This window comes from Caballeronia sp. GAFFF1 (genome assembly GCF_023630705.1).
GTDB lineage: Bacteria > Pseudomonadota > Gammaproteobacteria > Burkholderiales > Burkholderiaceae > Caballeronia.
On sequence record NZ_JALQEM010000019.1, the window covers coordinates 1 to 227999 of the forward strand.

The window sequence follows — 227999 nt, forward strand, 5'->3', positions numbered from 1 at the left end:
TCTTCCTTCCCCTTCTTATCCTCGAAGCGAATCGCATTGGCGTTGCCATACCCGCCCTCGGTCGTCGAGCGCGAAAGCGTGCCGCTTTGCGTGGCGTTATTCGGCAACTGCCACGGCGGCATGTTCGCCGCGTTGTAGACGCGCCCCGTCACGATCGGCCGATCCGGATCGCCGTTCTCGAAGTCGACGATCACCTCCGACCCGACGCGCGGCACCGCGATCGTCCCGTAGTTGTTCCCCGCCCACGGATACGACACCCGCACCCAGCACGACGACTTCTGGTTGCGCACGGGCGAGCGGTCCCAGTGGAACTTCAGTTTCACCCGCCCGTACTGGTCCGTCCAGATCTCGTGTCCTTCGGGACCGGTCACGATCGCCGTCTGCGGGCCGGTCGTGCGTGGCTTGGGCGCATCGCGCTCCGGCCCCCAAAGTCGGCGACCAAACCGGCCCGTTCCCGTGTTCAAGGAGACGTCTCACTCAATCAGCCAACCACTATCGCCTTCAACAAGAATCCCGCCATGACTTGTTAGGTCTCCCACTCGAGCGACACCAGCATTGCCAAACTCCGAAACGGAACCCGTCACTATTACCGCACCGCAACTGGTCACGTCGCCCTTCGTGACGACGGCGCGGCCATTCACGAGAACGCCATGTGTACCTGTTATAACCGTACCCATTCCATGCACAGGGCATGAATGTCGGTGACCTACGAGCACGACTGGACGCATGAAAACTGCTCCCATCTCGAAACCTTCTGCGACGCGGCATAGCCGACGACATATTTCCAACGGAAGCTGAACGGATCGACGCCCACGTCCCCCGGCAAGCTTGGCATCGAATCACCTTCCTTGACGAAAATCTCGTGGTGGCCTCCAATCGCTTCGATGGATTTTCCAACTGCTTCCCAGTATCCAGTGCGTGGCGAGAAATCGCCCGGGCGCGCATATGGAAACGCCGGTCCCTCCACCCTTGCGTCCACCTCGCCGAGAAATCTGACCTCCTGCCCTCTGGCAACTTCTTTGTCCGTTGGCTTATAGACCTTGAAGTAGAGACGATTCGACGGTGCGTTATCAGTGATCGGATACATCATGCGTCCCGGGCCTTGCCCATCGGTTTTCGCAAGCACGTCGCGGACATCAAGCCAGTCGAGTTGGCTTTGCCAGTAAACCAATTCATAGATGTGCGTGCCCGTACGAAGGCGGCTGCTTGAGATGACGAGCTCGCTTAGGTCCGAGGCGTCGAAGCGCTGCTTCGCCCGGATTACGTAACGATATTGCAAGACATCTTCATCCGTAGGAGCTGGGCGGTTAGCCAGAAGGCCACGCCCCGTGTGCTCATCCCGAGGCGCTAGGTCGATTTCCTGGCCCTCTGAGAAGAGGCGGACTCGTGGCTCTGCTGGCGTCGGTTCACCTGTTGCTCGTACATCAACGTCTGTTGGGTTGGTAAGTGACCACTTGTACCTGATCTGCAGAGTTGAACCGCGGACTGTTCCTTCGACAAGAGCTATGGTGGTGGTCAGTGGATTCTTTATCCATCGGATGCGAGCGTCCGGGATACCCGTTGGGTTGCGATCTTGAGTGGATACTTGACTTGCGCCCATGGCTACACCTTCAGTGTGAGTCTCATTTTTTGATATTTGCGTCGGACTGCTCGGAGAGGTACAAGCTGCCACCGCAACAACGCAGCCCGACGTGATGGAGCAAATTAACGACCCATACGCGTGCTTACACAGGCTCATCTTTCGCGCTCTCGATAAAAAAAGCAACGTTCTCGGCATTCGCCAACGCTAGTTCTGGAGAAAATTCGGCCAACACTCTGGCGCCGTACTCCCCGTAAGCCGTAGTGCGGCTCAGCCGCCATGGATCGCTGCTTCCGCTTGGCATTTCGATTTTTTTGTCATCTGTACATGAGGTTCCGACCATATGCGATACCTCATGCAAAAGCACCTGCATTCGATTCTGCTTGATCTCGGATCCAGCCTCATAGGGCGGGCAATAACGCACACGACCGTAATGAACGCATAGATGAATACATTCCATGTTGAAGCCACTTTTAGCTGGGACGAGCGCAGTTCTAGTCGGATAGCCCTGATGAACATAGGCCGTCGCATCGAACCCGGTACTTCCTTTGACGATTCGGTTCATCTTAAGGTGCTTGAAGACATCTCTCATTCCCTGCATGTAGAGGTAGACGTGATGCCCCGCAGGCATGGCTGTCCGCGGCTTGTTGTCCGTTGCTGGGGTCACGATTGCATTCGGATCAACACCGAACCAGTAGATAAAGTTTTCCCAAAGGGTGTGGTGCGCAGCATTGGTTAAGTTCTGCATGTTCGCGTATTGACGCTCCACGGGAGCAATCGCGGTAGGTGGCGACGGCAATGGCATCTTCGAGTCGCGCCATAACACTAGCCGTTCCAATCGCTTTTCGATTAGCTTCAAAGCGAAGATGCAATTTCGTCGCACTTCCAGCTCGAAGTCCTCTTCAGATAGAAGTGCATTAGTAGTCATGCACTCTCGCATCTGCGCTAGAAAACCAATTGGATGGAAATGCCAATGATTTGCCTTCATTCGATCCTTCAGCGGCGCGAGATTCTGGCCGCTGACACCATCTTTGCAGACTGCGGACGCTTCCCAGAACTGTTGCGTGCCCGCGTCCTTGAGGAACGCGTTGAATTGGTCATCGGTCAGTTTCGGAAGCGGCGGGTGCTCTCCTGCCTTGAGTTTCTTGTACCGTTTTCTGACTCCATCGTTGTCCCATTCCGTGTGAAAACGTACGGCGACATGTCGCAGGATTGCGTCCACGCTTCCTTGCAACAACTCGGTCGAGCAAGGAGGTGCCGGCCGCCTGAGTGTTCCTTCAAGTATGCGCTTCAAGGCGGCATCAAAATCTTCTACCGAAGCATCGTCTGATAAACTAAGTTCTTCCTCCTTGTACGCCTGCCATCCGCGTTCGACCCAGTCGCTGTCTGTGGTGAGAGTCACCCATGCATCAGCAACAAAAGGCTTTCCGTCGGCAAGTGCGTCGTCCGCGCTAGTGTATGCATAGAATTCACGCTTTCCGTCGAGGTCATATAACTTAATGCAGAAAGACTGAGATTGGTGGCCGAGCAGAGCGGCTCCCTCAACGTTACACAGACCCGCCGCCACAAAGCAGGAGCCCAAAGTTACCGGAATTACATCTACTGGCTGCAAGCCCGGTGGCTTCTTTGGGGGCTTCGTCATTAGACTTGCGTTTCGTGTCAACCAGACCTTACCCATGCCATCCGTTTGGCTACCATCAAGATATTCTTGATGCGCAGACGCTGGGTCGAGAAGACTTGCCGGAACGATTGGCTTCATCGGCTTAACCAGCACGTTGTCAGCGGTAAAAATTTCGAAATGGAATGTGTCCCGGAGCACCCCGCCCGGACCATCTGACTGTCCAGCATAGCCGATAATTTCGCCTGCACGTATCGGATAGGTAAGTGTCTTCACCGCATCGCGCGGTCTCCAGTTCCGTTCGGACGGGTGATTGGGATAGAGCCCTGATATCGGATAGCCAAGTCGAACCTTCTTCCCTTGCGTTAGCGGCGCCGCTGGGCCATCCATGTCCTGGTCAAGATACATAGATTCAATCCACCCATCGACGGCTCGTCCTGTGTTTATGTCGGTTACGCGGACTTTCGCCATTCGATGACCGTCGTTAACGACGGCAAGAATCTCTAATTCATCACCGCGCAGGGCACTGACGGCAGTCAGATTCTCTCCGGTAGTAAGAAACGGCGGTAACAACGGCTTCTCGCTCAGATACCGAGCCGGGAGTAGATTTGCGTAAAGCGAGTAGAAGTGAGCTCCTACATATCGGGTTGCTACACCGTTGTCTCTTTCGCATTCGTGTCGAATCAGCACGAAGGACGCACTGAATGCGCGCGGCTCCATCGACCTAAGGCCGTTTCCGAAACATTCCTTCAATTCCGCGTCGAGGGCGCTACGTATGTAATCGGTATCGAGCCGATACGCGACAACGGTACCGTCGGCAATCGCGCGAATCGGCTTAGTGCCCTTTAGATGTACACCACCATGCCAAAAGCGATTGGTGCCTATTGGAAACACCCCGCCTTTGGCACCTTGTGCCAGGTCGAAATATTTCTTGGCTAGTGCCGGTGTCATTAGCGCAGCGGCACTCGACTCCCCGTAAGACGCACACTGAGGCGCACTGTAGTAGGGATCGTCTTCGAAAGGAAACGTAATAATCATGAATTCGTACTTGTGTGCAGTCTTAAGGCGCGATGACGCGCTTTGTGGTTAGCCTGAGAACGGAAACGAGGCGGGGTCGAGTGGCTTCCCGTCAGCCGCCGCGGAGCCCATATCGAGCGCATTCTTGACCCAACCCGTGCTCGCCTGTACGGGTCCCTTCAAAGTGATTCGGGTGGCCTCCAGCGTAATGCCATTCGCATCCAGCGTGATTGTTCCGGCTGGGCCGCGAATGCGGAGTACTCCGCTAGCCTGCAAATCGAGCGATTTCGTCTTGGTGCTCGCCGCCTCGCCAGCTTTTAAGAGAAAGTGCCCCTCGATTCGGTGCTCAGCATGACCGCCAATCTGCACCGTGTGATTCACTTCAATGTGATCCTCTCGGTGATTTCCGATGTGTTCGATTCGATCCTTCCCAATCTGCAAAACATGATTGCGATCGATTGAGACAAAATCGTCGTGACCAATGTGGTGACGGCGGTCGTGCCCAATATCAACCTGCTCATTGTTGCCGACCGTTTCTGCGCGGTCATGCCCGATCGTCGTCGTCTCGTCGTTCTCGACATTCTTCCTGCGGTCATGCTCGACGGAGTGAGATTCGTCGTTCTCCACCTCCGTGCGCAAGTCCTTCTCCGCGTGAATCCACAGTTCTTCCTTCCCCTTCTTATCCTCGAAGCGAATCGCATTGGCGTTGCCATACCCGCCCTCGGTCGTCGAGCGCGAAAGCGTGCCGCTTTGCGTGGCGTTATCCGGCAACTGCCACGGCGGCATGTTCGCCGCGTTGTAGACGCGCCCGGTAACGATCGGCCGGTCCGGATCGCCGTTCTCGAAATCGACGATCACCTCCGACCCGACGCGCGGCACCGCGATCGTGCCGTAGTTGTTCCCCGCCCACGGATACGACACCCGCACCCAGCACGACGACTTCTGGTTGCGCACGGGCGAGCGGTCCCAGTGGAACTTCAGCTTCACCCGCCCGTACTGGTCGGTCCAGATCTCGTGTCCTTCGGGACCGGTCACGATCGCCGTCTGTGGTCCCGTGGTGCGGGGTTTCGGCACATCGCGCTCGGGCCGATAGACGGTCGTCGCCGGCTGCACGAGAAACGACGTGTGGATGTCGAACTGCCCCGGGCCGCTCGCCTCATCGAGTTCTTTGGCCGAGAAGTGCGCGTCGATCACGAGATACTCGCGATTCGCCTTCGTCTGCGGATAGCCTTGCAGATGGAAGGTCGTGCCGCACACCACGTCCCGCAGCGCCCCGCTGCCGCGCATGCGTTCGCCTTGCGCGCGCACCTGCTGCATGCGCAGGCGTGCGACGTTCTCGCCCGTGCTCACGTCCTGATAATCACCCGGCCATTCATAACGTTCGAGCGCGTTGTGCACCGTGTCCTGCGGCAGCGCATTGTCGGCCGCGAGTTTCGCCTTGGGCGTCTTGAAGTTGAAGTCGTTGGTGGTCCACTTGCCCGACTGGATGCTCGCGGCCGCCTCGAACGTGTCGATATATTCCCGGTCGATCTTGTGTCCCGGCGGGTAGTACGAGAGCGTCTGATACGCCTCGCTGTCGACCGGCTTGTGCGCGCCCAGTTGATCGACCAGCACCATGCGATGCACCTTCTTCGAGTGCTCGAAGAACCAGTAGATGCCGTGCTCCTGCATCAGGCGCTGGATGAACGCGAAGTCGGTTTCGCCATATTGGACTTGATACTCCAGCGGCGAATACAGTGCGCTCAGGCGCTTGTCCCACGAATACATGTACGCCGAGAGCGCCTCATCGATGATCTCGACGACTGTCTTTGCCTGGAAAATCCGGTAATTGGACTGCTGATCAGCCAGGTGAACCCACGGCCGCAGAATCACCTGATAGCGGCTCTGCCCGTTGCGCTGCCCCATGAACCGCGCTTCGGTCACGATGCCGCTGATCTCGCGCGTGCCCGCGCCGATGTTGCCGTGGCCGAGACTCGCCGTGCCCATGCCATCCAGCTGCACGGTCACGGTCAATTCCTGGCCGACCATTTCGTTCAGATCGAAGTTGGCGGCCTCTTCGCTGAGAATCGGCAGGTTCGCGGGCGTGAGGAAATCGAGCGTGTAGGTATAGATCTTCGACAGATGCTCGTTGCCTTCGATGGCGACAAGGTGCAGCGCATCCTCGCCCGTCGGCAGCGTCGGCAGCGCCGGGCCGCTCGCGGTGAGCGTGCGGGGGGTATCGAACTTGAACATTTCTTGTTGTCTTGCTTAAGCTTGGTAATTCTTCAAACTGATGGATTCGGCAGCGTCTCGTGACTGTCTGCTTTGTCCGGTCCCCGATGCGCTTCGTGCATCGCCGCCCGGTGCCTCAACTGCGGCACGTAGTCTTCCGGCTCGAAGCGCATCCCCGTGATCGGCGCGTTCGTCGCGGCCTGACCGAGCCAGGTCGACCAGCCAAGCTGCTCGGAGCCGCCCATCACGGCCGGCGCGGCGCTGTCCGCCTTGATCTGTAACTGCAACTCCCACCGATACTTCTGCCCGACGAACGCCCGCACGAGTTCGACCAGCCGCAGCAAGTCCGTGCCTTGAGGCGTGAAACGCAGGTACGCTTGCATGTCGATCGGTCCGATCACGACGCGAAAGCGGTTCTGGCGGTCCGGCACCTGTTCGCCCAGCATGGCGTTGATCCCCAGCTTGCGGGTCTCGCCCAAGCGGCTGATGCGCGCCTCGGACAGCGCGATCCACTGGAACACGTACTCCTCGACGTGCACCGGCACCTGGAAAAACTGCGCGATCGTCGCGGCGAGGCCGCCCGGGTCACGCGCCTCGCCTACCAGATGCGGCGATGTGGCCAGACGCGCGTGCGGCGGCAACGGCCGCTGCTCGATTTCTTCGAGTTCGTGGCCGGTGGTGCTCGCGACATAGAACGAGAAGCGCTCGTCACCGCGCCGATCCAGCCCCGCTGTCGATTGCGCACAGGCCCAGGCGCGGTACAGCAGCGTGAGCGAGCGATGCTGAAAGACATCGAGGAAGTTGACGAGCGTCGCGTCCGCGCGCTGTTCCTCGCGCTCGCGGGCGATCTCGGTGACGTGAATAGGCAGTGGGCCGTTGGGCCCGAGCATGCCGAGCCCGAAGAGGCGAATCTTGAGCTTGCCGTGAACGAACGCGGCGCTCGCCACTTCGCGCGGCGCGAAGATGAGGCTCGGCTGCTGGCCGAGACGAAACGGCTCGGCGTGCGGGCGCTTCGCGGTGCCGACGGGGTCGAGCCGCGCATCCGCGTCGATCCGGCGCAGAAGCGGCACGAAGCCGAAGCGCCACGGCTCGGCCTGCAGACGGTCGAGCAGCGCGGGTGACAGCGCGACGTCCCGCGCTCGCATCGCGACCGGCGAACGCTCCATCAGGCGACGCCTCGCGTGCCCATGCGCACGGGCCAGCGAGCAATCAAGCCCCGCTGCACCGAGCGCAGTTCAGTCTGCGTGAAGGAATGGCTCGACACTTGGCGCGCCAGATAGTGATCGAGGATCAGACCGAAGAGATAAGGGCTCACGCCCGCGAAGCCGCTTTCGTCGACCGTCAGCACGCACTCGATGCCGCGTCCGAACACGATCGGTCCATTGCGCTCATCGGGCGGCAACATGTCGTGGATCGGCTGCGTCTTCACGCCCACGAGCGCCTCGACCTGACGTTGGTGCTCGACGTCTTCGTTCGAGAGAAACAGGCGCAACATCTCGCGCAGCCCCTGACCGCCCTCGCGGTGATCCATGTCGCTGAACGGCAGATAGTCGAAGTTCAGTTGCCGCAGCAGTCGCCACGCCTTCTCGCCTTCAGCACAGGGCGGCCTGGGCGCGCTCGGCGGGCGAATCAGACCGATGCTGGCGATGGAATCCTCATCGGCCGATTCGAGGTCATTCACGCCATTGCAGGCGATCAGGAGCGGCAAGTCCCGGTTCGTGACCCAGGCGTCGACCGACAGGTAACGGATCGGCTCGCGATACGGCGCCTCGTGCTGATCGACCAGCGACACGAACATGTCAGTGCCGATGTACGGCGTGCGCGTGCCGTAGCGACGCGTCGTGTCAGACGGCAAGCGACGTTCTCGACGCGTCGAAAAATAGCGTCCGGCGTTGCCTTCGTCGTTATTGAGCCGGTGAAAGAGCGGCTGGAACGGCAGTTCCGCGGATTGCTTCGACGTCTGGCCGCTCACGGCCTCAACCGCGAACACCTCGTAGTCGAGCGGTTCGAGCTTGGTCGGCTCCAGGCGGAAGGTGGTCGCGCCGTCATCGAGTTCGATCTGGTCGGTCCGCTTGGGCACCAGATTGATCGCGGGCGTGCAGAAGAGCGCGAACTGCGAGGCGTCGACCCGATGAGCCAAACTATCCGTGGATCGATCCAGCAGCACGATGATCTCGACTTCCCGCCCCGACACGCGCTTTAAGCCGGCCTGAAGGCCCGTGAGCGTGAAGAAATAGAACTGGTGCGGGAACGCGAAAAACTGGTGCAGCAGATTGTGGCCGTGGAACTTGGGCCACGCGAGCGGAAGCAGTCCCTCATCGACGCCTAGGCCATGATGCACGACAGGATGATCGCTCACGACCGCCGGTGGTTTGACTGGGTCGGTGAATTGCCCGGGCTCGCCGATGAGCGTGGCGATGTTCGCTGCATGCAGCAGTTCGAACAGATGTGAGGCCACCTGATCGTCGCCAGCCAGGTACACCGGCAGCCGATCAAGGTTTTGCAGTTCGGCAATGGCGGTTTCGTTGGTCGTGCGCAGCGTGAGCCGCAAAGCCCCGCGCACCCGACGGTCCGGCGGCACGTAGCGATCGAGCGACGGGATCGGTGGAATGCCGGTGAGCCGTGCGTCTTTGATCTCGATCGGATAGAGCGTCAGCGGCGAGCCGCTGCGGAACTGGCAGGCGGTGCGCTCGCCAGCCGGCACGCGTGCGTTGAAAAGCGTGCCGCGCGGCAGATGAAAGCCTGCCGCGAGATTGCCCTCGGTGCGGCTCGGGTAGACACGCACCACCGTCATCGACGGCGTCGGGGCGACGTAGTTCGGGTAGACGACTTCGAGCAGCCGTTGCGTGAAGCGCGGAAACTCGGCGTCGACCTTGAGCTGCATGCGAGCAGCCGTCAAGCAGAACGAATCGATGAGCCGCTCGACATACGGGTCCGCCACCTCGCCCGTTTGCAGCCCTAAGCGTCGCGCGATCTTAGGACGAAGCTGCGCGAACTCGCCCATGCTCTCGCGCATGTAGAGGAGTTGCTGGTTGTACGCATCGAGCAGCTTCGGGTCCATTGAGGGTGGCGAGCAGCGTGAGCCGAATGAAATCAGCAGGTGTCGGCATCGTAGCGAGTAATTTCGTCTCGAAAAATGGCTGTGCCCAGATATCTGATTGCCGTTTCGCAGCACTGTGCACAAATCAGAATTGTCCTACCGGCCTGCTCCGCGACTCCACCTCGACTTATGCGCTCCGTCCAGCAGCGCTGCGCTCGACGTGGCCACAATGGCCAGGGGACAACGAAACGCAAGACCATAGTGGCATCGGTCGGAAAGTAAAGCGCAGGAATCAACGCTTCGGCACCGAAACAATGCAGGCTCCGTTCCGCATGCACCAAAACGCAACCCAAGCAGCGATCGGCTTAGCCCGACGCCAGCAACCCCAAACCCCGCAAACCCCCGCCGGCCCTAACTTCCACCCCCATTGGCATACCCCTTGCAATTCCTTCCCCGCCGGTCAGTCGTCAACCACGTCAAACGACCCGCCTCATCTCTGCTCCACACGGAGCAACACAACATATCGGCAAGGGGAACACATCAATGAAACGACGCAGTCTGCTGAAGCTCGGCTCCATGTCGGGCGCGCTCGCCCTCGCAGGCCAGCTTCCCATTTCCAAAGCGCAAGCCGCGGATAACGGCCCGATCAAGGTCGGCGTGCTGCATTCGCTCTCCGGCACCATGGCCATCTCCGAGACATCGCTCAAGGACACCGCGCTCATGACCATCGCCGATATCAACAAGAACGGCGGCGTGATGGGCCGGCAGATCGAGGCCGTCGTGGTCGATCCCGCTTCCAACTGGCCGCTCTTCGCCGAGAAGGCGCGTCAGCTTCTCACGCAGGACAAGGTCGCCTGCGTGTTCGGCTGCTGGACGTCCGTGTCGCGCAAGTCGGTGCTGCCCGTGTTCGAGGAACTCAACGGCCTGCTTTTCTATCCCGTGCAGTACGAAGGCGAGGAGATGTCGCGCAACGTGTTCTACACCGGCGCCGCGCCGAACCAGCAGGCCATTCCCGCCGTCGAGTATCTGATGGGACCGGAAGGCGGCAGCGCAAAACGCTTTTTCCTGCTCGGCACAGACTACGTGTACCCGCGCACGACCAACAAGATCCTGCGCGCCTTCCTCCATTCGAAAGGAGTCAAGGATGCAGATATTCAGGAGGTCTACACACCGTTCGGACACAGCGACTATCAGACCATCGTCGCGAACATCAAAGCCTTCTCGCAAGGGGGAAAGACCACGGTCGTCTCGACGATCAACGGGGATTCGAACGTTCCGTTCTACAAGGAACTCGGCAATCAAGGGCTGAAAGCGACGGACGTGCCGGTGGTCGCATTCTCCGTCGGCGAAGAAGAGCTGCGCGGCATCGACACGAAGCCGCTCGTCGGCCACCTCGCCGCATGGAACTACTTCATGTCGGTGAAGAACCCGAGCAACAAGAAATTCGAAACGCAGTTCGCCGAATGGGTGAAGACGCAGAACCTGCCGGGCGGCGACAAGCGCGTGACGAACGATCCGATGGAAGCAACCTTCGTCGGCATCCACATGTGGAAGCAGGCCGTCGAGAAAGCGAAGAGCACGGACGTGGACAAGGTGCGTACTGCGATGATCGGCCAGAGCTTCGCCGCGCCTTCGGGCTTCACGCTCACGATGGACGGCAACCACCATCTGCACAAGCCGGTGATGATCGGCGAGATTCGCGGCGACGGTCAGTTCAATGTCGTATGGAAGACGAAGACCGCGATTCGCGCGCAGCCGTGGAGCCCGTATATCGCGGGCAATCAGGGTAAGCCGGATATCGTCACGTCGATTCCATCGTTCCTGCGCCGTTCGCGCGTTGCCTGACGCAAGCAAGGCCGCGAGCGACGAAACGTTGCGCGCGGCCGTTCAAGTCTCATCAGAAAGGCCCTTATGAAAGGCTCCGTTGTGCTCCCCTTCTTTCGCGCGATGCTCGCGGTCTGCATCGCGCTTACGCCGTTCGTAGCACACGCGCTCACGGCCGACGAACTCGCGCCGCTAGCGGGCGATGACTATCAGGCCAAGTCCGCCGCCATCGACAAGCTCATCGCGAACGCGGATGCGCCTTCTGTCGCCGTGCTCAACGCGCTCGCGGACGGTTCGCTCGTCGCCACCGATAACGGCCGTGTCTATGTGCAGACCGACGAGGGCAACAAGGACGCCGTCACAGGCAAGATCGCGGAGGCGCCGGATGCGCAAGCGATCACGCTGAACAACCAGTTGCGCACGAAAGTGGCGGGCGCCCTATCGGGTCTTCAACTCGCATCGCAGGACTTGGGCAAGCGCCGGGAAGCCGTGGCCGCGCTGTTGAAGAACCCCGACGCGTCGATGAAGCCGCTCATCGATCGCGCCCGCGCCGCCGAGACCGATCCCGAGCTGAAGAAGCGCCTCGACACGCTCTGGGCGATGACCGCGCTGCATGATCCGAATGTCGACAAGCGTCTGGAAGCCGCGCAACTCGTCGCAGCGAGACATGACCTCGACATGTACGAGTTGCTGCGCCCCATCGTCGCGAAGAAGAGCGATGGCAGCTTCAACGAACCCGACGAGCGCGTGCGCGCGGTCGCGAAGGCCGGTATCGAAGCCCTCGACTCGATCCAGCGCCGCAGCGAAATCGCGGGCACGCTGTTCGCCGGTCTATCGCTCGGCAGCGTGCTGTTGCTGGCCGCATTGGGACTGGCGATCACGTACGGTCTCATTGGCGTCATCAACATGGCGCACGGTGAATTTCTGATGATCGGTGCTTATGCGACCTATGTCGTGCAGAACCTCGTGCAGCATTACGCACCTGCGGCGTTCAACTGGTATCCGCTCTTCGCGGTGCCCGCATCGTTCGTTGCGGCGGCGCTCGTCGGCATCGTGCTGGAAAGGCTCGTGCTGAAGCATCTTTATGGACGTCCGCTCGAAACGTTGCTGACGACCTTCGGCATCAGTCTCATCCTCATTCAGGCGACGCGGACGATCTTCGGCGCGCAGAACGTGCAGGTCACGAATCCTTCGTGGATGAGCGGCGGCGTCGCCGTGATGCAGAACCTCATCCTGCCGTATAACCGCCTGACGATTCTCGCGTTCTCGCTCGCCGTGGTGCTCATTGCATGGGGCGTGCTGACGCGCACACGGCTCGGCCTCTTTGTGCGTGCCGTCACGCAGAATCGCCGCATGGCCGCGTGCGTCGGCGTGAAGACCGCACGCGTCGATTCGTATGCGTTCGCGTTCGGCGCGGGCATCGCCGGGCTCGGCGGATGCGCGCTTTCGCAGATCGGCAACGTAGGCCCGGACCTCGGGCAGAGCTACATCATCGATTCGTTCATGGCCGTGGTGCTCGGCGGTGTGGGCCAGCTCGCAGGCACCGTGATCGGCGGCTTCGGGCTCGGTCTCGTCAACAAGGCCATCGAGCCGTTCTGGGGCGCGGTGCTCGCGAAAATCGCGGTGCTCGTGCTGATCGTGCTGTTCATTCAGAAGCGCCCGCAGGGCATGTTCGCCCTGAAGGGCCGCAGCGCGGAGGCCTGAACCATGACCGCCTCGACCAACATCAGCGCCAATCTGGACGTCGCGCCGCAACCCGATGCAAGCGCTGCGCACGCAGGCTTCGCGCTCGGCCTGCCGCCGCGCGCCGCGCTGTTGCCGCGCAACGGCTGGATCGCGTTGCTTGCGCTCATCGTCGCAATGGGCATCTGCGTGCCGCTCTCGGCGCTCGTGCTGCCGGAAACGAGCGCGTTCCATTTGTCGGCCTACGCAATGACGCTTGTCGGCAAGCTCATGTGCTATGCGATCGGCGCCCTCGCGCTCGATCTCGTCTGGGGTTACTGCGGCATTCTGAGCCTGGGCCACGCGCTCTTCTTCGCGCTCGGCGGCTATGCGATGGGCATGTACCTGATGCGCTCCATCGGCCGCGAAGGCACGTATCAAAGCGATCTGCCGGACTTCATGGTGTTTCTCGACTGGCACAAGCTGCCGTGGTACTGGCAAGGCACGGAGCATCTCTGGTACGCGCTCTTGCTCGTCGTGCTCGTGCCCGGCGTGCTGGCCTGGGTCTTCGGCTTCTTCACGTTTCGCTCGCGCGTGAAGGGCGTGTATCTGTCGATCATCACACAGGCCATGACCTTCGCCGCGATGCTGCTCTTCTATCGCAACGAAACGGGCTTCGGCGGCAATAACGGCTTCACGGATTTCAAGCGCATCGCGGGCTTTCCGATCACGCATGCGGGGACACGCACGGTCCTCTTCCTCATCACATTCGCGGTGCTCGTGCTCGCGTTCCTCGTGGCGCGCTGGATTGTCACGTCGAAGCTCGGGCGCGTGGTGACCGGCGTGCGCGATGGCGAGGCGCGGCTCATGTTTCTCGGCTATAGCCCGCTCGCGTACAAGCTCTTCATCTGGACCGTATCGGCGGTGCTCTGCGGCATCGCGGGCGCGCTGTACGTGCCGCAAGTCGGCATCATCAATCCGAGCGAGATGTCGCCCGCGAACTCGATCGAAATGGCGATCTGGGTAGCGGTCGGCGGACGCGGCACGCTCATCGGGCCGATCATCGGCGCGTTCGCCGTCAATGGCGCAAAGAGCTTTTTCACGGCCTATTTCGCGGAATATTGGCTCTTTTTCCTCGGCCTCATCTTCACGCTCGTGCCGCTCCTGTTGCCGAACGGAATCATGGGTCTCATCGAACTCGTTCGCCGCAAGACGCAAGGAGACGCCGCAGAATGACCGTGCATCATGCATTGATCGTCGACTTGCCGCCGATTCCTCAGGCGCCTGGTGTGAGTGAGCCGGGGCACAAGAACATCAACGTCAACTCCGGACTCGGCCATGTGCTCAAGCCCGGCGAGATCGACGTATCGCATGGAACGATTCTCTATCTCGAAGACGTGACCGTGAGTTTCGACGGCTTTCGCGCGCTCAACAAGCTCACGCTGTCCATCGACGTGGGCGAGTTGCGCTGCGTGATCGGTCCCAACGGCGCGGGCAAGACCACGATGATGGACGTCATCACCGGCAAGACGCGGCCCGATGATGGCCGCGTGTTTCTCGGGCAGACGTTCGATCTCACGCGCATGTCGGAACCTGTGATTGCGCGCACGGGCATCGGCCGCAAGTTTCAGAAGCCGACTGTCTTCGAGAATCATCCCGTGTGGGAGAACCTCGAACTCGCGATGAAAGCGGACAAGCGATGGTTCGCGTCGTTGCGCGCGCGGCTGGATCGCGCGGCGCAGGCGCGGATCGAAGAGACGCTCGAACTGATCCGCTTGCAGCATCAGGCGACGCGCCTTGCCGGCGAGTTGTCGCATGGACAAAAGCAGCGGCTCGAAATAGGCATGTTGCTCATGCAGCAGCCCGCCCTGCTTCTGCTCGATGAACCCGCTGCCGGCATGACCGATCACGAAACCATGGAACTCGCGGAATTGCTGAACACGCTACGGGGTTCGTGTTCGATGATGGTGGTGGAGCACGACATGGAGTTCGTCGCGGCGCTCGCGGGCGATAGCGGCAAGGTGACGGTCATGGCCGAAGGCAGCGTGCTCGCCGAAGGCACGCTCGATAGCGTGAAGCGCGACGAAGCCGTGATCGAATCGTATCTTGGCCGTTGATACCGGAACCACTCAATGCTCGAAGTCGAATCGCTCAACCAGTATTACGGCGGCAGTCACATTCTGCGCGATGTGAAGATGACCGTGCCCGATGGCAAGCTCACCGTGCTGCTCGGCCGCAACGGCGTCGGCAAGACCACACTGCTGCGCTGTCTCATGGGCGTGGTGCCTTCTAAGAGCGGCAGCATCACATGGCGCGGCGCAAAGATCTCGTCGATGCCGACGCATGCGCGCGTCGCGAGTGGTCTCGCTTATGTTCCACAAGGCCGCGATATCTTCGGGCGTTTGACGGTGGAGGAGAACCTGCTCGTCGGCGCCGCGAGCCGCAAGGCGCCTTCGAAGATTCCCGACCACATCTACGCGCTCTTTCCCGTGCTGCGCGAGATGAAGCATCGGCGCGGCGGCGATCTGTCGGGCGGTCAGCAGCAGCAGCTCGCCATCGGCCGCGCGTTGATGAGCGAGCCGCAACTGCTCATTCTCGATGAACCGACCGAAGGCATCCAGCCGTCCATCATTCGCGACATCGGCCGAACGCTGCGCCAGCTCGTCGATGAAATGGGCATGACGGTGCTGCTCGTCGAGCAGTATTACGACTTCGCCCGCGAGCTCGCGGACCACTATTGGGTGATGAGTCGCGGAGAGATCGTCGCGGGGGGAGAGGGATCGGAGATGGAAGCGCATGGAGTGCGCGAGCTGATCGCCGTATGATGGTGGACCGCTCATAACGCATTGCTTCCATGCATCACGAATCTCACGCGGCACTCGCTCATCCCGATGTCTGGCGCGGCACGCTCGAACTCGGTTTTGCCCGGCAGTATGGCCGCACGGTATGCGCGCATCGCAAGCATGAAGGTCCGCTGCGCGTGCAACGTCCGCTCTATCCCGAAGGCGATATTTGCCACGCGGTGATCGTGCATCCGCCGGGTGGCGTCGCGGGTGGCGATCGTCTATCCGTCGATGTAAAGCTCGGCGAAGACACGCATGCCGTCATCACGACGCCCGGCGCAACCAAGTGGTACAAGGCGAACGGCAAGCTCGCGACACAGCGTATCGACGTTCATCTCGGACGACACGCAAAGCTCGACTGGCTACCGCAAAACAACATCGTGTTCGAATCGTCGAATGTGGAGCTTGCCTTCAACGTCACGCTCGATGAAGGCGCAACGGCCATCGGCTGGGATGCGATGCTGCTCGGCCGCGCCGCCGCCGGCGAACGGTGGACGCAGGGACACATTAAGGCGGTGTCGCGTATCGCGTATAGCGATGGACGTACGCTGTGGTTCGAGCGCGCGCTGATCGATGCGAGCGATCCCTTGCGCGATGCATCGCAAGGACTCGCGGGCTATCCCGCCTATGGCACGCTATGGGCCATCGGGCCCGCATGCGACGACACGTTGGCCGAGGCTCTCACCGCACAGTTGCCGTTCGATGATGAAATGCGCGCGGGGGCTTCGTGCGTCGCGCCGGGCGTATTGATCGTGCGCGCCATCAGCCGTTCGATGGAGCCGCTGCAACGCGCGTTGACCGATTGCTGGACTCACCTTCGTCCGCTCGTGCATGGCGTCGCTGCGCGACCGCTCAGGTTGTGGACCACGTGATCACGCACCATCGCGGCGCATGAACGCGCCCCGCGTGTGTGCGCAAGCCCATGTAACCAGCTAGGCAAGGCATATGGCATAAGGCTTTCGCGTCGATGGCACGGCTCTCGCTTAAGAGCACGGCTTCAAGAGCCGCGCACGCAACGCGGCCGTCACAATGCCTGAAGGATCATCCATGCCGAAGCTCTTCTTCCGTGCGCGACGCACTGTGCTCGCCGCGCTCGCCGTCACGCCGCTTTTCGCCTTCACTGCTCCGGCAAACGCCGACACGCTCGACACCATCGCCAAGAGCGGCACCCTGCGCGTGGCCGTGCCCGAGGACTATCCGCCGTTCGGCTCTGTCGGTGCCGACATGCAGCCGCAAGGCTATGACGTGGACATGGCCGCATTGCTCGCCAAGTCGATGAAGGTCAAGCTCCAGCTCGTGCCCGTGAATAGCGCGAACCGCATTCCGTATCTCACGACGAACAAGGTCGATCTGGTGATTTCGTCGCTCGGCAAGACCCCGGAGCGAGAGAAAGTGCTGGACTTCTCGACGCCTTATGCGCCCTATTTTCAAGGGGTTTTCGGTCCCGCCGACATCAAGGTGGGCGGCCCGGCCGATCTCACCGGAAAGACCGTGGGCGCGACGCGCGGCGCGCTTGAAGAGATTGCGCTGTCGCAAATGGCGCCGAACGCCACCATCAAACGCTTCGAGGACAACAACGCGACCATCTCCGCATTCCTCTCGGGACAGGTTCAGTTGATCGCGGCGGGCAATATCGTCGCCGCGGCGATCCTCGCGAAGAATCCGCCGCGTCGGCCTGAAGCGAAGTTCATCATCAAGGATTCGCCGTGCTTCGTCGGCATGAACAAGAACGAGCCGCGCTTGATGGCCAAGGTCGACGACACCATCGCGCAGGCGAAAAAGGACGGCACGCTCAACGCCATGTCCAAGAAGTGGTTCGGCCAGCCGCTGCCTGCCAGTCTGTAACGCAAGGCGCTCGACTGCATGGCCTATCAACTGGAATTCGCCGACTTCGCGAACTACGCGGGCATGTTTGCGAGCGGCGCCGCAACGACGCTTGCGCTGACCGCCATCTCGACGGCGCTTGGCGTATCGCTCGGCGTGACCGGCGCGGCCGCTCGCGACAGCGATCGCGCGTGGCTGCGTTCGCTCGTCGGCGGCTATGTCGAAGCGATCCGCAACACGCCGTTCATCGTGCAACTGTTCTTCGTGTTCTTCGGGCTGCCCGCGCTCGGCATTCATCTGAGCGAGTACGTCGCAGCCATTGTCGCCATGACGTTGAACCTCGGCGCGTATTCCATCGAGATCATTCGTGCGGGCATCGCGGCGGTGCCGAAGGGGCATCATGAAGCCGCGGCATCGCTTGCGATGTCGCGCAATGAAGCCTTCCGGCATGTCGTGTTGCCGCAGGCGCTCGCCAAGGTCTTCCCCGCGCTCGCAAGCCAGATCGTCATCACGATGCTCGGATCCGCCGTGGTCTCGCAGATCTCCGTGCCCGATCTGACGTATGCCGCGAGCTATATCCAGTCGCGCAACTTCCGCGCATTCGAGACCTGCTTTCTGGTCACCGCTTCGTATCTGGCGCTCGCGCTCGTGCTGCGCGTGGCGCTCAATGCAGCAGGCAAGCGTCTTTTCATGCCTGGCGCAAGCGCCCGCGGAGGTCACGCGCGATGATCGAATTCTCCTTCGCGCAAATCTTCGAGAACCTGCTGCTGGCCGCGCGCTGGACCGTCGTGCTGTCGATCGTATCGTTCGTGCTCGGCGGCATCGTCGGCTTCGCGCTCCTGGTGATGCGCGTATCGAAGTACGAAGTCCTGCGCGCGCTGGTGAAGGGCTACATTCAGGTATTCCAGGGCACGCCGCTCTTGATGCAACTGTTCCTCGTCTTCTTCGGGCTGCCCTTGCTCGGCATCGATGTGTCGCCCTGGGTTGCCGCCACCGTCGGGCTCACGCTTTTCACGAGCGCCTATCTCGCGGAAATATGGCGCGGTGCGGTGGAAGCGGTGCCCAAGGGCCAGTGGGAAGCGTCGTCCAGTCTTGCGATGAGCTATTTCGAGCAGCTTCGTCATGTGGTCCTCCCGCAGGCCACGCGCATCGCCGTCGGGCCGACGGTCGGCTTCGCCGTGCAGGCGGTGAAGGATACGGCGCTCGTCTCCATCATCGGCTTCACGGAACTCACGAAGGCCGGCACGATGATATCGAACGCGACGTTCCGCCCGTTTCTCGTCTATGGCCTCGTCGCGATCATCTACTTCGTTCTATGTTATCCGCTGACGCGCTATGCGCGCACGCTGGAAAGGAAATGGCATGCCGCTCGTTGAAACGCGCAATCTGCACAAGCACTTCGGCTCGAATCAGGTCCTGAAGGGCATCGACTTCTCGGTCGAGCGCGGGCAAGTGGTGTCCATCATCGGCAAAAGCGGCTCGGGCAAGAGCACGCTGCTGCGCACGCTCAATGGTCTCGAGAGCATCGACGAAGGCTCGATCGAAATCGACGGCGAGCATATCGACGCGCGACGCGCAGACTTGCGCGCGCTGCGGCTCAAGGTCGGCATGGTCTTTCAGCAATACAATCTCTTTCCGCATCTCACCGCCGGGCAGAACGTGATGCTGGCGCAAACGGTCGTCAAGAAGATTCATAAGGCAAAGGCGCGCGCGACCGCGCATACCGTGCTGGAACGCGTCGGCCTCGGCGACAAGTTCGATGCCTATCCGGAGCAATTGTCCGGCGGACAACAGCAACGCGTCGCCATTGCGCGCGCGTTGGCGATGAATCCGAGCGTGCTCTTGTGCGATGAAATCACGTCCGCGCTCGATCCCGAACTCGTCGGCGAAGTACTGGCCGTCGTCGAAGACCTTGCGCGCGATGGCATGACGCTCATCATGGTGACGCACGAGATGCGGTTCGCGCGCAACGTGAGCGACAAAGTCGTCTTCATGCATCAGGGACGCGTGTGGGAATCCGGCGCGCCGGAGCAAATCTTCGAGCGGCCCGCGAGTGTCGAGCTGCAACGCTTCATTCAATGACAAGCCCGCTGAAAGCTCGCTCACAAAGCGGTCCAAGAACAGAAAGCAAGTGCTAGCATGACGAAGCCCATCGCCTACACAACACGTTCATGAAACTCACGCCTCGCGAAAAGGACAAGCTCTTGATCTTCACGGCGGCGCTGCTCGCCGAGAGGCGCCGCGCGCGCGGCCTCAAGCTCAATCATCCGGAAGCCGTCGCGTTCATTTCCGCCGCGTTGATGGAAGCCGCGCGCGATGGCAAGACCGTCGCCGAAGTCATGCATTACGGCACCACGCTGCTCACGCGCGACGACGTCATGGAAGGCGTGCCGGAAATGATTCCCGACATACAGATCGAAGCAACCTTCCCCGATGGCACGAAGCTCGTGACCGTCCACCATCCCATTCCTTGAAGACGCACGCGATGATTCCCGGCGAATATCTGATCGACGACGGCGAGCACGAACTCAACGCAGGCCGCGAGACCGTGTCCGTCGTCGTCGCGAACAGCGGCGACCGGCCCGTGCAGGTCGGCTCGCATTACCACTTCTACGAAGTCAACACGGCGCTTCTCTTCGAGCGCGAGAAGACGCGCGGCTTTCGGCTGAACATCGCGGCGGGCACCGCCGTGCGTTTTGAGCCGGGACAGGAACGCACGGTCGAACTCGTCGCGCTCGCGGGCGATCGTCACGTGTACGGCTTCAATGGCCTCGTAATGGGCCCACTCTGATCAGGACATCAACGACATGACGCTACGCATCGGCCGCCGCGCATACGCGGAAATGTTCGGCCCGACGACCGGCGACCGCGTGCGCCTTGCGGACACCGATCTCATCATCGAAGTCGAACGGGACTTCACCACGTACGGAGAAGAAGTGAAGTTCGGCGGCGGCAAGGTGATTCGCGACGGCATGGGCCAGTCGCAACGCACCTCCGCCGATGTGGTCGATACAGTCATCACGAATGCGCTGATTCTCGATCACTGGGGCATCGTGAAGGCCGATATCGGCATCAAGAGCGGGCGCATCTTCGCGGTCGGCAAGGCGGGCAATCCCGACATTCAGCCGAACGTGACCATTGCCATCGGCGCGGCCACCGAAGTGATCGCGGGCGAAGGCATGATCGTGACCGCGGGCGGCATCGACACGCATATCCACTTCATCAGCCCGCAGCAGATCGACGAGGCGCTCGCGAGCGGCGTCACGACGATGCTCGGCGGCGGCACCGGCCCCGCGACGGGCACGAACGCGACGACCTGCACGCCGGGTCCGTGGCACATGGAACGCATGCTGCAAGCCGCCGATGGCTGGCCGATAAACCTCGGCTTTCTCGGCAAGGGCAATGCGAGCCTGCCCGAGCCGCTCATCGAGCAAGTGAAGGCCGGCGCCATTGGGCTCAAGCTGCACGAGGACTGGGGCACGACGCCCGCGGCCATCGACAACTGTCTTTCCGTCGCGGACGATACCGATACGCAAGTCGCCATCCACACGGACACGCTGAACGAAGCGGGCTTCGTCGAAACGACGGTGGCCGCGTTCAAGGGCCGCACGATCCACACGTATCACACGGAAGGCGCGGGCGGCGGTCATGCGCCGGACATCATCAAGGTGTGCGGCGAGCCGAACGTGCTGCCCTCGTCCACCAATCCGACGCGACCCTACACCGTCAATACGCTCGACGAGCATCTCGACATGCTGATGGTGTGCCATCATCTGGACCCGTCGATTGCGGAGGACATTGCCTTCGCCGAGTCGCGCATACGCCGCGAGACCATCGCGGCCGAGGACATTCTCCACGATCTCGGCGCGCTCTCGATGTTGTCGTCCGACTCGCAGGCGATGGGCCGCGTCGGCGAAGTCATCATTCGCACATGGCAGACCGCGCACAAGATGAAGGTGCAGCGCGGCGCGCTTGCGGAGGACAACGCGCGCAACGACAATTTCCGCGCGAAACGCTATGTCGCAAAGTACACGATCAACCCCGCGATCACGCATGGCATCGCGCATGAAGTGGGTTCCATCGAGCCGGGCAAGTGGGCCGATCTCGTCTTCTGGGAGCCGGCGTTCTTCGGCGTGAAGCCCGCGATGATCGTCAAGGGCGGCATGATCGCGCTCGCGCAAATGGGCGATCCGAACGCCTCCATTCCGACGCCGCAGCCGGTGCATTACCGCGAGATGTTCGCGACGCGCGGCGGCGCGCTCGGCAAGACATCGCTCACGTTCGTGTCGCAACTGGCGATGGAGTCGCGTATAACCGATCGTTATGGCCTGAAGAAACAGGTCGTCGCGGTGAAGAACTGCCGCACTGTGACGAAGGCCGACATGATTCACAATGCATGGCAGCCGTCCATCAGCGTCGATCCGCAGACCTACCAGGTGATCGCCAACGGACAACTGCTCACTTGCGATCCCGCCACCGTGCTGCCGATGGCGCAACGCTACTTTCTGTTCTGATCGTCTCATGCGTACCATCGACAAACGTCTTACCGCCAAACTGGCATCCGTGCTCATCAAGCGCGCGCCCACGCTGACGCTCGCTTTCGATGCGCGCTGCAAGAGCCGCCTCGCCGCCACGCTCGACAACGGCGAGGAAGTCGCGCTCGTAATGCCGCGCGGCACCGTGCTCGCGAATGACGACGTTCTCGTGGCCGACGACGGCGGGCTCGTGCGTATCATTGCTGCGGCTGAAGACGTGCTCGTCGTGCGCGCGGTAAACCCGCTGACGTTGATGCGGGTCGCCTATCACCTCGGCAATCGGCACACGCCTGTGGAGATCCACGCGGATCATCTGAAGCTCGAAGCCGATGCCGTGCTCGAAGACATGGTGGCGCGGCTCGGCGCCACCGTGACGCGCGAATCGCAGCCGTTTCAGCCGGAGACCGGCGCGTATGGCGGCGGTCACAAGCATGGTCACGACGAAACCTTCAGCGAGGACTATGCGCTCGCGCAGAAGGTGTATCACGAGCACCATGGGCACGATCATTCGTCATGCGGGCATGACCACGCGCATGGACACCATCACCACCACGGTCATGCGCACGACTGAACTCACTGCGCTCCTGCATCTCGCGTCGCCGGCGCTGCCTATCGGCGCGTTCAGTTATTCGCAGGGTCTGGAAGCCGCGATCGAACACGGCTTCATCCGCGATGCCGACACCACCCGCGAGTGGATCGCGAGCGGTCTCGCGAACGTGTTGGCGCGTGGCGAATTGCCTTTCATCGCGCACCAGATGGAACGCTGGCGCGCGCACGATGCAGCGTCGCTCGCGCATGCCAACGACGAGTACATCGCAAGCCGCGAGTCCGCCGAACTGCGACGCGAAACCGAGCAGATGGGATGGTCGCTCGCGCAACTGTGCGCATCGCTCGAATGGGGCGATGCGGCGCGCCGTGAAACGCTCGCCGCGATGAAGCCCATCGCGCAACCGACGGCGTTCGCATTTGCCGCGTATGCGCACGACGCCGCGCCCGATGCCGCGCTTGCCGCGTATGCGTTCAGTTGGGTCGAGAATCAGGCCGCCGCCGCGTTGAAGGCCGTGCCGCTCGGTCAACTCGCGGGCCAGCGGATTATCGTCGCGTTGCGTGGGCCGATAGACGACGCGGTGGCTCGCGCGCTGGTTACATCGCCCGATGAAATCAACACATTCGCGCCGCAACTCGGCATTTTTTCTGCGCGGCACGAGTCGCAATACTCGCGGCTCTTTCGCTCGTAACTTCTTTGCTTAGAACCGATATCGCATGAACGCTCCCGCTTATTCCGCCGCCGCTCGTCGAACGAAGAAACTGCCGCCGTTGCGCGTGGGCGTCGGCGGACCGGTCGGCTCCGGCAAGACGACGCTGCTCGAAATGCTCTGCAAGGCGATGCGCGATCACTACGATCTCGTCGCCATTACCAACGACATCTACACGAAGGAAGATCAGCGTCTCTTGACCGTCGCGGGCGCGTTGCCGGCCGAGCGAATCATGGGCGTGGAGACAGGCGGCTGCCCGCATACCGCCATTCGCGAGGACGCGTCGATCAATCTCGAAGCGGTGGATCGCATGGTGTCGCGCTTTCCGGATGCGGATATCGTCTTTATCGAATCCGGCGGCGACAATCTGGCCGCGACGTTCAGCCCCGAACTCTCGGACCTGACCATCTACGTGATCGACGTGGCCGGCGGCGAGAAGATTCCGCGCAAGGGCGGGCCGGGCATCACGAAGTCGGACCTGCTCGTCATCAACAAGACGGACCTCGCGCCTTACGTCGGCGCGAATCTGGACGTCATGGCGTCCGATGCGAGAAAGATGCGTGGCGAGCGGCCGTTCGTCATGTGCAATCTGAAGGCGCTCGAAGGGCTCGATAGCGTGATCGCGTTCATCGAAAAGAAGGGCCTGCTGATCGGCTAAATGGCGCGCGGCCAGCCGGCGAACCATGTCGCCAGTGGCCGCGCAGTTTCGGCTTGCAGCAGTTCAGCGCGACCCGTGCCGCTGCTTCGCGCCGCCGCCGGCGCCGTGGTCTTTCCCGGCCTTGGTGTGATTCGCTGCATGCTGGCCGCTGGCGGGCTTGCTGCTGCTCGTCGTCGCAGGCTTGCCGGACTGGTTTTCTGCCTTGACGTCCTGCTCGGTCTTGCTGGTGGGCGGAGCTGTCTTCATGCTGGAGTCCTCTTCGTTCGCACAACGTTGAAACGATGCATATCTGGCATGCGGATCGACCTGCGTGTGCCGGTCGCGTGTTTCCGACCGACCGTGCGCTTTATGCCTGTGCTGCATAGGCGTTCGATCCACTCATCGTTTCGCAAGCGTCATTCCACGAGCCGCAGCGAGTCGGCCTGACTGAGTCGCCCGCTCTCTTCTTCCAGCATGACGCCGAGGATTTCCACCGTCCGTTCCGTCGCGCCGCGATGCCGCGCCGCGAATGCCGCCGCCGCCGCGCTCATCGCAATACGGCGCGCTTTATCGTTGAACAGTTCGCGCAAGCCCTGAGCGAGCGACTGCGGACTGTCGACGCGCGACGCCGCGCCCGCCGCGATGGCGTCGTTGGTCGCCTGCGTGAAGTTGAACGTATGTGGCCCGATCAGCACCGGTACGCCCGCCGCGCACGCTTCGATCAGATTCTGCCCGCCGAGCGGCAGCAGACTTCCACCGATGAACGCGAGGTCGGCCGCCGCATAGTAGGCGCCGAGTTCGCCCATCGAATCGCCGAGCAAAACCTGCACGCCCGACGGCAACGGCGGCGGCACGTCCGCGCCCGATCCCGCCGCCACCGGCTTGGGCGCCCACACGGAACGGCGCGCGCTCGTCATGCCCACGGTCGCGATCAGCGCGGAGACTTCGTCGAAACGTTGAGGATGGCGCGGCACGAGAATGAGCAGCGCGTTCGGCACGTTCAGAGCGGCGAACGCGCGCAGCACCAGCGACTCCTCTCCTTCGCGCGTGCTCGCCGCGACCCAGACGGGCCGCTCGCCGATGGCCGCGCGCCATGCCTGCCCGCGCGCGACGAGTTCAGGCGGCGCGGTCATGTCGAACTTGAGATTGCCGAGCACTGCCACATTGCGCGCGCCGAGCGCGGTGAGCCGTTCGGCGTCCGAAGGCGTCTGCGCGAGCACGCGCGAAAAGCCGCCGAACACTTCGCGCACCGGACGCCCAAAGCGCGCTGCCCGCCGATACGACCGCTCCGACATGCGCGCATTCGTCAGCACGAGCGGCACGTCGGCGCGACGACATTCGTCGATGAGCGTCGGCCAGACTTCCGTCTCCATCACGATGCCGATCGACGGCCGCCACGCGCGCAGAAAACGCCGCACGAGATGCGGCAGATCGTACGGAAGATAGCTGCGCATCACGCGATTGCCGAACAGCTCGACGCCCGTCGCCCGGCCGCTCGGCGTCATGTGCGTGATGAGGAGACGCGCTTCTGGATGCGCCTTCATCAACGCTTCGATGAGCGGCTGCGCGGCGCGCGTCTCGCCGACCGACACCGCATGCACCCAGATGAGCGGCGCGAGATCGTCGGCGCGGCGCGCGGGGCCGCGTCCGAAGCGTTCGCCGATATGCTCGCGATAGCCGCGCTCCTTGCGCGAGCGGATCAGAAGCCGCAGCACCGCGAGCGGCGCGACGATCCACCACATCGCGCGATAAATCGCCCTCAGCACGACAGCCGAGAGCGGCGCAGCGGGCGCGGACGGAGCGGACCGGGCGCCGCTCAAACGAGCGCCCTGCCCTTGAGCCGTTCGAGGATGCCTAGCGGCGCGTGATCGGGCCGCGCCATCGCTTTCACGGGCAGGAAGAAGGTCTGCTCCATCATGAACTGGCCGGACATCACCGCGTGCGAGGTCTGATCGGAAAAGCAGACCCACACGGAACCGGGCGGAAACGGCATGGTTTCCTGCGGCGAGGACTTCTGATATTCGAGGTTGGCCTTCATCGCGTCGTGCAGATGCAGCATCAGATGGTCATACTCGCTGCGCTTGCTCTTGGTGATGTGCAGCAAATTCATGAGCCACGCCGAACCCGGCGCCTGCGGCTTGATGTCGGGCAAGAAGCGCCGCGCCATCTGCTCGAACGGCTCGCCGACGCGCCACACGCGCGGCGTGCCGTTGGGGTTCACGTTGGTGAACACGCGCAGGATGCGCTCGCCGTAGTTGGGGCGCGACGGAAAGGCATCGACGTGCAGGCGGCTGTCGTCCTTGCGCCACGACGTTTCGCGCGTTTCCACCTGATGCAGCCGCAGGCTCGTCGGCGCGACGCGAAGCTTGCCGTCGTATTCGGGAAAGAGGCCGTCGACGAGCGAGCGCGCATTCGCCTGATACCGCGCGATGAGCGAACGCACCGCCGACTGCATCACGTTGTCGCCGAGCACGCCGTTGAGCGCGCCGCCGTTGGGCGCGAGGCTGATGTTCTTGCGCTTCGGGTCCGCGATCTTCGGGTCGAGCAGCGCGCGCTCGCCGCCTTCGATTGCGAAGCGCAGATTGGGAAAATAGAGGACCTTGCCGTCTTCCACGCCGGCAAGCAGCGCCTCGCGCGGCACCGACAGGTTCTTGCCCTGCCAGTCGCATGATTCGACTTCGATAATTTGAGATTCCGTCATGTGCTCTCGAACTTGAGTTGGCTCGCGCACGGCGCCAAGGCTACTGACCCGACGCGTTACAGCAGGCCGAAACCTGCGAGCGCGGCCTTCACTTCCGAGAGCGTCGGATGCCGGCTCGCGTCGCCCAGGTTGATCACGTTCGGCGACCAGTAACCGCCTGTGCGCCATGCGGTCGAGAAATTGTACAACTCGACGGTCGGCCGCTTCAGCGCTGCGGCAATATGAACGAGGCCCGTGTCGACGCCGACGGTCGCGGCCGCGCCGTCGATCAGGCCGACCACGGCGGGCAGCGAGAGCTTCGGCGGAACGATGGCGGCCGCGCCGAACTCCTTCGCGAGCTTCTCGCTCGTCGCGCGCTCGGCGTCGCTGCCCCACGGCAGGACGATGGACGCGCCGCGCGTCACGAGCGCCTGTCCCAGTTCGATCCACGCGGCTTCGGGCCATTGCTTGTCGGCGCGGGACGTGGCGTGCACGAAGGTGACGTACGGCACCGGCAGATTCAGCCCGAGCGCGGACACGGCGAGCGCGGCGCGGCGCGTGTCGATGCCGAAGTCGATGTCATCGGTCGTCTGCGGGCGCGGCAAATCGAGCGCGGCGGCGACGAGCTGGCGCGTGCGCTCAACGACATGCGTGCGCGGCTCGATCGGCACGCGCCGGTCATAGAAGAAGCGCACAGGCCATTCGAAGCCCGCGCCGTCCGTGCGATTCGCGAGTCCGACGAGCGAGCCGCGCGCCCAGCTCGCGACCCATGCGGTCTTGATGAGCCCCTGGCAATCGATGACGAGATCGTACTTTTCGGCCGCCAGTTCACGCCGGAACTCGGCGATCTCGCGCCAGTTCGCCGCGGACGCGAAACCTTTGCGCCAGCGTCTGAGCGAGAACGGAATCGCGCGGCGCACGCCGCTGACCAGTTCGACGAGGCTCGCGAAACTCTCTTCCACGAGCCAGTCGATTTGCGCATCGGGATAGCGGCGGCGAATGTCGGCGATGGCCGGCATGTTGTGAACGACGTCGCCAAGCGACGACACCCGGACGATCAGGATCTTTTGCACGCTGTGAGAAAGAGGCGCGGCTCGCGCGACGATGAGGAAACGGGAGCGGGGATTTTAGCGCGGGTTGGTTGCGAGGCGGGGCCGTTCATGGCCTCACGAAGCCCTTCCACCGCAAAAAAGCCCGGAATATCCCGCTGACCATGCAGCTGAGCCGACTATTCGAACAGGAAAGGACTTCCCGATGGCAACACGTTACGAACAGGACGTCGTGGCTTGGGCGCGCGAGCAGGCGGCCTTGCTGCGTGCCGGTGACTTCTCGGCCATCGACGTGGAACATATCGCAGAGGAAATCGAGGACGTGGGCAGGAGCGAGCAACGCGATCTGTCTCGTCGCATGGCAGTGCTGCTGGCGCATCTGCTCAAATGGCAATATCAGCGGGGACGCCGTGGTTCGAGCTGGCAACGCACGATCAAGGAACAGCGCCGCGCCGTGGGCGTGGCGCTGCAAAAGACGCCCAGCCTGAATGCTTCATTGCGCGACCCGGATTGGCTCGTGGGTACATGGGCCGATGCCGTGTCCAAAGCGGCTGAAGAAACGGGCTTGGATGTCTTTCCGGAAGAACTTCCGTGGTCGACTGACCAGATCCTCTCGCCCGCGTTCTACCCCGAATAAGCAAACAAACACGGCGCGACCTCCCGATCGCGCCGTCTGCGCAAAGCCTCGATCAGAACGGCAGCTTCGCGTCCGGCTTCTCCGCCAGAATCACGCGGCGGAAGTCTTCCTGAATGCGCTTCAACGCTTCTTCGCTATCCGCTTCGAAACGCATCACGACCACGGGCGTCGTATTCGACGAACGCGCGAGGCCGAAACCATCCGGGTATTCGACGCGCAAACCGTCGATGGTCAGCACGTCGTCGGCGCCTTCGAATTTCGCCGATTTCTGCAGGCGCGAGATAAGTTCGAAGTTCTCGCCCTCTTCCAGCTTCAATTGCAGTTCCGGCGTCGACAGCGAATTCGGCAGGTCGTTAAGCAGCTTGCTCGGATCGTCCACGCGCGACAGGATTTCAAGCATGCGCGCGCCTGTGTACAGGCCGTCGTCGAAGCCGTACCAGCGGTCCTTGAAGAACACGTGGCCGCTCATTTCGCCCGCGAGCGGCGCGCCCGTTTCACGCAGCTTCGCCTTCACGAGCGAGTGGCCCGTCTTCCACATGACCGGCTCGCCGCCCTGATCGCGCACCCACTTCGCGAGATTGCGCGTGCACTTCACGTCATAGATGATCTGGCCGCCCTTGTTGCGCGACAGCACTTCCTGCGCGAACAGCATCAGCTGACGATCGGGGTAAATCACCTGGCCGTCCTTGGTCACGACGCCGAGACGGTCGCCGTCGCCATCGAATGCGAAGCCCACTTCGGCGTCCGTTTCTTTCAGCGCGCGAATCACGTCCTGCAGATTCTCGGGATGCGCCGGGTCCGGGTGATGGTTCGGGAAATTGCCGTCGATGTCCGTGAAGAGTTCGACCAGCTCGCAGCCGAGCGCCTTGAAAAGACGCGGCGCGAGTCCGCCCGCGACGCCGTTGCCCGTATCGACGACGATCTTCATCGCGCGCACCGGCTTCACGTCCGACACGATGCGGTCCAGATACATCTGCGAGACGTCGAACTCGGTGTAGCTGCCTTCGCCCGAGCTGAAGTCGTCATTGACGATGCGTTGGTACAAGCCCTGAATCTGCTCGCCATAGATGGCCGCGCCGCGCAGGACCATCTTGAAGCCGTTGTAATCGGGCGGATTGTGGCTGCCCGTCACGACGATGCACGAATCCACGCGCCGCTCGCCCGAAGGCAAAGGCAGCGGCACGCTTGCCGCGAAATAGCCGACGGGCGTCGGCACCATGCCGACATCGATCACGTCGACGCCCGCTTCGCGCAGGCCGTTCGCGAGCGCGCCGACGAGCTCGGGACCGGAGAGCCGGCCATCGCGCGCGACGACGACCGAGTCGCCGCCCTGCTTGCGGATCTCGCTGCCGAACGCGCGGCCGATGCTCTTCGCGACATCGCTATCGACCGTCTTGCCGACGATTCCGCGAATGTCATACGCCTTGAAAATGGACTGGGATACTTGGCTCATGAGATGGCTACCTCTTCTGTATTAATTGATGAATTCTCGGCGATGCAGCCATAAGGGCGTGCAGGTCGTGACGATATGAGCGCGCCCGACCACACCGGCATGCGCGCGAACGACTGCGAGGCATGACATGACGAATGCTGCGCATGCGTATTCGAGCATCGCGAAACAGGCAAGCCAGTTTGAAAGCTCGGGCGAAGGAAGCCTTTCCGTTCGCACTTATAATCGCTGTCTTTCAGCGCCTTCGACGTTGCGCGCCGCGGTTCAAGCCTGCGCATTCATTCTAATCCAATGCCTATACGCTCTTTCGCCTTCTGCCCGACGAATGAGGCGCGTTCGCGCGCAAACGCACAAAACTTGACCGACATTCACGTAGATGCGCTTCCCCTCACGCGACTGCACAGCGAACAGGTTCCCGTAGCACGCCGCGTGCCTGAGTTTCCAGACGGGCGACACGCATGAAGATGCCCATGCGCTCTGGCAATCCGGACGTCGCCCGCGCGCTCACCAACATTGTCTGGCTGGGACTGGAACGGCTCACGCAGATTGCCGTCGCCATCGTCATTTCGGGGCTGCTTGCGCGCTATCTCGGCCCCGATGCGTTCGGCAAATGGCAATACGCGAACACGCTCTTGCTCGTCATCGCGCCGATCACATGGGTGTGCGGCGCGGAGATTCTCGTGCCGACCATCGTCGCGAAGCCGCCCGCCGAGACCGGCGCGGTGCTCGGCAGCGCGTTCGTGCTGCGCATGAGCGTGTCCGTCGTCGCGCTCTTGCTGACGTGGGCATGGATCGCGGCGGGCGGCGTGGACCCGATCGTCGGCGCGATGCTCGCGGGGCTTGCCGTCACCATGCTGTTTCGCGAGCCGTTCATCGGTGTCATCAATGCGTGGCTGCAAAGCATGACCTACAGCAAGCCGCAATTGATCGCGAGCATGTTCACGGCCATCGCAAAGGCGGCGCTCGTGTATCTGCTCGTGCGCATGGCCGCGCGCGCGTCGAGCTTCGGCTGGCTATGGGCGCTCGAAGCCGCGGCTATCGGCGCGGCGCTCGTCGTCTATTACATGCGGCGTCATGGCGGCACGCTAGGCTGGCGCTTCGATCGCACGCTCTTTCGGCACTTCGCGAGCGCAGGCACCGTGTTCTGGCTCGGGCTTATCTGCATGTATCTGTTCCTGAAGCTCGACCGGTTGATGCTCGCGCATCGCGTGTCGTTCGCGGAACTCGGGCTCTATTCGGCCGCGCAACAGTTGAACGAGAACTGGATCGCGCTCGCGCTGATGCTTTCGCAAACCATCGCGCCGGCGTTCGTGTATCGCGTGCAGGAAACACCGCGCCTCAAGCGCAACCTGCTGCGCCTTTTCGCCATGACCGCCGCGCTGATGATCGCGGGCGCCGCCGTGCTCGATGCGCTCGCGGGCTTCATCATCGCGCGCGTGTTCGGGCCGAACTATGCGGGCGCGGCGAGCATTTTTCGCTGGGCCGTGTGGCTCTCGGTGCCTGCGGGCATCGAAGCAATCGGCAATCTCGTCGTGCTGAAGTTCCAGGCGAGGTACGTGCTGTTGTCGAAGTGGCTGCTTGCGCTCGCCGTCGCATTCGCGGTGAACGCGTGGGCCATTCCCCGCTTCAACGGATACGGCGCGCTCGTCGGTCTGGCGGCGGGTTATCTTGCGGCGGCGTCGGTCAACTTCTACTACATTCGCTTCCGGCTGCGCGCATGAACCCCCTATCCGATGTCGCCATCCTCATGCCCGCCTTCAACGGCCAGGCCGAAGTGGAGCGCACGCTTGCGTCGTTTCGCGAGGCGTCGCCGGTGCGCGTGTTGATCGTCGATGACGGCAGCACGCCGCCGATCGTCGCGCCTGTCATCGACGGCCTCGACATCGAGATCCTGCGCATGGCGAAGAACGTCGGTATCGAACGCGCGTTGCAAGCGGGCATCGACGCGCTCGCTGAACGCGATATCCGCTACGCCGCGCGCATCGATGCGGGCGATCTCGCGACGCCCGGCCGCCTCGCGAAACAGCGCGCGTATCTGGAGACGCATCCGCATGTGGCGGTGCTCGGCATGTGGACGCATGTCGTCGCGACGAACGGCGCGCCGCTATTCGATCTCACGCCGCCCACCGACACGGCTGCGATCCGCCGCGCCATGCTCGCGCGCTCGTGCTTCGCGCATCCGTCGGTGATGCTGCGTGTCGATGCGGTGCGCGAGGTCGGCAACTATCGCGCGGACTATCGCGCGGCCGAAGACCTCGATTTGCTGCTGCGTCTCATGGCGCGCTACGACGGCGCGAATCTGCCGGAATTCGGCCTGTATTACGAACTGAACGAAGCGGGCATCAGCGCGACCAAGCGCCGGACACAAACGCTGTCAACGCTGCGCCTGCAATTGAGTTACTTCCGTGCGGCGAATCCGTTCGACTGGATCGGCGTCGCGAAAAGCATCGCTCACCTGCTGCTGCCCTATCGCGCGCTGCGCGGACTCAAGGCGAAGCTCTTCAAGGCATCGTCGCCGGCATGAGGCCGGCGGCATCGCGCGACACAACGACCAAGCACCGGATGAACAAAGCCAAGTCCAGCCTACGCATCGCCCTCGTGTGCAACACGGCGTGGGCCATTTACACGTATCGTCGCGGCGTGCTGCGCATGTTGACCGAACGCGGCGCGCAGGTGACGATCATCGCCCCGCGCGACCGCACGTTCGAGCCGCTCATCGAAATGGGCTGCCGTTGCGTGGAATTGCCGGTGGCGTCCAAAGGCACGAACCCGCGTGAAGACTTCAAGACGATGATGGCGCTGTACCGCGAATATCGCGCGACACGCCCGCATCTCGTGTTTCATTACACGATCAAGCCGAACATCTACGGCTCGCTTGCCGCGATGCTGGCGCGCGTGCCGTCCATCGCGGTGACGACGGGCCTGGGCTACGTGTTCATTCAGAAGAGCCGCACCGCGCAGATCGCCAAGCGTCTTTATCGCTTCGCGTTCCGCTTTCCGCGCGAGGTGTGGTTCCTCAATCGCGACGATCATCAGGCTTTTGCCGATGAGAACCTGCTCGCGCATCCCGACCGTGCGCGTCGTTTGCACGGAGAAGGCGTCGATCTGGATGATTTCTCGCTCGTGCCCTTGCCGCGCCGTGAAGACTTCGTGTTCATACTAATCGGGCGGCTGCTGTGGGATAAGGGCGTCGCCGAATACGTCGAGGCGGCGCGGCGTTTGCGCCGGCGTTATCCGCACGCGCGTTTTCAATTGCTTGGGCCCGTTGGCGTGGATAATCCCAGCGCGATCAGCCGCACGGACGTCGAGGCGTGGGAACGTGAGAATATCGTCGAGTATCTGGGCGAAGCGAACGATGTTCGCCCGCTCGTCGCGGCGGCCGATTGCGTCGTGCTGCCGTCGTATCGCGAAGGCGTGCCGCGCACGCTGATGGAAGCGTCCGCGATGGGCCGCCCGATCGTCGCCACGGACGTTCCCGGCTGCCGCGAAGTGGTCGAACACGGCGTGAACGGCCTGCTGTGCGAGGTCAAAAGCGCGGACAGCCTCACCGAACAACTCGAACGCATGCTGACGCTGCCGATCGAAGAACGTGAGGCGATGGCCCAACGCGGCCGCGAGAAGGTCGCCCGCGAATTCGACGAGAAGAACGTCGTCGAACGATACAAGAGCACAATACACGCCATTACCGGCATTTCACTCTGATTTGCGCTTCCTGGAGAGCACATGATGAACGGCAACATGTCGCCGAACGACGCTGGAAAAGGTACCAAGGGCACGATTCTCGTGACGGGCGGCGCGGGCTTCATCGGTTCGCATACGTGCGTCGAGTTGCTCGACGCGGGTTACGACGTCGCGGTGATCGACAACCTCGTCAATAGCCGCGCGGAATCGTTGAACCGCGTGGAGCGCATCACGGGCAAGCGCGTCGCGTTCTATCAGGAAGACGCGCGCGACGAAGCCGCGCTGAACCGCATTTTCGACGAACACGCCATCACCGGCGCGATCCACTTCGCGGCGCTGAAGGCGGTGGGCGAATCGGTTGCGAAGCCGATCGAGTATTACAGCAATAACATCGGCAGCCTGCTCGCCGTGCTCAACGTGATGCGGGAACGGAACGTCCGCAACTTCGTTTTCAGTTCGTCTGCCACGGTGTACGGCGTGCCGCAAAGCGTGCCCATCGACGAGAGCTTTCCGCTTTCGGCGACGAACCCTTATGGTCAGTCGAAGCTCATCGCCGAGCAGATTCTGCGCGATCTCGAAGTCTCCGATCCGTCGTGGCGCATTGCGACGCTGCGCTACTTCAACCCGGTCGGCGCGCATGAAAGCGGGCTGATCGGCGAGGACCCGGCAGGCGTTCCGAACAACCTGATGCCGTATGTCGCGCAGGTCGCGGTGGGCAAGCTGGACAAGCTGCGCGTGTTCGGCAGCGATTACGAGACGCACGACGGCACCGGCGTGCGCGACTATATTCATGTGGTCGATCTGGCGCGCGGACACATTGCGGCCATCGACGCGCTGCGCTCGCTCGATCGCAGTTTCGTCGTCAATCTCGGCACGGGCCACGGCTATAGCGTGCTGGATGTCGTGAAGGCGTTCGAAGCAGCGTCGGGCAAGCGCGTGCCGTACGAACTCGTGCCGCGCCGCCCCGGCGATGTGGCCTCGTGCTACGCCGATCCCGCCGCCGCCGAGAAGCTGCTCGGCTGGCGCGCGGAACACGGCATCGAGCGCATGTGTGCCGATCACTGGCGCTGGCAGTCGCAAAACCCGCAAGGGTTCGCATAAAGCGGCGCCGAGCCTCGCATCGTCTATTCAGCGGCGATGCGAGGCGGCTGTCATCAACTGGTCTACTTTCATGCTTAGTTTTGCGCTTGCTTTTCTGGTCTCGCTCTTCGTGACCTTGTTGATCGTGCGCTTCGCGCACTTGCAGGAAGGCGTGCTCGGCGATACCGATCTCGCCGGCGTGCAGAAATTCCACGCGCGGCCTGTGCCGCGCATCGGCGGCGTCGGCATTCTGTGCGGACTCGCCGCCTCCGCCGTGCAACTGCGATGGAGCTATCCGCTCGTGTCGGGCGGCATTCTCGGCATTATCGCGTGCGGCTTGCCTGCGTTTCTCTCCGGGCTTCTCGAAGACTTGACCAAGCGCGTGACGCCGCTCGTGCGTCTCATCTGCACGATGGCCGCTGCCGGTCTCGCGTATGCGCTGCTCGATATCGCGGTGACGCGCATCAGCGTGCCGCCGCTGGATTTTCTGCTCTCCTACGCAATCATTTCCTGCGCGGTGACGGTGCTCGCCGTGGCGGCGCTCGCCAACGCGGTGAACATCATCGACGGCTTCAACGGCCTCGCGTCGATGGTTACGTTCATGATGTTCGCGTCGCTCGCTTACGTCGCGTTCCAGGTTCACGATCCGGTCGTGCTGTCGGGATCGCTCATCATGATGGGCGCGGTGATGGGCTTCTTCATCTGGAACTTTCCCGCCGGCCTCATTTTTCTCGGCGATGGCGGCGCGTACTTCGTCGGCTTCATGCTGGCCGAACTTGCGATCATGCTCGTCATGCGCAACCGCGATGTCTCCGCGTGGTATCCGGTGCTGCTCTTCATGTACCCGATCTTCGAGACCTGCTTCTCGATCTATCGCAAGAAATTCATTCGCGGCATGTCGCCCGGTATTCCGGACGGCGTGCATCTGCATATGCTCGTCTACAAGCGCCTGATGCGCTGGGCCGTCGGCGTGCAGAACGCGCGCGAACTCACGCGGCGTAACTCGCTGACGTCGCCCTATCTGTGGCTGCTGTGCCTCATCGCGGTGATTCCCGCGACGCTGTTCTGGCGTCATACGGTGCATCTGTTCTGCTTCGTCGTGGTGTTCGCAGCCACTTATGTCTGGCTCTATGTCAGCATCGTTCGCTTCAAGGTGCCGCGCTGGATGGTGTTCCGACGGCCGCATCCGGTGAAGAAGTAGTCCGTTGCGCACGACCACAACGCCGCCCTCTCCCGGGCGGCGTTGTCGTTTTGGTGCCTTATTTCAGGTGCTTTGCGAAGAAACCGGCCGTGCGCGTGTTCGCGAGCTTCGCCGCCGCTGCATCGTAGTGCGCGCCATGATGGCGCGCGAAGGCATGGTGACAGCCCGGATACGTGTACGCCTCGATGTTGGCGTGACCTTGCACGGCGGCCAATACGCGATTGCGCGCATCGGCATCGATGAACTCGTCCTGTTCCGCCAGATGAATGAGCAATGGCGCCTTGATCTTCGGCAACTCGTTCAAGTGCTGGTCCGTGCCGCCGCCGTAGTACGACACCGCTGCGTCGATATCGGTGCGCGCGGCCGTCAGAAACGAAAGCAGTCCGCCCAGACAGAAGCCGACCGATCCGACCTTGCCCTGCACCTGTTCTAGACCGCGCGCAAAACCGATGGTCGCGGCGATATCCTCGACGCCCGTGTTCAGGTCGAATGCGTTGTAGTACTTCATCGCCTGCTGCCATTCTGCCTCCGTCCGATCGGTGAGATTCACATTCGGCTCGATCCGCCAGAACAGGTCAGGACATAGCGCGACATAGCCTTGTCGCGCGTATTCGTCGGTGGTTTCGCGCATGTCGTCGTTGATGCCGAAAATCTCCTGCAGAACGACGATGGCAGGCGCGGGCGTTTGCGCCGGATATGCAACGTACGCGTCGAAGTCGCCATCGGGCGTCGAGATGCTGAGCATGTCGGACATGTGTGTCTCCATTGAGCGGCACTACGCTATTTCATAGGCGAAAAAAGAAACGCGCGCCAGCATCGAATGGCTGGCGCGCGCTACGCTTTTTTCCCGACGCGTAGAACTTGCCGCTTCAGGCCGGCGCAGGACGCGGCAAGCGTTGCGTCACATCTCGCGCGACGGCGAGATAACGCGCGGCCGTGTCCGCAAGCGTCAGGCCGTTGAGCGGCCGGTGCGCGCGCGGCTGGCCGAGCGCGGCGACGAGCGCATCCGCATAGGCTTTCGTATCGTCGGGATCGCACAGGCGCACGCTCGGAAAGTCCGACGCGAAGCTGAACGGACGAATGGTGCTCGCGACCACGGGCACGCCGGACGCGAGCGCTTCGAGAAAGGCGATGCTATGCCCTTCCGACCGCGAAGGCATCGCAAACACATTCGACGAGAAGAGCAGTTCCGCCACGTCCGAACGCGGACCTTGCAGGCTCACGTTCTTCGAAAGCCCGAGCTTTTCGATCAGATCGCCCACGGCCGCGTGATACGCCGGATCTTCGATCACGCCGCACAACAGCAGCCGCGCATCCGGCACGCGCTGCACCACCTGCTCGAACGCATGCACGGTCGAGAGCTGATTTTTCACCGACGTATAGCGCCCGATCTGCACGATCTGCTGCGATGCGTGACCCGTCGTGCTCGCCGAACGCATCGAGAAGCGGGACATGTCGACGCCGTTCGGAATGAGCGTCATGGCCGGGTGACGCCCGACCGCGCCGACGTAATCGTCGATGTTCGCGGGCGACACAGCGATCACCGCGCGCGCCCGCCGCGAGAGCATGCGCTCGACGCGCCGGAACATGCGGCTCTCGAAGTCGTTGGTCGCCGAGTGCATCACGTAGACGATCGGCACCGCGAGCGGCAGCATGCGCGCATAGAACGCGGGAATGGTCGCGTGCGCGAAGAGCACGTCCGCCTGATACGCACGGATCGTTCGATGCAGTTCCAGCAGCTTGCCGAAGCGTCCATGCATGCGGTCCGGAAAGAGACACTGCACGCCGTTCGCCACGAGTTCCGCTTGCAGCGCGGTGAAGTCGTCATGCGGCGGCATGAGCGACGCAATGGCGACCGTTTCGCCGCTTCTTTGCTGATGAATCGCCAGGTCTTTTGCCAATACCTCGGCGCCGGAGAGTCGCGGCGCCAGGACGAGATGTACGATGCGCATTTCAAGCCTCCCTGACGATGCGATAAAGCATCCACGCCGTTGCTGATGCAAGCCCCGCGGTCATGGACCACGCGATGCCCGTCACGCCCCACAGATGCGTGGCGATGGGCACCGTCACGCACAGCACGACTGCTTGCACGATGGACGCATGCGTCGCCACCTTCGGCATGCCGCTCGCGCGCAGCCACGACACGAGCACCGCGATCACCGCGCCGATCGCCATGTTGATGACGAAGATGCGAAAGAGCGGCACCGCCGACAGCCACGCCGGCCCCAGCACGAGATTGAAGAGCGGCTCGGCCGCGACGCGCAAGGCAACGACGAGCACGGTGAGGCCCACCGCCGCGAGCAGCAGGTAGCGTCGAAAGAGCTTGCGCGCCCCCGCGACGTCGCGCCGATGATGCTCGGAGAAAGTCGGAAACAGATACTGCGACATCGCGATGGCGGCATCGGCAAGCAGCATTTGCGCGAGCTTCGACGACATCTGATAGGCGCCCAGTTGCAGCGGACCGAGCAGCTTCGCGACAACGACCTTGTCGAACTGGTTCAGCAGAAGATTGACGACGCTGCCCGCCCAGATCCAGCGGCTGAAGTTCACGTAATGCGAAATGCCCGCGAACGAGAAGCGGATAGGCGGACGCGGCGACATGGCGGTCCATGTCAGCGTCGTCTTCAACAACTCGCCTGCAACGAGGCCGATCAGCACCGAGTACGCGCCCGCGCCCGACAACGCGCATGCGAGGCCGACAGCGCAGTCGGTGAACGCCGCCGAAGTCTCCACGCCCGCGAGCTTTTGAAAGCCGCGCTGCCGCGTGACCGTGAAGTACGCAGGCGATGCGACGCCGCGCACCATCGGCAAAACGGCGGCAAGCAAGATCAGCCCGATGGAGCCGCCCAGATGGAACTGGCTCGTCATAAACGGCGCGAGCGCGGCGATCAAGAGACCGATCACGATGCCGCGCATCGCGAGCGTCGCCCATACCGCGCCGAGCTCGCCTTGCGAGGGCGCATCGCGTCCCTGCACGACGGCCTGCGCAAGTCCGGTATCGGACAACGCTTCCGCGATTGCGACCGCGAGCAGCGCGATGCTGACCGCGCCGATCGCTTCAGGCCCGAGAATGCGGCCGATGGCGAGAAACTTCAGCGCGACGAAGCCGCGCACGACCACTTGTTGAAGGAGCACCCAGAAGGCCGCATCGTGCTCGAACCGCGCGCGTGCTGGCAAGAAGGATAGCCGGACAGATCTCACTCACGTTCCCCGTACTGCTGTATTTCGATTCGTGGCGCCGCGATATGTCGGTATCGCGTGCGATCCACCTTGCGCGTCGCGCCCGCGCGCCCGTCCGAATGACAGGTACGCGCGAGGTCCGCGCTTCTTTTCAGGCGACTGTGGGAAAAATAGCGTGGCAGCCGGGGTTGCGGACGCCAACGCGTAGCACTATTCGGCAAGGGTGCGCGTTATCGCGGGTTGACGGTTGGCGTTTGGTGTTCTTCACCACATCGCGCGACGCGGATAAGCGCTGAAATATGGCCATTCAATGCGCGGGCGCGGTGTTACGTTCGATTCTCGACGAGAAACCGTGTCTGATTAGAAAACACCATGACGGATGCCACTTCACGATGAACGATACCGTTCTCATCATCGAGCCTGATTTCAGCGGTCACCGCTGGCGCTACGCGCAATGGGCCGCGAATGCTTATATGGAAGCAGGCTTGCGCTGCCTGATCGTCACGGAGCCGCGCAATGCCGGGCATGCGCTCGTGAAGCAGATTCAGGAGCAAGGCGGCGATGCGCTCGGCATCACGTTCGTTGCGCCGCCGGAGCACGGCACGCGCAAGGGGCTCGGGTCTATCAGCTATATGCGCGCGCATGCGAACTTCAAGCACGCCTATGCGGTAGCGAGTCGCGAACGCAAGGTGGCGCTCGTCGTCGTGCCCTATGTCGACTACTTTCTGCTCGCGTTGCCGTTTTTGCGCTCGCCGTTCGGCAACACGCCGTGGGTCGGTGTCACGATGCGCTCGAACTTTCATCATCATCTCGTCGGCGTGCGCGCGCCGCGCCGGCCGCTTATCAATGCGGTGAAGTCGCGGCTGTTCGCGCGTGCCATTCGCGTGGGCGGCATGAAGACGCTCTTGACCATCGACCCGACGCTGCCCGACTGGTGGAAGCGCAACGGCGGCCGTGCGCACGGAACGAGCATCGACTATCTCGCCGATCCGTTTCCTGATGCGCATGCTGCCGAGCCATCGGCGGCGAGGCGCAGGCTCGGTCTCTCGAAGGGCATGCATGTGCTCGTCTATGGTGCGATCAACGATCGCAAGGGCATCTTCGAGTTGATCGAAGCATTGGCACAGCGCAAGGACGGCGTGCACACGCCGAAGCTGGTGATCGCGGGCGCTCAGGACAGCGACGTGCGCGCGCTGTTGAGCGAAGCCGCAGGCAAGCTGTTGCCCGCGCCGATCGTGCTGGACCGCTTCATTTCGAGCGAGACGGAGCTCGACCTCTTCTCTGCCTGCGATGTCGTCTGGCTGGGCTATAAAGGCCACTACGGCATGAGCGGCGTGCTCGTGCAGGCATTCCGCTTCGGCAAGCCGGTCATTGCAACGGCCGATGGACTGATCGGATGGTTCTGTCGCACGGGCGAGCTGGGACCGGTGATCGACGATCTCACGCCGGGCTCGATCAATCGCGCGCTCGACGATGTTCTCGCGCGCCGCAAGCGCCCTGTCCGCGCCGGACATCTGCTGGAGCGCAATACGCTCGGGCAATTCAAAGAAACACTGCGCCAGGCGATCGCCTGACGCAGTCAGCATCACGCCGGTTCTCGCGATGACCGCAGGAACCGGCTGATTCGCATCAAGCCTGCTTTCCGACCACTTCCACCGCGTCCACCACCTTCTGCGCTTGCACTTTCCGCTTCGCGGGAAAGAGCGCATCGCGCATGCGCAGGAACGGGAACTCCACCGCACGCGTCGTCACATAACCCACCACGATCGCAATGGCGAACTGAGCCGCCATGATGACGCCCCACGCGGGTATCGCCGGAAGATGCAGCGCGGCCGCCTTGCGAATGAGGATGTCGCCCGGTGCGAGCGCCAGCGAATGCCACAGATAAATGCCATAGGAATACACGCCGATCCACCCGATCAGCCGATAAAGCCGCGACTCGCGAATACGCCCCGAGTACTCGACCGTCAGCACGATGAGCGCGCAAAAGCCGATGGCCTGCACGGTATAACCGATGCTTTGGTCCAGCTCCACGTTGCGCGTGCCGAACACGAGCCACAACACGAGCCCCGCGACGGCCGCCAGCAACAGGCCCTTTCTCTCTGCAATGCCGCGATACACCGCAGGCTTCAGCCAATAGAGCGCGGCGAGCATGACCCCGAACAACAGGCTGTCGATGCGGTATTGCGTATAGAAGAACGTGCCGTCGAGATCGCCGTTATAGACCGCGATGGTCCGTGCAATCAGCACCGCGACGCAGATTGACGCGAGCACGCTGAGAATCGTGTTGATGCGCGTCTGCCACCGCGCGAACACGATCAGCAGTAACGGCAAGAAGAGATAGAAGTGCTCTTCGACCGCGAGGCTCCACGTCTGCGCGATCGACGAACCGAAATAATTCTGCATGTGCGTGAGGTTCTGCACGAGGAACGTATTCGTCGGATGGCGCCCCACCAGCACGTGAAAAAGAATCAGCGCGTAGTACGCGGGCCAGATCTTGAAAAGGCGTCGCACGATGAAGCGCGTCGCGTCGATGCGTCCTTCCTGCGCATACTGCTTGAGCAGCAGGCCGCCGACAAGAAAGCCGCTCAACGTGAAGAACAGATTCACGCCTTCGTGCCCGAAGCTCTTGAGCGGATACTCGATGGCGGCAATGAACGCGCTGCCGGTCGGGTATGAGTGAAAGTGATATCCCATGACTGCGATGATGGCGAGTCCCCGGATGAAATCGAGCTCGATCGATCGATTGGGTCCTGGCATGCGTGTGGCGCCGAAAAGGCTCATGGCCTTCCCCCCCTGTCTGCGAAGGTCTTATGCTGCTTATGTTGTATTGGATGCCTCGCCGCCGGGAGTCCTCATATCGGCGCACGCACGCGCATCGCGGATGTCATTTGGTCAATGCCGCCACTGACCCGCGAAGGCCAATTGCCGGCATGACCATAATCGTTCCGGAATAGCGGCTTGATCCGCCAGAATCGCATCGTTGCCGGACAGCGCCGCGCACGCTATGCGGCATCGACAACATATCCCTTCGCGCGCAGCGAACGGCGCCTGAGCGAGCGTGGCGCGGCGCACATGAGCATCCGTCGTTTCGCGCCGAACGCTAGTCGCAAAACGCCGCCGCGACGGCGTGCGCTTTTGCCCGCTGATATATTCGACCCACAAATACGGGGTACCCGGGGACCGTCGCTCAAGCTGATTCGAACACACAACACGCGACTCAAGGCCTCCAGGGCACGAAGCGGATCCAACCGCGAGAAGTAAAGCTCGACGAGCTTTGCCATCTAAAGAGAACGCCATGCGCAACAAGTTCGCCGTCGTCTGGATCTGGCTATTCCTGCTTCCGCTCGCATTCGACTTCAAGGGCGCGGAAACGGCCAGCAAAGCCATCCAGATTCTCCTCACCGTTCCCGCGATATTCGCAGGCGGCGCGCTTCTGCTGATTGCGCCACGCTTCGCGCAACGCTCGCGGCTGCGCACATGGGTCACGTCGCTCTTCATGCTGACCATCGTCGGCAGCATCGCGACGCAAATGATTCAGGGCAATGATTCGGGCAACTACATGCGCGTGATCCTGCCGTTCGCGCTCATGCTGCTCGGTTATCTCGTCGCGTGCCGTCCGTGGGATTCGCAACGCCTCGAGCAGTTCGAGCGCGCCATGTACTGGTCCATGATCGCCTCGCTGATCTTCAGCTTCGTCTATGGCATGGCCACGGGCGGCGGGCTGGAGAACGTGCGTTTTCGCATCGTATCGGTCACGTTCCTTTGTTTGCAGGGGCTGCTGCTGCATGAGTTCGTCATCGCCAAGCGCATGACCAAGTTCACGGTGCTGCTCTTTCTTGCGACCGTCGTGATCGAGCTGTTGAGCGTCACGCGCAGTCTGCTCGTCGGCACCGTGCTGCTCTTCGCTTATGCGACGTGGCTTGCCGCGCCGTCCGTCAAGCATCTCTTCACGGCGGCACTGCGCGCGATCATGATCGCCTCGCTGCTCGGCGCAATGGTCGCCGCGTCCGCCGCGTTCTTTCCCGGCGTGGCCGAGCACTGGTCGCAGCGCCTGAACTTCGCGAAAGCCACCGAATCCGGCCGCGATCCGACGACCATCACGCGTCTTGCCGAAATGAAGGACCAGTACGATCAGACCACGTCCGACACCCTCGCGGTGCTGATCGGCAAGGGCTACGGTCACGATTATCGCTATTCGCCGACGTACTTGCCGGACCTCGCGGGACAGTTCACGAAGAAGGACTTCTACGCGATCAAGGAATGGGCGGCGGGCCATAACTTCTGGGTCTATCAGTTCTTCGCGGGCGGCATTCTCTTCGGCATCGCATTGCCTGCCGGCGTGCTGTGGGCGCTTTACCGCGGGTCGATGGCGTACCGCTCATGGCGCAATCGCGCGCCCGACGCGATGTATCTGCCGGTGCTCGGCCGCGCGTTGCTGGTCGTGGCCGCGCTGCCGGCCACTTCCGTCGGCGGCAATCCGCTCGGCAATCGCTTCTCGGGCATCGTATTCGGCGTGGCGCTGGGTCTGCTCGTCGCGGCATTCGCGCGGATCGCTCATGCCATGCGCACGCAGTCGGTGAATCGACGTTCCTTCAGGACGCCTTACGGACGCACGCGCGACGATGTTCATGCCGACTGGCGCCCGGAATGGCGTCCGTACGGCCCGCAGCCGGAACTGATGCCCGCGCAAGCACCGGGACTCGCGCACGAGCATCACGGCGAAAGCCGGCATGACGCGCCGCCGGGAGCGAGCAGCTTCGCACCGTCCGCATAGAAGGCTTAGAAAAGCCAGCGGGCCCAATACGCCAACGAACCGGGGATCGTTTCGCCATGAAGATTTTGCATCTGCTTTCCACTGTCGATCCGCGTGCGGGCGGCCCAACCGAAGGCGTGCTGCAAAGCGGCCTCAGCATGCGGGCGATGGGGCATGAAATCGAAGTCGTCTCGCTCGATGCGCCGGATGCGCCGTATCTCGGCGCCTTTCCGCTGCGTCTGCACGCGCTCGGACCGTCGCGCGGCTTCTATGGGCTCTGCCCGCGGCTCGTGCCGTGGCTGCAGGAGCATGCCGCGCGCTTCGATGCGGTGATCGTCAACGGTCTCTGGCAGTACCACAGCTTCGGCGCGTGGAAAGCATTGCGCGACAGCGACGTGCCCTACTACGTGTTCCCGCACGGCATGCTCGATCCGTGGTTCAAGCGCACGTATCCGCTCAAGCATCTGAAGAAGTGCCTGTATTGGCCTTGGGCCGAGTATCGCGTATTGCGCGATGCGAGGCGCGTGCTTTTCACGACACAGGAAGAACGCTTGCTCGCGCGCGAATCGTTCAGAATGTATCGCGCGAAGGAAGAAGTGGTGGCGTTCGGCACGCGCCAGCCGCCTGCCGATTCCACCGCGCTGCGTCAGGCGTTCCTGGCGCGATTCCCGCAGCTCGCCGGCAAGCGTTCCATTCTGTTTCTCGGCCGCATCCATGAAAAGAAGGGCTGTGATCTGCTGCTCAAGGCTTTCGCAGCCGTACGCGATATCGACGCCCGCGCGCATCTCGTGATGGCCGGCCCCGACCATAGCGAATGGGCCGCGCAACTGCGCACGCTATCGAAGGAACTGGGCATCGAGGACCGCGTGACGTGGACGGGCATGTTGAGCGGCGATCTCAAGTGGGGCGCGTTCCGCACGAGCGATGCCTTCGCGCTGCCTTCGCATCAGGAGAACTTCGGCATCGCCGTGGCCGAGGCGCTGGGCTCCAAGCTGCCGGTGCTGATCTCGGACAAGGTCAACATCTGGCGCGAAGTGCAAGAGGATGGCGCTGGCATCGTCGCGAGCGATACGGTCGAGGGCACCATCGACGCGCTGTCGACATGGTTGCGCATGGACCCACAGGCCGCAGCCGCGATGCGCGAACAGGCGCTCGCCACCTTCATGCAACGCTTTCACGTCGAAGCCATGTCGAAGGACCTCGCACGCGTGCTACGGGAAACGGCGAACAAGCGCGACGGCGGCCTCACGCGAGGCATGCTGTCCGCGTCCTTCGAACGTTATTGAGCCGGGCGTAAATAAGCGGCGAAGCGGTTTTGCGCCGCGATGATCTTGCTCGCGCAGTCGTCGTAATCCGAACCCCGCGCCCGTTCCGGGCCATACATGTCGCGACATTGCGCATAGAGCGCAATCGTCGCGCCATTGCCTTTCGCCACGCGCGTCGCCGAATAAACCGGCTTGCCCGACCGCGAAGGCACATCCGTCTCGATGGCCACCGCATCCGCGCGAATCACCGGCTGATTCGAATTTTCTTCGATATAGCGCTTGGTCAGCGTCCACATCGCATCGCATTGCGCGGCGTCGCGGCACGCGACGGTCGCATTGCGCTGCGCCGCATCGAGCGAGCGCTCGGAGTACGAGAATCCTTCCGCACGCTGCGCCTCCTTTTCGGCGGACGAGCATGCAGCGAGCAACAACGAAGCGAGCGCGAGAACGGTGAGCTTTTTCACGGCGAATGAGCGATGAGCGGAGACGGAATGCGATTATAGCGACGACCGTTTCACCAAAAGAAAACGCCGCCGGTCGTTCGACCGGCGGCGTCCCCTTTCCCCAAACGCCGGCTTTTAAGCCAGGTCTCCCCGCATATGCATTGCTGAAGCCGCCATCGGAAGGTCGGCTGGTGTCTCGTTACGAAGCGGCGTGCCAGACGACGTGACGAGCGTGCCGATCGTGTCGTCGCCCTTGATGACGCGCCCCAGATGCGCCGCAAGCCTCAACGTCAACGCGGCGATCGTGATGGTCGGGAAGTTCGCGCCGACCGTCGGGAACACGGAGCTGCCCGCCACATAGAGGTTGCTCATGCCGTGGATCTTGAGGTTGCGGTCCACGACGCCCTGCTTCGGCGAATCGTGCATGCGTGTCGTGCCCATGTGATGCCACGTACCCTCGAGCTGCGCGGGCCACGGCTTGCCTTCGAGCGGCTCGTCGAGCGTCACGTCGGCCACGCCGCCGCGTTGCAGTTCCGCCGCGATATGCGCGACGGTACGGTCGAAGGTGCGCTTCACGAGTTCGGTCACCTGCCAGTTCACCTTCACGCGATTCATGCCGAGCGAGTCTTTCTGCGCGGACAACGTCACGCGGCTGTCGCGGTTCGGCTCCGCTTCGACGATCGTCTGAATCTTCACTTCGGTGATGAGCGGGCGCGGCTGCAACAGACGCGCGAGGCCGAAGCACGCGGTATCGACCGGATGCGCGAGCATGGTCATGACATCGCCGGTCATGCTGTAGCCGGGCTGGTCCTTCTTCAGGAGCGCCTGCTTCGCGCGAATGAGGGCTTCGGAGCCCTTCGTGTTTTCGCCACGGAACACCGAATAGAACCATGCGCGCGCGTTGAGCAGCTTCTCGCGTTCGAGCACTTGCTGCGTGAGCGCGAACTGCGACGAGATGAACGTGCCGTGCGCGGACACCGCCTTGTTCTGATAGTGATACTTGATGTCGTAGAGCTTGTTGCGCGCCCATTCCTTCTTGAAGCGCACGTTCGCCGACATGATCCGCGGATGGTCCATGAAATAGCGGCCGACGAGGTCATTGCCATTGCCGACGCCCGCTGCCTGCACCTTGTTCGACGACAGCAGGAGGCGCGCATTCTCGATGCCGCCCGTCGCGAGCACGAACACCTTGGCGCGGATCCCGAAGCGGCGGCCCGACAGCGTGCCGACATCGATCTTCGTGACCGAACGCGCGTCGCCGTTGGTATCGATGTTCAACGCGTTCGCGAACAGAAACACGCGCACGTTCTTCGCATCCAGCAGTTGCTTGCGATACACCTTGCCAAAACGTACGGGCGGGCTGAACTGCGAGATCGTATCGCGGACGTTGCCGCTCGCGAACGGATGACGCCGCACGTCCGAGCGATGAATCGCCGCTTCCCAGTAGGCAGGATCGAAGTTGTTCTCGCCGAGTTGCAACAACGCATGCGTGCGCGCGTAGTAAGGACGCAGCTCGTCGAGGCCGAACGGCCAGCCGCTGTCGGCCACCCAGTCGCGCTTTTCGAAGTCCCACGGGTCGAGCGGCCGGCACCATCCGCCCCAGCAATTGCTGCTGCCGCCGAGAAAGCGGCTGCGGCAGCCATCGGCAAATTCATAAGGAACCCCAACGTTCTCGCCGCGATACAGGTCGCGTGTTTCGTCATCGGCGCGGTATCCGCCGCTTTCGAGCAGAACCGCGTCGATGCCTTGCTTTTCCAGTTCCAGTGCAAGCGTGATCCCCGCCACGCCCGCGCCGACGATGCAAACCGTGGTCTCTATGACTGCGCCTTGGTCAACGCTGCGGCTGTCAATGAACATTCCCCGTGCTCCTTCTTGTTTTATGCTTAAGCGGTGTCGCAGGATCGCATCCGGAGTGTGGTCCCGACAAGATCACTGCACTCTCGACTGCCAATATCCATTCACGCCGGGAAGCGTTTTCTGATGAAGCGCACCGGGTTACCGCCGTATACGCCTTCCGCTTCCAGCGAGCGATGCACCACCGACTGCGGCGTAACGAGCGCCGAGCGGCCAATGGTGACGCCCATCTGCACGACGCACCTGGATGTGATCCAGACGCCGTCCTCGATCACGATCGGTGCGACCTGCAAGTCCATATTGCCGGCGGCATCGTGCGATCCCGTCGTGAGAAACGTCCCCTGCGAAATGCAGACATTCGAGCCGATGCGAATATCGGTCTGGTTATAGATCCATGCATCGACGCCGAACCAGCAGTTGTCGCCGACGCTCAAGTTCCACGGTGCTTTCACCCGAATGGGATGCGGCATCCGACAGTTCCTGCCGATGCGCGCGCCGAACGCCCGCAGCAACGCGACGCGCACGAACGAAACCGGTATGAGCTTGTTATTGATGAAGCATGCTTCGACGAAGAACCATACGAGCTCGATCACGAAGCTACGCTTCGCCACGAAATTGCCCGGGCCTGCGCGCGACAGGTCGATCACCTTTCCGCGTCTCGCGGATGTCTCGCGCATGCCGTCGAAGCCGTCACTGCCGGCCGCGCCGATGACTCGCTCGTCGATCGCTCTGTCCATGGTTCCCCGCCCGTTTCGCTGTTCGCCTGCTGCGCCTTGCGAGCAAGTGACTCTTTATTGGCCTTGTATGTCGGCGCGCATTGCACGCGCGCATCCGTGTCGTCTCGCTTCTTCGTTCAAGACTGCATACGGTGAACGGATTATCAGCGAACGTTAAAAAGCGCCATGTGCGGTGCGGCACGGTTGGCCGTAACGGCAAGACTTTTGGCGCTGGCGGCTGATGCATCGCTCTATGCTGCATGCAAACGATCGAGCCGCGTGACGTAGCGTACCGATAAGCCGATGCGCGCTCTGTATAACGCTTAACGTAATCAGCCAGGAGAGACCATGAAACACGAGCTACGCGCGGCGCTCATGCCGCTTCTCATCGCTGCATTGGGGCCCTGCGCGCTCGCTGCATCGTCTGTCGCGCATGCGGGCAACTTCGCCGATGCCGCCATCAGCAAGCAACAGGCGGGCGGCGGTGTGCCGACGGAAATGGATTTGCTTGGGAGTCCCGATACCTATGCCGATCCGTACGGCGCGCCGACCAACGGGCGGGGCGGCCAGCGCGGGCCGATTACCAATGCGCAGACGGCGCAGGGCATCTCGCCGACGGACAAGCTGCTTGCGCAACAGAACGGATATGTGGGCAATCCGGGCGCCGGCGCGCAGCTGCGGCGCGCGGGACGCCAGGGCGACGCGAAAGCCATGCTGATGCCGCAAGGCGCGGCCGCCACGCTCTATCCGACGCCCAACGGCTTCAAGGCGCCGGCCAGAGCTGCGCGGGCGCGGGACATCTACAAGTCGCCTTATTGATGAAACGACGCGCGGTAGATACGGCGCGTTGTGAGTAACGCGCCGCATCACCGGCAAGACTGCTACTCGATCTTCTCGACCTGCGGCAGAATAGGCGCGCGCTCCGCGATGCGCGCGATGGACATGTCGACGGCATCGCTCAAGCGGGTGTCGGCCGTGTCGCCGATCAGCGACTTCAGACGTTCTTCGAGCCGCGCGAACACCGACTGGGGCGACAGGCGCTCCTGCGCGAACAGACGCCCTTCCTCGCCGTAACGCGCGCGCAGCGCCGGATTGCGAACGAGCATGGTGATGGCGTCCGTCAATGCCTCGACGTTCTCCGGCGGGATCACCACGCCGCGTCCAGCTACAGCCTCATACAACTCAGTTCCCGGCTGCGCCATCGCGACGACCGCGCGCGCGCTCGCGAACATGCCCGTAAGTTTCGAAGGCATCACAAGGTCGGCCACGTCACCGCGTTGCGGCAACACGTGAATGTCCGCGAGGTTCAGCAATTCGTTGAGACGCTCGATGGGCTGCAACGAAAGGAAGCGCGTGTTCGGCAGATCCGCGCAACGTTCCTGCAGCTTCTTCTTGGTCGCGCCGTTGCCGCAGAACACGAACACGATATCGTCGCGTGCGGCGAGCGCGGCGGCGGCCTCGGCCAGCACTTCCAGGCCCTGCTTCGCGCCCATGTTGCCCGAATAGAGCACGACCTTCGTGTGCTCGCCGATGCCGAGTTCCTTGCGGAAACTGCTCGGACCGTCGATCGGATAGATCGCGGTGGTATCGACCCAGTTCGGGAAGTGGAACGCGTCGGCAGGCGCGACGCCCTTTTTCACCGCGCGCTCGACCATCTTGTCCGAGATGGACGAAACCACGTCGAACCGCTTCATCAGCCAGCGTTCGAACGCGAGCGCGCTCTTCGCCGCGCGTGCGTTCTTCAAGAGGCCGAGATCGAATGCGGCGTCTACTTCGAAGTCCTGAATATGCAGCCATGACCGCGCGCCGGTCAGGCGGGCGAGCGCGAGCGCGCCCGGCGCGTTCATCAGACTCGGCGCAATCGTCATCACGACATGCGGACGCCACAGCGCATGCGCGATGAGCGCAGGCAGCGACGCCAGCGCAAACGAGCCGAGATGCAGCATGCGCTTCGCGCCGCTCGGCTTTTTCGGCACCCACAACGGCGCACGCCACAGACGCACGCCCTTGCGCGTTTCGAAGCGATGCCGCCAGCTTGCATAGCCATCGCCGATCTTCCATTCCGGATAGTACGGCGGCGCACAAACGACGCGCACGTCGTGCCCGTTCTGGGCCAACGCTTCCGCCATTTCCGCCGTGTATTTGCCGGTTCCCGTCAACTCGGGCGCATAGTTCAGCCCGTAGATCAGTATTCTCATGTGGTCCCTCGCCCGACAATCGCGCCCTGAGCCCCGAACGTGCCCTTTCGCCCGCAAAGCGCCAGCCATCGGGACGCGAAGACCGCGACCCGACGGCGTTTCACCCTTCCCCTTTCCGTTCGTCCTCCTTGACGTCTTCCCCGTTGGTGATTCCCACCGACCACCGAACCGTCAATTCGTCAGCAACAGCGCGCAACCCCGCGCGATGTTCGCCGCAGCCGAAGGCGGATCGAAACGCTGAATCACATCGGTACAACGCTTGGCAACGCCTGCCGTATCCGCGAAGGCTTCGAGCGACTTGAGCATCGTCCGATGCAGGCTCGCGACATCGCCTGCGGGGAACGAATAGCCCGACACGCCCTCGACCACCAGCTCCGGCACGCAGCCGCAACTCTCGCTCACGATCACCGGGCAACCGTGACTCAACGCTTCATTGGTCACGAGACCCCAAGGTTCACGCTTGCTCGGCAGCACCATGCAGGTGGCGCCGAAATATTCGCGCGAGAGCGGCTCGTCCTGAAGGCTGCCCAGGAAATGCACAGCGTCTTGCAGACCGGCTTCTGACACCTGCTTCTTCAGATCATCCCCGAGAGGACCGGTGCCGACTATGCGCAATTCCGCATTCGGCACGTTTTTTCTCAACTGCTTGAACGCATCGACGAGCGTATCGATACCTTTTTCCGCCGACAAGCGCCCAACGAACAGAAACACCGGCTTATTGCCCTGCCGATGCGCCAGGCGGTCGTCCACCACCGTCTCCGGCGAGAACGAGCGCGGCAGCGCGGCGGCCTGGCACGGAATGAAAATCTTCTCCTGCTTCGCGCCGAGCGACATCAGATACTCGCGGCTGCGCGTGCCGAACGCGAAGTAGCCATCGCACAGGGCAAAGAACACGCGCTTCGGAATCGATGTCAACATGCGGCGCGGATTGTCGCGTCCGGTGGAATCGCAGAACACGGCGCGACGCTTTCCGGTCACGATGCACGCTGCCATCATCGCCCAATATTCGGGGCGGTGATAACCGGGAAGAACCACGAGATCCGACTTCGCCTTGAGCACTTCCCACACGAGACGCACCGTCATGCGCCACGTCGGCACGTCCTCGTAGCAGCCGCTATAGAGCTTCGTCATCGGATAGCGGTGGTACGAGTAGTCGACATCGGAGAAGCCGATGCGGTCGTGTTCCGTATCGGCGATCTGCACCATCGAATAGCGGATGGAACCGGACCCCGCGATGTTGTGCAGCGCCGACAGCACCGCCCCCTTGTGCCGCGACCAGACGACGTTATGAAAGATGGTCACTGAAGCCATTATTATTCTCCCTGGACTGGATGCCACGTGTTTCAGGCAGCGACAGGCGCCGGCTGCATGGATGCGTAGCGATCGAGGAAGTCGCGATAGGTCGCGCGAATGCCGTCTTCGAGGCCGGTCGACGCCTTCCAGCCCATGCCTTCGAGCTTCGACACGTCGAGCAGCTTGCGCGGCGTGCCGTCCGGCTTGCTCGCATCGAACACGAGCTCGCCTTCGAAGCCGACCACGCGGCATACCGTGTGCGCCAGTTCGCTGATGGTCAGGTCGTGGCCGACGCCGACGTTGAACACGCCTTCGTTGACGTCGCTTTCCATCAGGAAGGTCGCTGCATCGGCGAGGTCGTCCACATGCAGGAACTCGCGACGCGGCGAGCCCGTGCCCCACACGGGCAGCGTCGCGTCGCCGCGCAGCTTCGCTTCATGGGCCTTGCGGATGAGCGCGGGCAGCACGTGGCTGCTCTTCAGGTCATAGTTGTCGTTCGGGCCGTACAGGTTCGTCGGCATGAGCGAGACGAAGTGCGTGCCGTACTGACGGTTGTACGCCTCGCACATCTTGAGACCCGCGATCTTCGCGATGGCATACGCTTCGTTGGTCGGCTCGAGCGCGGATTGCAGGAGATACTCCTCCTTGATCGGCTGCGGGCACGCCTTCGGATAGATGCACGAAGACCCGAAGAACACGAGCTTCGAAACGTTCCAGCGGCAAGCCGCGTGAATCACGTTCGTTTCGATGGCGAGGTTCTCGTAGATGAATGAGGCGGGCATCGTCGAATTGGCGAGAATGCCGCCGACGCGCGCCGCCGCCAGGAACACGACGTCGATCTGCTCTTCTTCGAAGAAGAGGTTCACGCCGCCCTGATCCGTCAGATCGAGATGCGCCTTCGTGCGCGTCACGATGTTGTCGTAGCCGGCTGCGCTCAGACGGCGCACGAGCGCCGAGCCGACCATGCCGCGGTGTCCCGCGACGAAGATACGTGCGTGCTTGTTCATGGCTTACTCGTGATGTTCGAGAGCCTTGAAACCGGCGAGCGTCACGAGCGCGTCGCGACGGGCGATCTGATAGTCCGCGCGGACCATCTCCTTCACGAGAGATTCGAAGGAAGTCGACGGCTTCCAGCCGAGCTTGTCGTGCGCCTTCGTCGGGTCGCCCAGCAGCGTTTCCACTTCGGTCGGACGGAAGTAGCGCGGATCGACCTTGACGATTACCTGGCCCGGCTTGAACTTGGTGTCGCGATTGTCGATGCGATCGACGATACCCACTTCGTTCACGCCCTCGCCTTCGAAGCGAACATGCACGCCGAGTTCGGCAGCCGCGTGTTGCACGAATTCGCGCACGCTGTACTGCACGCCGGTGGCGATCACGAAGTCTTCGGCCTGTTCCTGTTGCAGCATCATCCACTGCATCTCGACGTAGTCGCGCGCATGGCCCCAGTCGCGCATGGCGGACAGATTGCCGAGATAGAGATCTTCTTGAAGGCCCACCGCCATGCGTGCAATGGCGCGCGTGATCTTGCGCGTCACGAACGTCTCGCCGCGCACCGGCGATTCGTGATTGAACAAAATGCCGTTGCATGCGTACATGCCATACGCTTCGCGGTAGTTCACCGTGATCCAGTAAGCGTAGAGCTTCGCCACGGCATACGGGCTGCGCGGATAGAACGGCGTGGTTTCACGCTGCGGGATTTCCTGCACGAGACCGTACAGCTCGGACGTCGATGCCTGATAGAAGCGTGTCTTCTTTTCGAGGCCGAGAATGCGGATTGCTTCGAGGATACGCAGTGCGCCCAGGCCGTCCGCGTTGGCGGTGTATTCCGGCTCTTCGAACGACACGCCCACATGCGATTGCGCCGCCAGATTGTAGATTTCGTCGGGCATCACGCGCTGGATGATGCGCACGAGGCTCGTCGAATCGGTCAGGTCGCCGTGATGCAGGAACAAACGCTGGTCCGGATCGTGCGGATCGCGATATAGATGATCGATGCGGTCCGTGTTGAAGAGCGAGCTACGGCGCTTGATGCCGTGAACTTCGTAACCCTTTTCGAGCAGCAGTTCAGCAAGATACGACCCGTCTTGCCCCGTAATACCCGTGATCAAAGCAACTTTGCGGTCCATGTTTAACCTCTTATTCTGCGGTCTGAAGTTGGCGCGCGGCGACGCGCCATCATTGTTATTTCTGTTTTTGCTCGCCTTATTCGGCGATGCTCTCGTAGCCGTAGTAGCCGGCGTAGGTGCTGCCCATCAAAATCTTCGATTGCGGAACGTCGGTGAGCAACACGCCCTTCATGCTCACGCCACCGTGATGCAGGCGCTTCATCGTCTCGCCGATTTCCTGCACCTGATTCTTGCCGTGGCGCACGACGAGGAGGCTCGTGCCCGCGTGCTTGCCGATGACCGTCGCGTCAGTGACAGCCAGCACAGGCGGCGTATCGACGACCACGAGGTCATACATCTGCTTGAGTTGCTCCAGCACCTCGCCGAGGCGATCGCTGGCGAGCAGTTCGGACGGATGCGACGGCAGCGAGCCCTTGGTGATGAGGTCCACGCCCGGCAGCACATCGTGCAGGATCGCGCTCGACACATCTGCGCCCATCAGCACATCGGACAGACCCGGCGAATGACGCACGCCGAAGTGCGAGTGGATGTCGCCGCGGCGCATGTCGCCATCGATCAGAAGCACGCGCTTTCTCGTGGATGCAACCAGCGTCGCGAGATTCACCGACAGGAACGACTTGCCCGCTTCCGGACGCGAGCCCGTGAGCATCACCACGTTGTTGCGCGCATCGGCCATTTGCAATTGCAGCGACGTACGCAGGCCGCGAATACCTTCCACCGCGGCGTCTTCCGGCGCCTGAGCGGCCAGCACATGCAGACCCTCGCGACGCATGCCGACCTTGCGTTGCAGGCGCAGTTGCTGCGTGCTGCGCGGCACGATGGCGAACACACGCACGCCCAGTTGCTTCTCGATCTCTTCCGGACGCTCCACGCCGCCATACAGCGATTTGCGGATGAACGCGACAATCACGCCGAGCACAAGGCCCACGCCAGCCGAGATGAGGATCACGAGCAGGCGCTTCGGGCGGACGGGATCGTCGGCGGCCTGCGCGTAGTCCACCACGCGCACGTTGCCGATCTGCCCTGCCTTCGCGATGCGAAGTTGTTGCGCGCTGTTGAGCAGGTTCGTGTACAGCTCGGTATTCACGCGCACATCGCGCAGATAACGCAGTGCCGTTTGCTCGGTGTCGGGCAGCGTCGACACGCTCTTGCCAAGACGCGTCTGCGCGCCGGACAACGAAGCGATCTGCGCATCGAGAGCCTGCACCGACGGATGATTCGGCGTGAAGCGTTGCGACAGTTCGGCGCGTTGCTGTTGCAGGTCCGTGAGCTTGGTCTTGTTATCGACGATCTGTTGCAGCAACAGACGGCTTTCCTCGCTCAGGTCCACCGTGCCCTGGTGATTGCGGAACGTGTTGTAGCGCTGTTCGGCATCGTCGAGTTGCTTCTTCAGGACAGGCAGTTGCTGATCGAGAAAGGCCAGCGTGTGTTCCGCTTCGGCCGAACGCTTGTCGGCATCCTGCTGCACGTAGCGGTTCGCGATGTTGTTGACGATCTGCGCCGCTTCCTTCGGATTGCGCCCTTCGAGGCTCACGCTGATGATGCCCGATTGCAACGCCGTCTCCGCAACGGTCAGACGCTGCTGAAGGTTGTCGATGGTCGTGAGCGTGGAGAAGCGTTGCAGGTCAAAGTGCACGCCAGGCGCGCCCACCAGCTTGTCCACCTTCAGCTTGACCGGGCCGTGCGCGGTCATGCCGGTGGCTTCCTCGCCGACCTTGCCCGTGAGCACCACGACGCCTTCCGGATCGTTCAGCGCAAACGTGCCGTCTTCGCCTGCAACCAGCGTGAACTTCTGGTCGTAGAGCTCCTTCGGCGTGTCGAAGAGCGGCACGCTGATCTGCTCGTTGCCCCATGCGAAGCGCGACAGATAGCCGGCGGGCGGCGTCACGTTCAACATCGAGAAGACAGTGCCGACCGCGCCGCCGATCACCGGAATGGAATGCGGCGCGGCGCTGATGTCGAGGTGCAGGCGGCGCACCGTGTCGTCGACGACGAGGCGCGAGCGCAGCAGTTCGATCTGCGCGGCGGTGGTGGACTTCGCATCGAACATCTGCGACACGGCTTGCACCGCGTTGACGTTCGCGTTCGCGTTGTTGTTCGCGTTGGTCTCTTCGACCTGAATGAGGGCGTCCGCCTTGTAGGTCGGCGGCGCGATGAATGCGTAGGCCGTCCCCAGCGCGACCACCGCGAGCATGACGACCGTCACGAGTTTCCAGTTGCCGAATACGGCAGCCAGATAGTCGGATAATCGCAACTCGTCGCCGGTCGAGACGTCCGAGTAGCGTGCATCAAAGTTCATGGCCATGGTCTCGCTCGCTTATTTCTTTGAATGTCGCACAAGGTCTCCGGCGCGCCCCTGCGCGCCGGTCATACTGCAAGAATCGAAGACTTGCTGTTGCTTTTACTTCGTGATGACGGCTGCCGTCAGACCGGCGTTGATGGCCGGCAACAGCAGGTTCAGGACACGGCTGAAGCGGACGAGCCCGTTGTTGTCCACATAGACCACGTCCTTCGGCTGCAGCTCGAAGCTGTTCGCGAGCAGCATGGACACCGGGGAACGCGCATCGAGCTTGTACACCTCGGGGTTGTCCGTCTGGCCATTGCGAATCACGTACAGCTCCTTCGGATCCGACGTCTCGGCGTTGAAGCTGCCGGCCTGCGAGATCGCATCCGAGAGCGTCAGCTTGCCGTTGCGCATCGGGATCACCGTTGCCGGCTTCGTCACTTCGCCCATCACGTACACGCCGTTGTCTTCGCGCGAATCGATGCGCAATGCATCGCCGCCCTTCAACAGGATGTCCGCCGGGTTGCGGCCCTTCGCGGTCATCCCGGCGATGTTGATGTGATACGTCACACCATCACGGATAAGCGTGACACGACTTTGATCCGCCGTTGGTGCGAAACCGCCCGCACGGCCGATGGCTTCCGTCAGCGTCATCGGAATGTCGTTGATCTGCTGCGAGCCGGGCGTGCGCACTTCGCCGTCGATGTAGACCTGTTGCGCACGGAACGATGCGACGCGCACCGTCAGCTGCGGCTTCACGAATACTTTGGACAACTCGTTATACAGCTCGCGCTGCACTTGCGACTCGGTCTTGCCCGCGACGTGAATCGCGCGGTTGACGTACGGGAATTGCAGGTTGCCGTCGGCGTCGACCACGAAGCCGGGCGCGGCATCGGCGGGACGCGTCTGCTGCGGCGGCTGGCCGACCGCGGCCACGAGTTCCGGGTGATCCCACACGGTGATCTGCAGCACGTCGCCCGGCCCGAGCGTGTATGCACGCGCCTTGCCGTAGAGGCTCGCGTTCGGATCGACCGAGGTGGTCGGCTGCGCGGCCTTCATCTTGCGCACGAGCGAGAGATCGATCGGCGTGATCGGGATGTTCACGGCCGAGGTCGTATCGCCCTGCTCGTTGGACGTTTCGGCGAGCGCCGCCGGCTTGTCCATGTGCATGCCCGGCGCGAGCGCGCAGCCCGCGAAGATGACACAGAGTGAAGCGGCCGCTGCCAGGCTCGAGAGCCGGAAGACGCCCGACACGTTCGTATTGGCGGCCATGGATGTGGTGCCCGGTTGTTGTTGGTTGTGCATGATGGTCGTCCCCTGCATCAATATGCGTTGGTGTGGCGTAGTCCCTTGAAGATCGTAGCGGCGATGATTCTCATATCGAGTCCGAACGACCAGTTACCGAGGTAGTACAAATCGTGAGCGACGCGTCCTTCCATTTTTTCAATCAGATCAGTTTCCCCGCGAAAGCCGTTGACCTGGGCCCAGCCGGTGATGCCCGGCTTGATCCGGTAACGATGGATATACCCCGACACGACCTTCTGATACAGGTCGTCATGCTCCAGTGCGTGCGGACGCGGGCCCACGACCGACATGTCGCCGAGCAGAACGTTGAAGAACTGCGGCAGCTCGTCGAGGCTGGTACGGCGCAGAAATGCTCCCACACGGGTCACGCGCGGATCGTTGCGCGTGGCCTGGCGAAGCACGCCGGCCTGTTCCGTATGCACACGCATGGAACGGAACTTGTAGATCTTGAAGACGCGGCCATCCGCGCCCTTGCGACGTTGCTTGAAGAGCACCGGCCCGCGCGACGTCAACTTGATCGCAATGGCGATGGCGATCAGCAACGGCGACACGGCGATGATCGCAAGCAGTGCGAACAGACGGTCGAAGATTTCCTTCTGCAAGAGCGCGCTCTGCGACAGCGGCGAAGCCACGAGATTGATCGCCGTTTCGCCTAGCAGATCGGTCACGCCCGCTTCGAAGAGCGCGAGACTGCGCACGTCCGGAAGGAAACGCACGTTGACAAGATCGTCGCGGAACTCGTTCACGAAGCGCAGGATGGTGCGCTCCTCCGACAACGGCAACGCGAGCCACACCTCATGCACGTTCTGCGTGCGCACGAAGTTCACGAACGCGTCGTGGTCTTCGTACACCGGAACGCGCGTGTTGAGCCGGCCGGCTTCCGGCGCCACGTTCAGCGCGGCGGTTACACGGAAGCCGGAGTTCTTCGCGCGGTCCAGCTTCTTCACGATGGAGTTGCAATGCCTGCCGCAACCCACGACCGCCACCTGATGCAGGTTCATGCCCGCGTTGCGCATGCGCGCCAGCACGACGTGCATGGCGAGGCGCCCCGCGATCATGAGCCCGCCCGACACCGCCGTCCAGTAAGCGAACCAGAGGCGCGACACGTAGTCGAGGCGGTGCAGCGAGAACATCAGCGCAAGCGCGCAGCCCTGCACGACCAACCAGCCGAGCGACACCTGGCAGGCGAGCATCACCTTGCTGCGGCCGCGCCATGATTCATAGACGCCGAATCCCGGAAACAGCGCAAGCGAAAACGCCGCCGCGAACGCGACGAACGCTGCCGAATACGCATGTGCCTCTATGTACTCGAACCTGATCTGCGACGCCACCGCCGCGCCGCCGACGATCATGGCGACGTCGAACAGGCGCGCGAGCAACCCTTGTAAATCGCGCATGTCTCTTCCCCGAACGATTCAACTAGCTAACGGACTACGTTTGTCTCCTCCTCGCATGCCGGTCTTGGTGTGATGCCTGCCGTTGCAAGAAAGCTGTCTCACTGCCCCCGAAGCGCTACTCAGTTGCGGCCGTACTTGTCGTCGAAACGCACGATGTCGTCCTCGCCGAGATAGCTGCCCGACTGCACTTCGATGATCTCGAGCGGCACCTTGCCCGGGTTCTCCAGACGATGCCGCACGCCGAGCGGAATGAACGTGGATTCGTTCTCGCTCAGGAGGAACTCTTCTTCGCCGCGCGTGACGAGCGCCGTGCCGCACACGACGATCCAGTGTTCCGCGCGATGGTGATGCATCTGCAGCGACAGGCGCGCGCCCGGCGCCACGACGATGCGCTTCACCTGGAAGCGGTCGCCATGCTCGATGGAATCGTAGAAACCCCACGGGCGGCGCACCTTGCGGTGCGTGTCCGCTTCCGGCGCATGCTGCTCGCGGATGCGGGCGACGAGGCCCTTGATGTCCTGCACGCGCGAACGGTCCGCGACGAGCACGGCGTCATCCGTTTCGACGACGATGATGTTGGTCGTGCCCACGCACGCGACGAGACGTCCGCCTTCCGAGCGCGCATAGCTGGAGGTCGCGCCTTCGAACACCACGCGGCCGCTCGCCACGTTGCCCGAGTCGTCCTTGTCCATCGCGTCCCACACGGCGTCCCACGAGCCGAGGTCCGACCAGCCCGCGACGAGCGGCACGACCACGCCTTCGAACGGCGCGTTCGAGGTGCCGATGTGCTCCATCACTGCATAGTCGATCGAATCGGACGGCGCGCGGCCGAACTCGCCCGCATGCGGACGGAAGAACTTGCCGTCGGCCTTGCCTTCGCTCAGGGCCGCGCAGCAGGCCGCGTGCATGTCGGCGTTGAGCGCTTGCAGCGCCGCGAGCCACACGCTCGCGCGCACCACGAAAATGCCGCTGTTCCACCAGTACGTGCCCGCCGCGACGTATTGCGCGGCCACTTCAGCGGCCGGCTTCTCGACGAAACGCTGGATCCGGTGCGCGCCGTCTTCGAGCGCATCGCCGAGACGGATATAGCCGAAGCCGGTATCGGGGCGCGTCGGCGGAATGCCGAGCGTCGCGATCATGCCGCGCTCCGCGTACCCCGCCGCGATCTCGATCGCGCGATGCAGCGCCGGAATGTCCGCGATGGAGTGATCGGCGGGCATCGCCACCATGATCGCGTCGCGGCCGTCCTTGCATGCGGCGAGCGCGGCGAGCGTGAGCGCGGGCGCCGTATCGCGGCGCGCGGGCTCGACGATGATCTGCGCCGTCACGCCGCTTTCGCGCGTCTGCTCTTCCGTCGTGAAGCGATGCTCTTCGCCGCATACGATGATCGGCTCGGCGCTGACATCGAAGCCGCCATTGAAGCCTTTCATGCGCGAAACGGTCGCTTGCAGAAGCGAGTCGCGGCCGACAATGCCGATCAACTGCTTCGGAAACTGCTCACGGGACATCGGCCACAGGCGCGTGCCCGAGCCGCCGGCGAGAATGACCGGCACGATCCGGCGGCACGGCTCGGCCGTCATGGCCGAGCCTGCCTCCTCACCGCTCCTACCTACCATCACCTCACCTTCCGTGCGTGCCTCATTACTCATCGTAGGACTCCTGCCTGCATGTTCGTGTGCGCGGCGCTGTATGCCACTGGCCGCCCGAGAATGATTGGCCCGCGGACCAAGATGGTCCGGCCAAATGTTCGACGCTTTGCGCCACCCCTGTCCGCTATCACACACAAGGCGGCGCGCATTCTTGTACCTTCGACCTTCTGTCTCCTGCCATGCCGTGCCGCGCTTTAGCCGTTGGCTTCGCGCCGGCTCTGCATCCGGTATTCGGTCGGCGAGATCAGAAGACGCTTGCGGAAAATCTTGGCGAGCCGGTCGCCGTTGCCCATGCCGCTGCGCCGCGCGATCTTGTCCACCGGCAGTTCGGAGTCGGTGAGCAGCGCGCAGGTGACGGCAAGGCGTGCCTGAAGCAAATAGTCCGATGGCGTGATGCCCATCTCGATCTTGAAGCGGCGCAGGAAGTTGCGCTCGCTCATCGCGGCGACCTGCGCGGCATCGACCACGGAAATGGGCCGCTCGCAGTTGTCCTGGAGCCAGCGCGCCGCCGCGCGAATCTTGTCGCCCGCGGATGCCGCGCCGCTGTCGCCGAGAATCGACACGAGCTTCGCAGCGGAGCCCGGCATCAGGCGCTCGGCGACACTGCGCGATACGTCGAGGCCGAGATCGCGCTTCACGAGCATGAGCGCGCCCTTCATCGACTCGTAGCGGTCGCCGCCTTCGGCGGACGCGTCGTCGCGCAGCTGGATCATCGCGTTGCCGTAGCGCGCCTGAGCATCGCCTGCGCCGCCGATGCCCGCTGCTTCGAGCACCTTGCGGCCTTCGGAGATCGCCTTCACGACCGTGGTCTTCGAATTCATGCGGCGCACCCATTCGACGATGCGCTCGTCCTTCGCCGCTTCTTCGGCGCCGCGGCCGCCCGCGACGAAGAGCGCGTCGAAGCCGCCGTAGTGGCGCGCGTCCAGTCCGTCGGTCCAGACGCGCACCGACGAGGCGCACGCCACGTTGCCGCCTTCGACGGACAGGAATCGCACGTCATAGGTGCATTCGACGCGCGTCTTCAACGACGACAGTTCGTTGGCCATGTGAAACACTTCGGCGACGATTCCCGCGCCCAAAAGCGAGAATCCGTCGAACAGCAGTATCGCGATGCGTTTGACCTCGACCTGCGACGGTCGCGTCGAGGGAGGCGTCCAACCCATCACAGCGGGTTCGAGTGTGGCGTAAGGCATGGTCATCCTCTGCAGCTTTGTTTCCAGGGTGCGGAAGAGTTACTCGGCCATTGCGTTGCATCAAGGCGTTTCCCGAACTTCGCCGGGTTGCCGTGACCGATGGGAACGAGACGTTGGCGGAATCGGTCCGCTGGTGTGAATAATAAGCAGACAGAGATTATTTGTGGGCTGATTTTCGCGCCTGAACCACAAAACCTGTCCGGTTATGAGGGTGAGCGCACATTGATAACCTCTTTCGAATCCCGATGACCGCGCTTATCAAAGCGGATCGGAAAAGAATTGCCGATTCCTCATACAAACAGTTACACGATTCTTTGATGCGCTGTAAATAGCGTTCTGTGCGATGGAACACCGACCCGCCTGCAAACCCGCGCCGGTCGGCCCTGAGCGGCTTCCAGGCTAATTGCAGCTCGTCTCCCGGAGAGGAGAAACTGATTCATTCGTGAAACATCGATCGAGAATGCAACCCGTCTATGTACAGCGCTAATCGGCAATTCCTGGTTCATGCCGAGCGAAACTGTTCCATGCGGAATGCAATTTCCGCGCAAGGCATCTAATGCACTTTCAAAGAGTCTATTAATTCCACTTCGCTTTGATAATCTCACCGGAAACGAAAAGCGATCACTCGTTAAAATAGCGGCGGATTAATTATTAAACGACATAATCTGGAGTTTCAAATAAGCGCCGATGATGCAGTGCAAACGCCGCTGGAAGCCCCGAACGCACCGCGCGCCGGGGGGCTTCGCGTTTCGGCCATTTCCGCCATTTGCTAGCTGTTTGCGGCGGCGCACGGAAACTGAATTAGACGCCGCGCCTCATGGTTTGCATGTAATCGTCGGGTGAAACCGGCGAGTTTGTCCGAAGGATGAACCTGTTCGAAAGGGATCTGAAGGCAGGCATCGCGCGAGAATTCATCGGTCAGCTTTTCCGACTGTTTCGCCAGGCGCATTAACGACTTCGCGGACTGTCCTGTTTCACTTTTGACATGTCGCGCGGTAGCGGAGCGAACAAGCGTTTCTCCGCGTGACGCATTCATCCGACGAAGGGCATCCGCGCGTGCGTGTGCGCACGGTCGCGCGTGACCGCGCGCGCCATCGTTGGGCCGACATCGCGCTTGCCGCGCTCATTACCCGAACGTTCGTACCATGAACCTATATCCGCGTATGCATCGCCTGGCGATAGCGAGCGCCGCCCTTCTGACGATCACCGGCTGCGACAAGGCGGCCTCCGACGAAGCCCCGCCGCGCGAGTTGCCCGCCGTCGCGGTGCAACGCACGGCGTCGGACACGCCCGCGTTCCGCTGCGAGGCGCCTGCATCGCCGGTCAGCGCGACGGCCGCCACCAGCGCGAACGCCGCCATGATCGAAGCCGATACGCCCGGCAGCGACGGCACGCGCATGTTTGCGCTCGACGCGCCGCTGCGCATTGCGATCACGACGCGCGCCCCATCCAATGACACGGTGAACTGGCAGATCCGCGACGCATGGAACACGGTGAAGGCAAGCGGCCGCTTCGCCGTCGATGCGAGAGCCGCGACGGTCACGCTCACGTGCAGGTCTCGCGCGTCGGGCTACTTCGCGGTGAGCGCATCGCTCGAATCGGGCAAGCAGACGTTGCCTATGCGCGGGACGCGGCCCGCTGGAATCGCTACGTTCGGCGTGCTGCCGGACGTGTCGCCTGCGCTGCCCGCCGTGACGTTCGCGCATCCAGACGAGCATCGCTTTGGCGGCCAGGGCGCGGCCTATCTGAAGCCGGGCGAAGGATGCTGCTCGGGCGACGGCTATCGTCCGCTGTATCCGGACCTCGGCCTCGCGTGGGTCAACGACAACCGCAACTGGTACATGACGGAGGAGAAAGGGCCGGACACGTTCGACGCATCCAAAGACAATCTCGCGCCCTTCTTCAAACCCGGTGATCTGCTGCGCCTCATCCAGCTCGACGGCATTCCCGCCTGGGCGAGCCCGACGAAGACGACCACGCACAGCTACGCGCCCGCATCGCTCGATGCCTACCGCGACTACATGAAGCGCGTCGGCGAAGAATCGAACGCGGTGCAGAAGCGTTGGTTCCCGCGACAGACGCACAACTACTATCAGGTGACGTGGGAGCCGGACTACGAAGGCGGCTTGCCGTGGCGCGACTCCGACGCCAATCTCGTCGCGATGTACAAGGCCACGCACGAAGCCATTCACGCGGGCGATCCGAACGCCGTTGTGATGGGGCTGACGCTTTCGAATCTCGCGTCGAACGCGGCGTGGCTCAGGCGTCTCGCGCCGCTCGGCATCGGCAAGTATCTGGATGGCGTGAGCGCGCATGGCTATTACGACGTGGGCACATCGCCGTCGCATCCGCCGGAACGCTTCGATGCGAACCCGGCGACGGCCGCCAAAGCGATGCCCGCCGCCATGCGCGAACTGCGCCGCACGATGAGCGAGGTCGTGAAGCCGGGCGCGAAGCTCTTCGTCACGGAAACGGGCGTGAGCTACGACATCGGCAGCAAGTACGGGACGAACACGCCGAACTGGAACGTGCTGTACGCGCAAGGCGCGGTGCTCGCGCGCACGCATCTGATGCTGCTCGGCGAAGGCGCGGACGTGAGCTTCGTGTTCTATGCCGCCGATCCGCCCGAGGTGGGCTACGGCGTGTTCTTCGATCTCGTCACCGCGCAGGGCGGATACGGCCAGAAGCTCATCAGCCCGAAGCCGGCCGCCATGGCCGTGGCCGCGATGACGCGCATCATCGACGGCACGACGACGCTCGGTTACCTGAACGGCACGCCCAAGAGCGTCTATGCGTATGCCTTCCAGCGGCTCAATGGCGGCAAGGTGGTCACGGCGCTCTGGACGCACAGCAACGCCTCGTGGCCCGGCGCGAACGGTTTCGACGCGACGCATGCGGTCGACTACAGTCTCGCCGTCGATGCGCCGGGTAAGTCGGGAACGGTGACGGTGTTCGACATGATGGGCAACGCATCGACAATGCCGTATAGCGACGGCCGCGTGGCGCTCAAGCTGACGGAAGCGCCGGTCTACGTCGTCTCCGCCAACGCCGATGTCATGCGCGCGAACGTCACGAAACCAGTGGGCTATGTCGGCCAATAAGTCGATGGCACGACTAAGCGATCTTTAGTCGTTTAATACCAGTGCTGCGGCGGCCTGCGGCATGCACCCGCACGCTACACTGTTCGCGCCGGGCTGACACGGTTCAGCGGGGACCGGCAACAACATTCATAACGATTAAAGCAAATGACCAACGCAATGGCGATGTTGAGCGAAGCGGATTTCATGACGGTGGTACGGCTCGCGCCGCTCGTTTCGATCGATCTGATCGTGACGGACGGCAACCGGCGCGTGCTCGTCGGACAGCGGCGTAACCGGCCCGCGCAGGACACGTGGTTCGTTCCGGGCGGACGGATCGCGAAGGACGAATCGCTCGATGCGGCCTTCAGGCGCATCGTGCATAACGAACTGGGTGTCGCGAGCGCGGAGCGATCGTCCGCGCGGTTCTATGGCGTCTTCGAGCATCGCTACGACGACAATTTCGCGGGAACGCCGGGGTTCGGCACGCATTACATCGTGCTGGCTTACGCAATGAGCTTGAGTGGTTCGGTGCCGATCGGACGGTTCGATCAGCATAGCGGCTACGAGTGGCTGCTCGCGGATGAACTGCTGGCACGGGAAGACGTGCACGAAAATACGAAGGCGTATTTTCGGTAACTGCGTGGGGCAACTGCGCGGCAACTGCATAACCGCTTCGAGGCGCGATCAGCGCCTCGAAGCGTATTCAACACGACTTAGGCATCGACCGGAAGCTCGTCTTCGGCATCACCGGATTCGACTTCAAGCGGCTCGATCACCGGCGCCGGCGCCGGTGCGAACTGCGAGCGCAGGTACTCTGAGAATTCGTCGCGCACTTCAGGGTGGCGCAGCGCGAATTCGACCGTCGCCTTCAGATAGCCGAGTTTGCTGCCGCAATCAAAGCGCTTGCCGCGATACCGGTACGCCAGCACTTGCTCTTGCGAAAGCAGCGCCTCGATTCCATCGGTCAACTGAATTTCGCCGCCCGCGCCGGGCTTCTGCGAACGCAGGAATTCGAAGATGCGCGGCATCAGCACATAGCGACCGACCACGCCGAAGTTCGACGGCGCGACTTCCGGGTCCGGCTTTTCGACCACGCGCGAGAGCTTGAAGAGGCCGTCGTCCCACGGCTTGCCTTCGATCACGCCGTACGAGCGCGAATCCTTGCGGTCGATCTCTTCGACGCCGATCACCGACGAATGATAGTGATCGAACACGTCGACCATTTGCGCGAGCACGGGCGGCTGGCCGTCGAGCAGGTCGTCCGCCAGCACCACGGCGAACGGCTCGTCGCCGACGAGCTTCTCCGCGCACAGCACCGCGTGGCCCAGGCCGAGCGCTTCGGCCTGACGCACGTACATGCAGGTCACATGGCTCGGCAAAATGCCGCGCACGAGTTCGAGCAGCTTTTCCTTGCCGCGCGCTTCGAGCTCGGCTTCGATTTCGTACGACTTGTCGAAGTGATCTTCGATCGCGCGCTTGCTGCGCCCGGTCACAAAGATCATCTCGGTGATACCCGCGGCCATCGCCTCTTCGACCGCGTATTGAATCAGTGGCTTGTCCACCACCGGAAGCATTTCCTTCGGGCTCGCCTTGGTTGCGGGAAGGAATCGCGTGCCGAGGCCCGCCACCGGAAATACCGCCTTGCGCACTTTTAGCATCGGCTCACCTTGTTGAATTGTTGTACGAGGCAGCGCGACGCCGTGTGAGCATGCGGCCGCCTCTTCGTAGAGTCGCAATCGCCCGATTTCATCAGACGACACGAGTGGCATCAGCTTATTCGCCCGATATCGAAATCATCTGCCAACACCTCGTCATTTTCAGACTGGCGGCGCGGCGACTGTTCGCTGCCGCGTATAGTGCGTCGCATGTGTGCTTACTTTTCCCGCTTTCGACGTTCTTTCGCGAACAAAGGGGATGAAAGGGAAAAAGGGAGAAAGTCGATGATGTACGCCAGTGGTACGGGCAGGCTCGAAGCGGTGCGCTCGCCCGAACGTCATGCGCCGTCCGCCGACACCGCGAAGCGGATCGGCATTCTGATTTTCGAGGACTTCTCGCTCGTCGAAGTCAGTTCGATCTCCGAGGTCTTCTCGCTCGCGAATGAAGTGCGCCTGCCCGCGGCCGGCGTCGAACGTGGGGAGCCGCACGCTTTCCCGCAGCGCACGCCGAACTATTCGCTGCAGTTCGTGTCAAGCGTGGGGGGCAGCATTGCAAGCAGCTGCTCGATGCGCATCTGGACCGAAAGCATCGAAGCGCGCTGGATGAATGAATGCGATGCGCTTTTCATCGCAGGCGGCGCGGGTGCGCGGCTGGCTCGGCAGGACGCGCTCTTGAGAAAGCAGTTGGGCCGCGTCGCGCCGAAGATTCCGTTCATCAAGGCCATCGGCGAAGGCGCGCATATTCTCGCGGCGGCGAACTTGACGCTGCAGAACCGGTCTCTCGATTTCAACGAAGAGCCGGGCGCGCAGGCATTGTCGTCGGCGCTGTCGCCGGCGTTATCGAATGCGCTGTGCATCGCCGAGCAGACGCTCACGCTCGACGATCCGAAAGGCCCGATCGCCGCGGCGCTCTCGATGGTCAAGCGCGATTACGGCGCGGCCGTGGCGCGCGAAGTATCGGAGCGGTCCATTCCGGGCGCGTGGCAGAAGCTAGCCATGGTGCTCGACGACAGCGACAGCGTCGGCGTGCGTCAGAAGATCGACGCTGCGGCGCGCTGGATCCGCGAGAACTACGTGAAGCCGATTTCCATCACGGATGCGGCGCGCGTCGCGGCCATGAGCGAACGCAATTTCCTGCGGCGCTTCAAGGCGCAGATCGGGCTTACGCCGTCGGAATACTTGTTGCGGGCGCGTCTGGATGCAAGCTGCATGCTGCTCGCTGCGACGGACTTGCCGGTGGACAAGATCGCGCGGCGCTGCGGCGCGGGCAGCGGCGACGGCCTCGCGAAGATTTTCCGCAAGCGGCTTTCGATTTCGCCGACCGAATATCGGCTCGCCGGCCGCAGAAAGCAGGCGGACAGTTCATAACAACATCGTCACATCGACGGATACCTAAGACGGATACGTATGCAAGAACGGGTACTGTGGATTTTTTCGAATCTCGGGGATGCGGCGCTTTTACTGCCGCTCGCGTTGGTCTGCGCGCTCTGGCTGCGCTCGGTGGACATGCGCCTTGCCGTGCGCTGGGCCGTGCTGCTCGGCATCGGCATGGGCCTCGTCGGACTCTCGAAGATTCTCTATGCGGGCTGCGGGCTGGAGTTGTCCGCGGTCAATTTCCGCATGATCAGCGGGCACACCATGCTCGCCGCCTCCATCTATACAGTCGCGGGCGGACTGCTCGCGGGCAGCCTCGGCGGCTGGTGGTATCGGCTGGGCGCAGCAGGCGGTCTTGGCCTCGCGGCGCTGATCGGCGCGAGCCGCATCATTCAGGACGCGCATACGCCGAGCGAAGTCGTCGTGGGCTGGCTGCTTGGCGCGGCCATCGCGACGATGCTGCTCGTGCGCGTGTTCGAGCAGCCGCGCAAGATGCCGCGCGCCGTCGTGGCGGGCGTCGGCCTGCTCGCGGTGTCGTCCATCGCTTACGGACATCACGCGCCGTTTCAGCGGCTGATCGAGCATTACTCGTGGTGGCTGTGCAAGGGGCTCGGCCTCTGACTCGGCGCCTCACGCCGTGCGTGGCGCACGGCGAGCGATCCCAAGTATGATCCGGTTGATTACAGGCTCATATTCACGATTCGGGATCTCGGGATGGACCGCTTCCTTGCAATGAAAGTGTTCGCGCGCGTGGTCGAGGCGGGCAGTTTTTCGAAAGCCGCCGACGCCCTCCGCCTGCCGCCCGCGAGCGTGTCGAGAACGCTCCAGGCGCTCGAAGCGCATCTCGGCGCGCGCCTGCTCAATCGCACGACGCGCAGCATCAGCATCACCGAAGACGGCGAGGCTTATTACGAGCGATGCGTGCGCGTGCTCGGCGAAGTCGACGACATGGAGGCGTCGCTCTCGCATTCGAAGCTGAGTCCCAAGGGCAACGTCAAGGTGAGCCTGCCGCAAGTGATGGCGAAAAACACCATCATTCCCGCGCTGCCGGAGTTCTTCGCGGCGTATCCCGATATCGGCATCGAACTCGTGCTCACGGACCGGCAGGTGGATCTGGTCGAAGAAGCCGTCGATTGCGTCGTGCGCGTAGGCGCGATCGGCGATGTCGGACTGGTGGCGAAGCGCATCGGCGCTTACACGCAGATCACGTGCGCGTCGCCGGGTTATATCGAGCGATTCGGCGAGCCGCAGACGCTCGACGACCTGGACCGGCACCTCGCCGTGGGCTATGTGCTCAACAAGTCCGGACGCGTGCGCAACTGGGAATTTCTCGTGGACGGCGAAACGCGCGCCGTCGCGCTCAGGTACAAGATTGCCGTCAATGACGCCGATTCGTATATCGCGTGCGGTCTGTCGGGGCTCGGGCTGATCCAGAGTTCGAGCTACACGCTCGATCCGCATCTGAAAAGCGGCGCGTTGCGTCGCGTGCTCGCGGGCTATCCGGCGCAACCGCGCGTCGTGTCGGTGCTATATGCGGCGAACCGGCATCAGCCGCGGCGCGTGCGCGTGTTCATCGACTGGGTCGCGGAACTGTACGCGCGCCTGCCGGCGTTTCAGGAGAGCGAAACACGGTCCTAGCGGTCCTAGCGGTCCTAGCGGTCCTAGCCGTCGAACGATCAGTTCGCCGCCTTCGCCTTCGTCACCTGCACGCTTTGCAGCACCGGCGCGGCGGCGGTCTGATACTCCGGCACCCATCTGCGCAGGTCGCGGCGCACTTCGTCGTCCGACAGCACGCGATGCTGCATGAGCCACGGCAACAGTTCGTCGATGAACCCGTCCGGCACGCCCCGCGCCTGCGCGATGCGCAACTTCGGATGCGGCGTGCGCGTGGTGGTTTCGTCGTCGGCGAGCAGTTCTTCGTAGAGCTTTTCGCCCGGACGCAAACCCGTGAACACGATGCGAATCTGCTCTTCACTGTAGCCATAGAGGCGAATCAGGTCGCGCGCCAGATCGACGATGCGCACCGGCTGCCCCATGTCGAGAATGAAGATTTCGCCGCCGCGCCCCATGCTCGATGCCTGCAAGACCAGCTGCGCGGCTTCGGGAATCGTCATGAAGAAGCGCGTGATTTCCGGATGCGTGACCGTCACCGGGCCGCCCTTCGCGATCTGCTGCTGGAACTTCGGGATCACGCTGCCCGCGCTGCCGAGCACGTTGCCGAAGCGCACGGTCTCGAACTGCGTGCGCGGCGCGGTTTGCTGCAACGCCTGACACGTCATCTCGGCGAGGCGCTTGCTCGCGCCCATCACGTTGGTCGGATTGACGGCCTTGTCCGTGGAAATGAGCACGAAATGCCGCACGTCGTGACGGATTGCCGACCGCGCGACGCGCAGCGTGCCGAGCACGTTGTTGCGCACGGCCTGCCATGCGTTCTGTTCTTCCATCAGCGGCACGTGCTTGTAGGCCGCCGCATGAAACACGATATGCGGCGTGAAACGCGCCATCGTCTGATCGAGCAGCAGCGAGTCTTTCGCGTCGCCGACCACCGGCACTACCGAGAAGTCCGGAAACTTCTCGTGCAACTCTTCGATCAGGCGATACATCGCGTATTCGCTCAAGTCATAGGCGACGAGTTGCGCGGGCGAGAAACGCAGAATCTGCCGGCACAGCTCCGAACCGATGGAACCGCCCGCACCCGTCACCATCACGACGCGACCGTGCAGCAGTTGCTCGACGTGCGGCATGTCGATCTTCACCGGCTCGCGGCCGAGCAGGTCTTCGAGGTCGATCTGGCGCACGCGCGAGAGGAAACCGCCCTCGCCTTGCGTCAACTGGTTGAGCGCGGGCAGCACCATCACCTTGACGCCCGCTCGCACGCAAAGCGTCGCGACGCGCCGCTGCTCGTCGACGGATGACGACGGAATCGCGATGATCGCGTAGTCGGTCTTGTACTGCTCCGCGACCTTCGACAAGTCGCTGAACGAGCCGAGCACCTTGTGGCCGAGCACTTCGCGGCCTTGCTTGGCGGGATCGTCGTCGAGCAGACCGACGAGACGCCATTCCGACGACCGCGCGAGTTCGCGCGCCAGCATCGCGCCCGCCGTGCCCGCGCCGAGCACGATTACCGGCTTGCCTTGTCCGACGAGGCCGCCGTACAAATAGAACTCCTTGCCCGCGCGATACAGCGCGCGCGCGCCGCCCATCGCAAGGAACAAAAACAACGGCGCGACGATCAGCACCGAGCGCGGAATCACGGGCGTGGGCTGCGCCATCACCGCGCCGATCATCACGACGAGCGCGCCGACCGCGACCGATTTGGAGATGCGCATCAGATCCGGCAGGCTCGCGAACACCCACATGCCGCGATACAGCCCGAAGACGCGGAACATGACACCGTACACGGGCAGCACCCACGTCAGCGCAACCAGCGCGCCGTGCCGGAAGTCGTGCGGCACCGTGCCGTTGAAGCGGATTAGGTAAGCGGCGAGCCAGGTGCCTGCGACCGCGCAAAGGTCGAACGTGAAGGCGCCTGCGGAAAGCCATGAAGCTTTGGATCGAATCATCCGCGACTACCTTAAGAGTGTTCGGAGGCAAGCGCCGCATGGCGCCGCCAGTATGTATCGACTGCGAGTCCCGCCACCACCAGAACGATAGCCCAGGCCGCGACCGCCGCCCACTGCGCCACTGGCGCAAGCGCGAGCGCCCAGTTGGCGAGCGCGACGCCCGCCAGCATCAGCGCGTACCACGCGAGCGCGGTGCGAGCGTGGCCGACGCCGAGCCGCACCATGCGCTGATAGTAATGCTCGCGATGCGCCTGCCAGAACTGCTCGCCCCGCGCGAGCCGCCGCAGCAGCGTGACCGATGCATCCCCAATGAACGGCGCAAACACCAGCGCTGGGAACCACACCGGCCACGTGCCCTTCAGCCAGCCCCAATAACCGAGCGCCCCTGCCAGGAATCCTAGAGGAATCGACCCTGAATCGCCTAGAAATATTCGTGCCGGATGGAAGTTGAAGAGCAGAAATCCCGCCGCCGCGCCCGCGATGGCGGCGCTGGCGATGCCCAGATCGATCTGCGGCACGGGGCCGGATAGCGCCGCGACCGCGTAGCCGCCGAAGCCGATGAGCGCCATGCCGCCCGCGAGCCCGTCCGAACCGTCCATGAAGTTGTAGAGATTGACGAGCCAGACCATCAGGAAGCCGACCGCGACCAGCGCCCACCAGGGCACCGGAGCCGGGTTCAGCGCGATCAACAATGCCACGGCGGCGACATGCGCCCCGAACCGCACCCGCGCAGGCAGGCCGCGGCGGTCATCGATCTGCGACACGGCGGCGAGCGCGGCGGCGAGCACTGCGGCGAGCCACATCGACGGCGTGAGCAACAGCATCGCGATGACGGCGACCGGCACGATACCCCAGCCGCCCACGCGCGGCGTCGGGCGGGTGTGCAGCGAACGATCGTTCGGGATATCGGTGGCGAGCCGCCACGCGAGACCGGTGCGCAGCAGCGCGAAAAGGATCGACGCGCAGACTCCGAGCGACGCAGCCGCGACCCATACGGCTGCTGTCCACGGCGAATGCACGAGGAAAGGAAACAGCGAGGCACTCATTTCCCGATTGGCCTTGTGTACGTTTTTTAACCTAAGCCGATGATGCCGGTTTCGCGCTGACCCGCGTGTTACCGGCACTTATCGGTTGTTACCGGACGTTATCTCGCCGCGATCCGGCGGGAATCAGCGTCCTTGTGCCGCACGTTGCTGGAGAAACCACGCGGCGGTGGCTGCGAGACCCGCCTCCAGCGAGTACGAGGGGCGCCAGCCTAGCACATTGCGGATATGGGTCGAATCGACACGCAAGCTGCCGGTGAGCCGCTCGATCTGCGCGGTTTTGCCGGTGAGGCGCCCCGCCGCCTGCAACAGCCCGACCGGCACGGGCAGAAGACGCGCCGGACGTTTCAGATGATGCCCGAGCCGCCGCGCGAGTTCGGCGACGCCGGGATCTTCGCCGTCGGTCACGTGGAAGATCTGGCCGGCCGCGCGGGGATTCGTCGCGCATTCGACGAGCGCGCTCGCCAGGTTATCGACATAGACGAGGCTTCTTTGCGCCGTCACCGCGCCGATGGGCAGCGGCATGCCCTTCTCGACGGCCCGCATCAGCGCCAGAAAGTTGGCGCGCACCTCGGGACCGTAGACGAGCGGCGGACGCGCGATGACGATTTCGAGCCCGGTGCGCGCGCCGAACTCCTGAAGCCTGACTTCGGCTTCCGCTTTGGAGACGCCATACGCGTCCGGCGGATGTCGCTCGTCGGTTTCCTTCAGCGGCTCGCCGTGGTCGAACTCCGCGAGCGCCTTGATGCTGCTCACGAAGACGAAGCGCGTCGCGCCGGCGCGGCGGGCGGCGTCGGCGGTCTTCAGCGCGCCGTCGACATTGACCGCGCGGAAGGCGGCGAGCGGATCGGCGGCGGCGTCGCGCATGACGTGCACGCGCGCGGCGAGGTGAATCACCGCGTCGCAGCCTTCGAAGATGGCGGGCGTGATGGCTTCGAGCGAAGCAACCTGCACGGTCTGCGGGCCGGCTTTCTGCCGGACGATGCCGAGCGGCTCCTTGCCCGCATCGAGCAACGCCCGCGTGACCGCGCGGCCGACGAAGCCGTTCGCTCCCGTAACGGCGATGCGCCCGGTCATAGCCATTTCCAGCCGAAGCGGCTAAAGAACTTGTACGCCGACGCGATGAAGAGCTTGATGTGCGTCCAGCCCTTGCCGGCCGCGTCGCCGCCGTGATGCAGCACGCGCACGGACGGCACGTAGGCTACGCGCGCGACGTCGTGCGTGCGCAGGCTCAGATCGTAATCTTCGAAATAGAGGAAATAGCGTGGATCAAACCCGCCGAGCTTTTTCAGGACTTCCGTGCGAAAGAGCATGAAGCAGCCGCTGACGATGGGCGGGTCCCAGACGATGTCCTTGTCTCCGATCACGTCGCGCATTTCGTATCGCGCGAGTCGCGCTTTGAATGGCGCTCGCAGGCTGCGCGGAAGGAAGCCGCGAATGAACAGGTCGAAAACCGTCGGGTAGCGGCGGCAGAGGAATTGCCGGCTGCCGTCGTCTTCGATGATCTGCGGCGAAAGGAGGCCGACTTCCGGGTGCGCGTCCATGAAGTCGATCGCGTGGCTCAGTGCGTCGGCGTCCAGTTCGATGTCGGGGTTCAGGATCAAGTGGTAACGGCTCGATGCGCGCTCGATCGCGAGGTTGTGGCCGCGGCCGTAGCCGACGTTGCCCTGGCCTTCGATGAGCTCGACCTGGATTCGCGCTTGCCCGGCGAGCGCGGACCAGTCTATCGCCTCGTCTGTTCCGTTGTTGATGAGATAGAGCGGCGTCGAGCCGGCTTGCGTGGCAACGCGCGTCGGAGTCAAAGCGGTACCCAGCGTATGGAGCGTGCGCTCGAGAAGCCGACGGTGTGGGCGATAGACGACGAGAGAGACGCTTATCGGTTGGCGCGGCGTGGCCTTATTGAATTCGGCGTTCAACTGCATCCTTCATTGATGGAGGTTCAAAACCTGCCCGTGCCGATGATACGGGCGCTTCACGGACCGGTGTCGTATTTTCGCGCAGATGACCGCGCGGCAGGAAGTCGTTATTCGTGCACCTTCTTGCGTGGGTTTGGGCACGCGCGCGCCGTCCAGATCGAGCGCTCGACGCAATCACGCTGTCATCGTGAAACTGGCTTGCTCCGGTGTACATCAACTCCGGTTTGCAGGCGCACCGGTTCACTGAAGGTAGAAACGCTGAATGACGACCGGAACGAGCGAAGCGAAGCTGAACAGTGGAAACATCGCGACAGACGCAACCATGACCGACCGGCAGCGCATAAGGCTCCGCGATTGCGCGGCCTGCTTCGAATGCAGCGATGGCAAGGCCAGTGCGAGCAGCGGGAAAACCGCGAGGAAGTAGCGGCCTTGCACGCCCATCACCGCCGGGCCGCTCACCGCCGTCCACGCGAGGTACAGCGATGCGAAGATCATCAGGATCGTTGCGAAGACCGCCAGAAGCGGCACCGCTGATGCGGCTCGCTCGCGTCTCCGAGCGCCATCGGATATCAGGCAACCGACGGCTAACGCAATACAAAGCATCACGAATGCAACGACGTAATAACCGCGGCGAAAGTAGGTGTCGAGCCAACCGAGCGCACCGACGAAGCTCTGAAAATAGAACGCTCCGTTCAGCTTCAAGGTCGTGGCGGCGATCGCAAACACTTTGCCCGGATGCCGGGAAAGGTAGAGCAGTTGCTTCGATACCGAATGAGAAGGCCCGAAGTCGGACCACGCGTGGTATCCGAAGGCAATCACCGCCAGGGCCGACAACGCGACCGTCATCGCAACGAAAACTAGGCGGCGACCCCACTCATACCTGTCCGGTCGATCGGACATGTTCAGGCCCGGATGCAGCAGCATGACGACCAAACCTGCAAGAGGCGGCCGCGCCGATATGCACATCACAAGCGCCGCGACAACGAGCGCAGCGTACTTGCCGGCGAATGCGCGCTGATCGTGAATGAGTCTGTCCATCGCAGCGATGATGAGGAAGCAGAGCGGCAGCACAGTGACCTCCTGGCTCACCGACGAATAGATCATCATCGTTGTCGGCAACAACGCCGTCGCGAAAATCAGAATGGACGTGCGGCGCGAGATCGCGACAGCCAGAACCGTCGATGCGATGCTGAACAGAAGCCCCGTCGCACAGGCAAGTGCATATGTGCTGTGTACGCGCATGCCGGCGGCACGCCCAACGGCAATGGCGAGAGCCTGCGGCACGTAGGCGAACGCCGGATAGATTGCGGTATTCGGAAAGCTGACTCTCTCCATGCGCCCGGACCAGACGAGGTCGTCGGTGGCCGTTCGCAGAGCGCTCGTCGCCTTGACCTCCGCGTGAAACGGCATCTTCGAATACGCGTTCGCAAAAGCAATGGCGGAAGCGTCAACGTCCCCGCCCGACGTGTCGTCGTATCTCTGGCCGAATAAATGGCCCTCCGAGATCTGAGCGGAGCGAAAGAAATGCGCGAGCGCATCGGGCGTCTGAAACGGTGGCGTAGCCAGCAGAAGAAATATCCCACAGGCCAGCGAGTAAGCGAGCAACAGCGCGCAGAGCTTTACGGGCAGTGGCAGGCGCGCGATCTGGCAAAACGCTGAAACGGATTCCGTCGGCATGAGAGTCGTGTTCGATTGAAGTTCGGGATCCACGGCGGCTTCTCGTCCGCGCGTGCCCGCCAATCCAGCCCGGTGGCCGGCATTCTAACGCGCCACTGTCGCTGGTCTGCGGTCACTGTCGAGCGAACCGCAGCCGCATTGCCCGGCCGTCACGAGTCGCGTGGCGCAGGCACTCGTTGTCGAGCGGCGGACCACTACGACTACAATACGCACGCCGGCGCAGCCCTTGTTCGCCAGCCGCAGCCTTGTACTCAATGTCGAGTGTCTATGCTTCAATCTACAAAACCGCTTCGCACCGCTGTCGTCATTCCTTGCTACAACGAGGCCGCTGCGATTGCAACCGTCGTGAGAGACTTTCGAACAAGTCTGCCGCACGCGGACATCGTCGTGTTCGACAACAACTCGAGCGATAACACTGCGAGCGTCGCACGCAACGCAGGCGCAAGCGTCATATCCGTCTCGCTGCAGGGAAAAGGCAACGTCGTGCGCAGGATGTTCGCAGACGTCGATGCGGACATTTACGTGATGGTAGACGGCGACGCAACCTACGATGCGTCGGCGGCACCCGCGCTGATCGAGACGCTTCTTCGCAACCGGCTCGACATGGTGGTCGGCTCACGCTTGTCCGACGAGCAAACCGCCTATCGCCTCGGGCACCGGTTTGGAAACGTGTTGCTGACGCAATGCGCGGCTGCCATCTTCGGCCGGACATTCAAGGACATGCTGTCGGGCTACCGCGTCTTCTCACGGCGGTTCGCTCGAAGCTTTCCTGCTCACTCGGCGGGTTTCGAGATCGAGACAGAGTTGACGGTCCATGCGTTGGGCCTGCGCATGCCGGTTGCGGAAATCGTGACCAACTACAAGTCGCGCCCTGAAGGTTCGACGAGCAAGCTGAACACCTATCGCGACGGGCTTCGGATCTTGCTCATGATCGGCAGGTTGTTCAAGTCGGAGAAGCCACTGGCTTTCTTCACGGCCGGCTTCCTCGTCTGCACGCTGATGTCGGTCGGCTTCGCGATCCCGGTGTTCGAAACTTTCGTCAAAACGGGGCTGGTACCGAGAATTCCTACCGTGATCCTCAGCAGCGGCCTCATGCTGCTGGGTGCCATCCTGCTCATTTGCGGCATCGTGCTCGATACCGTCACGCGGGGGCGCAATGAGATGAAGCACCTCGCTTACCTGTCGTCTCCCCCGCTGGCGAGCGAATTCGACAATGACTGACTGGCAGTCTCAGTTCATTCGCTTCGGGGTTGCGGGAGCCATTGGCTTTTTCGTCGATGCTGGCGTGCTATACGCGGCATTGGGGCTCGGAGCGGGGCCGCACATCGGACGCGTCATCTCATTTCTTTGCGCTGCATTCGTCACCTGGCGAATCAATCGGCGCTACACGTTCACGACTGAAACAGGACGCTCGGCCTCGCGTGAATGGATCGAATATCTGCTCGCGATGTCGGCGGGCGGCGCGGTCAACTACATCGCGTACGCGATCGCCCTGCGCCTTCTGCATGACGGCGCTTATCGCCCGGGAACGGCAGTCGCCATCGGTTCGCTTGCAGGCATGTGTGTGAATTTCGCGGCAGCCAAGTTCTGGGCCTTCAGAAACTGAAAAGCAGCACACATCTCGATGGATACGACGACGGCAAGCGATCGGACGCATAGGTTTCGACGCATCGACATGAACAGTCCGCGATCGCTCATGCGCGCGTCCTGGATCCTTCCACTGGTTTTCGGCTTGTTCTCGCTGGCTCAGGGCGCGGACGCCAACTGGGACTTACGCAATTATCACCTGTATAACGCGTTTGCTTTCCTTCACGGAAGGCTGTCGGTCGACCTGGCTCCTGCTGGTATGCAGAGCTATTTCAACCCGCTGCTGGACGTGCCCTATTACCTGATGACGATGCATCTGCCGCCCATGCTGGTGGCCTTCATCATGGGTGTCATGCACGGTTTGAACTTCGTCCTGCTGCTCGGAATCTGCCGCCTCACGCTGGACGATCTGCCCGAGACCGCGAGGTATCGGACGCCTTTCTGGCTCGCCATCGCCGGCTGTCTGACGGCCAACTTCCTGTCTGGCATCGGCAACAGCATGGGCGATGATACGACTGCCCTCTTCAGCCTCGGCGCGCTGCTCGTGCTGTTGCAGGTGTGGCCACGACTCGCGCAGCGCAGCGCGCGCGTCATGGCAATGGTGGTGATTGCAGGGATCGTCTCCGGTGCAGGCGCCGGCCTCAAACTGACGACAGCCGTGTTCTCCGTCGCGTTGTGCGTCGGACTGCTCGTCGCTCCCGTGTCGTTGCCAAGGCGCGTGCTGACCGCGTTCCTCTTCGGCGTGGGCGTCTTGGCGGGACTCGCGCTCACTGGAGGCTTCTGGTTCGCGCAGATGTGGCATCAGTACGGCAATCCGCTCTATCCGCAGTTCAGCTCGGTTTTTCCGAGTCCACTCACCTCATCGGTGGCGATCGTAGATACGGTCTGGTTTCCCAAAAACGTGTGGGAATCCCTCGCATGGCCATTCATCTTCTCGGTGGACCCGCGCCGAGTCGGACAAGCCCGTTTGCATCAAGTGATTTGGGCTTTGGCCTACGTTTGCTTCTGGTGGTGGGTGGGCGCGCGCGCCGTTCGGCGACTCAGACGCAAAGAAAGTGCGCCGTTGCCGCCCCGTGGCCGATACGTCATTGCATATGTGGCAATCGGCTATGTCGTGTGGATGAACGTCTTCAGCATTCAGCGCTACCTTGTCTCGATCGAACTCTGTCTGCCTCTCGTTATTTATCTGATGCTTCGCCAGATGACAACCTATGAGCGAGCGACCAAGCTGGCCAAGCGCGCATTTATCGCCTGCTCTATGCTGGTCGTGGCCGGCGGCGCGCATTCGTGGGGGCATGAACGTTGGTCGGGCAAGATGTTTTCTATCAATCTGCCTCCCCTCTCCGCTGCCGAAAGGACGACCGTCATCCTGACCGCCGGCGACCCGCCGCTCGGTTGGCTGGTTCCGATGTTTCCCGAATCGGTCGCATTCGCCACGATCAGGTCAGCTTTCCCGCAAGCGCGGCCTGCGTACGACGAACGGATTCACGCGATGGCGCATTCGCGCGGCGGACCGGTGTATGCGCTGATCCCGGCCTACCTCGACAAAGGCGCGTACGATGCCGCGCGAAACGCGCGTGAGATCGCGGACTCACAGACTGCTCTCGCAGACTACGGCTTCGTGCTCGACGTCGGTTCTTGCAAGCTTTACGACGCCCGCATCGGAGCGGGAGTGTATCCGTATCAATGGTGTCGCGTGGAGAGCGCGCGGTAGTTGATGACTCGCGACGGCCGACCTCTTTGCCTCGCGGCTGGGCGCCGCCATGGCGCATCGCTTCTCCGGGCTCCCTACGTCGCTCTCGTGAATGAAGTGCGGCAGTCTGGCCCGGCTCACGACGAGCGGTGAAAGGGTTGCGGGCACGGCGTCCGTTTGAACGACGTGCCCGCAGCCCTCGTTGCGCCCAAAATCAGATTCGGCGGACGTCCTTCACCCGCCCGTGCTCCATCTCGACGATCATGTTGCAAAGGTCATCGATGATGTCCTTGTTATGGGACGCAAGCACCAGGATGTCCGCGTTACCGACGAACTTGGTCATATGTGCTTCCGCCTTCTTGACGAACGATGCGTCGCCGACGCTCAGCCATTCGTCCATGAGCAGCACATCCGCATGCATGCTCGTCACGATCGCGAAAGCGAGTCGCAAGACCATCCCGCTCGAATAAGTGCGAACCGGCATCTGCAGATAATCTCCGAGCTCGGAGAACTCCGCTATCTGCGGCGTCAGCCGCACCATCTCGGCCTTGGACGCGCCGAGGATAAGACCGCGAAGCACGATGTTCTCGTAGCCGGTAGCTTCGTAGTCGAGCCCCAGCGTGAGGTCGAGCAGGCTGGTCACTCGTCCCTTCGAGCAAAACCGGCCCGTCGTCGGCTCGTAGATGCCGGCTAGCATGCGCAACAGCGTCGTCTTGCCCGCGCCATTATGGCCGACGAGGCCGACCCGGTCGCCCGCCTTGATTTCCAGCGTCACATCTCGCAGCGCCTCGACAACTGTGAGCTTCCGGCTATTGGCCGCGATGCGTCCGCCAGTGGCCGCGGACAGGACCATTTGTTTCAGCGATCGATTGCTGGCTCCATAAACCGGCAGGTTAAGGCTGCAGTTACTTAAGCTAAGAAAGGCCATGCTTTAGATCCAGAAAGCGATTCGCGAGCGGAAACGGATGAACAGCGGTATGGCGATCGCGAACAGGACCACGATGCACGCCCCTGCCCCCTCGTACAACGACGCATCCGGCATAGGGCCATAAAGCGGTCCGCGCACAAGTTGAATAAAAATATACAGCGGGTTCCACTCGGCGAAATAGGCGCGATGACCGAGCGCGTTCGGCTTCCAGAAGATCGGCGTGAGGAAGAAAGCCAGTTGAACCACGCTCCCCACGATCGGCTGCATATCCCGGAAACGCGCGCAAAAAATTCCCAGAATCAGCGAAAGCGGAACTGCGGCAATGGCAATAAGAAGCAAGCCCGGGATGGCCATGAGCCATTCGACCTTCGGAGAAATGCTCAGATACAGCATTACCGGGATGTACGCCAGAATGTTATGAGCGAAGAACAGGAAGTTGCGGTAGACACTGCGGAAGATATGCAATGTCAGCGGCAAGCGCACAGACCGCACGATGCTGTCCGCGCCCGTGAAGACGATGCAGCCTTCCAGAATCAATGTGGACACGAGTCCCCACGTAATAATGCCTAGCGCCAGGTACGGCACGAAGTCTTCGGTGCTGAAGTTGAGCAGCGCACCGTAAAGCGGGCCCATTGCCGCGATGGTCACGGCCATCGTCAAGGTGATCCACAACGGTCCCAGGACCGAGCGGCGATAGCGTTGCCTGATGTCCTGCCAAGCCAAGGTCGACCAGATGGGAAAGGCCTTGATGCCGTCGACGAGGTCGCCTAGTGCGCGTGAGGCTCGACCCTCTACCGGCATGTTGGAAGTGTCTTGCATGTGAGCCTGTTTCCTCCTGAATGCTTATAAGTCCGCGAGCGGCGACGAACCGCGCGTGAATACGGGGTCACCTGCCTCCAGTAGCGACGTTACGCGGATAAGGCCACACATTGTAAGCGGGGGATGGCGGTTTCCAACGACGCCGCCGACTAAAGGCGACTGAAGGCGACTGAGCGACCGTTCTGCGGTTGCGCAGGTTTGCTGAAACCAAAATTCTACCTCAGTCATCCGCTGAGCCGCCCGCCAAAGCCTCTGAAGCTATACTACAAGGTTTGAGCGGAATTCTTCCCGGAGCGTCCCTTATGCCGAAGGACAACGTCAATACGTCGCGGCCGCAGCACAGCGGCGACCTCGAAGCAACATCGGCACAGCAGGTCGCCAGCCAGGAACGTGTCATGGTCGACGGCGAGAACATCGCGGAGGAACCGAAGGCCGCGAGTCGACACGACCCGCAGAATGTCATTGCGGCTCAAGAGCGCACCATCGCGCGGCTTCAGGCTGATCTACAGGCAATGCGCGATTCAATGTCGTGGCGAGTGACGGCGCCGCTCAGGATCGGTGTCACTCGCATGCGGCGGCTGCAGCGGGCATTGAATTCCGTCTCACAGCATCTGCGCATGCGTGGGGGCGTCGGGCCCGCGCTGACGCACTATCACGCGATTCTTCGAAGAGAGGGATTCGACGGCGTGCGCCGCCGTGCTGTCCGCATCTTGCAGCCCACCGCGGGGGACACGTCTCCCGAGGCCTACGCGGCATGGATCCGTCGCCATGACAGCATCGATGCGGCGAAACGAGCGCAGCTCACGGCGGCAGTGGGAGAGTTCAAGTCTCAGCCGCTCATCTCCGTGCTCGTGCCGGTCTATGACAGCGACTTGCAACTCCTGACCGAAATGGTTCAGTCGGTCCGTTCGCAGATCTATCCGCACTGGGAACTCTGCATCGCCGACGACGCTTCGACGAAACCGGAGATTCGCCCCTTCCTGGAGCAACTCGCGTCCGAGGATGCCCGCGTGAAGGTCGTTTTCCGCGAGCGGAATGGCCACATTTCCGAAGCAAGCAACAGTGCGCTCGGCATTGCGACCGGTGCGTTCATCGCCCTGCTCGACCACGACGACATCTTGCCGGAGCACGCCCTTTTCATGGTCGTGAAGGCGATCAATGAGTATCCCAACGCGCGGCTTTTTTATAGCGACGAAGACAAGATCGAACTCGACGGCACCCGGAAGGCCCCTTACTTCAAGAGCGACTTCAACCAGGAACTCTTCCTCGCGCAGAATCTTTTCTCGCATCTGGGCGTGTATGACGCGGCATTGATCAGGCAAGTCGGCGGCTTCCGGCGAGGGTTCGAGGGTAGCCAGGATCACGACCTCGCGCTGCGTTGTATCGAGGCCGCCGGAAGCGAGGCGGTCCGTCATATTCCCCATGTGCTTTATCATTGGAGAGTCACGCCCGAAAGCACGGCGAGCAAGGGAGGCGCCAAGCCGTATGCGCTGGATGCGGGCATTCGGGCGGTCAATGAACATCTTGCGCGTATCGGTATCGACGGCAAGGCGGAGCGGCAAGGACCGGACATCGACCTGATTCGTGTCCGCTATGGCGTGCCGGCGCCCGCACCGTTGCTTTCGATCATCATCCCTACGCGAGACGGCGTGGAGTTACTTCGCCAATGCATCGAGAGCATCTTCGCCAAGAGCACCTATCCGCGCTTCGAGGTGATCGTAGTCGACAACGGCAGCGTCAAGACAGAGACGTTCCAGTACTTCGATACCCTCCGAGGCCGGCCTAATGTGCGGGTGCTCAGAGACGACCGGCCCTTCAACTTCTCGGCACTGAACAACGGCGCGGTCGCGCAGGCGAATGGCGAGTTCATCTGCCTGTTGAACAACGACATCGAAGTTCTTTCGCCTGACTGGATGGAAGAATTAGTGTCGCTCGCCGCTCAGCCCGGAAACGGCGCAGTCGGTGCTTGCCTCTGGTATCCCAACGACACATTGCAACATGGCGGAATCATTCTCGGACTCGGCGGCATCGCCGGGCATATGCATTACAAAGCCCCGCGGCATTCGTTCGGCTATTTCGGCCGCGCCGTGTCGACCCAGAATCTCTCAGCCGTCACCGCAGCCTGCCTCGTCATCCGAAAATCCATTTACGAGGCCGTGGGCGGATTGGACGAGGAACTGGCGGTCGCATTCAACGACGTGGACTTTTGCATCCGAGTACGTGAAGCCGGCTATCGGAACGTATGGACGCCGCATGCGTGGCTCTACCATCACGAGTCCGCTACGCGCGGCTCCGACATGGCACCCGAGAAAGCCAAGCGCTTCATGAGCGAAATCGGATGGATGGAGAGCCGTTGGGGGGAATTGCTGCTGCGCGATCCGTTCTACAACCCGAATCTCACGCTTGAAACTTCCGGGCAGCCGTTTGAGTTGGCAAAGCAGCCGCGGATCGGGCAATTCGAATGCTAAGTCACTCGATTATCAGCACGCGATGATTGGCGTACTGAGTCGCTGTTCGGTGTAACGACCACGCGGCGAGAGATACCGCGTTGGTCACCAAGAAATCGGTGTACGAAATAACGATGTCTGAAGCTAATGATTTTCCGTGCGTGTGGCTAACAGGTCTTTCCGGCGCCGGCAAGTCGACGATCGCGAATGGACTGATCGCCGTCTTGCGACAACGCGGTCACGCGGCACTGCTGCTCGATGGCGATGTGTTGCGCAACGGGTTGAGCCGCGACCTGTCATTTTCTGTGCAAGATCGCGCGGAGAACGTGCGGCGCGCAGCGGAAATTGCGCGCCTCGCGGCCAATGCCGGGATCGTTCCTGTGGTTGCGCTGATATCGCCATTGCAGTCCGAGCGCGCGCGCGCCAGGGACATTGTCGGCGCTGGCCGCTTCATCGAAGTCTTCGTCGACACGCCGCTAATGTTATGCGAAGCACGCGATCCGAAGGGACTGTACGTGCAGGCACGCAAGGGCGCCATCAAGGAATTCACCGGAATCAGCAGCCCGTACGAAGCGCCGGAATCCCCAGACCTACGTCTTTCGACTGAAGGCTCCAGCCCCGATCAGTGCGTTCAGGCGATCATGGACCACCTGGCTCGCCGCGCACGCCCAGCGTCCCCTTGATTCAGCCGGTCTGATTGGCCGGAGCCACTTCCCGCTTCTCCTGAACGTCCGCCTGCGTTTCAGCAACGACGTCACGCAGAGCGGCGACGTCGTGCGAGACTGCCGTCTCGCCGGTCGCCTCGTAGAAGTTCGCCGTGGCCAGCAGTCGATAATCGTTAGCGAATCGCTTCTGGATCAAATCCACGAGGTAAGGGTCGCGGAAGCTCTCCGGCGACGGATATTGACCGCACACCGCCTTGAAGCCGACGAAGGCCTCCCCGGGGACGTCGAACACGTCTTCGCCAATATTGAGTTCCGAATGCGTCGCGTGCGGCGCGAACTTCCGTAGCTCGATCGACCGAAGCAGAGGATGCGTCTTCCATTGCTCTTCGAGTCGGCGCATCTCGAGGACGACGGTGGGTTCCTCGTCGCCCAGGAACGACGACTGGCTGCGCCAGTGCATATCCAGTTGTTCGTCCGGAAAGGACGCAAGGTGTACCACGAACTCGCGGAAAGTGATGGAAGTGCGCCAATCCGGACGTTGGCGCTTTCTCTGCGCACGCCATATGTAGTCGAGCAGTTCATGAACGAACAACTCTTCCGCCAATATGTCCGTCAATTTATTCAGATACGCAGAAACCGCGCGCTCGAAAGGATCGCGCAACACTGCAATGCACGGCCAGTCTTGCGCGCCCTCTTGTGCTGCCTCGAAGCGCGCACCGAACTGATGCGGATGCGCCCCATTAATGACGGAATGTCCGAGGCTGTTAATAACCGTCGAACATGCGTTCTTAGGGATGCGGATGAACCTGAGCTTGTGCTCGGGGAAGTACAGAATAGTCATTGCCGGTAGCCATCGCGTTTCACTAATGCGAGTCTACATAATCGATGGCTATCCTGCTTTGTCAGATATTACGAAAGGACCCATGCGCTTGGTCCAACCGTCGCGGATGCCGCGGGCGGACATCCGCACGTGCGCAGCCCCATTCGGAATAAAACACGCATAAATCAGCAATCTGAAGGGAAGTTTGACTGCTTCGGTCGTCTTCCACGTCAGAGGCACGTCGCCGCGACGAAGCAGATAAACTGCGTTGCGAAATAAATAGTAATGGCGAAGCGCAGAATGCATGGGATAGTTTCGCCCAAGAACACGAACCGGCGCTTCCCCCAACTCGTGAACCATTCTCACCCAAGGCAACCCCAATAATCTGTAACCGCGCGTGCGGGCGCGCATGCACCACTCCGTGTCCACGAAATCGATAAAAAGACCGTCGTCCATTGGACCAATCTCATCCCACAGCTTCAGATTAATGCACGATCCGGAGCTTATTAGAAAATCGACATCGACTGGCGAATTACCGGTCGGCGCTACGCGCTGTAGCCTGAAATAGCCGAAGCGAACGAACGGCGCAACACCGCGCAGACGTGGATCTTCGTAGGCAGGGCCGACCAGCGCCACCTTGGCGTCGAGATCACGCGATGCATTCAGCGCGCGGTACAACTCTTCAATCAGTGACTGGGTGACAGAACTGTCCTGGTCAAACAGAATGGCCGCGTCGTGACCACGCATCCGCAATTCCGCGACGCCCTGATTGATCGCCGTCGCGATTCCGACGTTCGCTTTGTTGGCCACATAGACGACGCCGGAATGCAGCTTGGCCGCGACGTCGCCGCTCACGTCAGACACGGGCGTGTTGTCGACGACGATGCACTCGCACCATTGGGCGATAGCGTTTGCGCGTGCGATGCACTCTGAATCGGGGTGGTAAAAGACGACGACCGCGCCGCAGTGGGCGATCATCGCTGGCTCATGCAGAGCGCGAGCGCCTCCCGCCAGTCCTGCGGCACGGTGCCGAAGGTCGCGCGCAGCTTCGAGGTGTCGAGCCGGGAGTTAGCAGGACGCACGGCGCGAGCGGGATATTCCGCGCTCGTGATCGGGCGCACGCGCGCCTTATCGAGATTGGCCAGATCGAAGATCGCCTGCGCAAAGCCGAACCAGGACGTCTCGCCTGCGGCAGCGAAGTGGTATAAGCCGGTGTGATCGTCGCCCCAATCAGGACGCGACAGCGCCTGAGCCAACACCTGACTCGTCATTGCAGCAATCGCGGACGCGCATGTCGGCGCACCGATCTGATCGGATACGATCGAAAGCTCCTCACGTTCGGTCGCGAGCCGCAGCATCGTTGTGAGGAAGTTCTGGCCGCGATTGCTGTACACCCAGCTCGTACGAAAGATCAGATGGCGACACCCGCTCGCCGCGACTGCCTGCTCCCCTTCCAGCTTGGTGCGTCCGTAGACGTTCTGCGGATTGGGCTCATCCTCTTCCGTATAGGCGCCTGCCTTCCGGCCGTCGAACACATAATCGGTCGAAAACTGAACCAGCAGCGCGCCGAGATTTTTCGCCTCTTCGGCCATTACGGCCGGCGCGTGCGCGTTGACGTCGGCCGCCGTCGCGGTTTCCAGTTCCGCTTTGTCGACGGCTGTGTACGCTGCCGGATTCACGATCACCGCCGGGCGAAACTCGCTCACCACTTGGCGAATGCTGTCAGGGTCGGACAGATCCATTACCGATCGATCGGCAGCGACGATTCGCCCCAATCCTTGCAGCGAACGCAGCAGTTCGAAACCGAGCTGTCCGCGCACGCCAGTCACCAGAATTACTCTATCCGAAGACGCCATTCTCTCAATCCCACGATCGAATCTTTCACGATTCGCATTTACTTGGACACGCGGTGGCAAGAAGCCACAGCCGACGTTGCGCTCTCTACCTTAAAGCGGTGACACCACGAAAGGCGGCATCTCTCCGCCTTGGCGCGCCAGCTTGAGGAAGAGGTCAGCCGTTTCCAACGCCTCGCGGATGGTCACGTCCATGTCGAGGTAACGGTAAGTGCCGAGCCGCCCGATGAAAGTGACGTTCTTCTCTGAAGCGGCCGCCTCGACGTATTGACCCAGGATCTTCTGCTCTTCGACAAGACGAATCGGATAGTACGGAGTCTCATCCGGCTGGCAGAGGCTGCTGTATTCCTTGAACGCGATTGTCTTGTCGTGCTGTTCCCAAGGAGCGAAGTGCTTGTGCTCCGAGATTCGAGTGTAAGGCACGCTCTCTTCCGGGTAGCTCATCACAGCACAGCCTTGATAGTCGCCTACATCGCGAATCGGTTCGAACTTCAGCGTGCGATAGCCCAGCCGCCCGAACTTGTGTTCGAACCAGCTATCCAGTGGGCCGCTGAAGAAAACGTGGTCACTGGCTGCTGCATCGCTGCGGGAGAATCGGGTGTTCAGTTGAACGGTGATATTGTCGTGCTTCAGAATGCCTTCGACGATGTACGTATAACCGTTCTTCGGAATGCCCTGATACTTGTGATTGAAGTAGTTGTCGTCGTAATTGAAGCGCACCGGCAGCCGCTTGAGCACCGATGCGGGCAGTTCGCTCGGCGGCAGGCCCCATTGCTTGATAGGGTAGCCGCGGAAGAAGGCGTGATAGAGCTCTTCGCCAAGAAACTTGAGCGCCTGTTGCTCGAAGCTGACCGCCACGTCGATCGACTTGTCCGCTTTCTCGGCAATGAACGCTTCAGCTTCGCGAGGACTCAGCGTCTTGGAGAAGAATTGGTTGATCGTGTGAAGGTTGATCGGCAGTCCATATACGGCGCCTCCCGTCGTCGCCTTCACCCGCGTGATGTAGGGCATCATCTCATCGTACCGCTGGATGTAGGCCCACACACGTTCGTTGTCGGTGTGAAAAATGTGCGGCCCATGCACGTGAACGTTCACGCCAGTTTCTTCGTCTCGCTCAGTATGGCAGTTGCCCGCAACGTGATCGCGCGATTCGAGCACGGTCACGCGGAAACCCTGCTCCGCCAGTTCCCGCGCTATTACGGCACCCGAGAAGCCCGCACCTACAATCAAAATATTCCGTGTCATTTCTCGACTCCTGCGATCACAAGCGCTTCTCGAGCGCGACGGCCGTATTCCACAAACGGCGCCGCATGAATCCGGGCATGGAGCGCCAGATTCGCGATGCCATCCAGCGAGTCGCCGTGGACTTCCTCGCGGAAGTCGACGTTTTCGGGCCAGCATTAACCATGCGCGCCAATACGCGTTCGTACCAGGGCGTCAGGCGAAGGTAATACCAGTAGTAATGCGCGAAGAAGGAATCGAAGTTATCCCACGGCTTCTGTCCGCCCGCGTAGTGAATGATAGAGGGCGCCTGAATGGAGCGTTCGTACTCTCGATTCAGGGCATCCGGCAATACACCGCCGAGTTCGGCCGGCAGGCTGACGCAGTTCCAGTTGGGACTCAGGTACTTCACGTCACGCGCAAGATGTTTGTTGAGCACGTCCTGATCCAGAAACCAGTAACGCCGGTTGCGAAGATCCGCGATCATCTTCTCGCTCATGTTAAGAGCGCGCAGCTTTTCAAGGTCGAACAGGATGACGCCCGCCTGAAAGTAGCTGCCGTGATCATCGCCAAGGCCGAGATAGTCCGACAAATATTTCATGCTCGGCTTCCCGCCGAGCGTGGCGATGGAAGGCACGCCCTGAACGACGAACGCCCGCATGATGAGGTCGCGTACCGCCGCGATCGATTTCCCTTCGAGATTCGTATCGAACACCTTGCTCACGTCGTCGAGCACTACGACATCGGTATCGAGGAAGAGCAGTCGCGGCCGGTCCAGCACGATGTCCGGCAGTGCGAGGCGGTAGAACGTGGCGCGCGTAAAGTACATGTGCGCTTCGATGTCGAGAAACTGCATCGACATATCGATGAACGAAATCCGCGCGTGCGGGTGCAACCGCTCCAGCATGCGCAGGCCCTGCCGGTCATCGTCAGTGATACCGCCGTCAAGAATAAGAAAATCGATGAACCGGGAACGGCTCGCATTCGAAAAGACGGACGCAATGAGTGCCGCCATATGCGACACGTAATTGTGGTCGGTCGCCGCGACGATCGACACGAGCGGCAAATCGGACTGCGGTACTGGAGGACAGAGCGCGTATGGCTTCGTGTCACGCACGAACACGCGACGCAAGTACCGCACTTTCAGCGTCGGACGAGTGCGAAGGACATGAGTGGCGAACACGCCCATCATGCGTTCCGCAATGTAGCCTATTGCGCGGCACTCTGACGCGTCATAGCCGGTCGTATCGATTTTGCCTTCCAGTTCCGAGAGAATCTTGAAGAGCCACTGCGAATACTCTTCGAAGATCTCACGCCTGAAGATGAACATGTTGGTGAAGAATCCGGCTTCTGAATTCATCACCGACTTGAAGTCCGGATAAAACTCCGGACAGGTCGCGTTAATGATCTCGCCCGCGCGCTCGAGGTCTTCGATATGGTGCGCCGGCGCCGATTTGTAATGCTCGTAAATGGTCTTGCTGCCCGACGGCGAAACGTTCCAGGGTTCCGGCAAAATCATGTCGTAACCTTCGACGCATTCGCGGATCGCATCATCATTCAGACCATAGCGATCGAGCATCTCCTTCGTGAATCGCTCTTCCACCACGACGCCCGCTGCATCCACGATGCGATTCTTCAGTTCGGGGTAAAAATCGAACAGACGGCGGTAGTGCATGAATCCGACGTAGTCGGATGTCTTGTCGTTCTTCCAGACCCAATACTGCCCGGTCAGTTCGCAATACGCCGGGTTCTTCGCCGACATATTGTCGCCCGCGTCATCGCCCAGCATGGGCAAACGGTGCTTCGCTATGGCGCGCCCCGTCTGAATGGGCACGAGGGATTCAGTCTCCAGCAGATGTGCCGAATTGAAATAATTGATGTAGATCGAGATTTTCATTATTGCTTCAGAAGAACGTCGGCACTGACTGCCGTGCCGCCGGCACCGCAGGATCTAGTTATTAGGTTCAGCGACTCTGCAAGACCTGGGTCTGGTTTCTTGCCCATTCCAGCGTTCGGCCAATGCCCTCCGTAATGGAGATCTTCGGAGACCATTCCAGGCGCTGCCTGGCTTTCGAGATATCCAGGACATTGATAGGCTGGTCGACCTTGCGCGATGGCGTGTAGTTGACCTGGAAGTCAAGACCACACTCGTTCTTCAGCAGATCGACGATTTGCGTGAGACTTAGACCAACGCCCGAACCGATATTGAAAACGTCGTTGCGGGCTTCGCTCGTGGCGGCTATTCCGATTGCCCGGATGACATCGGCGATATACACGTAGTCCCGCACCACGGAACCGTCACCCCAAATCTCCAGCGGGGCGTTCGAAAGTATCTTGCCGATGAAATTCGCAATCACGCCCTGGTTCGCGTGCAGGCGCTGTCCGACGCCATAGGGATTCGCAAGCCGAATGACGTTGTATTCGAGGTCGTGGAGCTTTTGATACAGCGAGAGGTAATGCTCGACGGCCTTTTTGACGATACCGTAAGAGCACGACGGCGCGCCGTGCATGTCCTCTGTGATCGGGATCGAGTGCGGGCCGCCGTAGACTGTTCCGCCCGAGGAAAGGTACACAATGCGCCGCACGCCGGAATGGCGCATGGCTTCGAGCAACTGAATGGTTCCGAGCAGGTTCGTCTCGATGTCGAACGTTACTTTGTCATTCGAGTTCGCCGGGCCGACACTCGATGCCAGATGGAAACAGACATCGACATCGACGAGGGAGTTCTGCATCACGACGGGATCGAAATACTTGCCGTAAATCGTCGTGACTTTCTCGGGTGGAAGCGGAATACAGGGCACCGCGCCCTCGATGTCGACGATCTTGACGTGCCAGCCCTCGGAGACCAGGTAGTTAGCCAGATGAGAGCCGATGAAGCCGAATCCGCCCGTAATGAGTGCGTTCATCTCAAGTTCCGTTTGCGCGCCTTATGGTCTGCCGCCTCGGCACGCTGTCAAAGTTCACTGCTCCCTGTTCTTATCGAAGACCACGGCCCGCGTCGAAAATACGGCGGGTGGTTCCGCATGCCGCTTCTACGCGCGGTCGGTGAGCATGGTAAATGCCTCAGGCAAGCAGATCAGTCAAAGACTTCGGAATCCAGGAACGCTTTGCCGGCTGCATCCTTGGCCGCGAGCATCGGTTCAAAGTCAATGGGCCACTCAATGCCGATCGTTTCGTCGTCCCAGCGAATGCAGCGCTCGTGCTCTGGATACCAGAAATCCGTTGTCTTGTAGAGAAATTCCGCAGCCTCCGTGAGTACGACGAACCCATGCGCGAAGCCAGGGGGAACCCACAATTGGCGATGATTCTCGGCGCTGAGTCGGACTCCTGTCCATTTCCCAAAGCCAGGCGAACTGCGGCGGATGTCGACCGCAACGTCGAACACCTCTCCTTCCACTACACGAACCAGTTTGCCTTGGGGATGCTTTATCTGAAAGTGCATGCCACGCAAGACTCCACGCGCCGACCGCGAATGATTGTCCTGCACGAACGTCACGCCCGGCTGCACGTGCTCCGCGAACTCGCGCGCATTGAAGCTCTCGTAGAAGAAGCCGCGTGCATCGCCAAACACTGCCGGTTCGACGATTTTGACATCCGGCAGCGACGTGGCGCTTACTGTGATGGTCATGCGACTTTGTCGGTGGAGAGGTTTCGAAGGTATTGACCGTAGGCGTTCTTCGCCAGCGGGGCCGCTAACGCAAGTAACTGCTCGGTGGTGATCCAGTTGGATCGATAAGCGATCTCTTCAGGACAGGCTACGACGAGTCCTTGACGCTTTTGCAAGGTCGCGATGAAGGTCGCTGCTTCGATCAGTGAATCATGCGTGCCTGTATCTAGCCACGCATAGCCACGTCCCATGATCTCGACGTCCAGTTTCTGCTCTTCCAGATAGCGCAGATTCACGTCTGTGATTTCGAGCTCGCCCCGCGGCGAAGGCTTGATATCCGACGCAATGCTGCACACCTTGTTGTCGTAGAAATACAAACCCGTTACCGCGTAATTCGAGCGCGGCTTCGCCGGTTTCTCTTCGATGGAAAGCGCGCGAAACTGCTCGTCGAATTCCACGACGCCGTAGCGTTCCGGATCGTGCACGTGATAGGCAAATACCGTTGCACCGTCGGCGCGAGCATCGGCGCTTGCGAGCTGCTTCGCCAGATCGTGACCGTAGAAGATGTTGTCGCCCAGAATGAGCGCGGAAGGATCGTTGCCCACGAACTCCTTGCCGATGATAAAGGCCTGCGCCAGCCCGTCAGGCGAAGGCTGCACGGCATACTGAATGTTCATGCCCCACTGGCTGCCGTCGCCCAGCATCGACTCGAAGCGGGGCGTATCCTGCGGCGTCGAGATGACCAGCACGTCGCGAATGCCTGCGATCATCAGCGTCGACAGCGGGTAATAAATCATCGGCTTGTCGTACACGGGCAGCAGTTGCTTGGAAACCGCATGCGTGATCGGATAGAGCCGCGTGCCGGAACCGCCGGCGAGAATAATGCCTTTGCGCGCCATACCCTGCTCCTTATGCCCGCTGCGCGTAATTCGTCTCGACCCACTTCCGGTATTCACCGGAAGCGACTTCGTCGGCCCACGCCTGGTTGTCGAGGTACCACTGAACGGTTTTCGCGAGTCCGGTTTCGAACGTTTCTGCCGGCTTCCAGCCGAGTTCGCGTTCGAGCTTGCGCGCGTCGATCGCGTAGCGGCGGTCGTGGCCAGGACGATCGGTCACGTAAGCGATCTGGTCGCGATATGAGCCACTTGTTTTGGGTTTCTTCTGGTCGAGCAGATCGCAAAGAGTGTGCACGACTTCGAGATTCTTCTTCTCGTTCCAGCCGCCGACGTTATACGTCTCGCCAGGCTTGCCGTTGGCCAGCACTTCGCGGATGGCCGAGCAGTGGTCGCCGACGTAGAGCCAGTCGCGTACGTTCTGACCGTCGCCGTACACCGGCAGCGGCTTGCCCGCGAGCGCATTCGCGATCATCAGCGGGATCAGCTTTTCCGGGAACTGGTACGGGCCGTAGTTGTTCGAGCAATTGGTCGTGAGAACGGGCAGACCGTAAGTGTGGTGATAGGCACGCACCAGATGGTCCGAGCCGGCTTTGGTCGCGGAATACGGACTGTTCGGCGCGTATGGCGTGGTTTCGGAGAACTGCGGATCCGTTGCGGACAGCGAACCGAAGACTTCGTCCGTCGAAACGTGCAAGAAGCGGAACGCCTTCCTCTCCGCTTCCGGGAGCGCGTTCCAATACATGCGCGCAGCTTCGAGGAGCGTGAAGGTACCGACCACGTTCGTCTGCACGAAATCCGCCGGCCCGTGGATGGAACGATCCACATGACTTTCGGCCGCAAAGTGGAGGATGGCGCGCGGCTTGTGCTTCGCGAGCAGTTCGTTCATTGCGGCCCGGTCGCAGATGTCGGCACGCACGAACACGTGACGGGCGTCGTCTTTCAGCGATTTCAACGTGCCGAGATTCCCGGCGTACGTCAACTTGTCGACGTTGAGCACACGTTCATCAGAGCCTTTGAGCCAATCCAGGACAAAATTGGCGCCGATAAAACCGGCGCCGCCCGTCGTAAGAATCATAAATACCCTTTGGCTGCTTTCAGTTCGTTCGACTGACAGCACACGCGAATGTGTGAAAAAAATGCGCGCGAAACGCAAACGCGACGCGCCTAACCGGCATATGTGACCGACTCACAACGCAAGGCAGGCGTCTGGCAAGCCGCCATTATAAGGCCAGCGAATGCAAAAACTACATGGCTAACAACTTGATACAGCTAGGATTCGCCCCGCGAACAGGAGGAAAGACCGGTGCGGCGACAGCGTTCAACGCTCGCTTCATAATGTCGAAGACTTCAAGCACATAGAGTGTTTATGCACGTCGCTTCATGCAACGCGACCATACCGATGACCGACACACCGACACCGCCCGCGACTGATCGCCTCCCGCATCCCGCCCCCCTCGTCTTCGGCGACCTCCAAGGCTGCTGCGACCCGTTCCAGCGCCTTCTGAAGAAAGCCGCGCCCGAACCGAACACGCCGCTCTGGTTCGCGGGCGACCTCATCAACCGCGGCCCGAAGTCGCTAGAGACGCTGCGCGAAGTGATCGCGCTGGGTTCGCGCGCGACCGTCGTGCTCGGCAATCACGATCTGAACTTGCTGTCCGTCGCGGCAGGCTTGCGCAAGCCGAAGAAAGGCGACACGCTCGACGACATTCTCGCCGCGCCGGATTGCGCCGACTTGATCGAATGGGTGCGGCACAAGCCGGTCGCGCATTTCGAAGACGGCGCGCTGATGGTTCACGCGGGCGTGTTGCCGCAGTGGGATGTCACGATGACGCTCGAACTGGCGCACGAACTCGAAGCCGCACTGCGCGCGCCGGACTGGAAAGAAACGCTGTCACAGTTGTACGGCAACGAGCCGCATCGATGGGAAGATTCGCTGACGGGCATGGACCGGCTGCGCGTGATCTACAACGCGCTCACACGCATTCGCTTCTGCACCGCGGAAGGGGCGATGGAATTCGCCGGGAACGGAGGCCCTGACACCGCGCCGCCCGGCTACATGCCTTGGTTCGACGTGCCGGGCCGCCGCACGCAAGACGTGACCATCGTCTTCGGACACTGGGCCGCGCTCGGCCTCATGATCCGCGACGACGTTCTTTGCCTCGATTCGGGCTGCGTGTGGGGCAACAAGCTCTCGGCGGTGCGGCTGACGAAAGAACCCGCGCAGCGCGTCGTCACGCAGGTGAGTTGCGCGATGAAGAAGTGATCGGCGTGGCCAGCGGCGCTTCCATGACGACGGCCGGCGCGCCCCGCATCCGCTCCAGCGCCGCCTGCACCGCCGCTTGCGCTTCGCTTGCCAGCAGCCGCCGGTCGGCGCCCGGAGCGAGCGCATCGCACACGTAGAGATGCGCGGTGATCGGCCCGCCGCGCAGCAAAGCATCCAGCGAATCGCTGAGCGACATATCGCCGATATACGCGGGCGCGGTCGACTGCATTCCGCGCGCATCCTCGTACATCAGGCAGATCGGCTGCACCGGACGCGACGCCGACACCGCCGCCTGAAACATATTCGCGTGGAACGGGAGCAGCGAAACGCCGTCGCTCGTCGTGCCTTCGGGGAAAACGCACATGATCTCGCCCGCGACGAGCCGGTCCGCCAGTTCATGCATGATGCGCTTCGCGTCGCTGCGCTTCTCGCGCTGCACGAACACGGTGCCGAGTTGTTGCGCGAGCCAGCCGACCACCGGCCACTGGCGGATCTCGGCTTTCGATACGAACGGCGTCGGCCGCCACGCGTTGATCACGTAAATATCGATCCACGACACGTGATTGCCGACGACGAGCACGCCCGCATCGAGCCGCGCCTCGTCGTTATGCACGACGAGCTTCATGCCCGCGAGCCGCAGCATCTTGAGCGACCACGCGCGGTTCATCGCCATGCGTTCGCTTGCGGTCGCGCCGGGAAAGCGCCGCGCCACGATCCATGCGCCGCGCAGCAAATGAGCAGCGAGGCGCAGCTTGCGCAACATCAACTTCATGAATCAGCGGCTTTCGTAAGCGAGGTGCCCGCCGACGATCGTCGCGCGCACGCGAGCCGGCAGCTCGTAGCCCAGGAACGGCGAGTTGCGGCCCTGGCTCTTCAGCTTGCGCGGATCGACGCGCCACGAGGCATCCGCATCGAAGACGCAAATGTCCGCGAGCGCGCCCACGGCGATACGCCCCGCCGGCAGCTTCAGCACATCGGCCGGCGCGGACGTGATGCGCGCGAGCGCCTTCGCGAGCGGCATGTTCGCTTCGCGCGCCCACTTCACCGTCAGCGAGAGCAGCAGTTCCAGACCGGTCGCGCCCGGCGTCGCTTCGGCGAACGGCAGGAGCTTCTCGTCATCATCGAGCGGCGTGTGGTCCGAGCAGATCGCGTCGATCGTGCCGTCGTCCAGACCCGAGCGAATCGCTTCGCGGTCGCGTTGCTGGCGCAGCGGCGGATCGAGGCGGAATTGCGAATCGAAATAGCCGATGTCCACATCGGTCAAATGGACGTGGTTGATCGTCACGTCGCACGTAACGGCGAGGCCTTCGGCTTTGGCCGCGCGCACGAGCGCCACGCCCGCCGCCGACGACACATGCGACAGATGCACGCGCGCGCCGGTCACGCGCATCAGTTCGAAAATGGTATGCAGCGCGATGGTTTCCGCCGACACCGGCACGCCCGACAGGCCGAGGCGCGACGCCACCGCGCCGCTCGCCGCCACGCCGCCCTTCGCCATGAAGGCGTCCTGTGGGCGCAGCCACACGGTATAGCCGTAAGTCGTCGCGTATTGCAGCGCGCGCAGCAGCGTGCGGGTATCGACAATCGGGTTATCCGCCTGCGAGAAGCCGATGCAGCCGGCCTCCGTCAGTTCCACCATCTCGGTGATGCTCTCGCCCTTCAGCCCGACCGTCAGCGCGCCGAGCGGATACACATGCGCCTGATGCAGTTTTTGCGCGCGAAACTTGAGCATTTCGACGAGGCCCGGCTCGTCGAGCGTCGGATCGGTGTCGGGCGGGCAAACGAGGCTCGTCACGCCGCCCGCCATCGCGGCGGCCATTTCGGATTCGAGCGTCGCTTTGTGCTCGAAGCCCGGCTCGCGCAGACGCGCCGACAGGTCGACGAAGCCCGGCGCGATATGCAAGCCGTTCGCGTCAATGATCTTGGCCGCGCTGAAATCGGCGGGCGCCTCGCCGATCGCGACGATGCGTCCGGCCGCGACGAATACGTCGTTACGCGTTTCGGTGCCTGCGGCCGGATCGATGATGGTGCCGCCTTGAATCTGGATCTTCATGTCGTTCTGATTAGTCGCTGTTGCCGGCAACAATGCCCATCACCGCCATGCGCACGGCGATGCCGAAGGTCACCTGATTCAGGATGACCGACTGCGGCCCGTCGGCCACTTGCGAGTCGATTTCCACGCCGCGGTTCATCGGGCCCGGGTGCATCACGATGGCATCCGGCGCAGCCAGCGCAAGACGCTCGGGCGTGAGGCCCCAGCTCTTGAAGTACTCCTGCGCGGACGGCAAAAGCGCGCCGCTCATGCGCTCGTTCTGTAGCCGCAGCATGATGATGACGTCCACGCCCTTCAGACCTTCGTCCAGGTTGTGGTAGACGTGCACGCCCATCTGGTCGAGGTTGCTCGGCAAGAGCGTGCGCGGACCGATGGCGCGCACTTCCGGCACGCCAAGCGTTGTCAGCGCATGAATGTCCGAGCGCGCGACGCGCGAATGCAGGATGTCGCCGACAATCGCCACGCGCAGCTTCGTGAAGTCGCGCTTGTAGTGGCGAATGGTGTACATGTCGAGCAGGCCCTGCGTCGGATGCGCGTGACGGCCATCGCCCGCGTTGATCACGTGCACGTGCGGCGCGCAGTGCTCCGCGATCAGATACGGCGCCCCGCTCGACGCATGACGCACGACGAACATGTCGGCGTGCATCGCGGAAAGATTGTTGATGGTGTCGAGCAGCGATTCGCCCTTGCTCGTCGAAGACGCGTTGATGTTCAGATTCAGCACGTCCGCCGACAGACGCTTCGCCGCGATTTCGAACGTAGTGCGCGTGCGCGTCGAATTCTCGAAGAACAGGTTGAATACCGACTTGCCGCGCAGAAGCGGCACCTTCTTGACTTCGCGATCGGTGACGCTCACGAACTGCTCGGCGGTATCGAGAATATGCGTGACGATGCTGCGCGGCAGGCCCTCGATGGTCAGCAAGTGCTTAAGCTCGCCGTTTTTCGTGAGCTGCGGGTTGCCTTTGAGAAAGCCGTAGCGGAAGGTGTCGCTGGTCTTGTCAGCTTGCTGCGCGCCCGGTTCGGCTGCGCTCTGCGTGGCGGTGTTCATGGTGATCCAGGCGTTGCTTTGAAAAAAGGCGTGAGACGCGTGCTGCGAAGGCGTCAGCGCGTGCGCGGCTCGGTCGTGAAGCCGAAGGTGCCGTCGTCGCGGCGCGCGAGCACGAGGTCTTCGTTCGCTGCGACCTCCACCATGCCGCCGGTGAAGCGCGCCGCAATCGGCATTTCGCGTCCGCCGCGGTCGGCGAGCACGGCGAACTCGATCGCAGCGGGACGGCCGTAATCGTAAAGCTCGTTGATCGCCGCGCGCACGGTGCGGCCGGTGGAAAGCACGTCGTCGATCAGCAGGATGCGGCGGCCTTCGACTGCGAACGGCAGCGACGTCGGGCTCGCCTGACTATGTAGGCCCTTTTTCGCGTAGTCGTCGCGATGCAGCGCCACGTTCACCACGCCGAAATGCGCGGCGCCCAAGTCTTTTGCGAGCCGCTCGGCAAGCCACGCGCCGCCGCTGTAGATGCCCGCGAGCGCCACGCCGTCGGCTGCCGCGAGCGACGCGCCGTACGCCGCGCGAATCTGGTCGACGAGCGCGCGATACAGCGCCTCTGCGTCAATGGAGCTCATGATCGTCGGGAAGTCCGTCGAGATATTGTTGGAGGATGACGCGGGCGGCTTCGGCGTCGATGCCGTCGAAGCGGCCGCGTGCATTCGGGCGCACGCCGCGCTCGCGCAAGTCGGCTTTCGCATCGACGGACGAGTATCGCTCGTCCACCCACTGCACCGGCACGTTGAAACGGCCGTTCACCTGATTGCCGAAGCGTTTCGCAAGCGCGCTCATTTCGTGCGGGGTGCCGTCCGGATGCATCGGCATGCCGACGACGACAGCGTCCGGCTTCCACTCTTGCAAGAGCTTGCCCACTTCCTGAAAGCGATAGTCGCGGTCGCGGTTTTCGAGCACGGCGAGCGCGCGCGCGTTACGCGTCAATGTATTGCCGACGGCGACACCGATGCGCTTTTCGCCATAATCGAATGCCAGCAGCGTGGCTTCGCGGCTCATGCGTGCCCTGCTTCGCCGGAAAGCATGGAGCGCGACACGCCGAGCAGCGACAGCGCCGCTTCGAGGCGGTCCTCGGCGGGCACGTCGAAAATGATGCGCGAATCCGCTTCGACCGTGAGCCAGCCGTTCTTCGAGATTTCTTCTTCGAGTTGCCCCGCGCCCCAGCCCGCGTGGCCGAGCGTCAGCAGGAAACGCTCGGGGCCCTTGCCGCTCGCGACGGCTTCGAGCACGTCTTTCGATGTGGTCATGGCAAGGCCGCCGGGCACGCTCATGGACGAGCTATACGGTTCGCCCTCGCCCGCCTCGTGCAGGACAAAGCCGCGCTCCGTCTGCACCGGACCGCCGTAATAGACGGGCAAGTGAACGAGCGGCTCGATTTCCAGCTTGAGGTCGATGCGGTTGAAAAGCGATTGCAGGTCGATGTCGGTCGGCCTGTTGATGACGAGACCCAGCGCACCGCGATCGGTGTGATCGCAAAGGTAGACCACCGTTCCGGAAAACGTCGGATCGACCATGGAGGGCATGGCGATCAGGAACTGGTTCGTCAAATTGATGCGATCGGAAGTCTTGGACATAATTCAGGATTTTAACAAAGGCGCTGCGAGATGGCCGACTTCGATGTGGGGCTGGTCTGGTTTCGGCGGGACCTGCGCGCGGCAGACAATGCTGCACTCTATCATGCGCTTACACGGTGCCGTCGCGTGCTGTGCGCGTTCGTTTTCGACCGCGAAATCCTCGCTCCGCTCGCTAAAAACGACCGTCGCGTGCCCTTTATTCATGCAAGCGTGGTCGAGCTCGATCGCACGCTTCGGGCGACCGGCGGCGCGCTGCTGGTGCGGCACGCCATGCCGCTCGACGGGATTCCCGCGCTCGCCCGCGAGTGCGGCGCGAACGCCGTGTTCGTGAACCGCGACTACGAGCCGTCCGCCAAGGCACGCGACGAAGCGGTCGCGCAAAGGCTCGCGGGCGCGAACATCGCGTTCTTCGAGTTCAAGGATCAGGCGATCTTCGACCGCGACGAGGTGCTGACGGGCAGCGCCAAGCCGTACACGGTGTTCACGCCGTACAAGCGCAAGTGGCTCGAAACGCTCACGCCCGACGCGTTGCAGCCGTATGCGTCGGAAGACAATCTGCACGCGCTCGGCAAGCCGCCGGCGCAGTCGGATCAGGGCATCCCGTCGCTCGCCGCGCTCGGGTTTGCCGATGCAGAAGGCCCCGCGTTCCCGGCAGGCACGGTCGGCGCGTACGCGCTTTTCGACGACTTCCGCGACCGCATGACGGATTACGACCGCACGCGCGACTTCCCGGCGGTCAAAGGTCCGAGCTACATGGGCGTGCATCTGCGGCACGGCACGGTGTCGATCCGCGCGCTCGCCCGCGTCGCGCACGACGCGCAGCGCCACGGCGACCGCGGCGCGCAAACGTGGCTTTCGGAGCTCATCTGGCGCGACTTCTACTTCGCGGTGCTGCACCATTTCCCGCGCGTGGGCATGCCGGGCGACCATCGCGCGTTCAAGCCGGAGTACGACCGCATTCAATGGGAAACGGGCGAGGCGGCCGAAGCGAATTTCGCCGCGTGGTGCGCTGGACAAACCGGCTACCCGCTCGTGGACGCCGCCATGCGCCAACTCAACACCTCGGGCTACATGCACAACCGGCTGCGCATGGTGACGGCGAGTTTTTTGACGAAGGATCTCGGCATCGACTGGCGGCGGGGCGAGGCGTATTTCGAGGCGCAGTTGAACGATTTCGAGCTTTCGTCGAATAGCGGCGGCTGGCAGTGGGCCGCGTCGAGCGGATGCGACGCGCAGCCGTACTTCCGCATCTTCAATCCGGTCACGCAGTCGCAGAAATTTGATGCCGCCGGCAAGTTCATCCGCCACTATGTGCCGGAGCTGGCGGCGCTGTCCGACCGCGACATTCATGCGCCGTGGCTCGCGAAACCCGACGCGCTGAAGGCCGCGAAAATCGCGTTGGGCGCGGATTACCCGCCGCCGATCGTCGATCACGACGCCGCGCGCAAGCAAACACTGCTGCGTTACGACGTCGTGCGCGGGCCGGCCAAACGGGCGTCGGCCCCCGACGAGGACGACGACGACGCTATCGCGTGACGGCCGGAGGACGCTCGATCATTGCGGTCAGCGCGGCAATCGACGCGCGTCCCTCCGACGGCGCGATGCCCGCAGCCGCCTGATGCAGCATCGAGCGCAGCGTTTGGGCGGCGCGTTCGGGGATGGAGGCGTCGAGGCCGCGGGCATCGCTGTCGGCCGCGCCTTCGCCGTGATGCGCGACGCGCCGCCAGGCGAGACCGAGCGTATCGGCGAGCAGCGAGACGTGCCCGAGCCCGAGCGCGCACGCGGCCGCGCCCAGCCGATGCGACGCGTTCGCCGCATGCAGCGCGGCGGCGGAATCGACGGTGCCCGTCTCGCTCGCCTGCGTGCCGCGCTCGACGAGCCCTTCGATCGACGCCTCGGCGCTTTGCAGAAAGTCTTCGTACGCGGCCGCGTTCACGCGCAGCACGCCGAGATCACGCGTGACGGCCTCGCGCGTGCTTTCTTCGCTCGCCTGCGCCGCGCCCTGCTCCCACGCGGCTTCGGATGCGGGCGTCGCCGCCACGTGCCACGCCACGGTCAGGCCGTAGTCGCGCAACACGTCGACGTGTTCGGCGTCTTCAGGCGTCGCGCCGTAGAGCGCGAAGTCGCGCCACAACAGCGCGAGCGTCGCGCGCACGAGCGAACGCGGCGCGTATGTCGACGCGTGCGCCTGATCCGCCAGCACGAGGTTGAAGCGCGCGTAGAGGCGCTTGGCGTCCGCGTAGCTGGAAAGATCCGCGTGACGGCCGGCCCGCTCGCGCAGCGCCCGCACCGTGGACGACGCGAGCCGCCAGAAATCGTACGGACCGGGGCCGGTGAGCTCGGCGAGACAGGCATCGAGCCGCGAGAAGGTTTCGTCGATGCCGGCTTGCGGCTGCTCGGCGCCCGCGCGCAGCAACGCGAGTAGCGCCGCCTCGTAGTGCGCCCGGACCCGCGCGAGCCTTTCCGGCGCCACGCCCCGCAGCGTCGACGGCGCAATGGCGCGTCCGGCGAGCGCGAGGTCGTCGTAGGAAACCGGCGCGATGCGCGTGTGCACGGCCAGAAGCGCGTGGAGCCCGCGATAGTGATCGAAGAGTTCGGTCGAGCAAGACAGTTCGCGCAGGTTGTGGCGCTCGACGGCCGAGCGGAACGCGGACATGGCGAGCGCGATGCGGTCGTGCGTGCCCTCCGATTCGTCGCCGAGCGGCGCGACGAGCGCAAGCGCTTCGGCGATACGTTGCGCGGGCAGCCATCCGGCCGAATGCAGCGCAGCAATCGCGCGCTTCAGCGCAGGCGCGATCTCGCCCTGCCGCTGGAACGCGTGCATGGCGTCCGTGAGCGCCATTTCGGCGAGCCGGACTGAGCCGCCGCGCGGGTTCGGCAAGGCTTCGATCGGAACGGGAAGGTCGGGACGAGATGTCATAACGGGCGCTCACAAGCCAGAAACGCGCGTGGCGACGCCGCCTCGACGCGCGGTTGAACTGCATTATCGACGAGCGCGGCGGTGAAGCGCCGCCGAGCCTGTCGTGCTCAAAGCGTATGCCTTTTACGAGCGCAGGCGGGAACGAATGTTCCTGCCGGATCGGCGCGGACGCGCGACCCAGCTCGCCTGCGACGCCTGCACGAAACGCAGGCCGCAAAAAACACGCGCCGCATGGCGTGAGCCATGCGGCGCGGTAGAGCATGCGGATCAGATCTGGACCATCTCGAAATCTTCCTTGCGGGCTCCGCACTCGGGACAGGTCCAGTTAATCGGAACGTCCTCCCAGCGCGTGCCCGGCGCGATGCCCTCTTCCGGCAATCCCGCCTCTTCGTCGTAGATCCAGCCGCAGATCAGGCACATCCAGCTTCTGTATTCCATACTTATGCCGCGTCGATTGGTCGATTGAAATTAGGCCATGATGGTACCGTGTTGCCGGGTGGATGCCTAGCAAGGCGCTGGCCCGACGTGCATCCCCAAATAGCGGGACGCGCACGCCGCCGCTTCGCAAAAAGGTGCGCAAAGACCGCAGACGGGCGGCAATAGGCCGCATAATCGAACCGTGTCCGGGCGCGTACGCGTCTTTTTCGCGTTCGCTGCAACTGAATCGTCTCACTCGTGCAATTCAAACCAAAAATGTCCGCTCTTGCCATGACCGGCGACTCTCCACCGATCGTTCTGACCTTCGGGCTCTCGGACCCAACGGGCGGCTCCGGCCTGCAAGCCGATTTGCTGACGCTCGCCAGCATGGGCTGCCACAGCGCAACGGTTCTCACCGGCTACGCCGTGCGCGATTCAGCAACATGCGATGAAGTCAACGGCCTCGACCCCGACGCGGTCGCCGCTCAGGCGCGCATGTTGCTAGAGGACATGCCGATCGCCGCGTTCAAGATCGGCGCCGCCACGCGGGCGGAAGTGGTTTCCGCGATCGCGGAAGTGGTGTCCGACTACGACGACGTTCCGCTGATCCTCGCGCCCGACTTCACGCTGGACGACGAACACGTGTTGTCCGCCGACGAGCTGCGCGAATCGCTCGCCGATCTGCTCGTGCCGCAGACGACCATGCTGATCGCGGATCACGCGACGCTTTTGCAGCTTGCGCAACCGGACAGCGACGCCGAAGCGCCGACGCTCGATTCCGCGATATCGCACATTCTCGCGCAGGGCTGCGAGTACGTGCTGGCGATGGAAACGGGCACGCATCGGCATGTGAACACGCTCTATAGCGAGGAAGGACAGGTGCGGCAGGACTTGTGGGACCGCGGGCTGCATCGCGTGATGGGGCTCACCGACACGCTCGGCGCCGCGGTTGCCGCGCTGCTCGCGAACGGTCAGGAGCCCGCCGAGGCCGCGCGCGAGGCGCAGGAATACGTGTTTCAGGCGGCGCGGGCCGCGTTTCGTCCGGGCATGGGCGCCTATCTGCCGGATCGCTTTTTCTGGGCGCGATCCAACGACGCGGACGACGAAGCCGACGCCGCGTCCTTGCCGGACGATCCGGCCGGATTGCCCGGAGAAGCCCGGCATTAAACGAAATCGGGCACCGACGATGCAGTGAACGAAGCGACACGAACGGAGTTCGGAGACCAACGAAGGGAGGCTTTGCGAGCGCATGCCGTATCGACTGCCCCATCTGCACAAGCCCGGCCCGCAAGGCGCCATCCGCGTCGGCTGCGCGGGCTGGGCGCTTTCGAGCTCGGTCCAGTCGAGCTTTCCCGACGAAGGCACGCATCTCGAACGCTACGCGCGCGTGCTGACGTGCGTCGAAATCAACTCGAGCTTCTATAAGCCGCATCGCGAGCAGACTTACGAAAAGTGGGCGCAGAGCGTGCCCGACTCGTTCCGCTTCTCGGTGAAGCTGCCCAAGGCGATCACGCACGACGCGCGGCTCGCGGACACGAACGCCCTCATCGACGAATTCCTGGCCGCCGCCGGCAAGCTGGGCGACAAGCTCGGCTGCTGGCTCGCGCAACTGCCGCCAAGCCTCGCGTTCGACCGCGATCTGGCCGATGCCTTCTTCAAGGCGTTGCGCGAGCGCACGAAGCTGCCGGTCGCGTGCGAGGCGCGCCATCCGAGCTGGTTCACCAAAGAGGCCGCGGCGCTTCTGAAGGCGCATCACATCGCGTATGTGGACGCCGATCCGATTCCCGACGACTGCGAAATCAAGCATCGAGCGGACACATCGCTCGTCTACGTGCGGCTGCACGGCTCGCCGGATCTCTACAAGTCTTCGTACGACTTCCCGTATCTCGACGATCTCGCGCGCACGCTGCAAGCCCGCGCGAAAAAGACGCCCGAGGTGTGGTGCATCTTCGACAACACGACGCTCGGCCACGCGCAGCCCAACGCGCTGCACGTGATGGAGCGCCTGCATCTTCATCATCGGAAGGCGTAGTGCCTTTCCGCTTCTATTCGCTGCTTCCGAAGGAGATTCGCTGATGCACAAGCCGGCACTACGCTTCGCTCGCCTGATTCGAGCCATGATGCTCGCCACGATTGTCTCGGCGGCGCTGCCCGTCCATGCGCAGGACGCATCGGCGCCGCCGGCCACGCCTGCAGGCGACGGCACGTTCCTGCTGACTATCTTCCTCAAGCACGACGAGTCCAAGCCGTTGCCGAAGATCAACCAGCAATTGAAGGAACAAGGCTACTTCAAGACGTTTCCGCCGCCAGGCGTGGAAGTAGTGTCGTGGTACGTGATGATGGGCATCGGGCAAGTGGTGACCTTGCGCGTTCCAGCGGACAGGTTGCGGGAAGTGAATCGCGCGATCGAGACGACCGCGTGGGGCGGATATCACACGGAGTTCTACCCGACGTACGACTACAAAGCCGCCGCACAGAAGCTGCGCGACGAGATGAACAAGTAGCTTTTAGATGGACGAAAAAAAACCTGCATCGCTGCAGGTTTTTTCTTTGGCACGGCGCGAGCCTCTTTCGAGGCCCGCGCCGATGTAATCGGGCCGAAGCCGTCTTACATGTCCATGCCCATGCCGCCCATGCCGCCGGGCATGCCGCCAGGCATCGGAGCATCTTCCTTCGGCAGTTCGGCGACGGCTGCGTCGGTCGTCAGCAGCAGGCCGGCAACCGATGCGGCGTTTTGCAGCGCCGTGCGCGTCACCTTCGTCGGGTCGACGACACCGGCTTCCACCAGGTCACCGTACTCGCCGGTTGCCGCGTTGTAGCCGTAGTTGCCCGAACCCTGAGCAACAGCCGCCACCACGACGGAGGCTTCTTCGCCGCCGTTCGTGACGATCTGGCGCAGCGGCTCTTCCATTGCACGCAGGACGATCTTGATACCTGCGTCCTGGTCTGCGTTCGCGCCCTTCAGGCCGTCGATTGCACGGCGTGCACGGATCAGCGCAACACCGCCGCCCGCCACGATGCCTTCTTCCACTGCTGCGCGCGTTGCGTGCAGAGCGTCTTCGACACGTGCCTTCTTTTCCTTCATTTCGACTTCGGTCGCAGCGCCGACCTTGATCACTGCCACGCCGCCGGCCAGCTTGGCCACGCGCTCTTGCAGCTTTTCACGGTCGTAGTCCGACGTCGCTTCTTCGATCTGCTTGCGCACTTGCTTCACGCGAGCTTCGATGTTCACGGCTTCGCCAGCGCCGTCGATGATCGTCGTGTTTTCCTTGCCCACTTCGATGCGCTTCGCTTGACCCAGCTCTTGCAGCGTCGCCTTTTCCAGCGTCAGGCCGGTTTCTTCCGCGATAACTTGACCGCCGGTCAGGATCGCGATGTCTTCCAGCATGGCCTTGCGACGGTCGCCGAAGCCCGGAGCCTTGACAGCAACGGTCTTCAGGATGCCGCGGATGTTGTTGACGACGAGCGTTGCCAGAGCTTCGCCTTCGACGTCTTCAGCGATGATGAGCAGCGGACGGCCAGCCTTCGCGACTTGTTCCAGCACCGGCAGCAGATCGCGGATGTTGGAAACCTTCTTGTCGTGCAGCAGCACGAACGGGTTTTCCAGAACGGCGACTTGCTTGTCCGGGTTGTTGATGAAGTACGGCGACAGGTAGCCGCGGTCGAACTGCATGCCTTCCACGACGTCCAGCTCGTCTTGCAGCGACTTGCCGTCTTCGACGGTGATCACGCCTTCCTTGCCGACCTTGTCCATGGCTTCAGCGATGCGCTCGCCGATGGACGTGTCGCTGTTCGCCGAGATCGAGCCGACTTGCGCGATTTCCTTGTTCGTCGTGCAGGGCTTGCTGATCTTGCGCAGTTCTTCGATTGCTGCTGCGACGGCCTTGTCGATGCCGCGCTTCAAGTCCATCGGGTTCATGCCCGATGCGACGTACTTCATGCCTTCGCGAACGATGGACTGTGCGAGCACGGTTGCGGTCGTGGTGCCGTCACCTGCGTTGTCGCTGGTCTTGGAAGCGACTTCCTTGACCATTTGCGCGCCCATGTTCTGGAGCTTGTCCTTCAGTTCGATTTCCTTCGCGACCGAGACACCGTCCTTGGTGACCGTCGGGCCGCCGAACGAACGCTCGAGCACGACATTGCGGCCCTTCGGACCCAGCGTGACCTTGACCGCGTTGGCCAGAATGTTCACGCCTTCGACCATCTTGGCGCGTGCGGAATCGCCGAAAGTGACTTCTTTAGCTGCCATATCCAGACTCCTTGATTCGATTCAGTGTGCCGGCTCGCCGCCCTTTGAGGCGCGAAGCCCGGCTTACAGGAAGAATGCTTACTTGTTGACCAGAACGGCCATGATGTCTTCTTCGCGCATGACGAGCAGTTCCTGCCCGTCGACCTTGACGGTCTGGCCGGCGTATTTGCCGAAGAGCACGCGGTCGCCCACCTTCACGTCGAGGGCGTTTTGCGTGCCCTTGTCATCGCGCTTGCCCGGGCCGACGGCCAGGACTTCGCCTTGATCCGGCTTTTCTGCCGCTGCTTCCGGGATCACGATGCCCGATGCGGTCTTGGTTTCCTGGTCCAGACGTTTGACGATGACGCGATCGTGCAAAGGACGAAGGTTCATACACACTCCTCTCTTGAATGAGACTGAAAACGCGGGAAAGCCCGTCTTTTGGGCGGAGCCCGCCGGACGGAAATCTTGTTAGCACTCTCGTGCAGTGAGTGCCAATTATATGGACCGGATTTGACAATTTCAAGGAGGGAGACGGTTATCTCCGGGCCAGCGGTAACTATCTTGCAAGCTCAACGAGCAGGCCGAACACGCGGCGCAGACGCCGATTTGACCATGAACGTAATTCAACGCTGCGACGAGGGGCGCGTTATTCGTTGGCCGATCGCATCTCAATCGTTGACTACCCCTTGAAACCAGCCTATAACCATCCACGTAGATGGCTAGAGGATGGAATACGACTATGGCGATACAACTCCCGGATCCCACCCGCCCCAAAAGCGGCGACACCGAAAAAATCACAATCAACCTCGGCCCGGTCGACCTCGGCCAGATCGACCTGCTTGTGGAAGAAGGCTTTTACTCCAACCGCACGGACCTGATCCGCACAGCCATCCGCAACCAGCTCGCGGTGCACGCGTCCGTCGTCAGGGAAACGGCGACCCGGCGTGCGCTCGTGCTCGGGCTTCAATATTTCTCCAGACAGGACCTGGAAGCGGTGCGCGCAGCCAACGAGCGGCTGAAGATTCAGGTGCTCGGCCTCGCGAGCATTGCCGCCGACGTTTCACCCGAACTCGCGCTTGCCACCATCGAATCGATTCTGGTTCGAGGTGCCCTCCACGCATCGCCGGCCGTCAAGGCCGCGCTTGCAGACCGGATCCGCTGATTGCGGCTCGACCGCTGCGCTTCCGAAACTGGATAAAACATGAAACTGAACGAAGGTTTTCTCGACTCGATGAAAGAGGCTTTTCAACTCTTTCAGAACGGCAATAACGACGCAGCCACTGAAATCGTCAAGCGCGCGATGCGCGCGGACGCTGCCCACGCAGAGCCTGTTCCGCCCGAATCTCGCGCGTCGCGCCTCACCGAGCTCTTCAAGACGCCCGCGCGCGCCGAACCGCAGCCCGAAGTGGAAGATCGCGGGCACTTCAGCACGCGCCGCTACGCGAATGCCGCCGGTCAGCGCGACTACAAACTGTATGTGCCGAGCGGTTATCGCAACGAGCCGTTGCCGCTCGTCGTGATGCTGCACGGCTGCACGCAGAACGCCGACGATTTCGCGACCGGCACGCAAATGAACGCGCTCGCCGAGCGGCAGCCGTGCATCGTCGCGTATCCGATTCAGCCGCAAAGCGCGAACGCATCGAAATGCTGGAACTGGTTCAAGCCGTCCGACCAGCAGCGAGACGCGGGCGAGCCTTCGCTGATAGCCGGCATCACGCGCGAAATCATGGCCACTCACAACGTGGATCCGAAGCGCGTCTACGTCGCCGGTTTGTCGGCGGGCGGCGCGATGGCAGCGATCTTGGCGCAACGCTATCCCGATTTGTACGTCGCTGCGGGCATTCACTCAGGACTGCCGGCGGGACGCGCGCACGATCTGCCGTCCGCACTTGCCCTCATGCGCGGCGGCGAAGGTAGAGCTGCGGCGTCGGGCGCGCCGCGTTGCCCGCTGATTGTCTTTCACGGCGATGCGGATGCCACCGTCCATCACGTCAACGCGCGCAGAGTCCTCGAAGGCTTCCGCGCAAGCGGGCCTGAGCGGCGCGTATCCGGCCCGTCGGCCACTCGCCAGCATTCAGTGCAGCAGTTCGTATCGCCCGATGGCGTGCCCGCAGAACTATGGACGCTTCACGGCGCACCGCACGCGTGGTCCGGCGGGAGCGCGCGCGGTACTTACACCGACCCGAGCGGGCCGGACGCCAGCGCGGAGATGCTGCGCTTCTTTTTTGCGCATCCCAGGGACTAGCGGTTCTCATCGCGGCGACTGTACAGAACAAATGAGCAAAAGCCCGGCGTCGCACGCGCCCGGTGGAACTTTGCGGCGTCCCATACGGCCCACTGAACCAGTTAATCAATCTCTCGGAACGATTGAATCGATTAATGCTGGTTCATCAATGGTCCCTTCTTCGAATCAGGGTTTATACCTAGACACGAGAGACTTACACTCCTTTTCAACGACAACGCACTGCGAGCCCCAGGCTCCTGCGGCGTCCCGCTCAACGAGATACGGAGGTTCATCATGTTCAAGTCAATCGTTCCCGCCATCGTTATCGCTTCCGCACTGGCTGCCCCGGCGTTCGCCCACGCGGGCGAAAACGGCGCCCTGACCCGCGCCGAAGTGAAGGCGCAACTGGTCGAACTGCAGCGCGCCGGTTACAACCCGGCCAGCGACCGGACGACCTACCCGGCCGCCATCCAGGCGGCGGAAGCCCGCATTCACGAGACGCAAGGCGTCGCCACGACCTCGCTCGGCGGCTCGGCCGACGGCGCGTCGGCGTCCGGTCGCGCGAATCGCCCGGCTGGCGACGTCAACGCGGTCGACTTCAATCGTCCGTAAGCCGTATTGACCGATGCGAAGCCCGGCCCCGCGCCGGGCTTTTTCGCGTTCGCGTCCTTGTTTCGTGACCGCCGGGACGTGCGCCTTACGACGGTCATCTCGCTGTAAACCTCGGATTTTTCGACGGTTTTGGATTCCGCTTTTTCATCGGAGGCTCAGAGCGCACTAAAATGTGTGTCTGCTTGTCACACGTTTCGTTTCTGCCGCCTGCCATGCCTATCCCCTCGTCGCTGCGCCTCGCTTTCGTTTCACTCGGTTTTTTCGCGCTCGCTGCCTGCGGTGGCCGCACCGCCACCACGCCCAGCTATCAGCAGGAGTTGTTCAACACCGGCGCGAGCCCCTACGCGCACAACTTCGACGCCACTGTGAAGGAGACGTGCGAGGCCGCGCGCCGCGCGTTGCTGTCGCAAGGCTTTCTCACGACGATGGCGCAGACCGACGGCGTCGACGCCACGAAAAACTTCCAGCCGTCCGCCGAGACGCACGTCGTCGTGTCGTTCCATGTCGTCTGCACGCCCGGCGAGAACGCGACGAACCAGAGCATCGCCTATGTGAACGCCGTGCAGGACGGCTACGCGCTCAAGAAGAGCGATACGTCCGCGAGCGTGGGCCTGAGCGTGCTCGGCTCGCTCTCGCTGCCAATCCGCTCGAATAGCGACGCGATGGTCAAGATCTCGAGCGAAACCGTGCCGGCCGGCAAGTTTTATGACCGCTTCTTCGGCCTGATGGGCCACTATCTGACGACCGTGCCGCGCAGCTCGCCCATTGCATCCGATGATGTCGAGAGCAAGCCGCTCGCGCCCTCGCTGATCGTCAGTTCGCCGGAGTTGACGCCGACGCCGATCGTCGTGCAGGCGCCCGCTGCGGCCGCGACCGCCATTCAGACGCCGGAGGCCGCGGCGGTCACCAAGCAGGAAGCGCAGGCTGCCGCCACTACTGTGACGGCATCGGCGCCGGTTGCGGCGTCGGCGGTGAATTGATCGTTCGTCGGCGTGCGTTTCGGCGGTCCGGCCGATTACCGAGTCGGCGGTGAGGCACTGATCGACGCACCGCTTCCCCAACAATCTGCCGGCTGCAAAGGCCGCAGTCACGGCATTGGCACTCGTGCCGCATCGGCAGTGACACGCTGACCGATCGCCGGTTCGCGCGGCGTTGACAATTCGGCCGGCCTGCGTCGGCCCATTGTCGACGCGCGCACCCTTCCGCTTCGCGCCAGAGCGGAGCGACCGGACAGCCCATATCGCACTCACCCGGCTTGACAGGGCCGCGCTGGCTCATCGGCCGGCTGTGCCGCAAACAAAAACGGGCTCCGGCCTAAGCCGGAGCCCGTTCGCGCGCCTCGCCTAAACCGGCTGAGGCTCGCCGCTTATTTGCCGCCGTTTTGCGGGCTCAGCGTGAGCTTGTTCGAGACCGACTGCACGCCCGTCACGCCCTTCGCGACTTCTTCGGCCTGAGCGATCTGCGCGCCTTCCGGCACGGTGCCGGTCAGCGTGACCGCGCCGCCGCGTGCGCGGACGAACACGTTCGACACATCGAAGCCTTGCGCCTTCGAGAGCGCGCGGCGCACGTCGTAGCCGAGCTTGCGATCCGTCTTCTTGGTCGCGGACTTCTGCGCCTTGGTCGGCGCGGCGGATTCGGTGCCGGTGGTCGCCGCCGCATCGCTGGATTGGGCATAGGCGCTCGACGCGACCGCCACGCACACCACGACGCCCAGCGCCTTCAACATATCGACAACTTTCATGGTTTCTCCTTTTGTTTCGCTTGTTAACTTCGCACAGTTGCTGCTTCGCTCGTTTGCACTTCAAGCCGGACAGCGTGGACCGGCCTAAGGCGTACGGCACCGCGCATGCCCGTGGCCGCGCGGCCGGCGGTCCAGATGGACCGGCGAACCGGCGGCGACGTGCCGCGGATGCTCTCATGCAATGCTGCGAGAGGCTGGCGAAGAAACGAACTCGGCCGTTATTCGGGCGAATGACCCGTCGGCTCGTCTATGTGTTGTCCTGACGCACGGCGCAACAGGCGCCCGAAGCTGCGGCGCGTGCCCGTCTGACCCAAATAACGGGTTTTCGGACGGAAGTCCTTGCCGTGCGGCGGCGAACGTCAATTTAGCCCAGCGCGGCCATTAGCGCAAAGCATTTAACAACGCGAGGCGCCCGCACGCGACACACGGTTGTCACACGCCTGCCGCCGCCGCGACGACAACCGGGTAGCGAGGGCTTTCGCGTCGCGCGTTCGGGTAAGCTCTCGGGCACGAATTGACAGTTGGCACCGAGATGACTCAACCAAACGGCAATCCCCAAAAGGAACGCCCGCGACGCAGGCCGCAACCGAAAATCGTCGCGCGTTTCGTCGCGGTGTCGTGGCGCGACCTCGCGCTTACCTTCGGCCCGATTCTCGTCGTGGCGATCGCCGCGCTCTACCTGGCTGTGCGGCTCATTCAGCCCGCGCCGCCGAACACGCTCACCATCGCGGCCGGGCCGAAGGGCAGTTCGTTCTGGAACAGCGCGCAAAAGTACAGGGCGATCCTCGCGCGCAACCGCGTGACGCTCAACGTGCTGGAGACGCAAGGCTCGCTCGACAATCTCACGCGGCTGGAGAAGCCGGATTCCGGCGTCGATGTCGGTTTCGTGCAGGGCGGCATGATGCCGCCGGGCGCGGTGCACGACGACCTCGAATCGCTCGGCAGCGTCGCCTATGTGCCGCTCGCCGTGTTCTATCGCGGGCCGGCGGTCTCGCGGCTGTCGGAGTTCAAGGGCAAGCGGCTCGGCATCGGCGCGGAGGGCAGCGGCACGCGCGCGCTTGCGCTGACGCTCCTGAAGGCGAACGGCATCGAGCCCGGCGGCGACACGCAGTTGCTGCCATTGTCGGGCGACGCCGCGGCCAGGGCGCTTGAAGGCGGCCAGATCGACGCCGCGCTCTTGACGGGCGATTCCGCCCAGCCGCCGACCATGGCGAAGCTGCTGCGCACGCCGGGCGTGCGCTTCATGGATTTCGCGCAGGCCGACGCCTACGCGCGCCGCTTCCCTTACCTCACCGAGATAGAACTGCCGATGGGCGCGTTCGATTTCGCCAACAATCTGCCGCCGCGCCCGGTCCACATGATCGCGCCGACCGCGGAGCTTGTCGCCCGCGACAGCCTGCATCCCGCGCTTTCGGACCTGCTCATCGAGGCAGCGCGCGAAGTCCACAGCCGCGCGAACCTGATGCAGCGCGCGAACGAATTTCCCGCGCCGCTCGCCCACGAATTCCGCATCAGCGACGACGCCGAGCGTTATTACAAGTCGGGCAAAAGTTTTCTGTACCGCGTGTTCCCGTTCTGGATCGCGAGCCTCGCCGATCGCGTGCTCGTCGTGCTCGTGCCGCTCGTCGTCGTGCTCATTCCGGCGCTGCGGCTCGTGCCGGGGCTGTATCGCTGGCGCGTGAAGTCGCGCATCTATCGCTGGTATGGCGCGTTGATTGCAATCGAACGGGAGGCGATCAGCGGCCCCGACACCGCGCAGCGCGACGCCCTCCTCGACCGCATCGACGCGATCGAATCGGCGGTCAACCGGATGAAGATGCCGCTCGCGTTCGCGGACCAGTTCTACGTGTTGCGCGAGCACATCGGTTTCGTGCGCGAGCGGCTCGCAGCCGAGGCCGGCGCGAACGCGCAGCCGCCTTCCCGCCGGCAGGTCGCGTCGCGTGAAGACACGGAGCAGCGCAGCACGTAATATCGAATGATTCGATCGCGATAAGCGGTCGGGAGATTCGCGGCGCGCGTTCGCCGCACCGGATGCAGGACACGACGCCAGCCGGGGAAGCCGGGGCGCGCGAGCGCCGCAGCAACCGAACACGAACTGAGCGAACGACGAGGCCAGCGCGAGCGCGCCAAAAGCAAGGAGAAACGACATGAGTGCCCCGCATTCGACCGCCGACGGTCGCCCGTACTTTTTTTTCGACTTCATCTCGCCGTTCTCGTATCTGCTTCTCGAGCAGCACGACAAGTGGCCCGACATGCCGTTTGAATTCGTGCCCGTGCAATTGCTTAAGCTGCTCGACCGCTGGAAGCAGCCGCACGCAGCCACCATTCCGTCCAAGCGCGTGTTCACGTATCGCCACGCGCTCTTTCGGGCCGAACAGCTCGGCATTCCGTTTCGCATGCCGCCCGCGCATCCGTTCGACCCGGTGAAGGCGTTGCGGCTCGCCGTGCTCGCAAACGGCGACATGACGCGCGTGCGCGACATCTTTCGCTTCATCTGGCGCGAAGGGCGCGATCCTTCTTCGCCGGACGGCTTTCGCGCGCTCTGTGAATACGTGGGCATGCCGGAGGCGGAATCGCGCATCGACGACGAAGACGTGAAGGCGAAGCTGCGCGACAACAATGACCGCGCCGTCGCGATGGGCGTGTTCGGCGTGCCGACCTTCCTGGTCAACGATCAGATTTTCTGGGGCGAGGACACGCTGCCGATGGTCCTCTACGTCGCCCGCTCGCCGAACTGGCTGGAGGCGGCCGAGGTCAAGCGCATCAGCACGTTGCCGATGGCCCGCCCGGAAGCCGATCCGGGCGACACGGCGGAAGTCGGCGGTTGATTCACGGCAGACGCGTTCGCGACCCTCGCCTATGCCGCGCCTATGCCGCGCATAGGGCATGCGCTATGGCGTCAAAAATCGGAACAGGTTTAACTTCGGTTGCGGCCGTGCGCCGCGCCGTCTGTTTCGAACCGTTGCCGCACCCGACACGGCGCTTCGGCCTCCGGTCCCACGCAAAGCCCATGAACGAACCCGCCGATTCCCTCGATATCTGGCTGATCCGCGTCCTGCGCACGCTGCTTCTGGAACGCAGCGTCACGCAGACCGCGCAGCGCCTGAACCAGACGCAGCCGGCCATCAGCACGGCGCTGCGCCGCCTGCGCGAAATCTTGAACGATCCGATTCTCGTGCGCGGCAAGCAGGGCATGGTGCCGACCGAATACGGCGAGACGCTGCTCGCGCCCGCGCAGCGCGCGCTGCGCGAGGTGGAATTCGTCGCGACGCCGCACGGCGATTTCGATCCCGCCCACTCTCGCCGCACCTTCCGGCTCGCCGCGCCGGATTATCTGAACGATTTCTTCATGCCGACGCTCGTGTCCGCGTTTCGCGACGCCGCGCCCAATGCGCGCCTCGAAATCGAATCGCTCAACCCAATGCGCGATCACGAGCGTGCGCTCGACGAAGGCGAGATCGACCTGATGGTCGCCAACTGGACGAAGCCCGAGCCGCGCTTCGAGCGACAGGACCTCTTCTCCGACGTGTTCGTCTGCCTGATGCGCGCGAACCACCCGCTCGCGCGCGAGCCGCTGACGGTGGAACGCTATGCGCTCGCCGCGCATCTCGCGCCCACGCCGTACAGCGGCGCCAAGCGTCATCCGATCGACATAGGGCTCGCGCGGGCGGGCATCCGCCGGAGAATTGTCACGACGATTCCGTATTTTGGTCTCGTGCCGCAGGTGTTGTTGCAATCGGACCTGATCTTCACCGCGCCGCGCCGCTTCGCGCAACACTATGCCGCTATGCTGCCGCTCGCGGTGCTGGATTCGCCGGTGCCGTTCCCGCGCATCAAGTGCTATCGGCTGTCGCAGCCGCAGGCCGATCAATCGACCGATGTGGCGTGGCTGTGCGCGCTGATGTCGCGCGTGTCGGACTCGCTCGTCGGCCGAAAGACCGCGCCGGTGCAAGACTTCGCCGCGGCCGTCACGAAATAACGCCTTCACGACGACATGGACGCTCTCGACCGCTTGATTCAACTCGCGCAGCTTTCCGGCGCGCTCGATTTGCGTTGTCTTTTGCGCGGCCCGCTGGAAGTGGATCACGCGCCCGCGCCGGCCGGCGAGGCGGCGTATCACGTCGTGCTGGACGGCGCGTGCACGGTGTCGCGTCAGCGCCATGCGCCGATCGAACTGAAAGCGGGCGATATTCTCTTTCTGCCGCGCGGCGACGCGCACGTGCTTCACGTCGCGGATGGCGACACACATGCCGGCGACATGCAAGCGCGAGACAACGGCGCGGTCACGGTGCGCAGCAATTGCGGCGAAGCGCAGCCAGCGGTGGATCTGCTGTGCGGCCGCTTCACCTATGCGCCGCGCGCGCTCTTGATCGACGTGTTGCCGGACGCCGTGCACGTGTCGTTCACCCGCGCGTCGGCGCCGTATCTCGGCCCGCTCGTCGCGGCGATGCGCCGCGAAGCGGAGGAGGCGCAGCTCGGCGCGCCGTCGATTGTCGCGGCGCTTTCCACCGCGCTGTTCACGATGGTCCTGCGCGCGTGGCTCGCCGAGCAGCCTTCGCTTGCGGGCGTGCTCGGGCTGTTGGCGAACCGGCGGCTGGGGGCATCCGTCATCGCGATGCTCGAACGCCCCGCCGATCCGTGGACGCTCGAAATGCTCGCAAAGGAAGCGGCGATGTCGCGCGCCACGTTCATGCGCGCGTTCTCGGCGCATTCGGAAAGCTCGCCGCTCGCGCTGTTGGGCCATGTGCGCATGCAGCTCGCGAGCACCATGCTCACGCACACCAAGAAGAGCATCGCGGATGTCGCGGCGAACGTCGGCTATCAGTCGGAAGCGGCGTTCAGCAAGCGGTTCAAGGAAGTGTATGGCGTCGCGCCGGGGAAGTTTCGGGCGGAGCGGGGGTTCGGGGCGTGAGGCGCGCTTAGGCTATTGCGCGCCGCGCGCGCGGCATCGAAGCATCCGACCGCGCCCGCCCTTCCCGCACCCGCAACACCTGCGCCGCGACTGCCAGCGCAATGGACGCCGGCGCTTTATCCACGATCCCTTCGACGCCAATCGGGCACTTCATCTCGACGAGCCGCTCAGCGGCCAACCCGCGCTCCATCAATCGACGCTCGAACTTCACACGCTTCGTTTTCGAGCCGATCAGCCCGAAATAGGCGAAGTCGTCGCGCCGCATGATGCGCTGCGTGAGCGCGAAGTCGAGCGAATGATCGTGCGTCATCACGATGAAATACGCCCCGGCGGGCGCTTCATCGACGATCGCATCCGGCACATCCGTCGCTTCGATTTGTACGTTCGCGGGCACTTCGTCGGGGAAAAGCTCGTCGCGCGCATCGACCCATTGGACGACGCACGGCAGCGTGCCCAGCACCTTCACGAGCGCGTGGCCGACGTGGCCCGCGCCGAACACGACGACGTGCATCATGATCGCGCGCTCCTCACGGCGTTGACCGCCCGCAGAATCTCCTCGGACGTCGCGGGCGCGTTCAGCGGCGGATTCACCTTGTGGTCGCCGACAGCGGAAACCGCATCGCGGATCGCGAAAAACACCGAAAACGGCAGCAGAAGCGGCGGCTCGCCCACGGCCTTAGAGCGATGAATGCTGTCTTCCGCGTTGCGATTCTTGAAGAGCGACACACGAAAATCGGCGGGCATGTCGTTGACCGTCGGGATCTTGTACGTGGACGGCGCGTGCGTCATCAGCTTGCCGTCCTTGTTCCACCAGAGTTCTTCCGTCGTAAGCCAGCCCATGCCCTGCACGAACGCGCCTTCCACTTGCCCGATGTCGAGCGCCGGATTCAGCGACGCGCCCACGTCATGCAGCGCATCCGCGCGCAGCACGCGCATTTCGCCGGTGAGCGTGTCGATCACCACTTCGGACACCGCCGCGCCGTAGGAGTAATAGAAGAACGGGCGGCCCTGCATGGTCGCCTGATCCCAGTACAGCTTGGGCGTCGCGTAGAAGCCGTCGGACCACAGTTGCACGCGGGCGAGATACGCCTTCGCGACCACTTCGCCGAACGGAATCGCATCCTCGCCGACAATCACGCAGTCGTTTGCGAAGCGCACGCTCGCGGCCGTCAACGCGCCGCCGCCGAACTTCTCCGCCGCGAACGTCGAGAGCCGCTCGCGCAATTGACGCGCGGCGTCCTGCGCGGCCTTGCCGTTCAAATCCGTTCCAGTCGATGCCGCCGTCGCCGACGTATTCGCCACCTTGCTCGTGTCCGTCGCCGTCACGCGCACGCGGCCGAAGTCGATGCCCAGCTCGTGCGCCACGACTTGCGCGACCTTCGTGTTGAGTCCCTGGCCCATTTCAGTGCCGCCGTGGTTCACGAGAATCGAGCCATCGGTATAGATATGGACGAGCGCGCCCGCCTGATTGAAATGCGTGACATTGAACGCGATGCCGAACTTCACGGGCGTGAGCGCAAGTCCCTTCTTCAGAATCTCGTTGTTCGCGTTGAACTCGCGCACGGCTTCGCGGCGGCGGCGATAGTCGCTCGTCGCGGCCAGTTCGCCGATGAGTTCGTGCAGCACGTTGTCCTCGACCGTCTGTCCGTACGGCGTGCGGTTGTTCTCCGTCTTGCCGTACAGATTCGCGATGCGGACATCGAGCGAATCGCGGCCCACCGAGCGCGCGATGTTATCCATGATGTACTCGATCGCGAATGCGCCCTGCGGCCCGCCGAAGCCGCGAAACGCGGTGTTCGACTGCGTGTTGGTCTTGCCGCAATAGCCTTCGATGGCGACATTCGGCAGCCAGTACGCGTTGTCGAAGTGGCAGACGGCGCGCGTCATCACCGGGCCGGACAGATCGGCGGAAAAGCCGCAGCGCGAGGTCATGTCGACGGCGACGCCATCGATCACGCCTTCGTCGTCATAGCCCACTTCGAAGTCGTACACGAAGTCGTGACGCTTGCCGGTGATCATCATGTCGTCGTCGCGGTCCGGGCGCAGCTTCACCGGACACAAGAGCTTCCACGCGGCGAGCGACGCGCAGCACGCGAAAATGCCCGACTGCGATTCCTTGCCGCCGAATCCGCCGCCCATGCGCCGGCATTCGACGAGCACGTTATGCGAATGCACGCCGAGCACATGCGCGACGAGATGCTGCATTTCCGTCGGATGCTGCGTCGAGCAGTAGACGTGCATGCCGTCGTCGTCCTTCGGCACGGCGTACGCAATCTGGCCTTCGAGATAGAACTGCTCCTGGCCGCCGAGCTTCATCGCGCCGCGTTCGTGATGCGCGGCCTTCGACATCGCGCTTTCCGCATCGCCGCGAGCGAGCTTCAGCGGATTGAGCACGTACGATTCGGCGCGCCGCGCGTCATCTGCCGTGAGCACGGCGGGCAGGTCTTCGAATTCGATCGACGCGCGGCGCGCCGCGAGCCGCGCCGTGTCGTGCGACGTCGCGACCACGATGAACATCGGCTGGCCGACGTACTGCACGACGCCCGGCGCGAGAATCGGATCGTCGTGGATGATCGGGCCGCAGTCGTTCACACCGGGAATGTCCTCGGCGGTGAAGACGGCGACCACGCCCGGCGTCGCGCGCACGGCGTCGAAGTTCATCGACACGATCTTCGCGTGCGCCTTCGGGCTCAGGCCGAGCGCGGCGTGCAGCGTGCCCGCGACGGGCGGAATGTCGTCGGTATAGCTCGCGCGGCCGCTTACGTGAAGATGCGCCGATTCATGCGGTCGAGACACATGGACTTGCTTGAACGCGTCCGCGTCGTTGACGAGGGACTGGGCGTCGGCGAGAAAGGCTTCGGCTTGCTGATTCATGTTCGTGTGTGTCCTTATTTCGCTTCGACGAGTTCGATCGCGCGCACATCCAGCTTCGATTTCGCCAGCGGATTGTGCGGGCGCGTCTCCAGCCAGAAGCGGTACAGCAGGCTCTTGGCCGTCTCCAGCCGATAGGCGCTGCTCGCGCGCATGTCGGTGAGCGGCGCGTAGTCCTCGCCGAGCGCGCGCATCGCGGCCTGCGCCGTCGCTTCGTGCCACTGCGCGTCGGCGAGCGCCGCTTCGGCGCGCGCGGCGCGCTTGGGCGTCGCGGCCATGCCGCCGAACGCGATGCGCGGCTCGCGGATCACGTCGCCATCCGCGATATAAGCGAACGCGGCGCACACAGCGGAGATGTCGGAGTCGAAGCGTTTGGACAGTTTGTAGGTGCGAAAGCGCAGATTCGCGCGCTCGGCCCTACGCGTCGGCACGCGCACCGCCGCGACGAATTCATGCTCGGCCATGTCCTTCTTCTGATACGCGAGGTACAGGTCTTCGAGCGGCATTTCCCGCGTGCCGTCGATGCTCGCCAGCACCACGCGCGCGTTCAGCGCGATGAGTCCGGGCATCGAATCGCCGATGGGCGAGCCGTTCGCCACGTTGCCGCCGAGCGTGCCCGCATTGCGGATCGGCAGCGACGCGAACCGCAGCCACATCTCTTCCAGTTCAGGATAGGTTTTCACGAGTTCCGCATATGCGCGCTCGACGCTCACGCCCGCGCCGATCTCGATCCACTCGTCCGTCGTCTCGACGCGCTTGAACGCATCGATCTGCCCGACATAGACGATGTCGCCGATATCGCGCAATTGCTTCGTCACCCACAGGCCGACGTCCGTGCTACCCGCGAGAATGCGCGCTTCCGGCTTCTCGGCCTTGATCTTCGCGAGCGCCTCGACCGTGCGCGGCGCGTCGAACTGGCGGCCGGCGTGCTCGTAGTGGAAGGTGTCGTCGCGGGCGATGGTGTCGAGCGTGCGCGCGAGCGACTGCACATCGACCGGCGCGAGCGGCGCGTGATCGAACATGCGCTCGGCCGCGTCGATGATCGGCCGGTAGCCCGTGCAGCGGCACAGGTTGCCGGTCAGCGCGTTGCTGATTTCCTCGCGCGAAGGCGTCGTGCGGTGCGCGCAGCCCGTGGTCGCGTGACCGTGCTTTTCGTAGAGCGCGAACATCGACATGGCGAATCCCGGCGTGCAGAAGCCGCACTGCGATCCGTGGCAATCGACGAGCGCCTGCTGCACCGGATGCAGCGAGCCGTCGGGCTGGCGCAGGTCTTCGACGGTGAAGAGCGCGCGGCCGTCGAGCGTCGGCAGGAACTGCACGCACGCGTTGACCGCCTTGAACGCGACGCCGCCCGCGCCGTCCGGCTCGCCGACGACGACCGTGCACGCGCCGCAATCGCCTTCGGCGCAGCCTTCTTTCGTGCCGGTGCAGCGCGCGTCTTCGCGCAGATATTGAAGAACGGTGCGCGTGGGCGACGCGCCGCTCACTTCGCGGACCGCGTTGCGGTGATAAAAGCGGATCGGCTGGGTCATGACGAATGTCTCGCGGGGCTTCATGGCTTCTTGCTGGTTGCGCGGGGTGCGCAGCCGGTGGCGGGAGGTTCGGGCCGGGTATTTTCGGAATAGTCCGACCGCCTCGACGGTTCGAAAGCTATCACCGCCAAAATGCAGAACCCATAGCGGACATTGCATGTGCGACATATTCGCCCCGCGATAAGTCGCCAGCGCCTTGCCCGACAAGGCTTTCGGCGATCCGGCACGACCGTGCTTCCGGCGAATTTGGTCCATCCGGTTACAAAACGGCTGCGACGCTGCGCCGCAACATATGGGACAATCACGCCTTCGCGCCGAATTCAAGTCCGCACTTTCCCTATGTCCACCCAGCCCCGCACCGCCGCCGCGCCGCAAGGCGATTTCGCCGTCACTCTCCGGATCGTGTCGGTCGTGCTGTACACGTTTCTCTGCTATTTGACGATCGGCATCCCGCTCGCGGTCCTGCCGGGCTTCGTGCATACGGACTTGGGCTACGGCTCGGTGATGGCGGGCGCGGCGATCAGCGTCCAGTATTTCGCCACGCTGCTGTCGCGGCCGCTCGCGGGCCGCACCGCCGACACGCTCGGGCCGAAGAAAACGGTGCTCTACGGGCTGGCCGCCTGCGCGGCGAGCGGCGTGCTGCTGCTGTGCTCCGCGCTCGCGGCGCAATGGCACACGGTGAGCCTCGTGCTGCTGGTGATCGCGCGGCTCGTGCTCGGCTTCGGCGAGAGCTGGGTCGGCACCGGATCGATCACGTGGGGCATCGGGCGCGTGGGCGTCGCGCACAACGCGAAGGTGATCTCGTGGAACGGCATCGCGACGTACGGCGCGCTTGCGATCGGCGCGCCGCTCGGCGTCGCTATCGACCATGCGCTCGGCTTCGCGTCGCTCGGCTTCATCGTGATCGCGCTCGGCGGCATCGGCTACTGGCTCGCGACGCGCATGGCGAGCGTGCCTGTCGTTCACGGCGAGCGCATGTCGTATCGCAGCGTGTTCTTCCGCGTGTTGCCGCATGGGCTCGGACTCGCGCTCGGGTCGGCGGGATTCGGGTCGATCGCCACGTTCATCACGCTCTTCTATGCCGCGCACCACTGGCCGAACGCGGCACTTTCGCTCACGGTGTTCGGCACGACGTTCGTCGGCGCGCGCCTTCTGTTCGCCAATACGATCAAGGTCTACGGCGGCTTTCGCGTGGCCATCGTCTCGTTCGCGCTGGAATGCGCGGGCCTGCTGATGCTGTGGCTCTCCGCCGAACCCACTTTTGCGCTGGCCGGCGCGGCGTTGACCGGATGCGGCTTCGCGCTCGTGTTTCCGGCGCTCGGCGTGGAAGCGGTCGGCCTCGTGCCGCCCGCGAGCCGCGGCGCGGCGCTCTCGGCCTACTCGGTGTTCCTCGATTTGTCGCTCGGCCTGACCGGGCCGCTCGCCGGCTATGTCGCGGGCGAGTTCGGCTACGGCTCGGTGTTCCTGTTCGCGGCGCTGGCGGCGGCATCGGCGGTGGCGTTGTCGGTGGCGCTCTACATGCGCGCCGGGCGCGGCGTGGGCGGCCCGGCGACCGCGTGAACGGACGATTCGCGGATCGCTCGACCCTCTTCCCCGAAAGAGCAGGCAAACGCCGGAAATTTTGCCCGCTCTTTGTCTTAAAATCGCCGCTTGGCCCCACAGCGTCCGATTTATGAACTCGACCACGGAAGACCGCTGGCGCGACTTGCGCCCGGACCCGGACAGCGACACTCCGCTCTATCTTCAACTCGCCCGCAAGCTCGCCAACGCCATTCACGACAACCGCTGGAACGCGGGCGAAGCGCTGCCGTCGGAGCGCGTGCTTTCGGAAGCGCTGGGCGTTTCGCGGATCACGTCGAGAAAGGCCATCGCGCTGCTGGTCGAACAAGGGCTCATTCGACGCGAACAAGGCGCGGGCAGCTTTATCCGGCCGCGCTATGAAGACCCGCTTTCGCGTCTGTCCAGTTTTTCGGAGATGTTGCGCCGGCGCGGTTTCCAGCCGAGTTCGAAGTGGCTTTCGCGCACCATCGAGCCCGCCAATCGCGAAGAAGTGATCCAGCTCGGCCTCTCGCCCGCGGCCACCGTCGCGCGTTTGAAGCGCCTGCGTCTTGCCGACGACACCGTGATGGCCGTCGAAAACTCCACGTTCCCCGCCGCGCTGATTCCCGATCCGCTCGCCATCGGCGATTCGCTGTACAGCTATCTCGACACGCGCGGCCTGTCCATCGTGCGCGCGTTGCAGCACTTTCGCGCCGTGAACGCAAGTCCGGAGATTGCTGAGCAGATGGGCATTGCGCCGCACGACGCGCTTCTGCTTATCACGCGCGTCGGCTACACGGCGGACCAGCGCGCGATCGAGCTGACCGATACCTACTGCCGCAACGACTACTACGACTTCGTCGCAGAACTGCGCAAATAACGACGTCGCCCGCCATGACCGACACCGCCACAGTCCAGCCGTCCGACCGATCGCTCTCCATCATGCTGTGGCTCGTCGCGACGGGCTTCTTCATGCAGACGCTCGACTCGACCATCGTGAACACCGCGCTGCCCGCCATGGCGCGAAGCCTCGGCGAAGCGCCGCTGCGCATGCAGGGCGTCGTGATCGCGTACTCGCTGACCATGGCGATGATGATCCCGGTCTCCGGCTGGCTCGCGGACAAGCTCGGCACGCGGCGCGTGTTTTTCAGTGCCATCCTCATCTTCACCATCGGCTCGCTGTTGTGCGCGAAGGCTCAGTCGCTCACCGGGCTCGTCGCGTTTCGCGTGGTGCAGGGCGTGGGCGGCGCGATGCTGCTGCCGGTCGGCCGGCTCGCCGTGCTGCGCGTCTTTCCGGCGGAGCGCTACCTTTCGGCGCTCGCGTTCGTCGCGATTCCGGGGCTGATCGGGCCGCTCATCGGACCGACGCTCGGCGGCTGGCTCGTGCAGATCGCGTCGTGGCACTGGATTTTTCTGATCAACGTGCCAGTCGGCGTGATCGGCTGCATCGCGACGAATCTGTACATGCCCGACAGCCGCAATCCCGCGACCGCGCGCTTCGACCTTGCGGGCTATCTGCTGCTCGCGGTCGGCATGGTGGCGCTCACCATTTCGCTCGACGGTCTCGCCGATCTCGGGCTTCAGCACGCCATCGTGCTCGTGTTGCTGATTCTGAGCGTCGGCTGCTTCGTGGCTTATGGGCTGCACGCCACGCGCGCCGCGCAGCCGATCTTCTCGCTCGATCTCTTCAAGATTCACACGTTCAGCGTCGGCCTGCTCGGCAACCTGTTCGCGCGGATCGGCAGCGGCGCGATGCCGTATCTCATTCCGCTCCTGCTGCAAGTGAGCCTCGGCTATACGGCGTTTCAGGCCGGCATGATGATGCTGCCCGTCGCCGCCGCCGGCATGGCGAGCAAGCGGCTCGTCACGCGGCTGATCGAACGCGTCGGGTATCGGCGCGTGCTCGTGACGAACACCGTGCTCGTCGGCCTGATGATGGCGAGCTTCGCGCTCACGAGCGCGCATCAGCCGCTCTGGCTGCGGCTCGTGCAACTGGCCGCGTTCGGCGCCGTCAACTCGATGCAGTTCACCGCGATGAACACGCTCACGCTGAAGGACCTCGGCACCGGCGGCGCGAGCAGCGGCAACAGCTTGTTTTCGCTCGTGCAGATGCTGTCGATGAGTCTCGGCGTGACCGTCGCGGGCGCCATTCTCTCGACCTTCACCGGCCTCCTGCCGCGCGTCACCGAGACGAATTCGCTGCCTGCGTTCCACGCGACGTTCCTCTGCGTGGGCGTCATCACGGCGGCGACCGCGTGGATTTTCGGACAACTCGCGCCGGAAGTGCGCGGCGCGCGCAAGAAGCCGGACCCATCGGAAGCGAACTGAGCGGCATTCACCATCCGGACGTGCGCCGCACCGCGACGGTGCGCGCGGCACCGCGACGCGACGGCCTATGTCGCCTCGACTCGCAATACGCGGACGAATACGCGCGCGCCACTCCGCAAAACCGCGCCGATGCTTGATTCGCATGCTTCTTGCTCGAAGGATCGGATGCGATCTTGTAAACTGCCGCTATCTCATAAAGCCGATCGACGCCCGTCAGACCATGAGCATGGTTGATCTCGACCCTCCCCGCTTTCAGCCGCCGCGCCCCGTTGCCGGCGACGACGGCTCGCGTCGCACCGTGCTGTATGGCGAATACACCGTCTTCAGCGTGTTTCAGCCGGTGTTTTCGGTGTCGCATCGGCGGGCGATTGGCTATCACGCGTCGCTGCGGGCGCGCGACGAGACCCATCGGCATGTGCCGTCGCACGAGGTGTTCACGCAGGCGGCCCGGCGCGGCGACTTGCTGGAACTCGGCCGGCTCGCCGAATCGCTGCATCTCGGCAACTTCAACGCCTTCGACAGCCACGACGAATGGCTTTTCCTGAGCCTGCACCCGGCCGCGCTGATGGACACGAGCTACGGCGACGCGCTGCTCGCCGCGCTGAAGGACATCGGCCTGCCGCCGCAGCGCGTGGTGCTCGAAGTGCCCGAGCAGGCGGGCGGGGAGACGACGCGCTTCAGCGAAATCGTCGATTCGCTGCGCAAGTCGGGTTTTCTCATCGCGCTCGACGGCTTCGGCGTGAAGCACTCGAACATCGACCGCGTGTGGCAGTTGCGGCCGGATATCGTCTCGCTCGACCGCTGCATTCTTCAGCAGGCGAGCGAGCATTCGCATATCGAGCGCGTGTTGCCGCGGCTCGTGTCGCTGCTGCACGAATCCGGCCAGCTCGTGCTGATGGGCGGCCTCGCGACCGAACGCGACGCGCTCATCGCGCTCGAATGCAACGTCGATTTCGTGCAGGGCGCGTATTTCGCGCAGCCGAGCGTCGAAGCCGTGCACAGCGAAGTCGCGGCGAGAACGATGGACGCGCTCTCGGCGGCATCGCGCGAACGGGTCGCGGCCCGCGAGCGCGCGCAGGCCGCGCGGCTCGAACCGTACGTGAGCGGACTGGAACGCGCCGCCGTCAAGCTGATGGAAGGCGAGGCGCTCGCCGCCGCCACGAGCGAATTGCTGCAACTCGCCGACACCGCGCGCTGTTTCCTGCTCGACCACGCGGGCCGGCAGATCGGCGACAACGTCGTGCCTGTCGTGCGCACGTCGCAGCGCGCCAAGCGCTTCAGCCCGCTGCTGCATTCGGAAGGCGCAAGCTGGGAACGCCGGCCCTATTTCATCGAGGCGCTGCGCGCGCCGGGGCGCGTGCATCTGACGGCGCCCTACTTGTCGATCAACGAGGCGCATCTGTGCGTGACGGCGTCCATCGCGGCGCAAACGCCTTACGGGCTGCAGGTGCTGTGCGTCGACATCAACTGGGAAGGCGTGCCCAAGCGCCGCTGACAAGTCCTTCTCCCGTGCGGCGCTTACTTAACAGCGCCCCTTCTTCCCCGAGAGCAAGCGATCCTGATCGATTCACGAAGTCAGGCAAACCGATACCGTACTGTCTCGGGCACGCTGCACGAGTGCCCTAACGCACAGAGCTGGAAAAAGAGCCCTCGTTATTCTCTACGCAAACGGTTCGGCGGCGCTCGTCCGAATCTCACGACGAATGATCGCAACGAGGAAAACATGGCCGAAGCTAGCGTTCCCCTGTGCGTCGATCTGGACGGCACGCTGACCGCCACCGATCTGCTGGTCGAATCGTTCCTCGTGCTCGTCAAGAAAAATCCGGTTTATATCCTGTACTGTTTCGTCTGGTTACTGCGGGGCAAGGCGTATCTGAAGGCGCAGATCGCAGAGCGCGTGGCCATCGACGTGTCCGTGTTGCCGTATAACGCGCGTTTTGTCGAATATCTGCGGCAACAGCGTCTATCCGGACGCGACCTTTATCTCTGCACCGCGTCGAACAAACAGTTCGCAGAACAGATCGCCACGCACTTCGGCATCTTCACGGGCGTGCTCGCGAGCGATCACGCGCACAACCTGAAAGGCAGCCACAAGGCCGGCGCGCTTACCAAGGAATTCGGCGCGCACGGTTTCGATTATTGCGGCAACGCGCGCGCCGACGTGCCCGTCTGGAAAGCGTCGCGGCAGGCGATCGTCGTCGGCAACCGGCACATCGCGGCGGCGGCGGAGAAGGTGAACAAGACGATCGTCTTCTTCGAAGAAAAGCGCTCGCTCGTTCGGCTGACGCTCAAGGAAATGCGCGTGTACCAGTGGGTGAAGAACCTGCTGATTTTCGTGCCGCTTCTCGCGTCGCACCGCTTCACCGATCCGGCCATGCTGCTCGCCGAAACGCTCGCGTTCTTCTCGTTCAGCTTCTGCGCCTCCGCGGTGTACCTGCTGAACGACATGCTCGATCTCGACTCGGACCGTCGCCATGCGAAGAAGCGCAACCGGCCGTTCGCGTCCGGCCAGTTGCCGCTAACCTACGGCATGGCGCTCACGTTGACGCTGCTCGTCGCGTCCGCCGCGCTTGCCGGGCAACTCGCGCCGAACTTCCAGCTGGTGCTCGGCGGCTACTTCGTCGTGACGCTCGCGTATTCGTTCAAGCTCAAGCGCCTGATGCTGGTGGATGTCTTCACGCTCGCCGCGCTTTATACGTCGCGCGTGATCGCGGGCGGCGCGGCGGCCGATATCGTGCTGTCGGACTGGCTCATCATGTTCTCGGTGCTCATCTTCCTGAGCCTTGCGATGGTCAAGCGTTACACCGAACTCGACGCCCTCTTGCGCGACGGCCAGGTGTCGGCGGCCGGGCGCGGCTACGTCACGCAAGATCTCGGCATATTGCGCTCGTTCGGCACCGCGTCGGGCTATGTCGCCGTGTTGGTGCTGGCGCTGTATCTGAACTCGTCGGACGTGCGGCTCCTGTATCGGCATCCGCACGCGCTGTGGGTGCTCTTCGGGCTTTTGCTGTACTGGGTGAGTCGCGTGTGGATGCTCGCGTTTCGCGGCGAGATGCACGACGACCCGATCGTCTATGCGATCAAGAACCGCCTGAGCCTTCTCGTCATCTGTCTATGCATCGCCACCATCGTCGCGGCGATCTAGCTCCAACCTGACTGCGCTTCATGCAATACATCACGCTTCTTCTGAGCGGCACGTGCAGCGCGCTCGCAAGTATCTTGCTGCGCCTGGCGGGCACGCTGCCGGCGAGCGGCCACGCGCTCGTCTTCGGCATGGAGCCGCGCGCGCTCATCTACCGGCTCGGGGCGATCGGCGCTTATGGCGCGGGCTTCGTGCTGTATGCGCTCGCACTGCGGCGCGTGGAGCTGAGTGTCGCCTATCCGCTGATGGTCGCGGTGACGATACTCGAAATCATGCTGTTCGGCGTGGTGCTCGGCGAAGCGATGTCGCTGCGCACGCTTGCCGGCGCCACGTTGTTGATCGCAAGTGTTCTGCTGCTTTACGCGCCCGCTCCGGCTACCGCCTGAGCCGCGAATATCAAATAAAAGAGTCGTTTCGGGGAACTGTCATGCTGACTTCACGGGCTGCCACGGGCAAGTCCGCGCCGAGCCTCGGCGCGATTTCGACGGCGCTAATCGTCGTTGCACTGGCGATGATCGCGGCGCGCGTGCCGCACGTCTATGCGCAGTTCCGCGCCGATCGCGCGAATGCGTTCAGCGATTTCAACTACTACCTGTACGCGTTCACGACCGTGCTGCGTCATCCTGCCGATGCGACGGTGCTCTACGACCACGCGGGCCTCGTCGCGTTCATGCGCTCGATCGGCGCCCGCGATACCGGCATGGACGTGTTCTATGCGTATCCGCCGCAATTCGCGTGGCTGTTCTCGCCGCTCGGCGCGCTCTCGCCGCTCGCGGCGAAGGCCGTGTGGGTCGGAGCATCGCTGATGCTGTTCGCGCTGGGCGTCGCGATGGTCGCGAAGCTCGCGTATCGGGGCGCGGACCGCGGCGTCGTGCTGCTGATCGTCGCGCTCGCGCTCTTGAGCCGCCCTTTCTTCGACGATGTGTACTGGGGCCAGTCGAACGAGTTGCTGTTCTTCCTGCTCGCGGCGACGTTTTTCTTCATCGATCGCGGCAATCGCGGGCTCGCGGGCGTGTTCCTCGGCGCGGCGATCGCGCTGAAGGTGACGCCCATCGCCATTGCGGGTCTTCTGCTCTTGCGACGCGAATGGCGCACTGCCCTCTTCACGTTCGGTACCTCCGTCGTGCTGACCGCGATCACGGCGTGGCTGCTCGGCTTTCATGCGATCTGGCATTACGTCGTATCCGACATGCCGCGCCTCAATGCGCAGAACCTCATGCTCGGCGGCGCGCCGATCAACGTTGCACTGCGCGGCGGCCTGCAAACGGTGCTGGAGAGCGCCGGCCTCAGCGCGTCTCAGCCGATGCTCGGCGCGGTATGGATTGCCACCGCCTCGGTCGTCTGCGCGCTGGCCGTGGTGCTCGTGACACGGCGCCACGCGGACCGTCGCATCGACTTCGCGCTCGCCACGATGACGATGCTCGTCGCATCCCCGATGTTGGAGCCGGTGCATCTGGTCGTCGCGCTGATCCCGGTGTGCATTCTGTTCGGCACGGCATTCGAGCGGCCCGGCGCGCGGCTGTCGCGGGTCGCGCCGCGAGTCGAATTGCTGCTAGCGAGCCTGGCGATTGCGGTGATGGCGTTCGCGTCGCGCGGCGCGAGTTATACGGTTGCGGTATGGCTGCTGTATGCGCTGCTGGTCGCGCGATACTTCCCGACCGGCGTCGTCACGCGTTTTCGTGCGATTCCGGGCGCAGAAGATCGAACGCCGCCAGCGCCAGCACACCCGACATCACGATGAGCGCGGCAGAATGGCGTCCGAAGTAAAGCAGCGCGGCGGAAGTCCACGCCGCGGCGCAGAGGGCAGCGAAGCGTTTCATGATGAAGCGGTGGTGCAGGAAAAGACCGCTATTTTATCGGGCGGGCGCGGATGAACGCATGATCGGCCTCTTGTGGCGATGCGTTTGGCCGTTCATCTTCCAGAGAATCAAAAAAGGCCGCTCGCGGCGGCCTTCGTTGCGTCGCGGTCAGCCGGGCTTTAGTCTAGCGTGCACCGCCTCTCGGCCCGCAACGAAACCACACTTACTGCGCCGCCAGATAGAACGCCTGGTCCCGCTGCGGCGTCACGCCGACCACCGTGAGCAAGCCATTCACGACCGTCGCTTCGACGGGCATCGACACGTTGTTGAGACCGCACAACGCGCCGCTGAAGTTCAACGTGCCGTCGAGCAGATGCTTGCCCGTTGCGCGTGGCTTGAAGCTGCCCGTGAACGTGCAGGCGCTTTGCGTGCCGTTGGCCGTGCCGTCGGCGGCGAAGGTGATGGTCGAGATGGGGTTGAAGCCCGAGCCGCTCGTCCACGTACGCGCGACATCGCTCAAGGCGAGCGGCGTGTCGTAGGTTGCGTTGTAGTTGCCGTTGAAGGCGGTGGCGGTCGTGTCGGGCGTCACGAAGAGACTCGTCGTGGCGGAAAGCGCGCTCTTCGTCGTAAAGTTGCCCGTCAACGTGCCTGCGCGAATGGCGCCGAGGTTGTGGAAGCCGACCGTCGCGGCGTCGGAGAACGCGCCGTCGGTGGCCGTCATGATGCCCTCGATCATCCAGACGAACGAGCCGCCCTGCGTGTAGATGCTGTAGTACTGTCCGGTTTCCAGCACGATGGTCTGCGCCGCGAACGACTGCGACGAATTCGCCGACCCGTACCAGAGGCCTTCGGGCAATGCGTGAGACGTTTTGGGAACGCAGGATTTGGTCAGATTGCTGAGATCCGACACGCAGGTCTTGTCGTCGCCGCCGCCGCCGCCGCATGCGGCGAGGATGGGCAGAGCGAGCAGGCACAGTTTCGATACGAGTTTCATGGCGAGTTCATTGTCTTCAGAGTGAGCACAGGCCGCCGCTCTCGACGGATGCCGACAATGAAATAACGGAAGAGCGCTGGGAAACTTTAATCGGGCGAGCCAGCGAAGCGTTTTCTCTGGCTTCGCGGCAAGCGGCGCGAAGACTCGCGAACGTCGACGCCCGTCGTATCTCTCAAGTCAAAAGAAAAAGCCCTCGCACGGAGGGCTTTATCTTTGGACCGCTGATCGGACTTGCTGTCCGGCACAGCCGGTTGTCACCTCGGCGACAACCCATCATCCATTCACGCGCCGAAATTCTTCGAAGCGAAGTCCCAGTTCGTGATGTTCCAGAATGCCTCGATGAACTTCGGACGCGCATTGCGATAGTCGATGTAGTACGCATGCTCCCACACGTCCAGCGTGACGAGCGGCTTGCTGTCGGTGGTCAGCGGCGTCGCGGCGTTGCTCGTCGAGACGATATCGAGCGAGCCGTCGGTCTTCTTCACGAGCCACGTCCAGCCCGAGCCGAACGTGCCCACGGCGACTTTCGCGAACTCTTCCTTGAACTTGTCGAAGGAGCCGTATTTCGCATTGATCGCGTCGGCCAGCGCGCCGGTCGGAGCGCCGCCGCCATTCGGCGACAGGCTGTTCCAGAAGAACGTGTGATTCCACGTCTGAGCTGCGTTGTTGAACACGCCGCCCGACGACTTCTTCACGATCTCTTCGAGCTGCATGTTCTCGAATTCAGTGCCCTTGATCAACTCGTTGAGCTTGGTCACATAGGTCTGGTGGTGCTTGCCATAGTGAAACTCGAGCGTTTCTTCCGACATGTGCGGAGCAAGCGCGTTCTTGTCGAACGGCAGCGGCGGGAGCGTATGTTCCATGATTGCGAGCTTCCTTTCTATGTGGATTGTGGGACTGTGAGGAGTGAAGCAGTGGAGCAATGGATTGTAGGCGAGTTGGGATAACCCCGCAAACCGCCCGCCTTTATGAGGAAGATCGCTTTCCTACCGCCAAAAGCGGCGTAAAAAGTGCTCGCGGCCGCGCTTCGCGCCACGTCGAAATTACGCCGTGGAGCGAAGCGCGAAACGCGTCAGAATTCGTCGGACAGACGCGGCTGCACGTCGGCAAGAACGACATCCGCCGAGCCTTGCGCAAGGTGAACCGTGAGCGCGCGCTTGGGCTTGAGCGCGTTCGGCGCGCGCAGCGCCCGGCCCGTCTGCGTGTCGATGAGCGCGGCATACCCGCGTTCGAGCGTGCGCTGCGGGCTGAGCACCTGCAAGCGCGCCGCCAGCTCCGACACGCACGCTTTCTCGCGCTCGCGACGGCGCTCGTTCGCGCCTTTCATGCGCTGCGCGAGCCGCAGCACATGCTCGGCTTGCGCGGAGACATCCGGCCGCCTGCGCTCGAAGCGATACCGCAGGAGCGCGAAGTGCGCGCGGGCATCGCGCGCGGGCCGCGCGCCGGCTGTTGCGAGACGGCTCGCGAGTTGCCGCAGATGCACGCGCTGCCGCGCGAGGCGCTCGGCAGGACTCACGAGCCTGCGCGCGAGCCAGTCGAGTTGCTGCGCGCGACGCTCCATCGTGCGTCCGAAGGCGCGAGCGAGCGCCGCATGACGATGATCGAGCTCGCGCAGCAACAGCACGCGCTGCGGACTGACGAGTTCGGCCGCGCCGGTCGGCGTCGGCGCGCGGACATCGGCGGCGAAATCGGCGATGGTGAAATCCGTCTCGTGGCCGACGCCGCTCACCACCGGCAGTTCGCTCGCCGCGATTGCACGCGCGAGCACTTCCTCGTTGAACGCCCACAAGTCTTCGATGGACCCGCCGCCGCGGCACACGATCAGCACGTCAACTTCGCGCCGCGCGTTGGCCGCTTCGACCATCGCCGCGAGTTTGGCGCCCGCACCCGTGCCCTGCACCGGCCCCGGATACACGATCACCGGCACGTGCGGCGCGCGGCGCGCGAGCGTCGTCAGCACGTCGCGCAACGCGGCGGCTTGCAAAGACGTGACGATGCCGATGCCGCGCGGATGCGTCGGCAGCGCGCGCTTGCGCTCGGCGGCGAAGAGGCCTTCGCTCTCCAGTTGCGCCTTGAGCCGCAGAAAGGCTTCGAACAGGCGCCCCTGCCCCGTGCGCCGCACCGCTTCGACGCTCAATTGCAATTCGCCGCGCGGCTCGTACAGGGTGACGAGCGCGCGCACTTCGATCTTGTCGCCTTCGCGCGGCACGAACTCGGCGTACTGCGCGCGGCTTCGGAACATCACGCAGCGCATCTGCGCGTTGGCGTCCTTGATCGAAAAGTACCAGTGGCCGCTCGCGGCGCGCGTGAAGTTCGACACTTCGCCCGATACCCAGACGAGCGGAAACGACCGCTCCAGCATCGTGCCGATCGCACGGTTGAGCACGGAAACGGGGATGACGGCGTCACCGCCTGGCGTCGGCAAGGATTCGGGAGTCATGGTTCGGATCGGATGAAAGGCGCGTCGCCCGGCGCGGTCCGCCTGGCAAGGCCCCGCCAGTGTAGCAAGTGTCCACACAGAAGAAGTTACCGATGCCGCCTCCGCGCGCCCGTCGGACGCCCGCGAGTTCGTAGCAAGTCCTTGATTCGACGTGTCTTCTTGCAGCAAGCAAGGCGATTTCCCGAAGCAACTCTTTCCTGAAGCGGATTTCGCCTTTTTGAACGCCACGTTCTTCACAGAGTTATCCACAGTTTGTATCCGCGCCGCGAACGGCCGCGCCGACTGGCGAAGAGCGCGTTCGCGCGCTAGAGTGCCGGGTCGTGCACCGGCTCGCGCGGTTCCGAGGTCGCTTTGGACCTTTGAACGCGCACCGCCGGTCGAACCGTTCAACGCCTACCGAAAAAGAAGGAGTTGCCGTTGCGCGCCCTGCCGTACCCGACATCGTTCCCGCGTTACTGCGCATTGAATGCCGTCCGCGCGAAGGCGGTCCATGTCTGACTTCAAGCCGCCGATCGAAAACTTCTTCGCCCGCGAATGGCGTCGGCGCGGCGGCGTCGCGTGGGCGCTGACGCCCCTTGCGTGCGTTTTCGGCGCGATCGCCGCGACGCGCCGCGCGCTCTTCGACGTGGGCTGGATGAAGCGCGTCGATGTCGGCGTGCCGGTGGTGGTCGTCGGCAACGTGACCGTCGGCGGCACGGGCAAGACGCCGACCGTCATCGCGCTCGTCGAGGCGCTGCGCGCGGCGGGCTTCCAGCCGGGCGTCGTATCGCGCGGATACGGCGCGAAGGTCGCCGAGCCGACGAGCGTCACGCCCGCGAGCATCGCCGCGCAGGTCGGCGACGAGCCGCTTTTGATCGCGCGCCGCACGCATGCGCCCGTGTTCGTCTGTCCGGACCGCGTCGCCGCCGCGCGCGCTTTGCTCAACGCGCATCCGAATGTCGACGTGATCGTGAGCGACGACGGCCTGCAGCACTATCGCCTCGCGCGCGTGTTCGAACTCGTCGTGTTCGACGACCGGCTCGGCGGCAACGGCTTCCTGCTGCCCGCGGGTCCGCTGCGTGAGCCGATGTCGCGTCATCGCGATGCCACGCTCGTCAACAGTCCTTACGACCGCACGCTGCCGCCGTGGCCGAACACCTTTGCGCTCGATCTCGAACCCGGCGACGCGTGGCTGCTCGACGATCCCTCGGTGCGCCGGCCGCTTGCGCAGTTCGCCGGCGAGAAAGTGGTCGCGGCGGCGGGCATCGGCTCGCCCGAGCGCTTTTTCGCGACGCTGCGCGCGGCGGGCATCGCGCCGACGACGCGCGCCTTCCCCGATCACTACGCGTACCGCGAGAATCCGTTCGCCTCGGTCGAAGCCGACGCGATCCTGATCACGGAAAAGGATGCAGTAAAATTCGGAGCCTGGCGCGACGCGCGCATCTGGGTGGTTCCCGTGCAAGCCGTGCTCAGCCCTCGCCTCATCGCTCTCGTTGTGGAGAAACTCCGTGGACGCACGTCTGCTTGAAATCCTCGTCTGCCCTATCTGCAAGGGCCCGCTCAACTACGACCGCGCGGCACAGGAGCTCGTCTGCAACGCGGACAAACTCGCGTATCCCATTCGCGACGGCATTCCGGTAATGCTCGTGGACGAAGCGCGGCAGACGGTCGAAGGCACGCCCGTCACGCCGCTCAAGCCTGTCGGCGACCTCTGAAGTCATCGTCATGTCCGTGCCGTTCATCGCCGTCATTCCCGCGCGACTCGCGTCCACGCGGCTGCCGAACAAGCCGCTCGCCGATCTCGGCGGCAAACCGATGGTCGTGCGCGTCGCCGAGCGGGCGCGCGAGTCGGGCGCGAGTCACGTGCTCGTCGCGACGGACTCCCATCTCGTCGTCGAAGCGGCGCGCGATCACGGCATCGAAGTGATGCTCACGCGCGCCGATCACCCGACCGGCACAGACCGCCTCGCCGAAGTCGCCACGCGCCTGAACTGGAGCGACGAGACCATCGTCGTGAACGTTCAGGGCGACGAACCGCTGATCGACCCGCAACTCGTGCGCAATGTCGCCACGCATCTCTCCGCTCACGGCGAATGCGCGATCGCGACGGCCGCGCATCCGATCCACGATCCCGCCGACGTCTTCAATCCGAACGTGGTGAAGGTCGCGCTGGATGCGAAAAGCGTCGCGCTCTACTTTTCTCGCGCACCGATTCCGTGGTCGCGCGATGCGTGGCAGCCGCACTGGCCCGACGTCGCCGCGCTGTCCGCGCTGCCCGCCGTGCCGGACAACGTGCTCCGGCATATCGGCCTCTACGCCTATCGCGCGAAGTTTCTCCGCGACTTCCCGAAGCTCGCTCAGGCGCCCCTCGAAGCGGCCGAAGCCCTCGAACAGCTGCGCGCGCTGTGGCACGGCGAGCGTATCGCGGTGCTTGTCACGCAAGACGCGCCGCCGCCCGGCGTCGATACGCCCGCGGACCTCGCGCGCGTGCAGGCGCTTTTCCCGCGCGCGAACTGAAAGCATCGCGCAACCGGTGTATACCCCGCCAAACGCCCGCGCGACGGGCGTCTTAGCGGTTTCCATAATCGCTATCAGGGCCGCGATCGTAATGAGGCGTGGCATAATCAAGCGATTGCGCGAGCCTTCCGGTCAGCGCCACGCTCAACGTTGCGCCGCTGTCCGCGGGTGCCGCGCTGCCTGTCGAATCGGCCGCGCCGCCTGTCGTCGACGCCGCCCGAGCGTCGCCGCCGGTAGTCACGAACCTCGCGCCAGCGGTTTCTAGACGATTCGGAGATATCACCATGCGGTTGATCCTGTTGGGCGCACCCGGCGCGGGCAAGGGCACCCAGGCAAACTTCATCAAGGAGAAATTCGGCATTCCGCAGATTTCCACCGGCGACATGCTGCGCGCGGCCGTCAAGGCGGGCTCGCCGCTCGGCGTCGAGGCGAAACGCTACATGGACGCGGGCGAACTCGTGCCGGACTTGCTCATCATCAATCTGGTAAAGGAGCGGCTGCTGGAAAGCGACTGCGCCAACGGCTATCTGTTCGACGGCTTCCCGCGCACGATTCCGCAGGCGGAAGCCATGAAGAGCGCGGGCGTCGTGATCGACTACGTGCTCGAAATCGACGTGCCCTTCAACGAGATCATCACCCGCATGAGCGGGCGTCGCGTGCATGCGCCGTCGGGGCGCACGTATCACATCACGTTCAATCCGCCGAAGAACGACATGGTGGACGACGTGACCGGCGAGCCGCTGATCCAGCGCGAGGACGACAAGGAAGAGACCGTGCGCAAGCGTCTCGACGTGTACGAAGCGCAAACGAAGCCGCTCATCGCGTATTACAACGACTGGGCGAAGTCGGGCGCGACCGAAGACGGCCTGAAGGCGCCGCAATACCGGCGCATCTCGGGTTCCGGCAGTGTCGATGAAATCCGCGATCGCGTGTTCGCTGCGCTGAAGTAAGCAGCCGGTCACCCAAGAAACCCGCTCCGAACGAGCGGGTTTTTTTATGCGCGCTCGCGGCAACGCGTTGGCTACAATCGACGCGTCGCCCGCGAGGGCCACACTACAAGGAGAAGACACATGGAGATGAAAGACAACGTCGTGTTGATTACGGGCGGCGCGTCGGGTCTGGGCGCGGCGACCGCGCGCGTCGTCGCGGGCAATGGCGGCAAGCCCGTGATCGCCGACATGAACGAAGCCGCGGGCGAAGCGCTTGCGCGTGAGTTGTCCGGCGTGTTCGTGAAGTGCGACGTGAGCCGCGAAGAAGACGGACAACGCGCCGTCGATGCCGCGACGAAGCTCGGCACGCTGCGCGGCCTCGTGAACTGCGCGGGCATCGCGCCGGCATCGAAGACGGTCGGGCGCGACGGCCCGCACCCGCTCGACCTTTTCAGCAAGGTCGTCGCGGTCAATCTGATCGGCACGTTCAACATGATCCGGCTCGCGGCCAACGTGATGTCGAAGAACGAGCCGAACGGCGCGGGCGAACGCGGCGTGATCGTGAATACGGCGTCGGTCGCGGCATTCGACGGGCAAATCGGGCAGGCGGCGTATGCGGCATCGAAAAGCGGCGTTGTAGGCATGACCCTGCCGATCGCACGCGATCTCGCGCGCAGCGGCATTCGCGTGATGACGATTGCGCCGGGCATCTTCGAAACGCCGATGCTGCTCGGCATGCCGCCCGACGTGCAGACGGCGCTCGGAGCGATGGTGCCGTTCCCTTCCCGCTTCGGCAAGCCGGACGAATTCGCGATGCTGGTCAAGCAGATCTTCGACAACCCGATGCTCAACGGCGAAGTGATCCGCCTCGACGGCGCGATCCGCATGCAGCCGAAATAAGCCAAAACGGCGGATGAGTCCGCCGTTTTGCGCTTGAATCTCAGTCTCCGTTTTCTTGCGTGCGCAGCCTCAAGTCGTGTAGCTCTGACTCGACGACCGTCGCATCCACCGCGTCGGGGCGGTCTTCCAGATAACGCTGAAGGTCTTCGAGCGCGGGCCGCAAGTAATCCAGCCGCGCGTACGCGAAGCCGCGGTCGCGCACTTCCTCGATGCTGTCCGGCAGCGCGATCACCAGACGCTGCTGCACGGCAAGCAGACGCTGCCAACGCTCCGTCTGAAGATAGATGCTCTTGAGGTTGCGCAGCATCCGCGCGACGATTTCGCGACGCGTCGCGGGCTGCAACAGCACGCGCAACGCGCTGCCGATCGATTCGCCGACGCGCTGCACATACGGCTCCAGCATTTCGACCATCTGCGCTTCGGAGAGCGACTGGCCGGTGGTCGGATCGAGCATGAGATCGCTGCCGGGCGTCGCGACGCGCAACAGGAAATGCCCCGGAAACGACACGCCCTGCACCGGCAAGCCAAGCTGCTCGGCCATTTCCAGATAGATGACGGCGAGCGAAATCGGGATGCCGCGCCGACGGCGCAGCACCGCGTTCAGATAGCTGTTGTCCGGGTCGTAGTAGTCATTCAGGTTGCTGGAGAAACCCAGCTCGCGGAAGAAATAGCGATTGAGCGCCTCGACGCGCTGTTTGACATCCGCGTCCTCGGGCATGCGACGACGCGCGCGCACCACCAGTTCGTCAAGTTCCGCGAGCACCGCCTGCATGTCGACGTCCGGATAGGCGTCCTGCGCGAGCGACAGCGCGGCCTCCGTGAGCGGAAGGCTCTCGTCGTCGGCCATGAGGGCCGAAAAATAGTCGAGGATACGCGTCGTCGTCATCAATGCGCTCGTCTCTTGAAGTAAGCGTATTTGAAGCCCATTGCGGAAAGCATACCGAAATACAGTCCCGCGAACACAACCAGGCTAGCTCCGAGCAGCATGATTCGTGCGAAGGGTGTCGCGCGCATGGCGATCCAGTCGAAATTGGCCGACACCCAGTGCATCGCGCCTGCGAGCACGAGACACGCGCCGATCAACTGCACGAAAAAGCGAGTCCAGCCCGCCGACGGCTGATAGATCCCGCGACGGCGCAGTCCGATGAAAAGCAGCAGCGCGTTGGCGAGCGCGCCGAGGCCGATGGAAAGCGTCAGCCCCGCGTGCGAGAAAATCGGCACGAAGATGTAGTTGCTCACCTGCGTCATGATCAGCACGCCGACGGCGATCTTCACCGGCGTCTTGATGTCCTGCTTCGCGTAGAAACCAGGCGCGAGAATCTTGATGAGAATCAGCCCGACAAGGCCGATGCCGTACGCCGACAGCGCGCGGCCGACCATCACGACCGAATGACCGTCGAACTTGCCGTAGTGAAAAAGCGTCGCGGTGAGCGGCTCGGCGAAGAAGAAAAGCGCGACCGCGCTCGGCGCGGCCAGCAGGAACGTGATGCGCAATCCCCAGTCGAGGAGCGCGGAATATTCGTCGGCGTTGGCGTCGACGTGCGCTTTCGACAGGCTCGGCAGCAGGATCGTGCCGAGCGCCGCGCCGAGCAGCGCGGTCGGGAATTCCATCAGCCGGTCGGCGTAGTTGATCCACGACACCGCGCCCTGCCCGATATTCGACGCGATATTCGTGTTGATGATGAGGCTCAGTTGCCCGACCGACACCGCGAACGTCGCGGGCACCATCTTCGCGAGCACGCGCTTGACGCCCGGATGCGCGAGCGCGCGCCGGAAGTTCAGGCCGACAGCCGGCATCATGTCGATCTTCTTCAAGCCGGGCAGTTGCACGAGGAATTGCAGCAGACCGCCCGCGATCACCGCGTAGGCGAGCGCGTACACCGGCACTTTCATGTGCGGCGCGACGAACACCGCCGCGAAGATGAACGCCACGTTCAGCAGCACCGGCGCGAACGCGGGCAGCGAGAACTGCTTGTACGTGTTGAGCACGCCCGAGGCGAGCGTCGTCATCGAAATGAAGATGATGTACGGGAACATGATCCGCGTCATCTCCACGGCGAGGCCGTACGCCGCGCCGTCGTGCCTGAGCCCCGACGCGACCGCGAACACGACCCAGCCCGCGCCCGCCATGCCGGCGAGCGACAGCACGACGAGGCCCCAGCTCAGCACGGTCGACATGGCATCCACGAGCGCCTTGGTCGGATCGTGACCCTTGCTGTTCTTGAACTCGGCGAGGATGGGCACGAACGCCTGGGCGAACGCGCCTTCCGCGGACAAACGCCGCAGCAGGTTCGGAATGCGGAACGCGACGTAAAACGCGTCGGTGTAGAGACTGGCGCCGAAGGCTCGGGCGATCAGCGTTTCGCGGATCAGGCCGGTCACGCGCGACAGCAGCGTGAAGCCGCTGACCGTCAGGAGGGCTCGGAATAGATTCATGGGGCGCTTATTATACGGGCCGAGGGTGACGCGCTCCGGTCACGCTGGCGCGCAACGCCGCGAGAATGACGGATTGCACCAAATTCGTGGCGGCGCGGGCACGGCCTGCCGCCGACGCCGTCGCGCTTGTCATTTCTCGTCTTCGCTTGCTATAATCGCGGGTTTCGACGGCCGGTTCTGGCGAAATTGCGCCCGAAACGGAAATCCGGCGGAAGTCAGACTTGAAGCGCCGGCGTGCTTTTCGCGACTTCCGGCTCTGTCGGCAGTGTTCCAAAGGCGTCCAGCTTGGGCGTCTCAGGTTTCCGGGCGAATGGCTTAACCGTTCAATCGCTTCCCGGAATTTCAGATCAAAGGCAGCGCGCGTCGATCACCGCTTCCGACCCGCCGGGTCAGAAGGTGAAGCCCGCTCCGACAAGTAACAGCAGAAACAGGATAAGGAACCGTCATGGCAAATACCGCACAAGCTCGCAAGCGCGCCCGTCAGGCCGCCAAGGCCAACTCGCACAACTCGGCGCTGCGCTCGAAGTTCCGCACGGCCATCAAGGCAGTTCGCAAGGCTATCGAAGCCGGCGATCAGGCCAAGGCCGCCGAAGTGTTCAAGTCGTCGGTCAAGACGATGGACATCATCGCGGACAAGAAGATCATCCACAAGAACAAGGCCGCTCGTCACAAGAGCCGCCTGGCTGCAGCCATCAAGGGTCTGCAGGCTCCCGCAGCCCAGTAATTCCGGCTCGTTTTCGGCGGGCGCCGCGGTTTTCAAAAATCGCGCGCTCGCCGGAACGGCTTCCTGTTTCCGCTGCGCTGTAACGAAAAAGCCCGCTTGCGCGGGCTTTTTTGCGTCCTGCTGCCGACGTGCGGCTTTTCAGTCTAGCGACGCTGCTGCGTCTGCGTGCCGTGATGCGGCGGCAGTTCGCACGCCTCGGTCACCACGAGATCGTTGTCCTTCGCGAAGTTCAGCACGAAGTCGAAGGCCATCGGCTCGATGTCGCGCAGGCGCGAATCGACGATCACGACCTTGATGTCGCCGATCATGGTCGGGCGCACGTAGATGGAATATTGCAGGCGCGCGTTCGGCCCTTTTGCTTTCGGCCCGAAGCCCGACATGACACCGCACAGGCGCTCCGACCAGTCGCTCGGCCGAAACTTCCTCCCGCTCTTGGTGATGCCTTGTATGAAGTACTCGGTAGGGGATGATTCAGCCATGTAGCAATACCTTTTGTCGGCCGGTGGCGGCACCGGCGAATGCACACGCTTGACGCGGCGACGGCGCCGGCCGGCACGAGCGCCGGGCGGCGCTTGGCCAGCGGTCCGAAGAGGACCGCCCGCGCCCGCGACTGGATGGCGGACTCGGCAGCACGAAGAGATCGCAAGCGCAAAAGAACACCGAGCGGACTCTTGCGAGCCAACGCCGACCATGCGCGTGAAACGGTGCTGAGCGTTACTGAGTGTTGCAGAGTTGTTGAAACAAGCGCCGGCAATTATACCGCAGCCCCCCTGTTTCCGCAGCGCACACAGGCTCGCGCGCCTGTCTATCGGCCTTTCCGCCGCCTCGTCAAACCTCGCAAAATCCTTTATGCTCGAACGCCAACCCACTCCCGATGGCGGCGCCGTCCGGTCGAGCGACGTCTTCCGGCAGTCGCGCACCCGGTTCGAAGCCGCTGCTTGCGTTTCATGACCGCCAAGAAAATTCGCCACTATCTTCAGTTCAAGGATTTTTCGCTCGACGATTACGAGTACGTGCTGGAGCGCGCCCGCATTCTGAAGCGCAAGTTCAAGAACTATGAGACGTACCATCCGCTGCACGACCGCACGCTCGCGATGATCTTCGAGAAGAACTCGACGCGCACGCGCCTTTCGTTCGAGGCGGGCATCTTCCAGTTGGGCGGTCACGCGGTGTTCATGAGCACGCGGGACACGCAGCTCGGGCGCGGCGAGCCGATCGAGGATGCGGCACAGGTCATTTCGCGCATGGTGGACATCATCATGATCCGCACGTTCGGGCAGGACATCATCCAGCGGTTCGCGGAGAATTCGCGCGTGCCGGTCATCAACGGGCTGACCAACGAATACCATCCGTGCCAGGTGCTGGCGGACATCTTCACGTATTACGAGCATCGCGGGCCGATTCACGGCAAGACTGTCGCGTGGGTCGGCGACGCCAACAACATGCTGTACACGTGGATCGAAGCCGCGCAGATTCTCGGCTTCAAGCTGCGTCTGTCCACGCCGGAAGGCTACAAGCTGGATCGCGCGCTGGTGGCGCCTGAGAGCGCGCCGTTCTACGAGGAATTTGCCGATCCGAACGAAGCCTGCGTGGGCGCTGATCTCGTCACCACGGACGTGTGGACGAGCATGGGTTTCGAAGCAGAGAACGAGGCGCGCAAGAAGGCGTTCGCGGACTATTGCGTCGATGCCGACATGATGGCGCGCGCCAACGCCGATGCCCTCTTCATGCATTGCCTGCCGGCGCATCGCGGCGAGGAAGTGAGCGCGGAAGTGATCGACGGGCCGCAGAGCGTCGTGTGGGACGAGGCGGAAAACCGCCTGCACGTGCAGAAGGCGCTGATGGAATATCTGCTGCTCGGCAAGCTGAACCACTGACGCGGGCTTCTTCGCATCAACGCGCCGCCGGATTCCAGCGTTCGACGGCGCTTGTCATTTGGACGACGACCGGCTCCTTTCTTCAAATCGACGCCGAGCGCGCGCGCCGATTCTCCCGAGTCGGTCGTACGAGTTGCAAAACCTGCTGGTCACAAAAACGCCGCCCGATGCTCAATCCGGCGGCGTTCGTTTCTTCAGACGACGACCGGCTCCATCTCCAGATCGACGCCGAAGCGCGCGAGCACATCGCTTTTGATCGCTTCCGCGAGTTGGAGCACTTGCGCGCCGGTCGCGCCGCCGCGATTCACGAGCACGAGAGCTTGCCGCTCGTGCACCGCCGCCCCGCCGATGCCGCGCCCCTTCCACCCGCACTGGTCGATCAGCCAGCCCGCCGCGAGCTTCACGCTGCCATCCGGCTGCGCGTACGAAACGACGCCCGGTTCCCGCGCGCGCAACGCTTTGAACGCTTCGGCGCTGACAACTGGATTCTTGAAGAAACTGCCCGCGTTGCCGAGCACCGTCCAGTCCGGCAACTTCGCGCGACGCACGGCGATCACGGCGTCGAAGATGGCTTGCGCATTGCATGCCGACGCGCCTTCCAGCGCGCGCGCGACGTCCGCGTATTCGGCGCGCGGCGTCCACGCTTTCGGCAGCCGGAATACCACTGACGTGATCAGAAACTGCCCGCGCCCCGCGCGCTTGAAGAAGCTGTCCCGGTAGCCGAACGCACACGCATCGCGGTCGAATTCGGCTCGCGCGCCCGTCGCTAGCTCGACGGCATGAAGCCGCTCGAAGCGTTCGCCCATTTCGAGGCCGTATGCGCCGATGTTCTGGATCGGCGCGGCGCCCACGGTGCCGGGAATCAGCGCCAGGTTTTCGAGGCCCGGCATGCCCTGTGCAAGCGTCCACGCAACAAAGTCGTGCCAGTTCTCGCCCGCGCCGGCTTCGACCAGATACGCGTCGTCGTCCTCGCCGATCACGCGCTTGCCCATGATGCCGACGACGAGCGCGACGCCCTCGAAGTCGCGCGTCAGCACGACGTTGCTGCCGCCACCGAGCACGAGGCGAGGCATGTTAGCGATCCGCGCGTCGGCGGCGAGCGCAGCGGCGGCTTCGACGCTATCGATCTTCATCGCGTGACGCGCGCGGACATCGAAGCCGAAGGTGTTGTGCGGACGCAGCGAGTAATCCGCGAGGAGTGCGGGCGCGGGAAAGAAGGCGTCGGACATGAGGAACCGCGTGGCGAATGCTGGAATGGAAGCGGCCTTGGGGAAAACCAAAGCGCGTCGGTAGAATGACGTCAGGTCCGTGATTATAGCGAGTGCGCGTGCCGCGCCCGCCCTCGCCTAACGAAGAAGGGGAAGACAGATGCCATCGTTTGACGTCGTCAGCGAAGCAAACATGATCGAAGTGAAGAACGCGATCGAGCAGTCCAACAAGGAGATCTCGACGCGCTTCGACTTCAAGGGTTCGGATTCACGCGTCGAGCAGAAAGAGCGGGAACTCACGCTCTACGCCGACGACGACTTCAAGCTCGGCCAGGTGAAGGACGTGCTGCTGTCGAAGCTCGCGAAGCGCGGCGTCGACGTGCGCTTTCTCGACTACGGCAAGCAGGAAAAGATCGGCGGCGACAAACTGAAGCAGGTGGTCACCATCAAGAAAGGCGTGTCGGGCGATCTGGCGAAAAAGGTCGTGAAGATCGTGAAGGACAGCAAGATCAAGGTGCAGGCGAGCATTCAGGGCGATGCCGTGCGCGTGCAAGGCGCGAAGCGCGACGATTTGCAGAGCACCATCGCGCTCTTGAAGAAAGAAGTGACGGATACGCCGCTCGACTTCAACAACTTCCGCGACTGATTTTCGCGAGCCCGAAGCGAAAAAGCCGTCCCGCGCAATGCCGGAACGGCTTTTTTGTTGCTTACTGCACTGCCTTTTTCTTGTCGCCAATGCGGCTTTCCTTGCCCGCCAGCAGCTTCGAAATATTCGCGCGATGCCGCCAGATCAAGAGCGCGCTCATGGCAAGCACGGCAAGCGAGATGCGGCTCGGCCCGAACAGAAACACCTGGAAGAACGGCGCGAACACGGCAGCGACGAGCGCCGCGAGCGACGAATAGCGGAAGAAGAACGCGATGATGAGCCACGTCAGGAGCGTCGCGAGCCCGAGCACCGGATGAATGGCGAGCAGCACGCCCGCGGCCGTCGCAACGCCCTTGCCGCCCTGAAACTTGAAGAAGATCGGGTATAGATGCCCGAGGAATACGGCGATGGCCGACAGCGCGATACAGGTTGCGAGCCCCGTTGCATCGAGCCCGAAGCGCGCGCTGAAGTGCGTGACGAGCCATACCGGAAGCCAGCCCTTGAAGGCGTCGCCGATCAGCGTGAGGATGGCCGCGCGCTTGTTTCCGGTGCGCAGCACGTTGGTCGCGCCGGGATTGCCCGAGCCGTAGGAGCGCGGGTCGTCGAGTCCCATCGCCGCGCTGACGACGACGGCAAAGGAAATCGAGCCGATCAGATAGGACACGACGGCGACGATCAGATCAATCATGTGTTCTCTTTAAGCGTAGCGAGTCTGGGCCAAAGCGCGGTCAGCATTCTAATCGACGCTCGCGCACTGCACGGGCTTGGCACCGAGTAGTTCGGTCAGCACGGCGGGATTCAGGCTTACCAGATAGCCGCGCCGGCCGCCGTTCAGATAGATGGTGTCCAGCTCCAGAATGCTCGATTCGACGTACACCGGCATCGCCTTCTTCGTGCCGAACGGGGACGTGCCGCCGACGAGATAGCCGGAGTGCCGGTTCGCCACCTCCGGCTTGCACGGTTCGATGCGCTTCGCGCCGGTCTGCCGCGCGAGATTCTTGGTGGACACGGTGCGGTCGCCGTGCATCAGCACGATCAGCGGCTTCGCGTGCTCGTCTTCCATCACGAGCGTCTTGACCACGCGATGCTCGTCCACGCCAAGCTGCCGCGCCGATTCCTCGGTGCCGCCATGCTCGACGTAATCGTACGGATGCTCGCCGAACGCCACCTTGTGACGGCGCAGGAATTGCGTCGCAGGCGTCTCGGAGACGTGTTTGATTTTCGACATGGACGCATTGTAGCGGCGCGGAATGCCGCTCACCATCGGCCATTCGGCCTAGTGGTGCAGCGCCTCCCGATGTCGTACGATCGTTCGACTCACGACAGGACCTTGCCATGATCCGCGACGCCGAAACTCAAACGCTGCTGGAAGACACTATTCGCCGCTTCGTGCGCGAGAGGCTCGTGCCGCGCGAGGCCGAAGTCGACGAAACCGACGCCATTCCCGCCGACCTGATTGCTGCCATGCGCGAGATCGGCATGTTCGGCCTCACCATTCCGGAAGCATACGGCGGCCTCGGCCTCACCATGGAAGAGGAAGTGCGTATCGCGTTCGAGCTCGGGCAGACGTCGCCGGCATTTCGTTCGGTGATCGGCACGAACAACGGCATCGGGTCGATCGGCATTCTGCTCGACGGCACCGAGGATCAAAAAGCGCACTATCTGCCGAAGCTCGCGGCGGGCGAGCTGATCGGCTCGTTCTGCCTCACGGAGCCGGATTCGGGCTCGGACGCCGCGTCGCTCAAAACCACGGCCCAGCGCGACGGCGACGCGTACGTGCTCAACGGCACCAAGCGCTACATCACGAACGCGCCGGAAGCGGGCATCTACACCGTCATGGCCCGCACCAGCGACGCAAAGGGCGCGAGCGGCATTTCTGCGTTCATCGTCGAGCGCGATACGCCGGGGCTGTCGCTCGGCAAGCCGGACCGCAAGATGGGCCAGCGCGGCGCGCATACCAGCGACGTGATCTTCGAGAACTGCCGCGTGAACGCCGGTCAACTGATCGGCGGCGTGGAAGGCGTCGGCTTCAAGACGGCCATGAAAACGCTCGACAAAGGCCGCATTCACATCGCGGCGGTCGCGGTCGGCGCGGCGAAGCGCATGTTGCGCGACGCCCTCGCCTACGCGATGGAACGTCGTCAGTTCGGCCAGCCGATCGCGGAATTCCAGCTCGTACAGGGCATGCTCGCCGATAGCAAAGCCGAACTGTACGCCGCCGAATGCATGGTGCTCGACGCCGCGCGCCGTCGCGACGAGGGCCGCGACGTGTCCATCGAAGCGTCGTGCGCGAAGTATTTCGCCACCGAGATGTGCGGGCGGGTCGCGGACCGCGCGGTGCAGGTCCACGGCGGCGCGGGCTATATCGCGGAGTACGGCATCGAGCGGTTCTATCGCGATGTGCGGCTCTTCCGGCTCTACGAGGGCACGTCGCAGATTCAGCAGGTCATCATCGCGCGCGGACTCATGCGCGGCGCGGACATCTAGCCGCGCGGATGGTGCTCGCGGTGCAGCTTCTGCAGGCGTTCACGTGCGACGTGCGTATAGATTTGCGTCGTCGAAATGTCCGAGTGCCCGAGCAGCAGTTGCACCACGCGCAAGTCCGCGCCGTGATTGAGCAGATGCGTCGCAAACGCGTGACGCAGCGTGTGCGGCGAAAGCGGCGCGTGCACGCCGCCGTTCAGCGCATGACGCTTGATGATGTTCCAGAACTGCTGGCGCGTCATGCCTTCGCCGCGCGCCGTGACGAAGAGCGCATCGGCGGCGCGCGGGCCGAGCAGCGCCGGGCGCGAGTCGCGCAGATAGCGCATCAGCCAATCATGCGCCGCTTCGCCGAACGGCACGAGGCGCTCCTTCGAGCCCTTGCCCATCACGCGCACCACGCCTTCATTCAGGCCGACTTCGACGGTTTTCAGCGTGACGAGTTCGGTCACGCGCAGGCCGCTCGCGTACATCAGTTCGAGCATGGTGCGGTCGCGCAGGCCGAGCGGCGTCTCGATATCGGGCGCGTGCAGCAGGGCTTCGACTTGCGATTCGTTGAGCGTCGAAGGAAAACGCGGCGGCTGCTTCGCCGAACGCAGCTTGAGCGTCGGGTCGGCGCTCGCTCGATGTTCGCGCATCGCCCACGCGTAATAGCGGCGAAAGACCGACAGACGCCGGTTCGCGGAGGTCGCCTTGTCGCCGCGGCGCGCGGCCATGTAGCCGTTCATGTCCGCTTCGGTGGCCGTGTCGATGGACGCGCCGCGCGTCTTCGCGAGCCATTCGGCGAAGAGCCGCAAGTCGCGCCGGTAGGCATCGAGCGAATTCTTGGCGAGCCCGTGTTCGAGCCACAACGCATCGCAGAACAGGTCGATGGCGTCGCTGCTCGCGGTCAGCTCGGGCGTGTCGAGTGCCTCAGTGGTTGCGCTCGTCATGCGATGGATACACCTTCATGCGCCAAGAGCCAGCGCTTCACGTCACGGAAAAAGCCATCGCCCGGATGATGCGCGAATCCGCCGATTCCGCCCGCCGCGACGACCCGGTGGCACGGTATCACGATCGGCAGCGGGTTGGAGCCGCACGCCTGCCCGACCGCGCGCGGCAAGCTGGCAATTTCACGCGCGAGTTGTCCGTAAGTCCAGACTTGCCCCGCCGCGATTTCGCTGATGCCGCGCCACACGCGCTGTTGGAACGCGGTGCCGCCGGGAGCGAGTGGCAGATCGAAGCGCATCGACGGCGTCTCGAAGTAGCGGCGAATCTGATAGGCGGCTTCCTGCACGAGCGGCGCATGGGCTTCGATGCTCTCGACATGCGCCGGCAGATAGACGATCTCGCGCACCGCCTGATTCTCCGCGCGGATGCCCACTTTGCCGAACGGCGCGTCGATGACCGCGTCGAACTGGCGCGTCGGCCGTGCGGTCGAGTCCATCGCGCGAAAACCGACTTCAGACAGCATGCTCTTCATGCGTTTCTCCTTGCTTCAGCGCCCAGCCGACATGCTCGCGCACGATCGCGGACGGATCGTCCGCGCGCCCTCGCAATGCTTCGATGACCGCCGCGCGTTGCTCGCCTTCCAACGGCGAGCGCAACGCATTGCCCATGCCGACGGCGATATTGCGCAGCCATCGCTCGTAGCCGATTCGGCGAATCGCGCTGCCCTGCATCCGCGTGTCGAACTCGTCGGCGGTCCACGAGAACAGTTCGACGAGCGTCGCGCGATCCAGCCCGTGACGCACGTCGAAATCCGCGACCGGCGCGGCCTGCGCGAACTTGTTCCACGGACACGCAAGCTGGCAGTCGTCGCAACCGTAGACGCGATTGCCGATCAGCGGGCGCATCTCCTCTGGAATGCTGCCATGCAATTCGATGGTCAGATACGAGATGCAGCGCCGCGCATCGACGCGATACGGCGCGACGATCGCGCCCGTCGGACACGCGCCGACGCAGCGCGTGCACTGGCCGCAATGCGCGCCGTCGTGCTCGGTTTCCGGGTCGACAGGCAACGGCAGATCGACATAAACCTCACCGAGGAAGAAGAGCGATCCGGCATCGCGGTCGAGCAGCAGCGTGTGCTTGCCGCGCCAGCCGTTGCCCGCCTTCTGCGCGAGCGCCACTTCGAGCACGGGCGCAGAGTCCGTGAACGCGCGGTGCCCGAACTGCCCGATCTCGCTTTCGATTCGCTCGGCGAGTTGCTGCAAGCGGTTGCGCATGACCTTGTGATAGTCGCGGCCACGCGCGTAGATGGACACCACGGCCTGCGAAGGATCGGCGAGCCGCTTCCATTCGACCGCGCGCCAGTCGTTCTTCTGACCATCGGCTGTCGCGACACTTTCATCGCCCGTTTGCGCGAGCGTCGCAGCGGGAAGATAAGCCATGCGCGCCGTGATGACCCGTCGCGTGCCGGCCACAAGCTCGGCCGGCCTTGCGCGTTTCATCCCATGTTTGGCCATATAATCCATTTCGCCGTGATAGCCTGCTTCGAGCCAATTGGCGAGGCCTTCCTCGGCATCCGTCAGGTCGATATCGCTGATACCGACCGCACCGAATCCCAACTCGCGCCCCCACGCCCTGATGCGCTGCGCGAGCTCCGCCAGCGCAGCCTCGTCGTTTTCTAACGAATGCAAGGCGCGCGACTCGACGGCGGCGGCGCTCGTCGCTGTCGTGATTTCAGTGACTTCAGTGGAGTGGTCCGGCAGACGGTTCATCACTCTATTTTACGAGCAATGCCCGAGAACCCCGCACCATCGACGCCCGATCTGCCCGCCGCGCTCATCGAACGCCGCTTCGAGTTGCGCGATGAAGCCGCGACGCTCGCATTCGGCGGACGTTTCGCGCAGGCGATCATCGATACGCGCGAAGACACGCGCGACCCGGCCTCGTCCGAACCATTCCACGGCTTGCAGGTCCAGTTGATCGGTGATCTCGGCGCGGGCAAAACAACGCTCGTGCGCGCGACGCTGCGCGCACTCGGTCATGCTGGCCGCGTGAAGAGTCCGACTTACACGCTCGTCGAGCCCTATTCGCTCGATGCGCCCGGCGGCCCGCTCGATGTCTATCACTTCGATCTGTACCGCTTCGCCGATCCGGCCGAATGGGCCGATGCCGGCTTTCGCGAATATTTCGACCGGGGCGCGGTGTGTCTCGTCGAATGGCCGCAGCAAGCGGGCGGCTTGCTCGGCGTGCCGGACCTCGTGTTCGCGCTGACGCTTTCTCACGCCAGCACACCAACGACGCAGACGAACGAAGAAGAAGGCCGCGTGCTGACCGCGCGGGCGTTTAGCGAAACAGGAAAGACATGTCTCGAAAGATGCTGATCAAGCCGTTCCACTCGATCGAATCGAGCGCGAGCGCGCCGCACAACTGGCGCAGGCGTCAGGTGCTGCGCGCGGGCGCTTCGACGCTGGTGCTCGCGCTCGTCGGCCCGAAGCTCGCGCACGCGAGCTCCGTGCTCGGCGTGCGCGTGTGGCCGGCGCGCGACTACACGCGCGTGACAATCGAATCCGACCAGCCGCTCACGAACAGCAATCAACTGCTTCAGGGACCGGACCGGCTCGTCGTCGATCTGAACGGCATCGATCTGGATCAGGCGCTGCGAGACCTCGTCTCGAAGATCACGCCGAACGATCCGCAGATTCAGGCGGTGCGCGTCGGCCAGTATCAGCCGCATGTAGTGCGCATGGTGTTCGACCTCAAGGGCTCGGTGAAGCCGCAGGTCTTCACGCTCGGGCCGATCGGCAGCTACAAGTATCGGCTCGTGTTCGATCTGTATCCGGCCGTCGCGCCCGATCCGCTGATGGAACTGCTGGCGCAGACCGAGCACAAGCAGGAAGCGTTCGATCGCGCGAATCCGAATCCGTCCGCGCCGCCGCCCGCCACGCTCTCGGGCCCGGCCACGGCGCAGAAACCGCTCGCGCACGACTCCACGGACGAGTTCTTTCAAAAATACGCGGGCAACGATCTTCCGGACGACGCGGCGAAAGCACCGCCAGCAGTCAAACCGCGCGTGCCGCCCGTCGCCGTGCCGCCCGTCATCGCGAAGAAGAACGACGACGATGACGACGGCCGCTACGCGTTCTCCGCGCCCAAGCAGGACCGCGCCGCCACGACGCGCCTCCTGACCGTGGCAATCGATCCCGGTCACGGCGGCGAAGACCCCGGCGCGATCGGCGGCGCGGGCACGTACGAGAAGCACATCGCGCTCGACATCGCGAAGAAGCTGCGCGCGAAGATCGACGCCCAGCCGAACATGCGCGCCATGATGACGCGCGACGCCGACTTCTTCGTGCCGCTCAACGTGCGCGTGCAGAAGGCGCAGCGCGTCGGCGCAGACCTGTTCGTGTCGATTCACGCTGACGCGTTCACCACGCCCGATGCGCGCGGCTCGTCGGTGTTCGCGCTGTCGGAGCACGGTGCGTCGAGCGCGGCGGCGCGCTGGATGGCCAACAAGGAGAACTCGTCGGATCAGGTCGGCGGCATCAACGTGAAGACGCAGGACGCGAGCGTGAACCGCGCGCTGTTCGACATGTCGACCACTGCGCAAATTCGCGATTCGATGCGCTACGGCAGCTTCGTGCTGAACGAGATCGGCGGCATCAACAAGCTGCACAAGGGATCGGTCGAGCAGGCGGGCTTCGCCGTGCTGAAGGCGCCGGATATTCCGTCGATCCTCGTGGAAACCGCGTTCATCAGCAATCCGGACGAAGAAGCGCGCCTGAACGACGACGCCTATCGCGACAAGATGGCCAACGCGATTCTGAAAGGCATTAGGCGGTACTTCGCGGCGAATCCCCCGCTCGCGAAGAGCCGCATGACGTAAACGGCGCGCACGGTTCGGGCGCGCTGCAACGGCGCGCGCAGAGCTTCAGCTTTTCGCAGGACGGCGCGCACGGCTTCGTTCAGCGCGCCGCGGGCAGAAACCGCTGCACGAGCCGTCCGCCGAACACGTTCACCGCCAGCCCCGCCATGACGAGCGCCGCGCCCGCCAGCTGCGTGCCGTTCAACGCCTCGCCGAGAAACACCGCGGCCGACGCCAGCCCAATTACCGGCACCAGCAGCGAGAACGGCGCGACCTGCGCCGCCGGATACCGCGCGAGCAGCTTGCCCCACAGGCTGTAGCCGACGATGGTCGCGATAAACGAGAGATAGCAGACCGCGAGCACCGATACCATCGGAATGGCCGCGAGGCTCGATTCGATACGCGCCGGTCCTTCGAAGATCAGCGACAGCACGAGAAACGGAATCGGCGGAATGAGGCTCGCCCACACGACGAGCGAAAGCAGATCGACCTTGCCCATGCGCTTGGTCGCGACGTTGCCGAGCGCCCACATGGCGGACGCGCCGAGCGTGAAGAGAAAGCCGGTGAGCGTCATCGCGTGGCCGCCGCGCATGCCGATCAGCGCGAGACCGGCCGCCGCGATAAGCAAGCCCATGACGTTCGCTGCGCGAATGCGCTCGCCAAGGAACATCGCGGCGAAGATCAGCGTGAAGAACGCCTGCGCCTGAAGCACGAGCGACGCGAGACCTGCCGGCATCCCGACATACATGCCGTAGAAAAGCAGCGCGAACTGCCCGAGCGAAATGGTGAGGCCGTACGCGAACAGCCAGCGCAGCGGAATCTGCGGGCGCTTGACGAAGAACACGGGCGTCGCGGCGAGCGCGAAGCGCAGCGCGCCGAGCAGCATCGGCGGGACGCCATGCAGGCCGAGCTTGATGACGACGAAGTTCACGCCCCAAGCAAAAATAACCACCGTTGCTATCAGCAAATCCTTTGGCGACATCGCCGCTCCCCTGTTCCGTGCGCGCTATGCGAGCGATCGGACGAGTGTAGCGAAGCGAACCAGCGAAGGATTGTGAAAAACTGCGCTCAACGTGGTTTTAGGGAACGCCCATGCCAAAAGCGCCCGGGCCCGCTTTCGGGGGCGCGGGCGCTCGGGCGCGTTAGAAAGACCTCTGCCTGCCTGATTACTTGCTCTGGCCGGATTCCGCAGCCGCGTTGTTGCCCGTTTCGACGGCAGGCGTCTTCTTGGTGCCTGCCGACGCATGCCCCGAATGCCGGTGCGACTTGTGCTTCTTGGTCGTGGTCGTGCCCATGTCGGAGCCCGCGCCGGTCGATGCGTCGCCCTGCGCGGCCGCGCCCGAATTGCCGCCCATCGCGGCCGACGAGTTGCCCGACGAAGTCTGCGCAAACGCGCCGGTAGCGGCAGTGGCACTGAAAAGGCCCGCGGCGATGGCGATCAACAGTTTGTTCTTGCTCATTGTTTCCCTCTCCTATCAAGAGTGCGCAAAGCTGCACGCATGCTTCAAAATGCGCGGCCGGTCGCGACCGCACGGAACGGTGAAGGGTAGCGCGCGCGCCCGAACCGCCGGACGAGCGCCTGTCTGCGGCCGCCGGTAGAATCGGCGGTTCTGGTGCGCCATTCCGACGCCCGCCTCTACCTTCCGGTGACCTGCCATGTCCTCGACGATCCGCGCGCAGTTGAAACCTCATCAACACGACGTCGGCGGCCTCATGGTGAGGCGCGTCCTTCCCGCGCTCGCCGCACGCACCGTCGGACCCTTCATATTTTTCGACCATATCGGACCCGCAACCCTCGTGCCCGGCAAGGGCCTCGACGTGCGTCCGCATCCGCATATCGGACTCGCGACGGTCACGTATCTGTTCGACGGCGCGATCATGCACCGCGATAGCGTCGGTTCAGTGCAGAAAATCGTTCCCGGCGACGTGAACTGGATGACCGCCGGGCGCGGCATCGTGCATTCCGAGCGCACGCCCGACGAAGAGCGCGCCGCCGGCCAGACGATGCACGGCATCCAGACATGGGTGGCGCTGCCGGTGGCGAGCGAAGAAGTCGAGCCGTCGTTCCAGCATCACGCCGCGGCGACGCTGCCGCAGATCGAGCGCGCGGGCGTCACGCTGCGCGTGATCGCGGGCACGGCGTTCGGCGCGACTGCCCCGACCCGCACGTTCTCGCCGACGCTCTACGTCGCGGCGCACTTCGCGGCTGGCAGCGAACTCACGCTCGATACGGAGCACGAGGAACGCGGCGTGTATCTCGTCGATGGCGACCTTACGATAGACGGCGAAAGCCTGCCCGCGCAGCAGATGGCGGTGCTGACGCCGGGCGTCGCGGCAAAGCTCGCGAGCGCGAACGGCGCGGTCGGGATGCTGCTCGGCGGCGCGCCGCTCGACGGCGCGCGCTTCATCGAATGGAACTTCGTGTCCAGTTCGCGGGACAAGATAGAAGCGGCGAAGCGCGCGTGGAGCGAGCAGCGCATGGGCCAGGTGCCGGGCGAAAGCGAATTCATCCCGCTGCCGCCGCCGCGCCGCGAAGAGCGCGCGCCGGAGGCATGAGACCTGCGGCACGCGACCGCGAGAAGCATTGAGACACACGCGGATCGTCCCCATCTGACATTTCAGGATAGCTCGCAAGTTTGAGGAGAAACGCATGGAAACGACTCTTGCCACATTCGAGAACGACGTCATCAACGCGTCGATGCTCGCCCCTGTGCTCGTCGACTTCTGGGCGCCGTGGTGCGGCCCGTGCAAGACGCTAGGCCCGATGCTCGAACGGCTCGAAGCGGAAGCCGGCGGCGCGTGGAAGCTCGTCAAGGTGAACGTCGACGAGAATCAGGAACTCGCGCAGCACTTTCAGGTGCGCAGCATTCCGCATGTGATCGCGTTCGCGGAGGGCCGGCCGATCGACCAGTTCATCGGCGTACTGCCCGAAGGCCAGTTGCGCGCTTTTCTCGACAAGCTCGTGCCCGGCGGCGCCGACACCGAACGCCGCGCCGCGCATAACGCGTGGGCGCTCGGCAATCGCAAGGAAGCGATCGACCGCATCAAGGCCGCGCTCGCGCTCGATCCCGGCTACGACGAGGCGCGGCTCGACCTGATCGAGTGGCTGCTGGCGGAACGGCGCATCGAGGACGCGAAGGCCGAGGACAAGCTGCTTTCGCCGAAGACGACGCAAGGCATCGACGCGCGCTACAACGCGCTGAAGACCGAGATCGATGCCGCCGAAGCCGCCGCCGCGCTGCCGCCCGCCGACGCGCTGATCGACGCGGTGAACGCGAACCCTGACGATCTCGAGGCGCGTTTTGCGCTCGCGAACCGCCTGATCGCCGGTCGCGACTATGGCGGCGCGCTGGAGCACTTGCTCGCGATCGTCGAGCGCGACCGCAGTTTCATGGACGACGTCGGCCGCAAGACGATGCTCTCCGTGTTCGAGCTCGCGTCGAATCAGCCGGATCTCGTGTCGTTCTGGCGACGCAGGTTGAGCGCGGCGATGAACTGAAACAGCGAAGCAGGAAGACACAACGGCCAGCCACAAAACGGCTGGCCGTTGTTGTTTGTTCGATCAGGAACGCTTCGCCAGTTCGCGCAGCACGAACGCCGCCGCCGCAAAACCGAAGCTCGCCGTCACGCACACGCTCGATCCGAAGCCCGCGCAATTGAGACCGACCGGACCTGCATAGCCCGAAGCCGTTTCGAGATGCTCCGCGCCCTCGCTGATGTCGCACGCCGGCGAATCGGGGTAAATGAGCGGCTCGTCGGAATACACCGCGCTCACCCTGAAACGCGCTTTCGGTCCGCGCGGAAAGCCGTGCTGCTTGCGCAACTGGCCGCGGACCTTGGAAAGCAGCGGGTCCTGAATGGTGAGCGCGAGATCGTCGATGCGGATGCGCGTCGGATCGAGCTGCCCGCCCGCGCCGCCCACCGTGATGAGCGGCTGCTTGCGCGCGACGCACCACGCGATCAGCGCGGTTTTGGTGCGCACGCTGTCGATCGCATCCACCACGAAGTCGAAGCCGCCGCCGAGCGTCGCGTCGAAATTGCCCGGCTCCACGAAGTCTTCGATCTGCCGGACGTCGCACGCCGGATCGATGAGCTTGATGCGCTCGGCCATCGCGGTGACTTTCGCCTTGCCGTAGTTGCCGTCGAGCGCGTGAATCTGGCGGTTGGTGTTGCTCTCCGCGACGTTGTCGAGATCGATGAGCGTCAGCGTGCCGACCGCGCTGCGCGCCAGCGCTTCCGCGACCCACGAGCCGACGCCGCCAATGCCGATCACCGCGACATGCGCGCGCTCGAACGCCGCGAGCGCGCTCGGGCCATAGAGACGCGCGATGCCGCCGAAGCGCCGTTCGCGGTCGACGGTGTCTTCAACGGGAAGCGTGGCGGTGGCATCGGATGGGGTCATGGCGCTCGGGGCAGATGGAAACGAAGCGGCTTGCCGGCGAGCACCGCGCGACAAGGCTTACGCGCGGCTGTCGGTTGCACAAAAGTTGGCAGTCCCTTCATGCAAAATCCGGCTGAATTGCGTATTCTGCCTTATCGAAACGGAAGGCGTGATAGGCGCGCCGCATCTTCGCATGATCGCGTGACGGTAAAAGCGGCGGCTTTGACGCGCGTCATTGCGCGAATTTCGTAATCAGGGCAAGAACGTTTCACCTTGGCTATACTGACGCGACTGTAGCGTTCGCATAAAAATGACGACCCTCGCAGACCTTCGTAAAAACTATTCGCGCGGCGCGCTCGACGCCGCCGACATCGATCCGAACCCCGTGCGCCAGTTCGAGGCGTGGTTCGCCCAGGCGCTCGACGCCAAGCTGCCCGAACCCAACGCGATGACGCTCGCGACCGTGAACGCAGAGGGCCGTCCGTCGGCGCGCATCGTTCTCATCAAGGGTGTCGACGAACGCGGGTTCGTGTTCTTCACCAATTACGAAAGCCGCAAAGGGCGCGAGTTGGCCGCCAATCCGGCGGCGAGCCTGCTCTTTCACTGGATCGAACTGGAGCGTCAGGTACGCATCGAAGGCACGGTCGTCAAGACGAGCGACGAGGAAAGCGACGCCTACTACGCCTCGCGTCCGCTCGGCTCGCGCATCGGCGCGTGGGCCTCGGACCAGAGCCGTCCGCTCGCGAGCCGCGAGGCGCTCGAAGCGCGCGAACGCGAGATGATGGCGAAATTCGGCGACGCGCCGCCGCGCCCGCCGCATTGGGGCGGCTACCGGCTCGTGCCGGAAACCATCGAGTTCTGGCAAGGCCGGCCGTCGCGGCTGCACGATCGCATGGTTTATACGCGCGAAGGCGGCGACGCGCCGTGGCGCATCATGCGGCTCGCGCCGTAAAGAGCCCCACGCTTCGCGCACTACGACACACGCACTATTTGTAAGCACAACGTAAAGCGAGCCGTGCTCACGCGGCGCGCAGACAATAAGCCGGCGCAGCAACACGGCAGACGAACATGAAGGCTTCACGCCTTCCACCTTGATTTTCTTAGCGCGGAGAAACAAGCATGTTCTGGGAGAAGAAGCTGACGCAGTGGGTCGAGGAAGTCCGCGAGCAGGCCAACTTGCCCGCGCGCCTCGTGCTGTGGGACGGACAGCAACACGACTTCGGCCGCTTTGCCGCGCCTGCCGTGACGCTGCATGTGAAAAGCGCGACCGCGCTGCCGTATCTGCTGGAGCCGAGCCTCGACAATCTGGGCGAGGCGTATGTCAAAGGCAAGATCGATATCGAGGGCAAGCTCTCGGACATCATCAACATCGGCTATTCGCTCGCGAGAAGCACCGTGACGAATGCGAGCAAGCTCGCCCGCGTGCGACGCTACTTCAATCACTCGAAGGCGTCGGACAAAAAGGCTATCCAGTATCACTACGACGTATCGAACGAGTTCTATCAGCTCTGGCTCGACAAGAACATGGTGTATTCCTGCGCGTACTTCGAGAACGGCGACGAAGACCTCGACACCGCGCAGATCAAGAAAATCGACCACATTCTCACGAAGATTCAGGTGCAGCCGGGGCATCGGCTGCTCGATATCGGCTGCGGCTGGGGCGCGCTCGTCATTCGCGCGGCGCAGAAATTCGGCGCGAAGTGCGTGGGCATCACGCTGTCCGAGAACCAGTTCAAGCTCGCCACACAGCGCGTGAAGGGCGCCGGTCTCGAAGGCCAGATCGAGATCCGCCTGCAAGACTATCGCGACGTGGAAGGCCAGTTCGACCGCATCACGAGCGTCGGCATGTTCGAGCACGTCGGGCGCAAGAATCTGGCGGGCTACTTCGCGAAGATGCGTGAACTGCTCGTCGATGACGGCATCGCGATGAACCACGGCATCACGTCGTCGGATGCGGATAGCGGCGAGACGTCGCTCGGCGGCGGCGAGTTCATCGACAAATACGTGTTTCCGGACGGCGAGCTGCCGCATATCAGCCTCGCGCTGGAGAGCATGCAGCGCGGCGGGCTGGAAGCGGTCGATGTCGAAAGCCTGCGCCGCCATTACGCGCGTACGCTCGATATCTGGGCCGAGCGCTTCGAGGCGCACGCCGAAGAAGCGCGCAAGCTGGTGGACGACGAGAAGTTCCGCATCTGGCGCGTGTATCTAGCCGGTTGCGCGTACGCGTTCGAGAACGACGACGTGTCGCTCTATCAGGTGATCTGCCGCAAGGCGGGGCGCAGCGCGAAGACACTGCCGTGGTCGCGGCGCTATATCTACGAGAAGCCGCTCTGAGCCGGGAACCGTCCGCCATCGAAGCAGGCGCGGGCGACGACGAACAGTGCGATTTGTTCGGCGCGCCCGAGCCTGCTGTCGTTTCGAAGACGCGCGGCGTGCTGCCCGCGCCGTTTAACCGCGAACACGTAGCCATCGCGAAACGTCTGCCGGCGAACGTGCATCTCGGCACGTCGACGTGGTCGTTTCCGGGCTGGCAAGGCATCGTGTACGGCGACGCGTACGCGAACACCACACTTTCGCGCGACGGCCTCGCCGCCTACGCCGCGCATCCGCTGTTGCGTGGCGTGTCCATCGACCGGTCGTTTTACGGGCCGGTTTCGGTCGCGCAATACGCGCGGTATGCGTCGCAGGTGCCGGCGAATTTCAGGTTTATCGTGAAGGCGCCCGCTTCGGTCACCGATGCTTTCATTCGCGGCGAACGCGGATTGCCCGCCGCCGACAATCCCGCTTTCCTTAACGCGCAGATCGCCATCGACGAGTTCGTCGCGCCGTGCCTAAGCGGTCTCGGGGCGAAGACCGGCGCGCTCGTCTTCCAGTTCCCGCCGCTGCCGGACGCGATGATCGTGGAGCCGTCGCGCTTCGTCGAGCGGCTCGGGTCGTTCCTCGCCGCGTTGCCGCCGCTCGAAGGCGAAGCGTGTTACGCCGTCGAGTTGCGCGACGCGGTCATGCTGACGCCGCGCTTCATCCGCGCGCTGCGCGACGCGAACGTGCGCTACTGCATCGGCGTGCATGCGCGCATGCCGGACGTGCGCCGTCAGGCGAAGGCGCTGGCGCTGCTGGATGAGGCAAAGATGGGACCGCTCGTCGTGCGCTGGAGTCTGCACAGCGGCTTTCGCTATGAACAGGCGAAGGCCAAGTACGAGCCGTTCGACAGAATCGTCGATGAAGACCGTGAGACGCGCGAGGCGCTCGCGGAACTGGCCGCGCGTTACGCCTTCGCGGGCCAGCCGGTGGTCATCGCGGTGAACAACAAGGCGGAAGGCTCCGCCCCGTTGACGTGCTTCGAACTGGCGCGCGGCATCGCAGAGCGCTGCGAGCGCGCGCAGTCCGCCTTGCGCGCCGTTACGCCTTGAGGCGATGCGCGAACTTCTTGCGAAACTTCGCGACCTTGGGACCGACGACCGCCGCGCAATAACCCTGATTCGGATGCTGCGCGAAGAAGTTCTGGTGATACGCCTCGGCCGGATAGTAGTCGTCGCGTAGCGGCGTCACTTCGGTCACGATCTTGCCGCCGTAGACGTCTTCGCGCTGCAGTTCCTCGATGACTTCCTGCGCGATCCAGCGCTGCTCATCCGAATGCGTGAACACGGCCGAGCGATACTGCGTGCCGACGTCGTTGCCCTGACGGTTGAGCTGCGTCGGATCATGCGTCGCGAAGAAAATTTCGAGAATCTCGCGATAGCCGATAACCTCGGGATCGAACACGACCTTCACGACTTCCGCGTGCCCGGTATCGCCGTCGCACACCTGCTCGTACGACGGATTCGCCACCTGGCCGCCCGCGTAGCCGGATTCGACGGACTGCACGCCTTCCACCGCCAGAAACACGGCTTCGGTGCACCAGAAACAACCGCCGCCGAGCGTCGCGGTTTCGAGTCTCGCTTGCTGGTTCATGCCTGCTCCTCTCAAGTGCAGCGGCCACGCCGCGGACCATCCATATTGATGCGCGAAGCCGCTTATTCAATGCCGCCGAGCTTACCGGCTTTTGCAAAGCGGCGTTGCCCACATTGCCCGTACTGGCTTATGGCGGCTCGAAGCAGCCGATTCCGCTAGAATCGAGTCAATCTCCAGCTTTTACATGGCTTCAAGAAAGGTTCGTCCGACGCGAGCACGACACGCAGCACGACACTCGGCTTGTCTGGTGCTACAAGACCTATTCGACCGCCCACTTGCCCGATGACACGCGCCAAATCTCCGAACTTCGATCCCACCGCGTTTCGCGCCGCGCTCGGCCAGTTCGCGACGGGCGTCACCGTCATCACGACGCGCACGGATTCCGGCCAGTTGATCGGCATCACGGCGAGCTCGTTCAATTCCGTTTCGCTGGATCCGCCGCTCGTGCTGTGGAGTCTCGCGACGCGCTCGGCGTCGATGCCCGTGTTTCGCGCGAACAGTCACTACGTCATTAACGTGCTGGCCGCTTCGCAACTGGACCTGTGCCGGCGCTTCGCGACGGTCAAGGGCGACCGCTTCGCGGGTGTCTCGCACGCGGCGGGCGACAGCGGCATGCCGGTGCTGGACGGCGCGCTCGCCTGGTTCGAATGCCACAACCGCAGCCGCTACGACGAAGGCGATCACGTAATCTTCGTCGGCGAGGTGGAACGCTGCGGCGTGCGCGAAGACGCCTCGGAGATTGCGCCGCTCGTCTTTCAGGCGGGCGGCTTCCACTCGCTCGGGCCGCTGGAGTAACGCCGGCTCAGGCGCCGCGCGCCGGCTGCTCGATGAGCGCGACCGGCACGCCCGCGTCGTCCTTCATGGTTTGCAGCACGATATTCGAGCGGATATCGATCACGCCCGGCGCCTTGTACAGCTTCGTCAGAATGAAATCGGAGTAGTGCTTGAGATTGTGCGCCAGCACGCGCAGCACGTAATGCGTGTCGCCGGTCACGACGAACGCGCCGACCACTTCCGGCCACTCGCGCACCGCCGCCGCGAACTTCTCGTGCCAGTTCTCCTGATCGTTGCGCATGGAGACGTGCACGAACGCCTCGAGTTCGATGCCCAGCCGCTCGCGGTCCAGACACGCGCGGTAACTCGCGATCACGCCTTCTTCTTCGAGCAGGCGCATGCGCCGCAAGCAGGCGGAGGGCGACAGCGAAATGCGCTCCGCGAGGTCCAGGTTACTGATCCGTCCATCTTCCTGCAGCACGGCCAGAATTCGGCAATCCGTTGCATCGAGCGTGAATCCGGTCACTTTTGAGTCTCCTAGCCCGTTTCCTCGAATTATGTTCTAGCCACAAACCTTTCGGGTGGTTATTTTGCAATCACTTTTCAAGATAACGCGGCTATGATTTGACGCATCTCCCCGCTCTCTGCTAGGCCGCCATGACGCTCATCGACATCTCGCCTCCGATCGCCGCCGCGACGCCGGTCTGGCCGGGCGACACGCCTGTCGGCATCGAGCGCGTCTGGCGGATGGAAGCGGGGTCGCCGGTGAACGTTGCGCGTCTCACGCTTTCGCCGCACACCGGCGCGCATGCCGACGCGCCGCTGCACTACGACGAACACGGCGCGGCAATCGGCGAGGTCGCGCTAGAGACGTACATCGGCGCGTGCCGCGTCGTGCATTGCATCGGCGCTGCGCCCGTCGTGACGCCGGAGATGATCGCGGCGCATCTCGACGACGCGCCGCCGCGCGTCCTCATCCGCACATATGAACGCGCGCCGCTCGACTCGTGGGACAGCGCGTTCTGCGCGGTCGCGCCGCAAACCATCGACCTGCTGGCGTCGAAGGGCGTGAAGCTCGTCGGCATCGACACGCCGTCGCTCGATCCGCAGGAATCGAAGACGATGGACGCGCACCGCCGCATTCGCGCGCACGGCATGGCGATTCTGGAAGGACTCGTGCTCGATGCCGTCGCGCCCGGCGCTTACGAACTGATCGCGCTCCCGCTCAAGTTCGCGACGCTCGATGCAAGCCCCGTGCGCGCCGTTCTGCGCCCGCTTCCCTGAATCTTCCCCGAACACATGGACTTTTCGATGAAATCTCGTGACGACGCCGCCGCCCTCGACCGCGACGACCCGCTCGCCCGCCTGCGCGACCAGTTCGCGCTCGCCGACGGTGTCATTTATCTGGACGGCAATTCGCTCGGCGTGCCGCCCAAAGCCGCCGCCGCGCGCGCCGCGAGCGTGATCGGCAGCGAATGGGGCGAAGGTCTGATTCGAAGCTGGAACACGGCGGGCTGGTTCGCGCTGCCGAAGCGCCTAGGCAACAAGCTGAGTTCGCTGATCGGCGCCGAAGAAGATGAAGTCGTCGTGACGGACACGATTTCCGCGAATCTCTTCAAGGTGCTCTCCGCCGCGCTGAAGCTCGCGAACGAGCGCGACCCGAAGCGCCGCGTGATCGTTTCCGAACGCTCGAACTTTCCGAGCGATCTCTACATCGCGCAGGGCTTGATCGAGCAGCTGGATCGCGGATACGAACTGCGTCTCGTCGACGATGCCGCCGAATTGCCGGCCGCCATCGACGAAAACACGGCCATCGCGATGATCACGCACGTCAACTACCGCACCGGCGCCATGCACGACATGGCCGCGCTCACCGAGACCATTCATCGCGCGGGCGCGCTGGCGGTGTGGGACCTCGCGCATTCGGCGGGCGCGGTGCCGGTCGATCTCAACGGCGTCGGCGCGGACTACGCAGTGGGCTGCACGTACAAGTATCTGAACGGCGGCCCGGGATCGCCCGGCTTCGTCTGGGTGCCGAAGCGTCACCAGAACGCATTCTCCCAGCCGCTTTCCGGCTGGTGGGGCCACAAAAAACCGTTCGAGATGAGCCCGGTATATCGCCCGGACGACGGCATCGGCCGCTTTCTCTGCGGCACGCAGCCGATCGTTTCGATGGCGCTCGTCGAATGCGGACTCGATGTGTTCCTGCAAACCGACATGCAGGCGCTGCGGCGCAAGTCGCTCGCGCTCGGCGATGCGTTCATCGCGCTGGTCGAGGCGCGGTGCGGCGCGTTTCCGCTCACGCTCGCGACGCCGCGCGACCACGCACGGCGCGGCTCGCAGGTGAGCTTCGAGCATCCGCACGGCTACGAAGTGATGCAGGCGCTGATTGCGCGCGGCGTGATCGGCGACTATCGCGAGCCGGGCATTCTGCGCTTCGGCTTCACGCCGCTCTACACGCGTTTCGTCGATGTGTGGGATGCGGTCGAAGTGCTGCGCGACGTGCTCGCGACTGAAAGCTGGCGCACGCCCGAGTTCGCCGAACGCGCGTCGGTGACTTGAGGACTGAGACGATGAGCGAAACCAAGGGTTGTCCGTTCGGCCACGGCACGGCGGCGGCGCAAGACAAAGACGGTTGGCACGACGCGCGGCTCGATTTCTCGGATTCGATGAGCTATGGCGACTATCTCGGCCTCGATTCGATTCTGACCGCGCAGCATCCGCTCTCGCCGGATCACAACGAGATGCTGTTCATCGTGCAACATCAGACAAGCGAGCTATGGATGAAGCTCGCGCTCTACGAACTGCGCGCGGCGCTCGGCGCGGTGCATCGTGACGAGCTGCCGCCCGCGTTCAAGATGCTCGCGCGCGTGTCGCGCATCTTCGAGCAGCTCGTGCAAGCGTGGAACGTCCTCGCGACGATGACGCCTTCCGAGTACACCGCGATGCGGCCGTATCTGGGCGCGTCGTCGGGGTTTCAGTCGCATCAGTATCGGCAGATCGAGTTCATGCTCGGCAACAAGAACGCGCAGATGCTCAAGCCCCACGCGCATCGGCCGGACATTCTCGGCGAGGTGCGCGCGACGCTCGAAGCGCCCTCTTTCTACGACGAAGTGATTCGCCTGCTCGCGCGACGCGGTTTCGAGATCGATCCCGCGCGCCTCGAACGCGACTGGACGCAGCCGACCACGCACGACGCGTCAGTTGAAGCCGCGTGGCTCGCGGTCTATCGCGAGCCGTCGAAGCATTGGGAACTGTATGAAATGGCGGAAGAACTCGTCGATCTGGAAGACGCGTTCCGCCAGTGGCGCTTCCGTCATGTGACCACCGTCGAGCGGATCATCGGCTTCAAGCAGGGCACGGGCGGCACGGCGGGCGCATCGTATCTGCGCAAGATGCTCGACGTCGTGTTGTTTCCGGAGCTCTGGCACGTGCGCACGCTCCTCTGAGCGTTCACCGTTCACGCGAGCCGCGCGGCCAGCGCCCGCAGCTTCGGTCCGATGGTTTCGCGGAAATACGCTTCGTTCATCGACGAAGCCGGGCCGCTGCTGCTCAACACGAGCCAGCGGCCATTGCGCTCGTCGCGAAACGGCGCGGCGATCGCGTTGACGTCATCATGCCATTCGCGAAACGAGTAACAGCAGCCGTCGCGGGCGTAGTCGTCGATCGCGCGCTCGGCGGCCGCGACGCGCGCCGCGCCCTCCGTTCTTCCCAATTCTTCCAACAACGCCGCCCGCGCGGCCGGCTCCTGTACCGCGAGATACGCGCGGCCCATCGAGCTCGTGAGCATCGAAAGGCGCGAGCCGGGCGCAAGCCCGAGCGTCAGCGCCGTCTCGCTGCGGATGGTTTCGAGATAAATCATGTCGAGCCCGTCGCGGCAGCCGAGCGACACCGCCGCGCCGATCTCGCGCGCGAGCGCGCGCATGTGCGGCCGCGCGAGTTCGAGCGTGTCCGCCCCCGCGAGGAGCGCGAAGCCCAGCGACAGCACGCCGGTGTCGAGCGCGTACTTGCCGGCGGCTTCGTCGAAACGCAGATAGCCGAGCGTCGCGAGCGTGTACGCGAGGCGATTGACGGTCGCCTTCGGCAAGCCGGTCCGCTCGACGAAATCGCGATTGCCGAGCAGCGTGTCGCCCGGGCGAAACGCGCGCAACATATCGAGACCGCGTGCGAGCGCGACGACGAACCGCCGCTCGTCGATGCCTTCGGGCGGCGTTTTGGCGGTGGAGGCTGAGTTGGAATCGGCTTGCATCGAATGCTAAACTGAGAGTTCGTTTTCAGAACATTGTTTCGCACAGCGGAACCAACGTCAAGCGCCGCGCGATGGCGCTTTCCACGACTTGAGGAGAACGCGATGGCCGACGCCGCCCGCTTCAACTGGGAAGATCCGCTGCTTCTGGATCAACAATTGACCGAAGAAGAACGCATGGTGCGCGACGCGGCGCGCGCCTACGCGCAGGACAAGTTGCAACCGCGCGTGATGCAGGCGTTTCGCGAGGAAAAGACGGATCCGGCCATCTTTCGCGAAATGGGCGAACTCGGTCTGCTCGGCCCCACGATTCCGGAGCAGTACGGCGGACCGGAGCTCAACTACGTGAGCTACGGTTTGATCGCGCGGGAAGTCGAGCGCGTGGACTCCGGCTATCGGTCGATGATGTCGGTGCAATCGTCGCTCGTCATGGTGCCGATTCACGCGTTCGGCAGCGAGGCGCAAAAGCAGAAGTATCTGCCGAAGCTGGCGCGCGGCGAGTGGATCGGCTGTTTCGGACTGACGGAGCCGAACGCGGGCTCGGACCCGGCCAGCATGACCACGCGCGCCAGGAAAGTGCCCGACGGCTATTCGCTGTCCGGTGCGAAGATGTGGATCTCCAACTCGCCGATCGCGGACGTGTTCGTCGTCTGGGCGAAGCTGGAAGAAGACGGCCGCGATGAGATCCGCGGCTTCATCCTCGAAAAAGGCTGGAAGGGGCTGTCGGCGCCCGCGATCCACGGCAAGGTCGGACTGCGCGCGTCGATCACCGGCGAAATCGTGATGGACGACGTGTTCGTGCCGGAGGACAACCTTCTGCCGAACGTGCGCGGCCTCAAGGGACCGTTCACGTGTCTCAATTCGGCGCGCTACGGCATCTCGTGGGGCGCGCTCGGCGCGGCGGAAGCGTGCTGGCATACGGCGCGGCAATACACGCTGGATCGCAAGCAGTTCGGTCGCCCGCTTGCCGGCAATCAGCTGATTCAAAAGAAGCTCGCCGACATGCAAACCGAAATCACGCTCGGGCTGCAAGGCGTGCTGCGCCTTGGCCGCATGAAGGACGAAGGGACGGCGGCCGTCGAGATCACGTCGATCATGAAGCGCAATTCGTGCGGCAAGGCACTGGAGATCGCCCGCCTTGCCCGCGACATGCTGGGCGGCAACGGCATTTCGGACGAGTTCGGCGTGGCGCGGCATCTCGTCAATCTGGAAGTGGTCAACACGTATGAAGGCACGCACGACATTCACGCGCTGATTCTCGGGCGTGCGCAAACCGGTATTCAGGCGTTTTTCTAACGCGCAAGCCGCCATTCGCGAAGAGGCCGGTCCTGGCACGACCGGCCTTTTTCGTTGATGCGCGACCGCAGCCGTTTTGTAACTTTCGATGCGCGGCTGAAACTTTTACGGGCCAGATCGTCTCCATGCTAGACAGTGGGCCGGCTTCAGCGCGAGCGGCCCGCCCGCAGCGCCACGGCGGCAAGCGACTGGAACGGAACCTGCATCCGCAAGCCGCTGCAGCAAAGCCTCCTCGTCAGCGATGGCATCTTTGGTTACGATGCCCGTAGCCTCACCGATGGAGCTTTCAATGTCAGATACCAATAAGGAGCGATTCATGTCGGATATCAAAACCGTTCTCGCTGACGCCGAAGACCTGCTCAAGCAAGCCGCTGCCGCCACGGGCGAGCGCGCTTCCGAGCTGCGCGAAAGCGCCATGTCGCGCCTGAAACAAGCCAAGGAAAAAGCCGCCGACGCGCAAGTCGTCGTGGTCGAGCGCGGCCGTAAAGCGGCGCGCGCCACCGACGATTACGTTCACGAGCATCCGTGGGCGTCCATCGGAATTGCGGCGGGCATCGGCATGGTGATCGGTCTGCTCATTAATCGTAAGTAGTCGTTCCATGCTGCCCGCTCGCGCGGGCAGCATTTTTTTCGCCGCAATGGCCCGAGGCTTGCTAAATCCGTAACCGATGCGGTCCTCCGGGATCGAATCAGTTCGAACTGCGACGCTCTTATCCGGCGCGCGGCTCGACTTTCGCGCCGGCTCCTTGCTTCGTGCATCGGCCGGAAACATCCAAGCGGCACCCAACGCGCTCTCGCACCCAAACCATGACGACAGAACGGCTACCGCGCGATTCGTCCCCCGGACCCTTGCGCCGCATTGTGAGTTCCGCCTTCGCCATCTTCGAGACCCGGCTGGAACTGATCGGCATCGAGTTGCAGGAAGAAAAAGTCAGGCTCATCGGCGTCCTCTTCCTCGGGCTCGCGGCCATGCTGCTCGCCATGATGGCGCTGATCTCGCTGACAGTGCTCATCGCCATATTCTTTTGGGATACGTATCGTTGGCAGGCGCTCGGCGGCATCACGCTGCTGTACGCGGTGCTCGCCATTGGATGCGGCCTGCGCGCGCGCGGCAAGTTGAGCGATGCGCCGCATCTGTTCGACGACACGCTCGACCAGTTCCGCAAGGACCGCGATATGTTCAACTAAGCGCCGCCGCGCGACGCCTTTGAACGCGATCTCTTTCTTTCCACGCGAAACTCACTTGCCCGTTCGATCATGAGCCATAACGACGCCACCTCAAGCGCAGCCAAGCAGGAAGTTCAGCAGCAGCTTCGCACGCCCGGCATGCGCACGCTGCGCAAGGAATTGCTGCTTGCGCGCGCGGATGTCGAACGCATGGAACTGCGGCAAGCCACGCACGAATTGCGCGACAACGTCGCGCATCTGCCGCTCATCGGCATGCTGGTGCCGGGAAGCCGCCCTGCGAGACGTGGAATCCGCAATACATCGCCGCGTGGCACCATCGCCGGCGTGCTGGATTCGATGCTCGGCCGCGGCGGCGCGGGCAAGTTCAGCTTCCTCTTCAAGCAATATCCGGTGGTCGGATCGCTCGCTTCGCTGCTGTTGACGAAGCCGGTGCGCACCCGGCTGTTGCGCGGCGCGAAGCCGCTTATCAAATGGGGCGGACTCGGGCTGGCCGCTTGGGAAGGCTGGCGCATCTGGCAACAGATGAAGGCCACGAGCGTGGAAACGTCCACTGACGCCGTCGACCCGACCGTCTTCTAGCCGCCTAGCCGCATCATCCCTTGCCCGTCCAGCACGCGGCCGATTTGGCCGCGTCGAGCGTCGCTGCGCCATCCGTCAGCCGGTTCGAGCGCGAGCCGGTCGCGTCGATGGCGAACACGCCGCATGCGTCGGCGTCCATCGGGCCAGGCGACACAGGTGCCGCTTCGATCGTGTACCCGCCGTTGGTCGCGGACTCGGGCAACAGCGTGAGGCGGTAGACCGCCGTTCCGCCCGACGGCGCCTGGTCGATGCCCGCGCTCAGCGCAACGGTGCCCGCGCCGGTCTGCGACAGTCGCGCGCTTTCCACGAACTGCACCGCCTTGAAAAGCGCGGCAGCCGCGGTCAGCCGATGCGCTTTCGCCACATGCGACTGATACGCAGGAATGGCGAACGTCGCGATGATCGCCGCGACGCCCAGCGCGATCATCAGTTCGAGCAGGCTGAAGCCCGCGCTTGATCTCATTCGGCTCATCCTTGGCTCTCCTTAGAAGGGTTTGCCCGCGACGCGGCGCCACTGTTGCGTGACGGTGCCGTTAGCCGAGTCGATGCGCAGTTGCAGCCAGGCTTCGGTCTGCGACGCCGCGCCGAAGCCGCGCGCCGTGATCAGATAGGACGCGATCGACGACTGACCGGAGCGCGACCACGTCTCGATCAGGCATTGCGGCGGACGCATTGCGTACGGCCACGACGCGTATGGCGCGACGGCGAGCGCCGACGCGCCTTCGAACGACGCCTTCAGCCGCCAGCGCGCCGGCTCCTGATCCGCAGGCGCGGTTGACTGCAACGCCGCCGACAGCATGTGGCTGCATCGAATAAGCGCGCTGTCCGCCGCATGGAACGCCTGCACGCGCTCGCGCGCCGCGACGGTCGTGCGCGCCGCCACGAGCGACGTTTGCAGCCATGCGCTCGCCGTGACGAGAATGATCGCCGCGAGCAGCAGGACAATGGGCAGCGCCGTGCCGCGAGACAACGCGCGACGGTTCATGCCCCGCCTCCTTGATTCGCCGGAGCTGCATTGCGAATCTGAATGCGACGCCAGAACGCCTGATGCATGCGCGCATCGTCGGCGACGGCGGGTGCGCCGGTGCAATCCACGTAGTTCGTCCGGCGCTGTCTCGCGGCCGCGAACCCTCGCACGAGCACGCACAGGTCGGCGGCGCGAACATCGGGCCAACGGTCGCGCGGGATCGCGGAAGCGTCCACCGCGCTCGACGCGCCCGCTAGCCAGTACGAAACTCGAATTCGCTCGATGCCCTCGACCAGCGGCTGCGCCTGCTTGCCACTGCCCTCGCAATACAGTTCCGGCTCGCCCGTTGACGCACTGGCCTTCGCATAGAAGCGGTTGCCGACAAAGGCATCCGCCACCGACTGGCCGATGCAGTCCGTCGGCGCGCCCGCCGATGTCGGCCACGTCGAAACCGTGTCGGCTGCATAGCGCACCTGCACGCCGTCGGACCGGCTCGTCAGCGACTCGCACGACGCCGCCGTGTCCGCGCCGACCACGCGCGCCTGCGAGCAGCCGAATAGCGCGGCGTCGGCGCGCGTTGCCCCGAAGCCCGCTATCTGCATCTGCTGCGCGATGAGGTCGAGCGCGGACACGCCGGCGTCGTGCATGCGCGCGGCGTCGGTGGCGCGTTCGAACGCCGCGCGCTGACCGCGATACAGCGACAGCATGGCCAGCACGATCAACATGCCGAGCGCGAGCGATATCGCGAGCTCGACGAGCGTGTGGCCGCGTGGGGGAATGGAACGGGGCGTCATCGCGCGAATGCCACGGCAATGCACGATGCGAGCGGCTTCGCTTGCGGCTCGGGGCACGGATCGGCGCGGTCGTCGGCGTGCCAGCTGACGGTCGCGACGCGCACGCCGTCTGCGCGGTCTAGCACGGCGACATCGCCATCGGGCAAGGTCGAGGACGCTATCGCCTGCCATTGCGACAGGACCGCCGCGCGATCCGCGTCGCTGCGAATGCCTTCCGCGACCGAATCGGCGATGAGCGTCGCGCGCTCGCGCAGCAACGCGAGCCGCTCGCCCCTCGCGAACGCGCTCTGCACCGCGACGATTCCGAGCGCCGTCACGGCGGCGAGCGCGAGCGCGATCATCACTTCCACCAGCGAATCGCCGCTTTGCGCCGTCTTCATGCCGATGCTCCGCAGGCGCCCTGGGTGATGCGCGGCCGCCCGCCCGCCGCGATGCGGATGCAGCGGCGCGCTGAGGAATTGCCAGCGGGATCGGCGCTGCGCGGGGAAAAGTCGAAGCTGCGAAAGCCGCCGATCACCTGACCCGACGGCGGCGTGAAGGAGAGATCGGTGGCCGCGCCCGCGATGGCGATGGAAGACATGGCCGGCTCAACGCGCAGCAGCGCAGGCGCGCCGTCGCGATCGACGAAGAGCCCCCAGCCGCAGGACCAGTCCGTGATGCCGCCATCGCAGCCTTTGCCCGATGCAAGGCAGTGGCGCGCGGCGTCGATCCGGCACAGCGTCACGCGCGCGCCGCGCCGAAGTGCTTCGGTTCGCGCGAGCGAAAGCGTCGAAAAGAAGGAGCGCGCCCGGGCATCGACCTGATCGCGCATCTGCCAGGCGAAGAACGACGGTGCCGAGAATGTCGCGATGATCGCCATGACGGCCAGCACGACGCAAAGTTCGACCAGCGTGAAGCCGCTGATGCCGCTGATGCCACATAAGGAAGCGCGATTCATCTGCATCCCTGAACGATTCGAGTTGAAGAACGCTGAATCTATCGGGAAGCGACGCGCGCCGCCATTAGCCGAACGGCCTAGTGTTCAGGTTGGTTTTCGCCAGGCAGACTTTGCGCGGGAATGCGAGAAAACCTTGCGGAGGGCGAATGCAGCACGAATCAACGCTTACGGGAAGCGGATTTCTTGGGCGCGGCGCGGCGGAATTCCTCGAGCACGTCTTCGAACTCGGAAACGTCCTCGAAGCGCTTATAGACGGATGCGAACCGCACGTAGGCGATGGTGTCGAGCTGGCGCAATTCGTTCATCACGAGCTCGCCGAGACGCTCGCTCTGCACTTCGCGCTCGCCGCTGCCGAGCAGCTGATATTCGATGCGCGCAACGGCGGCGTCGATGGCGTCGGCCGCGACCGGCCGCTTGCGCAGCGCGAGCTTCATGCTGGCGACGATCTTGCGCCGGTCGAACTCGGTGCGGCTGCCGTCTTTCTTGACGACGGACGGCAACGCAAGCTCCACGCGCTCGTACGTGGTGAAACGCTTGTCGCACGCAGGACAGCGCCGACGCCGCCGGATGGCAGCGCCGTCTTCCGACACGCGGGAATCGACGACCTGAGTGTCTTCGTGTCGGCAGAACGGGCAGCGCATCGCGGCGTGTCTCGGGACTGGGCTAGGGGATTAACGGTAGACCGGGAAACGCTTGGTCAGATCGGCCACTTGCGCGCGCACGCGCTCGATGGTCGCCTGGTCTTCCGGATTGTCCAGCACGTCCGCGATCAGGTTGCCGACGATTTCAGCTTCCTTCACGCCGAAGCCGCGCGTGGTCATGGCGGGCGAACCGAGACGCACGCCGCTCGTGACAAAGGGCTTTTCCGGATCGTTCGGGATCGCGTTCTTGTTCACCGTGATATGCGCTGCGCCGAGCGCGGCTTCCGCGGCCTTGCCTGTGATCTTTTTCGCGCGCAGGTCGACCAGCATCACGTGACTTTCGGTGCGGCCCGACACGATGCGCAGTCCGCGCTTGACGAGCGTCTCGGCCAGCACGCGAGCATTGTCGAGCACGGCTTGCTGATACGTCTTGAACTCGGGCGCGAGAGCTTCCTTGAACGCGACGGCCTTGGCGGCGATCACGTGCATCAGCGGGCCGCCCTGAATGCCGGGGAAGATGGCCGAATTGATCTGCTTCTCGAATTCCGCCTTCATCAGGATGACGCCGCCGCGCGGGCCGCGCAGGCTCTTGTGCGTGGTCGTCGTGACGAAATCCGCGTGCGGCACCGGGTTCGGATACAGGCCGGCGGCGACGAGACCCGCGTAATGCGCCATGTCGACCATGAAGTAAGCGCCGACGCTCTTCGCGATCTTCGAGAGACGCTCGAAGTCGATGCGCAGCGCGAACGCCGACGCGCCCGCGACGATCAGCTTCGGCTTATGTTCCTTGGCGAGCGCCTCGGTCTTTTCGTAATCGATGTCTTCGGCTTCGTTCAGGCCGTAGCTCACGACGTTGAACCACTTGCCCGACATGTTCACCGGCGAGCCGTGCGTGAGGTGCCCGCCTTCGGCGAGGCTCATGCCCATGATCGTGTCGCCCGGCTTCAGGACGGCGAAGAACACGCCCTGGTTCGCCTGCGAGCCGGAGTTCGGCTGCACGTTCGCGGCTTCTGCGCCGAAAAGTTGCTTCACGCGGTCGATGGCCAGCTGCTCGACGATATCCACGTACTCGCAACCGCCGTAGTAGCGCTTGCCCGGGTAGCCTTCCGCGTATTTGTTCGTGAGTTGCGAACCCTGCGCGGCCATGACGGCCGGGCTCGTGTAGTTTTCCGAGGCGATCAGCTCGATGTGCTCTTCCTGCCGGCGGTTTTCCTGCTCGATGGCCTTGAGCAATTCGGGATCGACTTTGGCAAGGGTACTTTCGGCTCTGTCGAACATACGTTTTCCGTGAGATCAAAACAGGTTGACCGGATCGCGCGGGCGCACGAAAGGCTGGACACCGATGAAGTCCAGACGCGGCGGATGAGGGAAGAATCCGGTTTCGCGGAACGGACAGCCACCGGCAACGCAGCGACGGCGCGCGGATCTCAGCTGCCCAGGCGAACGGCAAAACGACGCTCCGCGCTTCCTAGTGGGTCGTTCCACCTTGAATCCGAAGATTCTATCGCCAGTCACGCGGGGTTTGAGCGTTGTAGTTTAATGGGCGGCCGGGCTTTAGGCAACCGGCCTCCGGGCCCCTTCGCGGGCCTCTTTTGCGGTGCGTGGCTGCGCCGGGAAGCACGGTCGTTCGCGTGCGCGGTCGCTTGCCGCCTGGCATCAATGGAAGTACCCTTTGCGCCGTTGCCGGATGCGTGCCCGCGCGCCGCCCGGTTCGGCCTATCGCTTATCTCCAATCGGAGCTCGACCATGATCGTCTTCGTCACCGGCGCGTCTGCCGGCTTCGGCGCCGCCATCGCGCGCGCTTTCGTCAAGGGCGGCCATCGCGTCGTCGCGGCGGCGCGTCGCAAGGAACGCCTCGACGCGCTGTCGAAGGAACTCGGCGACGCGTTGTTGCCCGTCGAAATCGACGTGCGCGACGAAAGCGCCGTGCGAAACGCCATCGCATCGCTGCCTGACGGCTTCGCGCAGATCGACGTGCTGGTGAACAACGCCGGCCTCGCGCTCGGCCTCGAACCCGCCCAGCGCGCGAATTTCGACGACTGGAAGAACATGATCGAGACGAACTGCACCGGTCTCGCGGCGGTCACGCACGCGATCTTGCCGGGCATGGTCGAGCGCAATCGCGGCCACGTGTTCAATCTCGGCTCGGTGGCGGCCACGTACCCATATCCCGGCGGCAACGTATACGGCGCGACCAAGGCGTTCGTGCGGCAGTTCAGCCTGAACCTGCGCGCGGACCTCGCGGGCACCGCGCTGCGCGTGACCGATATCGAGCCGGGCCTGTGCGGCGGCACCGAATTCTCGAATGTGCGCTTCAAGGGCGACGACGACAAGGCCGCGTCCGTCTACAAGGACGTGCAGCCGCTCACGCCCGAGGACATCGCGGACGCCATCTACTGGATCGCCACGCGGCCGGCGCACGTGAACATCAACACGATCGAACTGATGCCGGTCGCGCAGACGTTCGGACCGTTGCAAATTCACCGCGGCTGAGCGGCAAACTGCCTGAGGATTTGGCGAGCACTTAGCGGGTTCCGGTAAAATGCCGCGGATGAATATCTGTCAAAAAGCGAACCGCAGCGGTCCGAGAAGGCCCGGCGCAAGCGGAGCGGCGCGCAGGTGAGCAATCCGTCGATTTTCGAGTGGCCGATTCGCGTGTACTACGAGGACATCGACGCCGGCGGCATCGTTTTCTACGCGAATTACCTGAAGTTCTTCGAGCGTGCGCGTACCGAATGGCTGCGCGCGTGCGGCATCGACCAGCAGCGCCTCGCGGAATCGGACGGCATCGTGTTCGTCGTGAAAAGGACGTCCGTCGATTATTCAGCGCCCGCCCGCCTCGACGACGTGATCCGCGTGGTCAGCCATATCGAGCGGCTCGGGCGCGCGTCGGTGGACTTTCATCAGGAAGCATGGCGCGACGGCGTGCTGCTCGCGAGCGGCGAGATTCGCGTGGCGTCGGTGGATCGCGCATCCATTCGGCCCGCGGGCATTCCGGCAGCCGTCCTCGACGGACTCCGGCGCGGCGCTCCTGCGGCGCAGTCAGCCGATGCACCCATTGCGCCGAATGGCGGACCCAGCTGTGTTTAGCAGAGCAAGACAATCGAGAAAGAGCCGGCTTCAGGCGCGGCTTTCGTTCCGTTCACATCTCATTCACGAAAGCCTGACGCTCCGACCGGACCCGTTTTCCGGGAAGTAACAGCGGACCTTTATGAACAATACACAAGACCTGTCGATCGTATCTCTCGTCGTCCATGCCAGCGTGCTCGCGCAGGCCGTGATGGCGCTCTTGCTGGTTCTGTCGCTTCTGTCGTGGACCTTCATCTTCCGCAAGTGGTTCGCCATTCGCCGCGCGCGTGCGCAGACGGAGCGCTTCGAACGCGATTTCTGGTCGGGCGGCGACCTTCAGGCGCTGTACCAGAGCGCCGCGAACAACCGTCACACCATCGGCGCGCTCGAGCGTATCTTCGAGTCGGGCATGCGCGAATTCCTGAAGGGCAAGGAGCGCCGCATCACCGATCCGAGCGCGATTCTCGACGGCTCGCGCCGTGCCATGCGCGCCGCGTTCCAGCGCGAAATGGACGTGCTCGAAGCGAACCTCGCGTTCCTCGCGTCGGTCGGCTCGGTGAGTCCGTATATCGGCTTGTTCGGCACGGTCTGGGGCATCATGAATTCCTTCCGCGGACTCGCCAACGTGCAGCAGGCGACGCTCGCGAACGTCGCGCCGGGCATCGCCGAGGCGCTCGTCGCCACCGCGATCGGCCTGTTCGCCGCGATTCCCGCCGTGGTCGCCTACAACCGCTACGCACACGACATCGACCGTCTGGCGATCCGCTTCGAGACCTTCATCGAAGAGTTCTCGAACATCTTGCAGCGTCAGGCGCACTAACAGGAGTCCGCGATGGCAGGCCCGATCCGTTCCAGCATGCGCGGCAGCTCGCGCCGCGCAATGGCCGACATCAACGTCGTGCCGTATATCGACGTGATGCTCGTGCTGCTCGTCATCTTCATGGTGACCGCCCCGCTCGTGTCGCCTTCGATCATCAATCTGCCGACCGTCGGCAATGCGCAGCCGCAGGAACAGCAGCCGCCGCTCGTCATCAACATCAAGGCGGACGGCAGCATGAACGTGCGCTACAAGGAAGAAGGCGGCGCGACGCAAGAGCAGAGAATGACGAAGGGCGATCTCAACGCATTCGTGCTCAATCGTCAGGAGTCGCACCCGGATCAGCCGGTCGTGATCGCGGCGGACAAGACGGTGAAGTATGAGGTCGTCATGGATGTGATGTCCGATATGAAAGCGCGCGGCGTGAAGCGCGTTGGATTGCTCGTCAAATCGCAATGATCGATCGTCGCACCGGCCAGCCCCAGCAGGCGCGCGCGCGTTCCGCGCGGCCCATCCGTCCGCCGCGCGAGCGAGGCACGGGCAAGGCGTTCGCGCTCGCGGCCGTCATGCATTTGCTGCTCGGCTGGCTGCTTTATCACGGCATCAACTGGCAGAACAACACGCCGGCCGGCGCGGAAGCGGAAATCTGGACCGACATTCCCGACATGTCCGCGCCGACGCCGCGCCCCGCTCCTCCGCCGCCCGCGCCCGCAAAAGTGCAGCCCGCGCCGCCGCCCGCGAGAGACGAGCAGGCGGACATCGCGTTGCAGGAGAAGAAGCGCAAGCAGCAGGAAGCCGCCGCGCGCGAGGCACAGCTTGCCGAGCAGCGTCGCGAGCAGCAGCAGGCGCAGCAGGAAGCCGAGGCGAAACGCCAGCAACAACTGGCCGCGCAAGCGGCCGCAGCCGCCGCGGCGCAGAAGGCGATGCAGGACAAGCAGAAGCAGGTCGAGAAGCAGCGTCAGGCGGAACTGCAAAAGCAACAGCAAGCCAAGGCGCAGCAAGAGAAGGAACGCCAGCAACAAGCTGAGGCGCAGAAGGCGGAACAGCTCAAGGCCGAGCAACAGCAGGCGCAGAAGGAAGCCCGCGCGAAGGCCGACGCCGAAGCGAAAGCCAAGGCACAGGCAAAGGCGAAGGCCGACGCGGAAGCGAAGGCGAAGGTGGACGCCGAGCGCCGTGCGCGGCTCGCCGCGCTGCAAGGCCAGTTGGGCGGCGGCACGAGTTCGAGCGGCGAAGGGCTCGCGAAGAGCGGCACGGGCCGCGGCGCGGGCGGCAACGCGACCTCGCCCGGCTATGCCGAGAAGGTGCAGCGGCGCGTGCGGCCGAACATCGTCTGGGCGGGTGAGACCGCAGGGCTCGAAACCGTCGTGTCGGTCCGTTGTTCGCCGTCGGGCACGCTGCTCTCGGCAAGCATCAGCCGGTCGAGCGGCAACGAGCAATGGGATCAGGCGGCGCTTCGCGCGGTGCAGCGTTCGGACCCGATGCCCGTCGATGTCGACGGCAAGGCGCCCGATCATTTCACCATCACGCTGCGCCCGGCGGGAGGCTGATCGGCCCGCGTTTGAGGCGCTTTGCGCTGGGAACGAATCGTGCAACCGGGGGTCTGTTCTGCATTCCCCAGACACTTGAAAACGCTTTTTTCGGAACCTAAACAGCATGAGTTTGATGACGAAGCTTGGCCTGAGAACGCTGGTCGCATCCTGCCTGATCGCAGCCGGCACCGCCGCGCACGCCCAGTTGAACGTGCTCGTCACCGGCGTCGGTTCGACTCAGTTCCCGATCGCGACGGCCAATTTCGCCAACGAGGCGAGCTCGCCGCAGCAGATCAGCGCGATCATTCGTCAGGATCTGCAGCGCAGCGGCAAGTTCACGAACATCGACGCGGGCAGCACGCCGGTTGCGGAAACCGAATCCGTCGATCTCGGCGCGTGGAAGGCCAAGGGCGCGGACGCGTTCGTGTCGGGCAGCGTCACGCGCCTGTCGAACGGCCAGTACGAAGTGCGCTTTCGCCTCTATGACACGGTGAAGCAGCAGAATCTCGGCGGCCTGTCGCTCGTCAGCGCGGAAAGCGGCCTGCGCATGAGCGCGCACAAGATCGCGGATTACATCTACGCCAAGCTGCTCGGCGGCCGGGGCGTATTCGCCACGCGCCTGTCGTACGTCATTCAGACGGGCGGGCGTTATCAGTTGCAGATTTCGGATTCGGACGGCCAGGACGCGAAGATCGCCCTCTCCAGCCCGGAACCGATCATCTCGCCGGCGTGGTCGCCGGACGGCACGAAGGTCGCCTACGTATCGTTCGAAAAGAAGAAGCCGGTCGTCTACATACACGACCTGCCGACGGGACGCCGCATCGTCGTGTCGAATCAGAAGGGCAACAACAGCGCGCCGGCGTGGTCGCCTGACGGCCGCAAGCTCGCGGTCGCGCTGTCGCGCACCGGCAATACGCAGGTTTTCGAAGTCAACGCGGACGGCACCGGCCTGCGCCGTCTGACACAAGGCAGTTCCATCGATACCGAGCCGGCCTACTCGCCCGATGGCAACTCCATCTATTTCACGAGCGATCGCGGCGGCCAACCGCAGATCTACAAGATGCCGGCGGCGGGGGAATCTGCCGGCGCGGCCCAGCGGGTCACATTCACGGGCAGCTACAACACGAGCCCGCGCGTGAGCCCGGACGGCAAGCAACTCGCGTACATTTCGCGCACCGGCGGCGGCTTCAAGCTGTATTTGCAGGACCTCGCGTCCGGCACGGCAACGGGGCTGACCGACACGACGCATGACGAATCGCCGAGCTTCGCGGCGAATGGTCAGTACATCCTCTACGCCACCCAAGTGAACGGACGTGGCGTGTTGGCAGCCGTGTCGACCGATGGTCGCACGCGGCAAGTCTTGTCCGTACAGGGCGGCGCGGTGCGCGAGCCGTCCTGGGGTCCGTTCATGCAATAAGTCCAGCAATACGTTTCACCTACAACGTTCAGCTACAACACAAGGAGAGGTACCATGATGTCGAAACTCCGTATCGGCCTGGCAGTTGCAATGGTCGGCGCATTGGCCGCGTGTCATTCGGGCGTGAAGCTCGATGAAGGCGCAAACAAGGGCGCGGTGAGCACGCAGCCCAACCCGACGGACGTGAAGCAAGTCAACATCGACCCGCTGAACGATCCGAACAGCCCGCTCGCCAAGCGCAGCATCTATTTCGACTTCGACAGCTATGCCGTGAAGGACGACTATCAGCCGCTGCTGCAACAACATTCGTCGTATCTGAAGAGCCATCCGGAGCGTCACGTCCTGATTCAGGGCAACACCGACGAACGCGGCACGAGCGAGTACAACCTCGCGCTCGGCCAGAAGCGCGCGGAAGCCGTGCGTCGCGCGATGTCGCTGATGGGCGTGGCCGATTCGCAGATGGAAGCCGTGAGCCTCGGCAAGGAAAAGCCGATGGCGACGGGTCACGACGACTCGTCGTACGCGCAGAACCGCCGTGCGGATCTCGTGTATCAGCAGTAATCGAACTAACGTAACCAGTCACGGGTGAGTCGCCCTATGTTGTATCGCTTTCCCTTGCTGCGCGCTGCCGCAGCCGCGTGTGTAGCCGGTTCGGCAATGCTCAGCGTGCCCGCGCACGCCGGCGTCTTCGACGACAACGAAGCGCGCAAAGCCGTGCTCGATCTGCGCACCAAGACCGATGGCCTCACGAATCAGTTGCAGGCTGCGCAGCGCACGATCCTCGATCAGCAGAATCGTCTCGACCAGCTGAATCAGCAGCTCGCGACGGTTCGCGGCCAGAACGAGGACCTGGCGAACCAGGTGGCCACGCTGCAAAAGCAGCAGAAGGACTATTACGCCGACCTCGATACGCGCTTGAAGAAGTTTGAGCCGCAGCAGCAAACTATCGACGGAGTGACGGGTTCGGTGCAGCCTGGCGAGACGGAAGCGTTCAACGCAGCGTCGACGGAGTTCCGTAACGGTGATTACAAGAGCGCCGCAGCGTCGTTCAAGGCGTTCGTCGCGAAGTACCCGCAAAGCCCGTATCAGCCGACCGCGCAGTACTGGCTCGGCAATGCGTTGTATGCGCAGCGCGACTACAAGGGCTCGACCGCGATCTGGCAGAATCTGGTGAAGACGTACCCCACGCATCCGCGAGCACCCGAAGCGTTGCTCGCAATCGCGAATAACCAGATCGAACAGGGCCAGAAATCGGCTGCGAAGCAGACGCTCCAACAGATCATCTCGCAGTATTCGGGCACTGAAGTCGCGCAGACGGCGCAAAGCAAGATGTCGCAGGTGAAGTAAGCGGAGCTTTCGACCTTCTCCGGTTCCGCGCCTCTCGTTGAAGAACGCTCGCGGGCACGCATGCCGCGGGCGTTTTTCTTGAGCGGGTGACGGCGATATACGGTTGACAGTATTCGAGATCGCCGCTTATAATTTCGCCTCCTTCGGGTCGTTAGCTCAGCTGGTAGAGCAGCGGACTTTTAATCCGTTGGTCGCAGGTTCGAATCCCGCACGGCCTACCAAAGAATTCAAAGGGTTACAGGCGCAAGCCTGTAACCCTTTGTCGTTTCTGCAATTAGTTCGCTCGACGAATCGAACGCTTCGGCACGCGGCCGCAGTCGAGACACCGAACCTACACCGCACTCACCCCGCCATCCACGGCCAGCACCTGCCCGGTTATATGTTTGCCCGCATCGCTGGCGAAGAGCACGGCGGCGCCCTTCAGGTCTTCGTCGTCGCCGAGACGGTGTAGCGGAATGCTCGCACACATGCGCTCGACGCCCATCCGGTCGAGCGAGCCTTGCGTCATTTTCGATGGAAAGAAGCCGGGCGCGAGCGCGTTCACCGTGATGCCGTACTCGCCCCACTCGCCCGCAAGCGTCCGCGTGAAATTCACGACCGCGCCTTTGGACGTGTTGTAGGCGATGGTCTCCATCGTGCCGGGAGCGTTGCCCGCGAGCCCCGAGATCGACGCCACGTTGATGACGCGTCCATAGCGGCGCGGAATCATCGACAGCTTGCCGATGCGCTGCGTCAGCAGAAAGAGCCCGCGGACGTTCAGGTTCATCACCTTGTCCCACGCCGCGATCGGATAGTCCTCGGCGGGCGCGCCCCATGTCGCGCCCGCGTTGTTCACGAGGATGTCGACGCGGCCGAGCGCGGCGAGCGCATCGTCGGCGAGGCGGGCGATGTCGTCCTCCCGCGCGCCGTCCGCCGCGATCCAGCGCGCATCGACGCCACGCGCGCGCAGATGCTTCGCGGCGGCATCGAGCTCGTCCGGCTTGCGCGCGGACAGCATGATGCGCGCGCCCTGCTCGCCCAATGCCTCGGCAATGTGCAGGCCGAGCCCGCGTGAGCCGCCTGTGACGAGCGCGGTCTTGTCTCTCAGGTCGAAGAGTTGTTGTACGGTCCGCATTCGGTGTCCTAAAACCACGCGTCCTGCATGTCGAGCGTCGTGCGGTCCAGCGACACGAGCAAGTCGAACTGCGGTCCGACGCGCGGCAGTTCCCATCGGAAGAAGTAAGCGGCGGCGGCGAGCTTGCCGCGATAGAACGCCGCGTCGTCATCGGTGCGGGCGGCGGCGAGTCCGGCGCGTGCAGCCAGCGCCTGTTCCAGCCAGATCCACGCAACGGTCACATGCCCGAACGCCTCCATGTACAGCGACGCGTTCGCGAGCGTCACCGACGGATCGCCCGCTGCCCACAACATGCGCGTGACGTGCATGAGGCGTGTCACCGATTCGTCGAAAGCAGATGCGTGCTTGATGAGCGCAGCATCGCCCGTCGCCGATGCGCGCGCCGCGCTCGCGTGCATGCGGTCCACGAGCAGCCGCAGCGCCGCGCCGTCCTTCATCGTCACTTTGCGGCCGAGCAGGTCCAGCGCCTGAATGCCGTGCGTGCCTTCATGGATCGCGTTGAGACGGTTGTCGCGATAGAACTGCTCGACGTTGTATTCGCGGGTGTAGCCGTAACCGCCGTGGACCTGGATCGCGAGGTTGTTCGCTTCGAGACACCATTGCGACGGCCAGCTTTTCGCAATCGGCGTCAGGATGTCGAGAAGGAGCGTCAGGCGTTCGTGCTTCTCGCCGTCGCCGGCGGCTTGCGCGGCGCGCGCTTCATCCACGAGCTTCGCGCAATAGAGGTTCAGCGCGAGACCGCCTTCCGCGTAGCTCTTTTGCGCGAGCAGCATGCGGCGCACGTCCGCGTGCTCGACGAGCTTCACCTGCGGGCTCGCCGGATCCTTGCCGGCGCGGCCCGTCGCGCGTCCCTGAGGCCGGTTGCGCGCATAGTCGAGCGCATGCAGATAGCCTGTGTAACCGAGCGCCGCCGCGCCGAGTCCGACGCCGATGCGCGCCTCGTTCATCATGTGGAACATGGAGGCCAGCCCCTGCCCCGCCTCGCCGACGAGATAGCCGATCGCGCCCGCCTTGCCGCCCGGCCGATGCTGCACGCCTTCGCCGAAATTCAGCAGGCAGTTGGTCACGCCGCGATAACCCATCTTGTGATTGAGTCCGGCGAGCACGACGTCATTACGTTCACCGAGGGAGCCTTGTTCATTGACGAGATACTTGGGCACGATGAAAAGCGAGATGCCCTTCACGCCCGGAATCAGCTTGCCGTCCGGACCGGGAATCTTCGCGAGCACCAGATGAACGATGTTCTCGGACAGTTCATGCTCGCCGCCCGAGATCCACATCTTGTTGCCGCGCAGCCGATACTGCGCCCCGAGCGGCGATTCGCCCTCGTACTCGGCGCGCGTCGTGATGTCCGACAACGACGAACCCGCCTGCGGCTCCGACAGACACATCGTGCCGAAAAAGCGCCCTTGCATTTCGGGCCGCACGAAGGTGTCGATCTGCTTCGGCGTGCCGTGCGCGAGCAGCAGGTTCGCGTTGCCGATGGTCAGAAACGGAAACGCCGCCGTGCCGATGTTCGCGCCGATGAAGTACGCGAAGCCCGCCTTCTCGACGACCACCGGCAACTGCATGCCACCGAGGTCGTAGTCCTGTCCCGCAGCCATCAACCCGGCTTCGCAGAAGGCGGAGAGCGCCGTCTTCACTTCGGGGATGACATGCACCCGCTCGCCGTCGAAATGCGGCTCCTGCTGATCGCTCTTCTTGCTGTGCGTGGCGAAGAGATCGGTGGCGATCTTCTCGCAGGTATCGAGCGCCGCGTCGAAGGTTTCGCGCGAATGGTCGGCATAGCGCGGTATTTCGGTCAGCGCCTGAACCTTCAGCCACTCGTACAGAAGAAAGTTCAGATCGCGCCGGGAAAGGATCAACGACATGTCTCTCGTCCTTGTCAAAGCACTTCGAAGAGGCCGGCCGCGCCTTGTCCGCCGCCGATGCACATCGTCACGACGACGTGCTTCACACCGCGGCGTTTGCCTTCGATCAGCGCGTGGCCGACGAGCCGCGCGCCCGACACGCCGAACGGATGCCCCACCGCGATGGCGCCGCCGTTCACGTTGAGCCGCTCCATCGGAATGCCGAGCGTATCCGCGCAGTACAAGACCTGCACGGCGAAAGCCTCATTCAGCTCCCACAAGCCGATGTCGTCAACCGTCAAGCCCGCTTTCTTCAACAGCTTCGGCACCGCGAACACCGGTCCAATGCCCATTTCGTCCGGCTCGCAGCCCGCCACCGCGAAGCCGCGAAACACGCCGAGCGGCGCAATGCCCCTCGATGCGGCGACGCGCGCATCCATCACGACGCACGCGGAAGCGCCATCCGAGAACTGCGACGCGTTGCCCGCCGATATGACGCCGCCCGGCAGCGCGCTGCGAATCTTCGCGACGCCTTCCATCGTCGTGTCTGCGCGAATGCCTTCGTCGGCGGCGATGGTGACTTCGCGGCTCACGATGTCGCCCGTTGCGCGGTCAACGACGCCCGCCGTGACGGTCATCGGCACGATTTCGTGGTCGAAGCGGCCCGCCTCGCGCGCCGCCGCCGCGCGCTGCTGGCTGCGCACGCCGTATTCGTCCTGCCGCTCGCGCGAAATGCCGTAGCGTTTGGCGACCTGTTCCGCCGTCTGCAGCATGCTCCAGTAAATCTCAGGCTTGTTCGCGGCGAGCCACGGGTCGTTCGCGTACTCCAGATTCATCTGGCGCTGCGTCCACGAGATGCTTTCCACGCCGCCTGCCGCGTAAATCTCGCCTTCGCCTGTCATCACGCGCTGCGCGGCCATCGCGATGCTTTGCAGCCCGGACGAGCAGAAGCGGTTGATGGTCGCGCCCGGCACCGTCACGGGACAGCCCGCCCGCAACGCGATCTGACGCCCGATGTTGCCGCCCGTCGCGCCTTCGGGGTTCGCGCAGCCCATCAGCACGTCTTCGACTTCGCCGGCCTCGATGCCCGCCCGGGAGATAGCGTGCCGGACCGCGTGCGCGCCGAGCGTCGCGCCGTGCGTCATGTTGAACGCGCCCTTCCAGCTTTTGGCCAGCGCGGTGCGCGCGGTCGATACGATCACTGCCTCGTTCATGTCTCGGTCCTCAGTCGTTGAAGCTCGCGCCGGCATCGGCGAGGCGCTGCAAGAGCGGCGCGACTTGCCACGCGTGGCCCTGATAGCCCCTGGCATAGCGGCGAATGGCCTGCGCCACGGCGTAGAGGCCGATCTCGTCCGCGTACTGCATCGGGCCGCCGCGAAACTTCGGAAAGCCGTAGCCGTGCAAATAGACCATGTCGATATCCGACGCCTTCGACGCGATGCCTTCCTGCAAGATCAACGCGCCTTCGTTGACGAGCGCGAACACGAGCCGCTCGACAATTTCCTCGTCGCTGATCTTGCGCCGCGCGATGCCGAGGTCCCTGGAATGCTGCACGATCATTTCGTCGACGACCGCGCTCGGATACGCCCGGCGATCGCCCGGCTTGTAGTCGTACCAGCCCGCCTGCACTTTCTGGCCGAAGCGGCCCATTTCGCACAGCAGATCGCCCGTCTTCGAGTAGTTGAACTCCGGCTGCTCGACGGCGCGGCGCTTGCGGATCGCCCAGCTGATGTCGTTGCCCGCCATGTCGATCATGCGGAACGGGCCCATCGCGAAGCCGAAGCGCTCGATCGCGCGATCCACCTGCTGCGGCAGCGCGCCTTCGTCGAGCAGAAAGCCGGCTTGACGGCTGTACTGCTCGATCATGCGATTGCCGATGAAGCCGTCGCACACGCCCGACACCACCGCGACCTTGCCGATCTTCTTCGCGAGTTGCATGACCGTGGCGAGCACGTCTTTCGCGGTCTGCGCGCCGCGCACCACTTCGAGCAGCTTCATCACGTTCGCGGGGCTGAAGAAGTGCATGCCGATCACGTCGCGCGGACGCTTCGTGAAGGACGCGATGGCGTCGATGTCGAGGGTCGACGTATTTGATGCGAGGATCGCGCCGGGCTTGGCTACCTCGTCGAGCCGCTGGAACACGCTCTTCTTGACCTCCAGGTCTTCGAACACGGCTTCGATCACGAGATCGGCGTCGCGGATGTCGTCATACGAGAGCGTGGTCGCAAGCCGCGCTATGCGCGCATCCACTTCGTCTTGCGTGAGCTTGCCCTTCTTCGCCGTGTTCTCGTAATTGCGGCGAATCGCGCCGACGCCTCGCTCCAGCGCGTCCGCTTTCATTTCCAGCAGCGTGACCGGCACGCCCGCGTTGAGGAAATTCATCGCGATGCCGCCGCCCATCGTGCCCGCGCCGATCACGGCGACTTTGGCGATGGCGCGCGTCGGCGTGTCGGCAGGCACGTCGGGGATGCGGCTCGCCGCGCGTTCGCCGAGAAAGGCTTGGCGCAACGCGCGAGACTCGGGCGTGTTCATCAACGACATGAAGCCGTCGCGCTCGGCCTCGATGCCTTCATCGAATGGCCTCAGCGATGCCGCGACGGCATTCACGCATGCCAGCGGCGCGGGATACGGCCCTGCGCTCGCTGCGACCGTGCTGCGCGCAAAGCCGAGATACGCTTCGGCGTGCGCGTGCTGAACCGGTATATCGCGCAGCTTCGGATGCGGACCGGCGCGCTCGGCGGCAGTGCGCGCGAATTTGACGGCGGCGACGACGACATCATCCGCGACGATTTCGTTGAAGAGTCCCGTGCCGGCGAACTTCTCCGCAAGCATGGTCTTGCCCGACACGATCGTGTTGAGCGCGGCTTCGAGGCCGATTGCGCGCGGCAGGCGTTGCGTGCCGCCCGCGCCCGGCAACAGACCGAGATTGACTTCGGGCAGCGCGATCTTCGCTTGCCGCGTCGCGAGCCGGTAGTGGCAGCCGAGCGCGAGTTCGAGCCCGCCGCCCATCGCGACCGAGTGAATGGCCGCGACGACCGGCTTCGCCGATCGCTCGATGGTGTCGATGACCGTCGCGAGGCTCGGCTCCTGAAACGCTTTGGGCGTGCCGAACTCGCGGATATCCGCGCCGCCCGAAAACGCCTTGCCCGCGCCCGTGATGACGATGGCCTCGACCGCTGCGTCGTCGAGCGCGCGGCTCATGCCATTCATGATGCCGGTCCGGGTTGCATGACCCAGACCGTTGACCGGAGGATGGTCGAGCGTAATGACGGCCACGCCGTCATGGACCTGGTACGTCGCTGTCATGCTGATTCCTTCAAAGTGAACGGGGTGTCATGCGGCGCGGCGCCGGGTCTCGCGCCCGGTTGCTGTGTTGCGGTCTTCTCGCGCCGATCGTGTCGTCGGTCTAGGCGGCTGCGCCAAGCTCGCTGACGAGTTCGGGCACCGCCGCGAACAGATCGCCGACAAGGCTGTAATCCGCTACGCTGAAGATCGGCGCTTCGGCGTCCTTGTTGATCGCGACGATCACCTTGCTGTCCTTCATGCCGGCCAAGTGTTGAATCGCGCCGGAGATACCGACGGCCACATACAACTGCGGCGCGACGATCTTGCCGGTCTGGCCCACTTGATAGTCGTTCGGCACGTAGCCCGCATCGACCGCCGCGCGCGATGCGCCGAGCGCCGCGCCCAGCTTGTCCGCGAGCGGTTCGAGCACTTGCGTGTAGTTCTCGCCGCTGCCGAGACCGCGCCCGCCCGAAACGATGATGTTTGCGCTCGTCAACTCGGGGCGATCGAGCTTCGTCACCTCGCGGTTCACGAACTGCGAGACGCCCGCATCCGCCGCTGCTTCGATCTTCTCGACCGATGCGCTGCCACCTTCAGCCGCCACCGGATCGAAGCCCGTCGCGCGCACGGTGATGACCTTGATTGCATCAGCCGACTGGACGGTCGCGATCGCGTTGCCCGCGTAGATCGGGCGCTCGAAGGTATCGGCGCTGACCACAGCGGTAATTTCGCTGATCTGCGCGACGTCCAGATGCGCGGCGATACGCGGCGCGATGTTCTTGCCGTAAGCCGTCGCCGGCGCGACGATATGCGAATAGTCCTTCGCGATGTTCAGCACCGTGCCTTCGACGTTCTCCGCGAGGCCTTCGGCGAGCTGCGGCGCATCGGCCAGCAGCACCTTCGAAACGCCCGCGATCTTGGTCGCCTGATCCGCCGCGCCCTGCGCGTTCGAACCCGCGACGAGAATGTGAATGTCGCCGCCCAGTTTCGCCGCTGCCGCGACCGTGTTCAACGTCGCCGCCTTGATCGACGCGTTGTCGTGTTCTGCGATTACGAGAGTCGTCACGTTAGATCACCTTCGCTTCGGTTTTCAGTTTCTCGACCAGCGTCTTGACGTCGGGCACCGTCACGCCCGCGCTGCGCTTCGGCGGCTCGGTGACTTTAAGCGTCTTCAGACGCGGCGCGACATCGACGCCGAGATCGGCGGGCGTAACCGTCGTCAGCGGCTTTTTCTTCGCCTTCATGATGTTGGGCAGCGTCACGTAGCGCGGCTCGTTCAGGCGCAGGTCTGTCGTGACGACGGCGGGCAGCTTCAGCGACAGCGTTTCCGCGCCGCCATCGACTTCACGCGAGACAGTGGCGCGGCCATCGGCGATCACCACTTTCGATGCAAACGTCGCCTGCGGCAGGCCCGCCAAAGCGGCAAGCATCTGGCCGGTCTGGTTCGAATCGTCGTCGATCGCCTGCTTGCCCAGAATCACGAGTTCCGGCTTTTCCTGATCGACCAGCGCCTTGAGCAGCTTCGCCACTGCCAGCGGCTGCAATTCCTCGGCCGATTCGACCAGAATCGCCCGATCCGCGCCGATAGCCAACGCCGTGCGCAGCGTTTCCTGACATTGCGTCACGCCGCACGACACCGCGACGACTTCCGTTGCGCCGCCCGCTTCCTTCAGACGCACCGCCTCTTCCACGGCGATTTCGTCGAACGGGTTCATCGACATCTTCACGTTGGCAATGTCGACGCCCGTGTTGTCGGACTTCACGCCGACCTTCACGTTGGCATCGGTCACTCTCTTGACTGCGATCAGAACCTTCACTTACCCCTCCTTTTGCGATGCTTCGAAACCATCGCGCCTCAACGCGTGCCGCAGTCGATATCGACCACCGTCGCGTTCATGTATGCGTTCTGCACCAGATGAACGACGAGCGCGGCGAACTCCTGCGCGCGGCCCATCCGTCGCGGAAACAGCATCTTTTCGATGAGACCGTCCGACACTTTCTGCGGCATGCCCGCCGACATGCCCGATTCGAACAGGCCGGGCGACACCGCCAGCACGCGGATGCCGTGTTCCGCGAGATCGCGCGCCACGGGAATCGTCATGCCGATCACGCCCGCCTTGCTCGCGCTGTACGCGGCCTGCCCCATCTGGCCGCCCTTCGCCGCGCCCGACGCCGTGTTGATGATGACGCCGCGCTCGCCCGTGTCCTCCGGTTCGTTGTTCGTCATGGCGAGCGCCGCGTGGCGCACCACGTTGAACGTGCCGGTGAGATTGACCGCCAGCACGCGGTCCCATAATTCGCTCGGGAAAAGCTGACCCTTGGAAAGGGTCTTGCACGGGCCGAGCACGCCCGCGCAGTTCACCGCGATGTTCACGCGCCCATGCATGCAGACGACCGCCGCGACGGAGCGCTGAACGCTCGCTTCATCGGCGACATCGACCGCGAACGAGGAGATAGACGGACCGAGCGCCTCGCGCAGCTTGTCGGCATCGAGATCGAAGCCGACGACTGTCGCGCCCGCTGCGGCGAGCGCCTTGCAGGTCGCGAGACCGAGGCCCGACGCCGCGCCCGTGACGATGGCCACCTTGTTTTCCAGTTTCATGCGCCTTTCCTGATTCGAGATGGATGTGCCGACATGTCCGCCTGCTCAGAAGCGGTGCGAAATGCCCGCTCCGACGAGCGTCTGCGACGTGCCCGGCTTCGTCACCGAGACGCCCGGCCAGCTCATCGTCGCGGTGCCGTGGTTCTTCATGTAGCCCGCGCGGGCATAGACGGTCGTGCGCTTGGACAAGCTGTGATCCGCGCCGAGCTCGAACGCGAGCGTGTTGTTATCCACGCCGCGCACCTTGCGCTGGACGGCGGCGAACTCGATCACGTCCGCATCCGTCGCCTGAATCGTCATGCCGGCTTCCGCGATGCTGTTCGAATTCGCGGCGTTCAGGCGCGCCGCGAGCGAGCCCGCCGGCGCGCTCTGCGGACGCGAGTAGATGTAGTTGAACTGCAAATTGACGATCCCGAAGCGATACGCGAGCGCGCCCGTGTAGTGGTCGGTCGACATCATGGCGAGTGGACCCGGCAGCCCCGGGATCGTCCTCGTGCCCTGATGCTCGTTCTGGTAGGCGATGCCCGCATAGAAGCCGTAGCCCGTGTACATGGCGGCGACGTCGAGCGTGTTGCCCAACGTGGTCGGCACCGGATACGACGAGGTGGCCGCGAGCGCGTACATCGCGTACAACTGGAAGCCGTTCAGGTTCGGCGACTTGTACAGCACCGAATTGCTGAGACGGCCGGGGCCGGCCTGTGTGGCGAGCGTGTTGCGATCGGTCGCGATAGCCGCTGCCGAAAGCGGCGACAACACTTCATTGCCGCGAAACGGATCGCCGTAGTACAGCACCCAGAACGTCGGCTGATATTGGCGTCCGAACGACAGCGTGCCGTACCGCTCGTGCGTCAGGCCGAGCCATGCCTGGCGGTAGAACATGGCACTAGGGTCGACGAAGAATGCGCCGTTGTTGGTCGTGTATCCGCTCTCCAGATCGAAGACCGCGCGCAAGCCGCCGCCGAGGTCTTCGGTTCCCTTCAAGCCCACTTGCGAACCCGCCGAGCCGCCACTGCGTTCCATGATCGACGACGTTCCGCCGTTGTTCAGGTACTGGCCGAATACATCGACCACGCCGTAGAGCGTGACGCTCGATTGCGCCGCCGCGCTGCCGGCCGCGACCGCTGCTGCCATTGCCAAGATTGTCTGTCTGATGAAGCGCACGCCTGTCTCCTGTCTTTTTATTGCCGCATCCGGCCAGACGCGGTTGAAAAATCGCGGTTGCGCACGCTCCGGTGGACACCGGGCAGCGCCGAGCGCGTGGGAAGCGTGGACGTTGTGCGTCGTCCATCTTTTTATTAGGGATGCTTATCTACATGTCGAGTCTTGTTGCGTGGCATGGAAGACGCGCTGTGCCATGTCGTTGCGACCGCCGCTCGCCTTCGCTCACGCTGCGGTCGCGCTTTTAAATCGGCTCCCGTCGAAGCGGATTGTGAACGCGAGGCACGCGGTTGCTCGTGCGCTGAATCTGCGCGTCTCGATGCCCAGTTGCCAGCCACACGGCGAAGGATAGGCGGTATCTCGATTTGCGCCGCCCCCTCGTTAATGGGGGGGAAGGCGAGGTGCGCGAGCCATGCGCGCAGGCACGGCGCGAGTCGAGAAAAGCGTCGCTTGGAACCGCGTTTTCGATCGCGGCATGCGGGCGCCGCGACGGACAGGCGATGCCCGCCACGCGCGCCGTTCGCCGCGTCGCGCGCCCCCTCGCGACGAGGGGGCGCGTGCCCGCAGGCGCTCTCTATCATGGGCCGACACGAACCTACGGAGACAATCAATGACAGCGACAAAGCGCGGGCCGCTTGCCGGGCTCAGAGTGCTCGAGATCGCGGGCATCGGGCCGGGGCCGTTTTGCGGCATGCTGCTCGCGGATCTGGGCGCAGACGTCGTGGTGGCGGACCGCATCGAAGCCGCTGCGGACGGGCTCGATCTCGGCGACACCCAAATCGCGAACCGGGGCAAACGCTCCATCGCCGTCGACCTGAAATCGGCCGATGGTGTCGACACCGTGCTCGGCCTCGTCGAACATTGCGACGTGCTGATCGAAGGCATGCGCCCCGGCGTGATGGAGCGCCTCGGGCTCGCGCCGGACGTGTGCCTCGCGCGCAATCCCCGTCTCGTCTATGGGCGCATGACCGGCTGGGGGCAGGCAGGACCGCTCGCGCATGCAGCCGGGCACGACCTGAACTACATCGCGCTGTCGGGCGCGCTGTGGTACGCCGGTCAGCCGGGAACCGCGCCGCTCGCGCCGCCGAGCCTCGTCGGCGACGTCGGCGGCGGCGCAATGTATCTCGCCGTCGGCATTCTGGCCGCCGTCATGCACGCGCGCGCCACCGGCGAGGGCCAGGTGGTCGACGCGGCCATCGTCGACGGCAGCGCGCACATGACGACGCTGCTGCTCGCGTTGCAGGCGTCGGAGCAGATGACCGCCGCGCGCGGCGAAAGCCTGCTGGACGGTCCGCACTGGTACAACACGTATCGCTGCGCGGACGGCGGCTATGTGTCGGTGGGATCGCTGGAACCGAAGTTCTATGCGCAGCTGCTCGACAAGCTCCGCCTGTCCGACGACCCTGCGTTCGCCAAGCCCTACGACCGCCGGGCGTGGCCCGCGCTGCGCGAGCGGCTCGCCGAACTCTTCGCCACGCGCACGCGGGACGAATGGTGCGCGCTGCTCGAAGGCACCGATGCGTGCTTCGCGCCGGTCCTGAGCCCGGAAGAAGCCGCGGCGCATCCGCACATGCGCCAGCGCGAGATCTACACGCGCGAGAACGGCGTGCTCCAGGCGAATCCTGCGCCGCGCTTTTCCGCCACGCCGCCCGCTCCGCCCGGCGCCATTCCGCGACGCGGGCAGCATACCGAAGCGGTGCTGCGCGACTGGTCGCGCTCCTCCCATTCCGACTTCACGAAGGTTTCCAAATGACCGACACCGCTCACCTGTTCCTGACCGAACAACAAAACCTGATTCGCGATTCGGCGCGCCGCGTGGTCAGCGAGATCGTCGCGCCGACCGCCGCCCGGCGCGATCGCGAGTCGGCGTGGCCGCGCGACGAACTGAAGGCGCTCGCCGAACTCGGCTTCCTCGGCATGCTGATTCCCGAGGAATACGGCGGCACCGGCGCGGGCGTGCTCGACCTGTGTCTCGCGCAACACGAGATCGCCGCTGCCGACGCGGGCCTCGCCACCATCATCCACGTGCACAACTTCACGGCGCTGAACATCGTCGAACACGGCACGGAGGAACAGAAGCGCCGCTATTTGCCCGCGATGGCGCGCGGCGAGTCCATCGGCGCGTTTCTGTTGACGGAACCGCACGCCGGCTCCGATACCGCCGCGCTGCGCACCACCGCGCGCAAGGACGGCGACAGCTACGTCGTCAACGGCTCGAAGCAGTTCATCTCGAACGGCAGCGAAGCGGGCGTCGGCGTCCTGTATGCGATGACCGACAAAAGCGCCGGCAAACGCGGCGCGAGCTTGTTCATCATCGATCCGGGCCAGCCCGGCTATCACGTCACGCGCGTGGAAAGCAAGCTCGGCCAGCACACGGCGCACACCGCGCAGATCACGCTCGAAGACTTCCGCGTGCCGGCTGCGAATCTGCTCGGCGGCGAGGGCGACGGCTATCGCGCGGTGATGGGCGGCTTGTCGGATGGGCGGATCGGCATTGCATTCATCGCGGCGGGCGTGGCGCGCGCGGCGCTCGAAGCCGCAGTCAGCTACGCGAAAGAGCGCGAAGCGTATGGCGCGCCGATCATCCGGCTGCAAGGCGTGGCGTTCGATCTCGCCGACATGGCCGCGCAAGTGGACGTCGCCTATCAGTATTGCCTGCACGCTGCGCGTCTGCGCGATGCCGGCGTCGCGTGCGTGAAGGAAGCGTCGATTGCGAAGATGTTCGCGAGCGAAATCGCCGAGAAGGTCTGCTCGGATGCGCTGCAGATTCACGGCGGCTATGGCTATCTCACCGACTTTCCCGTCGAGCGATACTTGCGCGACGTGCGTATCTGCAAGATCTACGAAGGGACGAGCCACATTCAGAAGCTGATTATCGCGCGCAGTCTCGGCTGAATCTGCTGCTTCGCAAATGCAACGTGCCCGGCATGACCGGGCACGTTGCTTTCTACCTTACGCGGTCGGTCATGCGCATACCAGCTTGAGGAACGCGCCCACCTGCTGCCCCGACTCCTCGTACTCCTGCGCAGTGCTCCAATTGGCGATGTCCCCGAAGCGCGCCGCCACGCCTTCCGGCGTCACTTCCGCGTCCGGCAGCAGAACGGGCACGGTCTCGACGATAGTAGCCGCCGCGAACGCGCCGCCGCCCGCCGCGATGATCGTCTTCGACGGCGCATTCTCGCTTGCGAGGAAAAGGACGGCCGGCGTCACGCGCTCCGGCTGAATGCGCGCGAGCATGGCTTCCGGCAGGATGTCGGCGGTCATGCGTGTGGCGGCCACCGGCGCGATGGTGTTGACCTTGATGTTGTTCTTCTTGCCTTCCGTGGTCAGCGCGTTCATCAGGCCGATCACGCCCATTTTCGCCGCGCCGTAGTTGGCCTGGCCGAAGTTGCCGTACATGCCCGACGACGACGTCGTCATCACGATGCGGCCGTAGCCCTGTTCGCGCATGATGTCCCACACCGCCTTCGAGCAGTGGATCGAGCCCATCAGGTGAACGTCGAGCACGGCCTCGACGTCGGCCATGTCGAGCTTCGCGAAGCTCTTGTCGCGCAGAATGCCGGCGTTATTCACGAGAATGTCCACGCGCCTGAACTCGGCCACCGCGCGCTTCACCATGTCCTGCACCTGCGCGAAGTCCGCGACGTTCGCGCCGTGCGCGATGGCCGTGCCGCCCGCCTTGCGGATCTCGTCGACCACGGCGAGCGCGGCGTCGGACGAGCCGCCGCTGCCGTCGCGCGCGCTGCCGAAATCATTGATCACGACTTTCGCGCCGCGCGCGGCGAATGCGAGCGCATGCGCCCGCCCCAATCCCGCGCCCGCGCCGGTGACGATTGCGACCTTGCCATCGAAACGAATACTCATGCTTGATGCTCCATTCCAGTTGTCGAGAGATAGGTTCAGGGAAACAGACGCATGATCGATTCGGCGACGCACGCGGGCTTGTCCGAGCCTTCGCATTCGAAGGTCATTTCCACTTTGAGCTGCGCGCCGCCCTGTCCGATCGCATCCCAGCCGAGCAGCCTGAAGTGCGCGCGCACGCGGGCGCCCACTTTGACCGGCGCGACGAAGCGCACTTTATCGAGACCGTAATTGAGGCCGCTTTTCGTTTCCTTGATCTGGAACGCGGTGGCGAGCAACGCCGGCAGCAAGCTCAGCGTGAGAAAGCCGTGCGCGATGGTGCCGCCGAACGGCCCGTTCTTCGCGCGTTCGACATCGACGTGTATCCACTGATGATCGCCCGTTGCGTCGGCGAACAGATCGACGCGCGCCTGGTCGATCAGAAGCCACTCGCTCGTGCCGATGGATTCGCCGACGAGCAGCTGCAAGTCCGCGATCTTGTCGAAGTTCTTCATGCCTGTGTGTCCCCCTGAAGCAAGGCGTGTTGCAATTGCGCGGCGCAGGCCGCTTCGTGGCGATCGCTGCTGCCGAACAGCACGTCCGCGACGACCGCGCGCTTGTAGTAATGGCCGACCGCGTATTCCTCGGTCATGCCGATGCCGCCGTGAAGCTGGATGGCCTGCGCGCAGACGAATTTCGCGGCGCGGCCGATCAGCGCCTTAGCCTGCGACACCGTGTGCCGGCGCGCGGCGGCGTCTTCGTCGTTCAGAAGCGACGCGAGGAGCGCGAACAACATCGAGCGCGCAATTTCGAGTTCCGCCGCCATGTCCGCCATGCGATACTGCAACGCCTGGAAGCTGCCGATCGGCACGCCGAACTGCTTGCGCATCTTGAGGTAGTCGGCCGACATCTCGATGGCTTTTTCCATCCCGCCGATCAGTTCCGCGCACAACGCCACGGTGCCGTGCGCGAGGCCGTGATGCAGCGCCGCGAGTCCGCCGCCGGACGTGCCCAGCACGGCGTCCTGGCTCACCACGACGGTTTCGAGCGCAATCTCGGCGGCCCAGCTTCCGTCGTGCAGGCGCAGCGGCCGGCAAGCCACGCCGGGCCGCGACGCCGCGACGAGAAAGAGCGTCAGCGGACCGTTGTCGTTCATTGCGGCCGACACGATGTACGCGTTCGCGCCGGGCGCGCCGAGCACGAGCGTCTTCGTGCCGCGCAGCGAGAAGCCTTCGGCGGTGCGGGTCGCGCGGGTCAGAACCGGCTCGGGAAAGCCGCGCGACTGCGCTTCGCTATAGGCGAGCGCGAGCCGCAGCGAACCATCGGCGAGTTGCGGCACGATGTGGTCGAGCTGCGCGGGCGCGGCGGCGGCCACGAGCGTTTGCGCAGCGAGCACGCCGCAGCCGAGATACGGCTCCACGACGAGCGCCCGGCCGAACTCCTGCGCGATCAGCGCCGTGTCGATGACCGAGCCGCCCAGCCCGCCGTACGCTTCGGGCAGCGCGGCGGCGAGCCAGCCGTTGTCCGCGAACGCCTGCCAGTGCGCAGGCTCGCTCGTTCCACTTTTCAATAGCGCGGCGCGCGCGTCGAAACCGCATTCTTTCTCTGCGAAGCGGCGCACGCTGTCCTGCAGCAGTTGCTGCTCGGAATCCAGTTTGAAATTCATGTCCTGTCGGCCCCGTCAGAGTTGAAACAGCATCTTCGCGATGATGCCGCGCTGCACTTCACTCGTTCCGCCGTAGATGGTGGAAGCGCGCCGGAAGAACATCTCGTTGGCCTTGCCGCGCCCAGCCTGCTGGTGAGGCAAGGGTTCGCCGAGCGCCGGATCGTGTGGCTCGGGGTACGCCACTGCGCCGTAATCGCCGAGCGCCTCGACGATGAACTCCGACAGGCGTTGCTGCAACTCGGTCCCGCGTACCTTGAGAATGGAACCCATAGCGTGCGCGGCGGGACTGTGGTCCTCTTCCATCGCCGCGACGCGCTTCACCATCGTCGCGATGGCGTTCACTTCGGCTTCGAAGCGCGCGAGCTTCCGCGCAAACTCGGGCTCCTCGACCAGCAACCCGCCGCCCGAAAGCTCGCTTTTCGCGAGCACACGGATTTGCGAGAGAAAGCGCCGCAGAACCGGCAGATCCGCCGCTGTCGCATGCTCGTTGTTGAGCAGGAACTTGGTGATCTTCCAGCCCTCGCCCTCTTCGCCGATGCGGTTGGCAACCGGCACCCGCACGTTGTCGAAGAACGTCTCGTTCAGGTGATGGCAGTCGTCGATGCTGCGGATGGGGCGCACGGTGATGCCCGGCGTCGCCATATCGACGAGCAGGAAGCTGATGCCCGCCTGCTTCTTCGCGTCCGCGCTCGTTCGCACGAGCAGGAAAATCCAGTCGGATTCGTGCGCGTAGCTCGTCCAGATCTTCTGGCCGTTGACGATGTAGTCGTCGCCGTCGCGTTCGGCGCGCGTCGAAAGCGACGCGAGGTCGGACCCGGAGCCCGGCTCGGAGAAGCCCTGGCACCACAGTCGCTCGCCGCTCAGGATCAGCGGACGATGCTGCGCCTTTTGCTCCGGCGATCCGAATTCGTTAAGCACGGGGCCGAACAGCTTGTGCGCGAAGCCGTCCTGCGTCGGCGCGCCGCCGGCGACGCATTCCTCATCGAACACGAGCCGCTGCATCACCGACCAGCCGGTCCCGCCATGCTGCTTCGCCCAGTAGGGCGCGCCCCAGCCGCGTTCGTTCAGGATGCGCTGCCAGCGCACGAGATCGGCGCGCACGGAGCGTACGCTGCCGACGGGCTTGCCCGCGAGATCGGCCGGCAGGCTCTCGCGCAGAAAAGCGCGGACCTCCTTGCGGAATGCATCGAGACCCGGATCAGGTTGGAAGTTCATCGAACGCTCCGCTTCAATTGCGATACATCGTGACGACGCACGCGCCGCCGATCCCGACGTTGTGTTGCAGCGCCACGCGCGCGTTCTCCACCTGCCGGCCGCCCGCCGTGCCGCGCAACTGCTGGACGAGTTCGGTGCACTGCGCGAGGCCCGTCGCGCCGAGCGGATGCCCCTTCGACAGCAGCCCGCCCGACGGATTGACCACGTGGCTGCCGCCATACGTGTTGTCGCCGTCGTCGATGAACTTCGCCGCGCCGCCTTCCGGGCACAAGCCGAGCGCCTCGTAGGTGATGAGCTCGTTGTGCGCGAAGCAGTCATGCAGCTCGATCACCTGCACGTCTTCCGGACCAATGCCGGATGCTTCGTACACCTGATTCGCCGCTTCCTGGCTCATGCCGTAACCCGCGACGTAGCGCAAATCGTCGCCCGTGAGCGATTCCGTGCGATCCGTCGTCAGCGCCTGCGCGGCGATCCACACGCGCGTATCGAGCCCATGACGCCGCGCGTAGTCCTCGCTGCACAACACCGCCGCCGCGGCGCCGCAAGTCGGCGGGCAGGCCATGAGACGCGTCATCACGCCGGGCCACATGACCTGATCGGCCAGCACGTCTTCCGCAGTCACGACCTTGCGGAACACCGCTAGCGGATTGTTCGCGGCGTGGCGGCTCGCCTTCGCGCGAATCTTGGCGAACGACGAAAGCGGCGTGTCGAAGCGTTTCATGTGCTCCATGCCCGCGCCGCCGAAAATGCGCAGCGCCGGTGGAATGTCCTGCGGCACGCCGAGCCGCTCGCACTGCGCGAGGAAGAGTTCGGACGGCAGCGGCCGGTCGTTGAAGTAGCTGCCGAGCGCGCCGGGGTTCATCTGCTCGAAGCCGACCACGAGCGCCACGTCGATCGCGCCGGCTTCGATCGCCTGGCGCGCGAGAAACAGGCCCGTGGAGCCGGTCGAGCAGTTGTTGTTCACGTTGAAGATGGGCAGGCCCGTCATGCCGACGTGATAGAGCGCGCGCTGGCCCGCTGTGGAATCGCCATAGACGAAGCATGCGTAGGCTTGCTGGACGGACTCATACGGCACGCGGGCGTCCGCAAGCGCCGCGCGCGCGGCCTCTGCGCCCATCAGATCGTACGTTTCGCTCGCACCCGGCTTCTTGAACGGCACCATGCCGACGCCCGCCACCACTACTTTGCACGTCATCTGTTCTCCTTCGATTATCGTCGTCTCGCGGTTCGACAGAACCGGCATCGGTCCATCATAGGCAGCGGGCTGCGCGCGCTACACCCCTCGTTTCAAGGGGGCGCGCCGCCGCGCCGGAAAGCGTGGTCATGCGCGCATGCGATACCAGAGTACGCCGTCGTCGTCCGCGTGCGAAGTTGCTTCGCCGTTGGCCAGCAAGTAGTTGAGATACGCCAGCGCCTCGCCGGTGGCAAGCGTGTACCGGCTAAAGCGTGCCTCTTCCACCGCGCCGGCGAAGAGCGTGCCGAAGACGTCCACCGCGCGGCGCGGCGCGGCGAGCCGGTCACGCAGACTCCCGAGCCCGCGTCGAGCGGCGGCGTCCAACCGTTCTATGCGCTCGTGCAGCCCGTGAAACGGCTCATGGTGCGACGGCAGCACGAGCGCGTCGGCCGGGATGGTCCGCGCGAACCGGCTGACCGATGCCAGCCATTCGCCGAGCGGATTCGCGCCGGGCTCCACCGGATGCACCGACACGTTCGACGAGATGCGCGGCAACACGTGATCGCCCGAGATCAGCACGTTCAGTTCGGGGCAGTACAGGCAGGCGTGCTCCGGCGAGTGCCCAAGCCCGACTCTCACGCGCCAGCGGCGCTTGCCGATATCGAGCGTCTGCCAGTCTTCCATCCGGCGAAAGCTGTCGGGCAAGGGAAACACCATGCCCGCCGCGACGCCGAAGCGCGAGCGATACTGCTCGATCGTATCGTGACGCCACCCCGCGCGGCGATAGAAGCGAATCGCGTCTTGCGGCGCCTCGCGGCCCTGCTCCGCCACGAAGGCCCGGCACGTCAGGTATTCCGTCCGCGTCATCCAGAGCTCGCAGTCGAAACGGCGCGCGAGCCACCCGGCCATGCCCGCGTGGTCGGCGTGATGGTGCGTGGCGAAGACACGCGTGATGCGACGCGAGCCGAGCGGACCGGCGAGCAGCGCCGCCCATCGCGACGGCGCATCGGGCATGAAAAGGCCGGTGTCGACAATGGCCCAGCCGTCGCCGTCTTCCAGCGCCCAGATGTTCACGTGGTCGAGCGACGCCGGCAACGGCAAGCGCATCCACAGCACGCCGGGCGCGACTTCGATTGCCTCGCCCGATGCGGGAGCGGCGTCGAACGGGTAATGCAGTCCGCCGCCTGCCGCCAGGCGGAAAGTCGATTCGTCGCTGTTCATGCGAATCTCCGATAGTCGGCGGCCTCTCGCGGACCGCTCGCTTCGCTCAATGAAGCCGGCGCGTCAGGTGAATGCGGCAACGCCCGTGAGCGCGCGCGAGATGACGAGCTGCTGAATTTCCGTGGTGCCGTCGGGGATCGGAATGATGATCGCTTCGCGCAAGAGGCGCTCGACGTTGAATTCCTTCGTGATGCCGTTGCCGCCGTGAAGCTGCACGGCGTCGCGGCATACGCGCACCGCCGACTCGGTGGCGAACGCCTTCGCCATCGACGCCTGCATGTCACAGCGCACGCCCGCGTCGATCAGGCCGAACACGCGCTGGCACATGAGCCGCGACGCGTCGACGAGAATCGCCATGTTCGCGATCTTCGCGGCGATCAGCTGGTGCGACGCGAGGACCTTGCCGAACTGCTTGCGCTCCTTCGCATACGCGATCGACTCTTCGAGCGACGCGCGCATGATGCCGACCGACAGCGTGCCGACATGCGCCCGCGCAGTTTCGAACACCTTCATCGTGTTGCGCAGCCCCTGGCCTTCTTCGCCGATCAGGTTCGTCGCCGGGACACGCGCATCGGTAATGAAAATCTGCGCAGTGGACTGCGAACTCAACGCCATCTTTTCGATGTTGCGCGATTCATAGCCGTGTTCCGCGCGGTCGATCAGGATATGCGAGAGGCCCGTCTCAGTGCGGACGGTGCAAATGAGCACGTCCGAATAGACGCCGTTGGTGATCCACGTCTTCTCGCCATTGACGATGTAGTGGTCGCCGTCACGCACGGCGCGCGTCTTGATTTCCGCGACGTTCGAACCGACGTCCGGCTCGCTGATGCCAATGGAGCCGAAGATCTTGCCCGCCAGCACGCCGGGCATGTAGCGGTCGCGCACTTCCGGACGCGCGTTGATCAGCATGGAGGCCAGCCCCATGTTGAGCATCACCGCGAGCGCGACATCGCAGGAGCACGCCACGAGTTCTTCGAACAGCATGCCTTGCATGGTCATCGACCAGCCCATGCCGCCGTATTCCACCGGCACGGTGCAGCCCGGCAGGCCGAATTCGGCGATGCGCTGCGTCAGCTCGCGCATCTTCTCCTTGGGAATGAAGCGGTCGCGGTATTCGCGCGCGACGGGTTTGACTTCGGTTTGCAGAAACTTCCGGAAGCTCTCGACCGCGAGGTTCTGGTCTTCGGTAGGCAGTTGATAAGGCATGGTCTATCTCTTGGTAGCGGGTCTCGTGCGCGATGTCATGCGCGAGTTGATGCGCGGGTTCATGCGCGGCCGAAAATGCCGATGTGATCGATGCTTTCCTCGACGCCCCACAGGCCGCCGCCGTTGCCCTGAATCGCGAAGCGCGCGCCTTCTACCTGTCGCGCGCCGGACTCGCCGCGCAACTGTTCGACGAGTTCGAAAATTTGCCCGAGGCCCGTCGCGCCGATGGGATGCCCCTTCGATTCCAGACCGCCCGACGGATTGATCGGCAGCCGCCCGCCGATGCTCGTCTCGCCGCGCTCGGCCATCGCGCCGCTGTCGCCGGGGCGGCACAGGCCCAGGTTCTCGCACAGCGCGATTTCGCCGATGGACGACGCGTCGTGCAGTTCGGCCACGTCGATGTCCTCCGGTCCGATGCCCGCTTCGTCGTAGGCCAGCTTCGCCGCATGCACGGTGATGTGGTTGGCGAGATCGTCGCCGGCGCGCGGCGAGGCCGAGCGCACGACCGTCGCGAGCACGCGCACCGCGCGCTTGCGATCGAAGCCGTAGCGTTCCAGCGCCGACTCGGTGCACAAGATTGCAGCCGCCGCGCCGTCGGAGATCGGCGAGCACATCGGCAAGGTCAGCGGATACGTGATGGGCGGCGCGGCGAGAATCTCGTCGATGCTCATCGGCTTGCGGTACTGCGACCGCTCGTTGTGCACCGAATGATTGTGATTCTTCGACGACACCGCCGCGAACTGACGCTGCGTGATGCCGAAGCGCGACATTAGTTGCCGGCCGATGCCCGCGTACACGTCCATGAACACGCTGTACGGCTTGTCCGACGTGGTGCCCGGCGGCGGCGAAATGTTCTTGCCGAGATCGACGATCTGCGCCGCGTTGGCTTCGGCGGTTTCGACGTCCCACGCGGAATCGAACACGGAGAACATGCGCGCCTTGTCCGGCGAGTACATCTTTTCCGCGCCCACTGCGAGCACGACATCCGCCATGCCGGCGCGAAGCTGCGTCACCGCGAGATGAAACGCGCTGCTCGCCGACGCGCACGCGCTCTCGACGTTATGGATGGGGATGCCGCCGAAGCCCGCCGGAATCAGCGCGACCTGGCCGCGAATCATGTGCTGGCCTTGCATGTGGCCTTGCGTGGTGTTGCCGAAGTACGCCGCCTGCACCCACTTGCGGTCGCAGCCGGAATCCTTCAGCGCATCTTCGACGGCCCACGCCGTCAGTTGCTTGACCGACTTGTCGAGGTGGCGGCCGAACGGCGTCATGCCGACACCGACGATATAGACTTTTTCCATGTGGATACCTTGATGATCGAGTGAGTGTCAGCAGCCTTTGAAGACCGGCTCGCGCTTTTCGGCGAACGCGCGCAGCCCTTCCTTCACATCGTAGGAACGCTGATGATCGCGAAGCTCCAGCAGTTCGTGACGCAGCGCGTCGGCGGCGGATTTGTCCGGCGCTTCGTTCGCCACGCGCTTCATGCGCGCGAGCACGAGCGGGCTCTTCTTGGCGAGCTTGTCGGCGAGCGCCTGCGCGCGCGCGGCGAGTTCCGACGGCGCGAGCACTTCGTTCACGAGGCCATGCCCCTTGAGTTCGGCGGCGCTCATCGCATCGCCCGTAAAGAGCAGATAGCGCGCGACGTTGACGGGCACCTTGCGCGGCAGGATGGCCGCGCCGCCCGCGCCGGGAAACACGCCGAAGTTGGAATGCGCGTCGCCCAGCTTGGCCGACTCCGACGCAAGCACGATGTCGCACGCCAGCACGATCTCAAGCCCGCCGGCGAGCGCGAGCCCGTTGACGGCGGCGATGACCGGCTTCGGAAACGCGCGCAGCGTGTCGAAGAACTCGACAATCAGTTCGAGAAAGTCGCGCACGCCTTCTGCGGGCGGAGCGGCCGCTTCGATCAGATCGGCGCCGGCGCAAAAGGCGCGGCCGTTGCCCGTCAGCACGACGACTCGCACGTTGTCGTCGTCGCGCCACGCCGTCAGTTGCTCGGTCAACCCGGCGGCCATCTCGCGATTCAGGCTGTTCATCGCGGCCGGACGGTCCATCGTCAGCCAGCCTACGGAGCCCACGAGCGCATGTGAAAAACTCATCTCTCCTCCACAGTATTAGTAATTGCCTTCGTTGACGTTCGCGTTCGGGTAAGTTAGTTTCCGGTCATCCGATTGACACCCCTCGTTCAGGGGGGGCCATCGTAGGCGGTCGAGCGACCGCCGAGCAGAGCTTCCCCAGCGCGGCTTTCGCGGCCGCCGCACGACTGCATCGACTAGGTGACGACTTGCCCACGCCTTTCACCAAACACCTGGTTTCCACCAAGTTTTCGCCGCCGCGCATCGGCGCACGGCATGTCCCTCGCACGAACCTGCTCGCGCAACTGGATCGCGTGCACCAGGCGAAACTCGCGCTCGTATCCGGGAGCGCCGGCTACGGCAAGACCGTGCTGCTCGCGCAATGGCGGCAGAACTGCCTGAAGTCCGGCGCGGAAGTCGCATGGCTTTCGCTCACCGCCGACGACGGCGGCTACGCGGATTTCTGCGCGGAACTCTTCGCGGCGATGCAGCGCCTGGGCATCTCCGTCGAAACGGACATGCCGCCCGACGACACCAGCGCGAGCGCAATGGACGCGGCGATCGCGGCCATCGTGGAAGGCGCGGTCGATCTGCCGAAGGACGTGTATCTCATCATCGACGACTATCACCACGTCGAAGCGCCCGCTGCGCACAAGTTCGTGCAGAAGCTGCTGGATCACGGGCCGGGCAATCTGCACCTCGTGATTTCGTCGCGCGTTACGCCGCCGCTGAGTCTCAGCCGGTTGCGGATGATGGGTCAGATCGTCGAAGTGGACAGCGCGGAATTGCCGTTCGATCTGCCGGAAACACGGCATTTTCTCGATGAAAACCTCGGCACCGGCAAGATCAACGCCGACGAACTCGGCCTGATTCACGAGCTCACGAGCGGCTGGCCGTCGTGCCTGCAACTCATCGTCACCATGCTGCGCAACCGCCCGGAAGCGCGGAGCATGTTGCAGGATCTCGTGTGGCGCTCCAATGATCTGCAGACCTATCTGAGCGAAGAAATCATCGCGCATCTGCCGGAAGAACTGACGGCATTTGCCGAGAGCATGTGCGTGTTCCGGCGCTTCAACGCGTCGCTCGCGCAGAGCGTGACGGGTCAGGCGAACGCGGCGGACCTGCTCAAGAAGATGGAGGACGACAACCTGCTCACCATCCGGATCGATTCGGACGACAGAATGATCTGGTATCGCCTGCATCGGCTCTTCGGCGAGTTTCTCTCGACGCGTCTGGAACGGCGCGGCCGCGACGCCGTGAACGAACTGCACAGGCGCGGCGCGCGCTGGTTCGCGGAGAACGGCCTCCTCGCCGAAGCCATGCGCCACGCGAGTCTCGGCAACGACATCGAATACGCCACCGGCATGATCGAGCGCGCCGCGCCCGCGACGTGGAATCTCGACTATCTCAGCCCGACGCTGCATCTGCTGGATCGCGTTCCGGAAGAAGTGCTGTTCCGTCACCCGCGCCTGTTGTTCCTCGCCTGCCTGACGGTTTCGCTGACGTCGCGTCCCGCGAAGGCCAAGGCGTGGCTCGCGCAACTGCGCAGCGGCGCGCACACGGTCCCGCCGGAGATCGAACGCAGTCTGCCGCTCGTCGAGGCGGCCATCGCATTCCAGAACGATGACGCCGCGCGCATGATCGAACTGCTCGAACCGGTGCGCGACGCGGCCGTCGAGAACCCGTTCCTCCGCTACATGTTGATCGCGGAACTCGGCGTCGCGTACCGCTCGGTGGGCCGCTACGCGGAAGCGAAGCGTCTCTTCGACACGCGTCATGTCCCGCACGCCGATCGCAACAACGACATGGCGCTCGTCGTCGAAGCGACGCTGGTGTCCAATCTCATGTTCGAAGGCCGCATGCGCGAGGCCGAACGTCTGGGCTCGGCGTTGCTCGCGCGATCGGTAAAGGCGGCGGGCCATCATTCGATCAGCGCGAACGTGTGCGCCGGTCTGCTGGCGAAGGTCTACTACGAACTCGACCGTATCGACGACGCCCGCGAGACGATCGCCAACCGGCGTGGCCTGCTGCATTCGTCGGGACCGGATGTGACGATCTGGGCATCGCTGTGCCGCGCGAGACTCGATCTATTGCAGGAAGGCGCCGATGCCGCGCTCGCGTTCATCCGGCAGCAGACATCGCATCTGCAAAGCCTCGGGCAGCGGCGCGCCGTCAGCTATATGCTCGCCGAACAGGTCAAGGTTCTGCTCGTCAAAGGCGATCGCGCGGGCGCGAGCGAGACGTCGGCATTACTGAGCGAACTGGCGCGCGCCAATGCGAATACGGACGGCGCTGCGCTCCCCGATGAAATCGCGGCGAACGCGGCGCTCACGCGCGCGCGCGTGCTGCGCAACGACGACCCGGCCGAAGCGTTGCGCGCGCTCGATGTCGTCCGGGCGCATGCCGTCGGCTTCAACCGTAGCCGCTTGCTTGCGCTCGTCGATCTGCTGTCGGGCGCGGTGCTCGCGGACATGAAGCGGACCGACGACGCCAACGCATGTCTGCTTCGCGCGGTGCAGGCGGGACGCGAACTCGGCCTCGTGCGGACGTTCGTCGATGAAGCGCCTATCGTCGGCAAGCAGCTCGGCGCTCTGCTGCGCGAGAAGCGGCTCGACGCATCCAGCCTGCGCTATCTGGAAGAGCTGGTCGCGAAGCTCGCCGACAGCGCCAGCGCGGATGACGCCGCGTCGATGCTGCGACGCGCGCACACGTCGAAGACGGACGCGGTGCTCACGCAACGCGAAGTCGAAATTCTCGGGCTCGTCGCGCAGGCCATGTCGAACAAACGCATCGCGCTCACGTTGAACATCACGCTCGAAACGGTGAAATGGAACCTGCGCAATATCTTCGCGAAACTGGGCGTATCGAGCCGTTACGACGCGATGGTCTGGGCGCGCAAGCAGGAGCTGATTCAGTAGGGTTTGCTGACGACACTTCGTTCGAGACACGTTGTGTCCCGGTCGTTCCTATAATGAGGCGATAACGCCTCAAGGAACCGCTCCATGACCTCCAGTCTCGACGAAGCCATTCTCCGCGTGCTGCCGACGGAACGGGACGCCGTCTCGTGGCTCTCGACGCCCGAAGTGCGCCGCCGGCTCGAAGAGCGCGGGCATCGCGTCGGATATACGAAAAAGGTGCAACGCCATCTGAGCGCGCTGGAAGCCGAGTCGCGCGTCATCTCCACGATCAACGGCCGCGAGTTGCTGTGGCAGCGCAAGCCGTGGCTGCACGGCCTTCAGGAAGGCGTCGGGCTGATGAGCGCGTCGGAGGCCGTCGCGTTTCATATTCTTCAGCGATTCGCGGGCAACAAACTGCCGGCCGCCGTCACGCAAGACATCGATCCGCTGTTCAAGGCGGCGGAAGCGCGGCTGTCGCAAGAGAAAGCGGACAGCCGCATGTATCGCGCGTGGGCCGACAAGATCGATTCGGTGGATGGCGCATTCACGCTGATTCGCCCGAAGCTGCGGCCGGAGATTTTCAACACGGTGGCGACCGCGACGTTCTTCGAGCGCGAATTGCTCGTGCAGTATCGCGCCGCGTACCGCAGCGAGAGCAAGGAAAAGAGCGATGCGCCGAAGACCAAACGCCTCTGGCCGCTCGCGCTCGTCGAATCGGCGGGCGTCATGTACATGGTCGCGCAGGACCCGCGCCGCGCGCCGCCGGCCGGCGAAGGCGAGCCGGAATCGGCGCGCGCGCTGTATCGGCTGGACCGCATCCGGTCGGTGACGGAGTCCGGCGACTCGTTCAGCTATCCGGCGGACTTCCGGCTGCGCAAATACATCGAGACGCAGCAGGCGTTCGACTTTCTGCCCGAACCGGCCGTGAAGCTGGAGCTTGCGTTCGAAGGCAGCGCGGGCAATCAGTTGCGCGAATCGCCGATGTCCAAGGATCAGCAGATCGACACCCTGCCCGATGGCCGCATGAAAGTGACCGGCACCGTCACGCCGAGCCTCAAACTGCGCTGGTGGCTGCGCGCGCTCGGCGCGGGCGTCGAGATTCTTGCGCCGCAAGCGTTGCGTGACGAATTCGCGCAGGATTATCTGAAACTCGCGAACCGCTATCGGCATGCAACGGCAAGCGCGCACGCGGGAGAAGCGGCATGAGCGACGAAGCGCTCGTCCAGCAAGCCGCCGCGTGGATCGCCGACGCCGATGGTCTCCTCGTCACGGCCGGCGCGGGCATGGGCGTCGATTCGGGCCTGCCTGACTTCCGCGGCCCGGAGGGCTTCTGGCGCGCGTATCCGGCGTTGCGGCATCACGGCTTCTCGTTCGAAGACATGGCCAATCCCGACGGCTTCGTTCGGCATCCGCGTCTTGCGTGGGGCTTCTACGGGCATCGGCTGGCGCTGTATCGCGCGACGCAGCCGCACGAAGGCTTCGACGTGCTGCGGCGCTGGGGCGCGCGCATGCGTCACGGCGCATTCGTTTTCACGAGCAATGTCGATGGTCAGTTCCAGCGCGCGGGTTTCCCCGCCGAGCGCGTTGCGCAGTGCCACGGCGCGATCCATGCGATGCAGTGCATCGACGCCTGCACGAACGACATCTGGCCCGCCGACGCGTTCGAGCCGGTCGTCGACGAAAGCCGTTGCGAACTCGTCAACGCGTTGCCGCTTTGTCCGCATTGCGGCCGTCTAGCGCGCCCGAACATTCTGATGTTCGGTGACTGGAACTGGATCGACACGCAATCGGCGCAAGAGGAACGGCGACTTGCGGCTTGGCTTCGAAGTGTCGAACGGCTCGTCGTGGTCGAACTCGGCGCGGGCCGCGCGTTGCCGACGGTGCGGCGCTTCAGCGAACGGCACGGGCCGCGCGTCGTGCGCATTAATCCGCGCGAGCACGGCATCGCGCCGGGCGTCGGCGTGGGCATCGCGGGCAGCGCGAAGGAGACGCTGCTACGGCTCGATCGCGCGCTGAACGGCTCATGACGCCTCGCGCTTCAGCCCATGTATCTCACGTTGACCTGCGGCCCGAACACTTCGCGCACCATGCCGACCAGATGATCGTGGTGGCCCAGAAAGATCACCTGCGTGCGCCTGGCGATTTGCGCCAGCACGCGCAGGCCGGCGCGGGCGCGGCCATCGTCGAAATTGATGAACAGATCGTCCGCGACGAACGGCAGCGCCGATGCCTTCTCGCCGTGCTCCTCCAGCGCCGCGAGCCGCAGCGCGAGAAAAAGCTGATCGCGCGTGCCCTCGCTCATTCCGCCGATCTCGACATGCGCGCCGTTCGTCGCGCGGACGGCGGCGAGCGCCATCGGCTGGCGGTCGTAATCCACGACGAGCCGCGAGAACGCCCCGAGCGTCAATTCGGCGAAGATGGCGCTCGCGCGCGAGAGCATCGGGCCCTGGCGGCGCTCGCGGTAGCGGTCGATGGCCCACTTGAGCAGCGTCGATGCCGTCTCCACCTTGATAAAGCGTTCGGCGGCGTCGGCCATGGCGGCGAGCGCTTCCTGACGCTTCGCCTCGGCGCGCGCCGCGTTGGCTTCGCCCGAGATCGCCTTCAGTTCGCGTTCGGCGGCGTCGAGTTCGGCGGCCAGCGCGGTCGAGACTTTCACCGATTCGTTGAGCGCGCTGCTCGTCAGCGACAGTTGCGCCTGCACGTCCGCGATGTCCGCGCCGTCCACTTCCGCGATCAGCGCGTCGAGCGCGAGTCCGTCGCCGCCCTTGATGAACGCGTCGCGCGCCTCGTGCACGGCCGCGGTCAGGTCGCGCTTGCGTTGTGACTCGGCGATGCGCGCGGCCAGCAGTTCCGGCGTATCCACGCCCGCGAGTTCATAGAGCGGGCGCAGAGTCGCGCGCGCTTCGTCGAGCGCCGCTTTCGCGGCGCTCGCTTGCTCATTGGCCGTTGCCAGTTCGCGGCGGATGCGCTCCGCTTCGCCGCGCGCCGCGCACGCGCTCTCCAGCCGCGACGATAGTTCCGCCGACATGCCGCTTGCTTCGAGCGCCGCAAGCTCATGGTCGATGTGCGTGGCGAGCCGCGCCGCGTCCGCTTGAAACGCAGCGAGCGACGCGCGCATCGGTTCGATCTGTTGCGAGCGAATGGCGTCGACCTGCGTGAGCTGATCGCCGATCTTCTTCACGATGCCGATGGCGGTTTCCGCCGCCGCCTGCGACTCCGCCGCGACCGCGAGGCCCGCGCGCCCGACCGCCGCCGACCAGTCGCGCTGCCATTGCTCGAACGCGTCGCGGGCGGTGTTCGCGGCGCGTTGACGGGCGATGCTTTCGGCACGGGCCGCGTCCAGCTGCTCGCTCACGTGACGCCGCGTGACCGTCGCTTCGTCGATGGCGCTGATGTGGCGCTCGGCGATGTCGCATAGCGCGTCGAGGTCGGCGGACGCATCCGCAGCCACGTCCGCCTGCGCGAGTTGCCGCGCGAGTTCAGCGCGACGCGAGTCTGCATCGGCGGATTCGCGTGCGAGTTCTTCGCTGTCGCGGTCGAGCGTCTGCGATGCGGCAAGCGCCTGATCGCGGCGCGCGAGCCACGACGGAACATCGTCGAGCGCCATGTCCGCGATCTGCGATTGCGCGGCCAGCGCAGCCCACGCGGCGTCGAAGTGAGCGAGCGCGGCTGCGGCATCGCGCGCGGCCTGCTCCCGGCGTGCGACAGTCTCCTGTTCCACCGCCACGCGCCGCTTCAGCGCGACGAGCTGCGTCGCCTGACCGACCGAGCCCAGTTGACGATCCGCGAGCCCGTCGGCGGCGTGCATCGCGGTTTCGAAGCGCGGCGCGGCTGTCGCGAGCGGCGTCTCGCCCGCGCGGATGGCGTGCCACGCGGCGTTGCGCGCGTCGCGGGCCTCGCGGACATCGGCGGCCGTCACGACATCGTGTGTCTGCACGAAATCGCCCAGTTCGGTTTGCGTCGCGTGCAGCGTGTCTTGCGCTTCCTTCAGCCGATCGTCGGCCATCGCGAGCCGCGACGCGAGCGCCTGCCGTTCGTCGCGGAGCACCCCGATGCGCTCGGCGGCGGGCAAGGTCATCGCGCGCAATTCGGGCAGCGGCCGCGTCCACTTGCCGAGCGATACGAGCGCCGCCTGCAAAGCGTGGTCGGCTTCGCGGCGTGCGTCGTCGAGGCGGCGTTGCGTCGTCGCGGTATCGCGGGACTTCTGCGCGGCCCGCAGCGCCGTGCGCAAGCCGGGCGCGACGTCGCAATCGGACAGCGCGGCGAGCCGCGTCTGCAACGCCGCGATCTGCTCCACGCTCTCTTGCGCCGCGCGCTCGGCGTTGCGCGCCGCGAGTTCCAGTTCGCCGCGATCGAGCATCAGGCTCGACACGGTCTGAAGCACGAGCGGTCCGGGCAGCGACTGCCGCGCGCTTGCTTCGTCCTGCGCCCAGCCAAGTTGCGCGCAATCCTGCGATATCTGCCGCACGCGCACGGCGACTTCCTGTTCGAGCCGCGCGATTTCGTTCGCGTGATTCGCGCATTGATGCCGCGTTCCTTCGAGCGCGCGAATGTCCGCTTCGACCGCGAGCAGCGCCTGATCGATGCGAATCTCGCTCAAGTCCTTCTGCAACTGCTCGACGTCGCGAGCGTGCAGATCGAGCGCGGTCTGCGCCGACGCCAGCCGCGTGAGCGCATTCTGGAGCGCCGCTTCGGCGTTGGCGGGCAGATCGGCGGTATCGCCGAGTGCGTCGAGTTCCGCGGACTTCGCGCGCCAGACGTTGAGATACGGCGCGGCGCGACGGATGCGTTCCAGCTTCGCGCGCGTGACTTCGAGTTCCGCGCGACGCGCTTCCTGCTCGCGGCTGCGCTCCTGCGCCTCTTCCACCGCGCCGTGCGCCCGACGCCACTGCGCCGTCCGCACGCTCGCCGCCTTCAGTTCGGCGGTGGCTTCTTCGTATTGCTTCAGCGCGACGTAGTAGGCCCGCTCGCCCGACTTGCGCTTGGCCCAAAGACTGTCGGCTTCGTCTGCGAGACGCTGGCGCACTTCGCCCAGACTCGCGATGCCCGCCGCCGACTGAAACAACACCTGCCCGACATCGCTCGATGCGTCGAGAATGCTCTGCCCGCCGCGAATCAGCGCGGTGTGGTCCAGGCAATACATCTGCTCGAAGAAACTCTTGTCGGCGGTGCCGAGGAACGGCGCGAGCGCATCGGCGGCGAGCGGCTCGCCGTTAGGCGTCGTGAGCGGCGACTTGCGGCTCTTCGTGCGATGAAACGCGAGCGCCGCGCCGTCTTTCTCCAGCTTCGCGCCCAGCCGCAGATCGCTTTGCGGATGCAAAAAGGCGAGCGACGAGCTATGGGGCATGCCGAAAAGCAGTTCGGAAATGGCCGTCTTGATGGTGGATTTGCCCGCCTCGTTCGGGCCGACGACGAAATGGAAATCGTGGTCCGCTGGCGGGAATTCGACGGCGTGGTCCGTGAACTTGCCGAAGCGAATGAGATCGAGCTGGCTGATGCGCATCCCGTTACTCCGCGTCCGCGAGTTGCGCGATCAGGCCGGAACGCGCCTCGCTCACGAGCTTGGCGAGGTCGCCGTCGCGCACGTAGTCGAGTTCGGGCACGGACTTCTGCAAGTCGCTCGGCGCTTGCGTCGCGAGCGTGATGAGCCTGTCTTTCAGCATGGCGAGGAATTCGGGATCAGATTCGGCTTCGATCAGAAGCGCGTGAAGATCGGCGAGCGCGTCGCCGCCATCGGCCAGATCCGCTGCCGTGCGTTCGCGCGTGATCGGCTGCGTCGCGACTTTCACCTTTTCGAGCCACAAGCGGTCATGGCTGATCGCCGCGATCTGCGCGAGGACTTCGGCGCGTAGCTGCTTTTCGTTGGCGAAGAGTTCGCCGTGCGCCTTCGTCGCGCCGGTGATGCTCACGCGCACCGCGTGCGGCACCGGGCGCTCGGCGGCATCCACCAGCGCCTCCAGCGCACGGCCGGCCGCGCGGGCGACTTCATCGAGCGTGTCGAGGCCGGATGCATCGACATTCACGGCTTCCCAGCGCAACACGTCGATGAACAGCCGCTCGACGCTGACTTCTTCCGCCTCGGACACGCTGACCAACACCGCGCCGCGCCGCCCTGTCTCGCGAATGGTGCGTCCCTGCAAGTTGCCCGGAAACACGATGGTCGATGCTTCCTGCCAGATCGCGAATTCATGCACGTGACCGAGCGCCCAGTAGTGATACTCGCGCGCATGCAGCTCCGCGACCGTGCACGGCGCGTAACTCGCGTGCATCGCCGCGCCTTCGAGCGCCGTGTGCAGCACGCCGATATTGAAATAACCGTCGACAGGCGGCGGATACGCGGTCACGAGATTCGTCGTCACCGCCTTGTCCTTGAAGCTGTGGCCGTGCAGCGCGACCTTCAGCGCGTCGATGCGATATGTCTGCGGCTTCTTCGTCGAAAACGTGTGGACGTTGTCCGGCAACTGAAGCTGGCTCGTCATTTCGCTCTCGGCGTCGTGATTGCCGTAAAGCAGATACACGGGAATGCCCGCGCGCCGCAGCTTGCCCATCTCCTTGCAGAAGAAGATGCCGGTGTTGTGATCGCGCCAGGTACCGTCGTACAGGTCGCCCGCGATGACCATGAAATCCACTTGCTCATCGATGGCGAGCGACACGAGCTTCGAGAATGCCTCGCGCGTGGCGTTGCGCAGCATGTCGGCGGGCGCGTCGGCGTAGGCGGAGAGCCCGTGCAGCGGGCTGTCGAGATGGATATCGGCCGCGTGAATGAAGCGCATGGCGCTGTCTCCTTTGAATGAGTGGTCGCGCTTCGCTCGTGTTCGAACGACGATCGTTGCAGACGTTCGGGACAATTCGCGTCTCGGTCGACCCAGTGCTTCGACCGCGCTCAAGAGACGCGAAATGTCCCGACACGCACGCAGAATTCGTGAACGTCAACACGCAGCGAGGTAACACGATGACCAGTCCCTACACCGCCCATAACGTCGACGCCGCTATCGTGCATCTGGAGCGCGTCTTGTCCGCTGAGGGCGCGAATTCGCTATTCGGGCAGACCTACTGGCGCAAGCGCGTGCAGCAGGTCAGCACGACACGCGGTTTGCAGCGCGATCAACGCATGCGGCTCGACCGACTAATGAAACTGCTCGCCTCCGACGCGCGCGAGGCGACATGCCAATGACGAACCGGCGAATCAACTGCGCTCGAGAGCCTGCGCCAGCGCGACGAACTCCGCCACCGGCACTTCTTCGGCGCGTCGCGCGAGATCGAATCCGAGCGCATCGAAATCGACCTTGTCGCGATACGCCGCGAGATTGTTGCGCAAGACCTTGCGACGCTGCGCGAACGCGGCCTTGACGACATCGCTCAACACGGTTTCGTTGACCGCCGGCAACTCATGCGGCGCGAACGGAATCATGCGCACGATCGCGGAATTGACCTTCGGCGGCGGCTGGAACGATTCGGGCGGCACGTCGATCAGCTTGTCCATCACGTAGCGGTATTGCAGCATCACCGACAAACGCCCGTACTCCTTGCTCGCGGGCTCGGCGATCATGCGCTCGACCACTTCGTCCTGAAGCATGAAGTGCTGGTCGATCACCTTCGGCGCGAACGTCGTCAGATGGAACAGCAGCGGACTCGAAATGTTGTACGGCAGATTGCCGACGATGCGCAGCGACGGCTTGTCGCCCGCGAGCGCGAGCGTGCCGAAATCGAATTCGAGCGCGTCCGCCGAGTGCACGACGAGCCGCTCGCCGAAGCGCTTTTCCAGCCGCCCGATCAGGTCGCGATCCAGCTCGACCGCGTGCAGCGGCGACTCGGGCGTGGCGAGGCGCTCGATCAACGGCTCGGTGAGCGCTGCGAGCCCCGGCCCGATTTCGACCATGCGCTCGCCGCGCTGCGGCGCGATGGCGTCGACGATGGAATCGATCACGCCCTGATCGACGAGAAAGTTCTGGCCGAAGCGCTTGCGCGCCAGATGGCCCTGGTGTCGTGTGGACATACGTTTTCGTTGGATGCGCTCAGGCGCTGCGTTTGTGGCGCGCCATGGTCACGGCGGCGTCGATGGCGGCGATCATGCTGCCGGGGTCCGCGCGGCCCGTGCCCGCGAGATCGAGCGCCGTGCCGTGATCGACAGACGTGCGGATGATCGGCAGGCCGAGCGTCACGTTGATGCCTTCGCCGAAGGTCGCGTATTTCAGGACGGGCAGGCCCTGATCGTGGAACATGGCGAGCACGCAATCGGCGTCTTTCAGATAGCGCGGCTGGAAGAGCGTGTCGGCCGGATACGGACCGGGCGCGTCGATGCCGAGCGCGCGCGCGCGTTCGAGCGCGGGCGAGATGACGTCGATTTCCTCGCGGCCCAGATAGCCGTTCTCGCCCGCGTGCGGATTGAGGCCGGTCACGAGAATGCGTGGCGCAGCGAGCCCGAAATGCGCGCGCAGATCGTGGTCGATGATGCGTAACGTCTCGACGATGCCGTCGATGGTGAGCGCGGCCGATACGTCCTTCAGCGGCAAATGCGTGGTCGCGAGCGCGACGCGCAACGGGCGCTCGCCGCTGCCCGCGAGCATCATCACGACGCGCGGCGTGTGCGTGCGCTCCGCGAGATATTCGGTGTGGCCGGTGAAAGGCACGCCGGCGTCGTTGATCGTGCTCTTTTGCAGCGGCGCCGTGACGATGGCATCGAAACGGCCCGCCACCGCGCCGTCGATGGCGGCATCGAGCAGATCGAGCACGTAGCGCCCGTTTGCCGCGTCCAGCTTGCCGGCTTCGGCGGGCGCCGCGAGCGCGTGATGTTCGATGTCGATGAGGTCGCCGTTCGAAGGCCAGGCAGCGCCCGAACGCGCTTGGAGCAGCGCACCGTCGCCGAGCACGGTAAAGCGCGCCGACGGCCAGCGCGCGTGCGCCTGAGCGAGCGCCGCAGCCGTCAGCTCCGGACCGACGCCAGCCGGTTCGCCGGTTGTGATGGCGACGGAAAGCGGCCTGTCCGGATGCGCGGCGGTGCTCATGTGGCTTACTGCTGCGCCTCTTGCGCAGCGATGCCCTTGTACTGCACGTACGCCGTGTCGCGCAGTTCGCGCAGCCAGTCGGAGTACGCCTGCTCGGCCTTGCGCTGACCAATTGCCTGACGCGCAATGTCGAGCTGTTGCGTGGCGGTCCCTTCCGCGTCGCGGCGGCCGAGCACCTGAATCAGGTGATAGCCGTATTCGCTGCGCACCGGGTCGCTCACCGCGCCGTCTTGCAGGTTGTTCATGGCGCGCTCGAATTCGGGCACGGTTTCGCCGGGGCTGATCCAGCCGAGATCGCCGCCTTGCGAGGCCGAGCCGTCCTGCGAGTACGTGCGCGCGAAGTTGGCGAAGTCGCCGCCCGCCGCCACTTGCTGCTTGATATCGAGCAGCTTTTGGCGCGCGCTGGCTTCCGACATGCCGTCCGACACGCGCAGCAGAATGTGGCGCACGTGCGTTTGCACGAGCTTCGGCGCATCGGCCGCAGTGCCTTCGCTCGCGCGACGGTCCACCAGTTTGACGATCTCGAAGCCGCCGTCGGTGCGCAGGAGCGTCGGCACGACCTGGCCCGGACGCAGCCCCGACACCGCCGAGACGATGCCCGCCGGCAGCGTGCCCGGCGTGCGAAAACCGAGGTCGCCGCCCTTGCTGGCGTCGGTGTCCTGCGAGTTTTGCTTGGCGAGCTTCGAGAAGTCCTCGCCGGCTTGCGCCTGTTTCAGCACCGCGTCGGCCTTGGCCTGCACCGCCGCGACTTCCGAATCCGGCGCGTTCGACGCGAGCTTGAACATGATGTGCTGCAGATGCAGGTCGCTCGCGTTGCGCGCGCCCGGCCCGCGCTGGCTGGCGATGTAGTTCGCCACTTCCCCGTCCGATACCGTGATCTTGCTGTCGACTTCCTTCTCGCGCAGCTTCGAAAGCGTGAGTTCGGTGCGCGCGTCGCGCACGAACGTCGCCCACGGCACGCCTTGCGCCTCGATGCGCGAGCGGTAGACGTCGAGCGTCATCTGGTTCTGCTGCGCGAGGCGTTGCAGCGTGCGGTTGACGGTGGCGTCGTCGATCACGATGCCGTCCTCTTTCGCCTTCTGCAGCTGGATGCGTTCGAGCACCATCTGGTCGAGCACCTGCCGGCGCATCTGTTCGATGGGCGGCACAGGCGCATTCTGCTGCTTGAGCCGCTGCACGATCAGGCTCGTGCGTTCTTCCAGCTCGCGCTGTGTGATGACGCCGTCGTTCACCACCGCGACGACGGAATCCGCCACCTGCACATTCGGGTTCGACAACGCCTGCGCACCGGCCGGCGAACTGACCATCAGCGCCGCTGTCAGCGCGCTCGCGGCAATCGCCGTCGATCGAAACAGTTTCATGTTTGCCACAGATACTCCATCAAATCCTGACTTGACCCATTCGTGCGCTGTGCGCTTTTTTGGCGTTGTGGTACGTCTTGTCACTCGTAGTCGCTGAAGCGGGCGAGCGGCGGAGCGGACGGCGGCGGCGGCTGATAGCCCTGAACGCTCGCGCGGAACGCGCTGACGAGACCGTTGTCGACCTTAGACAAGCCCTTGAACGTGATCTGCGCAAGCACGCGCGTACCCGACGAAGGCTGGCCGCTCGTGTTCACGCCGTTGGCGTAACGCTGCGCGCCGAAGCCGAGCGCCCAGCAGTCGGCATCGTACTGGAAGCCCACGAGGCCGTCGACGAGCCGGTGGCCGGCAAGATCATAATTGACACGCGCGACGGCATAGAGACGATTCGTCAGCGGCCATTCGCCGGACACCAGCAACTGGTTGATCGGCTCGTTGACGAGCGTGGTCTGGTTCGAGCGCGTGTAGCGGTAGCCGACGTTGATCACCTTGCGGTCCGCCGGACTGAACGCGAAGCCGACGCTCGTGCGCACGAGCTGGTTATTGTCGACATTATATTGGAACGCAGTTTCCGAAGCGAAACCAGCGCCCAGCTTGATTGCCGCGCCGGCGATCAGGTCCGAGTGCTTGGCCTCGTTGATCGGCTGGTCCTGGCTGATCGTGACGCGCTGGCTCGTGAAATAGTACTGCTGCGCGATCACGAAACGCGCGCGCTCGTCGCCCGTCGCCGGGTTGATGAAGCGCGTGGTCAGCCCGGCCGTCAGGCGGTTCGCATCCGCGATGCGGTCGTTGCCGACGAACGTGTTCGGCGTGTAGATTTCCGCGAGCCCGAAGTCGGCTTCGGCGGTATCGAAGATCGGTGCGAAGTTCTGATTGCGATACGGCGTGTAGACGTAATAGAGGCGCGGCTCGAGCGTCTGAATGTAGTCCTGCCCGAAGAGCCGCACGGAACGGTCGAACACCAGCCCCGTATCGAGACTGACCGTGGGAATCGACTCGGTGAAATTCTTCGGCTGCCCGGCTGGCGTCAGCGGCTGCCCCGGCACCGGCCCCGTCGCGATATGGCTCAGGTCGTACGACGCGAAGTGCCACTGAATCTTCGGCGTGAAGAAATAGCCCGGCGCGTTGATCCCGTAACTCAGGTACGGGTTGAAGTACATGCGCTGACCGTCGGTCGCGCCTTCCTGCGTGATCGTGAAGCGCGTGAAGTCCGCTTCCGCGCCGTAGTCGAAGCCGCCGACGTTGTACTTGTTGTACTGCACGTTCAACTGCGGCTCGCGCGCGTACGGCGGAATCGACGGCTGCAGCGTCTGCCAGCGTTGCTCGCGGGCGAGTACGGACCACGGCCCATTGTTGTACGTCAGCCCGGCTTCCTGCTGATAGAGCAGCTGCGTGCCGTTCAGGAACTGATTCGACGCGTTGCCCAGGTCTTCCGGATACTGATCGTCCGAGACCTTGTTGTAATTGACGTAGCCGCCAAAGCCGCCGCCGAAGTTCTGTTGATGCTGCCAGAAGATCGCATAACGGTTCGTGTGCGTTTCGCGGTCGTTCGGCAGATAGTCGACCGTGAGCGAGCCGGAATACGTCGGCGACAGATAGCGGAAATTCGCTTCGCCGAGCACGCCGCGCCGCGACATGATGCGCGGCGTGACGGTCAGATCGCGGTTCGGCGCGATGTTGAAATAGTACGGGATCGTGGCTTCGAAGCCCGTCGTCGAACTGAGCGAGAACGTCGGCGGCAACAGGCCGCTGCGCCGGTCGCCCGTCAGCGGAAACGAGAGCCACGGGCTCGCGAACACAGGCACGCCCTGGAAGAACAGCACGCCGTTATGCGCGATGCCCTCTTCCGAGCCGGTATCGAAATCGAACGACGAGCCTTTGATGTACCACGCCGGATTCGTGTCGCACTGGCACGCGGTGTAGGTGCCGTGATCGACGCGCGCGCGCTCGTTGTCGATCAGATCGATGCGCTCCGCGCTGCCCGAGCCGCCCGTCAGATTGAAGTGGTACTTCGGGTTCGTCATGAACCCTTCGTTCGAATCCACTTTCAGATGCGCTTCCGGGCCGACGAACGACACGCCGTTGTTGATGAGCCTGACATGGCCGAAAGCATCGGCCATGTCCGTGTCCTGGTCGTAATGCAGCGCGTCGGCCTTGATGACCGTGACCGTGCGGCGCACTTCGGCGGAACCTTTCGCCGCCATGTCTTCGTCGGACGTGCCGGTGGCCTTGTCGCCGAGCAGGAAGGTCGTGGGCTGCTGACCGCTTTTGAGCGGCCGTTCGAGCAACTGCGGCGCGAGACGCAGGCTGCCCGGACCGTCGACCGGCTGCGCGTCGGCGGCCGGACCGGCGAGCTGCGCATGCGCGAGAGCGGGCATCAGGCCGGGTACGGAAAGCAGCGCGGCGACGAGCCGCCGCCGGCGTGGCTGTGCGTCGCCTTGAATCTTCGATGCGGGAAACTGTCGTGGCGGCATGTATGGGTGGCGGTTCGATCCCGTTCGCGTCCACCGCGCCCGATGCCGCCGAACGAGCGGCCAGATGAGCGGCCGCTCACTCGGCGGCCCGTCGCTGTCCCGGACGACGCTCGATCGAACGATGACGCGGCACGGTCGTCGGCGCCTGGCGCCAGGCGCGAACAGATAGCTCAAGGATCGCTTAAAAAAGTCGTGGGGTATTATATGGCAAGATGTTTTGCCTCTCGAATTTATGACGCACAATCCCGCCGACACCCGCTTCGAGCAACTCCGTTCCTGGCTTCAGACCTTCGCCGAAACCTATCGGCTGAATCTCGACAGCCTCGCCCCCGCCTCCGCCGACGCCAGTTTCCGCCGCTATTTCCGTCTCGACTGCGATTCCGCGCACGGCAGTACGCTGATCGCCGTCGACGCTCCGCCGCCGGAAAAATGCCGCGAGTTCGTTCAGGTCGCGGGCCTGCTGGAGGCGGCGAACGTGCATGTGCCCAAGGTCCTGCAAACGGATTTCGACGCGGGGTTCATGCTCGTCACCGATCTCGGCACGACCACGTATATGTCCGTGCTCGACGAAAAGAACGCGCGGTCCTTGATGCGCGCGGCCATCGACAGCCTGATCCGCTTTCAGCAGACTGCGCGCGAGGGCGTGCTGCCGTCGTTCGACGACGCGTTCCTGCGCCGCGAGATGGAACTGATGCCCGAGTGGTTCATCGGCCGGCATCTGGGCCGCGAAGTGACGTCGGACGAACGCAAGACGCTCGACGACACGTTCACGCTGCTCGCACAAAGCGCGCTCGCGCAGCCGCAGACCTTCATGCTGCGCGATTTCATGCCGCGCAACTTAATGGTGAGCGAGCCGAACCCTGGCGTGCTGGATTTTCAGGACGCGGTGTACGGGCCGATCACGTACGACATGGCCTCGCTCATGCGCGACGCGTTCATCAGCTGGGACGAGGAGTTTCAGCTGGACTGCATCGCGTATTACTGGGAGCGCGCGAAGAAGGCGGGACTGGACGTCGATCTCGATTTCGGCGAGTTCTACCGCCAACTCGAATGGATGGGCCTGCAACGGCACATCAAGGTGCTCGGTCTTTTCGCGCGCATTCATTATCGCGACGGCAAGTCGCACTATCTCGCGGATTTGCCGCGTTTCATCGGCTATGCGCGTAAGGTCGCGGAGCGTTATGCGCCGCTGTGGCCGTTTGCGCGTCTGCTCGATTCGCTCGAAGGCCGCGCCGTCGAAGTCGGCTACACGTTCTGATTCCCCATTTCCGCATGACCCAACACCTGAAGACGGCGATGATCTTCGCCGCCGGGCGCGGCGAGCGCATGCGCCCGCTCACCGATACATGCCCCAAGCCACTGCTGGAAGCGGGCGGCAAGCCGCTCATTGTCTGGCAGATCGAGCGGCTCGCGGCGGCGGGCGTTGAAACCATCGTCATCAATCACGCGTGGCTCGGCGCGCAGATCGAAACGGCGCTCGGCGACGGATCGCGTTGGGGCGTCGAGTTGCGCTTCTCGCCCGAGGGCGAGGCGCTCGAAACGGCGGGCGGCATTGCGAAGGCGTCGCCGCTGATCGGTGAAGGCGTGTTTATCGCGGTGAGCGGCGACGTGTTCTGCGATTTCGACTACGCCACGCTGCGGGAACGCGCCGACGCACTTGCGCGCAGCGAACAGCCGGGCCTGCATCTCGTGATGACGCCGAATCCGCCGTTTCATCCGAACGGCGACTTTGCGCTGATCGACGGCAAGCTCGCGCTCGATGGCTCGCCGCGCTACACGTTCGGCAACATCGGTCTCTACGACACGCGCATGTTCCGCGATCTCGCGCCCGGCACGCGCCGCGCGCTGACGCCCTACTATCGCGAAACCATCGCGCAGGGACGCGCGACCGGTGAACTGTACGAAGGCCGCTGGGAGAACGTCGGCACGCCGGAGCAGCTTCAGTCGCTCGACAAGGCGCTTCGCGGGCGCTGAGCGCCCCGGAATGGGACGCATCCGATGGTAAAATGCGCGGTTCTTCCGTCTTTTCCCTCCCGCCGCACGCCGCTGCCGACACGTCACCATGTCCGATACCCGCCCCGATACCCTCTTTGCGCTCACCGCGCTTTCGCCGCTCGACGGCCGCTATGCCGCCAAAACCGAAGCCCTGCGCGACTGGCTTTCCGAAGCGGCTTTCATGCGTCATCGCGTGACGGTCGAGATTCATTGGCTGATCGCGCTGTCGCGTGCGGGTTTCGCCGAAGTGCCGCGCTTTACCGAAGCCGCCGAGCAGTTTCTGCTGGGCCTCGTCAGCCGCTTCACCGCGCACGATGCGGCGCGCATCAAGGATATCGAACGCGTCACGAATCATGACGTGAAGGCGGTCGAATACTGGCTCAAGGAATCGGTCAAAGGCCAGCCGGAACTGGAACGCGCGAGCGAGTTCATCCATTTCGCTTGCACGTCGGAAGACATCAACAACACGTCGCATGGGCTCATGCTCGCGGGCGCGCGCGAACACGTGATCCTGCCCGCGCTGCGTTCGGTGCATGAGCGCCTCGTCAAGCTCGCGCACACGCACGCCGAACAGCCGATGCTGTCGCGCACGCACGGCCAGCCCGCCAGCCCGACGACGCTCGGCAAGGAAATCGCGAACGTCGCGGCGCGCCTGTCGCGTGCGATCGAGCGTATCGCGCAAGTGCCGCTGCTCGGCAAGATGAACGGCGCCGTCGGCAACTACAACGCGCATCTGTCGGCGTATCCGGAGTTCGACTGGGAAGCGTTTTCGAAAGATGTCGTCGAGAACCGGTTGAAGCTGACGTTCAATCCGTACACGATCCAGATCGAACCGCACGATTACATGGCCGAACTGTTCGACGCCGTCGCGCGCGCGAACACGATCCTGTTGGACCTCGACCGTGACGTCTGGGGCTACATCTCGCTCGGCTATTTCAAGCAGCGCACGAAGGCGGGCGAGATCGGTTCGTCGACGATGCCGCACAAGGTCAATCCGATCGACTTCGAGAATTCGGAAGGCAATCTCGGTCTCGCGAACGCGACGCTGCGCCACCTCGCCGACAAGCTCCCGATTTCGCGCTGGCAGCGCGATCTCACGGATTCGACGGTGCTGCGCAATATCGGCGTGGCGTTCGGCTATTCGCTGCTCGCGTATGACGCGCTGATCCGCGGCCTCGACAAGCTCGAAGTGAACGCCGCGCGCCTGAACGAAGACCTCGACAACTGCTGGGAAGTGCTCGCGGAGCCGGTGCAGACCGTGATGCGCCGTTACGGCATCGAGAATCCGTACGAGCAACTGAAGGAACTGACGCGCGGCAAAGGCATCACGCGCGAGGCGCTGCAATCGTTCATCGGCGGTCTCGCGATTCCGGCCGACGCCAAGCAACTGCTGCTCGACATGACGCCGGCGTCGTACATCGGCAAGGCGGCGGAACTGGCGAAGCGCATCGCGTAACGCTGGCCGCCGCACAATAAGGAAGGCCCCACGCTCTCGCGAGCGCGGGGCTTTTTCTTCACGGCACGTTCAGCGCGTCTTGAGCTTCTCGATCACGTCATCGACGATCTGCTCGGGCGTCTTCTCGATGCTCTCGATAATCGCCTCGTCCTCGCCCGGTTCTTCGAGCGTGTTGAGCTGGCTCTCCAGCAGCGACGGATCGAAGAAGTGCCCGGTGCGCGTTTGCAGGCGCTCCTGCAGCGTCTCGAAGGTGCCGTGCAGATAGACGAAGCACACGTCCTTGTCGCCGTCGCGCAGGATATCGCGGTACGAGCGCTTCAGGGACGAGCACGTGAACACCGCCGTTTCGCCCGCGCGCTGCTTCTCTTCGATCGCCGCGCGTATGGTTTTGAGCCAGGGCCAGCGGTCCTCGTCGGTCAGAGGAATGCCGTGGTGCATCTTTTCCTTGTTGGCGGCGCTGTGAAAAGCGTCGCCGTCCGTGAACGGACAGTTCAGGCGCTCCGCCAACAATTCGCCGATTCGGGTCTTGCCGGCGCCGGACACGCCCATCGCGATGAGAATCATCTCAAACTCCTTACACGACCGTCGCGAGTGCGAGGGTCAAACCGAGTCCCATCAGGGAAATGATGGTTTCGAGCAACGACCAGGTCTTGAACGTCTGTCCGACCGTCATCCCGAAATACTCTTTGATCAGCCAGAAGCCGCCATCATTCACATGCGAGAAGATGAGCGAGCCCGAGCCCGTCGCCAGCACCAGCAGTTCCGGGCTGACATGCCCGCCCGCCGCGGCTGCAACCGGCGCGACGATGCCGCACGCGGTCGTCATGGCGACCGTGGCCGAACCCGTCGCGAGACGAATGAGCGCGGCGACGAACCAGCCGAGCAACAGCGGCGACAGGTTAGCCGACGACGCCGTCGAGACGATCTGCTGCGAGATGCCGCTATCGCGCAGAACCTGGCCGAATCCGCCACCCGCTCCCACGATCAGCGTAATGCCCGCGATCGGGGCAAGACACTCGCCGCAAAACTTCTGAATCTGCTCGCGATTGAAGCCCTGCTTCGCGCCGAAAGTCCAGAAACTGACCAGCACGGCGATCAAGAGCGCCATGTCTGACTGGCCGATGAAGCGCAGCAGATTGTTCGGCAAGGTCTTCGGCGCGAAGATCAGATCCGCCCAGCTCCCGACCAGCATCAGAATCACCGGCAGCAAGATGGTGAACAGCGTAATGCCGAAGCTCGGCAGATCACGCTTCTTCTCGGTGTCGCCATGCTTTTGCGTGAACTGATCGGCGAGCGCGTTGGCATCCGGCAGCTTGACGTACTTGTGGATCATGAGCGCGAAAAGCGGACCTGCGACGATCGCCGTCGGCACGCCGACGATCAAACCGTAAGCGATGGTCTTGCCGATATCCGCGTGGTACGCCTGCACGGCGAGCAGCGCGGCCGGGTGCGGCGGAATCAGACCGTGCACGACAGAAAGACCGGCGACCATCGGCAGGCCGATCAGCAACAGCGACTTGCCGGTTCGTCTGGCAACGTTGAATGCGATGGGAATCAGCAGCACGAAACCGACTTCGAAGAACACCGGCAAGCCGACGATGATCGCGACGACCATCATCGCCCAGTGAATGTTCTTCTCGCCGAAAAGCTTGATGAGCGTGTTGGCAATGCGCTCAGCGCCCCCGGATTCGGCCATCATCTTGCCGAGCATAGTGCCTAGACCGACCACAACCGCAATATGGCCGAGCGTGTTGCCGTTGCCGGTTTCGAACGACTTGACGATTTTGTCCATCGGCATGCCGACCGCGAGGGCCAGCAACACCGACACGATCATGAGCACGAGGAATGGGTAAACCTTGAAGCGGGCGATCATCAGGATCAGAACCGCGATCGCGATCACCGCGTAGAGCAGCAACATGCTCCCGTGGACGGCTGGCATAACGCCTCCTTGATTTTGTTGAGATTTTTTGCGCTGCCCGTGCGTTTGCCGTCGCTGCCCTGCTGCGTCGGGCAATGTCCGGCAAGCGCGCGCACGGCGCGGACGAACCGAATTCTACTGGTAAGCGGAAGATGCGTCGGTAAACAGCAGCCGACGCAACGTTCACGCCAAAAACAAAAAACCGACGCTCGGGGAGCGTCGGTTTTTTTTGGGGATTGCTTTTGCGGCTACGCAGCCGGTTTGGCCGCCGCGCGCGGATCGCCGCACCGGAAAGTCATTTCGCGCGGATTACCGCCGCCGGGAACGCTGTCGACGGCTTGCGCCACGACGACCTGTTGTTCCTTGCACATCTTCGCAGCAGCTGCCGTGCACGCGTTCTGCGATTCGAAAAGACCCGAGCACGTCACGCGATACGCGTTCGGTTCTCCGGCGATGTTGACTCGGCGGGCGGTGTAGGTCATGCCCGTATCCGTCGAACAGGCCGAGAGCACGCCGGCGCATACGAGAGCGGTGATAAGAAGTTTGGACATCTTGGTTTCGTCAGTTCATGCGAGTGGCTGGTTTGCGACGGTGAGCGATCGGGCGATCGCGCAACACTATGCGATCGCCCGGTCTGCCCGAGTTTCCTCGGGCCGCTGCTTACCAGCGATACGACGCGTTCGCGGTGTACACCGTGCCGCTACGGGTCGTGCCTGCACCCGCCTTCAGCACGAGGTTTTGCGTGACGCGCAGGTTCAACGCGACGGCCGCAGCCGCATAACCCTGATACGAGGCACCGCCCACGCCGACGGACATGGTCTTGTCCTGGTCGATGTTCGGAACCATCGCCAGCGCGGTGGCGGCAGCAATGCCCGAGTAAGCGGTACGGCCAACGAAGTCGAACTCACGGCCGTGGAGAGCGAATTGGACATCGAGAACAGCTGGCTACCGTTGATCGCATCCGAACTCGTGGCACTAACGTTTCCAGTACTCAGATTCGTGATTGAATGGGTTGTCATATCGACATATTGATTCATCTGAATCTTGGTGTTCGCGCCCACCGTGACGATCCCGCCGGAGCCCGCTGCGATCCAGGAAGTAGGCGCGGTGTCGTTGTCGGCAAGCATCGCCCCTGTAAACGACCCGAGTCCCTCAGCGCCGCCGCATACTGTCGCATTCACGGCCCCATTGGTGGTCGCGTACATCCCATAGTTGCCACCCGAACCGCACACAGTCACCACGGGACCGGCCGCCCACGCGGACGAAGCGCCGAACATGAGTGCGACGGTTGCGCCCATGCCCGCGGCCGTCGCAAAGAACCCTTTCTGGGCTGCATTCGTGATCTGTGGTGATGCCGTTAGACCGTCTGTCTGCGCCCGCTCGACAGAACCCGACCGCTTTCCACGCGCCATCGCGGTCTCCGCGACCGCCACGAACGTCCCTGCCTTTTCATTCCAAATACTGCGGTATGACTTATTCATAAACCGAATTGACCCACTGAAAACGAGTGTCTTTTACAAAAAAAGAAAGAAAACACCTTTGACCAAGACAGAGGATATTCACGTGCAGCCCTTTCTTGAAGCGGACACGTCCTAAATTCAAAGAAACTCTATGGACGACACGAATTCTGAGTCACAAGCTTTTTCAGCTAATTCCTATATACGACGGCTGAACACGCGACTTACCGCGGAGCAGAAGCGTTTCGCCACCACTCGAATCGAGCGTCGGGCGATATGAAACCAAGAGAAGGTGAGAGAGGACGTCCGCGCGCTATTGAACTACGGCTGAAGAAGCGAATCACCAAAGCGGAACGACGCACCGCGGCAACGGCGTAGAAGAGACGCTAAGAATGGCAAAAGGCCGGTTAAGGAACCGGCCTTTTGCGTCAGGCGGAAGAATGCGCAGTTATACGCTAGGCGAATCAGCGCGGAGCCTTATCCATCAAAGAAGTGAGCAGCCGGCTGTAATCGGCGACGAGTTCGAGGTTATCTGGCAGAAAACGCGAAATCGCCTTACGCTGATCATCACGATACCGGGCAACCCGCTGGTCGTGACCGTCTATTGCCTCGATGACTCGCCGCGCGCCTTCGCTTACGTCGTTCGCATGGTAGTAATACCCGAGATCGGTGCACAACGTGGCATTGTGCACAAGCGGATAACCCTGCCAGCACACTTCCAGATAGAAATAGTTGAGCGGGTTTTCCCATTGATGCGAAACAACGATATCAGTCTTTTCCGCCAGGAAAGTTGGCGTATCGAAGCGCCCAAGGAACACCGCCTTGTGCTGGCGCACGATATCGAGCTGGTTCATGAGGGAAATGAATTCTTTGCAATTAACTGCGAGGTGCTGCGCGTTCGTCACCTGCAGCAATTCGATCGCATCCGGCCGCTCACGATACGCAAGCTCGGCGATCATCGCCGGATACAGGCAGAATTTGACGACGTTGATATTCGGTTCCATCACGCTCAACCTTCTCGGACCGCCGTGCGGACGATACTGCCCCGATTCGGGCATTTCCGCGGTCCGCGCGTTCAGGAACAAGGGGCTCCAAATGAAGGGAACGACACGAGCGGTCTGCCGGCGCAGCACCTCGAAATACGGCTGACTGATATTGGCAACCTGCGGAATCATCCAGATGTCGTCGTAACGCTGATTGACGAACAAGTTATCCCCAAAGCTGGGCTTGTTGAACAGAATCGATTCCATTGCATGGACGTATTCAAAGCCGCAGCAATAGGAAACAAGCCGCGCGCCGCGCTGCTTCAAGTACTCGGTCGCGCCCGGGTCAATCTGTCCGCCCAGTTCGATAAGAACATCAATATTGTCCTTCGCGCCGTCGAAAGTGACGGTTGGCCAGCGGTTCAAGTCCCACGGTAGTTTGTCCGTAATTGCAACATGCGTCGTATTGACCAGCACGACGCTTTCGACGTTCGGACAATTCTTGAGCGCCTCTGCCAGAAAGACGGCGTTCTGCTTGATGCCGTTATTCCACAAAGTCTCGGCCTCGTGATGCAAGCCAATCGTGATTCCAATACGGAGGTTTTTCATCGCCCGATGCTCCAGTGCCGCGCTGCAACTTCAGTTAATCTCAGGTTCATGCTCTTGCGTAGACCGCTTCTATCGCCTGCGTGTAGGTACGCACATTGTCTTCATTCTCCGGATCGAGCGTATGAAGGAACGCCTTGGCCGTTGCACGATAGCTTTCGAGGTTTTCGTCGTGCACGCTGAACGCGCGCCGCAACGCCATACCACCCTCTTCGCAGTCGAAGTCGTGATAACGGTACCCGCAATCCCCGATCAGATGGGAGTTATGAATGAGCGGATAACCGCCATATAACGCCTCGTAATACACGTAATTTTGCGGGTTTTCCCATTGATGACTGACCACCGCGTCCACGGACACCGGCACGATCTGCGCAAACGGATAACGTCCCTCGAAGAACCCGAGGCCGTGTTTCACGAGATCGAGGCTCTGCGCGAACCCGGCAAAGGCCGGATGCTCTTTGAGCTTGAACGTGTTGTACGCATACATACGCTCGATCATGTCCGGATTCTCGCGATGCGCCGCCTCGCAGCACAGCATCGGAATAAAGCTGGTCTTCACCATGCAAACGTTCGGCTCGAAAATGCCGATGCGCCAGCGACGGCGGCCGGGCTGGTATCCGAATTTCTGCCCCTCGGGCAGCTTCGCGACTTCACGGTCGAGCACCACCGGGCTCCAGAGATGCGGCATGAGTTTCACCGGCGCGCGGAAAAGCGTCTCGAAGTATGGCGCGCAACTACTCTCGTACTCAGGAAGCGTCCACACTTCATCGTACGGCGCACCTGAAATCAGCAAGGCATGCTGCAGTTTGAAAACCATGCGCTCAATGTCGATCACGTAGTCGTTGCCCACGCGCATCGTGATGATTTTTCCGCCCTGCTCCCGAAACTTGATCGACCACTCGCGGTTCAACTGCGCGCTCATCTCGATCATCACATCGAGCTTGCCCATCGCTGTTTCCATGTCGATTAGCGGCGCGGGGGAATCCACTAGAAAACGCTTCGCGTCTTCAGGACCACCGTCGCCGCCTCCCGTTACGAGATAGGTCGCTTTCACACGCGGCGAGCGATTGAGCAGCATCACCAAGTAAAGGCAATTCTGGAAAATGCCGTTTTCCCAGAGCGACTGCTCGCCTTTACGAATGAAAATCGAGACGCCGACATTAAGCCGCTCTGGCATGCGGGAGTTCGTTTGCTTATTCATACGCCGAGCTTCGCCTCGCTACCGTGAAACAGGTGCAGTAACCGGTCGGCAAAGCTGTCCAGGTTCGCTTGATTGAAGGGATTGACTGAATCGATGACACGCTGCGCGCGGACTCGGTAATCCGCGAGCGACGCGTCGTGTTCGCGAGCCGCGCGCAGAAGTTGTCGCCCGCCTTCCTGTGAATCGAAGCCCGGGTAGTAATATCCGGCGTCGAGCCAGGGCGAGTTGTGCACGAGCGGATAACCGCCATACAGCACGTCGAGATAGAGGTAATTCTGGTCGTTGCCCCATTGATGCGACACGACAGCATCCGAGAATTGCGCCATGAAGCCCGCAATGTCGTTGCGACCGTGAAACGTTGCCTTACTGTCTTTCACGATGTTTAGCGAATTGGCCATTTGCACGAGCGTGGGGTGATCCTTCATGTGCAGTGTATTGAGCACATGCATGTGAGAGACGCTCAAGGGATCCCGCCGATAAGCCTCTTCGCAAGCGAGCATCGGGATACTGGATGTTTTGACTACCGAAATATTCGGTTCAAAGATCGAAACGCGGAAACCTTGCCGTTGCGAAGGATCATTCAACGAACCGTCGGCGCGCGGCTGATACCCGTAATGCAGACCGTGTTCGCTAACCTCGGCGATGCGCTGCTCCAGGAATTGCGGATGCCAGATGAACGGCACGAGATGAACGTCGCAACGGTGCAGCGTGCGCATCATTGGAATGGACAGACGGTCTTTCGACATCAACCAGATTTCGTCGTAGCGGTCGGGGCGCATGACGTGAACCGGTTTATCGAAAACCGGCGATTCGACGAGTCCCACGTACGGCTGGCCGCAGCAGTAGTA

At 63.7% G+C, this 227999-nt stretch carries 210 protein-coding genes, 1 tRNA gene, 2 pseudogenes and 1 riboswitch (1 of these 214 running past the window's edge); of the genes and pseudogenes, 98 read left to right on the forward strand and 115 right to left on the reverse strand.

Translation table 11 applies throughout. From position 1 onward, the window contains the following. The 7 genes and pseudogenes from tssI to tssF all read right to left on the reverse strand — a co-directional run. Positions 1-422 (reverse strand): annotated as a pseudogene (tssI, locus tag NCR37_RS09900) (type VI secretion system tip protein TssI/VgrG); the annotation flags it as partial. A 51-nt stretch (positions 423-473) separates the two neighbouring features. Then, on the reverse strand, positions 474-743 hold the full coding sequence (locus tag NCR37_RS09905) for a PAAR domain-containing protein (protein ID WP_350029054.1): 270 nt from the start codon (positions 741-743) through the stop codon (positions 474-476). Then, the gene (locus NCR37_RS09910) at positions 707-1279 is read right to left on the reverse strand and encodes a hypothetical protein (protein WP_250472846.1); all 573 of its coding nucleotides are present in this window, start codon (positions 1277-1279) and stop codon (positions 707-709) included. Before NCR37_RS09910 ends, NCR37_RS09905 begins: the two co-directional genes overlap by 37 nt. Before the next feature lie 445 nt (positions 1280-1724). After that, a complete protein-coding gene (locus NCR37_RS09915) occupies positions 1725-4235 on the reverse strand; it encodes a M35 family metalloendopeptidase (RefSeq protein WP_502800507.1) in 2511 nt (836 codons plus the stop codon). Between the two features lie 48 nt (positions 4236-4283). Continuing rightward, the gene (locus NCR37_RS09920; protein ID WP_250472847.1) at positions 4284-6446 is read right to left on the reverse strand and encodes a type VI secretion system Vgr family protein; all 2163 of its coding nucleotides are present in this window, start codon (positions 6444-6446) and stop codon (positions 4284-4286) included. 32 nt (positions 6447-6478) lie between these two features. After that, the gene (tssG, locus tag NCR37_RS09925) at positions 6479-7591 is read right to left on the reverse strand and encodes a type VI secretion system baseplate subunit TssG (protein WP_250472848.1); all 1113 of its coding nucleotides are present in this window, start codon (positions 7589-7591) and stop codon (positions 6479-6481) included. After that, positions 7591-9486, reverse strand: coding sequence for a type VI secretion system baseplate subunit TssF (gene tssF / locus NCR37_RS09930; protein ID WP_250472849.1), 1896 nt, complete (start codon positions 9484-9486; stop codon positions 7591-7593). Before tssF ends, tssG begins: the two co-directional genes overlap by 1 nt. Before the next feature lie 522 nt (positions 9487-10008). On the opposite strand from tssF, the gene urtA reads away from it, so the two are divergent. The 16 genes from urtA to ureG all read left to right on the forward strand — a co-directional run bounded on the left by urtA (position 10009) and on the right by ureG (position 24067). Further along, a complete protein-coding gene (gene urtA / locus NCR37_RS09935; RefSeq protein ID WP_250472850.1) occupies positions 10009-11310 on the forward strand; it encodes an urea ABC transporter substrate-binding protein in 1302 nt (433 codons plus the stop codon). Positions 11311-11376: 66 nt separating this feature from the next. After that, positions 11377-12993: an urea ABC transporter permease subunit UrtB gene (urtB, locus tag NCR37_RS09940; protein ID WP_250472851.1), complete on the forward strand. Its 1617-nt coding sequence runs from the start codon at positions 11377-11379 to the stop codon at positions 12991-12993. 3 nt (positions 12994-12996) lie between these two features. Further along, complete coding sequence (gene urtC, locus NCR37_RS09945) at positions 12997-14187, forward strand: urea ABC transporter permease subunit UrtC (protein ID WP_250472852.1); 1191 nt, start codon at positions 12997-12999, stop codon at positions 14185-14187. Next, entirely contained in the window at positions 14184-15068 is an 885-nt protein-coding gene (gene urtD / locus NCR37_RS09950; protein WP_250472853.1) for an urea ABC transporter ATP-binding protein UrtD, read from the forward strand. The genes urtC and urtD overlap by 4 nt, the downstream gene beginning before the upstream one ends. Before the next feature lie 15 nt (positions 15069-15083). Continuing rightward, positions 15084-15776, forward strand: coding sequence for an urea ABC transporter ATP-binding subunit UrtE (gene urtE / locus NCR37_RS09955; RefSeq protein ID WP_250472854.1), 693 nt, complete (start codon positions 15084-15086; stop codon positions 15774-15776). 29 nt (positions 15777-15805) lie between these two features. Further along, positions 15806-16666, forward strand: coding sequence for an urease accessory protein UreD (locus NCR37_RS09960; RefSeq protein WP_250472855.1), 861 nt, complete (start codon positions 15806-15808; stop codon positions 16664-16666). A gap of 175 nt (positions 16667-16841) precedes the next feature. Then, positions 16842-17639, forward strand: a complete 798-nt coding sequence (locus tag NCR37_RS09965; RefSeq protein ID WP_250472856.1) for a transporter substrate-binding domain-containing protein — start codon at positions 16842-16844, stop codon at positions 17637-17639. An 18-nt stretch (positions 17640-17657) separates the two neighbouring features. Beyond that, positions 17658-18347: an amino acid ABC transporter permease gene (locus NCR37_RS09970; protein ID WP_250472857.1), complete on the forward strand. Its 690-nt coding sequence runs from the start codon at positions 17658-17660 to the stop codon at positions 18345-18347. Then, entirely contained in the window at positions 18344-18994 is a 651-nt protein-coding gene (locus NCR37_RS09975) for an amino acid ABC transporter permease (protein ID WP_250472858.1), read from the forward strand. Before NCR37_RS09970 ends, NCR37_RS09975 begins: the two co-directional genes overlap by 4 nt. Further along, entirely contained in the window at positions 18981-19700 is a 720-nt protein-coding gene (locus tag NCR37_RS09980; RefSeq protein WP_250472859.1) for an amino acid ABC transporter ATP-binding protein, read from the forward strand. Before NCR37_RS09975 ends, NCR37_RS09980 begins: the two co-directional genes overlap by 14 nt. A gap of 89 nt (positions 19701-19789) precedes the next feature. Further along, the gene (locus tag NCR37_RS09985; RefSeq protein ID WP_008342482.1) at positions 19790-20092 is read left to right on the forward strand and encodes an urease subunit gamma; all 303 of its coding nucleotides are present in this window, start codon (positions 19790-19792) and stop codon (positions 20090-20092) included. Between the two features lie 11 nt (positions 20093-20103). Further along, positions 20104-20409 carry an urease subunit beta gene (locus tag NCR37_RS09990; protein ID WP_250472860.1) on the forward strand — a complete coding sequence of 102 codons (306 nt, stop codon included), beginning with the start codon at positions 20104-20106 and terminating at the stop codon, positions 20407-20409. Between the two features lie 16 nt (positions 20410-20425). Further along, positions 20426-22132, forward strand: coding sequence for an urease subunit alpha (gene ureC / locus NCR37_RS09995; protein ID WP_250472861.1), 1707 nt, complete (start codon positions 20426-20428; stop codon positions 22130-22132). 7 nt (positions 22133-22139) lie between these two features. Further along, complete coding sequence (gene ureE / locus NCR37_RS10000) at positions 22140-22724, forward strand: urease accessory protein UreE (protein WP_250472862.1); 585 nt, start codon at positions 22140-22142, stop codon at positions 22722-22724. Further along, complete coding sequence (locus NCR37_RS10005; protein WP_250473026.1) at positions 22711-23391, forward strand: urease accessory protein UreF; 681 nt, start codon at positions 22711-22713, stop codon at positions 23389-23391. Before ureE ends, NCR37_RS10005 begins: the two co-directional genes overlap by 14 nt. Positions 23392-23416: 25 nt before the next feature. Next, positions 23417-24067: an urease accessory protein UreG gene (ureG, locus tag NCR37_RS10010; protein ID WP_250472863.1), complete on the forward strand. Its 651-nt coding sequence runs from the start codon at positions 23417-23419 to the stop codon at positions 24065-24067. A 63-nt stretch (positions 24068-24130) separates the two neighbouring features. Here the strand turns inward: ureG and NCR37_RS10015 are convergent, their stop codons facing one another. The 4 genes from NCR37_RS10015 to waaC form a co-directional block, all read right to left on the reverse strand. Then, entirely contained in the window at positions 24131-24313 is a 183-nt protein-coding gene (locus NCR37_RS10015; protein ID WP_250472864.1) for a hypothetical protein, read from the reverse strand. Positions 24314-24462: 149 nt separating this feature from the next. After that, a complete protein-coding gene (gene waaA, locus NCR37_RS10020) occupies positions 24463-25812 on the reverse strand; it encodes a lipid IV(A) 3-deoxy-D-manno-octulosonic acid transferase (protein WP_250473027.1) in 1350 nt (449 codons plus the stop codon). Positions 25813-25862: 50 nt separating this feature from the next. Beyond that, on the reverse strand, positions 25863-26747 hold the full coding sequence (gene kdoO / locus NCR37_RS10025) for a Kdo hydroxylase KdoO (protein ID WP_250472865.1): 885 nt from the start codon (positions 26745-26747) through the stop codon (positions 25863-25865). A 56-nt stretch (positions 26748-26803) separates the two neighbouring features. Then, a complete protein-coding gene (gene waaC / locus NCR37_RS10030; RefSeq protein ID WP_250472866.1) occupies positions 26804-27799 on the reverse strand; it encodes a lipopolysaccharide heptosyltransferase I in 996 nt (331 codons plus the stop codon). Between the two features lie 181 nt (positions 27800-27980). On the opposite strand from waaC, the gene NCR37_RS10035 reads away from it, so the two are divergent. Further along, on the forward strand, positions 27981-28412 hold the full coding sequence (locus NCR37_RS10035) for a DUF29 domain-containing protein (RefSeq protein ID WP_250472867.1): 432 nt from the start codon (positions 27981-27983) through the stop codon (positions 28410-28412). 52 nt (positions 28413-28464) lie between these two features. On the opposite strand, the gene NCR37_RS10040 is transcribed toward NCR37_RS10035, so the two are convergent. Next, positions 28465-29865, reverse strand: a complete 1401-nt coding sequence (locus NCR37_RS10040) for a phosphomannomutase/phosphoglucomutase (protein WP_250472868.1) — start codon at positions 29863-29865, stop codon at positions 28465-28467. Positions 29866-30320: 455 nt separating this feature from the next. Here NCR37_RS10040 and NCR37_RS10045 point away from each other — a divergent pair, with 455 nt between their 5' ends. The 5 genes from NCR37_RS10045 (at position 30321) to NCR37_RS10065 (ending at position 35824) form a co-directional block, all read left to right on the forward strand. Further along, entirely contained in the window at positions 30321-31583 is a 1263-nt protein-coding gene (locus NCR37_RS10045; protein WP_250472869.1) for an oligosaccharide flippase family protein, read from the forward strand. Beyond that, on the forward strand, positions 31580-32386 hold the full coding sequence (locus NCR37_RS10050; protein ID WP_250472870.1) for a glycosyltransferase: 807 nt from the start codon (positions 31580-31582) through the stop codon (positions 32384-32386). The genes NCR37_RS10045 and NCR37_RS10050 overlap by 4 nt, the downstream gene beginning before the upstream one ends. A 38-nt stretch (positions 32387-32424) precedes the next feature. Beyond that, positions 32425-33564, forward strand: coding sequence for a glycosyltransferase family 4 protein (locus NCR37_RS10055; RefSeq protein ID WP_250472871.1), 1140 nt, complete (start codon positions 32425-32427; stop codon positions 33562-33564). Between the two features lie 21 nt (positions 33565-33585). Next, positions 33586-34644: a UDP-glucose 4-epimerase GalE gene (gene galE / locus NCR37_RS10060; protein ID WP_250472872.1), complete on the forward strand. Its 1059-nt coding sequence runs from the start codon at positions 33586-33588 to the stop codon at positions 34642-34644. Positions 34645-34714: 70 nt separating this feature from the next. Beyond that, entirely contained in the window at positions 34715-35824 is a 1110-nt protein-coding gene (locus tag NCR37_RS10065; protein WP_206466793.1) for an MraY family glycosyltransferase, read from the forward strand. Between the two features lie 58 nt (positions 35825-35882). Here NCR37_RS10065 and NCR37_RS10070 read toward each other — a convergent pair whose 3' ends face one another. The 3 genes from NCR37_RS10070 to NCR37_RS10080 all read right to left on the reverse strand — a co-directional run bounded on the left by NCR37_RS10070 (position 35883) and on the right by NCR37_RS10080 (position 39025). After that, entirely contained in the window at positions 35883-36578 is a 696-nt protein-coding gene (locus NCR37_RS10070) for a dienelactone hydrolase family protein (protein WP_250472873.1), read from the reverse strand. A gap of 115 nt (positions 36579-36693) precedes the next feature. Further along, positions 36694-37776 carry a glycosyltransferase gene (locus tag NCR37_RS10075; protein WP_250472874.1) on the reverse strand — a complete coding sequence of 361 codons (1083 nt, stop codon included), beginning with the start codon at positions 37774-37776 and terminating at the stop codon, positions 36694-36696. A gap of 1 nt (position 37777) precedes the next feature. Then, positions 37778-39025: an oligosaccharide flippase family protein gene (locus tag NCR37_RS10080; protein ID WP_250472875.1), complete on the reverse strand. Its 1248-nt coding sequence runs from the start codon at positions 39023-39025 to the stop codon at positions 37778-37780. 371 nt (positions 39026-39396) lie between these two features. Between NCR37_RS10080 and NCR37_RS10085 the strand changes: the two genes are divergently transcribed. Beyond that, positions 39397-40578 carry a glycosyltransferase gene (locus tag NCR37_RS10085; protein ID WP_250472876.1) on the forward strand — a complete coding sequence of 394 codons (1182 nt, stop codon included), beginning with the start codon at positions 39397-39399 and terminating at the stop codon, positions 40576-40578. 55 nt (positions 40579-40633) lie between these two features. On the opposite strand, the gene NCR37_RS10090 is transcribed toward NCR37_RS10085, so the two are convergent. After that, positions 40634-41788: an acyltransferase family protein gene (locus NCR37_RS10090; RefSeq protein ID WP_250472877.1), complete on the reverse strand. Its 1155-nt coding sequence runs from the start codon at positions 41786-41788 to the stop codon at positions 40634-40636. Positions 41789-42302: 514 nt separating this feature from the next. Between NCR37_RS10090 and NCR37_RS10095 the strand changes: the two genes are divergently transcribed. Both NCR37_RS10095 and NCR37_RS10100 read left to right on the forward strand, forming a co-directional pair. Continuing rightward, positions 42303-43781 carry a hypothetical protein gene (locus tag NCR37_RS10095; RefSeq protein WP_250472878.1) on the forward strand — a complete coding sequence of 493 codons (1479 nt, stop codon included), beginning with the start codon at positions 42303-42305 and terminating at the stop codon, positions 43779-43781. Between the two features lie 56 nt (positions 43782-43837). Then, the gene (locus NCR37_RS10100; RefSeq protein WP_250472879.1) at positions 43838-45046 is read left to right on the forward strand and encodes a glycosyltransferase; all 1209 of its coding nucleotides are present in this window, start codon (positions 43838-43840) and stop codon (positions 45044-45046) included. On the opposite strand, the gene NCR37_RS10105 is transcribed toward NCR37_RS10100, so the two are convergent. The 3 genes from NCR37_RS10105 to NCR37_RS10115 form a co-directional block, all read right to left on the reverse strand. Then, positions 45040-45489: a hypothetical protein gene (locus NCR37_RS10105; protein ID WP_250472880.1), complete on the reverse strand. Its 450-nt coding sequence runs from the start codon at positions 45487-45489 to the stop codon at positions 45040-45042. The two genes, NCR37_RS10100 and NCR37_RS10105, sit on opposite strands and share 7 nt — an antisense overlap. A gap of 114 nt (positions 45490-45603) precedes the next feature. Further along, positions 45604-47325, reverse strand: coding sequence for an FAD-dependent oxidoreductase (locus tag NCR37_RS10110; RefSeq protein WP_250472881.1), 1722 nt, complete (start codon positions 47323-47325; stop codon positions 45604-45606). Between the two features lie 101 nt (positions 47326-47426). Further along, a complete protein-coding gene (locus NCR37_RS10115; protein WP_250473028.1) occupies positions 47427-47999 on the reverse strand; it encodes a DapH/DapD/GlmU-related protein in 573 nt (190 codons plus the stop codon). 387 nt (positions 48000-48386) lie between these two features. On the opposite strand from NCR37_RS10115, the gene NCR37_RS10120 reads away from it, so the two are divergent. Then, the gene (locus NCR37_RS10120) at positions 48387-48857 is read left to right on the forward strand and encodes a hypothetical protein (RefSeq protein ID WP_250472882.1); all 471 of its coding nucleotides are present in this window, start codon (positions 48387-48389) and stop codon (positions 48855-48857) included. A 62-nt stretch (positions 48858-48919) separates the two neighbouring features. Here NCR37_RS10120 and NCR37_RS10125 read toward each other — a convergent pair whose 3' ends face one another. The 9 genes from NCR37_RS10125 to NCR37_RS10165 all read right to left on the reverse strand — a co-directional run bounded on the left by NCR37_RS10125 (position 48920) and on the right by NCR37_RS10165 (position 61486). After that, entirely contained in the window at positions 48920-50236 is a 1317-nt protein-coding gene (locus tag NCR37_RS10125; protein WP_175944729.1) for a glycosyltransferase WbuB, read from the reverse strand. 171 nt (positions 50237-50407) lie between these two features. Beyond that, complete coding sequence (locus tag NCR37_RS10130; protein ID WP_250473029.1) at positions 50408-51550, reverse strand: glycosyltransferase family 4 protein; 1143 nt, start codon at positions 51548-51550, stop codon at positions 50408-50410. Between the two features lie 29 nt (positions 51551-51579). Further along, positions 51580-52536, reverse strand: coding sequence for a GDP-L-fucose synthase family protein (locus NCR37_RS10135; protein WP_206466804.1), 957 nt, complete (start codon positions 52534-52536; stop codon positions 51580-51582). A gap of 3 nt (positions 52537-52539) precedes the next feature. Further along, positions 52540-53658: a GDP-mannose 4,6-dehydratase gene (gmd, locus tag NCR37_RS10140; protein ID WP_175944732.1), complete on the reverse strand. Its 1119-nt coding sequence runs from the start codon at positions 53656-53658 to the stop codon at positions 52540-52542. 76 nt (positions 53659-53734) lie between these two features. Continuing rightward, a complete protein-coding gene (locus NCR37_RS10145; RefSeq protein WP_250472883.1) occupies positions 53735-55963 on the reverse strand; it encodes a polysaccharide biosynthesis tyrosine autokinase in 2229 nt (742 codons plus the stop codon). Between the two features lie 96 nt (positions 55964-56059). Then, a complete protein-coding gene (locus NCR37_RS10150; protein WP_250473030.1) occupies positions 56060-57214 on the reverse strand; it encodes a polysaccharide biosynthesis/export family protein in 1155 nt (384 codons plus the stop codon). A gap of 50 nt (positions 57215-57264) precedes the next feature. Further along, the gene (locus NCR37_RS10155) at positions 57265-58644 is read right to left on the reverse strand and encodes an undecaprenyl-phosphate glucose phosphotransferase (RefSeq protein ID WP_250472884.1); all 1380 of its coding nucleotides are present in this window, start codon (positions 58642-58644) and stop codon (positions 57265-57267) included. A 119-nt stretch (positions 58645-58763) separates the two neighbouring features. Further along, the gene (locus tag NCR37_RS10160; protein ID WP_250473031.1) at positions 58764-60260 is read right to left on the reverse strand and encodes a mannose-1-phosphate guanylyltransferase/mannose-6-phosphate isomerase; all 1497 of its coding nucleotides are present in this window, start codon (positions 60258-60260) and stop codon (positions 58764-58766) included. A 227-nt stretch (positions 60261-60487) separates the two neighbouring features. After that, positions 60488-61486, reverse strand: a complete 999-nt coding sequence (locus NCR37_RS10165) for a GlxA family transcriptional regulator (protein ID WP_250472885.1) — start codon at positions 61484-61486, stop codon at positions 60488-60490. 1145 nt (positions 61487-62631) lie between these two features. On the opposite strand from NCR37_RS10165, the gene NCR37_RS10170 reads away from it, so the two are divergent. Beyond that, complete coding sequence (locus NCR37_RS10170; protein ID WP_250472886.1) at positions 62632-64587, forward strand: hypothetical protein; 1956 nt, start codon at positions 62632-62634, stop codon at positions 64585-64587. Positions 64588-64749: 162 nt separating this feature from the next. Further along, entirely contained in the window at positions 64750-65202 is a 453-nt protein-coding gene (locus NCR37_RS10175; RefSeq protein WP_244849145.1) for a GDP-mannose mannosyl hydrolase, read from the forward strand. Between the two features lie 77 nt (positions 65203-65279). Here NCR37_RS10175 and galU read toward each other — a convergent pair whose 3' ends face one another. Continuing rightward, positions 65280-66224 carry a UTP--glucose-1-phosphate uridylyltransferase GalU gene (gene galU, locus NCR37_RS10180; protein ID WP_250472887.1) on the reverse strand — a complete coding sequence of 315 codons (945 nt, stop codon included), beginning with the start codon at positions 66222-66224 and terminating at the stop codon, positions 65280-65282. 282 nt (positions 66225-66506) lie between these two features. Here galU and NCR37_RS10185 point away from each other — a divergent pair, with 282 nt between their 5' ends. From NCR37_RS10185 to NCR37_RS10195, 3 genes are all read left to right on the forward strand, one after another. Then, positions 66507-67589: a GlxA family transcriptional regulator gene (locus tag NCR37_RS10185; RefSeq protein ID WP_250472888.1), complete on the forward strand. Its 1083-nt coding sequence runs from the start codon at positions 66507-66509 to the stop codon at positions 67587-67589. Positions 67590-67628: 39 nt separating this feature from the next. Then, positions 67629-68216, forward strand: a complete 588-nt coding sequence (locus NCR37_RS10190; protein WP_250472889.1) for a phosphatase PAP2 family protein — start codon at positions 67629-67631, stop codon at positions 68214-68216. A 93-nt stretch (positions 68217-68309) separates the two neighbouring features. After that, complete coding sequence (locus tag NCR37_RS10195; RefSeq protein WP_250472890.1) at positions 68310-69233, forward strand: LysR family transcriptional regulator; 924 nt, start codon at positions 68310-68312, stop codon at positions 69231-69233. A 38-nt stretch (positions 69234-69271) separates the two neighbouring features. Here NCR37_RS10195 and NCR37_RS10200 read toward each other — a convergent pair whose 3' ends face one another. The 5 genes from NCR37_RS10200 to NCR37_RS10220 form a co-directional block, all read right to left on the reverse strand. Then, positions 69272-71158, reverse strand: coding sequence for a polysaccharide biosynthesis protein (locus NCR37_RS10200; RefSeq protein ID WP_250472891.1), 1887 nt, complete (start codon positions 71156-71158; stop codon positions 69272-69274). A gap of 11 nt (positions 71159-71169) precedes the next feature. After that, positions 71170-72204 carry an MraY family glycosyltransferase gene (locus NCR37_RS10205; protein WP_250472892.1) on the reverse strand — a complete coding sequence of 345 codons (1035 nt, stop codon included), beginning with the start codon at positions 72202-72204 and terminating at the stop codon, positions 71170-71172. Between the two features lie 123 nt (positions 72205-72327). Next, a complete protein-coding gene (locus tag NCR37_RS10210; protein ID WP_250472893.1) occupies positions 72328-73278 on the reverse strand; it encodes a UDP-glucose 4-epimerase family protein in 951 nt (316 codons plus the stop codon). Continuing rightward, positions 73275-74003: a glycosyltransferase family 2 protein gene (locus NCR37_RS10215; RefSeq protein ID WP_502800508.1), complete on the reverse strand. Its 729-nt coding sequence runs from the start codon at positions 74001-74003 to the stop codon at positions 73275-73277. The genes NCR37_RS10210 and NCR37_RS10215 overlap by 4 nt, the downstream gene beginning before the upstream one ends. A gap of 354 nt (positions 74004-74357) precedes the next feature. After that, complete coding sequence (locus NCR37_RS10220; RefSeq protein ID WP_250473032.1) at positions 74358-75794, reverse strand: DUF2142 domain-containing protein; 1437 nt, start codon at positions 75792-75794, stop codon at positions 74358-74360. Between the two features lie 267 nt (positions 75795-76061). Here NCR37_RS10220 and NCR37_RS10225 point away from each other — a divergent pair, with 267 nt between their 5' ends. The 3 genes from NCR37_RS10225 (at position 76062) to NCR37_RS10235 (ending at position 79095) form a co-directional block, all read left to right on the forward strand. Then, positions 76062-77015 (forward strand): glycosyltransferase family 2 protein, encoded by a 954-nt coding sequence (locus NCR37_RS10225; protein ID WP_250472895.1) that lies wholly within the window; start codon positions 76062-76064, stop codon positions 77013-77015. Further along, entirely contained in the window at positions 77008-77400 is a 393-nt protein-coding gene (locus NCR37_RS10230) for a GtrA family protein (RefSeq protein WP_250472896.1), read from the forward strand. The genes NCR37_RS10225 and NCR37_RS10230 overlap by 8 nt, the downstream gene beginning before the upstream one ends. A gap of 69 nt (positions 77401-77469) precedes the next feature. Then, entirely contained in the window at positions 77470-79095 is a 1626-nt protein-coding gene (locus NCR37_RS10235) for a hypothetical protein (protein ID WP_250472897.1), read from the forward strand. Between the two features lie 193 nt (positions 79096-79288). On the opposite strand, the gene NCR37_RS10240 is transcribed toward NCR37_RS10235, so the two are convergent. Together NCR37_RS10240 and NCR37_RS10245 are read right to left on the reverse strand one after the other, a co-directional pair. Beyond that, positions 79289-80002, reverse strand: a complete 714-nt coding sequence (locus NCR37_RS10240; RefSeq protein ID WP_244847092.1) for an ABC transporter ATP-binding protein — start codon at positions 80000-80002, stop codon at positions 79289-79291. Between the two features lie 3 nt (positions 80003-80005). Beyond that, complete coding sequence (locus NCR37_RS10245; RefSeq protein WP_250472898.1) at positions 80006-80821, reverse strand: ABC transporter permease; 816 nt, start codon at positions 80819-80821, stop codon at positions 80006-80008. Positions 80822-81123: 302 nt separating this feature from the next. Between NCR37_RS10245 and NCR37_RS10250 the strand changes: the two genes are divergently transcribed. Continuing rightward, complete coding sequence (locus tag NCR37_RS10250) at positions 81124-83289, forward strand: glycosyltransferase (protein ID WP_250472899.1); 2166 nt, start codon at positions 81124-81126, stop codon at positions 83287-83289. An 80-nt stretch (positions 83290-83369) separates the two neighbouring features. After that, a complete protein-coding gene (cysC, locus tag NCR37_RS10255) occupies positions 83370-83951 on the forward strand; it encodes an adenylyl-sulfate kinase (protein WP_250472900.1) in 582 nt (193 codons plus the stop codon). A 1-nt stretch (position 83952) separates the two neighbouring features. Here cysC and NCR37_RS10260 read toward each other — a convergent pair whose 3' ends face one another. The 9 genes from NCR37_RS10260 to rfbB all read right to left on the reverse strand — a co-directional run bounded on the left by NCR37_RS10260 (position 83953) and on the right by rfbB (position 93405). Further along, positions 83953-84774: a sulfotransferase family 2 domain-containing protein gene (locus NCR37_RS10260; protein WP_250472901.1), complete on the reverse strand. Its 822-nt coding sequence runs from the start codon at positions 84772-84774 to the stop codon at positions 83953-83955. A 48-nt stretch (positions 84775-84822) separates the two neighbouring features. After that, complete coding sequence (locus NCR37_RS10265) at positions 84823-85731, reverse strand: glycosyltransferase family 2 protein (RefSeq protein WP_250472902.1); 909 nt, start codon at positions 85729-85731, stop codon at positions 84823-84825. Beyond that, complete coding sequence (gene rfbD, locus NCR37_RS10270; protein ID WP_250472903.1) at positions 85728-86609, reverse strand: dTDP-4-dehydrorhamnose reductase; 882 nt, start codon at positions 86607-86609, stop codon at positions 85728-85730. The genes NCR37_RS10265 and rfbD overlap by 4 nt, the downstream gene beginning before the upstream one ends. A gap of 90 nt (positions 86610-86699) precedes the next feature. Then, positions 86700-87851, reverse strand: coding sequence for a UDP-galactopyranose mutase (gene glf, locus NCR37_RS10275; RefSeq protein WP_250472904.1), 1152 nt, complete (start codon positions 87849-87851; stop codon positions 86700-86702). Positions 87852-87867: 16 nt separating this feature from the next. Next, positions 87868-89724 (reverse strand): DUF4422 domain-containing protein, encoded by a 1857-nt coding sequence (locus tag NCR37_RS10280; protein ID WP_250472905.1) that lies wholly within the window; start codon positions 89722-89724, stop codon positions 87868-87870. A gap of 67 nt (positions 89725-89791) precedes the next feature. Then, positions 89792-90733, reverse strand: a complete 942-nt coding sequence (locus NCR37_RS10285; RefSeq protein WP_250472906.1) for an NAD-dependent epimerase/dehydratase family protein — start codon at positions 90731-90733, stop codon at positions 89792-89794. Between the two features lie 170 nt (positions 90734-90903). After that, positions 90904-91455 (reverse strand): dTDP-4-dehydrorhamnose 3,5-epimerase, encoded by a 552-nt coding sequence (rfbC, locus tag NCR37_RS10290; RefSeq protein ID WP_250472907.1) that lies wholly within the window; start codon positions 91453-91455, stop codon positions 90904-90906. Beyond that, positions 91452-92333, reverse strand: coding sequence for a glucose-1-phosphate thymidylyltransferase RfbA (rfbA, locus tag NCR37_RS10295; RefSeq protein WP_250472908.1), 882 nt, complete (start codon positions 92331-92333; stop codon positions 91452-91454). Before rfbA ends, rfbC begins: the two co-directional genes overlap by 4 nt. Before the next feature lie 10 nt (positions 92334-92343). Then, entirely contained in the window at positions 92344-93405 is a 1062-nt protein-coding gene (gene rfbB, locus NCR37_RS10300) for a dTDP-glucose 4,6-dehydratase (protein WP_250472909.1), read from the reverse strand. A 324-nt stretch (positions 93406-93729) separates the two neighbouring features. Between rfbB and NCR37_RS10305 the strand changes: the two genes are divergently transcribed. Next, the gene (locus NCR37_RS10305; protein WP_250472910.1) at positions 93730-94593 is read left to right on the forward strand and encodes a symmetrical bis(5'-nucleosyl)-tetraphosphatase; all 864 of its coding nucleotides are present in this window, start codon (positions 93730-93732) and stop codon (positions 94591-94593) included. Here NCR37_RS10305 and NCR37_RS10310 read toward each other — a convergent pair. From NCR37_RS10310 to NCR37_RS10335, 6 genes are read right to left on the reverse strand one after another with little or no spacing between them, the layout of a single operon-like run. Beyond that, a complete protein-coding gene (locus NCR37_RS10310) occupies positions 94562-95365 on the reverse strand; it encodes a lysophospholipid acyltransferase family protein (protein ID WP_250472911.1) in 804 nt (267 codons plus the stop codon). The genes NCR37_RS10305 and NCR37_RS10310 overlap by 32 nt on opposite strands. A 3-nt stretch (positions 95366-95368) precedes the next feature. Beyond that, complete coding sequence (locus NCR37_RS10315) at positions 95369-96646, reverse strand: dihydroorotase (protein ID WP_250472912.1); 1278 nt, start codon at positions 96644-96646, stop codon at positions 95369-95371. A 10-nt stretch (positions 96647-96656) separates the two neighbouring features. Continuing rightward, positions 96657-97694: an aspartate carbamoyltransferase catalytic subunit gene (locus NCR37_RS10320; protein ID WP_175944786.1), complete on the reverse strand. Its 1038-nt coding sequence runs from the start codon at positions 97692-97694 to the stop codon at positions 96657-96659. A gap of 53 nt (positions 97695-97747) precedes the next feature. After that, a complete protein-coding gene (pyrR, locus tag NCR37_RS10325; protein ID WP_250472913.1) occupies positions 97748-98263 on the reverse strand; it encodes a bifunctional pyr operon transcriptional regulator/uracil phosphoribosyltransferase PyrR in 516 nt (171 codons plus the stop codon). Next, on the reverse strand, positions 98250-98696 hold the full coding sequence (gene ruvX / locus NCR37_RS10330; protein WP_250472914.1) for a Holliday junction resolvase RuvX: 447 nt from the start codon (positions 98694-98696) through the stop codon (positions 98250-98252). The genes pyrR and ruvX overlap by 14 nt, the downstream gene beginning before the upstream one ends. Next, positions 98693-99271: a YqgE/AlgH family protein gene (locus NCR37_RS10335; protein ID WP_175944792.1), complete on the reverse strand. Its 579-nt coding sequence runs from the start codon at positions 99269-99271 to the stop codon at positions 98693-98695. The genes ruvX and NCR37_RS10335 overlap by 4 nt, the downstream gene beginning before the upstream one ends. Positions 99272-99301: 30 nt before the next feature. Here NCR37_RS10335 and NCR37_RS10340 point away from each other — a divergent pair, with 30 nt between their 5' ends. After that, positions 99302-100807 (forward strand): cryptochrome/photolyase family protein, encoded by a 1506-nt coding sequence (locus NCR37_RS10340; RefSeq protein ID WP_250472915.1) that lies wholly within the window; start codon positions 99302-99304, stop codon positions 100805-100807. On the opposite strand, the gene NCR37_RS10345 is transcribed toward NCR37_RS10340, so the two are convergent. Continuing rightward, positions 100797-102191, reverse strand: a complete 1395-nt coding sequence (locus tag NCR37_RS10345; protein ID WP_250472916.1) for a FimL-related protein — start codon at positions 102189-102191, stop codon at positions 100797-100799. The two genes, NCR37_RS10340 and NCR37_RS10345, sit on opposite strands and share 11 nt — an antisense overlap. Positions 102192-102458: 267 nt before the next feature. Next, a complete protein-coding gene (locus NCR37_RS10350; RefSeq protein ID WP_025527884.1) occupies positions 102459-102629 on the reverse strand; it encodes a rubredoxin in 171 nt (56 codons plus the stop codon). 270 nt (positions 102630-102899) lie between these two features. On the opposite strand from NCR37_RS10350, the gene NCR37_RS10355 reads away from it, so the two are divergent. The 3 genes from NCR37_RS10355 (at position 102900) to NCR37_RS10365 (ending at position 105112) form a co-directional block, all read left to right on the forward strand. Next, positions 102900-103775 (forward strand): hydroxymethylpyrimidine/phosphomethylpyrimidine kinase, encoded by an 876-nt coding sequence (locus NCR37_RS10355; RefSeq protein WP_250473033.1) that lies wholly within the window; start codon positions 102900-102902, stop codon positions 103773-103775. Positions 103776-103857: 82 nt separating this feature from the next. Next, a complete protein-coding gene (locus tag NCR37_RS10360; RefSeq protein WP_250472917.1) occupies positions 103858-104640 on the forward strand; it encodes a DUF72 domain-containing protein in 783 nt (260 codons plus the stop codon). A gap of 88 nt (positions 104641-104728) precedes the next feature. Further along, positions 104729-105112: a hypothetical protein gene (locus tag NCR37_RS10365; protein WP_250473034.1), complete on the forward strand. Its 384-nt coding sequence runs from the start codon at positions 104729-104731 to the stop codon at positions 105110-105112. Positions 105113-105216: 104 nt separating this feature from the next. On the opposite strand, the gene groL is transcribed toward NCR37_RS10365, so the two are convergent. Together groL and groES are read right to left on the reverse strand one after the other, a co-directional pair. Continuing rightward, complete coding sequence (gene groL, locus NCR37_RS10370) at positions 105217-106857, reverse strand: chaperonin GroEL (protein ID WP_244847121.1); 1641 nt, start codon at positions 106855-106857, stop codon at positions 105217-105219. Positions 106858-106935: 78 nt separating this feature from the next. Then, positions 106936-107229 (reverse strand): co-chaperone GroES, encoded by a 294-nt coding sequence (gene groES, locus NCR37_RS10375; protein WP_159836846.1) that lies wholly within the window; start codon positions 107227-107229, stop codon positions 106936-106938. Positions 107230-107578: 349 nt separating this feature from the next. On the opposite strand from groES, the gene NCR37_RS10380 reads away from it, so the two are divergent. The 4 genes from NCR37_RS10380 (at position 107579) to NCR37_RS10395 (ending at position 110655) form a co-directional block, all read left to right on the forward strand. After that, a complete protein-coding gene (locus NCR37_RS10380; RefSeq protein WP_250472918.1) occupies positions 107579-108001 on the forward strand; it encodes a ribbon-helix-helix domain-containing protein in 423 nt (140 codons plus the stop codon). 39 nt (positions 108002-108040) lie between these two features. Then, complete coding sequence (locus NCR37_RS10385) at positions 108041-109084, forward strand: extracellular catalytic domain type 1 short-chain-length polyhydroxyalkanoate depolymerase (protein WP_250472919.1); 1044 nt, start codon at positions 108041-108043, stop codon at positions 109082-109084. 273 nt (positions 109085-109357) lie between these two features. Beyond that, positions 109358-109675 carry a DUF4148 domain-containing protein gene (locus tag NCR37_RS10390; RefSeq protein WP_250472920.1) on the forward strand — a complete coding sequence of 106 codons (318 nt, stop codon included), beginning with the start codon at positions 109358-109360 and terminating at the stop codon, positions 109673-109675. Between the two features lie 212 nt (positions 109676-109887). Then, complete coding sequence (locus tag NCR37_RS10395) at positions 109888-110655, forward strand: DUF2242 domain-containing protein (RefSeq protein WP_250472921.1); 768 nt, start codon at positions 109888-109890, stop codon at positions 110653-110655. Positions 110656-111041: 386 nt separating this feature from the next. Here NCR37_RS10395 and NCR37_RS10400 read toward each other — a convergent pair whose 3' ends face one another. Beyond that, positions 111042-111416 (reverse strand): BON domain-containing protein, encoded by a 375-nt coding sequence (locus NCR37_RS10400; protein ID WP_250472922.1) that lies wholly within the window; start codon positions 111414-111416, stop codon positions 111042-111044. Positions 111417-111948: 532 nt separating this feature from the next. Between NCR37_RS10400 and NCR37_RS10405 the strand changes: the two genes are divergently transcribed. From NCR37_RS10405 to NCR37_RS10420, 4 genes are all read left to right on the forward strand, one after another. Continuing rightward, positions 111949-113385 carry a TAXI family TRAP transporter solute-binding subunit gene (locus tag NCR37_RS10405; protein ID WP_250472923.1) on the forward strand — a complete coding sequence of 479 codons (1437 nt, stop codon included), beginning with the start codon at positions 111949-111951 and terminating at the stop codon, positions 113383-113385. A 178-nt stretch (positions 113386-113563) separates the two neighbouring features. Next, positions 113564-114244 (forward strand): 2-hydroxychromene-2-carboxylate isomerase, encoded by a 681-nt coding sequence (locus NCR37_RS10410; RefSeq protein ID WP_250472924.1) that lies wholly within the window; start codon positions 113564-113566, stop codon positions 114242-114244. Between the two features lie 182 nt (positions 114245-114426). Then, a complete protein-coding gene (locus NCR37_RS10415) occupies positions 114427-115395 on the forward strand; it encodes a LysR family transcriptional regulator (protein ID WP_250472925.1) in 969 nt (322 codons plus the stop codon). 15 nt (positions 115396-115410) lie between these two features. Then, the gene (locus NCR37_RS10420; protein ID WP_250472926.1) at positions 115411-116328 is read left to right on the forward strand and encodes an AraC family transcriptional regulator; all 918 of its coding nucleotides are present in this window, start codon (positions 115411-115413) and stop codon (positions 116326-116328) included. A gap of 7 nt (positions 116329-116335) precedes the next feature. Here NCR37_RS10420 and xdhC read toward each other — a convergent pair whose 3' ends face one another. Genes xdhC through xdhA form a run of 3 tightly spaced genes read right to left on the reverse strand, consistent with a single transcriptional unit; the run spans position 116336 to position 120731 of the window. Next, positions 116336-116842 carry a xanthine dehydrogenase accessory protein XdhC gene (gene xdhC, locus NCR37_RS10425; RefSeq protein WP_250472927.1) on the reverse strand — a complete coding sequence of 169 codons (507 nt, stop codon included), beginning with the start codon at positions 116840-116842 and terminating at the stop codon, positions 116336-116338. Further along, complete coding sequence (xdhB, locus tag NCR37_RS10430) at positions 116839-119202, reverse strand: xanthine dehydrogenase molybdopterin binding subunit (RefSeq protein WP_250472928.1); 2364 nt, start codon at positions 119200-119202, stop codon at positions 116839-116841. The genes xdhC and xdhB overlap by 4 nt, the downstream gene beginning before the upstream one ends. A gap of 14 nt (positions 119203-119216) precedes the next feature. Beyond that, on the reverse strand, positions 119217-120731 hold the full coding sequence (gene xdhA, locus NCR37_RS10435) for a xanthine dehydrogenase small subunit (protein ID WP_250472929.1): 1515 nt from the start codon (positions 120729-120731) through the stop codon (positions 119217-119219). Between the two features lie 339 nt (positions 120732-121070). Here xdhA and NCR37_RS10440 point away from each other — a divergent pair, with 339 nt between their 5' ends. From NCR37_RS10440 to NCR37_RS10470, 7 genes are all read left to right on the forward strand, one after another. After that, positions 121071-122291: an MFS transporter gene (locus tag NCR37_RS10440; protein WP_250472930.1), complete on the forward strand. Its 1221-nt coding sequence runs from the start codon at positions 121071-121073 to the stop codon at positions 122289-122291. 112 nt (positions 122292-122403) lie between these two features. After that, positions 122404-123150: a GntR family transcriptional regulator gene (locus NCR37_RS10445; RefSeq protein WP_175944828.1), complete on the forward strand. Its 747-nt coding sequence runs from the start codon at positions 122404-122406 to the stop codon at positions 123148-123150. A 14-nt stretch (positions 123151-123164) separates the two neighbouring features. Then, positions 123165-124598, forward strand: a complete 1434-nt coding sequence (gene mdtD / locus NCR37_RS10450; RefSeq protein WP_250472931.1) for a multidrug transporter subunit MdtD — start codon at positions 123165-123167, stop codon at positions 124596-124598. Between the two features lie 220 nt (positions 124599-124818). Continuing rightward, entirely contained in the window at positions 124819-126093 is a 1275-nt protein-coding gene (locus NCR37_RS10455) for an EAL domain-containing protein (RefSeq protein ID WP_250472932.1), read from the forward strand. 228 nt (positions 126094-126321) lie between these two features. Continuing rightward, the gene (locus NCR37_RS10460) at positions 126322-127743 is read left to right on the forward strand and encodes a UbiA family prenyltransferase (protein WP_250472933.1); all 1422 of its coding nucleotides are present in this window, start codon (positions 126322-126324) and stop codon (positions 127741-127743) included. A 20-nt stretch (positions 127744-127763) separates the two neighbouring features. Further along, positions 127764-128126, forward strand: coding sequence for a DMT family transporter (locus NCR37_RS10465; RefSeq protein ID WP_175944835.1), 363 nt, complete (start codon positions 127764-127766; stop codon positions 128124-128126). 41 nt (positions 128127-128167) lie between these two features. Next, complete coding sequence (locus NCR37_RS10470) at positions 128168-129481, forward strand: glycosyltransferase family 87 protein (protein WP_250472934.1); 1314 nt, start codon at positions 128168-128170, stop codon at positions 129479-129481. 281 nt (positions 129482-129762) lie between these two features. Here NCR37_RS10470 and NCR37_RS10475 read toward each other — a convergent pair whose 3' ends face one another. The 3 genes from NCR37_RS10475 to xseA form a co-directional block, all read right to left on the reverse strand. Next, complete coding sequence (locus tag NCR37_RS10475; protein WP_250472935.1) at positions 129763-130533, reverse strand: hypothetical protein; 771 nt, start codon at positions 130531-130533, stop codon at positions 129763-129765. Positions 130534-130814: 281 nt separating this feature from the next. Beyond that, complete coding sequence (locus NCR37_RS10480; RefSeq protein ID WP_250472936.1) at positions 130815-131396, reverse strand: superoxide dismutase; 582 nt, start codon at positions 131394-131396, stop codon at positions 130815-130817. Between the two features lie 209 nt (positions 131397-131605). Next, complete coding sequence (gene xseA / locus NCR37_RS10485) at positions 131606-132973, reverse strand: exodeoxyribonuclease VII large subunit (RefSeq protein WP_250472937.1); 1368 nt, start codon at positions 132971-132973, stop codon at positions 131606-131608. Between the two features lie 490 nt (positions 132974-133463). On the opposite strand from xseA, the gene lpxK reads away from it, so the two are divergent. The 5 genes from lpxK to NCR37_RS10510 all read left to right on the forward strand — a co-directional run bounded on the left by lpxK (position 133464) and on the right by NCR37_RS10510 (position 137298). Further along, positions 133464-134480: a tetraacyldisaccharide 4'-kinase gene (lpxK, locus tag NCR37_RS10490; RefSeq protein WP_250472938.1), complete on the forward strand. Its 1017-nt coding sequence runs from the start codon at positions 133464-133466 to the stop codon at positions 134478-134480. After that, complete coding sequence (locus NCR37_RS10495) at positions 134461-134667, forward strand: Trm112 family protein (RefSeq protein WP_206466865.1); 207 nt, start codon at positions 134461-134463, stop codon at positions 134665-134667. Before lpxK ends, NCR37_RS10495 begins: the two co-directional genes overlap by 20 nt. Before the next feature lie 10 nt (positions 134668-134677). After that, the gene (kdsB, locus tag NCR37_RS10500) at positions 134678-135469 is read left to right on the forward strand and encodes a 3-deoxy-manno-octulosonate cytidylyltransferase (RefSeq protein ID WP_250472939.1); all 792 of its coding nucleotides are present in this window, start codon (positions 134678-134680) and stop codon (positions 135467-135469) included. 284 nt (positions 135470-135753) lie between these two features. Continuing rightward, positions 135754-136419 (forward strand): adenylate kinase, encoded by a 666-nt coding sequence (gene adk, locus NCR37_RS10505; RefSeq protein ID WP_250472940.1) that lies wholly within the window; start codon positions 135754-135756, stop codon positions 136417-136419. A gap of 120 nt (positions 136420-136539) precedes the next feature. Next, on the forward strand, positions 136540-137298 hold the full coding sequence (locus tag NCR37_RS10510; RefSeq protein ID WP_250472941.1) for a 3-hydroxyacyl-CoA dehydrogenase: 759 nt from the start codon (positions 136540-136542) through the stop codon (positions 137296-137298). A 40-nt stretch (positions 137299-137338) separates the two neighbouring features. Here NCR37_RS10510 and NCR37_RS10515 read toward each other — a convergent pair whose 3' ends face one another. Together NCR37_RS10515 and murJ are read right to left on the reverse strand one after the other, a co-directional pair. After that, positions 137339-138184 carry a SirB1 family protein gene (locus NCR37_RS10515; protein WP_175944856.1) on the reverse strand — a complete coding sequence of 282 codons (846 nt, stop codon included), beginning with the start codon at positions 138182-138184 and terminating at the stop codon, positions 137339-137341. After that, the gene (gene murJ, locus NCR37_RS10520; protein WP_250472942.1) at positions 138184-139734 is read right to left on the reverse strand and encodes a murein biosynthesis integral membrane protein MurJ; all 1551 of its coding nucleotides are present in this window, start codon (positions 139732-139734) and stop codon (positions 138184-138186) included. Before murJ ends, NCR37_RS10515 begins: the two co-directional genes overlap by 1 nt. 445 nt (positions 139735-140179) lie before the next feature. Here murJ and rpsT point away from each other — a divergent pair, with 445 nt between their 5' ends. Further along, entirely contained in the window at positions 140180-140458 is a 279-nt protein-coding gene (rpsT, locus tag NCR37_RS10525) for a 30S ribosomal protein S20 (RefSeq protein ID WP_159836876.1), read from the forward strand. Between the two features lie 143 nt (positions 140459-140601). Here rpsT and NCR37_RS10530 read toward each other — a convergent pair whose 3' ends face one another. Beyond that, on the reverse strand, positions 140602-140937 hold the full coding sequence (locus tag NCR37_RS10530; RefSeq protein WP_175944861.1) for a DUF3579 domain-containing protein: 336 nt from the start codon (positions 140935-140937) through the stop codon (positions 140602-140604). A 468-nt stretch (positions 140938-141405) separates the two neighbouring features. Between NCR37_RS10530 and argF the strand changes: the two genes are divergently transcribed. Next, positions 141406-142335 (forward strand): ornithine carbamoyltransferase, encoded by a 930-nt coding sequence (argF, locus tag NCR37_RS10535; RefSeq protein ID WP_250472943.1) that lies wholly within the window; start codon positions 141406-141408, stop codon positions 142333-142335. Between the two features lie 194 nt (positions 142336-142529). Here the strand turns inward: argF and murB are convergent, their stop codons facing one another. Next, complete coding sequence (gene murB / locus NCR37_RS10540) at positions 142530-143564, reverse strand: UDP-N-acetylmuramate dehydrogenase (RefSeq protein ID WP_250472944.1); 1035 nt, start codon at positions 143562-143564, stop codon at positions 142530-142532. Positions 143565-143703: 139 nt separating this feature from the next. On the opposite strand from murB, the gene NCR37_RS10545 reads away from it, so the two are divergent. Then, entirely contained in the window at positions 143704-144189 is a 486-nt protein-coding gene (locus NCR37_RS10545; RefSeq protein ID WP_175944867.1) for a YajQ family cyclic di-GMP-binding protein, read from the forward strand. Positions 144190-144250: 61 nt separating this feature from the next. Here the strand turns inward: NCR37_RS10545 and plsY are convergent, their stop codons facing one another. After that, the gene (plsY, locus tag NCR37_RS10550; protein WP_250472945.1) at positions 144251-144877 is read right to left on the reverse strand and encodes a glycerol-3-phosphate 1-O-acyltransferase PlsY; all 627 of its coding nucleotides are present in this window, start codon (positions 144875-144877) and stop codon (positions 144251-144253) included. A gap of 48 nt (positions 144878-144925) precedes the next feature. Further along, complete coding sequence (gene ybaK, locus NCR37_RS10555; protein WP_250472946.1) at positions 144926-145417, reverse strand: Cys-tRNA(Pro) deacylase; 492 nt, start codon at positions 145415-145417, stop codon at positions 144926-144928. Between the two features lie 107 nt (positions 145418-145524). Between ybaK and NCR37_RS10560 the strand changes: the two genes are divergently transcribed. Further along, on the forward strand, positions 145525-146676 hold the full coding sequence (locus tag NCR37_RS10560; protein WP_250472947.1) for an acyl-CoA dehydrogenase family protein: 1152 nt from the start codon (positions 145525-145527) through the stop codon (positions 146674-146676). On the opposite strand, the gene xerD is transcribed toward NCR37_RS10560, so the two are convergent. Genes xerD through queG form a run of 3 tightly spaced genes read right to left on the reverse strand, consistent with a single transcriptional unit; the run spans position 146673 to position 149372 of the window. Continuing rightward, positions 146673-147602 carry a site-specific tyrosine recombinase XerD gene (gene xerD / locus NCR37_RS10565; protein ID WP_250472948.1) on the reverse strand — a complete coding sequence of 310 codons (930 nt, stop codon included), beginning with the start codon at positions 147600-147602 and terminating at the stop codon, positions 146673-146675. The genes NCR37_RS10560 and xerD overlap by 4 nt on opposite strands. After that, positions 147599-148123, reverse strand: coding sequence for a methylated-DNA--[protein]-cysteine S-methyltransferase (locus NCR37_RS10570; RefSeq protein ID WP_250473035.1), 525 nt, complete (start codon positions 148121-148123; stop codon positions 147599-147601). The genes xerD and NCR37_RS10570 overlap by 4 nt, the downstream gene beginning before the upstream one ends. Next, positions 148113-149372 (reverse strand): tRNA epoxyqueuosine(34) reductase QueG, encoded by a 1260-nt coding sequence (gene queG / locus NCR37_RS10575; RefSeq protein ID WP_250472949.1) that lies wholly within the window; start codon positions 149370-149372, stop codon positions 148113-148115. The genes NCR37_RS10570 and queG overlap by 11 nt, the downstream gene beginning before the upstream one ends. A gap of 18 nt (positions 149373-149390) precedes the next feature. Here queG and tsaE point away from each other — a divergent pair, with 18 nt between their 5' ends. Next, positions 149391-149981 carry a tRNA (adenosine(37)-N6)-threonylcarbamoyltransferase complex ATPase subunit type 1 TsaE gene (gene tsaE, locus NCR37_RS10580; protein WP_250472950.1) on the forward strand — a complete coding sequence of 197 codons (591 nt, stop codon included), beginning with the start codon at positions 149391-149393 and terminating at the stop codon, positions 149979-149981. Next, a complete protein-coding gene (locus tag NCR37_RS10585) occupies positions 149963-151483 on the forward strand; it encodes an N-acetylmuramoyl-L-alanine amidase (RefSeq protein WP_250472951.1) in 1521 nt (506 codons plus the stop codon). Before tsaE ends, NCR37_RS10585 begins: the two co-directional genes overlap by 19 nt. A gap of 79 nt (positions 151484-151562) precedes the next feature. Here NCR37_RS10585 and NCR37_RS10590 read toward each other — a convergent pair whose 3' ends face one another. Both NCR37_RS10590 and NCR37_RS10595 read right to left on the reverse strand, forming a co-directional pair. Continuing rightward, positions 151563-152444, reverse strand: a complete 882-nt coding sequence (locus NCR37_RS10590; protein ID WP_248320450.1) for an EamA family transporter — start codon at positions 152442-152444, stop codon at positions 151563-151565. Positions 152445-152628: 184 nt separating this feature from the next. Further along, positions 152629-152922 carry a hypothetical protein gene (locus tag NCR37_RS10595; protein ID WP_250472952.1) on the reverse strand — a complete coding sequence of 98 codons (294 nt, stop codon included), beginning with the start codon at positions 152920-152922 and terminating at the stop codon, positions 152629-152631. A 196-nt stretch (positions 152923-153118) separates the two neighbouring features. On the opposite strand from NCR37_RS10595, the gene NCR37_RS10600 reads away from it, so the two are divergent. Then, the gene (locus tag NCR37_RS10600; RefSeq protein ID WP_250472953.1) at positions 153119-154018 is read left to right on the forward strand and encodes a pirin family protein; all 900 of its coding nucleotides are present in this window, start codon (positions 153119-153121) and stop codon (positions 154016-154018) included. A 94-nt stretch (positions 154019-154112) separates the two neighbouring features. After that, positions 154113-154961, forward strand: coding sequence for a thioredoxin (gene trxA, locus NCR37_RS10605; RefSeq protein ID WP_250472954.1), 849 nt, complete (start codon positions 154113-154115; stop codon positions 154959-154961). 63 nt (positions 154962-155024) lie between these two features. Here the strand turns inward: trxA and NCR37_RS10610 are convergent, their stop codons facing one another. Beyond that, positions 155025-155864, reverse strand: a complete 840-nt coding sequence (locus NCR37_RS10610; protein WP_250472955.1) for a tRNA threonylcarbamoyladenosine dehydratase — start codon at positions 155862-155864, stop codon at positions 155025-155027. Positions 155865-156153: 289 nt separating this feature from the next. Between NCR37_RS10610 and pdxH the strand changes: the two genes are divergently transcribed. From pdxH to NCR37_RS10625, 3 genes are all read left to right on the forward strand, one after another. Further along, complete coding sequence (gene pdxH, locus NCR37_RS10615) at positions 156154-156795, forward strand: pyridoxamine 5'-phosphate oxidase (RefSeq protein ID WP_250472956.1); 642 nt, start codon at positions 156154-156156, stop codon at positions 156793-156795. A 167-nt stretch (positions 156796-156962) separates the two neighbouring features. Next, positions 156963-158177 (forward strand): class I SAM-dependent methyltransferase, encoded by a 1215-nt coding sequence (locus NCR37_RS10620; RefSeq protein WP_250472957.1) that lies wholly within the window; start codon positions 156963-156965, stop codon positions 158175-158177. A gap of 53 nt (positions 158178-158230) precedes the next feature. Next, a complete protein-coding gene (locus NCR37_RS10625; protein WP_350029057.1) occupies positions 158231-159253 on the forward strand; it encodes a DUF72 domain-containing protein in 1023 nt (340 codons plus the stop codon). Here the strand turns inward: NCR37_RS10625 and msrA are convergent. Continuing rightward, positions 159243-159794: a peptide-methionine (S)-S-oxide reductase MsrA gene (msrA, locus tag NCR37_RS10630; RefSeq protein WP_250472958.1), complete on the reverse strand. Its 552-nt coding sequence runs from the start codon at positions 159792-159794 to the stop codon at positions 159243-159245. The two genes, NCR37_RS10625 and msrA, sit on opposite strands and share 11 nt — an antisense overlap. Positions 159795-160076: 282 nt before the next feature. Here msrA and NCR37_RS10635 point away from each other — a divergent pair, with 282 nt between their 5' ends. Continuing rightward, entirely contained in the window at positions 160077-160589 is a 513-nt protein-coding gene (locus NCR37_RS10635) for a flavin reductase family protein (RefSeq protein ID WP_250472959.1), read from the forward strand. Positions 160590-160596: 7 nt separating this feature from the next. Here the strand turns inward: NCR37_RS10635 and NCR37_RS10640 are convergent, their stop codons facing one another. Then, positions 160597-161094 (reverse strand): Lrp/AsnC family transcriptional regulator, encoded by a 498-nt coding sequence (locus NCR37_RS10640; RefSeq protein WP_175944902.1) that lies wholly within the window; start codon positions 161092-161094, stop codon positions 160597-160599. Positions 161095-161225: 131 nt separating this feature from the next. Between NCR37_RS10640 and kynB the strand changes: the two genes are divergently transcribed. From kynB to kynA, 3 genes are read left to right on the forward strand one after another with little or no spacing between them, the layout of a single operon-like run. Beyond that, positions 161226-161852: an arylformamidase gene (gene kynB / locus NCR37_RS10645; protein WP_250472960.1), complete on the forward strand. Its 627-nt coding sequence runs from the start codon at positions 161226-161228 to the stop codon at positions 161850-161852. 27 nt (positions 161853-161879) lie between these two features. After that, positions 161880-163130 carry a kynureninase gene (gene kynU, locus NCR37_RS10650; RefSeq protein ID WP_250472961.1) on the forward strand — a complete coding sequence of 417 codons (1251 nt, stop codon included), beginning with the start codon at positions 161880-161882 and terminating at the stop codon, positions 163128-163130. 11 nt (positions 163131-163141) lie between these two features. After that, positions 163142-164017, forward strand: coding sequence for a tryptophan 2,3-dioxygenase (gene kynA, locus NCR37_RS10655; protein ID WP_250472962.1), 876 nt, complete (start codon positions 163142-163144; stop codon positions 164015-164017). Positions 164018-164028: 11 nt separating this feature from the next. Here the strand turns inward: kynA and NCR37_RS10660 are convergent, their stop codons facing one another. Then, positions 164029-164817: an IclR family transcriptional regulator gene (locus NCR37_RS10660; protein ID WP_250472963.1), complete on the reverse strand. Its 789-nt coding sequence runs from the start codon at positions 164815-164817 to the stop codon at positions 164029-164031. Positions 164818-164919: 102 nt separating this feature from the next. On the opposite strand from NCR37_RS10660, the gene NCR37_RS10665 reads away from it, so the two are divergent. The 4 genes from NCR37_RS10665 to NCR37_RS10680 all read left to right on the forward strand — a co-directional run bounded on the left by NCR37_RS10665 (position 164920) and on the right by NCR37_RS10680 (position 167877). Beyond that, entirely contained in the window at positions 164920-166110 is a 1191-nt protein-coding gene (locus NCR37_RS10665) for an acyl-CoA dehydrogenase (RefSeq protein WP_250472964.1), read from the forward strand. Between the two features lie 289 nt (positions 166111-166399). Then, complete coding sequence (locus tag NCR37_RS10670; protein ID WP_175944915.1) at positions 166400-166702, forward strand: ElaB/YgaM/YqjD family protein; 303 nt, start codon at positions 166400-166402, stop codon at positions 166700-166702. Between the two features lie 215 nt (positions 166703-166917). Then, on the forward strand, positions 166918-167298 hold the full coding sequence (locus tag NCR37_RS10675; protein WP_175944917.1) for a phage holin family protein: 381 nt from the start codon (positions 166918-166920) through the stop codon (positions 167296-167298). A gap of 69 nt (positions 167299-167367) precedes the next feature. Beyond that, positions 167368-167877 (forward strand): DUF3318 domain-containing protein, encoded by a 510-nt coding sequence (locus NCR37_RS10680; RefSeq protein ID WP_250472965.1) that lies wholly within the window; start codon positions 167368-167370, stop codon positions 167875-167877. 13 nt (positions 167878-167890) lie between these two features. Here the strand turns inward: NCR37_RS10680 and NCR37_RS10685 are convergent, their stop codons facing one another. The 7 genes from NCR37_RS10685 to glyA form a co-directional block, all read right to left on the reverse strand. Further along, positions 167891-168340, reverse strand: a complete 450-nt coding sequence (locus NCR37_RS10685; protein WP_502800509.1) for a type IV pilin protein — start codon at positions 168338-168340, stop codon at positions 167891-167893. Between the two features lie 21 nt (positions 168341-168361). Further along, positions 168362-168862, reverse strand: coding sequence for a pilus assembly PilX family protein (locus NCR37_RS10690; RefSeq protein ID WP_250472967.1), 501 nt, complete (start codon positions 168860-168862; stop codon positions 168362-168364). Continuing rightward, positions 168859-169638, reverse strand: a complete 780-nt coding sequence (locus NCR37_RS10695) for a PilW family protein (protein WP_250472968.1) — start codon at positions 169636-169638, stop codon at positions 168859-168861. The genes NCR37_RS10690 and NCR37_RS10695 overlap by 4 nt, the downstream gene beginning before the upstream one ends. After that, complete coding sequence (locus tag NCR37_RS10700; protein WP_250472969.1) at positions 169635-170018, reverse strand: type IV pilus modification PilV family protein; 384 nt, start codon at positions 170016-170018, stop codon at positions 169635-169637. Before NCR37_RS10700 ends, NCR37_RS10695 begins: the two co-directional genes overlap by 4 nt. Next, positions 170015-170581, reverse strand: coding sequence for a GspH/FimT family pseudopilin (locus tag NCR37_RS10705; protein ID WP_502800510.1), 567 nt, complete (start codon positions 170579-170581; stop codon positions 170015-170017). The genes NCR37_RS10700 and NCR37_RS10705 overlap by 4 nt, the downstream gene beginning before the upstream one ends. A gap of 152 nt (positions 170582-170733) precedes the next feature. Further along, positions 170734-171216: a transcriptional regulator NrdR gene (gene nrdR / locus NCR37_RS10710; protein ID WP_175944931.1), complete on the reverse strand. Its 483-nt coding sequence runs from the start codon at positions 171214-171216 to the stop codon at positions 170734-170736. A 30-nt stretch (positions 171217-171246) separates the two neighbouring features. Beyond that, the gene (glyA, locus tag NCR37_RS10715) at positions 171247-172494 is read right to left on the reverse strand and encodes a serine hydroxymethyltransferase (protein ID WP_250472971.1); all 1248 of its coding nucleotides are present in this window, start codon (positions 172492-172494) and stop codon (positions 171247-171249) included. 148 nt (positions 172495-172642) lie between these two features. Further along, positions 172643-172741, reverse strand: a riboswitch (ZMP/ZTP riboswitch). Between the two features lie 221 nt (positions 172742-172962). Between glyA and NCR37_RS10720 the strand changes: the two genes are divergently transcribed. The 9 genes from NCR37_RS10720 (at position 172963) to NCR37_RS10760 (ending at position 179616) form a co-directional block, all read left to right on the forward strand. Then, positions 172963-173709, forward strand: a complete 747-nt coding sequence (locus tag NCR37_RS10720; protein ID WP_250472972.1) for an SDR family NAD(P)-dependent oxidoreductase — start codon at positions 172963-172965, stop codon at positions 173707-173709. A gap of 126 nt (positions 173710-173835) precedes the next feature. Next, entirely contained in the window at positions 173836-174306 is a 471-nt protein-coding gene (ybgC, locus tag NCR37_RS10725) for a tol-pal system-associated acyl-CoA thioesterase (RefSeq protein WP_250472973.1), read from the forward strand. A gap of 121 nt (positions 174307-174427) precedes the next feature. Continuing rightward, a complete protein-coding gene (gene tolQ, locus NCR37_RS10730; protein WP_175944939.1) occupies positions 174428-175105 on the forward strand; it encodes a protein TolQ in 678 nt (225 codons plus the stop codon). 12 nt (positions 175106-175117) lie between these two features. Beyond that, positions 175118-175561, forward strand: a complete 444-nt coding sequence (tolR, locus tag NCR37_RS10735; RefSeq protein ID WP_250472974.1) for a protein TolR — start codon at positions 175118-175120, stop codon at positions 175559-175561. After that, positions 175558-176649 carry a cell envelope integrity protein TolA gene (gene tolA, locus NCR37_RS10740; RefSeq protein WP_250472975.1) on the forward strand — a complete coding sequence of 364 codons (1092 nt, stop codon included), beginning with the start codon at positions 175558-175560 and terminating at the stop codon, positions 176647-176649. Before tolR ends, tolA begins: the two co-directional genes overlap by 4 nt. 106 nt (positions 176650-176755) lie before the next feature. Then, the gene (gene tolB, locus NCR37_RS10745) at positions 176756-178048 is read left to right on the forward strand and encodes a Tol-Pal system beta propeller repeat protein TolB (protein ID WP_250472976.1); all 1293 of its coding nucleotides are present in this window, start codon (positions 176756-176758) and stop codon (positions 178046-178048) included. Positions 178049-178102: 54 nt separating this feature from the next. Then, the gene (gene pal, locus NCR37_RS10750; RefSeq protein WP_250472977.1) at positions 178103-178609 is read left to right on the forward strand and encodes a peptidoglycan-associated lipoprotein Pal; all 507 of its coding nucleotides are present in this window, start codon (positions 178103-178105) and stop codon (positions 178607-178609) included. A gap of 36 nt (positions 178610-178645) precedes the next feature. Continuing rightward, a complete protein-coding gene (gene ybgF, locus NCR37_RS10755) occupies positions 178646-179395 on the forward strand; it encodes a tol-pal system protein YbgF (protein ID WP_250472978.1) in 750 nt (249 codons plus the stop codon). A 145-nt stretch (positions 179396-179540) separates the two neighbouring features. Continuing rightward, positions 179541-179616: transfer RNA gene (locus NCR37_RS10760), tRNA-Lys, on the forward strand. Positions 179617-179726: 110 nt separating this feature from the next. Here the strand turns inward: NCR37_RS10760 and NCR37_RS10765 are convergent. The 8 genes from NCR37_RS10765 to NCR37_RS10800 form a co-directional block, all read right to left on the reverse strand. After that, a complete protein-coding gene (locus NCR37_RS10765) occupies positions 179727-180509 on the reverse strand; it encodes an SDR family oxidoreductase (RefSeq protein ID WP_250472979.1) in 783 nt (260 codons plus the stop codon). An 8-nt stretch (positions 180510-180517) separates the two neighbouring features. Next, the gene (locus NCR37_RS10770; protein ID WP_250472980.1) at positions 180518-182380 is read right to left on the reverse strand and encodes an acyl-CoA dehydrogenase; all 1863 of its coding nucleotides are present in this window, start codon (positions 182378-182380) and stop codon (positions 180518-180520) included. Positions 182381-182394: 14 nt separating this feature from the next. Then, a complete protein-coding gene (locus NCR37_RS10775) occupies positions 182395-183573 on the reverse strand; it encodes an acetyl-CoA C-acyltransferase (RefSeq protein WP_250472981.1) in 1179 nt (392 codons plus the stop codon). A gap of 10 nt (positions 183574-183583) precedes the next feature. Continuing rightward, the gene (locus NCR37_RS10780) at positions 183584-185665 is read right to left on the reverse strand and encodes a 3-hydroxyacyl-CoA dehydrogenase NAD-binding domain-containing protein (RefSeq protein WP_250472982.1); all 2082 of its coding nucleotides are present in this window, start codon (positions 185663-185665) and stop codon (positions 183584-183586) included. Positions 185666-185765: 100 nt separating this feature from the next. Next, positions 185766-186710 (reverse strand): electron transfer flavoprotein subunit alpha/FixB family protein, encoded by a 945-nt coding sequence (locus NCR37_RS10785; protein WP_250472983.1) that lies wholly within the window; start codon positions 186708-186710, stop codon positions 185766-185768. Between the two features lies 1 nt (position 186711). Beyond that, on the reverse strand, positions 186712-187461 hold the full coding sequence (locus NCR37_RS10790; protein ID WP_250472984.1) for an electron transfer flavoprotein subunit beta/FixA family protein: 750 nt from the start codon (positions 187459-187461) through the stop codon (positions 186712-186714). Between the two features lie 38 nt (positions 187462-187499). Further along, complete coding sequence (locus NCR37_RS10795) at positions 187500-188246, reverse strand: SDR family NAD(P)-dependent oxidoreductase (RefSeq protein WP_250472985.1); 747 nt, start codon at positions 188244-188246, stop codon at positions 187500-187502. Between the two features lie 45 nt (positions 188247-188291). Further along, the gene (locus NCR37_RS10800; protein WP_250472986.1) at positions 188292-189377 is read right to left on the reverse strand and encodes a porin; all 1086 of its coding nucleotides are present in this window, start codon (positions 189375-189377) and stop codon (positions 188292-188294) included. A 637-nt stretch (positions 189378-190014) separates the two neighbouring features. On the opposite strand from NCR37_RS10800, the gene NCR37_RS10805 reads away from it, so the two are divergent. Beyond that, entirely contained in the window at positions 190015-191157 is a 1143-nt protein-coding gene (locus NCR37_RS10805) for a CaiB/BaiF CoA transferase family protein (protein ID WP_250472987.1), read from the forward strand. Then, positions 191154-192299 (forward strand): acyl-CoA dehydrogenase family protein, encoded by a 1146-nt coding sequence (locus NCR37_RS10810; protein WP_250472988.1) that lies wholly within the window; start codon positions 191154-191156, stop codon positions 192297-192299. Before NCR37_RS10805 ends, NCR37_RS10810 begins: the two co-directional genes overlap by 4 nt. Before the next feature lie 69 nt (positions 192300-192368). On the opposite strand, the gene NCR37_RS10815 is transcribed toward NCR37_RS10810, so the two are convergent. The 9 genes from NCR37_RS10815 to NCR37_RS10855 all read right to left on the reverse strand — a co-directional run bounded on the left by NCR37_RS10815 (position 192369) and on the right by NCR37_RS10855 (position 201825). Next, positions 192369-193268 (reverse strand): SDR family NAD(P)-dependent oxidoreductase, encoded by a 900-nt coding sequence (locus tag NCR37_RS10815; protein WP_250472989.1) that lies wholly within the window; start codon positions 193266-193268, stop codon positions 192369-192371. A 35-nt stretch (positions 193269-193303) separates the two neighbouring features. Continuing rightward, positions 193304-193759: a MaoC family dehydratase gene (locus tag NCR37_RS10820; protein WP_250472990.1), complete on the reverse strand. Its 456-nt coding sequence runs from the start codon at positions 193757-193759 to the stop codon at positions 193304-193306. Next, positions 193756-194910, reverse strand: a complete 1155-nt coding sequence (locus tag NCR37_RS10825; protein WP_250472991.1) for an acyl-CoA dehydrogenase family protein — start codon at positions 194908-194910, stop codon at positions 193756-193758. Before NCR37_RS10825 ends, NCR37_RS10820 begins: the two co-directional genes overlap by 4 nt. Before the next feature lie 15 nt (positions 194911-194925). Next, positions 194926-196125, reverse strand: a complete 1200-nt coding sequence (locus tag NCR37_RS10830; protein ID WP_250472992.1) for an acyl-CoA dehydrogenase family protein — start codon at positions 196123-196125, stop codon at positions 194926-194928. 13 nt (positions 196126-196138) lie between these two features. Then, on the reverse strand, positions 196139-197320 hold the full coding sequence (locus NCR37_RS10835) for a lipid-transfer protein (RefSeq protein WP_250472993.1): 1182 nt from the start codon (positions 197318-197320) through the stop codon (positions 196139-196141). A gap of 126 nt (positions 197321-197446) precedes the next feature. Then, complete coding sequence (locus NCR37_RS10840; protein ID WP_250472994.1) at positions 197447-198520, reverse strand: MBL fold metallo-hydrolase; 1074 nt, start codon at positions 198518-198520, stop codon at positions 197447-197449. A gap of 63 nt (positions 198521-198583) precedes the next feature. Then, positions 198584-199726 carry an acyl-CoA dehydrogenase family protein gene (locus NCR37_RS10845; RefSeq protein WP_250472995.1) on the reverse strand — a complete coding sequence of 381 codons (1143 nt, stop codon included), beginning with the start codon at positions 199724-199726 and terminating at the stop codon, positions 198584-198586. A gap of 59 nt (positions 199727-199785) precedes the next feature. Continuing rightward, positions 199786-201027 (reverse strand): thiolase family protein, encoded by a 1242-nt coding sequence (locus NCR37_RS10850; RefSeq protein ID WP_250472996.1) that lies wholly within the window; start codon positions 201025-201027, stop codon positions 199786-199788. Positions 201028-201054: 27 nt separating this feature from the next. Then, a complete protein-coding gene (locus tag NCR37_RS10855; RefSeq protein WP_250472997.1) occupies positions 201055-201825 on the reverse strand; it encodes an enoyl-CoA hydratase/isomerase family protein in 771 nt (256 codons plus the stop codon). A gap of 185 nt (positions 201826-202010) precedes the next feature. Between NCR37_RS10855 and NCR37_RS10860 the strand changes: the two genes are divergently transcribed. From NCR37_RS10860 to NCR37_RS10870, 3 genes are all read left to right on the forward strand, one after another. Beyond that, entirely contained in the window at positions 202011-204719 is a 2709-nt protein-coding gene (locus NCR37_RS10860; protein ID WP_250472998.1) for a winged helix-turn-helix domain-containing protein, read from the forward strand. A gap of 84 nt (positions 204720-204803) precedes the next feature. Further along, a complete protein-coding gene (locus NCR37_RS10865; protein ID WP_250472999.1) occupies positions 204804-205904 on the forward strand; it encodes a helix-turn-helix transcriptional regulator in 1101 nt (366 codons plus the stop codon). Further along, entirely contained in the window at positions 205901-206725 is an 825-nt protein-coding gene (locus NCR37_RS10870; RefSeq protein WP_250473000.1) for an SIR2 family NAD-dependent protein deacylase, read from the forward strand. Before NCR37_RS10865 ends, NCR37_RS10870 begins: the two co-directional genes overlap by 4 nt. Positions 206726-206736: 11 nt before the next feature. On the opposite strand, the gene NCR37_RS10875 is transcribed toward NCR37_RS10870, so the two are convergent. After that, entirely contained in the window at positions 206737-210201 is a 3465-nt protein-coding gene (locus NCR37_RS10875) for an ATP-binding protein (RefSeq protein WP_250473001.1), read from the reverse strand. Positions 210202-210205: 4 nt separating this feature from the next. Next, positions 210206-211471 carry a metallophosphoesterase family protein gene (locus NCR37_RS10880; protein WP_250473002.1) on the reverse strand — a complete coding sequence of 422 codons (1266 nt, stop codon included), beginning with the start codon at positions 211469-211471 and terminating at the stop codon, positions 210206-210208. 179 nt (positions 211472-211650) lie between these two features. On the opposite strand from NCR37_RS10880, the gene NCR37_RS10885 reads away from it, so the two are divergent. Then, on the forward strand, positions 211651-211872 hold the full coding sequence (locus NCR37_RS10885; protein WP_250473003.1) for a hypothetical protein: 222 nt from the start codon (positions 211651-211653) through the stop codon (positions 211870-211872). Positions 211873-211884: 12 nt separating this feature from the next. On the opposite strand, the gene rsmA is transcribed toward NCR37_RS10885, so the two are convergent. The 4 genes from rsmA to NCR37_RS10905 form a co-directional block, all read right to left on the reverse strand. Further along, on the reverse strand, positions 211885-212694 hold the full coding sequence (rsmA, locus tag NCR37_RS10890) for a 16S rRNA (adenine(1518)-N(6)/adenine(1519)-N(6))-dimethyltransferase RsmA (RefSeq protein ID WP_250473004.1): 810 nt from the start codon (positions 212692-212694) through the stop codon (positions 211885-211887). Positions 212695-212713: 19 nt separating this feature from the next. Continuing rightward, positions 212714-213703: a 4-hydroxythreonine-4-phosphate dehydrogenase PdxA gene (pdxA, locus tag NCR37_RS10895; protein ID WP_250473005.1), complete on the reverse strand. Its 990-nt coding sequence runs from the start codon at positions 213701-213703 to the stop codon at positions 212714-212716. Positions 213704-213708: 5 nt separating this feature from the next. After that, positions 213709-215064, reverse strand: a complete 1356-nt coding sequence (locus NCR37_RS10900; protein ID WP_250473006.1) for a peptidylprolyl isomerase — start codon at positions 215062-215064, stop codon at positions 213709-213711. A gap of 80 nt (positions 215065-215144) precedes the next feature. Further along, positions 215145-217535 carry an LPS-assembly protein LptD gene (locus NCR37_RS10905; RefSeq protein WP_250473007.1) on the reverse strand — a complete coding sequence of 797 codons (2391 nt, stop codon included), beginning with the start codon at positions 217533-217535 and terminating at the stop codon, positions 215145-215147. 232 nt (positions 217536-217767) lie between these two features. Between NCR37_RS10905 and NCR37_RS10910 the strand changes: the two genes are divergently transcribed. From NCR37_RS10910 to purB, 3 genes are all read left to right on the forward strand, one after another. Beyond that, complete coding sequence (locus NCR37_RS10910; protein ID WP_250473008.1) at positions 217768-218793, forward strand: aminoglycoside phosphotransferase family protein; 1026 nt, start codon at positions 217768-217770, stop codon at positions 218791-218793. Between the two features lie 14 nt (positions 218794-218807). Further along, a complete protein-coding gene (murU, locus tag NCR37_RS10915; RefSeq protein WP_250473009.1) occupies positions 218808-219509 on the forward strand; it encodes an N-acetylmuramate alpha-1-phosphate uridylyltransferase MurU in 702 nt (233 codons plus the stop codon). 88 nt (positions 219510-219597) lie between these two features. Beyond that, positions 219598-220986, forward strand: a complete 1389-nt coding sequence (gene purB, locus NCR37_RS10920; protein WP_250473010.1) for an adenylosuccinate lyase — start codon at positions 219598-219600, stop codon at positions 220984-220986. Between the two features lie 69 nt (positions 220987-221055). On the opposite strand, the gene NCR37_RS10925 is transcribed toward purB, so the two are convergent. The 8 genes and pseudogenes from NCR37_RS10925 to NCR37_RS10960 all read right to left on the reverse strand — a co-directional run. After that, entirely contained in the window at positions 221056-221550 is a 495-nt protein-coding gene (locus NCR37_RS10925; protein ID WP_250473011.1) for a gluconokinase, read from the reverse strand. A 10-nt stretch (positions 221551-221560) separates the two neighbouring features. Next, complete coding sequence (locus NCR37_RS10930) at positions 221561-222925, reverse strand: GntP family permease (RefSeq protein WP_250473012.1); 1365 nt, start codon at positions 222923-222925, stop codon at positions 221561-221563. Between the two features lie 227 nt (positions 222926-223152). Continuing rightward, on the reverse strand, positions 223153-223455 hold the full coding sequence (locus NCR37_RS10935; RefSeq protein WP_250473013.1) for a hypothetical protein: 303 nt from the start codon (positions 223453-223455) through the stop codon (positions 223153-223155). A 109-nt stretch (positions 223456-223564) separates the two neighbouring features. After that, positions 223565-223750: a YadA C-terminal domain-containing protein gene (locus NCR37_RS10940; protein ID WP_250473014.1), complete on the reverse strand. Its 186-nt coding sequence runs from the start codon at positions 223748-223750 to the stop codon at positions 223565-223567. Between the two features lie 59 nt (positions 223751-223809). After that, positions 223810-224385: pseudogene (locus NCR37_RS28515) on the reverse strand (ESPR domain-containing protein); the annotation flags it as partial. Positions 224386-224825: 440 nt separating this feature from the next. After that, entirely contained in the window at positions 224826-225953 is a 1128-nt protein-coding gene (locus NCR37_RS10950) for a DUF2827 domain-containing protein (protein WP_250473015.1), read from the reverse strand. 46 nt (positions 225954-225999) lie between these two features. Continuing rightward, positions 226000-227151: a DUF2827 domain-containing protein gene (locus tag NCR37_RS10955; protein WP_250473016.1), complete on the reverse strand. Its 1152-nt coding sequence runs from the start codon at positions 227149-227151 to the stop codon at positions 226000-226002. After that, positions 227148-227999, reverse strand: partial view of a DUF2827 domain-containing protein gene (locus NCR37_RS10960; RefSeq protein WP_350029055.1) — the 3' portion only. It continues 306 nt past the right edge of the window; the window shows 852 of its 1158 coding nt (coding positions 307-1158); its start codon lies off the right edge, out of view; its stop codon occupies positions 227148-227150. The genes NCR37_RS10955 and NCR37_RS10960 overlap by 4 nt, the downstream gene beginning before the upstream one ends.

Coding starts and splice junctions, on each gene's coding strand:
- NCR37_RS09905 (WP_350029054.1), bottom strand. CDS start 743: ATGGGAGCAGTTTTCATGCGTCCAGTCGTGCTCGTAGGTCACCGACAT.
- NCR37_RS09915 (WP_502800507.1), bottom strand. CDS start 4,235: ATGATTATTACGTTTCCTTTCGAAGACGATCCCTACTACAGTGCGCCT.
- NCR37_RS09920 (WP_250472847.1), bottom strand. CDS start 6,446: ATGTTCAAGTTCGATACCCCCCGCACGCTCACCGCGAGCGGCCCGGCG.
- tssG (WP_250472848.1), bottom strand. CDS start 7,591: ATGGAGCGTTCGCCGGTCGCGATGCGAGCGCGGGACGTCGCGCTGTCA.
- tssF (WP_250472849.1), bottom strand. CDS start 9,486: ATGGACCCGAAGCTGCTCGATGCGTACAACCAGCAACTCCTCTACATG.
- urtA (WP_250472850.1), top strand. CDS start 10,009: ATGAAACGACGCAGTCTGCTGAAGCTCGGCTCCATGTCGGGCGCGCTC.
- urtB (WP_250472851.1), top strand. CDS start 11,377: ATGAAAGGCTCCGTTGTGCTCCCCTTCTTTCGCGCGATGCTCGCGGTC.
- urtC (WP_250472852.1), top strand. CDS start 12,997: ATGACCGCCTCGACCAACATCAGCGCCAATCTGGACGTCGCGCCGCAA.
- urtD (WP_250472853.1), top strand. CDS start 14,184: ATGACCGTGCATCATGCATTGATCGTCGACTTGCCGCCGATTCCTCAG.
- urtE (WP_250472854.1), top strand. CDS start 15,084: ATGCTCGAAGTCGAATCGCTCAACCAGTATTACGGCGGCAGTCACATT.
- NCR37_RS09960 (WP_250472855.1), top strand. CDS start 15,806: ATGCATCACGAATCTCACGCGGCACTCGCTCATCCCGATGTCTGGCGC.
- NCR37_RS09965 (WP_250472856.1), top strand. CDS start 16,842: ATGCCGAAGCTCTTCTTCCGTGCGCGACGCACTGTGCTCGCCGCGCTC.
- NCR37_RS09970 (WP_250472857.1), top strand. CDS start 17,658: ATGGCCTATCAACTGGAATTCGCCGACTTCGCGAACTACGCGGGCATG.
- NCR37_RS09975 (WP_250472858.1), top strand. CDS start 18,344: ATGATCGAATTCTCCTTCGCGCAAATCTTCGAGAACCTGCTGCTGGCC.
- NCR37_RS09980 (WP_250472859.1), top strand. CDS start 18,981: ATGCCGCTCGTTGAAACGCGCAATCTGCACAAGCACTTCGGCTCGAAT.
- NCR37_RS09985 (WP_008342482.1), top strand. CDS start 19,790: ATGAAACTCACGCCTCGCGAAAAGGACAAGCTCTTGATCTTCACGGCG.
- NCR37_RS09990 (WP_250472860.1), top strand. CDS start 20,104: ATGATTCCCGGCGAATATCTGATCGACGACGGCGAGCACGAACTCAAC.
- ureC (WP_250472861.1), top strand. CDS start 20,426: ATGACGCTACGCATCGGCCGCCGCGCATACGCGGAAATGTTCGGCCCG.
- ureE (WP_250472862.1), top strand. CDS start 22,140: ATGCGTACCATCGACAAACGTCTTACCGCCAAACTGGCATCCGTGCTC.
- NCR37_RS10005 (WP_250473026.1), top strand. CDS start 22,711: ATGCGCACGACTGAACTCACTGCGCTCCTGCATCTCGCGTCGCCGGCG.
- ureG (WP_250472863.1), top strand. CDS start 23,417: ATGAACGCTCCCGCTTATTCCGCCGCCGCTCGTCGAACGAAGAAACTG.
- NCR37_RS10015 (WP_250472864.1), bottom strand. CDS start 24,313: ATGAAGACAGCTCCGCCCACCAGCAAGACCGAGCAGGACGTCAAGGCA.
- kdoO (WP_250472865.1), bottom strand. CDS start 26,747: ATGACGGAATCTCAAATTATCGAAGTCGAATCATGCGACTGGCAGGGC.
- NCR37_RS10035 (WP_250472867.1), top strand. CDS start 27,981: ATGGCAACACGTTACGAACAGGACGTCGTGGCTTGGGCGCGCGAGCAG.
- NCR37_RS10040 (WP_250472868.1), bottom strand. CDS start 29,865: ATGAGCCAAGTATCCCAGTCCATTTTCAAGGCGTATGACATTCGCGGA.
- NCR37_RS10045 (WP_250472869.1), top strand. CDS start 30,321: ATGAAGATGCCCATGCGCTCTGGCAATCCGGACGTCGCCCGCGCGCTC.
- NCR37_RS10050 (WP_250472870.1), top strand. CDS start 31,580: ATGAACCCCCTATCCGATGTCGCCATCCTCATGCCCGCCTTCAACGGC.
- NCR37_RS10055 (WP_250472871.1), top strand. CDS start 32,425: ATGAACAAAGCCAAGTCCAGCCTACGCATCGCCCTCGTGTGCAACACG.
- galE (WP_250472872.1), top strand. CDS start 33,586: ATGATGAACGGCAACATGTCGCCGAACGACGCTGGAAAAGGTACCAAG.
- NCR37_RS10065 (WP_206466793.1), top strand. CDS start 34,715: ATGCTTAGTTTTGCGCTTGCTTTTCTGGTCTCGCTCTTCGTGACCTTG.
- NCR37_RS10070 (WP_250472873.1), bottom strand. CDS start 36,578: ATGTCCGACATGCTCAGCATCTCGACGCCCGATGGCGACTTCGACGCG.
- NCR37_RS10075 (WP_250472874.1), bottom strand. CDS start 37,776: ATGCGCATCGTACATCTCGTCCTGGCGCCGCGACTCTCCGGCGCCGAG.
- NCR37_RS10085 (WP_250472876.1), top strand. CDS start 39,397: ATGAACGATACCGTTCTCATCATCGAGCCTGATTTCAGCGGTCACCGC.
- NCR37_RS10090 (WP_250472877.1), bottom strand. CDS start 41,788: ATGAGCCTTTTCGGCGCCACACGCATGCCAGGACCCAATCGATCGATC.
- NCR37_RS10095 (WP_250472878.1), top strand. CDS start 42,303: ATGCGCAACAAGTTCGCCGTCGTCTGGATCTGGCTATTCCTGCTTCCG.
- NCR37_RS10100 (WP_250472879.1), top strand. CDS start 43,838: ATGAAGATTTTGCATCTGCTTTCCACTGTCGATCCGCGTGCGGGCGGC.
- NCR37_RS10110 (WP_250472881.1), bottom strand. CDS start 47,325: ATGTTCATTGACAGCCGCAGCGTTGACCAAGGCGCAGTCATAGAGACC.
- NCR37_RS10115 (WP_250473028.1), bottom strand. CDS start 47,999: ATGCGCGAGACATCCGCGAGACGCGGAAAGGTGATCGACCTGTCGCGC.
- NCR37_RS10120 (WP_250472882.1), top strand. CDS start 48,387: ATGAAACACGAGCTACGCGCGGCGCTCATGCCGCTTCTCATCGCTGCA.
- NCR37_RS10125 (WP_175944729.1), bottom strand. CDS start 50,236: ATGAGAATACTGATCTACGGGCTGAACTATGCGCCCGAGTTGACGGGA.
- NCR37_RS10135 (WP_206466804.1), bottom strand. CDS start 52,536: ATGAACAAGCACGCACGTATCTTCGTCGCGGGACACCGCGGCATGGTC.
- gmd (WP_175944732.1), bottom strand. CDS start 53,658: ATGGACCGCAAAGTTGCTTTGATCACGGGTATTACGGGGCAAGACGGG.
- NCR37_RS10145 (WP_250472883.1), bottom strand. CDS start 55,963: ATGGCCATGAACTTTGATGCACGCTACTCGGACGTCTCGACCGGCGAC.
- NCR37_RS10150 (WP_250473030.1), bottom strand. CDS start 57,214: ATGGCCGCCAATACGAACGTGTCGGGCGTCTTCCGGCTCTCGAGCCTG.
- NCR37_RS10155 (WP_250472884.1), bottom strand. CDS start 58,644: ATGCGCGATTTACAAGGGTTGCTCGCGCGCCTGTTCGACGTCGCCATG.
- NCR37_RS10160 (WP_250473031.1), bottom strand. CDS start 60,260: ATGGTAGGTAGGAGCGGTGAGGAGGCAGGCTCGGCCATGACGGCCGAG.
- NCR37_RS10165 (WP_250472885.1), bottom strand. CDS start 61,486: ATGCCTTACGCCACACTCGAACCCGCTGTGATGGGTTGGACGCCTCCC.
- NCR37_RS10170 (WP_250472886.1), top strand. CDS start 62,632: ATGAACCTATATCCGCGTATGCATCGCCTGGCGATAGCGAGCGCCGCC.
- NCR37_RS10175 (WP_244849145.1), top strand. CDS start 64,750: ATGTTGAGCGAAGCGGATTTCATGACGGTGGTACGGCTCGCGCCGCTC.
- galU (WP_250472887.1), bottom strand. CDS start 66,224: ATGCTAAAAGTGCGCAAGGCGGTATTTCCGGTGGCGGGCCTCGGCACG.
- NCR37_RS10185 (WP_250472888.1), top strand. CDS start 66,507: ATGATGTACGCCAGTGGTACGGGCAGGCTCGAAGCGGTGCGCTCGCCC.
- NCR37_RS10190 (WP_250472889.1), top strand. CDS start 67,629: ATGCAAGAACGGGTACTGTGGATTTTTTCGAATCTCGGGGATGCGGCG.
- NCR37_RS10195 (WP_250472890.1), top strand. CDS start 68,310: ATGGACCGCTTCCTTGCAATGAAAGTGTTCGCGCGCGTGGTCGAGGCG.
- NCR37_RS10200 (WP_250472891.1), bottom strand. CDS start 71,158: ATGATTCGATCCAAAGCTTCATGGCTTTCCGCAGGCGCCTTCACGTTC.
- NCR37_RS10205 (WP_250472892.1), bottom strand. CDS start 72,204: ATGAGTGCCTCGCTGTTTCCTTTCCTCGTGCATTCGCCGTGGACAGCA.
- NCR37_RS10210 (WP_250472893.1), bottom strand. CDS start 73,278: ATGACCGGGCGCATCGCCGTTACGGGAGCGAACGGCTTCGTCGGCCGC.
- NCR37_RS10220 (WP_250473032.1), bottom strand. CDS start 75,794: ATGCCGACGGAATCCGTTTCAGCGTTTTGCCAGATCGCGCGCCTGCCA.
- NCR37_RS10225 (WP_250472895.1), top strand. CDS start 76,062: ATGCTTCAATCTACAAAACCGCTTCGCACCGCTGTCGTCATTCCTTGC.
- NCR37_RS10230 (WP_250472896.1), top strand. CDS start 77,008: ATGACTGACTGGCAGTCTCAGTTCATTCGCTTCGGGGTTGCGGGAGCC.
- NCR37_RS10235 (WP_250472897.1), top strand. CDS start 77,470: ATGAACAGTCCGCGATCGCTCATGCGCGCGTCCTGGATCCTTCCACTG.
- NCR37_RS10240 (WP_244847092.1), bottom strand. CDS start 80,002: ATGGCCTTTCTTAGCTTAAGTAACTGCAGCCTTAACCTGCCGGTTTAT.
- NCR37_RS10245 (WP_250472898.1), bottom strand. CDS start 80,821: ATGCAAGACACTTCCAACATGCCGGTAGAGGGTCGAGCCTCACGCGCA.
- NCR37_RS10250 (WP_250472899.1), top strand. CDS start 81,124: ATGCCGAAGGACAACGTCAATACGTCGCGGCCGCAGCACAGCGGCGAC.
- NCR37_RS10260 (WP_250472901.1), bottom strand. CDS start 84,774: ATGACTATTCTGTACTTCCCCGAGCACAAGCTCAGGTTCATCCGCATC.
- NCR37_RS10265 (WP_250472902.1), bottom strand. CDS start 85,731: ATGATCGCCCACTGCGGCGCGGTCGTCGTCTTTTACCACCCCGATTCA.
- rfbD (WP_250472903.1), bottom strand. CDS start 86,609: ATGGCGTCTTCGGATAGAGTAATTCTGGTGACTGGCGTGCGCGGACAG.
- glf (WP_250472904.1), bottom strand. CDS start 87,851: ATGACACGGAATATTTTGATTGTAGGTGCGGGCTTCTCGGGTGCCGTA.
- NCR37_RS10280 (WP_250472905.1), bottom strand. CDS start 89,724: ATGAAAATCTCGATCTACATCAATTATTTCAATTCGGCACATCTGCTG.
- NCR37_RS10285 (WP_250472906.1), bottom strand. CDS start 90,733: ATGAACGCACTCATTACGGGCGGATTCGGCTTCATCGGCTCTCATCTG.
- rfbC (WP_250472907.1), bottom strand. CDS start 91,455: ATGACCATCACAGTAAGCGCCACGTCGCTGCCGGATGTCAAAATCGTC.
- rfbA (WP_250472908.1), bottom strand. CDS start 92,333: ATGGCGCGCAAAGGCATTATTCTCGCCGGCGGTTCCGGCACGCGGCTC.
- rfbB (WP_250472909.1), bottom strand. CDS start 93,405: ATGATTCTTACGACGGGCGGCGCCGGTTTTATCGGCGCCAATTTTGTC.
- NCR37_RS10305 (WP_250472910.1), top strand. CDS start 93,730: ATGACCGACACACCGACACCGCCCGCGACTGATCGCCTCCCGCATCCC.
- NCR37_RS10310 (WP_250472911.1), bottom strand. CDS start 95,365: ATGAAGTTGATGTTGCGCAAGCTGCGCCTCGCTGCTCATTTGCTGCGC.
- NCR37_RS10315 (WP_250472912.1), bottom strand. CDS start 96,646: ATGAAGATCCAGATTCAAGGCGGCACCATCATCGATCCGGCCGCAGGC.
- NCR37_RS10320 (WP_175944786.1), bottom strand. CDS start 97,694: ATGAACACCGCCACGCAGAGCGCAGCCGAACCGGGCGCGCAGCAAGCT.
- pyrR (WP_250472913.1), bottom strand. CDS start 98,263: ATGAGCTCCATTGACGCAGAGGCGCTGTATCGCGCGCTCGTCGACCAG.
- ruvX (WP_250472914.1), bottom strand. CDS start 98,696: ATGAGCCGCGAAGCCACGCTGCTGGCATTCGATTATGGCGAAAAGCGC.
- NCR37_RS10335 (WP_175944792.1), bottom strand. CDS start 99,271: ATGTCCAAGACTTCCGATCGCATCAATTTGACGAACCAGTTCCTGATC.
- NCR37_RS10340 (WP_250472915.1), top strand. CDS start 99,302: ATGGCCGACTTCGATGTGGGGCTGGTCTGGTTTCGGCGGGACCTGCGC.
- NCR37_RS10345 (WP_250472916.1), bottom strand. CDS start 102,191: ATGACATCTCGTCCCGACCTTCCCGTTCCGATCGAAGCCTTGCCGAAC.
- NCR37_RS10350 (WP_025527884.1), bottom strand. CDS start 102,629: ATGGAATACAGAAGCTGGATGTGCCTGATCTGCGGCTGGATCTACGAC.
- NCR37_RS10355 (WP_250473033.1), top strand. CDS start 102,900: ATGACCGGCGACTCTCCACCGATCGTTCTGACCTTCGGGCTCTCGGAC.
- NCR37_RS10360 (WP_250472917.1), top strand. CDS start 103,858: ATGCCGTATCGACTGCCCCATCTGCACAAGCCCGGCCCGCAAGGCGCC.
- NCR37_RS10365 (WP_250473034.1), top strand. CDS start 104,729: ATGCTCGCCACGATTGTCTCGGCGGCGCTGCCCGTCCATGCGCAGGAC.
- groL (WP_244847121.1), bottom strand. CDS start 106,857: ATGGCAGCTAAAGAAGTCACTTTCGGCGATTCCGCACGCGCCAAGATG.
- groES (WP_159836846.1), bottom strand. CDS start 107,229: ATGAACCTTCGTCCTTTGCACGATCGCGTCATCGTCAAACGTCTGGAC.
- NCR37_RS10380 (WP_250472918.1), top strand. CDS start 107,579: ATGGCGATACAACTCCCGGATCCCACCCGCCCCAAAAGCGGCGACACC.
- NCR37_RS10385 (WP_250472919.1), top strand. CDS start 108,041: ATGAAACTGAACGAAGGTTTTCTCGACTCGATGAAAGAGGCTTTTCAA.
- NCR37_RS10390 (WP_250472920.1), top strand. CDS start 109,358: ATGTTCAAGTCAATCGTTCCCGCCATCGTTATCGCTTCCGCACTGGCT.
- NCR37_RS10395 (WP_250472921.1), top strand. CDS start 109,888: ATGCCTATCCCCTCGTCGCTGCGCCTCGCTTTCGTTTCACTCGGTTTT.
- NCR37_RS10400 (WP_250472922.1), bottom strand. CDS start 111,416: ATGAAAGTTGTCGATATGTTGAAGGCGCTGGGCGTCGTGGTGTGCGTG.
- NCR37_RS10405 (WP_250472923.1), top strand. CDS start 111,949: ATGACTCAACCAAACGGCAATCCCCAAAAGGAACGCCCGCGACGCAGG.
- NCR37_RS10410 (WP_250472924.1), top strand. CDS start 113,564: ATGAGTGCCCCGCATTCGACCGCCGACGGTCGCCCGTACTTTTTTTTC.
- NCR37_RS10415 (WP_250472925.1), top strand. CDS start 114,427: ATGAACGAACCCGCCGATTCCCTCGATATCTGGCTGATCCGCGTCCTG.
- NCR37_RS10420 (WP_250472926.1), top strand. CDS start 115,411: ATGGACGCTCTCGACCGCTTGATTCAACTCGCGCAGCTTTCCGGCGCG.
- xdhC (WP_250472927.1), bottom strand. CDS start 116,842: ATGATGCACGTCGTCGTGTTCGGCGCGGGCCACGTCGGCCACGCGCTC.
- xdhB (WP_250472928.1), bottom strand. CDS start 119,202: ATGAATCAGCAAGCCGAAGCCTTTCTCGCCGACGCCCAGTCCCTCGTC.
- xdhA (WP_250472929.1), bottom strand. CDS start 120,731: ATGACCCAGCCGATCCGCTTTTATCACCGCAACGCGGTCCGCGAAGTG.
- NCR37_RS10440 (WP_250472930.1), top strand. CDS start 121,071: ATGTCCACCCAGCCCCGCACCGCCGCCGCGCCGCAAGGCGATTTCGCC.
- NCR37_RS10445 (WP_175944828.1), top strand. CDS start 122,404: ATGAACTCGACCACGGAAGACCGCTGGCGCGACTTGCGCCCGGACCCG.
- mdtD (WP_250472931.1), top strand. CDS start 123,165: ATGACCGACACCGCCACAGTCCAGCCGTCCGACCGATCGCTCTCCATC.
- NCR37_RS10455 (WP_250472932.1), top strand. CDS start 124,819: ATGAGCATGGTTGATCTCGACCCTCCCCGCTTTCAGCCGCCGCGCCCC.
- NCR37_RS10460 (WP_250472933.1), top strand. CDS start 126,322: ATGGCCGAAGCTAGCGTTCCCCTGTGCGTCGATCTGGACGGCACGCTG.
- NCR37_RS10465 (WP_175944835.1), top strand. CDS start 127,764: ATGCAATACATCACGCTTCTTCTGAGCGGCACGTGCAGCGCGCTCGCA.
- NCR37_RS10470 (WP_250472934.1), top strand. CDS start 128,168: ATGCTGACTTCACGGGCTGCCACGGGCAAGTCCGCGCCGAGCCTCGGC.
- NCR37_RS10475 (WP_250472935.1), bottom strand. CDS start 130,533: ATGAAACTCGTATCGAAACTGTGCCTGCTCGCTCTGCCCATCCTCGCC.
- NCR37_RS10480 (WP_250472936.1), bottom strand. CDS start 131,396: ATGGAACATACGCTCCCGCCGCTGCCGTTCGACAAGAACGCGCTTGCT.
- xseA (WP_250472937.1), bottom strand. CDS start 132,973: ATGACTCCCGAATCCTTGCCGACGCCAGGCGGTGACGCCGTCATCCCC.
- lpxK (WP_250472938.1), top strand. CDS start 133,464: ATGTCTGACTTCAAGCCGCCGATCGAAAACTTCTTCGCCCGCGAATGG.
- kdsB (WP_250472939.1), top strand. CDS start 134,678: ATGTCCGTGCCGTTCATCGCCGTCATTCCCGCGCGACTCGCGTCCACG.
- adk (WP_250472940.1), top strand. CDS start 135,754: ATGCGGTTGATCCTGTTGGGCGCACCCGGCGCGGGCAAGGGCACCCAG.
- NCR37_RS10510 (WP_250472941.1), top strand. CDS start 136,540: ATGGAGATGAAAGACAACGTCGTGTTGATTACGGGCGGCGCGTCGGGT.
- NCR37_RS10515 (WP_175944856.1), bottom strand. CDS start 138,184: ATGACGACGACGCGTATCCTCGACTATTTTTCGGCCCTCATGGCCGAC.
- murJ (WP_250472942.1), bottom strand. CDS start 139,734: ATGAATCTATTCCGAGCCCTCCTGACGGTCAGCGGCTTCACGCTGCTG.
- rpsT (WP_159836876.1), top strand. CDS start 140,180: ATGGCAAATACCGCACAAGCTCGCAAGCGCGCCCGTCAGGCCGCCAAG.
- NCR37_RS10530 (WP_175944861.1), bottom strand. CDS start 140,937: ATGGCTGAATCATCCCCTACCGAGTACTTCATACAAGGCATCACCAAG.
- argF (WP_250472943.1), top strand. CDS start 141,406: ATGACCGCCAAGAAAATTCGCCACTATCTTCAGTTCAAGGATTTTTCG.
- murB (WP_250472944.1), bottom strand. CDS start 143,564: ATGTCCGACGCCTTCTTTCCCGCGCCCGCACTCCTCGCGGATTACTCG.
- NCR37_RS10545 (WP_175944867.1), top strand. CDS start 143,704: ATGCCATCGTTTGACGTCGTCAGCGAAGCAAACATGATCGAAGTGAAG.
- plsY (WP_250472945.1), bottom strand. CDS start 144,877: ATGATTGATCTGATCGTCGCCGTCGTGTCCTATCTGATCGGCTCGATT.
- ybaK (WP_250472946.1), bottom strand. CDS start 145,417: ATGTCGAAAATCAAACACGTCTCCGAGACGCCTGCGACGCAATTCCTG.
- NCR37_RS10560 (WP_250472947.1), top strand. CDS start 145,525: ATGATCCGCGACGCCGAAACTCAAACGCTGCTGGAAGACACTATTCGC.
- xerD (WP_250472948.1), bottom strand. CDS start 147,602: ATGACGAGCGCAACCACTGAGGCACTCGACACGCCCGAGCTGACCGCG.
- NCR37_RS10570 (WP_250473035.1), bottom strand. CDS start 148,123: ATGCTGTCTGAAGTCGGTTTTCGCGCGATGGACTCGACCGCACGGCCG.
- queG (WP_250472949.1), bottom strand. CDS start 149,372: ATGAACCGTCTGCCGGACCACTCCACTGAAGTCACTGAAATCACGACA.
- tsaE (WP_250472950.1), top strand. CDS start 149,391: ATGCCCGAGAACCCCGCACCATCGACGCCCGATCTGCCCGCCGCGCTC.
- NCR37_RS10585 (WP_250472951.1), top strand. CDS start 149,963: ATGTCTCGAAAGATGCTGATCAAGCCGTTCCACTCGATCGAATCGAGC.
- NCR37_RS10590 (WP_248320450.1), bottom strand. CDS start 152,444: ATGTCGCCAAAGGATTTGCTGATAGCAACGGTGGTTATTTTTGCTTGG.
- NCR37_RS10595 (WP_250472952.1), bottom strand. CDS start 152,922: ATGAGCAAGAACAAACTGTTGATCGCCATCGCCGCGGGCCTTTTCAGT.
- NCR37_RS10600 (WP_250472953.1), top strand. CDS start 153,119: ATGTCCTCGACGATCCGCGCGCAGTTGAAACCTCATCAACACGACGTC.
- trxA (WP_250472954.1), top strand. CDS start 154,113: ATGGAAACGACTCTTGCCACATTCGAGAACGACGTCATCAACGCGTCG.
- NCR37_RS10610 (WP_250472955.1), bottom strand. CDS start 155,864: ATGACCCCATCCGATGCCACCGCCACGCTTCCCGTTGAAGACACCGTC.
- pdxH (WP_250472956.1), top strand. CDS start 156,154: ATGACGACCCTCGCAGACCTTCGTAAAAACTATTCGCGCGGCGCGCTC.
- NCR37_RS10620 (WP_250472957.1), top strand. CDS start 156,963: ATGTTCTGGGAGAAGAAGCTGACGCAGTGGGTCGAGGAAGTCCGCGAG.
- msrA (WP_250472958.1), bottom strand. CDS start 159,794: ATGAACCAGCAAGCGAGACTCGAAACCGCGACGCTCGGCGGCGGTTGT.
- NCR37_RS10635 (WP_250472959.1), top strand. CDS start 160,077: ATGACACGCGCCAAATCTCCGAACTTCGATCCCACCGCGTTTCGCGCC.
- kynB (WP_250472960.1), top strand. CDS start 161,226: ATGACGCTCATCGACATCTCGCCTCCGATCGCCGCCGCGACGCCGGTC.
- kynU (WP_250472961.1), top strand. CDS start 161,880: ATGAAATCTCGTGACGACGCCGCCGCCCTCGACCGCGACGACCCGCTC.
- kynA (WP_250472962.1), top strand. CDS start 163,142: ATGAGCGAAACCAAGGGTTGTCCGTTCGGCCACGGCACGGCGGCGGCG.
- NCR37_RS10660 (WP_250472963.1), bottom strand. CDS start 164,817: ATGCAAGCCGATTCCAACTCAGCCTCCACCGCCAAAACGCCGCCCGAA.
- NCR37_RS10665 (WP_250472964.1), top strand. CDS start 164,920: ATGGCCGACGCCGCCCGCTTCAACTGGGAAGATCCGCTGCTTCTGGAT.
- NCR37_RS10670 (WP_175944915.1), top strand. CDS start 166,400: ATGTCAGATACCAATAAGGAGCGATTCATGTCGGATATCAAAACCGTT.
- NCR37_RS10675 (WP_175944917.1), top strand. CDS start 166,918: ATGACGACAGAACGGCTACCGCGCGATTCGTCCCCCGGACCCTTGCGC.
- NCR37_RS10680 (WP_250472965.1), top strand. CDS start 167,368: ATGAGCCATAACGACGCCACCTCAAGCGCAGCCAAGCAGGAAGTTCAG.
- NCR37_RS10685 (WP_502800509.1), bottom strand. CDS start 168,340: ATGAGATCAAGCGCGGGCTTCAGCCTGCTCGAACTGATGATCGCGCTG.
- NCR37_RS10690 (WP_250472967.1), bottom strand. CDS start 168,862: ATGAACCGTCGCGCGTTGTCTCGCGGCACGGCGCTGCCCATTGTCCTG.
- NCR37_RS10695 (WP_250472968.1), bottom strand. CDS start 169,638: ATGACGCCCCGTTCCATTCCCCCACGCGGCCACACGCTCGTCGAGCTC.
- NCR37_RS10700 (WP_250472969.1), bottom strand. CDS start 170,018: ATGAAGACGGCGCAAAGCGGCGATTCGCTGGTGGAAGTGATGATCGCG.
- NCR37_RS10705 (WP_502800510.1), bottom strand. CDS start 170,581: ATGCAGATGAATCGCGCTTCCTTATGTGGCATCAGCGGCATCAGCGGC.
- nrdR (WP_175944931.1), bottom strand. CDS start 171,216: ATGCGCTGCCCGTTCTGCCGACACGAAGACACTCAGGTCGTCGATTCC.
- glyA (WP_250472971.1), bottom strand. CDS start 172,494: ATGTTCGACAGAGCCGAAAGTACCCTTGCCAAAGTCGATCCCGAATTG.
- NCR37_RS10720 (WP_250472972.1), top strand. CDS start 172,963: ATGATCGTCTTCGTCACCGGCGCGTCTGCCGGCTTCGGCGCCGCCATC.
- tolQ (WP_175944939.1), top strand. CDS start 174,428: ATGAACAATACACAAGACCTGTCGATCGTATCTCTCGTCGTCCATGCC.
- tolR (WP_250472974.1), top strand. CDS start 175,118: ATGGCAGGCCCGATCCGTTCCAGCATGCGCGGCAGCTCGCGCCGCGCA.
- tolA (WP_250472975.1), top strand. CDS start 175,558: ATGATCGATCGTCGCACCGGCCAGCCCCAGCAGGCGCGCGCGCGTTCC.
- tolB (WP_250472976.1), top strand. CDS start 176,756: ATGAGTTTGATGACGAAGCTTGGCCTGAGAACGCTGGTCGCATCCTGC.
- pal (WP_250472977.1), top strand. CDS start 178,103: ATGATGTCGAAACTCCGTATCGGCCTGGCAGTTGCAATGGTCGGCGCA.
- ybgF (WP_250472978.1), top strand. CDS start 178,646: ATGTTGTATCGCTTTCCCTTGCTGCGCGCTGCCGCAGCCGCGTGTGTA.
- NCR37_RS10765 (WP_250472979.1), bottom strand. CDS start 180,509: ATGCGGACCGTACAACAACTCTTCGACCTGAGAGACAAGACCGCGCTC.
- NCR37_RS10770 (WP_250472980.1), bottom strand. CDS start 182,380: ATGTCGTTGATCCTTTCCCGGCGCGATCTGAACTTTCTTCTGTACGAG.
- NCR37_RS10775 (WP_250472981.1), bottom strand. CDS start 183,573: ATGAACGAGGCAGTGATCGTATCGACCGCGCGCACCGCGCTGGCCAAA.
- NCR37_RS10780 (WP_250472982.1), bottom strand. CDS start 185,665: ATGACAGCGACGTACCAGGTCCATGACGGCGTGGCCGTCATTACGCTC.
- NCR37_RS10795 (WP_250472985.1), bottom strand. CDS start 188,246: ATGAAACTGGAAAACAAGGTGGCCATCGTCACGGGCGCGGCGTCGGGC.
- NCR37_RS10800 (WP_250472986.1), bottom strand. CDS start 189,377: ATGGCAGCAGCGGTCGCGGCCGGCAGCGCGGCGGCGCAATCGAGCGTC.
- NCR37_RS10805 (WP_250472987.1), top strand. CDS start 190,015: ATGACAGCGACAAAGCGCGGGCCGCTTGCCGGGCTCAGAGTGCTCGAG.
- NCR37_RS10810 (WP_250472988.1), top strand. CDS start 191,154: ATGACCGACACCGCTCACCTGTTCCTGACCGAACAACAAAACCTGATT.
- NCR37_RS10815 (WP_250472989.1), bottom strand. CDS start 193,268: ATGAGTATTCGTTTCGATGGCAAGGTCGCAATCGTCACCGGCGCGGGC.
- NCR37_RS10820 (WP_250472990.1), bottom strand. CDS start 193,759: ATGAAGAACTTCGACAAGATCGCGGACTTGCAGCTGCTCGTCGGCGAA.
- NCR37_RS10825 (WP_250472991.1), bottom strand. CDS start 194,910: ATGAATTTCAAACTGGATTCCGAGCAGCAACTGCTGCAGGACAGCGTG.
- NCR37_RS10830 (WP_250472992.1), bottom strand. CDS start 196,125: ATGAACTTCCAACCTGATCCGGGTCTCGATGCATTCCGCAAGGAGGTC.
- NCR37_RS10835 (WP_250472993.1), bottom strand. CDS start 197,320: ATGACGTGCAAAGTAGTGGTGGCGGGCGTCGGCATGGTGCCGTTCAAG.
- NCR37_RS10840 (WP_250472994.1), bottom strand. CDS start 198,520: ATGAACAGCGACGAATCGACTTTCCGCCTGGCGGCAGGCGGCGGACTG.
- NCR37_RS10845 (WP_250472995.1), bottom strand. CDS start 199,726: ATGCCTTATCAACTGCCTACCGAAGACCAGAACCTCGCGGTCGAGAGC.
- NCR37_RS10850 (WP_250472996.1), bottom strand. CDS start 201,027: ATGGAAAAAGTCTATATCGTCGGTGTCGGCATGACGCCGTTCGGCCGC.
- NCR37_RS10855 (WP_250472997.1), bottom strand. CDS start 201,825: ATGAGTTTTTCACATGCGCTCGTGGGCTCCGTAGGCTGGCTGACGATG.
- NCR37_RS10865 (WP_250472999.1), top strand. CDS start 204,804: ATGACCTCCAGTCTCGACGAAGCCATTCTCCGCGTGCTGCCGACGGAA.
- NCR37_RS10870 (WP_250473000.1), top strand. CDS start 205,901: ATGAGCGACGAAGCGCTCGTCCAGCAAGCCGCCGCGTGGATCGCCGAC.
- NCR37_RS10875 (WP_250473001.1), bottom strand. CDS start 210,201: ATGCGCATCAGCCAGCTCGATCTCATTCGCTTCGGCAAGTTCACGGAC.
- NCR37_RS10880 (WP_250473002.1), bottom strand. CDS start 211,471: ATGCGCTTCATTCACGCGGCCGATATCCATCTCGACAGCCCGCTGCAC.
- NCR37_RS10885 (WP_250473003.1), top strand. CDS start 211,651: ATGACCAGTCCCTACACCGCCCATAACGTCGACGCCGCTATCGTGCAT.
- rsmA (WP_250473004.1), bottom strand. CDS start 212,694: ATGTCCACACGACACCAGGGCCATCTGGCGCGCAAGCGCTTCGGCCAG.
- pdxA (WP_250473005.1), bottom strand. CDS start 213,703: ATGAGCACCGCCGCGCATCCGGACAGGCCGCTTTCCGTCGCCATCACA.
- NCR37_RS10900 (WP_250473006.1), bottom strand. CDS start 215,064: ATGAAACTGTTTCGATCGACGGCGATTGCCGCGAGCGCGCTGACAGCG.
- NCR37_RS10905 (WP_250473007.1), bottom strand. CDS start 217,535: ATGCCGCCACGACAGTTTCCCGCATCGAAGATTCAAGGCGACGCACAG.
- NCR37_RS10910 (WP_250473008.1), top strand. CDS start 217,768: ATGACGCACAATCCCGCCGACACCCGCTTCGAGCAACTCCGTTCCTGG.
- murU (WP_250473009.1), top strand. CDS start 218,808: ATGACCCAACACCTGAAGACGGCGATGATCTTCGCCGCCGGGCGCGGC.
- purB (WP_250473010.1), top strand. CDS start 219,598: ATGTCCGATACCCGCCCCGATACCCTCTTTGCGCTCACCGCGCTTTCG.
- NCR37_RS10925 (WP_250473011.1), bottom strand. CDS start 221,550: ATGATTCTCATCGCGATGGGCGTGTCCGGCGCCGGCAAGACCCGAATC.
- NCR37_RS10930 (WP_250473012.1), bottom strand. CDS start 222,925: ATGCCAGCCGTCCACGGGAGCATGTTGCTGCTCTACGCGGTGATCGCG.
- NCR37_RS10935 (WP_250473013.1), bottom strand. CDS start 223,455: ATGTCCAAACTTCTTATCACCGCTCTCGTATGCGCCGGCGTGCTCTCG.
- NCR37_RS10940 (WP_250473014.1), bottom strand. CDS start 223,750: ATGGTTCCGAACATCGACCAGGACAAGACCATGTCCGTCGGCGTGGGC.
- NCR37_RS10950 (WP_250473015.1), bottom strand. CDS start 225,953: ATGAAAAACCTCCGTATTGGAATCACGATTGGCTTGCATCACGAGGCC.
- NCR37_RS10955 (WP_250473016.1), bottom strand. CDS start 227,151: ATGAATAAGCAAACGAACTCCCGCATGCCAGAGCGGCTTAATGTCGGC.